This window comes from endosymbiont of Galathealinum brachiosum (assembly GCA_003349885.1).
In the GTDB taxonomy this organism is placed as follows: domain Bacteria; phylum Pseudomonadota; class Gammaproteobacteria; order SZUA-229; family SZUA-229; genus SZUA-229.
On sequence record QFXC01000011.1, the window covers coordinates 57672 to 288357 of the forward strand.

Genomic DNA, 230686 nt, shown 5'->3' on the forward strand with positions numbered 1-230686 from the left:
GCAAGTACTGCGATGGATATTGCCTTCAGCGCCTTCAAGGAAACACCAACGGACACGCCCACTGTTCTGGAAGCACCTCAGTTAGTCGTTTATACCGATGAAAAGATTGCTCCCGTCTTAACCTATCGTGTCGTTGTTGAATACAACACTCTACAAACTGGATATAAAAAAGAACAGGTTTTTATTAATGCCAATTCTGGCCAACCGATTAACCATATCACCCTGATTTACAGTGCTTTTAATTACAGCATTCACACACTCAATAACCAGTGCCTGTCACAAAATGGCTCTGGTTTGCCGGGCACCGAAATAACTAAAGATGACGGTGAGCACGCGGCAGGTGTTGATGCTAACTCCGGGCATGCTTACTGGTTTTACAAACACATGTTCAATCGTGACTCATGGGATAACAGCGGACGTAAACTGGTGAGCACGATTCACGCACGTTTTCAGGGATCGAATGGGTCATGCGGCTCAGACAACGCTTTTTTCACAGGAAGCCAGATGATCTACGGTGATGGTGATACCGGTTTAAAAAACCCGGGAGCCGCTATTGATATTTTTGGTCATGAGTTTAGCCATGGTTTTACCTCAGCAGAAAGCAACCTGACTTATCAGAATCAGTCCGGCGCTATTAATGAATCTATATCCGATGTAATGGGTGTCGGTGTTTCTATCTGGAAAACATCAGGCGGCAGTAGCACGGGCAACCCCTCCAGTTTTAACCCAACCGATAAAGACTGGGATATGGGAGAAGATGCCGCGCTCACTCAAAGCTGGCAGCGCCATATGGATGATCCGGAAGAAAACGGCAAGAGCAAGGATGACTACAACGACCGATACACTGGATCAGATGATAACGGTGGCGTGCATAGTAATAGCGGCATAATGAATCTGGCTTTTTACCTGCTTTCTGAAGGAGGCACACACCCGAGAGGCAACACCACAATCGACGTCACGGGTTTAGGTGCTGAAAAAGCACTGCAAATTTACTACTATGCCAATGACAACCTGTTCACTAGCTCAACAAATTTTGAGGATGCCCGTCAGAAACTGGCAACCGCAGCAAAAACCTTATATAGCTGCGAAGAATGGGAGGCGGTTCATCAGTCATATGATGCGGTGAATGTACCGGGCACACGGGGTGATGAATGCGGCTCTGATGACACGGGCGGCGGGGATACCGGTGGCGGCACCGGAGGTGATACTGGCAGCGGCGACGCAGGCGACACGACTCAACCACCATCATCTGGTGACAATATAGCGCTGGGTAGCGCCTATAGTGCATCTAGCCAGTACTCATATAACTATGCACCCGGCAATGCAACAGATGGTAATACCGGTAGTTACTGGGTTTCCCGTAATATCTACAATCCATCAAGCACTGAACATATCCTGCTAAACCTTGGCAGTAACCAGTCTTTTAGTCAGATTGATATTAACTGGGGTGGCTCAGATGCAGCAGGTAACCTATCTGTCTATGTCTGGAGAAATAATCAGTGGACATATGTAGGTGGTAACTCAGGATCACCCGCAAGAAGCGTGAACTTTGCCAGCACTCAGGGACAGTATATTGCAATCACGATGAAAAATGGACTGTATCGTCGATGGTATGCAATTAAAGAGCTGGAAATACACTAGAAACCAGGAATTGATAGAAGCAACCGCGAACTGAAGCTCTCTCCTACAGGAAAGCACCTGTGGAGTGAACTTTAGGTCGCGACATCTTCCAGATGATATTAACTTGCTGGAGGAACAAAACCTTCGGGCGCAGTTGTACTTTCACCACTGAAGAAAAACTTTTCCATTTCATCTTCCAGAAATTTACGCGCTTTGGGCTCAATCGGGGTTAATCGATATTCATTAATCAACATGGTCTGATGCTGCAACCATTCCGCCCACGCCTCTTTTGAAACACTATTATAAATTTTTGCACCCAGATCACCCGGATAAGTTGGACGATCAAGACCTTCCGCTTCACGCCCTAATTTTACGCATTGCACCATACGACTCATGGTTATTCCTCGTTTAAACGATTTAACAAACTGCTGACCGGAGCGGCCAGGCCCAGAGATTGACTCTCCGCCTTGCTACCTCGATCATTCTTGCAGGCTTTATACCAGACTCTGCGCTCCGCTTCCATCACACTTTGATCAGGGTTATTCACTTCTACAACACAGGGCGTGATATCCAGATGAAAATGGCTGAAGGTATGACGCACTACAGGTAGCTCATCACTGGCATTAATATCAAACTGATAATGCGTGTTGCACCAGTCTTTTACAGACTCGATCACCGGCATTTCAGGTAAACTCCACAAACCTCCCCAGATACCCGTCGGTGGTCGTTTTTCTAATAAAATCTGTTTTTTATCATTACGTAATAACAACATGCGAACTGTTTTAACCGGCAGTGTTTTCTTTGGTTTTGGCGTTGGTAATAATGCTACCTGTTGCGTAGCCAAAGCAGCACAGTCATCACTTAACGGGCACGACTCACAATCGGGCCTGGATCGCCTGCACAAGGTCGCACCTAAATCCATTATCGCCTGAGTATAATCAGCCAACTGTTTTTCAGGCGTATGCATCTCAGCAAAAAGCCAGAGTTGATCCTGAATTTTTTTCTGCCCCGTCCAGCCATGCACCGCATGAAATCGTGACAATACCCGTTTAACATTTCCATCCAGAATGGCATGTCGCTGACCTTCTGCCTGCGCTAAAACTGCACCCGCGGTAGAACGCCCGACTCCAGGCAAGGCAAGAACATCATCAAAATTTAACGGAAAAAGCCCACAATGCTCATCACGCACCTGCTGCGCTGCTTTATGTAAATTACGCGCACGGGCGTAATAACCTAAACCCGACCAGTGATGTAACACATCATCTTCATGTGCATTCGCCAGTGCATTTACATCAGCAAAACTCTGCATGAATTTTTCATAATACGGTATTACCGTTTTAACCTGGGTTTGCTGCAACATTATTTCTGACACCCAGACCGTATAAGCATTACGATTTAACTGCCAGGGCAGATTTTTTCTGCCGTATTTTTTATACCAGATTAATAGTTTTTTTGAGAATGTCATATTCATTAAAAACATTCCCTAACCGTCATCATTTAAACCAACCTTTGATCTTCTTTCTGTATTTATCTTCATATTTATCTATTTTTTTATCTAGCTTTTTCTTCGCTTCTTTTTTTGCTTCATTTTTTAAAACTTTGCCAAGCCCTTTTTTCCACGACTTCTTACCAATGCTAACGTCAGGCGACAAGAATGCCCCCTTAATATATAACGGCATTGGAACATTCAACAACTGATCTTCAACTTTTTCTAACTTCTCAGGTTTTATATCGATAACCAATCTATAATTTAGCACCTCTTTCACTAAATTTATTTTTCCGGCTCCCATTATATTAAATCTTGAAGACACCAATAACAAATCTTTATTGTCAACAATACCATTACGAATAACAAATGATCCTCGCGCTTTTTTTAGAGCCGTTGCCTCTTTTGGTTTATACTTACCTATCCATTTTTCTTTAACTTTAACGCCCTTACTTACAGCGTAGCCAACAACACCTTTGCGCACAAAATACTCTGCATCCACACCATGTAATTTAGCCTTGCCCATTTTTACATCAAAACGACCATTACTGCCTGCAATCAACTGATTCACCGACTGCCCTTTAGTTTTAATATCTATATTTAAATGTGTTACACCACTTATCGACACGCTTTTTTCACCCAGCATATCCTGCAGCACAGGATCAATAATAGAGTCCGCGTTTAAAGATTTACCCTTAAGTTTAAACTGATAGCGCGGAGAATTATTACGTACATCTAATCGCGCAGATGAAACCACACTCCCCTTCAACAGGTTCGCAGTTAACACCGGCAAATGTATTAACCCCTGTTTTGCAGTTATTTTTGTTTTAAAATTCGAAATAGCCTGATCAGAAACAACCAGCGAGTTAATCGCCAACTCACCATTCACATCCAGTGAGCGCAGCATTGAAACCGGCAAGTCTATAGGGACATCAATATTAGCCGCACCGGCTGGTGAATTTTTCTGCACCCCTGCCATCGGTTTTGCTGCAGGCGGAAAATAGTCATCAAGATTAATCTGATCCACATCCAGCGCGAACTTAACAGCGGGTTTATCAAAGTTTTGTAACCGGGCATCTGCAAGCACCTCTGTTTCATCCAGCTTCAACTTAAGCCCGCTTATTTGCAGATAACTTTCACTCGCAACCATATTTAAATTCATACTTGCATTTTTTAATACCGCTTTACTTTTTGTAACGGGCACCTTAATTGCTAATGCTTTAAATATTTTTTCTGGATCGAAATTTTCTAACTCAATCTGGGCTCTCAATTTTGGCGATGTCAGTAATTTTGTTACCACTAACTGACTTTTCAGTTTAAGCCCCAGACTTTGCAATAACAGCTGCTCTATTTTTGCTGTTTCTTTTATTAGATCAATGTCGGCATCACCACGAAAGCTGACTTTTAATTTTTCATCTGGAATCGATTTTCCCTGCATTTCAATATCCAGTGCATAAGCCGGTAAAATAAAATGCTGTTTATTTAAATCTGCATTAAGACTTGTATTTAAACTAAGTTGCAAACCTTTTAACTCTTCCTGATCCAGTACGGCATCAATCGCAACATTCAAATCTGCCAGTTTCAGTTTCTGTGCGGAAGCGCTTATATCAACACTTGTATTAAGTTCAAATTTGACAGTTGTTTTTGGTTCGGCTAATTCAAGCAAGGCAGAGAGCGCCACGGGCAATGATTCACCCGGGCGTATCGCCCCCGTATCCAGATTGAAATTTTGTATTGCGACAATCTGCCCAGTGCTCGCATCATCCCAGTTAATACTGGCATCTTTAATTTCTACCCCATTAATAAGTAACGCCGCTAACGGATCAGCTGGCACCTCTTCCGAGTCTTTTGTCACATCTGTTGTTGCCGCTTTGAAAGCCACTGGCTCCGCCTGCTTTTCAAGTATGTCATCCCAGTTGGTTTTAGCTTTTTTATTTTTTTCAAGAAACAGCTTAAGACCATGCAAACGCAGCGTATCTATACGAACTTCCTGATTCAGCAATGGCAGTAATTCAACCCGTACATCCAGACGTGTAATTTGCAGCATTTTTTCGGCTTTAAACCCATTGGCATTACTTAAGCTTATTTCTTGTAGCTCGACACCTAACCAGGGAAATACCGATGGTTTAATATCTTCAAGCACCATCTCACGACCGGTTTGCTGTTTAACCTGCTCAGTAATTAATGGCCTGTAATCATTTGCATCAAATGTGGCAACAAACACTCCACCAACAATAACCAGTAATAACACAACACCGGCAAGGACATAGAGGCTGATTTTTAAAAATTTCATTCTGTTCTCCGAACAGTTACAATGTTTTATCTGGTAACACACGATACGTTTACCGATGTTAGCTTAAATAACAGGGACCCATATGAAAATACTCGATTTCTTTTTTGATGCCTACGACAACCTGCGCAGTGTACTGGGTGGAAAATCCAGTCAGGGTGAAAATCATTCCGGCCTGCTTACTCGCATTGTTCCGCCTGTACTGATTTTATTCGTTTTATTTGTCCTCATCGTTGGTTTCATATGGAATGTTGAACCCGATAGTTTTAACGCTATTCAACACGCTGCATCATTATCTGAAGAACGCAATGAAGAAGTTACAACCGGTTATATTACAACCACCGCATTAATTGTTACCGCTGAAACCTTACTTGATAAACGAGGCGGTTACCTGAGTAACGACATGATGCCCCCCGGCCTGTTTATGGACAATATCCCGAACTGGGAGTTCGGCGTTTTAACTCAAATTCGAGATTTAACACTGGCCCTAAGAAACGATATTACCCGTTCTCAGTCACAGTCAGTTGAAGACAAGGATATCATTGAGGCTGATAATAAATTTCGTATCGACTCAGAGTCCTGGTTATTACCACCGGCTGAATCAGAATATCGAGCAGGCATCAATTCTCTTTACAGCTACCTTGGACGCTTATCAGACGAAAACACACAGGATGGCCAGTTTTATGCCCGCGCTGACAATTTGAGTGAATGGCTTGGTCTGGTATCTAAACGCCTGGGCAGCCTGTCGCAAAGATTAAGCGCCAGTGTTGGTCAGGCACGCTTAAACACCGATCTGGCAGGTGATGCTGATGCCCAGCAATCAACACCTACGGCCGGTGTTGTTGAAGTGCGAACCCCATGGTTAAAAATTGATGATGTATTCTTCGAAGCACGGGGTAGCGCCTGGGCTCTGAGTCAGTTATTAACCGCTGCCGAATCTGATTTTCAGGATGTACTTAAAAAGAAAAACGCGCTGGTTAGCCTGCAACAGATTATTCGCGAACTGGATGCAACACAGGAAACTATCTGGAGTCCGGTCATCTTAAATGGTGGCGGCTTTGGTGTATTTGCCAATCATTCTCTGGTAATGGCAAATTATATATCCCGAGCCAATGCAGCGGTGATTGATTTACGCGCACTACTAAAACAGGGTTAAACACATAATCAGGCTTCGGTTAGTCACGCTTTGACCAGTTGCCTGATTTGCCACCGGACTTTTTCAAAAGCCCTATATGCTCCATATGCATACCCCTGTCGACCGCTTTACACATATCGTATATCGTTAACAGGGTAATCTGTACCGCAGTCAACGCCTCCATTTCCACACCGGTATTACCTTTACATTCAACCGTCACCTGACAATGCACACCGGGCAACGATTCATCGCAACTCAGCTCAATATCAACATGTGTCAGGGCAAGAGAATGACACAGGGGCACCAGATCAGGAGTTTTCTTTGCCGCCATAATACCCGCAACCCGGGCAATACCCAGCACATCACCTTTTTTATGGTTCCCCTGCTGAATAAGCTGCAACGTCTCCGGCAACATAAAAATATCACCTTCTGCTATCGCCTGACGTTTTGTTATGTCTTTTTGACTCACATCGACCATATGTGCTTCGCCAGATGCGTTAAAATGAGTTAACTTATCAGTCATGCTTTATGCCTGTTATTATTACCGTAATCGGCGTGTAGCCTAACAAAAGGTAACCAGTTTTACGAATGAGCATTACAGTCAAATTTTTTGCCCGCCTGCGTGAGCAAGTAGGACATGCGGAAGTCACGCTTAATCAGGCCGATAACGTGCTATCTGCATGGAATCAGTCCACTCAGAACATGAAAATGCCTGATAACACACTGTGCGCGGTCAATATGGAATATGTAGACCTTCAGGCAAGCGTAAATAAAGGGGATGAAGTTGCCTTTTTCCCTCCCGTTACCGGAGGGTAATTATGCCTAGTGAGATAAGAGTCGAATCTTTTGACCCCTGGAAAGAAACGCAACACTACCAGCAAAACCAGCTGGAACAGGGAAAATATGGTGCAACCGCCAGTTTTGTCGGCACCATGCGTGACTTCAATCAGGGCGATAACATCACCAGTATGACGTTAGAACACTATCCGGGTATGACTGAAAATTACCTGGACAAAATATGCGATGAAGCCAGACAACGCTGGGACTTAATCGACTGTCTGATTGTTCACCGGGTAGGCACTATAAAACCCAATGACCCTATCGTTCTCACCGTTGTCTGGTCTGCTCACCGAAGAGAAGCATTTGAAGCCTGCCGGTATTTAATGGAAGAACTCAAATCACGCGCGCCTTTCTGGAAAAAAGAAGGTCTGATCGATAGCGAGACCGGAGATAACCGCTGGGTAGACAAAAACACACCCGGTTAAACCGCAAAACCACTTTAATGACGTAAATTATAGAAATATGAGCACTTATTGTGAAATTTACGCCACTTCAGACATAGACCACTTGAACCCCTTGATAGGTCTTGCTAACGTGCTCCTTTAAATTTTTCTAAAGCTAAGGGCTTACCAATATGTTAAAAGCAATCCCCACAGCCGTTTTATGCATCGGCTTAACCACATTACTGACAGCCTGCAATGACAAAACTGACAGTGCAGAAACAACCATTAAACTTGATACAGATAAAAACAAAGCCAGTTATAGCATCGGCGTTCAGTTAGGCACGCAGATAGCTAAAATAAAAGACATGGTTGACGAAGACGCTCTTCTAGTCGGATTTAAAGACAGCTTATCCGGCAAAGAAGGCCAGCTTACAACCGAAGAAATGAAAACAGCTATGGAAGCCTTCCAGAAAACCATGATTGAAGCTCAACAGGCCAAACAACAGGAACTGGCTAGTAGCGGTAAAGCAGAGGGTGATAAATTCCTCGTCGAAAATAAAACTAAAGACGGCGTAAAAGTAACTGAAAGTGGCCTACAATACAAAGTGATTACTGAAGGTAGTGGCGCAACACCAGTAGCAACTGATACGGTTGTTACTCATTACACGGGTACACTGGTTAATGGCAAGGTTTTTGATAGCTCTCACAAGCGTAATGCTCCTGCAACATTCCCTGTTAATGGTGTTATTAAAGGCTGGACCGAAGCACTTCAGTTGATGAAAGTTGGCGCAAAATGGCAGTTATTTATTCCATCTGAACTGGCTTATGGTGCAAGAGGCGCTGGTAAAAGCGTTGGCCCAAATCAGGTATTAATTTTTGAAATTGAATTACTGGAAATCAAAAAATCATAATAACTCCAGTAATGTTATGTAGTTTTTAAAGGAGTTTCACATGTCTGAGCGTGCAAACCGATTCATATTCGGTTTTAGCTTAATTGCATTCTTATTTCTAGAATGGAGTTATGGCGTATACGCCATTATTACCATTCTAATAATAGAAGGCATTACTAATTTTCGTGTGCCCAGACTTATTTCTAAACTACGTTACTCCGCCGGGTATGCCTCAGATGGCATACCCGCTGATTTTGATGAAAACGACAACTGCAAATTTAGCTATGAAGCCGAACGTGTTTTACGCTTTGCTGTTGCCATCACCATTTCACTTGGTTTTATTTTTTTTGAAGAGTTACTCTGGTTCCTGCCCTGGTTTGTTGGCCTAAACTTATTACTTGCCGGTATAACGGGTATATGCCCGATGGTTATGTTGTTTAGAAAAGTTGGATTTAGATAACCAACGAAACCAATGGAAAAGACAGGCTCCATACATACCCCCCACTCAAGCATTGTTCTTTGCGCATGCCTGATCATTATTCTATTTTTTTATAGCAGTTACAGCATTTTTAAAACGGAAGATAATTATCTTAAAAAACTAAATGCTGATGCTGATATCATTGCTTATAATTTAAGCGAGACACTTCGATTAGACGCGTTATATAAAACAGAAGAACTCGCAACTTATTTAGATACGTTAATCACTAATACCGATTTTAATGGCATTACATTAATAGGTCTCGACAAATTAGTTAGTTCAGGTTCAATAAAAGAAGATGCAGTCTCTTCAAACAGACACTTACATCTGAGACACCCTCTAAAACTCCAGTTATGGTCAACACCCATTGAAAATATTGTCATTCAACGCCAGTTAAACATTAGTTTTATTTCACTCTTTATATTAATTATTCTAGTGTATATGCTTTTTTCACTGCTTAAAACCCAAAAGAAAACAGATATTCAACCACCCGCTGTAAATACCAGTAAACTAAAAAACTCTGAGACGATTAATGGCGCATCAAACCAGCAAGCAGGATCAATTCAACAACTGCAGGACGAACTATTTGAGCTTAAACATAGCAAAAATAGCATTTTAACAAATATGAGTCTTGAATTACGTTCACCGCTTGATGTCATAATAGGCTATTCCGAATTACTGTCTGAAGAAAAAGAAGATTTATCCAAAGATGAGCTCAACTTCGATCTACAACGAATCCATAGCGCAGGAAAACATTTACATAACCTGCTTGAAGAGATAGATGATCTTGAAAAAATCGATAACAATGAACTCAAAATAAAAGCTGAAGCTATTGATATTCAGCAGATAATTTGCAATGTCATAAAAAAATTAAGCACAGAAAACACAAAAAATAGAAACAAAATCAGCTGCAAATATCACGACAACACGGGCAACATTATTTCTGATGGCAGGCGCCTATATCAAATACTGTTAAACATGCTCAGTAACGCCAGTATTTATACAAAAAATGGCGAAATAAATATTACTATTGAAAGACAGAAAAAAATTGAACTGGATAGAATTTTTATAACTATAACAGATACAGGTATAGGAACTCCCCTCGATAATATAAATAAACTATATAAAGAGTTCAGTAATAATTCTGGGAATGATTACAGTTATGATGGTTCTGGTTTTGGTTTATCCATCAGTCGACGATTAAGTCACCTGCTCGGCGGTGATATTGCCATTGTTGGCGACTCGTCCAGTAAAGGATCAAGCTTTATCATTAGCATCGCTGCAAATATTAATTCGATATCTACAACCATAAATGACTAAAAATTTAATTACAGGGTAAAACCATGACAGAACGCGCATACAGACTTGTAGTTGGGATATCCATGTTAGGATTTTTATTTTTTCAGCTTGATTACGCCATGTGGGCCCTGTTAAGCCTGATGGCTATAGAGGGTTTGACCAATTGGCGAATTCCTATACTGGTTTCAAAAGCATTATATCCAAATGACAATATCGAAGTAACAGACGGTGAGAATCAGCACAACTCGTTTAATTATGAAGCCGAGCGCATGCTGCGCTGGATTGTGTTCACACTTGTTTTATTAGGCACTATAAAACACACGGAAGAACTGCTCTGGTTTTTCCCCTGGTTTGTTGGCTTAATGTTACTACTGGCAGGAGTCACAGGCATCTGCCCAATGGTAATGGCCTTACGTAAAATTGGTTTAAAATAATTTATATAAGCGAGAAAAATTTACTTTATGGAACGTTCGATTAATGTAACTGATGACTGGTCTAAGAACTGGCAGGCTAAAATAGCGGTACGTATAACATCTATTGTTTTATGGTCACTTACTTTTTTCAGCATGCTGTTTGCGAGTCTATTAATTAGCCAGGTAAGAGAAGGCACTGAATCCGAGCAGCTAAAACTAATGGATCAGTTGTCATATCTGATTATTCAGGAAATATATATAAATCCTGAAAACCTGCAATCCGGTTTTAACAAGGCTGCAACTACCATTTTAGAAAACAGCGACTTTAACAAAATCAATATCCATTACAATAACAAGAACTACATATATGGAAAATCTGACTCAACTGATTCAGTTATTAATAGAATTCCCTCAGAGTCATTCGAACTGAGTATTGAAGCCTCAATTATTCCAATAGAGATTTCTGTAAGAAATCGTCAAATTGAAATATTCATGATTTTTAGTATTTCACTTGTTAGTCTCGGTGCATTTTTAGGGCTGATTATTGACAAATATGTACGCCAACCATTCCAGAGACTGGAGTCAGCTACTCAGGGTTATATTTCTGGCAATAAAGATACTCGTGTTGATATCACTTCAAAAGATGAGTTTGGTGTATTAGCTAGCTTCATGAATGAAATGTTAGATCGTATAAATGAAAATGAAGAAAACTTGAAAACAGAAGCACAGGAACGACGCAGTGCTGCACGTAAAGTAAGAGAACAGCGTGATGCTCTTCAGACTCTTACAGATGAACTAACACTTGCACGTGACCAGGCGTTTGCTGCCAGCCACGCTAAAAGTGCATTTCTCGCAAATATGAGCCATGAATTACGCACACCTTTAAACGCGGTTATTGGCTACAGTGAATTATTAATTGAAGAAGCCGAAGATAACGATAGCACTGATCAAATCAAAGATCTGGATAGAATTCGTACTGCCGGGAAACATTTATTAACTCTCATCAATGACGTGCTGGATATTTCTAAAATTGAAGCAGGTAAAATGGAGTTACTACTTGAAGTGTTTGATGTTACACCACTAATTGAAGATACTGCCAGCATGGTTGCTCCGTTACTTAAACAAAACAATAATGACTTTAGTTATAACCTTAGCGACAACCACATTACCATGTGCTCTGACATTACTCGTGTAAAACAGATATTATTCAATTTGTTATCGAATGCCAGTAAGTTTAGTCAAAATGCCAGCATACAACTTGATGTTGAAATTTCCGGCTCTGACATGATTCTTTTTAAAGTCATTGATACAGGCATAGGTATTGACCAGCAGCAAATTGAGAAACTTTTTAATGAATTTGTACAGGCCGATGACTCTACCACACGCGAATATGGAGGCACCGGCCTGGGACTAGCGATTTGTCGTCGCTTATGTCGACTAATGGGTGGAGACATTGTCGCCACTAGTGAGCCCGGACAAGGCTCAACTTTTATTGCTAGCTTACCTTTAACTTCTGAAATAACGACAGGGAACCATTAATGAGTAAAATTTTAATTGTTGAAGATAATGAAATGAATCGAGACATGCTCACACGCCGACTCGAACGCAAAGGTTTTGAAACTGAAATTGCAATCAATGGTGAGGAAGCATTATCACAGACTAAGGAATACAATCCGGATATTATTTTAATGGATATGAGCTTGCCGGTAATGGATGGATGGGAGGCAACCCGACACCTCAAACAACAGGAAGAGACAAAAAACATTCCAATAGTAGGTTTATCTGCTCATGCTCGAGAGGTAGATGTTATACGAGGGAAAGATGCCGGTTGTGATGCTTATGAAACAAAACCTGTTGATCTTGAAAGATTAATCAATACCATTGAAAAATTATTATAAAAACTAAATAAATATGGCCTCATTATTAATTGTCGATGACAATGAACTGAACAGAGATTTAATTAAACGTCGCTTAAGTAGGGACGGTCATGAAATAGATCTCGCTGAAGACGGACAAACAGCAATAAATCTGTTAAAAACCAAAGTATACGATCTTGTTTTTCTGGATATTGAAATGCCTGTTATGAATGGCATCGAAACACTACGCCATATTAAACATGATCCACAAACAAAAAATAATATTATCGTCATGTTAACGGCACACAATGATATTGAGCTTGTAAAACGATGCCTGCAACTCGGCGCTGTTGATTACCTCACTAAACCATTCGACATGTCATTAGTCAAAAAATGTATTGCTAACTTATCACCCTGAATATTTTATACAGGTGATGCGGCTTTATTCTATATTCTGCACCTGCTCGCGCATCTGTTCTATCAACACTTTCAACTCAACCGCTGCTTTGGTGGTTTCAATATCTGTTGATTTCGAACCCAGCGTATTTGCCTCTCGATTAAACTCCTGCATAATAAAATCTAATTTTCTTCCGACAGGCTCATCACGTTCTAATATTTTTTCAATTTCAATAAAATGACTGTCAATTCTGTCAAGCTCTTCATCAATATCCATTTTTTGTGCAAGATACACTAGTTCCTGCTCAAGCCGGTCATTATCATAATCAGCATTTAATTCTATTAATTTACTCTGAATTTTATGCCTGACCTGTTCTAAAATTTGTGGCCTGCGTTTTCTTTCACAGCTCACAATAATTTTCATTGTGCCACATCGTTCTTCGAGCATTAAACGCAAACGCTGGCCTTCGCTTTTACGCGATTCACTTAAATTAGCTAAAGCACCATCAAATAAAACAAGGGCGGCTTCAACAACAGGCTTCAGATTCTCTTCAGGCAACTCAAGCACACCAGGCCACTTCAAAACATCCAGCACATTCATTTCACTTGGCTGATGTAATTTTTTACTGATAATCTGACTGGCTTTCAAAACCTCATCTACATAAGCTTCATTAACCTTTAATTCAGCCAGCTGATCTAGTCTTGCTTTATAACGTAAATTGCACTCAATTTTTCCACGCTTAAGCTGCTTATTAAGACGAAGTCGCACTTCATTTTCAATGTTTCGCAATTCTTCCGGAAGTTTAATTATCGCATCAAGATAACGATGATTAACTGATCGTAGTTCCCATACAAGCGAACCCCATGATGCCTCTTCACTGCTTCTTGAAAACGCCGTCATACTACAAGTCATAAGTGCCCCCTTTTTGTTATTCTATGAGTGTATCACGTCATATCAATTCTGACGTTAAGACCTCTCTAAATATAGCTTGCGGCAGGTAAAAAACGTATAATCCATCCAACTCATTTTAAGGCCATATTATGCGACCCAGTAACCGCGAAGCAAATCAAATGCGTGAGGTAAAAGTCACTCGCAACTACACTATGCATGCTGAAGGCTCTGTATTAATTGAATTTGGCAATACAAAAGTATTATGTACGGCTTCGGTTGATAAAAAAGTTCCCGGCTGGTTGCGCGGTAAAGGCTCTGGCTGGGTAACAGCTGAATATGGCATGTTACCTCGTTCAACTGGATCACGTATGCGCCGTGAAGCATCGGGAGGCAAACAAGGTGGCCGCACAATGGAGATTCAACGTCTGATCTGACGCTCACTACGTGCAGCTATCGACCTGAAAATATTAGGTGAAAACATGGTCACGATTGATTGTGATGTTATTCAGGCAGACGGTGGGACACGCACCGCTTCAATCACCGGTGGATATGTTGCATTAGCCGATGCAATACAGTTTATGATTGAAAATAAAACAATTAATAAAAATCCGTTACTCGGAAAAATGGCTTCTGTCTCTGTTGGTATCTATAATGGCATACCGGTACTGGATCTTGATTATGATGAAGATTCCAATGCTGAAACCGATATGAATGTTGTAATGAATGATAAAGAAGCCTTTCTTGAAGTTCAGGGCACTGCAGAAGGTCACGCATTTAATCAGGACGAATTAAACGCCATGTTAGATCTGGCTAAAAAAGGCATTAATGAATTAATACAAATTCAACATAAGGCACTAGAAGCATGAGTAAAATAGTTTTAGCTAGCGGTAATGCGGGTAAAGTTCTTGAGATCAATGAACTACTATCCGACCATGGTATTGATGTAATTCCTCAAACAGAATTTGATGTTCCCGAAGCAGTAGAAGACGGTTTAACCTTTGTTGAAAACGCACTTAAAAAAGCCAGGCACGCAGCAAAGTTAACTGGCCTGCCTGCCATTGCTGATGACTCAGGCATTGAAGTTGATGCATTAGATAAACGCCCTGGTATTTACTCAGCTCGTTATTCAGGGGAAGGTGCAACCGATACCAAAAACTATGAAAAGATGCTTGCTGAATTAAAAGACGTAAGTGAAGAAAAACGTTCAGCTCGTTACTGGTGCGTGATGGTTTATTTAGAAAGTGAAAACGACCCAACACCAATTATTACTCAGGGCTCACTTGAGGGTAGAATTTTAACTGCTCCAAAAGGTGACGGTGGTTTTGGCTACGACCCGATTTTCTGGTTACCGGAACAACAATGTACAGCGGCGGAATTGAGCATGGAAGAGAAAAATAAAATTAGTCATAGAGCAATTGCATTAAATGCATTAGCTCGAAAACTGACCAGCAAAATGATTTAAATTATCTGATCTGTAGGAGCGTAACTTTAACGCTTTATTTTACGTCAAACTTTCGCAAGCTAAAGCTACGCTCTTACAAAAAACAGTTTCATTTACCCGGGGAAAGACCTTGCTTTTAAAGTCTGTCACCTGTTTTGATTCCACACAAGCATTTATCTATAACAAACTTACATATAAACACCATGACCATACTCACCTGTGCCGACATTGATCTCACTAATCTTCAAAACCTTCTGAGTAAATATAATTTAATTCTTCACACTATTGAAGACAATAAAGTAATTCCTGGTAGCTGGTTTGGTGATTCAGAAGCCGGCATTATAAAAAATAATTTATATATCCGCATGGATACACCCGTGCATTCTGCATTACATGAATCCTGTCATTATATTTGCATGGATCCCGAGCGACGACAAAATTTACATACGGATGCGGGTGGTGATTATGATGAAGAAAATGGGGTTTGTTATTTGTCTATCTTACTCAGTGAATATATAGATGGGTTCGGACAGGAACGTATGTTCAGTGATATGGATGAATGGGGTTATACATTTCGCTTAGGCTCGAGCAAAGCATGGTTCGAAGATGATGCTGAGGACGCTTTTGAGTGGTTAGTGGAGTGCAAAATAATTAATAACAAACAAAACACTTTATGGAATATTAGACAATAAAAAAGGGCAGATTAAATCTGCCCTTTTTTATTTAAAACACTATTTCATTTACTTAAGAAATATTGTTGTTCTTTCACCTGGATCAACAGGTGGGATATTTGCACCAAAACCCGTGTTAATTACATCGATAATTTCATTTGCAATTATCGCGTAACCACGCGCAGTTGGATGAACGCCATCTAAAGAAAATGCGCCACCTGTTGCATAGGTTGACGCCACCGAACCGGTTCCATAATCATAACCAGACGCTTGAATACCCGCCATAACTGCTGCTGAATCAAAGAAGACCAAATTTTCATCTGCATCGGCTGCTGCTTGTATTGTAGCATTAAATGCTAAACGCGCTGTTTCAATTGCCTGTATTTCTGATGGGATTAAAACATCACTGTCTTCTAAAGGCTGACTCACACCCCATACAGCAGTAGGGCCTGTATCTTCTGTACCAATCTTGGAACTGGTAGTTAAGACCAGTAAATCATTTGCATTTGCCTGCCTTATACTTGGTAGTCCACCTGCTGATAAATCAGTTAAGTCCTCATCAGAAATCAATACTGCATTTTGCCCTGCAGCAAATGAAATCGTTCTTAGGTCAGCTTCTTCTTGTGTAATCGTTACACCTATTTGCGACTGGATACCAAAGTTATAATCATCAAATCCACCGCCACCAAGCCCTGCCATTAAAGCATCTGCTGTAGCCTGATCCAAAGGAACCGCATTAAATGGTACCGTAGTGAAATATGGAATAGTTGATACATCAGGAATATTAACTAATACACCTTTTGCATCAGGACTACCAGCATCAATTGCCGCTATTATCGCTCCATAAGCAGCATCGAAAGTACCTGTTGGAGTAATTGGATCAGAGTCATCACCACCAGAAGTTGCATAACCTAATACATCATTATTACCAATCCATAATGTATAAAATGTCGGTATTTGTGCAACCACGTCTTCAATTAAAGTCCTCGTATTAGAAGCTATATCTGTTGAAAAACGGACAAAATATGGATTTGCAGTTGCTGGTGGCCCTGCTGCCAAACCTGCCGCTTCACCATAACCTGGCGCTAATGAAAGATGAAATGATTTAGCACCTGGCACACCCATATTATTAAAGGCAGTACCATTCAAGCCAGATCCAATAACTTCTGTTGTTGGAGTGCCTGCAATAGGACCAGGGCTTGAAATCTCTGCATCTAATACCAGTCGATTAGCAAAATCTGGATTTGGCACGCTATTAAAAAGTAAGCCACCCAAATTATCACTAACCAAAGGCTGAGTAAAAGCACCACCACCAACCAATGCAAACTGTTCTGCTAATACCGCAGGAAATGAGTTTTCTTGGCCTGATAAGTAAAGCGCACTATCCGCATAACCCGCGGTTAATGAATCACCAAGACTTACAAATTTTGTAAAATCAGCACTACCGCTACTATAAGAAGCAGTATCACCAACTTTGTTACTAAAATCGCTATCACAGGCTGAAATAACGGTACTGGCAATGGTTACACTTGCCACTTTAAGAATTGTGTTTTTCCAATTTAATTTTTTCATATTTTCCATATCCGTTATCTTAGAATTTATAGTTAACGCCAAAACCAAGCGTTATAACTGATGAAAGGTAATCGCCACCAAATGAACTGGTGCTACCGTCAGAATTGATAATGTGATCATATGAACCATTAAATTCTTCGAACATTAATACCAATAAGGAAAAATCCAGGTCTAGCTGTTTATTAACCGCATAACTACCACCTGCCGTTAAACCAATAGAATCATTACGTGGTGTTTCTGGTGCGAAATAACCAGCTTCAACGGGTGTTTTATCAAAGTAGATGCCGCCACGTAAAACAATGGCGTCATTTAACGCATGCTGCGCACCAAATCGATAAACATTTGAATCACTATAATTTCTTGCATTTATAGATGACTGACCATTTCCAAAATCTATGTCCAGACTTTCATATGCAGACCATTGAGTTCGAGTGATATCGAATGCAAGTATCGTTTTACTATCCAGATCATAAGCAACACCAACGGTTATCTCAGCTGGTAGAACAAGATCTGCATTAAATGTGGTTGGACTTGTAAAGGTTGACTGTAACGAGCCTGGAATATTGCTAAATGTGGCGGGTTCATTTCTCGCCTCCATTGTTGCTTCAGAACGATAACTCACACCCACCGAAAGCTCATCTGTTGGTTTAGCGAGGAAACCAAGATTGAAATTCCAGTCGCTTACACCCTCTGCTTTAACCGTAACATTCGAACGATCGCCATTTGCATCAACTGTTGAAGTATTTAGATTACGATTAAACTCTACGTCACCGCTTATATATGACAACCCTAAACCGACACTGTATTTATCATTAATTTTATACGATACCGTTGGTTGAATATAAATCGCTTTCAATTCTATATTGTTGACCAGATGAGAACCCGCCCAGTCGGTTGGCCATTCAACCGTGTTTCCATACGGTGTATATAAACCTAAACCAAAATGAAACTTATCGTCATATTTTTTTGTGTAGTAAAGGCCGACAGGTGTACCAATTGGATTATCTGTTTTAGCCGATGTATTGGTTTGTTGATTTTGATATTCAGTATCACCGCTAATTAGCGTAATACCTGCCGTTATATTCGAGTCAGACTCAAGAAATGACATGGCGGCTGGATTAAAGAAAACAACTTCAGCACTTTCTGACATCGCGACACCAGTATGCCCCATACCTAAAGCTTGTTGTCCCTGAAGCGCTACTCGATAGCCTCCAGAAAAAGCACTGGTTGATATACACAAACCTGTGACCGTTAAGAGAGTTTTTTTCATATTCTGCATTACTTTTCCTTTCCGTTGCTATCGCAAACATATGCTTTTTTATAATTTACACAAGAATCTTAAAGAATCTACGTATTTATACTATTTTTGTCAATTGATTAAGACTAAACCTTAGGCACTGCTCGTGGTTTCCCTCTTTCATCAATCGCCACATACACCAAACTGGCTTCTGTAACAGCCATGGTGGTAACAACACCCTTCACCATATGCTGCGCGTAAACTTCTACATGCACCGTTATAGATGTTCGCCCCACTTTAACCACCTCGGCATAACAACTCAGTAAATCACCTGCAAACACGGGTTTTTTAAACTCAAATGAGTCAACCGCACGAGTAACGATAGAACCACCCGCACGCTCTGCAGCGGGGATACTTCCGGCAATATCAACCTGAGACATTATCCATCCACCAAAAACGGTACCGCCCTGATTGAGATCTGACGGCATTGCCGGCACACGAATCACGGGGATTTTATTTTCTGGCAACACATCTTGTGGCATTATTTAAAACTCTGGCTGATTCTACTGTTTTATTAAGATACTTATATGACCTTTCTCAAGTCCAGTTAAGATGAGAAAATCAACTTTCACCGACGATCATTATATAATGCTTCAATTTCTTCAGAGTATCGTTCCATAACTTTTGGACGTTTAATTTTAAGTGTTGGCGTTAATAAACCACCGTCAACTGTCCATGGCTCAAGCGTTATATGCGCTCTGCGAATTTTTGCATAACCGGGAAAATCTTTAAGTCGGGTTGAAACACGGCCGAGTATGGCTTTTTCAATATTACGCTGTGAAAAAGCATCTGGAGATTCCGGATGAATATTCAATGTCACCGCCATATCAGCCCACGCATCTGGATCCAGTACTAATACTGCAGAGAGAAATGCACGTGCCTCACCAATAATCATGACCTGCTCGAATAATGAATCCAGCGCAATGGCCATTTCCATATCATTTGGTGGAATTTTTTCACCATTAGCCAGTACCATGATATCTTTTAATCGGCCGGTGATATAAGCATGACCGTCATCATCAATGCGCGCTTTATCACCACTTTTTAACCAGCCGTCTTTGGTGAACGAATCTTTTGTTGCCTGTTCATTCTTCCAGTAACCTATCATTGAACAGGAACCATGACTTTGTAACTCATCATTTTCACCAATACGTACTTCTGTATTCGGCACAACCGTACCAATACTGGAAGGGATATTATCTTCTATACGATTTACGCACACGATAGGACTTGATTCGGTTAAACCATAACCCTGCACCAGCGGCAAACCTAAACCAATAAATAATTTAGCTACATCCTCAGAAAGTGCCGCACCACCACAAATAGCCAAGCGTAATTCGCCTCCCAGCTTTTCCAGTACTTTAGAAGCAACTAATTTATCTAATGTAGACCAGAGCATAAGTTTGGGATGCCAACCAGCACGCCCCTGATCATATAAAAACTTACGCCAGCCTACATTAACAGCCATATTAAATAAGGTTTTTGCTATTAATGATTTTTGTTTCAAACCATCCTGTATTTTTCCGTACACACGTTCATATATGCGCGGAACAGAAACCAGCGTAGTTGGATGGATATTCTGTAAATCTTCTCCAAGTAGTGCGATAGAACGCGCATAAACAACTTCTGCACCAAGGATAATTGGCAGATAGTAACCCGCTGTTCTCTCCAGCATATGAGATAAAGGTAAAAAAGAAAGAAAACGCTCGCCTGATTGCCACTGATTACATGATGAAGCAGCAAAAGCATTAGATAGTATATTTCGATGCGACAGCATTACGCCTTTTGATCGCCCCGTTGTACCAGAGGTATAAACAATTGATGCTAAATCATCCAGGTTTGTTTCCTTCGTCTGTAACTCCCCACTCAAACCAAACGTCCAGTCAGACAATGACTCCAGCAAACTATCATCAGGCTCATCATCTTCTGATATGCGTTTTAAACTGATAATACGTTGCAAACCACCCAGGTCAACTTCAGCTTTTAACAGACGATTCCATTGTGGACGATCCTGTACAAATAAAATTTTAATTTCAGCATGGTTAATAATATAAGCCACGTTATCAGGTCGATCATCAACATAAAGTGGAACCGTCACCAGACCCAAACCCAGTGCAGCCTGATCAAACACCACCCACTCACGACTGTTTTTTACCATAATGGCAACTTTGTCACCGGGCTGTAAATCATCTTTAATAAATGCAGCCTGCCAGCGGGCAATTTCATTTGCCATTTCCTGCCAACTGGATTCAGTCCATTTCTGGCTAGCGATATCATATTGTCGGTATGCCGCAGCATCAGGGGTTCTATTTAGGCGCTCACGAAACAGACCGTGAAGACTGTGCACGTCTGATTCTTGAATAAGTTCTATTTCCATGTATCTAACAACCCTGTTTTATAATTTATTTATAATTTTTAATGATTATCACTGCTTTTTTGCAGTTTTTCCAGTTACGATTCATTTTCTTACAAATGCTTTTTAACTGACGAAAAAGCTACTCCAGCCACCATAACCTTAATCTTAGGCCAATTTCAGAAGTATATCCTTTTTCAATGAACTGAATTACACCCTGTGGATCAATAATAAAACTCGACGGCACGGCTTTCACACCATAAACTTTAGCCCATTCACCATCTTCATCCACTATCACCGGCATACTCAACCCTTTATCCGCAAGATACGCCCTTACCTGCACATCTGTTTCGCTCCACGATGCGATTGTAATTACCTGATAGTCTCCAACCAGATTAGCGATATTTGAATTTTCAAACTGACAAACAGGACACCAGGTTGCCCAGAAATGCACCAGAACCGGCTTCGACTGGTACTCCCTCAAGTCAAACTTTTCTCCTTCAAGCGTAGTTGCAATAATTACCGGAGCACTTCCCTGAATATTATCTACTGATTGCCACGCACGAATAGATAAATAAATGAGTAAAAAAATTAATACCTGAAAGATTAAACGTATAAATTTATTTTTTTTATATATCTGTTTAGCGTTAGCAAGAAAAATCATGGTGCGTCCGCAGTAAATATTGCGCGCAATGGTGCCGGATAACCTTCTACCGTTTTACTACTGTCCTGAGGATCTAAAAAATCCTTTAATGAATGAAACAACATCCACTCCGTTGAACGCTGCTCTTCAAGACCTGTGATACTTTCATCAACTAACTTTACGTTTTTAAATCCACAGCGCTGCAACCATTTTATCATTGCTTTGCTACTAGGAAGAAACCAGACATTACGCATTTGCGCATAACGATCTTCTGGCATCAGCACCTGAAATTCATCACCAGGAATCACTAAGGTTTCAAGAACCAGTTCACCACCTGGCTTTAGACACTGCCTTAACTGATATAAATGATCGATAGGAGACTTACGATGATAAAATACCCCCATTGAGAAAACAGTATCAAAGGCTTTTAAGTCGTCAGGTACTGCCTCAATACCTAATGGTAAAACATAAACATGCTCATCATTTATAAAATGCTGAACGGCCTGAAACTGCATAACAAATAAAGGCGATGGGTCGATACCTATTACCAGCTCTGCACCCATGCCACGCATACGCCAGGCATGATAACCATTACCGCAGCCCACATCTAAAATTGTTCGACCTTCCAACGGTTTTATTGCAGACGACAAACGCTGCCACTTTAAATCAGATCGCCATTCAGTATCCACATCTACGCCATGAAGAAGGTATGGCCCTTTACGCCAGGGGATCAACTGTTTAAATTTTTCTTTAAGATCTTCTTTTTCGCTTTCAGACAGGGGGGGCTCAGCTGAAACCGTAATTTGTGTCGCATTCAAATCAACTCGATGTGCATTTATTTCAGGCAGTGTTTTTAATGCTTTTTTCCACCCAGCTAAATTTCCATAGGTGTCATTACATAAACCCTTCTGGATTTTCTCATCGAGCGTTTCCAGCCATGGCTCCAGTTCTGTACCCTGCAATAACTCAAACAATCTTTCAAAATTCATTTTATATAATTCTATTACTTTGTTTAATATCTATTTTATTGCCAGAAAGGATACAAAATTAAAACATTGAAACCAGACAATTACTTCTGAAAAACCAGCTTGCCTAAGTCGTGACAAATGCTGCTCAACTGTTTCAGCCATTAACACATTATCAAGTGCAGATCGCTTCTGACTAATTTCCAGATCTGAATAACCATTGGCTTTTTTAAACAAATGATGCAGCGTTGTTAATCTATCTTGTTCGACTGTATTATTAAATTTTATTTTTTCAGACAACACAAAAGCACCACCTTTATTTAAACCCGAATATATTTTTTTAATCAAAATATTTCGTAATTTTTCAGGTATAAACTGTAAGGTAAAATTCATCACCACAAACGAAGCAGACGATAGCTCAATTTCACATATGTCAGCCTGTTGAACACTCACCTTTACATTGCTTTCATGATTTATCATTAAAGCTTCGCATTTTTCAACCATTGCTGATGAATTATCTACTGCAATTATTTCCACATTATCATTATCAATGCCTTGCTGGATAGCAAGTGTCGCAGCGCCTAAGGAACACCCCAGGTCGTAACATCGACTATTTTGAGTTACAAATGAACGAGCCAGAACAGGAAACATAGATAACAGGGTAGTATAACCGGGAACCGAGCGCCCGATCATATCCTCAAACACTTTTACAACCGAATCATCAAAAACGAACCCTGTTATAGCTTCCCGAGGTTGCGAATACAGGGTATCCAGGTCATTGGAGTGCTTGCCATTATTTTCGTTATTTTTTTTCATTGTGCCTACAGAGTCAGAAACTGAGGCTATTTTAACAGAAGTAATAAAAGTATAAACATCGTTTTATGTTCACATACACGCCCAACAAATAATTACTAACTATAAGACTTGAATAGCAGGCACTGAATTACAGCGCCCACTTTGCAATCAAACTAAACAATGCAAAGTGATTTTACACTGTTATCATTAAATTAGATCCTGATTTGGCCAGTTGTTTTCCTGCAATCTTTTTGTTGCCTCATCAGCTGACATAGGCTTCCCAAGAAAGTACCCCTGTATTACATCACACTTGGCATTCTTCAGAAATTCCAACTGCTCATTTGTCTCCACACCTTCCGCAACAACTTTAAGCTTCAATCTATGCGCCATTGCGATAATTGCCTCAACAATAGCCACATCATCCTGATCCACCGGGGTATCTTTTATAAAAGTTCGATCAATTTTTAATTTATCAATTGAAAATTGTTTTATATAACTAAATGAAGAATAACCAGTACCAAAATCATCAATAGAAATATTTAGCCCCATATCGGTCAATATACGCATGCTTTCAACTGAGCTTTCTGCATCATCCATAATGCTACTTTCAGTCAATTCTAATTCAAGCTTCGTAATGTCTGCTCCAGTTTTATTAATTGTTTCCTCGATAATTCCTTGCATTTTTTGCTCATTAAAATCTCTTGCAGAACAATTAACAGAAATACTTATATCCTTCAATCCTAGATCTTTCCATTTCTTAAGCTGGCAACAAACCATCATCAGCATTTTTCTTGTCACTGAAAATATCAAACCGGTTTCTTCTGCTATAGGAATAAATTCATCAGGGCAAACCAGCCCTTTCTCTGGATGATTCCATCTTATTAATGCTTCAAAACCTGAAACCTTCCCTTCAACCAGGTTTGTAAGCGGCTGAAAATACGCCTCAAACTGATCTCCCTCTATAGCCTGCCTAAGTTCGTTACCTACATTAACTCGCTTAACAACCTCGTCACGCATGGCCTGATCAAAACACTCATAACGGTTTCTTCCCCTTGACTTAGCATGATATAAAGCGGCGTCAGCATCCTGCATCAAACTGGTAACCACGGCACTTGCATCACTAACAATCACAACCCCTATACTGGCAGAGGGATATATATCAAAACCATCAATTGTAAGTGGCTGTTTAAGCAAATCAGTTAGTGACTCGGCATATTTATGAATATCAGAATCACCCGTATTTACATTTTTCAATATAGCAAACTCGTCACCTCCTAATCTTGCTAACATTTCATTTTTTTCGATTTTTTTGTTAAGAATTCTAGCTATCTTAACCAGGAGTTTATCCCCCAGTTCATGCCCGAAACAATCATTAATAAGATTAAAATGATCCAGATCTATAAATAATATTGCAAATTTATCTTCAGGCCTCTTATTTTTAAGACATGATTCCACATACGTAGAAAATTGCGCTCTATTAGAAAGACCGGTTAATTCATCATGCCTTAGCTGCCAGTCTAATGCTTTACGTGCAGAGATATCACTGGAAACTAATGTCGCTGCAACCACTTCATTGTTTTTATAATATGGTGTAATTCTTCCTTCCGACCAGGCAGTCGAATTTTTCCCTGTTGAAGTTGCGTACTCTATACATTTTTGCTCGCCTTTATCAAATACATCTTTAACAGTTTGCATTACTTTTTCACGATACTCGTCTTTAATATCGACATAGTAATTTCCACCTACGGCCTGATTAATCATGTGCCATGGATTATGATTAACGAATAATATTTTACCATCTTTATCAATTGTCATAATCGTATCTTCGACACTATCAACAACGGTGCGATACTTTTCTTCCGACTCTTCTATCTGATGTAAACGCGAAACACTCTCTCGACTCAGACTCCATTTTGTTGTGAGTGCAGTTGTTAATTGCTGCACTTCCACCATATCAAATGGTTTCTTTAGAATAATTAATCTATCAGAGGCTCCTAAATGATAAAGAACTTCATTCCACGAGTAATCAGAATATGCCGTACAAATAACCAGCTGAATTTGAGAATCGATTACCCAGATTCGTTTTATGGTTTCCAGACCATCCCAGCCCGGTGGCATACGCATATCTACAAACGCCATTGCATATGGTCGTTTTTCTTTATTTGCAGCCAGAACCTTTTCATAGCCTTCTTCTCCCTGATAGGCTGAATCTAGTTCATAAACTATAGAACCCGTATTTAATGCGTCATCAGAAAATAACTTTGCTTCAAGTTCATCATATTCAGACTGGTTATCTTTTTCACCAAGGATTTTTCTAAAATCCTCATGTATACGAGTATCGTCATCGATAATTAGTATTCTACGGTTTTCAAATTCTTTCATAACCTGACTCACGCATCACTCTGTTTATCAAAAGGAAGTACGAGCGCAAAACTCGCCCCTCTACCTAAACCATCACTATGCACTGAAATATTTCCGCCTAATTCATTTGCAACAATTGCACTATGGTGCAATCCAAACCCATGACCATCACGCCTTTTTTTAAATCCATATTCAAACAAGTGATGGATATCGCTTTCATCTATACCTATTCCCGTATCACTTATTTCAAGCCTTGCCATTCCTTTATTTTCACTAATGCTAATTATAAGATTTCTGATTTTATTGTCGCTATCAACCAAAGCATGTTTTGCATTACTTATTAAATTAATAATTACCTGAAGCGTTTTATGTTTATCAACATACAGCTGCGGTAGCTCTTCATATCTTTTTATTACTTTTACACCATGACGTCCCATACCCTGTAAATTTATTCTTAGAGCGTCCTCAACAAGATCCGACAAAACGACCTTCTCTCTAACGCCATAACTTCCCGCGTACGACTGCTGCATACTAATTACATTTTTTATGTGATCGATATTATTTGCAAGCTCATCAAGCTCACCAAACAGGCCTTCTTTCTCTTCCCTTAACTGTTCAGACAACAATGATAGAAATTTTGGAATTTGACTTCCCTTATTATCATTGCTCATGAAATCAGGAATATTATCTTTGTTCTTTTCAAGCATATCAACCACACGTGACAAATTATCAGCTTTGGTTTTTCTAATTTGTTCACGTATTACAGATGCGGAAACATTGACACTATTTAAAACATTGCCAACATTATGTAATACACCGCTTGCCACCTCAGCCATACCCGCGCTTCGCGCAATATCTCCAATCTTCTCATTCAACTCTTTTAATTCTGACGTTCTTTCGTGAACCTTATCTTCAAGCGTTTCATTTAACTCTTGAAGCTCACCCTCAATCCTTGTTCTTTCTCTTATCTCCACTTCAAGATCTTTATTAGTTTCTTCAGTTTCTAATGCATATTTTTTTGCTGACACAGCAGAAACTTCTGCTTTTTCTTTTTCTTCAATTAGCGCATCGTCTCTATTTTGAATCTGGTCAAGCATATTATTAAATGAACCGATCAATACACCTACTTCATCTTCAGATGTTTTTTTCATCCGCAAACTATAATCTTTATTTCTTGTTACGCTTTGCGCCACCTCTTTTAATCTTGTAATAGGCTCAGTAATAAACTTCATTATTCTTCGCGACACAAGAGCAGTCACCAGCATCAGGCCAATAAATATAATTACAGATATTTTTGCACTTTTTACTATCCTCTCTGTCAGCTCACTTAAACTGGCTTTTATTTGCAAGCTACCTATAGACTGCCCTTCCAACATTACAGGCTTAAAAACATCAACATAGCCACTCAATAATTTTAATTTTGCATTTTCGTTATAATCATCACATACAAATATATCTTCGGCATCAAGGTTATATTCAGCAAACGCCTGATTTTCGATTGTCCTTATGCAGGCATACACAACGGACTGATGTGATTTTAGAGATCTCAGATTGCTATTAGCTGATTCAATATCAGAAAACGCTAAAGATGCCGCACTACTTTCTGCAACAATTTCAGCAACCACATTTAGGCCCGAGATAATATTCAACTCTGAACTGGATGAATTTATTTGAGCAACGATTGTGAATGCGATTGCAAGCACAAGAGCGGTTATACTCATGTAAACAATCAATATTTTACTTTTAATACTGATGTTTTTAAGCGCATTCATCTCAATTTCTCTGCAACTTCTAATAATTGAGATCTGTACTTAATATTTGACTTAGTGCTTTTTTCTACGTTAATTTCAAACTTAATCTTATTCTTAACTCTAATAAAACCAATCATACCCCCATAGTTTGCGAAGTCGTCAATATCACTAACCGTAAGAATGGGTTCTCCATTAATTTTATTTATAATTTCCCTGTATTTATTTTTATTTCCATCACTTATGTAAACAATATGACAATAGTTTTCTCTTTCAAAATCTTGTGAATACTTAATTTTTATTTTTTTATTTTTTATTTTTTTATTTGATAATCTGTCAAGACTTTCTTCAAACGGACTGTCTCCAATCACACATATATTGAAGTAATCTCTTGACTCAATAACCTGATCAGGCCAGTATATGAAACGTGCAAAGTTTAAAAGATAAGCTGCTTTTAATTGATATTCACGATTAAAATCAGCCTGAACCAAACCACACCAGATCATAGACGCCAGTATTAACCGCTGAACAATTAGTGTAATACCTGATTTATTCATTTATAACTATTTAATTTCCAGTATAAAAACATCCCGCCAGTCAATCCTTTTATTTATTCACCAAACTTATCTGCTAACTCTTTTTTCAGCTTATCAACATTAACATGGCAATTTTCCAGATTAGACACTAATTTATTAATGTGCGTATTATGTTCAATCGTCTTACCTGCTCTTCTCGTCATTGCTAATGCCATTTGCTGAGCCTCATCCGCATCAAATGGTTTCTTAAGCACTAACAAGTGATCAGATGGACCTAATATATCTATAATATCGACCCATGAATAATCTGAATATGCCGTACAAATTACAATTTCCATTGATGGGTATCGCTCCCATATTTTTGCAATCGTCTTAATACCATCCTGTCCCGGGGGCATACGAACATCCATAAACACCAATGAATAACCATTACCCTCTAACTCGGCTTTTTCTATCATTTGTAATGCTTCTTCACCCTGATATGCCGACTCAAGATCATAATTAATTTCTTTGTATACCGGGTCCTGACTAGTTTTCCCGAACAGGCTATCCGCCATATCATCAAGATCTCGACCAGATGTATCGTTTGTGATTAAAATCTTTCTAAAATCTTCATGGATTGAAGGAGTATCATCAACAATTAATATTCTGCTGTTTTTCATAACAATTACTCTCTAAACTACTATAGAAATAAGGACGTTATTACCAACTTATAATTGAAACCACTATTAGTGAAAGGTTGTTTCTATCTACTTAGAATAGACCTATTTTTGAGGCATTGCATGACCGACTTGGAGCAAAAATCGATCCAGATTGATTATTTAGGACATCACGCACAATTTATACCCATTATCGCTAAATGGCATCAGGATGAATGGCAGCATATTAGCCCCGACTTATCTACACAGCTGCGCATCAAAATGTATAGTAGCTATAAAAACACGGCAAGCATCCCCTGCTGCCTAATCGCATTAACTGACGATGAGCCAGCCGGATCTGCTAGTCTGGTTCTATCTGATATGGATAGCCACACTCACCTTGGACCATGGTTAGCCAGTGTATTTGTCCATAAAGATTTCCGCTGTCATGGCATCGCGAGCCAATTAGTCGCTAAGTGCATACTTAATGCCAATCAGGCCGGTATTAAAACACTTTATTTATTCACCCCTGATAAAACAGCCTTTTATAAGAAACTTGGCTGGAAGTTGATCGAGCACACTTTATACCATGGTGAAAATGTCGATATTATGTCATATGACCTAACAGGTTAAATTTTGTAAACAGACATTTGATAAACGAGCTTTAACAATATGAAAGATTTGAAATACTTTACCCTGCACCCTCAATATCTGGATGATTTTGATAATATCAATCAACAGCTAATAGATGGCCTTAATTCTCATATAGATAAAGAGTCAACCCGCAAATCCCATCATTTTTTCGGACGTTATGAAAATATCTACATAGATAAGAATGAAATACCCAGCATTTCTGATATTTTAGAACACGCCAAATTTTTTGCCGCTAAAATACTAGACTGTGAATCAAACGAGCTCAAGGCAGGCCTCTGGTTTAATGTGATGAATCCGGGTGACAAAACAACTCTACACCGCCACGATGATGATGATGAATTGCTTTCTGCGGTATATTACGTGCAGGTTTCAAAGAATTCTGGCACACTGCGTTTAATAAAAGATCCTGTAGTGATAGAAGTTAAACCTAAAGCGGGCATGTTTGTTTTTTTTAAACCCGACATGCCTCACGAAGTAAGTGTAAACGCAAGTAACGGATGCCGTATTTCACTTGGCATCAATATTGGGTCCGCTTAAATAACCTCTAACATGACTTACAAATACCCGCATTAAATGACAAAAGTGATACCAATATGAAACGTTCTGCAATTACCTTTTCCATACTAGTACGAAAAAAATTGACACTTATTTCAATTCTATAAACAACAAGATAATTGGCGATAATATTCGTGCTAAAAAAAAAGAAGCACCCGTAATTTAAACCTGTAATAAATCTGAACTTAGATCAGGCTTGATACACATAATATTGAGTTCCACCCCTACGTAATTTCAATCTTACTTCCAGCCTGTCGCCTCTGCTATCGCTTTACCTAGCTCGGCTGGTGACCGGGTGATTGCAACACCGGCAGACTCCAGAGCTTTAAATTTTTCTTCAGCTGTGCCTTTTCCACCCGCTATAATCGCCCCAGCATGCCCCATACGTTTACCTTTAGGCGCTGTACCACCCGCAATAAAACCTGCTACAGGTTTAGACACATTAGTTTGAATAAACTCGGCAGCTTCTTCTTCAGCCGTGCCACCAATTTCACCCACCATCAAAATAGCTTCAGTTTCAGGATCTTCTTCAAACAACTGTAGACAATCAACGAAGTTCATCCCGGGAATAGGGTCACCACCGATACCTATACAGGTCGTTTGCCCAAAACCTAAATCCGTCGTTTGCTTAACCGCTTCATAAGTCAATGTACCTGAACGGGAAACAATCCCTACTTTTCCAGGCTTGTGAATTTCACCTGGCATGATGCCTACTTTACATTCACCGGGTGTAATAATTCCAGGACAGTTTGGCCCTATTAATCGCACGCCGGCCTGATCCACAGCAATTTTAACTTCTAACATATCGAGAGTTGGGATACCTTCTGTAATACACACAATCAATTCAATGCCCGCATCCAGTACTTCCAGGATTGAATCTTTACAGAAAGGCGCTGGCACATAAATAACCGATACAGTTGCAGCTGTATGATTTACCGCGTCACGCACGGTATTAAATACAGGCAAATCCAGATGTGTCTGGCCACCCTTGCCTGGTGTCACTCCACCAACCATCTGTGTACCGTATGCAATAGCCTGCTCTGAATGAAAAGTACCCTGTTTACCCGTAAAGCCCTGGCATATTACCTTTGTTTCACCATTAATTAGTACGCTCATTATTTCGACCCTTTGGCGGCAGCAACTGCTCTTTTAGCTGCATCTGTTAATCCTGTTGCTGCAATAATATTCAAACCACTCTCTTTCAATAATTTAGAGCCTAACTTAGCATTATTTCCTTCCAGGCGAACTACAATAGGAACTTCAACGCCCACTTCTTCAATAGCTCCAATAATACCTTCAGCTATTAAATCACAGCGCACAATACCACCAAAAATATTAACCATTACTGTTTTTACATTCGTGTCAGATAAAATAATTTTAAATGCTTCTGCGACACGCTCTTTTGTAGCGCCACCACCCACATCAAGAAAATTAGCAGGATCTCCTCCATGCAGTTTTATTAAGTCCATAGTAGCCATAGCCAGACCTGCACCATTAACCATACAGCCGATGCTGCCCTCTAATGCAATATAATTAAGATCCCATTCTTTAGCTCTGTTTTCACGTTCATCTTCCTGTGATGCATCACGCATTTCCATTAATTCTGGTTGACGATATATTGCATTGTCATCGACATTTATTTTACCGTCCAGACATAACAAATTTCCTTCTCTGGTCACCACTAATGGATTAATTTCAACCAGACCAAGGTCTTTTTCTATAAACAATTTAGCCAGACCTGCAAGCAATTTTGTAAATTGTTTAACCTGATCACCCTTCAAGCCAAGACCAAATGCCAGTTTTCGACACTGAAATGGCATCAGACCCAGCATAGGATCAAGTGTAGTACGTAGAATTTTTTCCGGACTTTCTTCAGCTACTTTTTCAATTTCAACACCGCCCTCTGTTGACGCCATAATGACAACATGGCGAGTCGCACGGTCAATAACCGCACCCAGATAAAACTCCTTTTCTATATTACATGTCTCTTCAATTAACACATGGTTTATTGGCTGACCTTTATCATCTGTCTGAAAAGTAACCAGATTCGTACCAAGCATTTCACCTACGAAATGCGCAACCTCTTCTTTGTTATCGGTTAGTTTCACACCACCTGCTTTTCCACGCCCACCGGCATGCACCTGCGCTTTAACCACCCAACGATCAGTATCTAGCGTATCTAGTGCAGCAGGTACATCTCCCGCTGAACTCACTACACGATTATTCGGTACCGGCATACCGTATTGCTGAAACAAATGTTTTGACTGGTATTCATGTAAATTCATTATTTTCTCCGCTCGATATCAACTCTATGCGAGCTTTTGTTTTACCCTGTAGACATTACTACAGTTTTCAATTTATTTATTTTTTCTGCATTATATGAATCGCACGATTATCGACTGCTAATGCCGCTTCATGCAACGCCTCAGATAAAGACGGATGCGCAAAAATAGTTAACGCGATATCTTCTGCACTCGCACCCAGCTCCATTGCTATCACTGCCTGAGCGATTAACTCGGAAGCATGACTACCAACAATATGCACACCGAGTATTCGGTCAGTCTCGCCCTGTGACAATATTTTAACCATACCACTGGTATCTCCCTGCGCTTTTGCTCGCCCACTGGCAACAAAAGGAAATACACCGATTTTATAATTTTCACCCGCGGCATTTAACTGCTGTTCAGTTTTACCTACCCACGCTAATTCGGGGTGAGTATAAATCACTGCCGGTATCAAATCATAATTTATTGAAGCATATTTACCCGCTATAAGCTCTGCGACCATCATGCCTTCTTCAGATCCTTTGTGTGCCAACATCGGACCTCTTACCACATCTCCAATGGCATAAACACCTGGCTGTGAAGTTTCACATTGATCATTCACATGAATAAAGCCACGCTCATCCAGTATTAACTCTGCTTCATCATCAAATATATAATCCGTATTTGGCTTGCGACCTACAGCAACAATTAATTTATCAAACACTTCCCGTTGATCACCTTTTTCATCCTGATAGGTAACCTCTACCTGTTTGCGTTTATTTATCGTTTTTATTTCTGTGCTTAACAATCGAGCATTTAAACGTATATCAAGACCCTGTTTTTTATATGCGCGCAAAGCATCGCGAGCAATTTGTTTATCCGCAATAGGTATAAAAACATCCTGAGCCTCAAGCACCGTTACACTTGCGCCAAGACGACGCCATACACTACCTAACTCCAGTCCGATTATGCCGGCACCTATGACGCCTATTTTTTCAGGTACCGCATCAAACGCTAAAGCACCTGTAGAATCGACAATTAAATCTTCACTTAAAGGCGCATTAACCAGCTCAATTGAACTGGATCCACAAGCGATAACAATAGACTGCGCACTATAAACTGTTTTTTCTGCACCACAGATGACTTCGACTTTTTTATCGGCAAGTAACTTAGCTGTGCCTTCTATAGATTTAATTTTATTAGCTTTAAATAAAGCCGAAATTCCACCCGTTAATTCAGATACTATTTTATTCTTTCTTGCCATCATGGCTTTTAGATCTAACTCAACCGAACCAAGTTTAATCCCATGCTGAGGAAAACTTTTATTCGCCTGTTCAAATAACTCTGACGACTGCAATAATGCTTTTGACGGAATGCAACCCACATTTAAACAGGTGCCACCTAAAGACGATTTACCCTTATCATTAATCCAGTTATCAATACACGCGGTTTTCATACCCAGCTGAGCACAACGAATCGCACTCACATAACCTGCCGGACCTGCACCAATCACAATAACATCATAATTATCTGACATAATTAAACACCTACCAGTATACGAGCAGGATCTTCCAGTACATCTTTTATCGTCACAAGGAACTGCACGGCTTCTGCTCCATCAATAATTCGATGATCGTACGAAAGAGCCAGATACATAACAGGTCTGGCAACAATTTCACCATCTTCAACCATCGCTCTCTGTTGTATTTTATGCATACCTAAAATACCACTTTGTGGTGGATTTATAATCGGTGTTGATAACATAGAACCAAACACACCACCGTTAGTTAAAGAGAAAGTACCTCCAGTCATATCATCTATACTTAGCTGATTATTCCTTGCTTTATCCACCAGTTCAGCAATGCCTGATTCAATTTCAGCGAGACTCATCTGATCTGCATTTCGCAACACCGGAACAACCAGGCCTCTGGGAGATGCCACCGCAACACCAATATCAAAATACCCATGATATACAATATCATTTCCATCAATAGATGCATTAACAGCAGGAAATCGTTTTAGTGCTTCAATTGTCGCCTTTACAAAAAATGACATAAAACCAAGTTTTACATCGTATTTTTTTGCAAACAAATCTTTATATTTATTTCGTAAATCCATCACTGGTTGCATATTCACTTCATTAAACGTAGTGAGTATGGCTGCATTATGTTGCGCGTCCAGCAAGCGCTCTGCAATACGTGAGCGTAAACGTGTCATGGGAACACGTTTTTCTATTCTGTCACCCTGAACACTATCTTCAGATATAGCTTCAATTGACTTTTGTTCAACCACTTCAAACTGAGTCGGTGCATCTCTTCTCGCCAACGTGTCAACTAACGAAACCTGTTGCATAAATGTCTGAACATCTTCCTTTAATACACGTCCGTCTTTACCACTACCCGTGATCACATCAGAATTTAATTTATTTTCTGCAATCATTTTTTTTGCAGATGGTGTAATAATTCTTTCAGGGGTTTCATCTGGTTTATTTTCTTTTGAACTTTCTACGCCAACTTCATTTAACGTTGCAAGTAACTGCCCTGCCATAACAACATCACCTTCTGCCTGATGGTGTTCGGCAACTACACCATCTATCGGTGAAGGCACTTCAAGCACGACTTTATCTGTTTCAAGATCAACCAGAGATTCATCTCTGTTAATTGTTTCTCCAGGCTGTTTACGCCAGGTAACAATAGTTGCATCTGAAACAGACTCTGGTAAACCGGGCACTTTCACTTCAATTGACATTGTTTCATCCTATTTTTATGACTCTATGGGTAAACCCAAAGCCTCTCTTACCAGTTTTTTCTGTTGCTGTGCATGCACTTTTGCAGAACCTACTGCGGGTGCAGCAGAAGGTTCTCGACCAACATATTCAACCATGCATGGGTGATCTAGTTTTGCTGCAAATCGAGGCTCAAAATAATCCCATGCACCCTGATTTTTGGGCTCTTCCTGACACCATATTAACTGTTCTGCATTATTGTACTTATCCAGAACAACGTTAAGATTTTCCGCTGGAAAAGGATATAACTCTTCTATACGAATAATGACAACATGTTTTAAAGCTGACTCACGACGTAGAATCAATAATTCGTAGTAGACTTTTCCACTACACATAATAACCCGCTTCACATCTTCTTCTTTAACTTTATCAATTTCATCTATCACACTACGAAAAGAACCATAACAAATATCATCCAGCGTATTTACCGCCAACTTATGCCGTAACAAACTTTTGGGTGTCATTACAATAAGTGGCTTACGGTATTTCCTTACCATTTGTCGACGCATCATATGAAACATTTGTGCTGGCGTACTAGGCACGCAAACCTGAATATTATTTTGTGCACACAATTGCAAATATCTTTCCAGACGAGCAGATGAATGCTCAGCTCCCTGACCTTCATAACCATGAGGCAACAACATCGTCAAACCACAAAGTCGACCCCACTTTTGCTCACCAGCCACAATAAACTGATCGATAACTACCTGGGCTCCATTAGCAAAATCGCCAAATTGAGCTTCCCATATTACAAGTGTTTCTGGTTCAGCTGTTGCAAAACCATACTCAAATGCCAGCACAGCAACTTCAGAAAGCAGAGAATCTATTACCAGAAAATTTGCCTGATCTTCAGACATATTACGCAACGGAACAAATGTACTGCCATCAATCTGATTATGCCAGACTGCATGACGATGAAAAAAAGTCCCTCGCCCAGAATCCTGACCCGACAAACGAACAGCATGCCCTTCCGTTACCAGACTTGCATAAGCCAATGTCTCAGCAAACCCCCAGTCTATATCTAATGCACCAACAGCCATTCTATGCCTGTCTATCATTATTTTTTCAACACGTGGTTGTAACTCAAAACCGGCTGGGCGTTTTTCTAATTGCTCACATAACAGGCGTAACGTTTCCATATTAATTGCTGTTTCTGCAGTATCACCCTGACCCGTATTTTCATAAGGATGCCAGTTAATATGAAAAGCATATGACGAGTTTTCATTTTTTAAAATACCGGGCACAACACAATTACCGGCATCCAGTTCATCACGATAAGTTGTCATTAAATTATCTGCATAATCAGATGAAATAATATTTTCACGCAATAATTTTTCAGCATAAATCGTACGCGTACTTTCAAGATTAGATATTTTTTTATACATCATTGGCTGAGTAGCTGCAGGTTCATCAGCCTCATTATGACCATGCCTTCGATAGCAGATTAAATCAATAACGACATCTTTTTTAAATGCCATACGATAATCAAGTGCAATTTGCGTAACCAGCATAACGGCTTCAGGGTCATCTGCATTGACATGAAAGATGGGTGAGTCCACCATTTTAGCTATATCAGTACAATAATGAGTTGAACGACTATCCTGAATATTGCTGGTGGTAAAACCGATTTGGTTATTCACGACTATATGTAAACTGCCTTTAGTCGAATAACCTCTGGACTGTGACATCTGCAGCGTTTCCATTACTACGCCCTGCCCGGAAAATGCCGCATCACCATGAATCTGTATGGGTAACACCTCAACCCCACCCGCATCTTTTCTATGTTCCTGTCTTGCCCTGACCGAACCTTCCACGACAGGTGCTACGATTTCAAGATGAGACGGATTAAATGCCAGTGCTAGATGTATATCGCCTTTTTCTGTTTGCAAATCTGAAGAAAAACCCAGATGATATTTCACATCCCCCATATAATCACTATGAGATTTGGTCCCCTCAAACTCACTAAATAACTCAGCCGGTGTTTTCCCCATTACATTAACCAGCACATTTAATCGTCCGCGATGCGCCATCCCAATAACAACTTCTTTCATACCGTGACTAGCTGAACGATGAACAAGCTCATGCACAAGCGGTATAAGTGTTTCTCCACCTTCAAGCGAAAAACGCTTCTGACCAACATATTTAGTATGTAGGTATTTTTCCAGACCCTCTGCAGCAGTCAGTCGCTTCAACAGATTTTTCTTTTCACTTATACCCAGATTCGCCTTACCACGAACGGTTTCTATTCTTTGCTGAATCCAGCGTTTTTCACCGGTTTCAGTAATATGCATATACTCCACACCGATAGACCCACAGTAAGCCGCACTGACTATATCGACTATTTCCTGCAGCGTTGTTTCCGTTGGCCCACATAATGAACCCGTCGAAAAGATCGTTTGTAAATCGGCATTATTCAGTTCGTGACTGACTAAAGATAAATCGTCAACCGCCTTGGTATGATCTCGCCCGAGAGGGTCGATGTCAGCTTTCTGATGTCCACGAAATCGGTATGCATTTATCAATTGCAATACGGAGACCTGTTTTCGCTCATGCTCAAGAGAGGCTGTTGATGCTGACATGGCAGGAGGTAAAAGCGTGCCACTGCGTTGTTCAGTTATTCGACGAAACTGCTCCCTGACATCAGAATGGTTAGTATCTTTCAGGGCGCCATTAATCCTTGGCAATGTGCCAAAGTATTCTCGCCAGTTAGTATCAACATTATTGGGATTTTGCAGATAACTCTCATACAAACCTTCCAGCCATGCAGCGCTACCCGCATCTAACATGGAGTTTTCCCATAGGTCCTGCATTGAGGTTTTGATTCTGTCGCTCATATTCCTGACGCTAAAGTTTTAATAATTTTTATTTTAATAATATCTAAATCTAGTTATAGCTCATTGTATTGTTTTTTGTAAGCATCCAGAGATAGAGAACGCCTTTGTATCGTCTCCTGAATCAGTCTATACAAACAATCAAAGCGAGTGTCTAGCAGATTTAAATCTACTACTTTATGGTTATGATAACGAGCAAAACCACTCAGCTTTTAGTACGTTTTGCAAAGGCAAAAACAATGGCTCTGGTAACCTGTCAAAATCAAACCAGCTCCATTGAATTTTCTCAGATTCAAATTTCTTACGATCCTGCACTTGAAATGCTTCTGCAACTATATAAAGCGTAACTGTATGATGATATTCTGAAAACACATTATTACTATATGAAGCAGAGCGAAGTTGCTCTATTTGAATACCTGCTTTTTGCAAACAATGTCGACTGGCCGCCGGCTCTATCTCTTCACCCTTATACAAATAGCCACCCGGACATTGCCAGCCTTCAAAAGACTCCTTATTAAAGCGTTTACCTAATAATAGCTGCCTGTTACGTATAACCAGAGTTGCTACTGCTGCTGTAACATAATCATTCGCTAACACGATTTCGACCGTCTTTTTTAGCCCGGTATAAAGCTTCATCTGACGCGGCAATTAACTCAATTAACGTATCTTCATTTTCTCTGCCTACTTCACCTATAGCAGATACTCCGATTGATATAGTAACGCGAGGCAATAACTCACCTTTATCATTTTTAACTTTTGCCAGCTCCACTCTTTTCCTTAAACCATTTGCCAGATCGGTAGCCGCATCAAGATTCGTTTCCGGCAATATAATGGCAAACTCTTCACCACCAAATCGGGCGATCATATCATTCGGTCTTAGACCTCCACGTAAAGCATCTGCAACGGCTGACAGCACCCGGTCACCACTTATGTGACCATACTCATCGTTATAGGTTTTAAAATGATCGATATCCAGCATCAATAATGACAGTGACAATTTTTCACGTTTAGCATGAATAAACTCCTGCTCAAACATGCTGTCCATCCAGCGTCGGTTATGCAAGCCTGTAAGCGCATCAATCGTTGCATGCCGCATACATTCTTTTTGCGTACCCAGAGAGTCTGCAATGACGACATTACTAAAACGCACGCGAAGTGACATTATATGCAACATATTGCGGGTAACCTGATGAGATGTATTAATCATCTCCCAAAGAACGTCCTGAGGAATTTGCATGATCTGAGATGCTTCAGATGCAATAACATAGGCTGATGGATTTTTACCTTCAATGATCGACATTTCCCCCACGCACTCTCCGGGTTCAACCAGAGTCAGCGGTGTTGCCTCATCCAGATCGAGATAAACCACCATGCGACCTGAGATCATTAAATAAACACTGGTATTTTCTTCTTCAGGCGAAAGCAGCTGCTCACCTTTTTTCATCTCACGAAAAGTACAACGTGCAATGCAGTCACTTAAACTGTCAATTTCGACATTTCTGAAGAGCTGCAAGCGCTCAAGTAGCGTGCTGGCTTTTAAAAGCATTTTGTCATTTAATCCTTCATCCTGAATTACTTCAGGTTAATATACTGATTCCGATTCAGAGCTAAAAATAAAATTCCCGCAACACTAATAGCATCGGTTATTTCGCCATTCTGGACCATTTTTACCGCATCATCAAATGCTAGTTTTTTAACCTGAATATCTTTTTCAGTATCTTCGAGCTGTTGCACGCCTTCACTTAAATCGGTAGCCAGATAGACATAACCCTGCTCATCGGTAATAGAGTTAGATGGGTGCAAATGCAACAACTGAGTCATTTCGCCTGCCTTTAAGCCGGTTTCTTCTTCCAGCTCGCGTATGGCGGTTTTCATTTTATCTTCTTTATTAGGTGAGCCACCCATGGGGATTTCCCATGACCACTGATTTAATGTGTAACGAAACTGACCTACTAGCCAGGTATTTCCATCTTTATCAACAGGAATAATACCCACTGCCTGATTTTTAAAACTGACCTTGCCATATATTCCATTACTTCCACCCGGATTAATGACCTGGTGCTCTTCAACTTTTATCCACGCATTGTTGTAAACAGGCTGAGTGCTCAACGTTTTCCAGGGACTCTCATCTTTGCTGTCCTTATCATCAGTCATTCTTAAACCCTACTCCTCTTCAGTCTCAAGACCGTTTTTATGGGTATCGTTAATACGAATTAGTAACTGACGGAATGGCACTACACTTTCATCCAGTTCACGAATCACCGATATATAAGACAGATCACCCGTATTCCAGCAATATTCTCCTGATTCCATCTGCTTGAATACATTCTTCAGGCTAGATTCTATCTCTTCGATAAAAGGCTTTGTTGCCCCCATGCCTTCTTCATCATATTCAATGGATGCCCGCATATCCTCTACCTCATACAATGCATCTTTCATCCAGGCTACATATTCTTCTACTGTTCTTGCTCGACGCATGAATTACCTCATTCTTTAAATAATACAAATTACCGATGCGCAAACCGGCTTTTTTTCATCTATAACATAACTATACCAAATTGATAAAACCTGAGCTTGTAAAATCAATGCATTATTCCGTATTAAACAGGAATGGAATCCCCGGGCACTTTACTCACAAGATACTCATCAGCGCTATAGCTCTGTCTTCAGCTAGCCTGCATGCTTCACCTGCCACTCTTGAAATGGATGAACTGCTGAACATGGATATTCGACAGTTAATGGATATTCCAGTCACACTGGCGTCTGGATCTAAGATACAGCATTTTTCCACCCCGGCAGCCAGTTACGTCATCACTCACGAAGATATACAACGCTCTGGTTTACGCAGTATTCCTGAATTATTACGCCTGGTACCCGGTTTTCATGTAGGCAAGGTAGACTCCAGCAAATGGGCCATAAATAGCCGGGATGCACCCAATCAATTTGCTGGCTCGATGCTGGTAATGATGGATGAACGCATATTATATAACCCTTTATTCGGTGGCACTTACTGGGAAGTTCAGGATTATGTTCTGGAGGATATTGAGCGCATAGAGGTTATTCGTGGCGCGGGCGGGTCACTCTGGGGCGCAAATGCCAGTAATGGAGTTATTAATATAATTACTCGATCCTCGCAGGATACTCAGGGGCATTTTATTCAGGCTGCTGCGGGTGGTGGAGATAACCAGGCTGAAGCAGTCTACCGGTATGGTTTCACTAATAAAGCTCATAGCGGCCGTATCTATATAAAACAGCGAAGAAATAATCACGGTGAATACCTGGATGATACCGAAAGCAATAACAATGGTTTCTTTACAGTTGGCGATCAATCTCATGATGATGGCAAATTAAGTCAGGGGGGCTTTCGTGTCGATTTTGATTTATCCGATATGGAGACACTGGCTTTTCAGGGTGACTATAGTGAAGGAAAACTAAAAGATATTCGTTTTTCAAATACATCTAATAATGTTGCAGAAAATGATATTTTCACCCGAAATGCCAATCTATTATTACGCTGGAATAAAAAACTAAGCCACACAAATAGCATCAATATCAATACCTATTACGACTGGTCTGATCGTATGGATGATGGTTTTATTGACAATCGTGAAATATTTAACATAGATTTGCAGCATAACACTTCTTTCAGGAATCACTTTATTTCATGGGGTATCGAGTATCGCCATATAGAAGATGACACAGGCACTCCAGTCAATAACAGCGCTATTCAGGCCAGGTTATCACTGGATCCAACCTCAAGAGAAGATGATCTGGCGCAGTTTTTTCTTCAGGATCAGATCAATTTTCTCGATGATAAATTGCAGCTTATAATTGGCACTCGCATTGAAAACAATGAATACACTGGCAATGAAAGCCAACCTAATATTCGTTTAAGTTTTTTACCCGACAAACAAAACACCTACTGGGTAGCAATTAGTGACTCCGTTCGTACACCCACTAGAGGAGACTCTGATTTTTATCTAAATTTCAATGACTTACAGACAGTTTGTGGTTTTCTTGGTCCTGACTTTGTTGATGACCCTGTTTTGGGCTGCATTTTACCTATTAACCAGCAAGTGCTTCAGGCAAACACCTCACTTTCATATGAACTGGGCTTAAGAAAACAGTTTTCAGATGACTCGTTAATCGACATTGCTACGTTTTACAATGCCCTTGAAAGCACCAGCGCAGATGGGATATTTGTCTCTGATGGGCGTGCTTTTGGTATAGAAATAGACTATCGATACAATTTCAATCGAAATACGCGACTGGCTTTCTGGTACGCCAAACACAAAATGTTTAGATATGATGAAAACGGTATAGAACAACCAAACCGCGGCCTGCCAGAAGACAGTGCCCACTTAAGACTATACTGGGACATTAATAATCAATGGCAGTTAGATAGTCTGGCTTATTACAACTCTGAAGTCACCAACAGCAGCGATACGACTACTGTTGCTGCACTTACTCGGCTCGACATACATCTGGGATGGGAAATGAACAAAACGGTAAAATTAAATCTGTATTTAACCAATATTACAGAAGATGTACACGGAGAAGATAGAGAATCAACACGTATAAATACAGGTATACCCAGAGGTTTTTTATTCTCTGTTGAATCCAGCTTTTAAGGCCGTTTAAACAGCCTGGCTAAGTTTTTTTCGACCGCTGGCGTTTCGGGCGGGTTTTATAATTATTTACACTGGGCATTATCAGGTTATAAGGCAAATTATCCACTGAGCCATATACTTCTACTGATTTAAACATTAGATCCGAAATATCATCGACCGTTTCCGCCTGCTCAGCCCCATTTAATAGTATTTTCTGTACACCCAGCATGCCTCCGTTCTGCACTTTAATTTCCTTGTTATGTGGCAACGGGCCATCAATATCAATTTTAAAAACAAAGCGGGTTTGCTCGCGCAGATGATCTAGAAAGACTTTGCAGTTTAACTGCATAACCGTATCAGTACAGCCCACTCCATGGCGGTCCGCAAGACGAAACATATGCTGATACGAGCATTTACATTTTAACGACAGAATGCCTTTTTCAAACACACAGGGCGCACCGTTAATCTGCTCATAAATCTGCCTGTAATTATCTTCATCCATTTCTAACCAGCCTTTCGACCTGTAAGCTGAATATCACCCCATTTCATCCATACCACAAACAACCTACTTCTCATGCTCCATGACAATCGGTTTATCGCGTGTTTCCATTAGCATCTCTTCGGCTGCCAGCTGGTTATCAGCAAACATCACCTTAATTTCAGCCGTATCGGTTTCAGTTAGATCCGCACGGGCATCACGAGCGAAATTTTTAGCCTCTTTAAACTTTTCAAACGTATTAATCAGCTCAAGCTGTTTTAACATTGCCAGCTCGGCAGTCCCAACTTTATATACATAATATGGCATAACAACTCACAATAACTCAGTAATTTGATCAAGTATTATAACAAATACTAATATAGCGGTAAATTACTCTTTAGAAGCAGGTATAATTACTTCAATTAGCTTAAACAACAGGTCAATGGTAACCCTATGGATACGGATTTAAAAAAAGAGCTCGATGTATTAGTCACTTTACGCAAAATACTATCCGGGGTAGTACGTGAAATTACACCTGACCCGGGCATGAAGCACCCGCTTAGTGAAGGCACAATAGAAGATGTTCGGCAGGGATTTATGTTAATTGCCGCCAGAGAAAAAGAAATTTCTGAAGCCCTGGGCAAACCTAGCCTTCACAGACCGATGTACAAAGGCGACACACCAAAAACAAACGTGGTTAAACTGCACGGCTTATCAGACAAAAAAGATAAAGACTAAAAATAAACACGGAAGCGCAGACAAAAGCAGGCTAAACAGGCCTGCTTTTTTATTTAGAGCCATCAATAAACTGACGACACCTAACTTAGAGCTATACTTAGAGATAACATAATAAAAATCAGGCTCTAACCCTTGCCCAAACACCCCACAAAAGGTGATATCTGGGGCGGACTTTCCGCCTCTGCTGTAATGCTGCCACAGGCTTCTGCATTTGGCATTGCGCTTTGGGCGCCATACAGCCAAAACCCGGCAACAGGCGCGGTAGCCGGATTAATTACCGCCATCGCTCTCAGCTTTTTTTCCGGCCTTAGTCGCGGAACAACAGGCATGGTTAGTTCGCCCACCGGCCCAACCATGGTACTTGTTGCCGGTGCATTAGTTAGCCTTAATTCTCGTGGCTTTACCGGCACCGAACTTTTTATCAACATTGCATTAATGCTTTTTATAAGTGGTTTTATGCAAATATTAATCGGTTTATCAAATGGTGGCCGGTTAATTAAATTTATACCTTACCCAGTGATTGCAGGCTTTATGACAGGCTCTGCAATTTTAATGATCAACTCTCAAATAAAAATGCTAGATCTACTTTCCATTGATTTTCAGGCATTGCACATTATCTGGCAGGAAACACAATGGATACCCTGGCTAACTGCGCTGATTACTTTTTTATCCATGTCAATTTTACCTAGAATATTACCCGTTATTCCAGGCACTGTTTCCGGACTTATCACCGGCACTCTGGCTTTTCATTTATTGAATAAACTAAATACATTTGAATACCCTGCACAATGGGTGGTTGGGCGCCTACCAGATATCACCAGTATTCAAATCATTATGCCTGCTTCGCTGGATCATGTTCCATGGTTAATTATTTTACCTATTAGTTTCGCACTGGCCGTATTATCTTCACTGGATAGTTTACTTACATCTGTGGTTGCCGATGTTGCAACAACAGATCGCCATAATGCAAAACGCGAACTTGCAGGTCAGGGGTTAGGCCAGATGTTTGCTGCGTTATTTGGCGGTATAGCCGGTGCAGGTACAACCGGTGCAACGATTGTTGCAATAAAATCAGGGGGGCGTTTCTGGGCCGCCATTTTTAGTGCATTAACATTTATTTTGATTATTGTTGTAATGGGACCTGTTGCTTCACTTTTACCCATTAGTGTTCTGGCCGGCATTATTTTTCATGTTGCCATTATGGGTATGCTGGAAAGAGATATTCTGCTCTGGCTTAAAAACCCACGCAATAGAATGGATGCGATAACCGCCCTTCTGGTTACCAGCGTCACTGTGGCTTATGACTTAATGATTGCTGTTGGCATCGGCCTTGTTCTAGCCATCTTTCAGTTTGTTCGCGCCCAGATTCTCTCACCTGTCATTCATCGTCGTTCAACCATTTCTCAACATCCATCACTACGTAGACGCAACAAGGAACACCGCACGTTATTAAAAGAGCACGCTGAAGATATTTTAATTTATGAATTAAAAGGTAATTTATTTTTTGGCACTGTCGATAAATTATTTGAAGAATTCAATTCTGATTTAAACAGACCCGTACAGATCATTATTGATATGGCCCGCGTGCAACAGGTTGACTTAACTGCTGTAAAAATGCTGCAACAAATGGCGGATCGCTTACACAAAGTAAATGGCGAACTTATTTTTACCAATGTAAGAAAAGGCAAAGGTCTGAATAAAAAAGTTGCAAAAACATTAAGACAAATAAGCCCACACCACAGTGGAAATTATCCAGTTCACACCTTTATTGATGTAGATGAAGCGATTGAATATGCAGAAAACAAACTTCTAGAAAGCCTGGGGCAAGAATCGAAAACATCTGAAAAAATAGAACTAACCGACAGCGAACTTTGTCACGGACTTGATGCGGATACACTTAAAACACTACAGTCAAATATGGTTCCCGTATCACTTAAATCAGGTGAAACACTTTTCAAAGCAAATGATATTGCCACTGAGTTGTTCGTTGTATTAGAAGGTGAAATAGATATTCTTCTACCTTTTGGTGGGCATCGTTATAAAAGGCTGGCGAAGTTTGGTGCCGGAGCTTTTTTTGGTGAAATTGTTTTTCTAAAACCCGGACCAAGAACCGCTGATGCAAAAGCAATAAAAGATACAGAATTATTAATGCTCGATGGTAAGGCTTTTGGAAAATTAAAAGAACAAAATCCACAGGCTGCGATAGAACTTATTCTAAGACTGGGAAGGGAATTAAGTGACCGATTACGATGGTCTGATACAGAGTTACGAAGACTTTCAGATTAAACATAGTCGTAAGTCAAAAATTGACTTACGACATACGTCTTACATCTTTTTAGTTCAACGGTAATTTATCCCGTAACGCATCACGATCAATCCACCACTGACCATTTGCGATTGCGTCAATCACCGTACTCATCATCGGCAGAAATTTTTCCGGCTCAGTCAGATTCATTTTTTCCATCCAGAAATCCAGTTTATCCTGACTATTCACATCCGAATGACGTTGTGCCACTTTAGTAATCATGTTTTTTGTTAGAAAAGACAGACTATCGTGTTTTTCATCTGATGCACGCACACCAACAATATAATGCGCAGTGGCCGCTGCTACTGCCGCACCATCCGAATCATTAGGTGTTTCATCAATAATATAACTCAGCATACCGATGGTATATTCCGGATCAACCGGATAAGTGACCGATAACCAGACACCATGCACTAATGCCTGAATAGAGGCCGGCTGCTCTGTTTGATACATAATGTCGCATGCTTCAATTGCACTGGCCCAGTCTTCATTAGATATAAAAATATCAAAGGCTGCTTTCGCCTCATTCCAGGCATTTTCATTCTGTTCAAGACCCAGCTGGGCATTGGCAATATCCACCTTAACTTTTGCTACATCCGCAGGTGTTGCATCACGGGATAACTGAGATAATTCAAACTGATGGTTTCTTAATTGCTCTTCCAGATACGCACGGGCTTCCTCATCTGTAGATGATTCTAATATTCCGGTTTCTGGTCTTAGTCCTGAGTCTTTCATGTTTTTTACTCTATAAATTACAACTGTTTTCAATATGGGGTTATATTCATTTTTTTCTACCCCTGAAAAATAGGGGTAATACTAACCCGGCTGCTGATTTGCTGATGCCATTACTGACGCAATATCCTGCAAACGTTGATTAGCATTTATTACTCGCTCATGACTATCATCAAGCCCTTTCAGTAATTCAACAGCCTGCTGATAAATTAACTGTTGCTGCTCTGGCTCAAACAACTGCATAGCTAAAACAGCCACTTCAGTCTTCTCGCTTAATAAACTGGGCACCATCATCGCTTCATTAATAATATTATCCGGTGACAGTAAGTCGGCTATAAAAGGGTATTCCATCAGTGCGAAATGCGCCTGTCTGGCCTGCTCTTCCATTTCCAGCTTGGAGATGCCCATGGCATCATTACCTACTGCTTTCCACATGCTTTGCATCATCATGCCTAGCAGGCGTTTAATCATTTCACGAATTTCAGCCTGATCACCAGCCAGCCCTGCACTCATTTCATAGGTTTTATCCAGAGATTCTTTTAGTTTCAACACCAGTTCCACATCAGCACTAGGCTTCAACTCTGTAACCTGCTGCACAAGGTCACGAAACTCATTAATGAAATGCTCAACCTCTTCCGAGTCACGTCGACGGGCATCCTGTATATCAAAGGGCTCTATTTTAACATCACCAAATAGAGGGTTTTCAAACTGACGCTTCAACAAGCGCTCATGACGACCCGCGGTTTTTGAAAACAACATTTCAACACTCATGCAGCTTGCTCCAGAATCTGATCGAGTACATTATTAATAACTGATTCCTCAATCGGGAAAGCAATCGTTGCGAAAACATCAAACACAGCCAGTAATCGTTCTAGCTGGGCTCGCTGCTCTTTTTCATAAAACACAACAACCTTGCAATCGGGAATCCGTTGTACCGTAGCCATTAATGTCTCCAGACTACTGGTACGATCACGAAAATCAGACTGAAAATTAAATTCTGCCACAATCACAGCCGGCTGAATTTTTTTCAGTAACTTGGTCGCTTTTCGCATGCTCGATACCTGCTCTACTTCGTAACCTTTTTGCCTGTAAAGAACCGTAAAGTCAGGGTAGCCGCCAATTTCGACTATAGAAAGTAAATGAGGTGCCGGCACTATAAAATGTCTATGATATTAAAAATGAGATTATACCATACTATATTAGTCAGGTATTATATTGATTACAAAACAGAAACAATCTGCCGTCTGGCATGAGATATTTAAATATTACGACCGATCTGATAACAGGTAGGTCAATATATAAACCCCCTGAGCTGTTGCATGAAAACTACTCTTTTCACTGCCCAGTGAAACAATTTTTGAACTAAAACCTAATGATCGACCTGTATCAGATCCCAATAATGAAACGAAATCACCCCAGCCTCCATCGGGCAATTGATGATCCAGTACCTGTTGTATCCAGATCGGTTTAACACTCGCTTCCGCACCGGTTATCAATAACATTAAAACACGCTGCAGGTACACATCAACGACTCTAATATCCCATGTCAATTGCCCCACTATATCAAGCTGTAATAACTGACTGACTTCATCTATATCTGATAACAGCCCACATTGTCTGGTAAACAGAAAATTAATCCCCATTAACTGATGCGTAATACAGGCGGGACGATAGAAATAAGCAGACTGATGACAAAAACCAGCCGTATTTTGCTCTGCAACAATGGGTAACTCATCTTCTAAATCGGCAGCACAATTTAAAGCATAGATAAAATGTTGATTGTAATAAGGCAGACCCTGAACAGCATATGCACCTAAACGCGGATGTTTCTGTCCATCAAATAATGGCCCCCAGGGACTGGTTTTAATTCTCTTATTTTTCTGATGGTATTTTTCCAGCAAATTAGCAATACGCTCATCCTGTGAAATACCTTGCACTTCATGAAGCATCCACCACAACATAGGATTCGTTTGCGTCAAAATTTCAGCTTGATTCTCAACTAACCATTGAATCGACATTTCCAGCTGCTGCTGCATTTGAGCTTTTTGAGGATAAGGCACATCACGATTATTCTGGTACACGCCTGTCAGATAAGTTGCAAATAAAGCAGTTACCAACACGATAACTAACACTATAATTTTTTTAAGCATATGATTTTTCTATTTATTATTCTTTTTATTAATTTAGGAGCTGTCTTTTAAACCCAGTAAAAACACATCAAATAACTGCAACACCATACCCCTCAATAAGGTCTGATGCTCTGCCCGGGACGACACCTGCATTCTGGACTGCACTTTCAGCTTACCTGATGACACCATGATTGCCAGTCCCTGTATCATTGACATAGCACTTAATGCCAGTGTCATCGGATCACCCTGAATAAATACCCGCTTTAACTGTCCATTTCGGATAATACCAACCAGACTTTGCATTGCTTCATCTGCAGCCTGTTTTAAGCTGGCACCACTTTTCTGCGCCTGTATATGGCCACCAAACATAAGTTGAAACAGATTAGGCTGTTCAGCAGCAACACCAATCATATGCATCGCGCTTTCGAATAACTGGCCTTCAGGATCACTGGCAAACTCCAGTTCAAGACGGGTATTTCTGGCTTTCAGTCGACGAAATCCGTCTTCTGCAATGGCTTCGAGCAATTCCTGTTTATTACGAAAATGGCGATAAGGCGCATTATGACCAACACCTATACTACGTGCTATTTCACGCAGACTAATTCCCGCCACACCCTTATTATTGAGCATCTCAATGCCCACATTAACAAGGGAATTACGTAAATCGCCATGATGATAACTAAGCGGCCCCACCATTTTCACCTAAATTTCCATTGACAAGGCTCTAGTCTATCATTAAATTCAAGCATGTGGACAGTGCCCACATAGCCTTATATCAATCTTGGACAACCCGGGAGACAGCCATGGTTACAAATGATTTAATCAACCGTATTTGCAATGCACATGGTGGCGTTGACCGCTGGCAGATGGTGGAATCCATTCAAATGCAACTGGATATTTTTGGCCCTATTCTGCTTACCAAGTTTAAATCCCCCTGGCTACCCAATATCACCGCTAATATATTTACTGACAAACCTTATGTCAGTATTCATGATTTCCCGGAAGAGGGTCATACCGGGATTTTTGATGGGTTTAATGTATACATCTATAACGCAAATGACAAAATTTACAGCGAAAGAAATTACAGTAACTGTAATGAGCTAAAAACCAAAGCTCGCCTGCACTGGGATCACCTCGACCTGATTTACTTTCTCGGTTATGCCCTGTGGAATTATAGCTGCAGCCCGTTTATTTTTAAAAACAAAGGTTTTGAGTGCCATCAGGGCAATGACTATTTAGATAAAGATGGCAGCATACTGAGCACGCTTAATGTCCGATATCCCAGCAATATACCAACACACTGTAAACAACAGGTATTTTATTTTGACCAGAAGGGTTTACTAAAACGTCAGGATTACACTGCTGACATTATTAGTCCACTTGCTATAGGTAGTCACATTTGCGAAGACTATGAAACAGTTGATGGACTGGTCTTTCCCACGCACCGTAGAGTATTCCCAAGGTTATGGAACGGTAAACCCCTGAAAGTTATAAAAGTCATGGACGGGCGTTTCAAAAACATACTGATAAACTGGCGTCAGCCTGAAATGGCTTAATCCTGCTAGATAGTCCCTATAAATATCAACTAGTTCAGGCGTTAGCTATATCGGTATTGTGAGTCGATGCTTCACAACACACTTCAGCACGTCACGTTATTTCTATATTTTCTTTATATGCCCGTAAAAACACTGTGTTAGTATCAATATCAACTTGAATAAAAAATAAAACAATCAAGATGAACAAAACTATTTTACGTCTCAGCTTTATATGGATCATTCTTCAACTTAATGCCTGTTCAATGGCTGAACTGACAGTAAAAGCGTCAATGCCTATGATTGAAGGTGGCATGATTGCCATGAATCGCGAAACAGATCTACTGCTGGCTGAAGCAGCCATGCCGGCAAACATTGAACTCATGGAAGGCATGATCATAAACGCGCCCGACAATGAGGATCTACGCAATTATGCTTCACAGGCATATTATGGCTATGCATATGGCTTTGTTGAAGATAATAACCCGCAACGAGCCGCCAGTTTTTATCAACGCGGTTTAAAACATGCTCTTTACAATCTTCAAAATAACGGTCTTAGCCAGAAAATTTTATCCGGTGATCTTGAAAGCTTACAGACAAAGTTAAACTCGTTAGACGAAGATGATGTAGCCTCACTATTCTGGGCAGCATCCAACTGGGCTAAATGGATTGATCACAATAGAGATAAAGCTGAAGCAATTGCCGACCTGCCTAAAACCGTCATGATCATGCAACGCGTGATAGATCTGGATGAAGGTTTTTTTATGGCGGGTCCGCATCTCTTTTTTGGAGTTTACAATGGAAATCGCTCGCCTATGTTAGGTGGTAACTACAGTCTGTCTGAAGAGCACTTTAATAAAGCACGTCAACTTAATAATAATCAGTTATTAATCGTTGATTTATTACAGGCGGAATATCTCGATAGACAAAAATTCGACCAACAGGCTTTTCATCAGCGTTTAACAAAGCTGATTAACACAACTTCAGATAATAATGCTGACCTGTCATTAATTAACAACATCGCAAAACAAAAAGCTAAACGACTGCTTAAAAAGGAATCAGCATGGTTTTAAAGACAGGATCTATTTTATATCTATCAGCCTTACTTCGGGCATGCCTACTTTTTTTTATATTTAGTTCTTGTGCCCATGCTGAAAAAACCTATACCTTAAAATTTGCATCACTCATACCCGCCGATACTGCGTGGATGAACAGCATCAAAAACTGGTCTGAAGAACTGGAAGAAAAAAGCAATGGGCGACTGAAAATAAAAATGTACCCCGGCGGCGTTATGGGTGATGAACCCGATGTTTTACGTAAAATACGCAGTAGACAGCTTCAAGGTGCATTTTTTACCGGTTATGGCATCGGCAGAATTTACTCTCCTGCGAGGGTACTCGAAATGCCATTTCTTTTTCGTAATACCGATGAGTCAGATTATGTTCGCAACCAAATTATGCCTGACATCGAACTGGGCTTCAGAGAAAAAGGATTTGAACTGTTAGGCTGGCCTGAAGTTGGTTTTTTACATTTCTTCTCAAAATATCCTATAAATTCTTTAGATGAATTAAAAACACGTCATATATGGTTATGGCAAGGCGACCCATTGGGTGAAGCTTTTTCAAAAGCGGCTGGCGTTTCACCCGTACCACTTTCTATTATGGATGTTTACACTCAACTGTCTTCCAGTCATGGCAGTATAGATACAGTATACAACTCTCCTTTTGGTGCACTGGCAATGCAATGGCACACAAAACTAAAATACGCTTCTCACGTCCCCTTAACCAATGGAACAGGCAGTTTAGTTGTAAGTCAGCGATTTTATAAAAAACTGCCTCCAGACTTGCAATCACTACTAAAGGAATCTGGTAAAAAAGTTGGTGAAGAAATAAATCGAATTTCTCGTCGCGACAATGAAAAAAGCGTCGAACTACTGAAAAAAAGTGGTATTGAGTTCATGTGGAAATGGAGTGAAGATGAAAAAAAACAGATGTTAAGCATTCGCGATCAGGCGGCTAAAGAATTAGCCGCATCAGGTTACATACCTGAGCAATACTTCACTCAGGCAAGTAACATTTTAAATCAATACCGTACAAACAATAAATAACTTTCAGCCGCAGACTCAAAGAGCGAGATTCAACTGTTAAGCCGACAGAAACTATGGAAAAAATCCCTCACATTTTCATTAAAACTAAAACAGTTCTCATAAAACTTGAGAAACTAATAGCCGGTTTTAGTTTGTTATTATTACTAATTCTTGCGCTTTCACAGGTAATACTACGTAATTTTTTTGAACTTGGTTTTGCCGAGATGGACACTATCTCCAGGCATCTGGTTTTATTTATCACCTTCATGGGCGCGGCATTAGCATCTGAAGGTAATCAGCATATAAAAATGGATTTTATTAACAGTTTATTAAAACCTTCATTTAAAGAAAAAATAAAAGTACCTCTCATTTTAATCAGCGCCATAATTTGTGCGATATTTTTCTGGTATGCGCTTAATTTCTGGTTAGATGAAAAGACTTATGCACCTGCCAACGAACAACTGGCTTTATATCTGGCACTTGTTATCCCGATTGGTTTTTTTATTCTTAGTCTACATTTTTTTCTGTTGACACTAACAATTAAGTCAACTGAAGCTAATTAATGATACTATTTCTTTTACTAATTTTAGCAATAATAGGCCTCCCACTATTTATTGTATTAGGTGCAGGAGGAATATACGCAAGCCTTGAATCAGATCTGGACCCTGTATTATTAATCATTGAGCTTTATCGCCTGGCGAATCAACCGAACTTAATAACAATCCCCCTGTTTACTTTTGCCGGCATGGTTATGGCCGCAGGCGGGAGCCCAAACCGATTAATAAAATTATTTAATGCTTTACTAGGCTGGATGCCTGGCGGTTTGGCCATGGCTGCGATTGTTTCATGTTCATTTTTCACGGCATTTACCGGCGCCTCGGGCGTTACCATCATTGCACTTGGTGGCCTGCTTTACCCCATGTTTATTAAAGCCAATTATTCTGAAAAATTTTCATTGGGTTTACTAACATCATCTGGCTCTTTAGGTTTACTCTTCCCTCCTAGTCTCGCGATTCTTTTATATGGCATCGTGTCTGGAACCAGCATTGATGAATTATTTCTGGCAGGTATTCTTCCTGGTTTTATATTACTGGTTATGCTTTCACTCTATAGTTATAAATCTGCACTTGTATGGCATGAACCACCACATGATTTCTCCATAATAAGACTGATTACTTCAGCCAACGAAACAAAGTGGGATATCTTTTTACCTATCCTCATTGTCATTGGAATATTTGGTGGTTTCGTTACCATTACAGAAGCCGCTGCTGTAACAGCAGCTTATGCTCTTTTTATTGAAACAGTAATTTACAGGGAAATTAACCTAAAAAGAGATCTACCTAAAATACTCGTAGATACTGCAACACTGGTCGGCAGTATTCTGATTATATTAGGCGTAGCAATGGGTTTAACCAACCTGTTAATTGATACTCAATTACCGTCTAAATTACTTTCTCTGATTGAAAGCCATATAGATAGTCAACTTCAATTTTTATTGCTCTTAAATATATTTCTTCTGGCTATTGGCGCCATGATGGATATTTTTTCTGCCATTGTAGTCGTCGTTCCTTTAATTATGCCGCTGGCTTTGCGTTATCAAATTGATCCGGTACATCTGGGTATACTCTTTTTAGCCAATCTTGAGATTGGTTATATGACACCACCTGTTGGTATTAATTTATTTATTGCTTCACAACGCTTTGGCAAAGACATACTTACCCTGTTCCGCTCAGCACTGCCATTTTTATCTATCATGCTTATCTGGCTGCTTATGATATCCTATATACCTGTTTTAACATTGTGGTGGAGATAAAGTGGCTGGAAAACTCGTTGAACCCAAAGTCATAATTGATTTTAATAATAACCCTGTTGCCATGTTACCAATAGGCTTCTATTTTGATGATGAAAGGTGGGATGCCATCTGGGCTGAATATGATCTTAAAGGCTCATCACTCACTATGGACGATTTAAAAAGAATGTTCCCGGATGATGAATCTTTAAAAGCAAGATCGGTCAAACGCACGGGGTCTCAACTCGGGGAAGACTTTAAATAGCCTGATCTGAATACACTTGAAATTTATGAATGCGCTATCAAATAGCAAGTTCAATCTATAATTATTTACTGAGAATTTTATGAGCTGGTGGGGAAAGTTAATTGGTGGTGGTTTTGGTTTCATGCTGGGCGGCCCTCTGGGTGCGCTCATGGGCATGGCAGCTGGTCACCAGTTTGATAAAGGGCTAAATGCTGTCGATTTAGAACCTGGCAATACAGAACGCGTACAACTCGCATTTTTTACCGCCATTTTTTCTGTTATGGGTTATCTCGCTAAGGCCGATGGAACGGTGTCACGTAGCGAAATTCAAATGGCCGAGAACATCATGGGTCAGATGAATCTGGACGCAAACCAGCGCAAAACCGCTATTGAACTTTTTAATCAGGGCAAACAGGCAAACTTTCCCTTAAATGAAATTCTTCAACAGTTCAAAACCGAATGTCATCGTCGCACTAATCTGCTGCAAATGTTTCTTGAAATACTTATTGCAACTGCCTATGCAGATAACCACCTGGATAATACTGAGCGTTCTGCATTGCTTGATATTGCTCAACAAGTTGGATTTTCAGCTGCACAATTAGATCAACTCATTAATATGGTTGGCGCTCAGCAACAATACTCCCATCAGTCAGCACAGACATCTCCACAATCCAGCTTAAAACAGGCTTATGCAGTTCTTGGGGTTGATAACGAAATTTCAGATAGTGCACTGAAAAAAACCTATCGACGGTTAATGAGTCAGCACCACCCTGACAAGCTTGTAGCTAAAGGTTTGCCTGAAGAAATGATTAAATTGGCTAATCAAAAAACAGCCGAAATTAAATCAGCATATGATCAGATAAAAAATAGTCGAAAATAATAAACACCTGCCATGACTATTTTTGATAAAATAACGTAACTCAGACAATTAATCCCTGGTGATAAAGTGGAAATACAAGGCCCATTTACAATAGCAGTTAATGACAATAGTGAAACTGGCTTACGCGAATTACATATGGGTTTTAAACCTGCATTTCAACAACAGGACCTGCAAAGTCGTGTAACCGCTGTTAAAAAATATCTTACTGATCTACAAAAAGATATTGAGGCTGAAGCTGATGCGAATAATCAACAGGGCATGATAACAATCATGCAAATAACCGAACAATTACTTCCTCATATCGAATCTGATCAAATACCACTTGATGAAACAATTGTGATTGAAATTGGCCCGATTCAAACTTCACCATTTGATGACTTACTGGCTAGTGCAACCTTAAAGTAACTCAACAATAATCAACTATCAGGGCATATTGTCTTCAATAAACTTCTGATAGTTTTCAGCACTAATAATTTGTGTACCATCACAGTTAAACTGCATTCGCACCATATCCTGAACAATGCAGATAGTGATATTACGTAGATAAAAATCAGGCAGATCTCGCATCGTTTTAACTGATGACATAATCGTGTGAATTTCATCACGCGTCATCGGCTCCCATGTTTTATGCCGTTTATTAAATATACTCTTCCAGTAACCGGGTACTGTTTCAAAAAGCTTACTGCTTTTTATTGTTCCGTAAATATCTCGCATAGCCTGTATTTTGTCGTCAAAACTCACCCTTGGAAAGTGACGATCCATATACGATTTATCCGCTAGCTTTTCAGAAGCATGAATTTCCTGACGTAAAGGATCAAAAATAGAATTGGTACGTATTTCACCACTATTAAAGCCGATAAAAATTCGATAACAACTACGGTTAAGCATCAGCTCTTCCAGATTTTCTATCAGTGGTACCATCACTTTATCAACTGGGCTTTCATATCGCTTACGATCTAATGTGGTTTCACGTAATGAAGGATCACCTTTAATACCTATCTGTAAACTGCCTTCATTTAAACCCGTCGCACTAACAATACTTTCACGCAGCACCAGTTCTTCAAGTTCGTTTTCCTGTGATGTAGTTTCTTCTGACAATTTACTTCCCCGGACTATAAATTATGATAAAACAGATGTAATCCATTAATTGACACATCAGATTGCAGGCAGAAATATATCATAGGCTCTATTACAAATTTATGAATTAGATCTGGTAATTTTCATTTCGCACTGATTATTCTAATCTGATTAATCGGAAAAGCTCTCTAGCAACTCAATCCAGATTTCATAATCTGTAGCGTAAACATCCTCAAGCTCTATTCCAATCTGGTATAAACTATCGCTATTATCCACCTTATAACACCAGCAAACATGGCCACGTAGATAAAACTTGCCTTCCAGCCCTTCAAATGACACCCATAAGTCCACCAGGCTGTTTATAGCCAGCTCAACTTCAAGCTCAATTTTAAGCCCGTTTATTGATGCATCACAGCTATGACACAGAACGGTCACATTCGTCACATCCACTTTTTCATTGGATGCTAAAACCTGCACAAACAATTTATCATGTCGTGCATAACGGTATTGATCACGTCTGTCCTGAGTTTTATCCATTTACTTATTATAGGCACCTCTGAAAATAAATTATGGCCTTCAGGTGCCATAAAGAACAATATTCAGATAGAATTGTCATAAGGACAACATTTATTCTCAATAATTCAAAATGCAACAAACACCTCAGCCAGCACAACAAGACCAGAAAAAGACAGGTGCGATAATGCTAGCCCTGATGTGGGTAGGTATATTCATTTTTCTTGGGTTGTTTTTTTCTGATACTCTGGACAAACAGAATAATCCCAATCAGTCAGTAAACACCCTCTCGCTCTCTGGCAATATTAAAGAGTTAGTCCTGACAAGAAATAGAATGGGCCATTATGTGGCAAATGGCCGCATCAATTCACATGCTGTCACATTTATGCTGGACACAGGTGCAACTGATGTATCTATACCTCAGAAAATTGCTCGCAAACTACAGTTAAAACCCGGACCTACCGCGACTTACCGGACTGCAAATGGTTCCGTAGACGTACAGATGACACGTCTTGATGAAATTTCACTCGGAGATATCAGTCTTACTAATATCCGCGCTACAATCAATCCGGGTTATAAGAGTGATGAAATATTACTCGGCATGAGTTTTCTTAAACACCTTGAATTTAGTCAACGCGGAAACACACTTACTCTACGACAATACCCTGAAGGATTTTAAACAATGAATTTTTGCAGCCATTGCGGCGAACAGGTTGTACACAAAATCCCTGACGGTGATAATCGTCATCGATACGTCTGTACTGTATGTGATTTTATTCACTATCAAAACCCAAGAATAATTGCCGGCTGCATTGCAGAGTACGAGAATAAAATATTACTCTGTAAAAGAGCAATAGAACCACGCCACGGACTATGGACCTTGCCTGCAGGTTTTATGGAAAATCAGGAAACAACACTAGAAGCTGCAAAAAGAGAAACCTTTGAAGAGGCCAATGCTAAAATAATAAACAGTCAGCTTTTTTGCTCGATCAGTATCCCTCATATATCACAGGTATATATTATGTACCGCGGAGATCTGGTAGATGGCTTTTCTAAACCCGGCATAGAAAGCCTCGAAACTGAGTTATATAGTGAGGATCAAATACCCTGGGATAATCTTGCATTTCCAGTGATAACCGAAAGTCTTCAGTTATATTTTAGCGACAAAAATAACGGTGGTTTTAGTATCTATAACGGTGAAATGCGACGAGATAAAAACAGTAAAATGGTCACAGAAATTTACCCGCAACTCTAACATTCAAACAATAATTTAATCTAAAATTTTAAACACGAGGATAAGCCATATGAGAGAAGTTGAAGTTGCCATCATTGGCGCAGGTAGTGCCGGCCTGTATTGCATGAGTCAGGTCAAACGCTTTACTAATGACTTCGTTCTAATTGATGGCGGTGAACTGGGCACAACCTGTGCTCGTGTTGGCTGCATGCCTTCAAAAGTTATGATTCAGATAGCAGAAGACTTTCATCGACGAACTATTTTTGATCGTGAAGGAATTGAAGGTAAAGAACACCTGAGCATAAATGAAGAAGACGCACTGGAACATGTGCAGGATTTACGTGATACCTTTGTTGATATGACTCTATCCAATTCCATTGATTTATTACCCGAAGACAAATTAATAGAATCATATGTTCGTTTCATAGATTCTAATACATTAGAAACATCGGATGGTGATCAGATAAAAGCAAAAAGAATAATTATCGCAACAGGTTCACGCCCGATAGTGCCTGATGCATGGAGTGCATTTTCTGATAAAATTTTAACCTCCGATGAAGTATTCGAACTTGAAGCACTACCTGATTCTATTGCCGTCATTGGGCTTGGCGTAATCGGACTTGAAATAGGACAATCATTAAATCGACTGGGCGTTAATGTAACCGGTATTGATCAACAAAACATTATCAGTGGTCTTGATGATGCTGAAGTCAATAAGGTTGCCATAGAGGTAATAGGTAAAGAATTTCCGTTATGGTTAGGTGAAGCAGCTGATATCGTACAACTTGAAAATGGAAATTTACAGGTTAACGCTGGCGACAAAAGTATTGAAGTCGAAAAAATATTTGCCAGTATGGGACGTAGACCTAATGTTGACAAACTAAATCTTGAAGCTACAGGCCTTGAGCTTTCACCTAACGGTGTTCCTGCTTACAACCCGAACACAATGCAACTTGGCAATAGTTCAATTTACATGGCGGGTGACTGTAATGCAGATAAACCTATACTACATGAAGCAGGTTTTGAAGGTAGAGTCGCGGGTTATAATATTATGCAGGATAAGCCTGTTGAATTTAAAACCAAAACACCTTTAGCCATTACTTTCTGCGAACCTAATATTGTTTCCGTAGGCGCCAGACTATCTGAACTTGATGAGTCATCTATTTCTATAGGTGAAGTAAAAATGGCCCCTGTTGGTCGCGCTTTAATTATGGGTAAAAATCGTGGCCTTATTCGTCTCTATGCAGATAAAAAATCTGGAAAGCTACTTGGTGCATCGATGGCCTGTGTTAAGGGAGAGAATCTGGGACATTTAATCTGCTGGTGTATAGAGATGGAAATGACTGTTCCTCAAATGTTACGTATGCCCTTCTATCATCCGGTAATTGAAGAAGCATTACAGGCAGCCTTATATAATTTAAAATCAAAACTTGAAATTGAAGAGACACACTGGCCTCTGGAAATCCAACCTCTGAATTAAAAGCCGACCTCAGAGTTCACAGAAAAATGCATGGCTTTTATAACTTATAACACCCTGTAATAAGTTATAAATCAGTACATTCTCTGTGGCTCTGCAATCAGACTTTATCAAACCGTTAATACGTTGTTTTACGTGGTGAACTATAAGCTCCACCTGAAAATGGCACAACACGCCCAACAAGTGTTTCTACCAGCGCAAGCTCATCATCTGTATGATTAAAAACCGGTGCTGGTTGAATATTCTTACCCACGGATTGATCTGCTAAAATAAATCTCGGTGCATCATGATGTCGGGTTTCAACCCGTTCTACACTTTTACTATCTTCGTTCGCACTTAATTCAGCTGTACCGTAACAGGTGCAGACATATGTTTGTTTTTCTTCTGCTTCAAGATATACACCTGTGCCTCGGATACCGATAGTTGCGGTTGTTGTATGAAGCGATAAAGTTTGTTTTTCTACCCTTTTCCCAAATACTGACAACAACTTGCCACTGATTAATCTAATCTGAGAAATAATTGAACTGCCTTCAACTTTTACACTGCTGTTACTACGTAATACAAAAGCATCTTTTCCGACAGCAAAAATAACGTGACTACCATCACCTGTCTTAACTGTAGAGTTCACATTTATCAACGTTTCTTCTGTAGCTGGAACACCATCAACTCTTACGTCACCCGATAAGTCATAAATGGATTTACCCGGAACCAGCTGTTTTGGTATTTTACCCATTGCCCACACAGGCTGAAGTATGCCCATTGAGCCTGTAGCATACAATCCAGCAGAGAGCGCTGATAGCAAAAATTCACGACGCCTGTCATCAAGGTTTTTCATAGGTAATTCCTTTAATTTCTTCAAAATTATTCTATTCTCTATAGTAGTATATTTACAATCACTCTGGATGATAAGCAAATGACCCACAAATTACCCCTCCTATACTCGCTATTACTCTCATCCATGTCTACATATGCGGCTGAAACACCTTACAGCTTTAATTTAAATACCGGTTTACTCTATGACGACAATGTTGCACGCGCCACGCTTGAGCAGGATATTGTCGGTGATACGATAGCCAATCTGGGTGTCATGGCTGACTATCGATTTCACCAGTCACATGAAAGCATTATTATTTTAAGTACCGCCGTTGATGCTTATCAATATCAGGATTTTGATAAATTATCGAATATTCTTGTAAGCGCTAAAGCAGATTATCAAATTCAACCAAATCATGGTTTTACAGCACCCTGGTACCACGTCTCACTGGAATACAGCATTGTTAATTACCAGAGTACTTTACGTGACAGCGATGGCCTCTCTTTTGAAATTGGCATGGGTAAACGCCTGAATGATCGCATCAAATTACGCAGTGGCCTCATCTATGAGAACTTTGAAGCCGAAGCAGATGAATTTGATATAGACAACTATCGATTTTATTTCAGTCTGGATTTTCAAACACATACTCATAATACGTTTTACATGACACTCGGTTATAACGATGGAAATGTTGCAACATCAACAACTGATTCAACGCCAGCCGGTAATAAACCGCTCTCGACATCAAATAATAAAATTTCAGATATTCAACTGCAATCTCACCATTTACCTAATGAAATACCCGGCGGCCCTCTTCGTGTTGATGACGCATTTCAAAATGGTTTTGTTTATCAACTTGATACAAAAGCCATCACTCTTCAATTAGGTAATAATTACGCTCTGAGCAGTAACCAGTCAATTGATGCATCGCTTTTCTATTATTCAACCGATGACAGCACCGACGCCAACTATAATGGTATCATTGCCCAACTTAGTTATTTACATCGTTTTTAGGGCTTTTCTTTTAATGCACAAACCAGATAATATTTTTATATCTAACCTCGACAACTTCCAGAAACTCGTCATTGAAGCATCACATCAGAAACCTGTTCTGGTCGATTTATGGGCCGAATGGTGCTCACCCTGCCGTGTAATCGCACCTGTTCTTGAAAAAGTGGCTACCGAGTTTCATGACAATCTGGCTATTGCCAAAGTTGAAGTTGATGAAGATGAAAACATGAAACTCGCCGGACGATATCAGGTCAGGGGGTTTCCTACACTGATACTCTTTATAAACGGGGAAGAAGCGGGGCGTTTTAGTGGAGCAAAACCTCTTAGTTTTATACGTGATTTCATTGAACAACACTCAGATCTCTAATCTAGCTGAATTATTGTTCATTTTTTTCTATACTCTGATTACATTAAACAAATAAATATTAACCAGACTATGACCTCTGTTCTTTTTAGATCCTTTTTATTACTCCTTCTTTTCAGTTTTTCATCACTGTCTTTAGCAGCAGATAAACCATTATCAACTGCCAAAAAAAAAGTAAAACCTATAACCGATTATGAAAAAGGTATAACGGCTTACAAAAAAGATGATTTTGCGACAGCTTTAATGCTGTGGTTTCCGCTCGCTGAAAAAGGTAATCCAAAAGCTCAGTTCAGTGTTGGTAAGATGTACCTCGATCAGAAAGGACAAAGAAAAGACCCAAGCGAAGCTGCAGAATGGATTATTAAAGCCGCTAAACAGAACCACATAGAAGCACAAACACTCATTGGCCAGATGTACCTCAAAGGCGTTGGTGTTAAACGCAACTTTAATACATCAGCCAACTGGTTTTTAAAAGCTGCTCGCCAAAAAGACAAACAGGCTCAATACATACTGGCCAGGCTTTATTACTTTGGTGATGGTGTGCCTAAATCTGCCGGAAAAGCCGCATACTGGTATAAAAAAGCCGCTAAACAAGACCACACAGAAGCCCAGAACAAACTTGCTGAAATGTACCTAAATGGAGATGGTGTTAAGAAAAAACCGAAACAGGCTAAAAAATGGTTTGAAAAAGCAGCTCTATCTGGAAACAGCAATGCACAAATAAATCTGGCAAAACTTTATCTGGATAGCGATATTGTTAAAAAAGATAAAAACAAAGCGCTTAACTGGTATAAAAAAGCCGCAAAACAGGGTAATTCAATTGCTCAAAACCAGCTAGGCGAAATGCTCGAAAAAGGCGTTGGCACAAATAAAGATATTAAAAAAGCCATTAGCTGGTATAAAAAAGCAGCCAAACAGGACAACCCATCTGCTCATTACAATATGGGCAGAGCATATGTACAGGGCTACAGTGTGCCTCAGGACTTTAAAAAAGGCGTACAGCACTTTCACAAAGCAGCCGAGAAAGGGCACGGCAAGGCTCAAATGGATCTGGGTGTTGCATATTACACGGGAAGGGGTGTAGCACCCGATTCAGCCACCGCCTATGCCTGGTTTTATGTAGCGGCTGCTACCAATGTTAAAGATGCACGCAAAACAAAAAACAGCTTATATAAAAAACTAACCGCTGAAGATAAAAAAATAGCGGTTGGTTTAGCCACCGAATATAAACGTAAATATTTTGTCCGACCTAAACGATGACTTGAGCACCATAAAATAAAAACTAATCATTAACAGATACCTCTACCTTTCATCGGTTTAGGACTTTTTTGTGAACATATTCACGCCAATTTTAAATAAACTAACTAAACTATTGATAACGCTTAATTTATCTCATCCTTAATGAAACAGGTTTAATGCAAGAACAACGACGACAAGCACCTGCTTTACTGTCCGTGATTCGTTCTAGTCTGTGGCTGCCTTTACTGGTGCTACCGGGCCTGTTTGCTACAAGTTATGCATCTGTAAATATTGACCTGCTTAACCTGACATCCAGTCAGACAGCCCAACAAAGCCTGGAGCTTGCTCATCAGCGCGAGCTATATCAACAAGCTCAAAATGCGTATAAAAAGCAACGTTACCATCAGTTTAGAAAATTGTCGGCTCAGTTAAATGACTACCCTCTACAGCCTTATCTTGAATATAAAGCATTGATGTTTAAACCATCAAAACTAACTAACGCACAAATTCATCATTTTTTACAGGCAAACGAAGAAACTGTCATTGGCAACCGCTTTCGTAGCAAACTAATCAAACACTCCGCCAGATCACACAACTGGAAAAGGCTGATAGATATTTACCAGCCAGGTTATGGCGTCAGCGCACAATGTCATTACTTTAATGCTCTGCTTCATACAAATCAGCAGGCTATTGCTTACCCCAAAATTGAAAATCTCTGGCTTTCTTCCAGCTCACTCCCTAAAGCCTGTGATGCGGTTTTCGATAAATGGCAATCAGCTGGTAACAAAACACCCGAAATCATCTGGCAGCGCTTTAAACTGACTATGTCCGTTAACAATTACCGTCTTGCCCGTTTTCTGGTTAAATCTATGCCAGCCAAAGACGCAGCCATAGCCCGAAAGTGGTTAAAAATTCATAAAAAACCACAACTGGTTACCAGCCCGGAAATGCTTAATATTCAACATCCGGATAAGTCAGCTATATTACAGCACGGCATAAAGCGCCTAAGTTATAAAGATATTACTCTGGCAATGAATGTCTATCACCAGATCAAGCAGGCATCATTTACCAAACAGCAAAATGCAGAATTAACACGCCACTTTGGCTTACGTCTTGCTCGTGCACATATGCCCGACGCCAGTTTATGGCTAGCTCGTATTCCCGAAAGTTATGCTGACAAACAGGTAAAAGAATGGCGCATTCGCACCGCTATACGTCAGGGTGACTGGAATCTTGTTCTCAGTAGCATCGACAAACTTGAGCTTGATAAACAGGCAGATTATCGATGGCAGTACTGGTGGGCTTATGCCAATGAACAAATAGGTAATACAGATGATGCAACTGGTATCTATCAATATTTAGCGAATAAACGTAGCTATTATGGATTTCTTGCTGCCGACCATCTTAACAGACCCTATTCCTTCGAAGATACGCCTGTTGAACCTTCTGCAGAAGCGATGAATATAGTATTTCAGCAACCCGAAGCATTACGGGCGCGTGAATTTTATTTTATGGGTGAGATTCTTCCAGCCAGACGAGAATGGCACAAGCTGATCAAGCACATTAATAATGAGCAAAGGCTTGCTGCATCAAAAATTGCTCAGGCCTGGAACTGGCATGATAGAGCGATTATAACGATGGGCAAGACCCGGTATCGTGATGATATAGAGTTACGCTTCCCTCTCCATCTGGACAACAAAGTCTTAAACTGGTCAACCCAGCGACGTATCGACCCTGCATGGACTTATGCCATCATTCGACGTGAAAGCGCTTTTATGTCTGACGCTCGATCCTCAGTGGGCGCTATGGGGTTAATGCAACTAATGCCCAATACGGCTCGACAGGTCGCAAGACAATTTAAAATACGTTATCGAGGAAAAAATAGCTTACTAGCCAGTAACACGAATATAAGTCTTGGCACCGGTTACCTTGAACGCATGTTAAACAAACTGGATAGCCAACAGGTACTCGCAACGGCAGCATACAATGCCGGCCCCCATCGTGTTGAAAAATGGTTACCAGAGCGCCATACAATGGATGCTATTCGCTGGATCGAAACTATTCCATTTACGGAAACCCGTGAATATGTCAGTAATGTTCTGGCTTATATGGCTATTTATGAACATCGCATGGATAGACAGGTCACCCGTCTAAGCCATCGTATGCCGCCCGTTCCTGCCAGAAACCCATCTACTCCTGTCATTCCTGCCACCGCGATTACAGACACCGCCAATACACCTGCCAAAACATTACCAACCGTTCAAACTCAGATTAAGTCAACAAACGGCCCAAGCTAAATCTTATTTTTCATATATAAAACATAAAGATACTTGAATTACCTAAGAAACTAGTCTAAGTTTTAAGTCATGATTAACTCATTTTTTACCAATACCAGAATATAATTCCGCTTTATTTTCACCTTTCATCAATTAAATTCTTATTTTCATTTAAATAACATGAAGTTACTTGCATTACCTAATAAACTAGTCTAACTTTAGATTGTAAGTTACTGAACTTGCGTTCTCATTCGTGATTTTTGGAGAAATAAAAATGAATAATAAAAAAACTATAAGCATTGGTGACCGCGTTCGCATTATAAGCACAGGCCAGGAAGTAACTGTTGATCAGGTAAGCGAATACGGATTTAGTGTCATTAAATTTAACTCAGGCGGCACTTATCGCTTCCTGAACCATAAACTGGAAAAGCCTTCGGCCTCGAACATTACATATAATGCCTAGAGCCAAATAGAGACTCTGTGAGTGACTCCATGGACGGGGCACTCAAGAATGGCAGGTTTGTGTCGATAAATAAGACAGGGAGAACAATATTAGTCACTATTATGTCGAATATTCCATTAATCAATCAAAATAGAATATCAGGCTCATCATTACCTAGACGAACAAACAAAGTTATTGCCAGTAAGTCTACGAATGATAAAACACCTGCCATTAAACGTCGTCTTGAACGCCGTCAGAACCTTGATCGTCGACAAAAAAAAATTAAAGTTCTCTTTGATAGACGACTACGGGGGATACATCGTCGAAAACTCCTGTCCAATAAACAGGAAACAGCAGACACTATCGGCTTAAGCGAAACCAAGGGTAAACATATTAATACAACGGCATAATTCAGGTTTATAATTAGATATGACTAAATCAATTTCATTACTTGTAAAAGTGGCTATATTCGCTGCGATAACAATCATCGGCATTATTTATGTTTTCAATCGGCCTGCGGTAGAAAGCATAAGCTCCTATGAAAAACAGGAAATGGTAAAACCCAATAAAGGCAAATCTATTATTGATGATTTCTTCTCATCTAAAGAAACGAAACGTAGAAATGCCGAAGAAAATGACGATGTTTCACTTACAGGTAACGCCGGGCGTTATGATGAGGTTCGTATAGGTAAAAGCACTCAGTAATAGAGCAATATTGCTATTTATTAGAATTAATTAAAGCCTCTATTAATGGTGCACAAATAATATCCAGCGCATGCTGCATCTGCCCGCCTGGAATCACCAGACTTCTCCTTCTAGATAAAAATGAACCATCAATACGATTCAGGTAGTTATCAACATCGTATTTAGACGGGTCTTTGAAGCTAACCACCACGATACTTTCTTTTTCTGTCGGCACAGGCTGTAAGTCAAACGGATTGGACGTATCCACTACTGGCATACGTTGAAAATTGATATCTGCAATAGAAAATTGCGGCACAATAAAGTGAATATAATCCTGAAGCTGTTCCAGAATATTCACCGTCACCTGTTCTGCAGATTGATTATGATTTCTCCGATCATGGTTTATACGTTGAATCCACTCAAGATTAATGGCCGGTGCCACTCCTATTAACAGGTCAACATATTGTGCCGCGTTCACGCCATTTGTATTTGCACTACGTCGATCTCTTATGACCGCATCGGTATTCTCTGACTTTCGTCTTGTCCAGGTTTCTGCAACCACACCACCATGCATACCTTCATAAAAGAGACAATCAGCGTCTGCCGGGCTTTGCTGCCATTCAGTAAATTCACCTACGGATGCATTATAAAGATGCTGATTTTCTTCTGTTACTTTAAAACGCATATCACAACGCCCGGTTTTTGAGTAACGACTAAAACAATCCTGCAGTTTAGAAAAATCGTTTAAATCAGGGCCATAACAACTGATATGCCTCCCATCTGCGAGTGAGCGGGATATATGTTTTTCACTTTCAACATCGTTATAACGTAAAAAACCGTCACCCTGAATAAAAGCAGCATTAATTTTCTGTCTGAAAAATATTTCTTTAAAAGCCTGTTGAACGACCGTTGTTCCAGCACCACTGGCGCCGGTAACAGCAATAATCGGATATTGCTCTGACATACTCTGTTTCCCCTAACCCGAATATTTTATATTTCGTGAGAGTAGCATAATATACCTGGATCCCTGTAAGCTGAAAGCATTCTTTAATTGCCCCATAGAGCAAAATAAATAATAAACAAAATCAGTGCGACAATCAAAAATTGCGGACTGCCAATAGTTTTACAAAATTGGCACGATTTTGCCATTAGTTACTCTTAAAGGCGACCTGCCAACCATCCAGGTCTGTTACAGTGTCTGAACGCTCACGTAAAACAACCCCAATTTGAAAATACCCCCCAACGTCCATTTCTTTACACCAGCGGACATTACCAGTGAGAAAATATTTCTTTTTAGTCTCTTTCAAAGTAACCCATACATCTAGAACACTATCTATTTTAATTTGCTGGTTTAATTCAATGCGCAAGCCTGTTGCCGACACATCAATAGTTGAACCACATAATGTTTTTCCCAGTAACCCGGGGTTTTCTGAAGAGAAAACAATTTTCATATCAAGCGCTTCTTTTAACTCGAAACGCAATGCATCTCTACGCTCTTGCATACTTTGGTTTTCCATACAACAACCTCTGATGAATTCCTGGAGCCTAAATATGACCCTTTAGATTAAAGACCTCATCCTGTTTATACAGGCTTGAACACACAAGTATAGGCACTAAAAAGGGGCTTTGCTTAAAATAGTTTAGACTGAGCATACAAGTCTATCTCATACTTACACCATGCCTGTTCGGGCTCTCGCACCTGCCTTCATCACATGCACCTGAATATTATCAATTATATTTCTAGGTTTTTTCTTCTGTCGTATTTTGTGAATGATGCGTTAACATCTGTTCAGAATTTTCATCCATCAATTCTACTTTTTCAATTTTTTCAAATCGTGAGCTTATTTTTCGAGCCGATGTATTTACATCACTAACATCCTTATTAGCCTGCTCTATATGTTTAGATAGATTATCCATTCTTGTCTGGAAACGTGAAAAATCTTTAGATAAAGCGACCAGATGATCCTGTATTAAATGTACCTGTTTTCGAGTCGCAGAGTCTTTCAATACAGCTCTGGCAGTTGTTAACACCGCCATTAGTGTAGTTGGAGAAACCAGCCATACTCTGGCTCGCTGCGCTTCTTCTACTAACTCATAATGATGTGCATGTATTTCTGCAAACACTGCTTCAGCAGGTATAAACATAACCGCTCCATCAGATGTTTCTCCACTTATAATATATTTTCCAGCAATATCATTAATATGTTTTTTAATATCTTTCTTAAACTGTTTCTCGGCCAAGGTTCTATCAGCTTCAGAACATTCTATATCTGTCATTTTTCTAAAAGATTCAAGTGGAAACTTGGAATCTATACCGATACTTCCACTTGGCTCAGGCAAAAACAACATACAATCGACACGGGTGTTATTACTCAATGTATGCTGAAACGCAAAGCTATTCTCAGGCATCACATTACGTACCAACGAGTTTAACTGCACCTCGCCAAAAGCACCTCTTGATCTTTTATCAGCAAGAACCTCCTGCAAGCTCACTACATTACCTGATAACTCAGTTATTTTTTTCTGCGCCTCATCTATCTGTGCCAGACGTTTTACAACATCAGTAAAAGTTGCCGTGGTTTTTTCAAAACCTTCATTCAAACGTTTATCCACCTGACCCGAAATTTCTTTTAAGCGCTCATCCGTTGAGCGCGTTAAAGCATCTACTTTTTTACCCAACTCATTACCATTATTCACCAATGCTTCCGTTACCTGCTTTCGAACTTCCCCCATACCCTGAGTTAAATTTTCCTGTTGAACTTTTAAACTATCCAGTTGCCTTGCATCGAAACTCTCACGGTGTTTATTCAAGCCCTGCTGTAATAGCTCATTACTATTATTTAACTTTGTAGATAACTCACCACTTAACTCACTTATCCTTCTTTCCTGCTTGTTTTGCAGATCATTAGTGCTTTCCAGCAATTTTGCCTGCATTTCTGATATCTGAACGAGTTGTAGTTGTTGAGCTTCAGATGTTTTTTCAATAATTAATTGCTGGAACTGAGCTTTAGCCAGACGTAACTGACTCGCTAACCACCACAACAGAACTATCAACAATAATAAAACTGTTAACCCGGCAACTATTAATTTCGTATCCATTAATTATTCTCAACTCTTATATACGTTAATATCTTTACAGATTAAATATTATATTTCCAGAATACACATCTTTCTCTTACCTCAGGCCTGCTTAACTAATATTAAATCCATTAACATTAACACTACTGCACTGTATGATTTAAGCTTTACGATTATCTAACATACCATAATGACTAACATTCTTCTCAACGGTATTGCCACACTTGATATTATTAACCAGCTAGATCATTACCCGGAAGAAGATAGTGAAGTCAGGGCACTGACTCAAACGTTACGCATCGGTGGAAATGCTGCTAACAGCTCAATTGTATTACAACAACTCGGAGTAAATGCACACTTAATAGCAAGCCGTGCAGATGACAGCAATGCTAAACAGGTATTTTCACAACTCAATGAACGAAAAATAAATACGGATCTTTGCCCCGTACATAATAATAGCTCAACACCCACTTCCTATATTACTCTAAACTCCCATAACGGCTCACGTAGCATCATCCATTATCGCGATTTAACTGAACTTCAGGCCTCTTATTACATTAAGCTCAACCTATCTCAATATAACTGGTTACACTTTGAGTCACGAGACTGTAAACAACAGCTGAAAATGCTCCAGTACGCTCAGACATTTAAATTACCTATATCTATTGAGCTTGAAAAAAATCGCAAAGCTATTGAAACAATCATACCTTTTGCTGATCTTTTACTTATCTCAAAACCCTTTGCAGAGTCTCAGGGTTTTGACAACGCTTATGATTGTATTAAACATTATTCCCAACGATACAGTGATAAAACAATTACATGCACCTGGGGCAAACAGGGGGCATGGGCATACGCGAACTCATCGATCATACATCAGGACGCTTTTCCACTTGATAAAACGATAGAAACTCTCGGCGCAGGAGATACATTTAACGCCGGCATTATATATTCTCTCATTAAACAAAAAAGCCTTTCACAAACCCTGAAATTTGCCTGTAGACTTGCGGCTAATAAATGTATGCAATCTGGTTTTGATCACCTTATAATCCCAGCTGATCATTAATACACTACTTCAGGAAACACCATGCTTGAACAATTATGTCATATTGACGAAATAAACGACCCGGGAGCTAAAGGCTTTAATTTAAAACAGGGCCGAAAAGAACGACTTTTATTTATTATAAAAAAAGAAGGGCAAATTTACGCTTACGAAAATCAATGCCCACATGCAGGTATCAATCTTGAGTGGCAGGAAGATGATTTCCTTGATAATGAAAAAAACCATATACAGTGTTCAGTTCACGGTGCATTATTCAATATCAAGAACGGAGACTGCATGGGTGGACCATGTAACGGTGAAGGCCTGACTAGCGCTGAAGTAGAAGTAGATAACAACGGCAATGTAATGTTATTGGCTTAGGTAATTATCGTAATCAACTGTTTGCGCCACAGCACTTCTTAAATTTTTTACCACTACCACAATAACATGGCTCATTACGCCCAGTTTGTTTCCGTTTGACCTGATTATCGGTAGCAAACTGCTCTCCATCCACATAAAACCAGCAGTTACCTTCAAGGAAAAACCGACTACGTTCGTGCATTTCACCTACTGTACCCGAATTATTAAAACGGGCAATAAACTCAACATAAGCCACGTCAGCTTTTTCCATATCACAGTTGAGAACAGTAAGTCCTGTCCACTCCACGGAACTATCCAGTTCCATGGACTGTGGTCGAGTACTGTTATGCCATGTATCCAGAATATACGCACTCTTTTCTAGTGCATAAGCCGTATAACGGGAACGCATTAATAATTCGGCAGTTGGTGCTATTTGTATTTTATCGATAAACACCAAACAGCACTCTGTAGCGTTTTTTTTACTACCACATGGACAATATCGTTGTTTATTCGACGTCTTTAAATTCATAACATATTGATTTTAATGCAATTTAACAACTTGTCCATATAAAGCGATTATTTATTCACATTCGTCTATTTATTATTGACTTTCACTGCTGCAAACCGTATTGTAAGTGAACGATCACTAACTTGATCGATATATTTTAATCTGTAACACAAATTTATAAGGAGAAACCCCATGAGTTTCGACGCTGAATTAGATGCAAAAGGCCTTAACTGCCCACTTCCTATCCTACGCGCAAAGAAAGCAATCTCTGCTTTAAATGCAGGACAGGTACTAAAAATTGTTGCTACTGACCCAGGTTCAGTAAAAGATTTTGAAGCATTCTGCAATCAGACTGGCAATGAATTAATGTCTAGTGCTGAAGTAGCTGGTGCTTTTGAATTCATGATTAAAAAGTCTTAACAGGCATTTAATCTGAAAAGGCACCAGTTATTACTGGTGCCTTTTTTATTTACCTCTAAAAAATGAAGACCTCATAACTTGGCTAAACGACTTTCAGCAGAAGAGCGTCGCGCTTCTATTATTAAAGTTGCAAAACGCCTATTCGCAAAAACCGGTTTCCACGGTGTTTCTATCGATGAAATTGTTAAAGAAGTTGGAGTCAGCCCTGCTATTCTTTACCGACATTTTGAATCAAAAGATGAACTTTACGAAGCTGTACTTTACGAGTTTTCAGCAACACGCGAATCATACGTTGAAGCTGTTGTAGCTGATGACACCAGTTTTGAACAGGTATTAAGAGGCATGACTACGGTTTTTGTTTCAAGCATTATGAATCATCCTGATATGCTCAAAATGGAAATGCACTCTCAGCTTGAAGGATCAGAAGCAAGTCAGGAATTTTTTTTAAATAGGTGGAAAAGTTTCACCGATTACATTGAGTACAACCTAACAGAACTACAGTCTCAGAAAAAAATAAAAACCATTAATGCAGAAGCTGCCGCATTAATATATCAGGGAATTATACGGGAAGTTTTGTTACAAAAATGCATGCAACAAACCGATCGTTTTCAGGACACACCTATAACAACTTTAGTTGATGAAGTTATTAACCTGTTTATGAAAATAATCGAACCCGCTGAAATATAAATTAAAAACCAGAAAAAGGCCTATAAAATGTTTAACAAATTACTAATTACGCTCTCTCTTTTAACATTATCTTTAACTACTTATGCCAGCAACAATCCTCAAGTTCGTCTTGTAACTAATAAGGGCAATATTGAAATTGAACTAAACCAGGAGAAAGCGCCAGAATCTGTGAAAAACTTTATGCAGTATGTAAAAAGTGATTATTATAGCGGCACAGTTTTTCACCGTGTAATAAAAGGCTTTATGATTCAAGGCGGTGGTTTTGATAAAGATTTAGAGCGCAAACAATCAAACAAGCCTATTTCTAATGAAGCATTCAACGGTCTAAAAAACGATCGCGGCACCATAGCAATGGCCAGAACTAATATGCCTCACTCAGCAACTGCTCAGTTTTTTATTAATACAGCCAATAACAGACCTTTAAATCATACTGCTAAAAGCATGCGTGGCTGGGGCTACACCGTCTTTGGTAAAGTAACTAAGGGAATGGACGTTGTTGATATTATAGAGAACTCAAAAACAGGTGCAAAAGGAATATTCCCTAGTGACGTTCCTCAATCAGACGTAATTATTGAAAAAGTAGAAATTATTAAAGAATAAAAATTTAAGCTAACTATAGGTCAGAACCCTTCAAGTAAGGCTTCTGACCTTAGGAGATTGTTTTTATTAAACACCGGCAATTCCGAGATGAGGGCGAGGTATAGAAACATAATTACCCTGCACATGATCAACGCCACAAATTTTAAGCAGTCGTAAAATCTCCGGACTTTCCACATATTCTGCAACGGTATAACGCCCAAGTGAATGAGCCACATCATTCATAGCCGTAACAATCGCTCTATCAATAGACCCTCTAGCCATACCTTTTACAAATTGCCCGTCAATTTTTACAAAGTCAGCTGGTAAGCATTTTAACTGTGAAAAAGAACAAAAACCTGAGCCGAAATCATCCAGAGAAAAACGGCAACCCAACCACTTCATTTCATCTATAAATTGACTGGCAGATTCAAAGTTTGCAATTGCACAAGTTTCAGTCACTTCAAAAATTAAGGCTTGTGGATCTACATCATGATTTTTCAATAATGCTTTAATCTTATTTAAACTATCATCTGCATTCAATGTATGACCTGACAGGTTAATTGAAAATGATACGTTTGATCTTTTTTTCTGAACTTCTGAAAGTATTCCAAGTGCTTTATTTAACACCCACATATCAACATCGCACATTAAATTAAAACGCTCTGCCGTCGGTATAAATGCATCCGGATAGTATAAATCCCCATTGTCTCCCTGCATTCTCAATAATAATTCATAGTGCAACTGGTTATCTTTATTATTTGTATAATGCTTCCATACCGCACCATCTTCTGCGGGCAGATGATTTAGATCCACCAGACCTAAATCGAGTATAGGCTGAAAGTGCAATAGAAATTTATTATTATCCATGGCATCACGCAAGCGTTGCGACCAGCCTAACTCACTACCCATTACATTCTTTTCATCACTGCTTTGTTCATATAAATGGGATTGATTTCGACCACTTCGTTTTGCAATGTGACAAGCAATGTCTGCATTTGCCAGTACATCACCTGATGTCATATCTGCTATATCCATCATAGCAACACCAAAACTTCCATAAATATTATAATTTTCACCGCCGTACGTGAAATTAAATTTTTCCAGAACCTTGCGGAAAGTTTCCGTTACTATAACGGCACTTTCTTCATCAACACCTTTAAGAATAATAGCAAATTCATCTCCACCTAATCGTGCAAGTGTATCTTTTGCTCGTAATTTATCTGATAAAAGTTTTGAAATTTCTATTAATAACTTATCACCAGCATCATGACCGGCTGTATCATTCAGATACTTGAAACGATCCAGATCAAGATAAACAAGCGCACTCATATCTTCACCAGAATGTACACGACTTACTTCAGAATCTAATTGATCTTCAAAATAACGACGATTACAAAGTTTAGTTAAGTGATCATGTGTTGCCTGCCAGTGTAGCTTTTCTTCTAACATCTTACGTTCTGAAATATCACGAAATGCAATAACTGAACCTTCCTGTCTACCATGAATATTTAATGGATAAACAGTACATTCAACCGGAACAGGTTTTCCTGACTCATGCTTAAATGCGGTTTCCCAACAACGCAACTCAATGCTATTACCATAAGCTCTATATAATCTGTCGTGATTTAATACATCATCTTTTACAAAGTAATGAAATGCATCTTTGGCTTTTTTTCCAATAACACTATCTGTTTCAAGCTTACCAATTATATTTAATGCAGCCGGATTAACAAATGTCACCAGCCCGTCATTATCAACACCATAAACACCTTCACCAACAGATTCCAGAATACCTGCAAGTCGCTCACGTTCTGCTTCAATATGGTTTTGTACTTCTATAAAACGGCTCATCGATGCAATACGGGAAAGAAATAATTCTTCAGCCTCATTTTTGAACATACATTCAACCGCACCAGCTTGAAGGCAATCTTTTATTACTTCATCCAGATAGGTTCCGGTGATTACGGCTGTTCTGATTTTTGATGTACGCTCATCATCACGTAATTTTTGACACAAAACATAACCATTTAGATCAGGCATGAAATAATCAATAATCGCCAGATCAAAAGGCTTCTTCAACGCAACCTCGAATGCCTCATCGACCGAATTCGCAGTTTCAGTAATGTAACCATTTCTATTTAATAAACGCTGATAGTAGTGCCGAATACTAACTGAATCATCTACAAACAATATGCGAATTGGGTTTTCATGAGAGCTTATCGGATGATTGTGCTCCTGAGGTGTCTCTGGTCCTAATAATTTTTGTAAGGTTGCAACTGACTCCTGATAATTTTCCCAGGGCACCAAAGCTGTGTAACGTCGACGACTCATCCAGTTGAGCACATCTATATCTGCATCATGAGAAAGTATTAGAGCAGGTACTTCAAAGTGTTCGGTACCTTCGAGTAACTCAATAAGACGATCAACCTCTTTGTGTTGATCATAGTTTGGCCATCCAATAATGACGGCCTGAAAGACATTAGCCTGACTATCCAGAGCATCATAAGCTGCATCAAAGGTTTCCAGTGCCATAAGCTCATATCCCTGCTTTTGTAATGCTTTAACAAGGATATATCTTAAAGTTGCAGATTCTTCAACGAGAAGTATCCGCTCTTTCACACTCTCAACTACCATTATTGGATAACCTTTATAAAAACCCACTCATTCGGGTGATGAGTTGAGACAAATATCTGATTTCAGAATTATTTTTTTTATTAATGTACTAAACAGATAACGCTGTAAATTTATTCACACTTCAAGGATAGTATGACTTAAGGTGATTCACCAGCCAATTGTCTATTTAGTTCAATGCGCCTGCGTAACCAGCTGCTTGCAATGGCTGCGGTTAATATACACCAGACGGCAAACAAGGCCCCGGGAAGTGCCGATTCAGCGGGAAAGTGTTTAAGCGCCAATGCCACCCCCATCCCCGCATTTTGCATTCCTAACTCTATCATCAGGGTAATTCTGTATAAATGCGCAAAACCGTATAACTTTGCCAGCCACCAGCCAATAAGATAACCGAGTAAATTGACTGCAACGACTCCCACCATAACAGGTAATGCCATCTGTGCGATACGTAACTGGTTTGCCGCTACTGCATAACTACATATGATAATAATAGCTAATGCTGCAACTCCTGGAGCAATATCTCTGGCCGTCTGCAAGTGTTTGCCCAGACGTTTTTGAATCAACAGCCCAAATAAGAGTGGCAATAAAACAGTTTTAACAATAGTGATTGTCAATGGCCAGAATTCCACCGGCATAATTGCACCGCCCAGATATTTCACCAGCAACGGCGTCAATACAGGTGACATTAATGTAGCAACAGTGGTCAGTGTTACTGAAAATGCCACTGCACCGCCTGCCAGATAAACAATCACATTACTGGCCATCGCACCCGGTGCACAACCCACGATTATAAATCCAATTGCAATTGCGGGACTAAAGCCCGGATATTGAGCCACCAGCCAGACCAGTACGGGCATTACGCTAAACTGGCTCAATACACCTAGAGCGACGCGCCCGGGCTGCACTATTTCAGCCTTTAAGTCAGAGGCCTCAATAACCAGTCCCAGTGAAAACATAGTGGCTGCAAAAAACCATAAAAAATAGTCTTTAAAAATAAGGAATATCGGGGGATAGATATAAGCTATTACTGCACCTGCAAATGTCAGCAGGGCCAGGTGACTGGCAAAAACACTGAAAACCTTTTTCATTCATTCAACCTGTAAGAGTTCTTCAGCATTATATACAGGAGATAGCGCTTACTAAAGACATAAAAAAAGCCGGATCAAATCCGGCCTTTTCACTTTAAGCTATGAAGGGTTTAGCTACCACCGCATTTACCTTCGCCACATTTACCTTCTTTCTTTTTGTCACCACCACACTTGCCTTCACCACATTTTCCATCTTTCTTTTTATCACCACCACCGCACTTGCCTTCACCACATTTCGAAGATGACATGGAAACTTTAGATGACTGATCTATGTCAGACATACCAAATGGATTTTCAGCTGCCTGTACAGACATTGATAAAGAAGCAGCAAATAAAGCAGCTAGTGCAATTGAGATTATTTTTTTCATGATATTACTCCAAAAGAGGGTTTTAAAATTACGCCATTATTGGCCCGGGCACCTCTTGTTAATACTGGTTGGGGCACCCTGATTTTCATGCAACTAGCCTAATAGACCAATAACACATAAAATATTAGAGCCGAAAATACACAGGGGGTTCATAAAAAGTTATCACGAATTGTTAACATTTCTCATTTAACACTCTTCAGCCCTAATTTAATCGCTTCTATCACCTTATTTTCAATTTCCTGTAATACCGGTTTTGCCTGACTAAACTCGCCAATAACAGTCGGCCGTGCAAATACAACGGTTGTCTCTCCTGCTTTTTCATACAAGCTCAGGCGCAATGGGCATAAAGCCAACATATCCGGATCAACGTTACTTACTTTATTAGCATACCAGCCATTGCAGAAAACCATACTACGAATACTTTCCAGCTTATTCTGATTATAACTATCACCCCATTTCCCGGCAAAACGTTCAATGTTTTTGCTTATATATGGTTCAAAAACCACATAAAACCTGGCTTCTTCCAGAGATTCATATACGGCTTTATATACTTTTTCCATTGATAAACTAACTGTTTGTTTATAGATATTTGTTTCCCCTGCCTGCACATTAAGATTCACAAACAAAGCCATAAAAACAAAAAAAACTATTTTGAAATTTTTAATCATATGATTTCTCCCATATAGATGGGTAGAATACACTAAAAGCAAACAACAGGATTCTACAGTGAGTAATACCAGCAATTTCCCATGGTTACGCATGCGCCGTATGCGTCGTGATGACTTTAGTCGCCGATTAATGCGTGAAAACCAGCTTAGCGCTAATGATTTTATTTATCCCGTATTTGTATTAGAGGGTGAAAATCAACGTGAAGCCGTGCCGTCTATGCCCGGTGTTGAACGACTCAGCATAGACCTGTTATTAATAGAAGCTAAAGAATGCGTCGATCTGGGCATTCCGGTTATTGCCCTGTTTCCAGTTGTAGGAACAGAAAAAAAATCAGAAGATGCCGCTGAAGCTTATAACCCGGATGGCCTGGCACAACGTGCCGTTCGTGCATTAAAAGCAGCTCAGCCGGAATTAGGTATTATGACTGATGTTGCATTGGATCCATTCACAACACATGGGCAGGATGGCCTCATTGATGATACGGGCTACGTGTTAAATGATGAAACAACTGAAGTATTATGCAAACAGGCAATTTCCCATGCAGCCGCAGGTGCAGATATTGTAGGCCCCTCAGATATGATGGATGGGCGCATTGGTGAAATTCGCGAAGCACTTGAATCAAGTGGACACATCTATACCCGCATTCTTGCCTATTCAGCTAAATATGCATCCAGCTTTTATGGTCCGTTTAGAGATGCTGTCGGTTCCGCAGGAAATTTAAAAGGCGGTAATAAATATACCTATCAAATGGATGCTGCTAACTCAGACGAAGCGATTCGTGAAGTTGCACTGGATATAGAAGAAGGTGCGGATATGGTTATGGTTAAACCGGGTATGCCCTACCTTGATATTGTGCGCCGCGTAAAAGACGAGTTTGGCGTACCAACATATGCTTATCAGGTAAGTGGTGAATACGCTATGTTAAAAGCCGCTGCTCAAAATGGCTGGTTAGATGAAAAGGCCTGTGTACTGGAAGCCCTCATGTGCTTTAAACGCGCTGGTGCAGATGGCATCCTGACTTATTTTGCAAAAGATGCAGCTAGCTGGCTGCAGAACACTTAACTAAATTCCCATACACCTTATAGCGAGTTAAAACTCACACTCACTGTTAAATATAAAAGTAGTGTGAGTTATTTTCAATTATGACAAAACAGACTAATGATTGTTACGCCGTTATCGGCAACCCTGTTTCCCATAGCAAATCTCCTTTTATACACACAGAATTTGCTAAACTAACTAACCAACTACTAACTTATACAGCTGAGTTAGTTGAAATAGGTCAGGTGAAAAATTTTGTAGAGTCATTTATTAAAAACAACGGTAAAGGTTTAAATGTTACCGTACCCTTTAAACTGGATGCTTTTGAATTAGCGACAGAATTAAGTGACCGCGCACAACGTGCTGGCGCCGTAAACACTCTCACACTTAAAGACAATAAAATACTGGGTGATACTACAGACGGCACGGGACTACTTAATGATTTAATTAAAAATCACAATCAAACAATAAAACATAAACGCATACTGGTTGTCGGTGCTGGCGGTGCCGTTCGCGGCGTTTTAGAACCTCTGCTACTTGAGTCACCCACAAGCCTGATTATTGCTAACCGAACAGTTTCAAAAGCACAACAACTGGCAGATGACTTTTCAAATTTTGGAAATATATCAGCCTGCAGCTTTAATGAACTAGATAACGAACAATTTGATTTAATTATTAATGGTACATCCGCCAGTTTAAGCGGTGACCTGCCACCACTTCCAGACAATATTTTTTCTAATCATGCATGCGCATACGACATGATGTATGCAAAAGAGCCGACTGTTTTTATGCAATGGTCAAAGCAACAGGGTGCTGAAATAATTTTAGATGGACTGGGAATGTTAGTTGAACAGGCTGCAGAATCTTTTTATATATGGAGAGGAGTAAGACCTGAGACCAAAGAAATAATTAACAGACTTAGAGATTATAAGCCATAAATAAAAACAGTCAGGCTATGCCTGTTTTACTTATGGCTTATAACAGCTATTTAGTGATGCGCTGGAATAACGACATGCATCTCTGCCTGTTTCCATGCAGCTATACCACCATTAATATTTTTAACATTTTTAAAACCCATCTGCTGCATGACAGATGCTGCCATTGCTGAACGTCCAGAGGTTGCACACAGAAGTAACCATTTTTTATCGCGATCCTGCATATTCTGGTTCTTACCCGGATACTGATGATCACTCGCAGCTTCTATTAAACCACGAGGCACATTGAATGCCCCGTCAATAGTCCCTGATATATACTCAGCAGGCTCACGAACGTCAAGCACCTGATAACCATCATCTAACAAAGCAACTACTTCAGTTATTTCAACTTCAGTTATTTGTGATTTTGCTTCTTTAACAAAATCCATTAACGTTTTTTCACTCATTAAAAATCTCTCATTAAAATAATAAACACTTATCTATACACTTTTATTCTGGCACTTTCTGTTCTTTAGTTTCTGCTGCAACATATTCAAATTCACTTTGCTCAATAACGTTACCACCTTCATCCAGCACAGATACCTGCCATTTACCAAGCCAGCTTGATAGCATGTTTTTACTTGACCAGGTGCGCCAACGGTCACCATTCACCTGAAATTTAACATCCGCCAGAACCTGGCCATTATACTCCCAACGATGAATAATAGTATGTCCATTTAAGCCTGTTATTTCTGTAAAAAAATAAACGCGTGTTATATCAGACGGTATTTGTTTCAGCTCAGAAACAGGTTCTTTATCTTTTATTTCAGTAGTAAAAACACTTCGGGAGATTCCAGCTGATTGCACGGAAATAGAAATAAACATCAAACATGACAATATTACACTTGCAATTATTTTCATATAAACCCCTGTTTTATTTGCACTTTAATTTAAATCCTTTAAAGATACTCATTCTTTAATTTGACATAATGCTCTGCCGAATAAAGCAGAAAATCCTTCTCTTTCTGCTTTAATTCACGCGCCTTTCTTGCGGGCGTACCTACATACAGATATCCGCCCTCTAATTCTTTTCCCGGTGATACCACACTACCTGCACCTACCATGGCTCCCTGCTTAATAATGGCACCATCAAGCACGACCGAACCCATACCGATTAAACATTCATCTTCAATAGTGCAGGCATGTATTACGGCTCCATGCCCAACCGTTACATTAGACCCAATATGTAACGCCCCACCTTGCGGGCTTAATGGTCCCTTATGCGTAACATGTAAAACAGAACCATCCTGTATATTGGTTCTGTCTCCGATGCGGATATAGTTAACATCCCCTCTAATCGCTACCATTGGCCATATAGAGCAGTCCTGTCCGACGACCACATCACCGATAATACATGCAGCCTCGTCTATGTAACTATTTTCACCAATTGTGGGGGTAATATTTTTGAAAGGTCTAATGTTATTCATTTGAAATATTGCCATCTTGTAAAACGCAGAAAAGCCGATCGGGTTACAACACGTTAATCCAATCAGATCAGTCACATAATTTTAAACAGGCATGTTTAAAAAATCATCCTCATCATCCACACCCGCCTGATTTCTTAATAAAGCAGCTCGTATCATTTCCATCAAATCATCGGTCGATGACATTTTATTAATAACTTTATTATCAATCCAGAGTTTTAGTTCATCCTGGTTTTTTACAAAAATAGCGGGGAAATCGACATCCACCTCGCCATCCTTTCCATACAAACGAACATACTCATCACGATGCAAGAACTCAATGTCCGCATCAAGATCATCAAGAAAGGTCATCCATTCTTCACGTGCCTGAAAATAACCATGTGTCAGATTGCAAAGATTACATTGATAAGTTTCTGGTGAAAACAGTTTATGCGCTATATCCGTTAGCGTATTAAACACTCCACTATCTGCATTATAAACAAAAACCAGATTCATACTTCTTTCCTTCCCAAATGTAAGGTTTTATTAATTCTAATAAATATAGCTAATTTTTTTAGTTATTTCAGTAATTTGAGCTTATTTTATTCCGATAGTTCAACTGGCATACCTGCACTTTTCCACTCTGGAAAACCATCTTCCAGACGGTGAGCATCAACACCCTTATCACGTAACTGCTCAACGGCATTAAATGAAAAAACACAATGCGGGCCACGACAATAAGCAACCACCTCCTGTATTGAATCAATCCCCTGCAATCGTTTTTCAAGCTCATCGGGTGGAATATTTATAGCACCTGGCACATGCCCTGCCGCATATTCTTCTTCAGGCCGAACATCAATAACGGTCACCAACCCCTGCTTTACCCTGTCGAGCAAATCTTCCCTTGCTACCGGTTCCAGCTCATCTTTAACAGTCAGATAGGTATTGACCAACTGCCCCACATCAGCCAGATGCCTTTCTGACACACCTCTTAACAGTTTTAGCAGATTAACCACATCAGAGCCGGCAATACGGTAATACACTTTAAGGCCACGCTTTGAACTACAAACCAGCCCAACCTGACGAAGTTGCTGCAAATGCTGAGATGTATTGGCGACACTCAAACCTGATACTTTAGCCAGATCATCAACACTTCGCTCTGTTTGCGCCAGATACTCCAGTATCTCCAGACGATTGCCATTGCTCAGCGCCTTTCCGACTCTGGCAAACTGCGCAAACAAATCATGTTTAAAGCTCATTTCATTACTCCATGTATTTTCATCAAATAACTTTTCATCTTGACTCATTACAAATATAGCATTAATCTAGTATTCAATAGATTAGTTGAATAAATGCAAATCCATTATAGCCGCACCAAAGACATTAAGGCAAGACGTCAAAACAATATCACCGGAGACACCATGACCTTAGACGAATTTATAATACAGAATGAGAGCGTCATTCGAATCGGTGTTTTCAGCAGCATGTTAGTCATAATGGGCCTGTGGGAGCTACTTGCCCCTCGTCGTGCGCCTAAAATATCAAAACTGCTTCGTTGGTTTAACAATTTAACTCTGGTTTTTCTTAATACGCTTGTTCTACGCCTTATCTTCCCTATGGCAGCAACAGGTATGGCGCTTTTTGCAACTAATCATGGCTGGGGATTTTTCAACTATTACAACTTCAATCCTCTAGTAGAAATTATTATCGCCATTATTTTTATGGATTTTATTATTTACCTTCAACACATACTAGTGCATGCAGTACCTGCATTATGGCGATTACACCGTGTACACCATGCTGACCTGGATTATGACGTCACCACTGGTTCACGCTTTCACCCAATTGAAATAATAATCTCCATGTTAATTAAACTTGCCACTATTGTAGTACTTGGCCCGGCAGTAGTAGCTGTTATTATTTTTGAAGTTTTATTAAACGGCATGGCTATGTTTAATCACGGCAATGTTGGTTTACCTAAAATAATTGACAACTTTTTACGCCTTTTCATTGTCACACCTGATATGCATCGCGTTCATCATTCAGTAGAAGATGATGAGACCAATAGTAACTTTGGTTTTAATCTGAGTTGCTGGGATCGTATATTTGGCACCTACCGTGAACAACCACGAAAAGGACAGATTGATATGGAGATTGGCATAAGAGGTTTTACCAGCATTAAACAGACTAGTTGGTTGCATGGTTTATTATTAATGCCATTTATAGGTAAAATGTCTGGTTACACAATCAATCGACGCGAATGGAATGACACTAACATAACTGAAGAGTAACCCCCCTTCTCACGAGATTTTTATGAGTAAAAATTTAAAACGAATTATTCTATTTATCATCATTGCGACAGGTATAAGTTTAAGCTTTATTTATCGTGAACAGATAAACCCGGCAGGCATACAAAGCTGGATCGAAAGCGCAGGTCACGCAGCACCCGTATTATTCATCTGTATATATATTCTAAGTACCATTTTATTTTTACCCGGATCACTGCTTACCTTACTGGGTGGTGCATTATTTGGCCCAGTCTGGGGCACCCTTTACAATCTGACAGGCGCAACAGCAGGTGCGATGATTTCATTCCTTATCTCACGTTATCTGGCATCAGGCTGGATAGAGAAAAAAGCCGCGGGTAAAACACAACAGCTCATAAAAGGCGTTGAAAGCGAAGGCTGGCGATTTGTTGCTTTTACCAGATTGGTGCCTATCTTCCCTTTTAATTTACTTAACTACGCCTTAGGACTAACAAAGATTAGTTTTTCCCAGTACAGCTTTGCCTCTTTTATATTTATGTTTCCAGGTGCTCTGGCTTATACTTACATTGGTTATATAGGAAAAGAAGCAGCAACTGGAGGCGAGGATTTAATTAAAAAAGCCATGCTGGCAATCGCACTACTCGCGGTTGTTATTTTTATCCCCCGTATAATTAATAAAATTCGAAAAGTAAATATGTTATCTATTGAAGACCTTAAGTCACATATTGATAATAAAATGGAAATACTTTTACTGGACGTGAGAAAATCAGCTGATTTTAATGGTGAGCAGGGGCATATTAAACAAGCCAAGCTAATACCACTAGAAGAATTACCACAACGCATTACAGAATTAGAAAGTGCTAAAAACAAACACATCATCACTATTTGTCGAACAGATAAGCGCTCCAGTGAAGCGGCAAAAATATTATCTAACCTGGGCTTCGAAAACGTACAGGTTGCTCGCATGGGCATGACAGACTGGAACAAACACAACTATCCTCTTGCAACATCTAATAACACGTCTGAATAAACCAATATGCATGATACTAAAATAAAATTACTCAACACCAGTTTCCCACAATTAAGTCGCAGGCAGCTCGATACATTGCAGGTCAACCTGGGTTATATCTGTAACCAGAGTTGCAAACACTGCCATGTCAATGCCAGTCCAAAGCGCACTGAAACAATGGCACTGGAAGATATTGACGATATTTTAAGCTTTATTAAAAACAACAATATTAAGAAACTTGATTTAACCGGTGGTGCACCCGAACTTAACCAGCATTTTCGTTACTTAATAACAGAAGCACGTGCTTTAAATGTATCCGTAATCGATCGTTGTAATTTAACCGTGTTAAGTGAACCAGAACAGGAAGGGCTGGCCGAATTTCTAGCTAATAACCAGGTCGAAGTCGTAGCTTCACTACCCTGCTATAGCAAAGACAATGTCGACCTGCAACGAGGTAACGGAGTATTTGATCTTAGCATTACGGCCTTACAAAAATTAAACTCTCTGGGTTATGCCGCGAAAGATAACGGTCTGGTTTTAAATTTAATGTACAACCCAACCGGTGCCTTTTTACCTCCTGCACAGAAATCACTTGAAGATGAATACAGACAGAAACTTCGAGAAGATTTTAATATTGAATTCAGCAATCTCTACACACTCACTAACATGCCAATAATGCGTTTTGGAAGCACGCTGATTAGCAAAGGTGAATTCGAAAATTACATGGCCTTATTAAAAAACGCCCATTCTGATGACAACTTACAAACCGTCATGTGTCGAAATTTAATCAGTATAGACTGGCAGGGTTTTATCTATGATTGCGATTTTAACCAGATGTTAGATATGCCAAGTAATTTTTCTCCCTATAATAAAACACACATATCTGAATTAAATTTAAATAACTTACAACTTACACCTATTCAAATCGGTGATCACTGTTATGGGTGCACAGCAGGTAGTGGCTCTAGTTGTGGCGGCGCATTAAGTTAATTTATAAAAAATGTCATATAAAAAATTATCTATTGTAATTCCCTGCCTTAACGAGTCAGCACAGATAGTTAAAACTTTAAATAAATTACAAAACCTCCGTCAACGTGGACACGAAATAATTCTTAGTGATGGAGGCAGTGACGATAACACCCTTCATCTGGCAAAAAACCTTGTGGATACTTGCATAACATCTGCACTCGGCCGGGCCAGACAGATGAATCAGGGCGCCAAAATAGCCAGTGGTGATGTCTTATGCTTTTTACATGCTGATACAATTTCACCTGAGAGTATTGATAAAAAAATACTTGAAATAATGAACACTGAAAAATCCATCTGGGGTTTTTTTAATATAAAACTCAGTAGTAAAAAATGGCAATTTAGATTTATTGAATGGTTTATCAATAAACGCTCCTGCATGAGCAATGTTGCAACAGGAGATCAGGGGATATTTGTATGCCGAAGAACCTTTAATCAACTATCTGGTTTTTCAGACATACCACTTATGGAAGATATTGAATTAAGCAAACGTCTAAGAAAAATAAAAATTCCCTCCTGCATAAAAATCACCCGCCTTACTACATCAAGTCGACGCTGGGAAAAACACGGAATTACTCACACTATTCTATTAATGTGGCAATTACGCTTACGTTATTTTTTAGGTACACCCGCTAAAAAACTTGCTGATGCTTATATCATTCATAACAAACCTGAATCGCATAAATCAGTAAGTCATGAAACAGTCATTAAAAACAAACAACTGGTTATTTTTATAAAAGCACCTGTACCGGGACAATGCAAAACACGTCTCATTCCCTATTTAAGTGCAGAACAGGCCTGTGAATTTTATAAAGAACTTGTAAACACCTGCTTTAAAAACATTTCACCATTAAGTAATGTCGATGTCGCAATTTATACCACTCCTGATATTAATAATAATTTTATTCAGGCTCTAGCTAATACCAATCCTGTATCGCTACATACTCAACAGGGCAATGATCTAGGGGAACGGATGCACGATGCCATACATGCCTCATTACAAAACTATGATAAATGCGTTTTAATAGGCACTGATTGTCCTGTTTTAGATAAAACCTATATTGATAATGCTTTTAAAGCACTCAACCAACATGATATGGTACTAGGTCCGGCGAAAGATGGTGGTTACGTGCTGATTGGCGCAACAAAAATTAACACCAGGCTATTTAACAATATCAACTGGGGAACCGGACTGGTTTTAGAGCAAAGCTTAAAGAATAATAAAATAGCAGGTTACAGCACGCACCTGCTAAACACACTTTGGGATATAGACGAACCTGAAGATTACATCAAATATCAGAATTTATTAAATACATCTAAACAGTCACAAGAAGCATAGGAGCCAAAGATGGATTATAAACAGGCAGATGAAGTACGTAACAAAGTAAGAGATTCATACAGCAAAGTTGCAGAAGCTAATAATGAAGGTGACTGCTGTGGTGTGACCAGTAGTTGTTGTGGTGTATCGGATGACGAGCAGATTAATCAGCTAATTTCAACACGTCTGGGTTACAGCAAGGCTGATTTAATTAATGTGCCTGAAGGTGCAGACATGGGCCTGGGTTGTGGCAACCCGAAAGCACTTGCAGCACTACAGCCTGGAGAAATTGTTGTTGACCTTGGTAGCGGAGGAGGCTTTGATGCTTTTCTCGCCGCTAATGAAGTAGGTGAAAACGGCAAGGTTATTGGCGTAGATATGACACCGGAGATGATTTCTAAAGCACGCAATAATGCAGATAAAGCTAACTACAACAATGTAGAATTTCGTCTGGGTGAAATAGAGCATCTACCTGTAGCAGATAATTCAGTTGATACGATTATGTCAAATTGTGTTATTAATTTATCTCCAAATAAACAACAGGTATTTAATGATGCATATCGTATTTTAAAAACAGGTGGCAGACTTGCAATATCAGACGTTGTAAGCAGCACCGAACTACCTGATGAAATTAAAAATGATACTGTTTTATATTCGGCCTGTGTTAGTGGCGCATCAACCATAAACAATTTACAGGACATGATGGAGCAAGCCGGTTTTAAGAATATAAAAATTGAACCAAAAGATGAAAGTCGTGATTTTATAAAAGACTGGGCACCGGGCAGTAACATTGAAGACTATGTTGTTTCTGCGAATATTCAGGCTACAAAATAAGAGCGACTATTAACTGGGTAAAATAAAGTTATGCATTCCTTATATAACTTTATTTTACCTTTATAAAAATCAGCCTCCATCATCTGCTTATTATGAATAATTAATTCTATATGATGATTTTTTTAAGACTCTTTATTTTACTACTATCTATTACAATGCTCTGCTCCTGCGAACAAAACCCTCTACCCTCAGACAAAATAGATATTAACACTGCAGCAAAAGACTGGAATAGTGCCAGTAAAATATGGAATGAAACTGAACTTGTTCAACTGGAAAAAGGAAAACGACTTTACCGAGCATCCTGTGCTGCTTGCCACTTATCTTCAGGAGAAGGTCAGCAACAAACTATTGGCTCACCCGCCTTAAAAAACAACAGTATTGTTAAGGGAAAAATAGAAGTACTTAGCGATATAATTCTTAATGGTCGAAATAGCATGCCTGCTTTTGCTGACTCTATTAATAATAATGATCTTACTAAAGTCATTTCTTATATAAGAAATGCATGGGGCAATAATTCAAATAGTATTGTAGATAAATCAACAATCGATTTATTGATGCCTGAATCTAACTAAAATAAAATCATGCCTTATTTCATCTACTTTAATTTATCAATTTAATTAAAGTCTCATTTCTTTCTAATATCTCTTAAAACAAACAATACACCGGCCACAGCACCATATAAATGAGCATTTACAGCAACTCGCCCCCCGGTCATAGATTCTGAACCAGGCAAAGCACCAAATATCTGCTCCCATATTATTTTACCAATGATAATAGTCAGCAAAACCACACCACTTACTTTATATCGCGTCATTTCCCATCTAGCACCAATGATAAATAAGCCATGCAGCACACCTGAAAACCCGACATATCTGTCTAACTGGTTGTCTATTAACATACCCACACTACAAACCAGTGATATAAACAATAGAGCTTCAATCCAGTATGTGGTCGATTTGTAACTTGAGAAAAATATTGCCACCATACTCAGACCAGCCATATTAAGCAGAAAATGGCTCCAGTTTAGATGCGTCAGATGACCGCTGATTAAGCGCCAGAACTGCCATTTTTCTATTAACTGACGATCAAATCGAAAAAATCCCTCTAAATGTAATGCCTGTATAAAAAAACATAAAATAAATAGAACTAGCCACAGCTTATAACTTCTAAGTTTGTATAAAATATTCATGTGTACAATTGTCTCATATGCGCTTAATGCGGCATCTGGTATGATAATGCCAGAGTTTAACCATTAATTTACTACGGAGCCATCAGTGAAAGCACCTCAAATCAGACAACAGGGATTTACCTTAATCGAAATTATCGTTGTTGTTGTTATTATTGGCATTCTAGCCACCTTTGTAGCGCCTAAGTTTATGGGCAAAACAGGTCAGGCTCGAATTGTAAAAGCAAAAAACGACATCAGCGCATTTGAAAGTGCTCTTGATTTATACAAACTCGATAATTACACCTACCCGACAACTGACCAGGGTTTAGATGCACTGGTTAACCAGCCATCAGGTGACCCCGAACCCGCTAACTGGCAACAGGGCGGTTATGTAAAGAAATTACGTAAAGACCCGTGGCAGCGTGATTATTTATACTTAAGCCCTGGTGAGCACGGTGAAATTGATATCTATTCTCTTGGCGCCGATGGTGTTGAAGGTGGTGAAGGAGAGAATGCGGATATCGGTAGCTGGGATTAATCTACTAACACCAATGCCTCACCATGTTCAGAAACTTCGTTTACAGACCTAATAATCAGCATCAGGGGTTTACTCTGATTGAATTACTTGTGGTCATCGTGATCATCAGTATTTCAATTGGTTTTGTTGTCGTTAATATATCCTCTGGCAGCAAAGAAGAGCTGGCAGAAGAAGAAATATTACGACTGCAACAAATCTTACGTTTTGCACATGAACAATCTGTTATTCGCTCAGAAGAATACGGCGTCCGCTTTTATGAAACTGGCTACCGCTTTATGCGCTTTAATGAAGAAAATGATAACTGGATTGATATAAATAAAGACAGACTATTACGCAGCAGAATGCTGCCAGAACCATTAGAACTGGATTTATATATTGAACAAATTCCTGTCGATATCCTTGAATCACAAAAAGACGACCCTGAAATAAAACAGCCTGCTGAAGAAGAAAACGCTTTAGCTAGTGCCGCATCCAATATTGACAATAATAAGCTGCCTGAAGAAGAGCAGATAAAACCACAAATTTTTCTATTATCAAGTTCCGAGCTAACACCTCAGTTCGAGGTGCGTTTACGCATACCCGGTAGTGAAATAGAAGAACATCTTGAAGGTCTTCCTCAGGGAGAATACAAACGCGTGTCACCTGATGAGTAGGATAATGAATAAATCTACAAATGGTTTCACGCTGATTGAAGTCATGGTCGCACTGGCTATCATTGCTATTGCTCTTGCTTCTTTGATTAAAGCATCAGGTAATCACACCCATTCAGCAACGTACCTTAAAAGCAAAACGCTGGCTCACTATGTTGCAATGAACGAGATCACGCAATTACAGATTGATAAAGCCTGGCCAGATCTGGGTACTACAAAAAAATCCACTGAAATGGCAGATGTAGAATGGTACTGGACCCGTGAAATCAAAAAAACAGGAGATGAAAGCGGTAATATTCGCGGCCTGAAGTTCACTGTGTATTTAGATGAGGGCCGTACTCGAAATCTTGCCATGGTTCAGGCATTTATTGCTAACCCTGCCCAGAACATAACCCCTGCTGCAGATTCAGAAAATACCGGCGGCAATGAATAGTGCCTTTAAATTCCTTACAAAAGAAATCTGGTTTTACTTTAATTGAAGTCATTATTGCAATGGCTATTTTTGCCATCGTTTCAGTTCTGGCTTATACCGGCCTGCACTCGGTTATCACCAGCAAATCACGCACTGAAGCAGCACTAGACCGACTTCAGGAATTACAGATGTCGGTATTAACCCTTACTGGTGACTTACAATACCTGAGCAACAGAGATGGACATGATGCACTCGGCGGACAACTGCTTAAAGTAACCACTCAGGATAGTGACTACATTTTAGCCTTTACCCGTAATGGCTGGCGCAATCCGGCAAATCAGGCCCGCAGCTCATTACAGCGTGTTGCTTATCAACTCGATGAAGACAGACTCAAACGCATCTACTGGCCACATGTGGATCGAGCAGATGACGAACAGGTAGTTGAACGTACGCTTATTACCAATATCGAGTCACTGGAATTACGCTTTCTTGATGAAAAAAATCAATGGCAGACTGACTGGCCATCCGCTGACTCTCAGGCTTCAGATGCCCCATCCGCATTACCTGTTGCAGTAGAATTCACCCTTAAAATGAATGACTGGGGTGATATCAGGCGTTTAATCAGGGTCGCTTATAATGATTAAATTACCCGGACAGCAAGGTGTAGCCCTCATTACTGCTTTACTGGTCGTATCTCTGGCAACCGTTCTGGCTGTTTCGCTGGTTAGTCATCTGTACTATGACATTCGTCGCACTGAAAATATCTTACGACTTGATCAGGCACAGTTATATAACAGCAATGCTGTCGAATTTGCGATGGTATTATTAAAACTGGACCGTGATGCTAACAATGAATATGACAGCCTGGAAGATATTCGTTTATTCAATGAACAGACAGCCATCTTTCCTGTTGAAGGCGGCTCTGTTTCTGCTAATCTGGCAGACCTACAGAGCTGCTTCAATTTAAATAACCTGTCAAAAACCAATACTGAGTTAGCCCGTTATCGTGCTCAATACATATCACTACTGAATAATTTAGGTGTCGATATCAGCTTGCATAGCACTTTAACTGACAGCCTGATTGACTGGCTGGATAAAGATGATATAAATGAAGCTCAGGGAGCTGAGTTTGATTATTATATCGGTCTTGAAAAACCATATCGTACAGCCAACAGCCTGATGACCAGCCCAAGTGAACTTCGTCTGGTCAAAGGTTATACAGATGGTGTGATTGAGTTGATTAAAGATGAAACCTGCGTATTACCCGCAGTTAATACAGCTATCAATATCAACACAGCCAGCAGCAAAATGCTAGAATCCATCGAAGAACTGAAAAGTCACGCAGAGCAGATCATTAAAGATCGCGATGGTGAGGCAGACAATGATGAAGATGATGTTCCATTTGAGAAAATAGATGATTTTAAGAAATATGTTTCTGAAACATTAAAAGTAAAAAACTTCGAAAGCGGAGGCCTGCAGATATACTCAGAGTATTTTCTACTGGAATCTAAAACACAGCTAGGCGCTGGAGATATAAAGTTATTTAGTATGATTTATCGAGATAACAGCAACGCAAAAACGTCCTTAATACGTCAAACCAGTGGAGCTTTCTAATGAGTGAGTTTCTTGTTATTCATTATAAACCAGGGCACAAATCCGGTTTACAATACTGGGCTATGGGCGCAGATCTTCACCCATCAATTACTCTGGGTCACGGCAGTCTGGAAGAACTAAAAGCCATATCGCGCGGCAAAAAAGTTTCTATTTTAATCGATTCCCACTACACCACACTTGAATCGGTCAATATACCCAGCAAAAACCGTAACAAACAACTTCAGGCCATCCCCTTCGCAATGGAAGATTACCTGGCCGAAGACATTGAAGACACACACTTTGCTCTTGGTAAAGCTGATGACAACAAAGTACCTGTTATCGCTATCAAGCGTAGCCTGTTACAGGAAACGCTGGATATTTTTAACCAGCAACAAATTCATGTTGAAACAATTACGGCTGATAGCGTAGCTCTACCCGGTAGCGATACCAGATGGTGCATCCTTTTAGATGAGGACAGTGCGCTTATTAAAACTGATTCTGCGCAAGCTCATTGTTGTGATCGTGAAAATCTCGGTATTATCCTACAAGCTCTACTAGATCAATATGAAAATCAGGAAACAACCCAACGACCAGATACTGTCTCTTATTACTATAAAAAAGATGATACTGAGGCTGAGGCATTATTAGACGGTATTGAAATTAGCATTGAAAGCCATACATACAAAAATCATGGGCTGGAAATTTTCGTACAGCACATGAAAGAAGCACAGGCGTTTAATTTGCTTCAGGGAGAGTTCACCCTCAAACGCAAAAGCAATACATGGCTAAAACCATGGAAATCAGTAGCCGCAGTCTCTGCAATATGGATTATTCTACATCTTGGTTATGGCAGCCTGCTTACATCTCAGCTTGAAGAAAAGAACCTGCAACTGACCAGACAAATTGAAAAAGAATTTAAACAGGCTATTCCTGACGCCAGAAAAATGACAGCCATGAAACAACGTGTCGAACGACGCTTAAAAGAATTAAATTCTGGCACATCTGGTAATAGTCAAAGTAGTTTCTTACAGCTTTTGTCAAAAGTATCTCCTGCTCTTAGCATAAATGATAAAACTAAAATAAATGCCGCCGTTTACCGAAACAATTACATTGACCTGGATCTATCTGCAAAATCATTACAGGACATTGAACAGTTAAAAAATAAACTGACCTCCATTCCCGGTATAAAAACAGTACTTTCAACCACAGTTGAAAAAGATAGTGTCAAAGGGCGTTTAAGACTGGAGGCCAAAGGATGAAAGCTATAGATAACTTAATGACCCCATTAAATCAATGGCTCGACACGCTGGAAAAAAGAGAACGATATATTGTTATAGCAGGTGCAATCAGTCTGGCAGTTATGTTGTTTTATCTTGTTATCTGGGAGCCCATCACTTCACAACATGAACAACAACAGATAAATTACAATTCACAACGCCAGTTATATAGCTGGATGAAAAATGCCAATGTAGAAATACGCAGATTTAAATCTTCAGGGGGCAGTAATAAAGCCAGATTTCGTAATCAGTCAATTGCCAGCCTTGCTGACCGTAGCGCTACCACTTCTGGCATAAAACCATTTATAGAAAAAATTGATCAAAGCAAAAAAGGCGTGAAAGTAAGAATTAAGTCAGCTGATTTTGATCGAATTGTAACCTGGCTTACCGATCTTGAAAATAAATACGGCATTATCGCCCGCAAAGTAAAAGTTGAAAAAACAAAAGTAAAAGGCGCTGTTGATGCGCAAATAACTCTGGAGCGTTCGTCTTAAGACCTCTCAGAATAGAGCAGGGTTTTAGTAAAAAAAACACATACATGAAAAAACGTTATTATATTATAATTACAGTTCTATCCTATCTTTTCTTCACCCTAAGTAATGTACCTGCTGCGAAGGTTATTTCATTAGCTGAAGAATACACTCAACTTCCGGTTAAACTATATGGCGTTCATGGCAGCTTATGGAATGGCAGTGCTGAAAAAATCATATTAAAAGGCAAACCGCCCGTCGACAATATTCAATGGTCTATAAACCCGGCCATGTTATTACTCGCACAGTTAAACGCAGAAGTAAAAGCCAGCATTAAAAACCAGAACCTGATAGGTGACATCAATATATCTGCTCTAGGTAACATTAGTGCGTCAGACATTCGTGCACGTATTGACGCACCTGTTATGCAGGAACTTATTCAAATGCCTCTGGGTGAGTTAGGTGGCACATTTAATATCAATATAGAATCACTGCAACTAAAGCAGAAAGCTTTGCCAATAGTAAAGGGGAGCCTTAAATGGAAAAACGCCAAACTAACAATAGTTGAAACTGTTGATTTAGGTTTTGTAGACTTATTAATTGATACAAACGATAACGAACAGCTGACGGCTAAAGTAGCTAATAAAAAAGGCCAGATTTTATTAGATGGAAGCGCCAGTCTTGATAACAATAAAGCATATAATCTCAATTTACGCTTAACACCAGATGTTAATGCTACAGACAGTATACGCCAAAGCATTACGATGTTTTCAAAACGACAAACAGATGGAAGTTTTCTTGTTAAACGTAAAGGCAATTTACGTGATTTAGGTTTATAATTTTTTATGTCAATTACCATTCCTGTAAAACCCGCTATTGAAATCACATCTGAAAACAAGTGCAACTTTTGCACAGGCTCTATTTGCTGTACATATATCACTCAACATATAGACACCCCTCGTTCAAAATCAGATTTTGAACATTTATTGTGGCAAATTTCTCATGAAAATATTCGTGTCTATAAAGACGAAGATGGCTGGACGCTATTAATCGAAACGAAATGCCTGCATCTTCAAATTGATGGTGGCTGTGGAATTTACGAGAATCGACCCACCATTTGTCGAGATCATACAAATGATTACTGTGAATATGACGCGCCTTCAGAAGATGGTTTTGAATTATACTTCCCTGACTACGCCACATTAAGAACATACTGCATGAAGCGTTTTAAAAAATGGGATAAATAATTTCAATACCCGCTTTCACAGTAATACGATAGCCAGTAGTTTTATTTATCTCTTATGCAAACAGTTCCAGCAAGCTTGTCATGCCAACCCTGTTTTTTCTTATCAAACGCAACCCAGAATATACCCAGCATTAATGGTAATATTGAAATGATATATGCAAAATACCGACCTACACACTGACCGGTAGTTAATTTACCGCCGGTTTTATCATCGATAATTTTTATTTTTAAAAGAATTTTACCCGGTGTTGCCGCACGATAATTCCAGAACAGAATTACCGCAAGCGCTGGAAACACATATGAAATCAAAATATCCCACGGCCCAGCAACTATCGACTCAGAATTAAAGTACCCTTTCCCATAAACAGCAAAAAGAATTGGCCATGTAATTATTATAATTAAAATTGTATCAATTATATGCGCGCCAATACGTACCCAGAACCCCGCATAAATAAGATCCCCCCTACCTTCTATAGCAACATCTGAATTCGGTGATTGATATGGATTTTGATTCATATTTACTCCTGTAAATTAGCTTTTCAACAACCGGGTATTATTCATCTATATAAACAATGAATAAATAAATCCTATTGCTGCACTCGCTGCAATTACCGTCACAATGCCCTGCTTAAATTTAAAAAGAGCAAGAAAAGCAAAAGCACCAATAATAGCCGCAAACCATTCAAAATTAGCATCAAAGCCCTGTGGCCAGAGAACATGATACGCAAAGAAAAACGCCAGATTAAGTATCACCCCTACAACTGCAGCTGTTATACCTGTTAATGGTGCAGTAAATTTAACATCATCCCGGGTTGCCTCAACAATTGGACCACCCAGTAAGATAAATAGAAACGAAGGCAAAAAAGTAAACAGTGTCGCTATACTAGCGCCTGCTACTCCTGCAATGAGCTGCGCCTCCGGCCCAAATATTTCTTTTGTCCAGCCTCCAACAAAACCAACAAATGCAACAACCATAATTAGAGGACCCGGTGTGGTTTCCCCAAGTGCAAGGCCATCTATCATTTGCGTACCGCTCAACCATGCATATTGCTCAACGCCACCCTGATACACATAAGGCAACACAGCATAAGCCCCACCAAACGTCACAAGTGCCGCTTTAGTAAAAAACCAGCCCATTTGTGTAAGCGTCCCTTCCCAGCCATACGCTTTAGAAAGCATCATCATGACTGCAGCCCAGATAATCAGCCCGATGACACTGAAAACAATAAAGCGGCTCCATTTAAATTTAGCATGTGAGGGTGCCGGAGTCTCATCATCGATAATCGCTGACCCATAACTTACCTTGCTGCCATCACCATGACCACCCGCCTTGAATTTCTCCGGTGCAAACCGTGAACCAATATATGCAATGATACCTGCCATTAGAACAATATATGGAAACGGAATATTGAAGGCAAAAATAGCAATAAAAGCCAAAACAGCCATCGCTCTCAATACATTATTCTTTAATGCCCTGGAACCTATTCGATATGCCGCAAATACAACGATCGCTGTTACTGCAGGCTTAATACCATATAAAATTCCCTCAACAGCTGATACATCTCCATAAGATAAATAAACCCACGTCAATCCACTTAAAATAAATAATGATGGCAATACAAATAAAATACCTGCTGCAACACCACCCCAGACTCCGTGCATTAACCAGCCAATATATGTCGCTAATTGTTGTGCTTCCGGACCAGGCAGTACCATAGTGTAATTAAGTGCATGTAAAAAACGATGCTCTGATATCCAACGCCGTTTTTCAACCAGCTCCTGATGCATCATACTGATCTGACCAGCTGGCCCACCAAAACTGATAAAGCCCAATTTAAGCCAGTAAAGCAAAGCACTTTTAAACGTCATATCTTCTGCTGGCTGCGTTATATCTTCTGATTTTATTGGCACAATCTTTCCTTTTATAACCCGGGGGTTTGCAAACTGAAAATTTACAAAGGTAATTCATATTTCTTTTGTTTCTCGCTAACAGGGCAACTGAACTCTAATTCTATAGAACTTAACTGTAAATCAGACTCTATGTCCTGTGCTCCATACAATCTGTCACCTATAATAGGATATCCCATTTCTGACAAGTGCCTCCTTATCTGATGCTTACGACCTGTTTTTATTCTTATCTCTACTGCTGTGCGTTGTTTTTCATAATCAGGTATTAATGAAATTATTTCTGATATTGCTATTTTATTATCAAGCTCATTTTTAATTTCATAAGGTAGCTCTACATCATTCAGAATACCTTCTACTATTGCTCTGTATTTTTTATGTATTTGCCTTTTCTCAAACATAGCCGACAGCTTTGCTGCCGTACTTTTTTTATGTGCAATGATAATTAGTCCATTAGCTGCTTTATCAAGCCTGTGAACGATAAACGCCTGCCTCTGTGGCATTAAGTTTTGCTCTGCCCATCTGTAAACTGTACAGTGATCTCCCCATTTTGTTCCCTGTGAATACATTCCACCAGGCTTATTCCATATTGAATAATCACCTTCATCTGCAATAAGCATTGCTTCGTGGGGCTGAGAAGCCTGTATTTCTGCATTAAAATAAACATGCAGTATTTCACCCTGATTAATCGTTTTTTTTGCTCTGCGCACTCGATTAATACCATGAGAATTTTCTAACCATACAGCGCCATTTTGCAAAATTTTTTTTATTTGCTGATTACTAAATTCAAGCGAAGCACTTAAACACTCTAAAATTGTTTGTGTGTTTTTCTCTGCCTTAATATGTTTTTCAAATTTAACTGTTTTATTCATCAGGTATATCGAAATAACCTTCAGCCATTTTTACAACATGTCCTCCAAGCTGTAATCCAACCACCTCAGAACCATGCTTATCAACATTAATCTCCATAATACTAATTCGTTTATCCTTATCCCCTCGCTGAATTAAACAGGACCGATGGTAATCATTTATACCATGAGATAGATACAGACCAAATGCAGGTGCAGCTGCACCTATTGGCGGGTCATCATTAACTGATATACCCTTACCCAGAAGTCGTGCTGAAAAATTAATATCATCAAAAGGATGATCGCCAGTAAATAATAGAACCTGACTGGCTAATGAAGCGACAAATGAAAGCTGCCATTTGTTTTCATGAAACTGAGCTGAACGTAATACTCTATTATTTTTTACCGGAATCATCAGGTAAGGTAACGGACATCCGGCTATCATCGATTTATAGTTTTGATAACCTATTTCTGATTTATCAAGCCCAATAATATCTGCCAGCTCCTGATTAGAGGGTACATAATCATCATATTTTTCACTAACAGGTATACTAACCTGCACTTTTTGATTTTTCAGACTCTGGATTATTTCCAGTTTCTGCCCGTTCAATTCAATACATGCATCTGAACCATTCAGTAGACCTGAGTCAGCCATTATATAACAGGCGGCAACAACGGCTTGCCCTGCAAAATCACATTCACCCTGTGGAGTAAAAATCTGCAATTTCGCATCACACCCTTTCATATCTGACTGTGATATAAACACAGTTTCTGTAAGGTTTAGCTCTTTCGCCAGTTCCAGCATCCTGACAGAACTTAAACCTTCAGCCTGATTAAAAACAGCTATCTGTGCACCATTAAAATGGGTTTTAGTAAATGCATTGAGCAAGTTGTATTTTAGATTCATGTGATTAGACAACCGGTATTGAATTACGAATTATTTTTTACTAGAACTATATTATTCTTTACTTGCAAAGATAACATATAAAAGGCACCTCTAACATGATTACTCCTGTGCTTAATATAGATGGTTTTACCGGTCATATATTAATTGAGCCTAATAGACCTATTAGCTGGCAGGATAATGTACGTTTCATTAAAGCTTTTTCTCTGATTTCTTTGATCATTGCATCAGTCGCCATGTATCAGGGCTTTATACTGGTTATGCCATTTTCTGGCATTGAAGTTATTTTTGTTTCAGTTTGCCTGTATCTTGTCTACAAACATTACTCAATATGTCAGATAATTTACTTCACAAATAACAGTATCATTATTGAGTCAGGAGATAACATCGCTAACCAACGCATTGAATATCAACGATACTGGTCTAAATTTCATGTGGATAATAAGGGAATTTACAATATACCCAAACTGAGTATAAGTTCTAAAGGAAAAACAACTGAAATTGGTAGTTTTCTAAGTTATAAAGATAAATTAACCCTGATTAAAATAATTAAAGAAATAACCCTGTCTTTTCAAATACAGGTACAATAATTTTATTTCTGAGAAAAGTAAGTCTGTAAATATTTTTCAAAACTCATATCATCAGTCTCCTCGATCTGTTTCTGCCTTTCTAAAGATTTAATCGCTTCATCATCAAAAAACTGATTGCGTTCTTCAGTTAAGTTTAATTTTGTAAAATATTTATTATGTTTTTCAGACATTCTTTTTGCAAAATGATAAAAACCTTCCTTTGTTTCACGCATTTCATTTAGCATTCTCGCAGATGGCGTTAACTCTGGATCCAGAACTTTTCCAAGCTGGTGCTGAAGCGCATCCTGATAAGGCGTTCCGTCTTTATTCTGATCCAGTAACTCACCAACTGACTGCATGCCATCCAGCAATTCTTTAGCCCAGTCTTTTAACTTATGCTTGGTTGCATTATGATTTAACTCTAGCATAGGATCACGCCCCTGGTGCGCAACCAGCAACTCATTCTGATCAATTTCTTCTCTTTCACTAAAACATATCTGATCACTTTCAGTAAGCAAACAAAACAGCATAAATATTTCTATGAATCTTAACTGCGTTTCATTTATGCCTAATGGATCAAATGCATTAACATCAAGTGATCGTAATTCAACATATCGAACACCTCGTTTTTTTAGTGCAATTATTGGCTTTTCATTCCCCTGCACAATTTGCTTAGGCCTTACCGTACTGTAATATTCATTTTCTATTTGTAATAAATTTGCATTTAATTGCTGATATTTACCATTAACTTTAATACCAATTTTTTCATACTCTGGAAACGGCGTTTCTATTGCGCACTGTAACGTTTTTACATACGAATCCAGGCTTCTATAACACGCCTTCACACCACTCTCATTTTCTTTATTATTTTGATAACCAATATCTCCCATACGTAATGAGGTTGCATAAGGTTCAAAATATGTGTTTTCGTCAAAATCCTGCAGACTCGTTTCTGCACCACCAAGAAACGATTTACAAACGGCTGGTGAAGCACCGAACAGATACGGAATTAACCAACCATATCGTTGTAAATTTCTAACCATAGAAAAATACTGTTCCGACTGAAAGTCCTTTAAACTAAGTTCATTCTCTTGCAGAATTTCTTTATAAATTGGCCAGAAATTTTCTGGCAAAGAGTAATTAAAATGCACACCCGCAATAACTTGCATTGCACGACCATATCGATGCCCCAGACCTCGCCTGTAAACACTTTTCATCTGACCTGCATTCGAACTTCCAAAGTTAGCAATAGGTATACTGCTTTCACCTGCAACAACACACGGCATACTCGTTGCCCAGAGAATTTCATCCTGTTGCAATTTTTTATACACATAAACCTGTGAATCACGTAAAAAATCAAGAACGGATTCAATATGCTCTGACGGAGGGGTAATAAACTCTAACAATGCCTCTGAATAATCTGTAGTGATATATGGATTCGTCAGGGCTGAGCCAAGTGATGCAGGATGCTCTAACTGGGAAATCCCCCCTTTAGGGGAAACTCTCAAGCTTTCTTTTTCCACTCCAATCTGCCGCCCATTTAATAAGCCATTTTTATTATGGGCAAAAAGCTCTTTAACTCTGGATTCTACAAGTTTAAACAATGGTTTTTCCCGGATTCATTTTCATACCCAATCTAATACCTGACAAAATCACTATTACAGTATTTAAGGATGTTCTAAGACGCTAAGATTATAACAGGATGCTGGATATTCACATGTTTTTAAAGCGACAACCTGAGCGCAAACAGGCATATAAAGAAAATTTGCCGCGCCATACCCTGATTATTTGATGGTGATCAATATCTTACACAGGCTAATTTAATACCCTTTACACTCGAAAACAGAAATTTAAGGGTATTATTCCCAAGTGAACACATGGAACCAATTCAACATAACAACAGCGGCATAAATAACGTGTCTGATATTCAGCGTCCGGATAAACATCATATTAAAGGAAAATATGAGCTTATTCTTAACTGGTACAAAGTTAATGGTAAAAATCTTCTCGATGAAGAAATACTAGTCGGTCTGGAAATAAATACTTTATTAAAAATATTAGGCAACCCCATCTGGAATGATATATATCATTGCTGGGCTATTGAGGCCAAACATATACCTTATATACAGGCTTATGTTCAACATCAATTCAATACTGATAAATTTTCCTACTTCATTGAGGTCTATCACAATCAATAATATTTTATGATAGCCACCTCCAGATACTACTCTAATTCATTCATAACCAGCTTTGCTTCTTTGACCAACGGGTGATCGGGATTTTGATCAATAAATGTTTTAAAAGAAAGGTTACTTTCTGAAGCTTTTCCCATTGCCCCCATTGTAAGTGCCTCTGCAAATTGTGCATTTGGCTTTAAATCACTCTCTGGATACTTTTCAACAAATCCATTAAAAGCCTGATTCGCATTCTCAAGATCACCATTGTCAGCCATCGTCTGCGCCTTCGCAAAATCTTCTAACTGTTCCATAAACTGCTTATCACTGGTTTTATCATCTTTCCAGTAAGGCTGCAAAATAGTACTGGTAGTTTCAGCACCTCGCACTCCCATGGTAACGGTTACCGTTCTCAATTTATCTTCATTTTTTGGACTCATGGATTTAAATTTATTCCACACCGTATAGAACAATCCTTTGAATGCATTCTTTTTTTCTGCCTTAACAACATCTTCAGGATCTATATTTTCTGCCATTAAGGGTGCCGAAATAAACAATAGCCCCAATATCAGTAAAACCTTCATTCATTTCTCCATTTAAAATTACATTTTAACGACTTAATAATTGATTAAGACCAGAATATTTTTCAGTTACATTCTGATTAATCATAGTCGCTTCATCAAACTTTAATCGCGCATCATTCAATTGTCCTAACTGATAATATGACATTGCCATATTAACTTTAACTCCCGGATCATTAGCAGCCAACTGCTCTGCAAAGCTATATGTCTCAATAGCCTGATCAAATTCACCTTTTGAATAAAAGATATTGCCACGATTATTATGCACCGCACTATTATCCGGGCTCTTTTTAAGAATTTCATCAAATGTTTTATCTGCTTGCGTATATAACCCATTCTTGGCATATATGATTGCCACCTGCATCAAAGCATTAGTATCTTGCGGGTTCAACATTGCTATAACTTCATATGGCTTAATCAGTCGATCCAGACTTTTTTGCATTAAAATATTTTGCTCTCTATTGACCAGCGGTTTCACCTTCTCTTCACCGGGCACTTTAATTGTATAACTTGCAGGCCTTAATGTAACAGGAAGAAATTCCTTCCAGGCATTTTCCAGCAGAATAGCATTCAAGGATTTTTCATTCTCAAATTTATAATATTTCCGAGCACCTTCTGCCCAGGCTTCAGCAAATGATGTGCCTATCATTGTTGCTTCCAGAGGGATCCATATATTCCCATTATGCTCGACCATCAGACTATCCTGTAAACTAATACGATCTTTTTCGGCGACACTAAACCCTGAATCAAACATCATTAACAGATGCCCTGGCACATCGAGTATCGCTGTTTTAACGCCGAGATTTTCCAGTCCTGCACTCATCAGAACAGATAAGTCATCACAGTCTCCGCTTTTAATTTTCAATGTTTCCCTACTAAACTGCACATAATCGACTCGATCATTATTAACCTGAGAATAAGGACTATTAGGATCAACAACATACCGTATTCCGTGAGCACTATATACATCAAACAAAGTCATTGCCGTAACAATATTGTCACTCAATGGCCCTGATTCTGGTTTATTCTCATTTATAGCCTGTCGAACAAAATCACGCAAAGTATCATCCTTAGGCGTTACAAAAGAACCAACCATATTAGAATTTGACCAGATAATTGCATTTTTCCCATATATCGTCATAGGTTGAGTTAATTTTATATCATCATCTTTACCATCACGAACAAAGCTCAATGCCACTTCAACCTGCACACCTGTATCTTCATCTATTTCAAGAATCTTATTATTAAATGATGCCAATAAATCAAATTCCTGAGTCTCATTTGCCGCTAGATTTGGAATTTCTTTTGTCGTTGGAAAATCCATATAACCTTTAATAGAAAAAGTAAGCTTCAAGTTGCCGTAGTCTGTACCACTGGTATTTTGAATGCGTATTTGTCCAACAGGTTTATTTACATATTGTTTATAAGTCGCTGAAAATATCTGATTCAGCTTTAAATCTTTTAAAACAATCTGTGGCGCATTTGATTTAAATTCTAATGATTTTTTCTTTTCCGCATAAGCCTTATCTAATAACAGTTTATTATCAGCGCTCGGCTCAAGCGATATCGCTTTATCATACGACGCTATTGATTCGTCAAATAATCTTCGTTTTAAAAACAAACTGCCCAGCAAAACATGAGGTTTATATGAACTAGCATCCAGAATTACAGCTTTTTCTAATTCAACCCTGGCCTTATCAAATAAATTGTTTTCACTATACAGGCCACCTAATGACAATGTCAGATCTAATGAATTAGGCTGTTTATCCATGGCCTTTTTCATATACTCTATTGATTTACCAATTTTTCCCTGTTTATTTGAAGCTTCAGATAACATTACTAATGGCTCAATTTCATCGGGTTTTAAATTACTTGCTTTTTCGGCCTGTACATTAGCCTGATTATAATCAGCCGTTTCAAATAACGCTTTCGCCAGTTTTATCCTTGCCTGATAGTTATCAGGTTTTGACTCAACTGATTTTTTAAATATATCGACCGCTGAATCAAACTGTTTTTCTTTTAACTCCAGCTCACCCAGTCTCATCGAAGCATTAAACATAATCGGATCTGCTTTAACTGCCATTTCAAGAGTAGGACGTAATTTTTCATCTTTTCCCATTGCCACATACACATCAGCTAGCGCCAACCAGGCAGCTGAGTGATGTTTATCTATTCTGGTTGATTTCATCAATGACAACAAAGCCTCACCGTTAGAACCTTCAGCAAAAGCCACAAGCCCCAGCAAATACAAACCCACCGCTGCCGTTTCATCTTTTCCAGCCAGTGATAAAGATATTGTTTTTACTTGTAAAAATTCTTTTTTATCCAGATAAGATTTGGCTAGCGACAACTGTGCCGCAAGATGATTTTTATTTAAAGATACAGCTTTTTTAAATCGCTCTATAGCTTCATCTGTTTTACCCAGTTCGCGCATTATTAATCCGCTGCGATACCACACGTCTGCATTGTCCGGCTCAATTGATGCTGCCTTGTCATACTCTTCCAGGCCTTTTTCAATAATATCCAATTTTACGTATGCATCACCCATCAAAAAATGAGCCTGTATACTTTTATCATTTCGAAGCAATGCTTCTTCCAGACAGGTAACCGCTCCAATAGGATCGCCTAACTTAAGACTAAGCTCTCCACAATAAATATACGTATTATTTTCAGCTGTTTTTTCCTCTATGACCTTATCTATAATTGCTTTAGCTGATATATAATCCTCGGCAGCCACCAGTGCTTTTATTTGTAAATTCAAGCCCTGATTCTCATATTCTTTTATATTTGATAACTCTCGAAACGCCAGAACTGCTGATTCAATATTATTTAATTCAAGCAAACTTAAACCTAAATATTTTAACATTTCTGGCTGTTCAATATTTTCGGTTATAGCGGGCTTGAATATTTCGACAACCTTTTCAAACTTATTATTCTGAAAAAGATTAAACCCTTTAATGAAAATATCTTCTTCTATTCGAGAAAACTTACCCTGAGAACCAAGACCAGTGAAAGCGTTTATTTTATAAAATGATTTAGCTGCATTCTTCGAATGCTCAATTATTGCTTTATTCTCATAAACCTGAGCAACAAACTCATAATTCCCACTTTCTTCTTCTGCACCGTAAACGTTATAACCTTTAATAAATGTTCCGGGGACAGCAGTCCAGCTAACATGTGTTTCTTTTATACTGCCAACCACTGTTAATCCGGCCACTTTAGCTGGCACCTGCAAGTAACTAAAATTCAATAAACGTTTCTTTTCTTCATCATAAATTCCAACTAGCGTACGCTTTGATTTTGCTACACTTATATTTCTTGGCTCTTCCATTCCTGCATCAGACTCCAGCTTTGATGCAAAAGATATTATTTTTTTAGGCCCATTGAAAAGCTGTATTGAGTATTGATTATTTTCAGTTCCACATAATACATACAAATTATTGTCTGCATCTATTGCCAAATCATAGATTTTATTAAAGGGTGAACTTTTGTCTTCTTCGCCTCCTATAGAATATAGATGATCATGCTGCTTTGAGAAAACGTGCAGCTGTTTTTTCATTTTATCAGCTACAAATATATTTCCCTGTGCATCGACCACAACAGCTACAGGCTCAGAAAATATTTGTTTGCCATTACCTTTAGGGTTTTCGATTTTATCCAGATATATTCCATCAGCAGAATAAATTTGTATTCGACCATTCCCAGTATCGGCAACATATATTTTATCATGCCGTGAATACACTGATTGTGGCGAACTTAACTTACCCGCTCCAGATCCTTCTCCTGCATAACCCTTTCCTTCAAATTTTTTGACTCCGTCTTTATCATATATTTTTATTCTTCCCCCATCCAGAATGACAATTTTATTATCACTAACTGATGCAGCTCGCGGGTTATCTAATTTAGCCAGTTTTTTTATAAATTTACTTTTTGCTGAAAATATACTGGCATTTTCTCTATCACGATTTAGACAAAGCGCATTCCCATCATCCAATCTATATGCACGATCACATTTCATTTTAATCGGCAAATACCGAGTCACAGTAGGCAATCTAATTTGTTCTTCTACAATTCGATTAAGTGATGGGATTTTATATATTTCGATTTTTTTATTTTCACTATCAGCAACAGCTACACGCCCATCACTTAATACTAGCAATGATGAAATCTTATTAAACTGGCCTCGTTCTTCTCCCTTGCTCCCAAAGCCATTTAGTTTTTTTTCTTTCTCCCAGTCTATCTGATAAACACGTCCATTATCTGAATCAGCCAGATATATTAAACCCGTTTCATCAATCGCCATGGCGGTAATTCTTAATTCACCGTCTACTATTTTTTTAAGCGACTTATGATTCAGTCGTTTAATTAGACTCCCATCATAATTAAATATAGAAAACTGGCCTTCTTCAGTTGCCTCAAACACATATATTCTTTCTTTACTATCGACAAAAATCTGTGTTGGGCGTTTTAAACGCATATCCTCTTTCAAACCTTTCTTGCCAAAAGTTGAAAGAAAAACGCCATCAGCACCAAATACTGAAATACGGTTATTGTCACTATCTGCAATATAAATACGTCTATTACTTGAATATGCAATGCCTTTAGGATCAGACACTTCTCCCGCACTGCTACCACTTTCTCCCATACGTGTAACCAGTTCACCATCAGGAGTAATTATCACAAACTGGTTGTCACTTATATTAGTTACTGCGAGCATATCTTCACCCGCCAGACTTAAACCACCCAACCTTTCTGAGCTAAATATATTTTTTGAACCGGTTAAAGATTTATAAATAACACCCTGCTCTGTGAACTGAATTAATTGACCTTGATTAGCATCTGCAGCGGCTATAGTGCCATCTCTTAATTGCACCATACCGACAATATTACCGAATGACTTGCCTGATTCTGGCTTATAACTTTTATCAAGACTGATCGCAGCCTGAGAAACACTAACTATAAATAGATACAGCGGTACAACTAAAAATATACCTGGAATTCTATTTTTGGTATTTTTATTCAATTTACAACCTGATAACATCATTAAATCCTTATGAGCCTTACAAATTCAGCCTTATATTTACCATCGTTATAATCAATCTGGCATACTTAAATATAGCCCAGAAGATGTGTACTTTTTAAACTATTATTCACTTATCTTTCACACTAAAAAAAGACCACTATAAATGACTAAAATTCAATCACTTAGGTTCCCCATAAATAACTGGGGGCACCTGTATTCATTACAAATGGCAATATCACATAATGAACAGCAAACAGGCAGAAAACTGAGTATAAATGGAAAAATACCTGGTCAGGCTTTTTTACAAAATCATAACACAAGTGTCTCTATTAACTTTTTACAGGTAGATGAGACACCTGATTACCCTGTTACTGAGTCAGGCCTTCACAAACTGGGGGTAATGACATTTTCGGGTCAACAATTAGAAACAAATATTGAAATTGATCGTAATGTATTTGAGGAGCTTCGTAAAAACCTGATGGAGTATGGCGATATAGAAGGTATACATATAATGATCACTCTGGGAATACTGAGTAATGAAGAGCACTGGCAGCAAAATGATGCGTTAACGATAGTACAACTCGATTACGCTATGAAGGGAGACTCCTGATGAGCGTAAAATTACACCCTCAACTACAGGCCGACACTTATACTCTTGGTCAAATTTGTGACTGCACCTTGTTATTGCATAAAAACGCCCTCATCCCCTGGTTCATTCTTGTGCCGGATACTAATGAAAACGAAATATTTAAACTAACCGCTAATCATCAGGCTCAAATTAACAACGCTACAAATCAGCTTGCCCATTTCGTTGAATCACACTTTAAAACCGATAAACTGAACATAGCGACAATTGGAAATATCGTAGCTCAGCTGCATATACACATAATCGGTCGATTTACAGATGACTTTTGCTGGCCCGCACCGGTATGGGGACAAGCAGATTTTGCTGAGTACAAAGAGCAGGATTTACTAAGCATTAAACAGACACTAATCGATAATAAACTAATTTTTATTTAGACCACTGATTAAGATAATGAAGAATAATCTGCTGATTTTCTTTTTGGGCAAAAAGACTATTATGATCACCCGTCACTTCTTCTTTATGTTTTTCTCCACGGGCATTTTCATACAGCTGAATAACATGATCAGCCGCTATCATCCTGTCATCCACGCTATAGAGAAACAGTTTCGGTTTATCCGGCAATAACCCCACATAATCAATTGGATTATACTGGCTATCAATAGTCAGGGATGCTGGCCATTGAAACGCCCATGTCAGCCAGGATTTATCCAGTGTTTCCCGTGCAATCTGACGATAGTCATTAAATGGAGACACCAGCACCATTGCATCAATACCATCTGGGTTTTTAGCTATATTATAAATACCCAGACTCGCACCCAGACTATGCCCAATAATGAATAGCTTTTTATCTGCTTTCTTACGAGATACCACATATTCTCTGGCACTTTGAATATCACTCATCACTCCTTCTATTTCGGTTTTCCCTTCCGATTTGCCATATCCTCGATAATCAAAAATAAAAACATCATACTGGTGCTGTGTTAACCAGAAAACCAGCCCTGAATGTGTGCTGATATTTTCACCATTACCATGCAGAAAAAGTATAGTTGCTTTATGATCGCCTGATGCAGGGAACCACCAGCCATGCAAACTCAGGCCCGAATCGCCTTTAAAATAAATATCTTCATACTCAATTTCATATTGCTCAGGAGAGGCAAGGTGTTGCTTGAGAGGCTGAAAAAATGCATTGGTACACGCTGTTAACAGTAAACAGCTGAATAGAATGATGGTTAGATATCTGTTCAATAACATTCCTTTTTTATAAAAAAACACCCTCACCCGGCTTAAAACACTCAAAACCAGAGATTATCAAAAACGTGATCTATCTTAACATCCTGTTATTGCATAACCAGCACAAGCTGCTAGTATTGATCAGGACACAATGCCATATATGGCTACATCATAAGTGATTTAACGGAGAAAAATAAGATGAAAAGATTAGTATCAAGCACGCTATTATTACTGGCTTCTTCAAGTGCATTTGCAGTAGCACCTGGTGGTGGTGGTTGCGGTTGGGGTAACGCATTATTTGAAGGCCAGTCTGGTCCTGCACCACATATTTTAGCCGTTACAACTAATGGCACATCAGGCAACAATACTTTCGGTATGACTACTGGTACAAATGGTTGCACCACTGGCGGTGCGATTGGTTATAGCGGTCAATCTATGCTTGCATCAGTAATGGATGAATTTTCTGAAGACGCAGCTAAAGGCGAAGGTGAAGCAATGACTGCCGTTTCTGTAGCAATGGGCGTATCTCCTGAAGATCGTGCACACTTTGCTCAACTTACGCATAGCAACTTCAGCACAATCTTTCCTAATCAGGATGTAACAGCTGAACAGGTATATTCTTCTTTACAGTTAATGATGAAGTCTGATACACAGCTTTCTAAATACGCAATTTAAGTTCGCTTAAATTACTTAGGCCTGAGTAAAAACTCAGGCCTTTTTTATTCTCGAATATCACTCTCACCCTCCTAATGTATTTTATAAGATTCTTCTGGCTATACGCCGTATTGTTTTTTTCAATTACTTCTCAGGTAAAGGCTCTCGAAAATTCTGCCATCGAAACCGAATTACAACAGTTAATAAAAAACACCTCGGATTCCGAATTATGGAAAGATATTGAATGGCTTAATCTTTTACACTATCAGGGAGGACCTGATTTTAACGATTATATAAGCCAGGTTGATGATCCAGTCTTTTTTAATGCTCAAGATGGTAAAACAAACCCAAAAAATGAATTAGAGAAAACATTAAAGTCTTTTTATAATACAAACATCATAAATAAAAACAAACATGCTCAATGTCGATTTATCGCCCGCTTTAGCTGGTTAAAAAACAAATATCCCAATAGTTTTCAGCAGCTACCAAATATTAGCTGTGACGAGTATACAAAATGGAGAAAAGAAGTACCCGAAGAAAAAGTCAGTTTAATTTTTCCTGCATACCACCTGAACAGCCCTTCTTCAATGTTTGGTCATACATTACTACGTATTGACCCTGCCGATAGCGAACAGGCTTCAACCTGGTTATCCACGGCTGTAAATTTTGGTGCAAATATCCAGAGCAGTGATAATTCTATTTTTTTTGCCGTAAAAGGTTTGGCCGGAGGATATTCAGGCACATTTATAGTGGCTCCTTATTATGAAAAAATTAAAGAATATAACCGTCAGGAGAATAGAGACATATGGGAATACCCTTTAAATTTAACACCTGAAGAAACAAAACGAATCGTATTACACTTATGGGAACTAAAAAATATAAAATTTGACTATTATTTTTTCGATGAAAACTGTTCGTATCGTTTGCTTGAATTATTGCAGGTTGCTCGACCAGAATTAAAACTCACTCAACAATTTGGTCTTACAGCTATACCTATTGATACGGTACGTAGTATCGAACAGGCAAACTTAATGACAGACACAGTTTATCGCCCATCACAAACAACCAGTATTAATTATTTACTTGATAAGCTAAGTTCTACTCAGCGTGAATTAGTTTTAAAAGTTTCCAGAAATGCCGAATTAATTCATTCGGAATCTTTTCTAAAAAATAGCATCGAAGAAAAAAATATTATTATTGATACCGCCTACCGTTATTTACGTTACCAGCAAAATGATGATGGTCGTTCTGAGTTGAATGCTAAAAATAGCTTTCTGTTACTCAATGCGATCAATAAGACTGAAAAGTTTTCATCAAAAAATATAACTTATTCTGAATCTCAACGACCTGAAAAAGGACACTTAAGCAAAAAAATGGCAATTACTGTAGGAGATGATAACGACCAGTCATTTGCCCAGCTAGATTTTCGCATGTCTTTTCATAGCCTTGAAGACAATTTAAAGGGCTTTCTTGAAGGCGCACAAATAAACATAGGCAGCCTTTCCATTAGAGCCACAGAAGATGAAATGCAACTACAACAGCTTGACCTGATTGATATTTTTTCACTTACACCAAGAAATGATTTTTTCCAGCCATTATCATGGAAGGTTTATACCGGACTTGAGCAACAGATTATTAATGGAGAAGACCACCTGACTGCTCACGTCACAGCAGGTGTCGGTGCCTCTTATAACATCTGGTCAAACAATCTGGTATATGGCCTGCTTACAACACGGCTAGAAACCAGCAGCCAGTATTCTCAGGCTATTGAGCCAGCCCTGGGCATTTCAACCGGTCTGTTACAACACTTTTCATTTGGCACGGGGCACATAGAAATCAGTGGTGAAGAGTTTTATCATGATGAATTCCGCCACCGGATTAAATATACACAAAATTTCAATCTGCAACGCAACCATGCCGTACAGCTTTCTTTTCTACGCCAGCACCAGACTGACCTGTACTTTACCGAAGCTCAATTAAGCTACCATTACTTCTTCCATTAATAAGCACCTGATTTACCGTTCATCCGATTTTGTACAGCTATTGTTTTTTAAGATAAAATAAGTACCCGAATAAATTCATCAGGACTCTCTCGTGCTATTAAAACTCCTTCGTAATGGTCTAGGCAACCTGGTTATTCTTATTAGCTTTTTTATTCCAATCAAAAAAATCAAGCGTTCTGATGAAGACCAGAAATGCGTTAACGATACAACTAATGAGATGTCTCTATATCAGTTTCATGCATGTCCTTTCTGCCTGAAAACACGACGCGCACTTAAGAAACTGAAAATACAGGTACAGGTACGTGACGCCCTGAAAAACCCACATCGTGCTGACCTATTAGCCGGTGGCGGCAAAATAAAAGTCCCCTGCCTGCGAATTGACTCAGGAGATGAAATTACCTGGATGTATGAATCAAACGACATCATTAATTATCTGGAACAACGTTTCGGTGAAGAAAGCACCCCATGCAACAAGTTTAATTACCAGAGCTCTACAGATTAGGCTAACTGTCTCGATTTATGCCACACCTGACAGATCTCAACCTGAAACCTGTTTTATACAGCTTTCGGCGCTGCCCTTATGCCATGCGGGCTCGTCTGGCATTGCAGTACTGCAATATTCAAGTCGAGCTGAGAGAAGTTGATTTAAAAAATAAACCTGCAGAAATGTTACACGCCTCTCCAAAAGCAACTGTACCTGTGCTGGTCTGCAACGATAAAACCGTTATTGATGAAAGCATTGATATAATGCTCTGGGCTTTACAGCAGAATGATCCACAAAACTGGTTATTCTGTATCGAAAAACAGCAAATACCAGACCTCATTCTAGAAAATGACACTCAGTTCAAAATTGATCTTGATCATTATAAATACGCTGATCGTTACCCCGAATTCTCTGCACTCACATATCGCCAACGAGCAGAAGTTTTTTTAGAACAGCTTGAGCAAATTCTCTCTAAGCAGAAATATTTATCCAGTAGCTCGGAAACACTCACTGATATCGCACTATTCCCATTTGTTCGGCAATTTGCTTATGTTGATATCAAGTGGTTCGAAAGCGCTCCTTATCCTAAACTGCGCAACTGGTTAAACAACTGGCTTAAATCTGAGTTATTCCACTCCATTATGAAAAAGCACCCATACTGGCTGCCTGAGTAAATCAAACATAAATTAACTCTTATTTTTAATAAATAGCAGGAAGAAGCACTATACGAAATCAAATTACTGTTCTAGTATATTAATAAACAAATAATTGATAATAATAACGAATAAAAGGATAGTTATATGACTCATGCATGGTATTCCAGTTACCCCGAAGGCGTTCCACATGAGGCAGATTTAACCGCCTACGACTCTCTGGTTGATGTATTTGAACAGGCCTGCACCGAATATAGCAATAACCCCTGTTTTTGTAATTACGGCAAAACCATTACCTATCAGGAACTGGAAAACGACACCAGAAAACTTGCTTCTTTTTTACAGAATCAACTGGCAATGAACAAGGGCGATAAGATTGCCATCATGATGCCAAACCTGTTACAAAATCCAATTTCAATATTTGCATCACTTCGTGCCGGCCTAACAGTTGTTAACACAAACCCCCTTTATACCGGCAAAGAATTACAACATCAGTTATGCGACTCCGGTGCGACGACCATTATTGTTCTCGAAAATTTCGCTTCAACGCTCCAACAGGTAATAAAAGATACACCCATTAAAAATGTCATCGTGACACGCATGGGAGATAAATTAGATTTTCCTAAATCGGCAATAATTAATCTGGTTGTGAAACACGTTAAAAAAATGGTTCCCAGCTTTAACCTGCCTGGCAGTTACGATTTCAAACAATGCCTTTCACAGGGTGATGCATCAAAATATACTCGTCCCACTCTAAATCAGCAGGACTTTGCTTTTTTACAATACACTGGTGGCACCACAGGTGTAGCTAAAGGCGCCATACTCACACATGGAAATATGGTTGGAAACCTGCAACAGGTTTCTGCCTGGATAGAGCCTTATATAATTAAAGGCAAAGAACACATCATTACTGCGTTGCCGCTGTATCATATTTTTTCTCTGTTAGCTAACTGCATGTTTTTCATGAAGATGGGTGGGTTAAATCATTTAATTACTAACCCCAGAGATATGAAAAATTTTGTTAAAGAATTAAAAGGCGTAAAATTTACCGCGCTAACCGGTGTAAATACTTTATTTAACGGCTTACTAAATACACCTGGTTTTTCAGATATTGATTTTTCAAGTTTCAAAATGGCACTTGGTGGCGGCATGGCAGTACAGAAATCTGTCGCTGAAGAATGGCAGAAAGTAACGGGGCAAACCTTACTCGAAGCATATGGCTTAACTGAAACATCACCTGCCGTTTGCATCAACCCTATGACACTTAAATCTTACAATGGAAAAATTGGCCTGCCCATGCCCTCCACTGATGTAAGCATTCAGGACGATGATAATAATATTTTACCAACAGGTGAGCATGGTGAAATATGCATAAAAGGCCCTCAGGTTACACAGGGTTATTATAAACGCCCGGAAGAAACTGCATTAGTATTTGATGACGACGGCTGGTTCCATAGCGGGGACATTGGCTTTATGGATGAACAGGGTTTCTTCCAGATTGTAGATCGTAAAAAAGATATGATCATTGTTTCAGGATTCAATGTATACCCCAATGAAATAGAAGATGTTATCGCGAGCCACCACGATATCATTGAAGTGGGCGTTATCGGTATGCCAGACGAAAAATGCGGTGAATCTGTAATGGCAATTGTGGTTTGCAAAAACACGCAAATAACTGAGCATGATATTCGCACCCATTGCGAGCTTTCACTTACTCGTTACAAAATACCTAAACGTATTGAGTTTGTAGATGAAGTACCCAAAACTAATGTAGGTAAAATTCTTAGACGTGAGCTTCGTGATATGTATCTATCTTCATAACTAAAAAGGCTGCTTCAAGAATGATTCCTGAAGCAGCCTTTTTTCTACTCTCAATTAAAAATTAGCACAAACAGCCGTTGCAACAAGCTGATGTACTGAACCACTATTATTAACAGCACAAGCCTGCCAACCATCTGGGCTGCCATACTCTCCATCTGCAGTTAAAGTATTAACAGCTGCATCATTAATACGTGGTGATGATTGAGTAACAATCATCGTCAGTACATTTTGCGGAGCGACTCCACCACCCGTTGCAACAGGATGTGAAACAGGACACCTTGCTATAGCGCACCCAAATGTACCATCATTAATAGAAGTTGAACCAACAACTGTTATTATCGTAATCGCTGCCGCGCCTTCTAAAGCAGTGACACTACTCTGTAATGTTGAAATTGCACCGTCATTAATTGTTATATTACTTGTATTGGTTGTAGCTTTAGAATTATTGTCATCTATAGCCGCTTTTAAATTTGTATTTTCTGCATTTAAATCAGCCGCAATTAACGAGTCACCGTCAACATATGTCTTAGGAACAGTATAGTCTCCTGCACTTATATTCTGACTTACAAACAACAAAGGGATGAAGCCAATAAGTAACTTATGCTTTATATTCATTTTAATATTTCCTATATTTATTTATGATTATCCTAAGACACAGTTGCCAATTGTTGATGTTCCAAATACACACGGCCCATCTCCTTCGTCGACTCTTGGATCACTGCCAGCTGCCAGTTCTGCGGCATTACTAATTCCATCAGAATCGTCATCATACGTTGCCAGATCATAATCACCTGCTGCAAAACTCAGATTTCCAGAACCAGATGTTAAATCAACCGTGTTCGAAGCCGTTGCTAAAACAATAGTGCCAGCTCCATCCGTATATTCATACGAAATTACAATCGTATGCACTGCAAGACTTAAACCGGAGATAGATGCAGATGCTGAACCTGTACCTGTACCATCTATTGTCATCTCTATTCTATTTGCCGTATCTCCATCAACAGTCACGAAAGCTGCCAATGTACCACCACCCGTTAAAGTTAACTTTTGTAATTCAGAAGGCATCTCTGTTGTAGCATTATTTTTTTCATTATTACTACTACCGCAGGCATATAGTGAAGACAGTAATATAAAACTAAATATCAATTTCACTACACTTCTAAAAACCTTATTCATACGTAACTCCATTACTATTCACTGAACAGGCTCAGCAGTTGTTAATGATAAAGTAGCAGTCGGCTCTCCACCACCGCCACCTCCACCACCTCCAGCAGCTGCACCAACCACAATCACGCCCAGACCAATCCAGAACCATTTATTGCTGAATAAACCGCCTTCATCATCATCTTCTTCAGCATTTTTTTTAATCTCACCAGATGAAGCGATCGCTGCGCCTGCTCCAACCGTTTTTACACTAAGAGGTGAAAAAGAATAACCATGCAACAATGTATTTCCAGCATGATCCATGGCCTGCACATAGTATTCTATGCCCGGTGATTGAATTGATGATGATTTGATTTTAGCTCGATAGTCATCAGAGCCTTTTATATTATGCATAGCCTGAGTTTTATATGCCTCAGTACCAATAACTCGATAATAGAGAACAACCTGTTTAACACCCACGTTGTCTTTCACCGTTACGGTGATATTGTGATCTTTATTTTTCTCTACTGTATCAACATATTTTTTTTGAGTGATTTCTGGGGCTACCAGATCACTAGAAGGCAAGGAGAGCTGACCTGCTCTTAATATCGGTGCAAACACCAATGAATAACAGACGAAAAAAACAAAGCATTGACGTAGAATATTTTTTATCATTTTCCTTATTCCCACATATCAACTTAATGATATGTACACTCCATTATGTATCAAGGTATTGCTTATATACTACCCACATTAATTAAAATATGTCAACCGGCACCCGTCTTAATTAATTTACATCACTCAATTATAATTTACCAATATACCCTTAACTGATTCTGTTTGTTATAACGTAAAATTATTTCAAATTTACTCCAGTTTCCCGGAGTTACTTTGTTTCCATTTTTATCAATAAGGTCTGTTAACTCAATGACTGCTTTGGCTCTTTTCTCTTTTGCTATCAAATTAAGATTAGAAACCCTGACATTAATTTTTCGATATTGTTTATGCAATTGCTCAACAAACTGCGATCTACCCTGCACAAACTGGCTCATCTGTTTTATTTTTTTAGTGTTACGCTCCTGCAATGCAGCTTTAAACTGACCTATCAATTTACTTACCTGATGGATATCAAGTTTCTTAATTTTTATTTTATTCGATACAGTTTTTTTAACCACGGATTTTTTTACTATTTTTTTTCTGGGCTTATCACTCTTTTGGGCTGACTGTTTTTTATAACTTTGTTTGAGCGCTCTTTGCATCACTTCAATATCAGCACTAGAAACCCGTATTTGTTTCATTACAGTTATATTTTTTTCTGCCTCTACCAACCGAAATTTAGAAATATTTTTTTCAAACATAGAAACATAATATTTCTGTATGTTTTTGATACCTTCTAATGCACGTTGATTATCTGGCTGTTGCTTCAACACTTTGTTATAAGTATAAAATGCATTGTCACTTTCAGGTTTTATGAATTGTTCATTTTTCAGTTGTTTTTCAGCGTGAACCAACGATAACGCCACCTCTCTGTCTTTCTCATTTATTACATCAAGCTGATCCTGCAAAAACTTAACATCAATTGAATTTGAACCAATTAGTTTCAAATGGTCCAGATATTTTTGAGTAGCTTCATACTGATTTTTTTCATAAGCGAGATTAACCAGCCTGAGCAACTGATTCTCAATATTTTTTAAACCTTTTATAGCGACTTCATTATCACCCTCTATTTTTAATGCCGCCTGATAAAAGTAATATGCATTGTTCTTATTCGGCTTAACATAATTTTTAATATTTTCAGACTGTTTGGCTTTATCCAGTAAAGAGTTTAATTTTATTTTCTTCTTATCAACTTGTTCAACAACTGGCTTCCGACTTTCAATCGCTGATTTATTTTCTCCCACCTCAACAGAGTCAGAAGAGTCACTAAAAAGCCAGAACATAAAAACGACAAGACATAAAACAGCAAAACCTGACAACACTATAGGTAGCCGGGAGTTTTGCGTTTTTTCTATTTTTCTATTTTCAGGTTTTTTAATAATGGTCTCTAGCATCCCATTATCAACAGCGGAGACATCCTTATTTTTAATAACACTAGATAAATCACCTGCTGTTCGCTTTCCATGCGCATCAACCAGCCCCTGTGTTCCGCTATTTGCATTTTTGGAAATTTCAGTACTGTACCCCAACTCAGTATCTGACCATGAAAGCTCAGTCGCTTCATCAATAACGGGAGGGTTAAGCATATAATCTGGTAACGGTGGCGCGACAATCTTACCCAGTAACATGTCGGCCCATAATAGAATATTTTTCGGCCGCTCTTCTATTTTGAACATTAACGCCTTATCTACGGCCAGAAGAAAATTATCCGAATACTCCCCTTTGGCAAGAACGGAAACCGGCTCATAAGTATCAAGGCCTTTCTCAAGAAAACTGCCTCCTCTGAATAATGCATCAATTGGTTTTTTACCCGTTATTCCCACATAAATACTTGCACCCAGCGCATAAATATCTGTCCACGGCCCCTGTTTTCCTGAGCCCTCGTTATATTGTTCATATGGCGCATAACCGATGGTAACCAGACTGGTTAATGCTTTGGTTTTGCCTCCCATTGATTGACGGGCAGAACCAAAATCGAGCAATAAAGGGGCGTTATTACGGCATATATAAATATTGGCAGGCTTTATATCTCTATGGATAAAACCCGCATTATGAACAAGTGACAGGCCATCTAAAATTGGGATAAAGGTATCAAGCAGTTGTTCTTCTGTGAATTTGGGTTCATTTTTATATACTTTGGAAAGGTCTTTACCAACAGCATACTCCATCACCATATAAGCAGTATTATTTTCCTCAAATACACTTTGTACACGAACAATATTTGGATGATTGAACTTGGCCAGCGTTCGAGCTTCGGCGATAAAACGATCCAGCCCCCAGGAATATAACTTTTCCTGATCACCGGTTTTGGGATGAACAGTGCTGTCTGACTCACGCACAGCAAATTCTTCTGGCATGAACTCCTTAATCGCTACGTCTCGCTCAAGATTAGTATCATGAGCAAGATAGGTAATACCAAACCCACCACGACCAATAACTTTCTGGATTTCATACCAGTGCAGCATATAGCCATCATGAAGCGAGTTTTTATTAGTGCGTAATTCCATTTGAAGCTTTCGTCTTTTCAGTGCCTGTTATGATATTAAAACCACATGAACAATGAAGCCCGTCAAACTGCTTTTAGCTTTATCATTTGTTTATACTGGAGGTAATATACGCTCCAATACTCGTATTTTTATACTATAAACAAGCTTGCCTGACATTTAAAAAAACAGCAAGTTTCCCTCTGTATATACCTTTAATCCTTACATAACATCAGAAACACAGCGAGGATATGAAAACACACTCATATAACAACCCGGCTTAATTAACAGACATTACCTGCTATTCCACTCGCGACCAGCACCATATTCAAGTAAAATACATCCTTCGTAATTAACAGACAAAGTTCACAATGAGCCTTCATACCAGTCATATCAGCAATCTCAAATTACGCCATAAAGGCAAAGTCCGCGATATCTATGATATTGATGATAATCACATGTTAATTATCACCAGTGACCGCATTTCGGCTTTTGATGTCATTATGCCTACAGCCATACCTGAAAAAGGCACTATCCTTAATGACGTGACTCGTTTCTGGTTAAACAAATTAGAGTACATTATTCCTAACCACCTGGCTGACATTCCACTCAGTGAAATAATTACAGATGATAATGAACGTGAAGCTGTAAGCAAACATGCAATGGTGGTTAAGAAACTAAAAGCCTTACCAGTAGAAGCCATTGTTCGAGGATATATTATTGGCTCCGGCTGGAAGGACTATCAAAAAACCGGTGCTATCTGTGGCATTAATCTGCCTGAAAACTTACAACTCGCCGACAAACTGCCTGAACCTATTTACACACCTTCCAGTAAAGCGGATGTTGGCGAGCATGATGAAAATATTGATTATACCGCGACTGAAAAATTACTCGGTGCAGACATGGCAAAACAGGTTAAAGATGTCAGCCTGAAACTTTATAAAGCTGCTGCTGAATATGCACTTGAACGAGGCATTATTATTGCCGACACAAAATTTGAATTTGGTGTTGATGAAAACAACCAGCTTGTTCTAATTGATGAAGTTTTAACACCCGACTCATCTCGTTTCTGGCCAGCCGATCAATACAAACCCGGCAGCAGCCCAATGAGTTTTGATAAACAGTTTGTTCGTGATTATCTGGAAACATTAGACTGGGATAAAACAGCTCCCGGTCCTGAGCTACCACAGGAAATTGCAGATAAAACAGCAGAGAAATATAAAGAAGCACTTGAGAGGTTAACTAAGTCATAAGTCGGTAGTCTGTAGTCTGTAGTCAAAGCGGTTGCGCCAACGGCGCTTATCTTTTGGTAACGACTTACGACTTACGACTAATGACTTACGACTTTTTTAATGAAAGGATTATTCATAACCGGCACGGATACTAACGTTGGGAAAACCTATATAGCGTGCCTGATAGCAGCAGAATTAAAATCTAGAAATTTAAATATTATTCCGCGAAAACCAGTTGAGACCGGTTGTGAAATAATTAATGATGAACTTTATCCAGCTGATGCCAGTGTTTTGTTAAAAGCTTCACAGTCAAATATAACACTTGATGAAGTTTGCCCTTACCGATATACACCACCCATTTCACCGCAATTAGCGATAAAACGTTCTGGCAATTCTATTTCACTTGACGATCTTGTATCGACATGTAAAAAAAATATAACTGAAAAAGATCTTCTTCTAGTTGAAGGTGCCGGTGGATTTTATTCACCCATTTGTACAGATGCACTAAACGCCGATCTCGCCAGCCGTTTAAATCTTCCTGTTATATTAGTGACAGAAGATAGGGTTGGTGCCGTTAATCAGGCGTTACTTGCTATTAACGCAATAGAAAAACATCAACTTAAAATATGCGCCGTAGTACTCAATTCTACCGGACCTGAAACACAAAACAATCTGTCTGATAATACCTCTGAAATAAAAGCATTAACGTCACACCCTGTTTTCTCAATTTCACATGAACAGCCTATTTCTGCTAATTTTCTAAAACACTTACTTCTATATCTGTAGTCTTTTCCTTACGTAAATTTGCACTTTTAAAGATAGAAATATTTTAAGCAATCGCCTATGCTTTGAAACTGAAAATAATAAACAGGGAACTTAATCATGATATTTTATAAAAAATCACTATTTATCATAGGCTTACTATCGCTAATCAGCGCTTGTAGCAGTAGTGGAGGCGGAGGCCCTACAGCAGCGACGCTCTCAGCTGATAATGCTCAAGATTTAGCAATAGCGGCAACTGAAAGTACAAAGCAGGCCGTTACCGCAGATAGCGCAAACTTTCTCGCAAAAACGTCTAACACAGCAAACACAACTGACTTAATTTCCAATAAAGTCAGAGAAATAGCATTCGAAGCGACATCACTAGGTCCTGTATCAGCAATATGCCCATTTGGCGGAACCTACAGCGACAGCATTTCAGCTGGCAGCACATCAGCTTCCGGTTCAATTACTTTCTCTCAATGTGGTGTAGCTGATGGCATCACCATTACTGGTGTCGTTACATTTAGCGGTAACGAAAGTAATTTCACTATAACTTATAACAATCTGAGCATTACTGGCTTAGGCGTTACTGAAACAGTTAATGCTTCTGTATCATGCTCTACTTCAGGTTCAAGCTTTTCATGCACAACCAATACATCAATAACCGGTATTGATGGTAGAACATATGCCGTAAGCAATATATCTGTATCAGGTGATGAATTTTCTGGATATGACGTAAATGCAACAGTCGTTGATCCTACTCATGGCTCAATAACAATCACTGCAACAGATATTACATTTAACTGCACTGGCTCTACTGCAGGCCGCCCAAGTTCTGGAACTATTACATTCACATCAGACGGTAGAACTGGCTCCGTTACCTTTAATAGCTGTAACTCGTATACAGTTACTCTTGATGGTGTAGCTACCCCTTATACCTGGATCACTCCGACCTAGAGATAAAACATGCTGCGTGGCTGCAACTCATGATGGCTAAGCAGACTCTTTTAGTAGAGTAGATAAATTGTAGGTATAAAAAAAGGCACATCATCTGATGTGCCTTTTTCTTTGAAGAAGAATAAAAAACAACTTAACGAATTTCTAATAACTCAACTTCAAATACCAGCGTTGCATTAGGCGGAATAACACCACCGGCACCATTTGCACCGTAACCCATTTCAGGTGGAATGGTTAATTTACGCTTACCACCAATTTTCATACCTTTAACGCCTTCATCCCAGCCTTTAATAACCTGACCTACACCTAGCGTAAAACTAAATGGATCATTACGATCAAGGCTTGAATCAAATTTAGTGCCATCAGTTAACCAGCCAGTGTAATGTACTATAACTACTTCAGCACCTTCACCTGCACCCGCTTCCTGACCTTCGCCAACATTTAATTCTTCAATTTCTAATTCAGACATGATGTCTCCTGTTTGTATTTAAATAATATCTGTTGCTTCATGGCATCTCTTACTTGAGAGACGATTTTTTAAAAGTCTTCAATCGTTAATCAGTAGTCTTAAGTCAAAGCGGTCAGGCTTTGCCTGTTTGTTTAAGCTTTGGCTTTTGACTTACGACTTACGACTTACGACTATTTTTGATGTTTCTCAAAATACTCATCTTTCATTTTCTTAACCAGTGCACTTAATAATATCAGTGCAATCAAATTAGGCACGGCCATTAATATATTCGTCACATCCGCAATATTCCACACCAGCTTTAACGGCACAATTGCACCCACTACAATTAACATTGTGTATACGACTCTATAAGGTAAAACTGCCTTTTCACCAAACATAAATTTAACACTACGGTCACCATAATATGACCATGCGATAATAGTTGAGAAAGCAAATAATGCTAGCCCACCACCCACTATAATTGCACCCGCATCGCCAATAGACTGACTAAAAGCATAAGCAGTTAAGGATGCGCCAGTTACATCTTCCGGTGCTGTTATATATGCACCGGTCACCACAATTGCAAGCCCTGTCATGCTACAAATCACCAGCGTATCGACAAACGGCTCCATCATGGCAACCAGGCCTTCACGCACTGGCTCATTTGTTGTTGCTGCGGCATGAGCCATAGGCGAAGAACCTAAACCGGCTTCATTAGAAAACAGGCCTCTTGCCACACCCCAACGAATCGCTTCACCTACCGCAGCACCACCTACCGCCCATGGGTTTAAAGCATGGTTAAAAATAGTTGAAATGGCAGCAGGTATTTGCTGGTATTCATTAATCAGAACAATCATAGCCACTGATATATAAACTATCGCCATAAATGGCACAATGGTACTGGCTACCTTCGCTATGCGTTTAACCCCTCCCAGAATCACCATGCCTACCAGCATGGCCATCGTCACACCGACAACCCAGCTATATTCTTTTACACCCGGCTCAATAAATGCCAGACCATCCACCACCGAATTTACCTGCACCAGATTCCCTATACCAAATGAAGCCACCGCTGCAAAGAAAGCAAAAAACATGGCTGTACGTTTCATTTTCAGGCCATTAAGCAGGGTATACATCGGGCCACCTGACACCCCATCTTTATCAATTTCTCTAAAATTCAATGCCAACGTGCTTTCAGTAAATTTCGTTGCCATTCCTAGAAAAGCGGTTACCCACATCCAGAATAATGCTCCCGGGCCACCCAGGGAAATAGCCGTTGCAACACCTGCGATATTACCCGTGCCGATAGTGGCCGATAACGCAGTGGATAAAGCCTGAAAGTGGCTCACATCACCTTTGTCACCTTTACAACGATATTTACCCTGTATTATATGTATGGAATGCTTAAAGCCTCTAAATTGCACCACACCCAGTCTGATTGTTAAATACAGACCCACACCTAATAAGCCACCTAGTGTAATCCAGTTGCCCCAGAGCAAACCCGATAAATCGCCACTTAATACCGTTAACTGATCAAGCATGTGATACCTTTTTATTTATTATGTAATTGTATTTTGTGCACAATTCTACACAAATCACGTTAAAATACTCAATCTTTTAAAATCATATTAAAGCGTCTGATGGAAAGAATATTCGAAAAATTTCTCTGGAAAAGTAGACTGGTTGTCTTGGCCGCAGTTATTATTAGCCTGGTTTCCAGTCTTGCTATGTTTTATATGGCAACAATAGATTCTGCTTACATGATTAGTCATTTAGTAGAGTACCCCACGCTAGCTGACGCAGAACGAATAGCACTTAGAAGCACAACCATTACCCATGTTGTGGAATTAATTGATGGATACCTGCTTGCCATTGTCTTACTAATTTTTGCACTCGGGCTTTATGAGTTATTTATAAGTAAAATAGATGATGCTGAAAATGCTGAAAATGCATCACAGGTTTTAGTCATTAATAGCCTTGATGATCTTAAAGCACGCCTGTCTAAAGTCATCGTGATGATTTTGATAGTTAAGTTTTTTGAGCATGCATTAGGCATGCATTTTAAATCACCTGTCGATTTGCTGGCATTTGCAGCAGGCATTGCACTAATAGGTCTTGCGTTATACCTGACCCATGCATCCGATAGCCGTGACAAGTAATTATCTCAGCGGGACAAGACCGGATTTTATTGTCTTTTTAGCATTTTCAATCGAATTGTTTTCATAAAATATTTCGAACTGTTTCGTTTTGAAATATCCATTTAAAACTGAAGCAGCAGCTGAACTTTCATTCATATTCATCAGTATATTAACAATTTTAAATTGTAATTTTCTATCCATATTCGAATTAAATAACTCAAGACCTTTCGGATAAGACACAGAGCTATGTATTATTTTTACCTGATTTTTTATACTTGGCAGCAACTCTTCATAATCCTGATCACTATAAGCAATTGCATCAACCTTATCCGACATTAAATCACTCACCAGACCAAACTCAGATCCTGAAAAAACATATTTAACACTATTTTTATTTTTTAACGAGCCTTTACTATTTTTAATTTCTTGTGAAACACCGTATTTAACCAGCTCAATATATGGCATAAAATAAGCACTGCTTGAACCAATGTCCTCAAAGGCAATTGTTTTACCTTTTAAATCCATTATTTCTGATATTTTACTTTCTTTTTTAACTATTATTAAACTTCTATAATCCGAGCCTTCTGCATGTACTCGTTTGAGCTCGATTTTTCAGCCATAATTAAAGCAGAAAACATAGAGTCTGTAACCCAGTCTACCTTTCCCGTTAATAAAGCATAAATCATTTCCTGATTATTATTTGCAAAATAGACTTCCCCTTTTTTTATCCCATATTCGGATAACTTCCCCGCAACATAATCAACCATCGGTTTTAATTCACTGTACGTTTTCTCACGCTCTGTTGCCGTCACTTTACCAATAGTTAGCACATTGCCTGCTACACTAGATAACACCGCAATAAAGTAAACAACTACGATCAGGGTAAATTTTTTACATGCTTTATTTAACATATTAAACACCAGTTGAATCAATATGAAGCCATATAGAGCTTATGCCTTCTACTTCGCTACAGTAAACACAATAACTTACATTAATGTTAGTACATTAATTATTTTTAACCAAAAAAAAGGAGGCCGAAGCCTCCTTTTCTAACTACCAATAAAAATAATCTTTATTTGTAGAAATCAATCATTGTTTCTAATGATTTAACTTTGATCTTATCTGCATTACCAGCAGAACCGAACGCTTCAAAACGCGCCTGGCAGATACCCTTCATAGCCGCAGTAGATTCTTTTAAGAATTTACGTGGGTCAAAGTTAGATGGGTTATCAATCAAGTGACGACGTACAGAACCGGTTGAAGCCATACGTAAATCTGTGTCGATATTAACTTTACGAACACCAGACTGGATGCCTTTAACGATTTCTTCTACTGGCACACCATAAGTTTGCTTCATGTCACCACCGTGATCATTAATGATTTTTAACCATTCCTGAGGCACTGAAGATGAACCGTGCATAACTAAATGCGTGTTAGGTAGTTTTGCATGGATCTCCTGAATACGATCAATACGTAAAACTTCACCAGTAGGCTCTTGTGTAAATTTGTAAGCACCGTGTGAAGTACCAATTGCAATTGCAAGTGCATCAACGTTAGTTTGCTCAACAAAGTCAGCCGCTTCATCAACAGATGTAAGAAGCATATCAAGATCTAACTTACCTTCAGCACCGTGACCGTCTTCTTCACCCATTTCGCCAGTTTCTAAAGAACCCAGGCAACCTAACTCACCTTCAACTGAAACACCGCCAGCATGAGCCATTTTCACAACTTCTTTTGTAGTCGCAACATTATATTCGAAAGAAGAAGGTGTTTTCATATCTGCTTCTAAAGAACCATCCATCATTACTGATGAGAAACCAGACTGGATAGAACGTAAGCAAACTGCTGGTTCTGAACCGTGATCCTGATGCATAACAACAGGAATGTGTGGGTACATTTCAATTGCAGCAGAAATAAGGTGACGCAGGAATGGTTCGCCTGCGTATGAACGAGCACCAGCAGAACCCTGCATAATAACCGGGCTGTTAGCTTCGTCTGCAGCTTGCATGATAGCGTGTACTTGCTCCATGTTGTTTACATTAAAAGCAGGCATGCCGTAGCCGTTTTCAGCCGCATGATCTAGTAATTGGCGTAATGAGATTAGTGCCATGTTAAATACTCCTTAGTATTAAGGTTTGTTTAATCAAAATTTAAAATCGTATATCTATAAAAAAACTTTAGCTGCCTGTGGTATCACAAACATCTCCAATAGTGATCACCTTCATTGCATTGGTACCACCACCGGAATCACCCAGCGAATCACCGCGGGTAATAATAATTCTATTGCCATCATCAACAATGCCCTTATCTTTTAACAGGCAGGCAACTGTAGAGCTGATATTGTAATCCCCCACCTGATCGAAATCGATGCTGGTCGGGTACACACCTCTATAAAGCGTCACTTTACGGCGTGTTTGCTGATGACGAGTCATTGCATAAATAGGTATGCCCGAGCTAATACGAGACATCCATAACACAGTTGAACCTGACTCTGTTAACGCTGCAATAGCGTCTACATTCAGGTGGTTAGCAGTATACATGGTTGCCATAGCAAGCGCTTCGTCAACTCGTCCGAAGGTCAGCTCCATACGATGGTCAGATACTTTTGCTCTCGGGTGCTGTTCTGCTGATTCGCAAATTCGCCCCATTGCCTCTACTGTTTCTATCGGATATTTACCTGCAGCTGTTTCACCTGACAACATCACCGCATCAGTACCGTCATGAACCGCATTAGCTACATCGAATACTTCAGCACGAGTAGGTATAGAATTCTCTATCATAGACTCCATCATCTGAGTCGCTGTAATGACAATTCGATCCATGCTACGGGCTTTTGCAATCAGGTCTTTTTGTACTGCTGGCAATTCAGCATCACCAATTTCAACACCCAGATCACCGCGGGCAACCATAATAACATCAGATGCCTCAATAATTTCATCAATACATTCAAGGGCTTCTGCACGCTCTATTTTAGATACAATAGCGCCATGCCCGCCTGCTTCACGCAATAACTTACGTGCCTGATGAATATCATCAGCTGATTTTGGAAATGAAACAGCGATATAATCGGCTTCAACTTTTGCAGCAGACTTAATATCTTCTTTATCTTTATCTGTTAATGCCGGTGCACTCAAGCCACCGCCCTGCAGGTTAATACCTTTCTTATCTGAAAGATACCCGCTAAGCGCGATAGTACAGTTAATTCTCAAACCATCAACACTATCAACATCCAGTAACATACGGCCATCATCAAGCACCAGTCGATCACCTGACTTAACATCACCCGGTAAACTTTTATAAGTAATACCAACGCCTTCAACTGTTCCTGCTGATGGATCTAATTCAGCATCAAGAAAAAACTTTTCACCTTCCGTCAGATAAACTTTTTTATCTACAAATCTTTCTGTTCTAATTTTTGGCCCTTGCAGATCTGCAAGAACACCGACAACACGATTAAGTTTATTTGCTGCCCGTCGCACCATTTCAACGCGATTCGACTGCTCTTCATGACTGCCGTGAGAATAATTTAAACGAACAACATCGACACCTGCTTTTACAAGTCGGTCTATTGTTTCCTGGTCGTCTGTCGCCGGACCTAATGTTGCTACTATTTTAGTTCTTCGCAAAGGAAGGAACTCCTTAATGTCTTTTTATTTATTAAAACTTTCGCCGCCGAGACAGGAAGCTCACAGAGATTTTAATTGCCTCACCTTCGGCTTAACAATTAAAAAATCTTTCTCTGTGAGCTTCCTGTCTCCGCTACGAAAATTTTTAGCCTTTTGCTTTTGCTTCAAGCATTGCAACTGCAGGCAATGTTTTGCCTTCCAGGTACTCTAAGAATGCACCACCTGCTGTAGAAATATATGAAACCTTATCAAAAATATCATATTTCTGAATTGCAGCAATCGTGTCACCACCGCCAGCCAAACTAAAACCAGGGCTGTTAGCAATTGCCATAGATACAGTTTTTGTACCTTCACCGAATTGATCAAATTCAAATACGCCAACAGGGCCATTCCAGACAATCGTTCCTGCTTTAGAAATAATTTCTGCTAATTCTTTTGCAGAATCTGGGCCTATATCAAAGATCATATCGTCATCAGTTGCTTCGTTAGCGGCTTTTAATGTTGCTTCAGCTGTTTCAGCAAATTCTTTTGCACAAACAATGTCTGTCGCGATGGGAATGCTTGCTCCACGCGCTTCCATTTTTTCTATTAATGCTTTTGCTGTATCAACTAAGTCAGCTTCGTATAAAGACTTACCAACGTTGTATCCTTTAGCCGCCAGGAATGTATTTGCAATGCCGCCACCAACAACTAACTGATCAACTTTTTCAGATAACGCTTCTAGTACAGTTAATTTAGTAGAAACTTTTGAACCACCTACAATTGCAACCATTGGGCGAGCAGGTTCAGCTAGTGCTTTTGCAAGACTATCTAATTCATTTGATAACAACAGACCAGCACATGCAGTTGCTGCCTGAACACCAACTCCATGAGTAGAAGCTTGCGCACGATGAGCTGTACCGAATGCATCCATTACAAACACATCACATAATGCAGCGTATTTTTTAGATAATGCTTCGTCGTCTTTTTTCTCACCAGCATTGAAACGAACATTTTCTAAAAGAACGCAATCACCTGCTGCAACTTCAACACCACCACCTAAATAATCTTTAACCAGCTTTACATCTTTGCCTAGCTTTTCAGACATAGTCGCTGCAATTGGAGCCAGTGAATTTTCTTCATCGGCTTTGCCTTCTTCAGGACGTCCGCGATGAGACATTACCATTACAGAAGCACCTGCTTTCATTGCGTGTTCGATAGTTGGCATTGATGCTGTAATACGTGCATCAGATGTCACTTTGCCGTCTTTAACGGGAACGTTTAAATCAGCACGAATTAATACGCGCTTACCTGCTAGATCAAGGTCAGTCAATTTTATGAAAGACATGTGTAACTCCTAAATATGTTTAAATTTTTAAATCTGTTTAAAGCATTTTGATACGAAGACACAGAGAGAATATTACATTAAATATATAAATACTCTGCGCTTCTGCGTCAAAAGCCTTTTAATCTTTTACTTCGCATTCATCAGTGCAATCGTAGTATCAATCATTCGATTGGAGAAACCCCATTCATTGTCATACCACGAGCATACTTTCACTAAATTTCCGGCCGTTACACGCGTTAACGTTGCATCAAAGTTTGATGTTGTACTGGTGTGATTAAAATCAACCGAAACCAGTGGCACTTCATTAAAGTCCAGCACTTTGCCATCTGCTGCTTCTTTCATAATGGCATTTATCTCATCAACCGTAGTGTCTCGACTAGCGGTAAAAGTTAAATCTACCAGCGATACATTAATAGTCGGCACACGTATTGCAAAACCATCCAGTTTTCCATTCAGCTCCGGTAACACCAGACCTATTGCAGCAGCAGCGCCTGTTTTTGTAGGAATCATAGAACTGGTTGCAGAACGAGCCCTACGTAAATCCGTATGGTATACATCCGTTAACACCTGATCATTGGTGTAGGAATGTATAGTTGTCATTAATCCGTTTTCGATACCAATTTTATCATTAATGGGCTTAACCATTGGTGCCAGACAGTTAGTCGTACAGGATGCATTTGAAACAACCGTATCAGCTGCTTTCAAAACATCATGATTCACACCATAAACTATCGTGGCATCAACACCGTGCCCGCCAGGTGCAGAAATAACTACTTTCTTTGCACCGCTTTTAAGATGCACAGACGCCTGTTTTTTACTGGCAAAAAAACCTGTGCACTCAAGAACAACATCTACGTCTAATTCACCCCATGGTAATTTAGCGGGATCACGCTCACACAACACACGAATTTTATCGCCATTCACAACCATGTGATCACCGTCGACATGTACTTCGCCGGGAAACCGTCCATGCGCAGTATCATACTGCGTTAAATGTGCATTCGTATGCGAATCACCTAAGTCATTAACGGCTACGACCTGCAATTCATCGGTACGACCCGATTCATAAATTGCACGCAGTATGTTCTTACCTATTCGTCCGTAACCGTTAATAGCAACCTTGATTGCCATGTTTTTTACCTTTTTATTTATCAGTAAATAATTAGTGATAAATGTAATGAGTTAGACCTGGGTAACCCGATCGTTAGCTGAAGCTAACGCCTATATATAAGACACCCATTTCAGCCTGAATTGATTACAAAAATATTACAGGTTCGTCATTTAAAAAATTATTTTCTAAATTAACTTTAAAATTAACTTGGAAAATAATTTTAAAGGGCAGAAAAACACCACCCCTTAAAACTAGTAATGACTTCACTGCAAAACAGCGAAGTCATTACTAAGTGAAGATTTTTTCGGCTAGCAAGGCGGAGGAAAAAATTGAGATGCTGAGCGCACGTTAGTGCGTAATGCATTCAAGTTTTTCCGACAACGCCGCTAGCCGGAAAAAGCTTCGCTTAGTTTGCTGCTACGTGCTCTACGAAGCGAAGCATGTTGCAAGTGTAACCATATTCATTGTCATACCATGAAACTAGCTTCACGAAAGTACCGTCTAATGCAATACCTGCTTCTGAATCGAAGATTGAAGAGTAACCATTTCCACGGAAATCAGTAGAAACAACTTTCTCATCTGTGTAACCAAGCGTACGGCTCATATCACCAGAAGTTGCTGCTGCTTTCATAGCTGCACAAATTTCTTCGTATGAAGCTTCTTTTTCTAGCTCAACTGTTAAGTCAACTACAGAAACGTCTGAAGTAGGTACGCGGAAAGCCATACCAGTTAATTTGCCGTTAAGTTCTGGAAGAACAACGCCAACTGCTTTAGCAGCACCAGTAGAAGATGGGATTATGTTTTCTAAAATACCACGACCACCGCGCCAGTCTTTCATTGAAGGACCATCAACTGTTTTCTGTGTAGCAGTTGCTGCGTGAACAGTAGTCATAAGACCACGCTTGATGCCCCAGTTATCATTGATAACTTTAGCAACAGGAGCAAGACAGTTAGTTGTGCAAGAAGCAGCTGAAACAATTGCCTGACCCGCATATTCGTTGTGGTTAACACCGTATACGAACATTGGAGTAGCATCTTTAGAAGGAGCTGATTGAACAACTTTCTTAGCGCCTGCAGTGATGTGTGCCTGGCAGCTTTCTTCAGTTAAGAAGAAACCAGTACAATCGATAACTAACTCAGCACCAACATCAGACCATTTAAGGTTAGCTGGATCACGCTCTGCAGTTAAACGGATTTTCTTGCCATCAACGATCATTGAATCGTTGTCAGAAGTAACTTCACCTGGGAAGTTGCCGTGAACTGAATCGTACTTAAGCATGTATGCTAAGTATTCAGGATCTAATAAGTCATTGATACCAACAATTTCGATATCTTTAAATTCGTTTGTTACTGCACGGAATACCATACGGCCGATACGACCAAAACCGTTAATGCCTACTTTGATAGTCATGTTTATTTTCCTCGGTTATTTATATTTAAATTAAAATCTTTTAAAAACTTTGTCGCACCTGCATAAGCAGGTGCGACGATGAATAAATTACATTACGCCTTCAACAGCTTTTACAACATTCTCTACGGTGAAACCAAACTCTTTAAATAGCTGGTCTGCTGGAGCTGACTCACCGAAGTGATCAATACCAACAACTGCATCTGCATACTTGTACCATGCATCAGTAACAGCCGCTTCAACTGCAACAGTTGGAACACCTTTAACTAATACTGAAGATTTGTAAGCCGCATCCTGTGCATCAAAAATGTTTGTGCAAGGCATAGATACAACACGTACTTTCTTACCAGACATTGCTTCAGCAGCGCCTGTTGCAAGTGCAACTTCAGAACCTGTACCGATAATGATTGCATCAGGAGTACCATCGCAATCTTTAAGAATGTAACCACCCTTAGTGATATCAGAGATCTGTGCGTCTGTGCGTTCCTGGTGAGGAAGACCCTGACGAGAGAAGATTAAGCAAGAAGGACCTTCTTTACGTTCAGCCGCCTGCTGCCATGAAACTGCAGATTCAACCGCATCACAAGGACGCCATACAGCCATGTTTGGAATCATACGTAATGTAGGAATCTGCTCTACTGGCTGGTGAGTTGGACCATCTTCACCCAGACCAATTGAATCATGACTGAATACAAACAGACTGCGAATTTTCATCAGTGCCGCCATACGTAATGCATTACGTGCGTACTCTGAGAACATCAGGAATGTTGCACCGAATGGAATTAATCCACCGTGTAATGCAATACCGTTCATGATTGCGCTCATCGCGAATTCACGTACACCGTAGTTCAGGTAGTTACCGTCTGCATTGTCGATCATTGGCTTGTAACCAGACCATTCAGTCAGGTTAGAGCAACCAAGGTCAGCAGATCCACCGAACATTTCAGGAAGCATAGGAGAGTAAGCTTCGATAGATGCTAATGAAGCCTGACGTGTAGCAGGGCTTTTCGCATCTGCATTTACAGAAGCGATATAGTCAGCTGATTTAGCTGCCCAGTCTGCTGGCATATCACCCGCCATACGACGTTCGAATTCAGCTGCTAGTTCAGGGAACGCAGATTTATATGCTGCAAATTTATCATTCCACGCCGCTTCTGCTGCTGCGCCTTTTTCTTTAGCATCCCAACCCTGATAAACTTTTTCAGGAACTTCGAATGCACCGTGATCCCAACCAAGCGCTGCTTTAGTCAGGTTAATTTCTTCTTCACCTAGTGGCGCGCCGTGACATGCATGGCTACCTGCTTTGTTTGGCGAACCAAAACCGATTGTAGTTTTGCAGCAAATCATTGTTGGCTTGTCTGTCATTGCTTTCGCAGTTTCAGTTGCTTTAGCGATCGCTTCAGGATCATGTCCATCAACATCCGCAATTACGTGCCAGCCGTAAGCTTCAAAACGCTTAGGTGTATCGTCTGTGAACCAGCCTTCTACGTGACCGTCGATAGAGATACCGTTGTCATCCCAGTAAGCAATCAGCTTGCCCAGACCTAAAGTACCCGCAAGCGAACATGCTTCGTGAGAGATACCTTCCATTAAGCAACCGTCACCCAGGAATACATAAGTATTGTGGTCAACAATGTCGTGACCTTTCTGGTTGAACTGACCCGCCGTTGTCTTTTCAGCAATCGCCATACCAACAGCATTTGTAATGCCCTGACCTAATGGACCAGTTGTTGTCTCAACACCAGGTGCATAACCATACTCAGGGTGACCCGGAGTTTTAGAATGCAGCTGACGGAAGTTTTTAAGATCATCAATAGATAGATCGTAACCCGTCAGGTGTAGTAATGAGTAGATCAGCATTGAACCGTGACCATTAGAAAGAATAAAACGGTCGCGATCAGCCCAGTTAGGGTTAGCAGGGTTATGGTTCATGTTGTCGTTCCACAACACTTCAGCTATATCAGCCATACCCATAGGTGCACCAGGGTGACCAGAATTTGCTTTTTGTACTGCATCCATACTTAATGCGCGGACTGCATTAGCAAGCTCTTTGCGTGATGACATAGGATCTTCTCCAATCAAGTTTTTAAAATTTGCGTTATCAGGGTCAGCCCTGACAACAAGAATTTGTTATTTATTTACTCGCCTCAACAAGGCGCAGGGTTTTCACCCACGTTAATAAAGGGGCGCTATTTTCCCTTACTTCGAGGCATTCGGCAACTCCATAGTGGAATTACATTGCGGTTTATCATATTTCACGGCAGGGATTGAGTTAACTCGCTCTCTTGATCTCTGACATTAACCTTTACATATCAAAGAGATAAGAGAACTGCAAAGCAGCAGCGACTATAAGAGTTTTTATTTACCTATAAGAAAACATGAAGAGCGAATAATTATAAAATGACCATAATTTCAACTTATTGCCCGTCACAACCTTAAATTTGCAACAGACAATACTGGAAAAACTCAACCCTCTTTCCACTTAATAGAACATCCCATACTAGGTATCTGCTCCGCAGGCCCCTTACCTGTCTCAGCCACTTCCTTCATACCTTCAAACAGATCACGCTTCACACTTTCAGCCGCCGCCTCCTTGCGACTTTCATCCAGTCGCCCGCGATACTGCAGCTTTAAATCTCCGTTATAACCAAAAAAATCAGGCGTACACACGGCTCCGTAAGCCTTTGCTACCTGCTGGGTTTCGTCTATCAAATACGGAAATTCAAAACCGAATTCATCAGATACCTTTTTCATATTTTCAAAGGAATCTTCTTCATAGTCAGTCGGATCATTCGACATAATTGCCACCGTATTCACGCCTAATGACTTTAATTCACGTGTATCACGCACAATTCGGTCACGAATTGACTTCACATAAGGGCAATGATTACAGATAAACATCACTAACAATCCTTTTTCACCCGCACAATCAGCCAGATTCCAGCTTTTACCATCAACACCTGGCAGGGTAAAATCAATTGCCGGCTCATCAAAATCACACACAGGGGGCTGCAAACTAACCATCACTTCTCTCCTCATAAATTATTGCTATTACCTTGCCATCTTTTACAGGCACTCGTAAACCAGCAAAAGCCAAGGGTTTATCTATAAAACATTAATTTAATTTATGGTCGGTATAGCAACACTCTTATATACATGCTAAAATTCGGAGTTCAGTTTTAAAACCTTGTAATCTTTAGCGGAAGAACATGAGCAAGCCAAAAAAGCAGCCTAAAGCCAAGCCAGCAGGCAAGAAAGTCAGCAAAAAAGCAGCAGACGAAGCCATTCAGGAACAAGCAGCACCTGAAGACACAAAAACACAAGATGCGACAGCACAAGCAACAGACAAACAGTCTTTACTTAAGCAGTTAATCGCTAAGGGAAAAGAGCAAGGTTACCTCACATACGCTGAAGTAAACGATCACCTGCCTGAAGAAATAGTCGATCCGGAACAGGTTGAAGACATTATCAACATGATCAATGACATGGGCATTACTGTTCATGAAGTTGCACCTGACACAGAATCTCTGGTTTTAACTGACGCTAGCGCTACAGATGACACTGCCGCTGAAGAAGCTGCTGCCGCACTTGCTTCTATCGAAAATGAGTTCGGCCGTACAACTGACCCTGTTCGTATGTATATGCGTGAAATGGGCACAGTTGAACTGCTTACCCGTGAAGGCGAAATTTCAATTGCAAAACGAATTGAAGAAGGCCTTAAACAGGTTATGCGCGCACTGGCAACCAATCCCCGCTCAGTTCATCAGGTACTAAAAAGCTACGAAGTCGTTATTTCTGAAGAAAAACGTCTTACCGATTTAATCACTGGATTCCGCAGTGATGATAGCGATGAAATTGCACAGCCCGCATCTGGCCCGGCCGATGAACGTGATGACGAAGAAGAAGAAGTTGTTGATACTGGCCCTGATCCAGAGCGCGCAAAAGAACAGTTTAATTTGCTTGAAAAAGCACACAAGAAAACATTAAAAGCATTAGAGAAAAAGACAAAAACGGTTGCTAAATGCCGTGAAGAAATGTCAGAAATCTTTATGGAATTAAAGTTTCTGCCTGTCATTATCATTGCAATGACCAAAGAGCTACGCAGCACAATTGATCGCGTGCGGATGTTAGAGCGCCACATTCTTAATTTGTGCGTAAATAAATGCAAAATGCCTCGTAAGACATTTATACAATCTTTTCCTGACAACGAAACCGATCAGAAATGGATTGAGCAATACCTGGAAGGCCACGAATACTCTGAAGCGCTTGATGAATACGCAGCAGAAATCAAACAGACTCAACTTAAACTGTCTCTGTTAGAAAAAACATATGGTCTTGAAATTCCAGATATCAAAGAAATTAATCGTAAAATGTCTATCGGTGAAGCAAAAGCGCGCCGAGCCAAGAAAGAAATGGTTGAAGCCAACTTACGCCTGGTTATTTCCATCGCGAAGAAATACACCAACCGCGGTCTGCAGTTCCTCGATTTAATTCAGGAAGGTAACATTGGCTTAATGAAAGCCGTAGATAAATTTGAATACCGTCGTGGTTACAAGTTTTCAACTTATGCAACCTGGTGGATTCGTCAGGCCATAACAAGATCGATCGCTGACCAGGCACGTACTATTCGTATTCCGGTTCACATGATTGAAACCATCAATAAACTGAACCGTATTTTCCGTCAAATGCTTCAGGAAAAAGGTCGCGAGCCTACTCCAGAAGAACTGGCTGAAAAAATGGAAATGCCAGAAGATAAAGTTCGTAAAGTACTTAAAATTGCTAAAGAACCTATCTCAATGGAAACACCAATTGGTGATGACGAAGATTCAAATCTGGGCGACTTCATTGAAGACATTAACATCATGTCTCCAGTGGATTCAGCAACCGGCGAATCATTACGCGAATCAACAAAAGATATTTTATCTACGCTAACGCCACGTGAAGCAAAAGTATTACGCATGCGCTTCGGCATCAACATGAACACTGACCATACTTTAGAAGAGGTCGGAAAACAGTTTGATGTAACACGTGAACGTATTCGTCAGATAGAAGCGAAGGCACTACGTAAATTACGTCACCCTTCACGTGCAGAAAACCTGCGCAGCTTTATCGGCGAAGACAACGGCAACAATTAAAAATAAATTTACCTTGTTGTTACGCACATTATATTTATAATGTGCGTTCGTTTTTATAGAATAAAAAATATAAAAACGAAACCCGTCATTCCTGCATACCTAAAGCAGGAATCCAGTAATTTTCTACTGGGCTATACCCTCATAGTGACAACATAAAATAAAGGGCCCGTAGCTCAGTTGGTTAGAGCGTCCGACTCATAATCGGCAGGTCGAGTGTTCGAGTCACTCCGGGCCCACCATTTTTCTCATGTGATTCATGTGCTTACGTGAATTCTCATCTTGGACCCATTGACTATTAGTCGGGTGGTCGAAGGCGCACCCTTCTCGATGCTGCCGATTCCAGATTGATAATTCACATGACAATGTAAAATACCTAAATTGAACCTAGACCGCTACAAATGGGCTGTTTTACATAATCAGCATAAACCTGCTCCAGCGAAGAAAGAAATTCTTTTACCTTAATAGCATTGAAGTCCTGTTCCTGCCAAACTGAAAATGCATTATCAAAGAGCAACCACATATCAACATCACAGCTTTTTGACATTTCCACAAAAAAGTCATGATGATCCCCACCTGCACATTTTCGCAGAGCTGTTAAAACAGAAACTCTATCACTCTCATCAAACTTAACTAAATAAGAATTTTCTTTTTCTTGAATAACATTTATTAGTTCCTCTTCAGGCGAATCAACACCTGGAAGTAAAACTGAAATATTCTCAACAGCTTCTGGAACCCCGGCATTTTTTGCAACATCAGCATCATAGCAAAGTACAATGCGAACCCCGCCAGTATTAATCATACGGTCAACTATTGACTTTAAGTCGCCCTCTCCATTCTTTGCAGGAATAACATACTTTAAATCATCGGCCTCAAAAGAATAGCTTCTTAGCAAACACTCCAAAAATTTTTTCGCCTTAGCATCTTCTACCAAAAATATCGTCACACTAGGCTCCGAAAGCCCCATATCAAAAACAGCTTCCCGAGATAAATCATCCTCCAAAAAAAGACACTGATCACCATCAATTTGTACTTGGTATATTTGGCTGGCTGTTTTTAATTTTTTTACAACGTCCCTAGAGTGGGTTGAAAATAGAATCTGGTTATCGTCCAAACCTACTAACTTCAAAACCATATCAACCAACCTAGACTGCGCCATAGGGTAAAGATACGTCTCTGGCTCATCTATTAATAAATTATCATCACCCAGTTTATACTTAAGCCACCATATTAAGTGTATGCAATACACCTCACCATGAGAAAGCTCAAGGCAATTCCTTTCACCGTAATTATCCTCAATAATGGCAAAAAATATAATCTCTTCACCATCCCCGCCTGCATAAGAATCTATTTCATAAATCCTTATTGAAGAATAAGAAGAACCAAGTATATGATTTATAACCTGAATCTCATCAAGAGAAAAAATAATAGGATGAAACTGCTGCAAAACCTCATCGAAATCATCAGCAGACGAGATATCGGCCAATCTATCTTTTATTAAAACTACTTCATCGGAGGGCGAATAATAATGGTAATTACGGTCGGGATTTAAAGTCACAGTAGCGTTATGAAAATCAAACGTCTCATCATCACATGCCGATAACTGCTTGAGAAATCTAGTTTTACCCGAGCCATTAATACCATACACAACAGCCGCACTTTTCATAACTACTGAGCTTTCAGGAAAAACACCAGCACCTGAGGTAAGGCTCGTAACTCCACACGTCGGAGTTGAATGCAATATTTTTTTATGGACTTTATCTAGCTCGGCAGCACGTAAATCCATCATAACTCACCCCAACCATGAGTAACGAGAACCTTATTAAAATAAATAGTTGAATAATCTTCATCAGATTGAGATTTTAGTTCATTTAATGTTGCTATAACCTTCTCTCGATAGCGAGAAGTTAATATAGAAGACGTCACCATATGGCTCAGCCAGCAAAAGAAAAAGCTCCTAAATATTACTGACCTCGAATCATACACACTAGTACTAATACGTAGTGAATATTGATTAATAATAGCTTTTTCAAGGGACCCCAAATCAATAGGATCATCTGCATATCCAATCGCCCGCATATACAAATGGAGTATCTCTTTAATGTCTTTATCACCAACATTGGCACCTGCCGTAGAGACAAAAACTATTAATGAAAACAGAGATGGCTTATTTAATTTTATTTTCCCATAATTCCTAATAGCCCTCATCACCCTCTCCAAGGAGTCTTTCACTAGATCCACATCATTCTCAGAAAAAGCCCCCTTTGATCTATATCGTGAAGTAATTTCCTTATCTAGAAGCTTTTTTTGGATAGACATCTTCTCAAGTGAAATCAAAACCCTAGCTATTACATCATGGTAACCGAGCCGGGTATTATTAAAGCCGATTGTCTCAGCAGAATAACCTTTACGATCCATGAAATTCACAATATCTTTTGTTGCGTCGCGAGCCTCACCAAAAAAAGTATTCCGCCTTTCAGCAGATGTTAATGTTGCGTTTTGATTAAGCCTGAAAAAAAGCTCGAATGGCTCACCCTCAACATAATTGCTAATTTCAAATATACGAAGAGAAAAATTCCTGAATCGTTTCTTCATACGCTCTGGAAGGCCAGAATAAAGACAACCATCCAAAGATCTTATCTCTTGATCTGCAGGATCAAGAGAACCATTAACCTTAAAGCCATCATTGTGAAATGCATGTATTGCTTTCAGTCTCTGATGCCCATCCAAAACCTCTTTAACATCACGCCCTTCATTTATAATCAAGAAAATTGGTGGTATTTCCCAATCGCGAAGGATTGTATCTATAAGCATTTGCTGCTTATGCCTATTCCAAACATCCCCTCGCTGGAACTCTGGATCAAGATCAATCTCCTTCTCATCTAGCTGAGAAAGAACAGAACGAACATCTGGCGTTAAAGGGTTTAATAACATTAAAAATTACCGACCTTGATCATTATGAAGTAATAGTTTTATGGCACTTCTGCCAGAAACCTAAAAAAAAGCAACAATAAATTATTATATCCACAAATATAACAGCTTTAAGAATAAACTTAAAAATATTTATGATCCGCGTAAAACTATTAGCAGCCCGTTATTGGTTGACAGCAGACACACTCTAGACACACCCCCACACAAAGCTTTCTCAGCTCCACACTAATCATAACTCAAAGCTAGTTTCTCACATCGAGGACCTGGCTTTTTCATTTAAGGAGACATTAATATATGCAGCACATAAACCATTGGCCAGATATAACCAAACTGGATTTACCTAATACTGTTTCTCAGGCTTTATACCAGCAACTATCGGAACCTTTCGACACTGAATCATCAGCAAGGGAGTTCTGGAATGAAACATCCACAACATTAATTATTTTAGATCCCTCAGATTTCATACAAACCATTAAACGGGAGACAGCATGGAAACAAATTGAGTTCACACTCACATATCCAGAATACATAACCCCACTAAAGCTTAATTACCAGTTAATGCTGGCCATCACTAATGACTCAGGCAGTGGTATCTATCTGGTTATCCCTCCTGAACTATCACACCTCATTTCTGATTATAAAAACTCACTTTAATTTCCGACCATTTATCATACCTTCTGAATAAATCCTGATTCGCGCAAGAAACGGTACCTTATATGAAAACCTAAAACACACCGGAGAAACCTATGCCTAAAAAGCAAACCAATGACAAAACACCCACCGACAAATCTAAGCAGGAAGCACCTATAACGCCACCTAAGATCATCCTCACCACTAAATGCAAAACTGTCTCAAGTAAAAGCACCCTCACCTATAACATCGCCATTGACGATAAAAACAAAGCCTACATTCGTGTAGTCAGTAATACAGGAGGGGGCTACTTTTCCAATGAGTGGATTTTAATAGATGACATCAACAGCACTCTAAAAGCAGCACCTAAAGACCAGCCCATTTCATCAATCCACCTATTCCCTTTATTCAAAGGAAAATCTGTAAACACCCCTGGATATTTACTCGCCGTATTGATCAATGAAAAAGTGTTGATTCCACACACAGAAAATAAACGGCAATACGCTTTCACTGGCACGACGAAACTGATGGATAAAATTAAGGAGAACACAAAAAAGTAACACCATTACTGTTCTTTAGATACCTAATCGGATGGTCCGACCTCGCATAACCCCACACACCAGCACTCTTCCTTAGAGACTTTCTAATACCGCCCCTATACCGACCAAAACGTCACTTTACTTACTCAACTCTTAACAACAGGAGATGCCTATCGCCATTGTCATCTTAATTACCCTGACTGCGTTATCACTTTTTTATAGCCCAGCCAAAGTTCTTACTGCATCCATCTTGATGCTGATGATTTATTTAAAACCAATTCCATCGCTGCTGACACTGGCAGTACTTTTTTCCATTTACTACCTCACGAGGAAATAATTATGAATGATTATTCTGTTTACCTACTTGATGCCCTTGAACAAGTCTTATGCTGGGATCTTCCCGATGATGACATTGCAGATGCGGCTAATGCACAGGCACACCTAATGTCGGGGAACTGCCCTGCTTATTACGAAGACAGCGAAACACCCATAAACCATAACCATTAAGTAACCTCTTCAATAAATGCCATGAAACCTTCTGGTGGATTGGCCAATCTAACTTCAAAGGAAACACCTATGATCTTTTATTTTATTAGCGCTTTATTGATTAGCTTTGCCTTAATTAAACTGGGAGCCTATGCAACCATCATTACTTTCATTTCTATCGCGACTAAAGTTTTGATGGCATTGCTATTGATTACTGTAATTGTATTACTTTACCGAAAGTTAAAAGCATCACTACGTACTACTAAACCTAAGTCGCTCTCACGACCATAGACACACCAATTCGTACAGGAAGTATGCTCAACAAGAAATTTAACTTCCACTCTCTTTACTTTTACAGCCTGCGCTTCCCCCCCCTTTTTTTTGACAGTTTTTCCACCAGCGCCTTATGCAGCATGGCTCCGTGCCAAATCGTTACTGCTCTGTGGGGGGTGGGGTAGCAGTTTCGTCGCGCATTCAAAAAAACATCGTAGCTCTGAGTCATCAGAGAATATGTCTTTTTCTCTTTTTTCTCATTCATTGAAAAGTTGCTACCCCCTCCCCCAATCGTCCCTGAATTCCATGATACATAAGGCAATGTTGAGTGGTTGCTATGGTGGTAGGATGTAGCTGCATGATCTATTTTTTGAAATTATTAACCGCCCTCATCTTAATTGTCTCATTACAATAAACCCTATCAGCCCATATTTTTTGACTAAATATAAAATAAAATAATAAATATTATTTATCAATGTTTTCAACACCTTATAGACCCCGTTGATTTAATACACAGAGCATAATTATCACGCTCTTCTTCAACACCTTCCATGCCTTGACTTCTCTTTTTATAAACCTATCATCTCCGATGTGACGGTATAAGAGCCATTCCATCACTTTTCAATATAGCTACTTCAGGATGAAGAGACGATATATGTCTTACCATAAGGATCGTGCCCACCTCGCTAAATTGGCAACTTCGGAGTCATTTAAGAATGACAATCAATCCGGAGCAATAACAGTTTTAACTGTTACTAAACCATAACACCGCAAAACATGCTTTGTGGAATGGCACCTATGCGAGGTAAAAAAACATGTCATATGACATAAACCAAAAAACAAAAGAAAAGACCGACCCACGACTCATCACCATAAATAAAGTTGCCCAAGAAATTTCATTAACTCGATTTACTGGTACACCTGGATCTAGACTCACCAAAAATTTTGTTAAAGATAGTCAGGGGAAGATCCAAAAAGAAAGCCAACCCCAATTTTCAAATGGTGAAGCAGAAACACTTAAGATTAAAAAGCTATCCGATCTTGAGGAAGTTACTCAAAACTTACAACCCAATCAGTGCATTGCAACTGGAACTTTCAATTTAGCTACTTGCAACATCACTACGAAAAGTAACTTTAGTGATAACAAATATGAATTAAGTTTTAGAACACGATCAAAAGAAGATATGCATCGACCAGAATTTGGTATCGGATTATTTGATTATGATCAGGATGATTACATGCCTGAAAACATGAAATGCAATTCTCCAGATGAGCTGATGAAGAAGTTAGTAACAGCCATACCTGAATTCGAAGGCATGGGTTATTCCGCTGTCGGTAGTAGTTCCAATGGAATCATTGATGAAATAACGGCTGCACCTTTTCAAAGTAACGGAGGTATGCATATATACATTGCTTTAAAGAGCATCGATCTAGATCAGTTAAAGCAATTCATAAAAGTCAGGCTATGGAATTCCGGTTTAGGTTATATATCCTACGCACGTAATGGGGCCATGCTGGAACGAACACTTTTAGATTTATCTGTACTCAGTCCTGAACGTATGATTTATGAAGCTAAACCTGTACTGGGGGAAGGCATCAGTCAAAAACCGCGTATCTGGAACCATAAAGAAGGGAAAGCATTCACTGCGAATATCACACTTTCCAATGAGGAAATTAGCCAGTATGAACAACTCGTCACTGATGCTAAAAAGAATAATGAAACTATAGCAATCTCCGACAAACTGCAAAATAACTATCGTAATAATCAGGTTACACAACGGGCCAAAGATAAAAGCATCAGTCTTGATGAAGCTGAAAAATTGATACCTAAAAGATCATTAGCTGAACTATCAAAAAGCACCCAAATTTTGGGACTAGATGAAACCATTGAAATAAATGGCCAGATGATGCTGGTATCTGAACTTTTAGCACGCGGTGAAGAGTTTGATGGTAAGGCTATGCCAGATCCAATAGAGGGTAGCAGCTATGGATACACAACTGCTAAGTATTATCACAATGGCGGTAAAAACCCTCTCATCGTTACTTTAGCGCATGGTGTTAAAACCGTTTATAAAATCCAGCAAGAAAACGGCTCTTTTAAACGTGTAAAAACAAATGTTGTTACAACCAAATCGATCAATCTTAATGAACCATTAGATATAGATAGTTTCCCGCATAAGAGGATGAAAAAAGACGGCACCTATAAACCTATTTGCACAATCGAAAACATCGAACGCCTAATCATTGGCTACGGCATTTCAGTTAACTATGATGTGATTAGCAAGGATACAATGATCTTAATTCCTGGTGTAAGCGGCATCACGGAAAATTCTGCCAACACCGCCATCGAGAGCATTAACAGTCTTGCTTCATTGAATAACATACCTATTGGCCAGGTTCCGAGATATGTTGCTGTCATCGCTGACCGTAATGCTATTAATCCCGTTGCTGAATGGATCACCTGTAAAAAATGGGATCAAGTAGATAGGATTAATTCCTTATGCGATACGCTAATTACCGGCGATGATTTCCCCAATGATTTCAAAAATATTCTAGTTACAAAATGGCTCATAAGCGCAGTAGCCGCTGCGACAGTCCCCAGTGGTTTTCATTGCAAGGGAGTTCTCACATTTCAAGGTGCACAAAACCTCGGAAAAACATCTTGGCTTAATAAACTTATTCCTAAAGGGTTGTTACGGGATAATTTTTTTTTAGACGGCCATCATATAGACCCTTCTAATAAAGATAGCCTAACTACTGCCATCAAACACTGGATCGTTGAAATAGGTGAACTTGATAGTAGCTTCAAAAAAGATATAGCTCGCCTTAAAGGCTTCATTACACAGGGTAAAGATACTGTGCGTAGACCTTATGCTAGAACAAACTCCGACTATCAAAGACGTACTGTCTTTTGTGCTTCCGTTAATGAAGTTAATTTTCTCATCGATAAAACCGGTAATTCTCGATTCTGGACGATCCCTCTAGTGAAAATTGATTACAAACACAACATTGATATGCAGCAGGTATTTGCCCAGCTGTATGACGAATTGCAGCAGGGTGCTACGTGGTGGCTGACAGAGATTGAGGAAAAGCAACTGGATGAACAGAATCAGACCCATAAATCTGTCAGTGTCATTGAGGAACGCGTATTAACTATTCTTAACCATAACCTTCCAAAAGATAAATGGAAAAACATGAGCGCCTCGAAAGTGCTACAAGCAGCAGGTATTCAGTCACCCAGCAACCCCCAAGCCCGTGAATGTGGTTCTATTCTGCGCGGGTTATACGGTCAACCCAAAAAGATACAGGGCATCATGAAATGGCTTGTACCTATTGATCTAAATTTCACTCACATATAACTAGCCACCACCCCTACCCCTTGCCAACTAACTGCCACATTAAGGGGTAGGGAGGGGCACCACAAATTTAAAAATACTCGAGGTTATAAATCATGAAAATAAAATTAACTCAGTCTGTAGTGAATAACTACCAAATACCTGATCACATAACAGCACGTCAGCTAGAACTGGTCGATGATGGCGGCACTGGTCTTTATTTGCTAGTAACACAAACAGGTTTTAAAACATTCTATTTACGTTACCGGAGTTCAGCAAATGGTGGCAAATCAACCCACGTAAAATTGGGACGTGCAACTGACATCACACTGGCTCAGGCTCGTGACAAGGTAAAGAAACTACGTGCTGAAATTGCATTAGGCGACGACCCACAAACTAAGATTAAGAAGCAACGTAATGAAATAACTTATGGAGAATTTATGAAAGAATATTATTTTCCGCATATTAACTCGCGCATAAGATCTGCTAAAACCTACAGGCAAATGTTTGATACACAAATAGCTAAAGCCTTCGGTGACATAAAAGTTAATCAAATAACTAAACGTCAGGTGCATGCATTTCATAATGACTTACGGAGTAAGGGGCTCAAAAATGGAACATGTAACAGATATTTACAACTAATTAAAAGTAGTATTAACTTTGGAATTTCAATGGAGATTATTAGCATTAGGAATCCAGCTGTTGGCATTCCACTTTTTGAGGAAATAAGTAGAGAGCGTTACTTGGACCCTGATGAACTAGCGCGATTGTTACCTGTGTTAATTAAAGATGATAGTCAGATTGCAAAAATCATACGTTACTTATTAGCAACGGGGCTGAGACTGGGAGAATGCCTTAACTGTGAATGGAAACATATCAATATTGATAAAAAAGTGATGATGATACCGAGTGCTCGTAGCAAGTCTAAAAAGGCTGCTTCTATTCCACTCAATGATGCGGCTATTCAAGTGCTTGAAGAATGCGATAAAAGCACAGTCTATCCTTTTATAAATCTAAACACAGGAAAGCCATATGTAATGATAAAAAAAAGCTTCCAGAAGTTAATGAAGCAAGCAGAGCTAGAAGGTGTCACAGCGCACGTATTACGTCATACAGCAGCAAGCATGATGATTAATGCGGGCCGCAGCTTATATGATGTGCAGAAAGTACTTAGACATTCTTCCAGTATTGTAACGGAAAAGTACTCTCACCTATCACAACAGTCTGTAATGGATGCGAGTGATACCATTTCGGAGCAACTATTCAAAGCAGCTTCAGGTAATCAGGGGTAATAACTCAAAGATATGGATGTCTCACCAATTCGGTCTCATCGCATTCGTCGGTGGGGCCATTATTTTTATATTTTTTTTTGATGCTTATTACCCATCTTCCCTTCATGTTTCATAAAACACATAATAACAAAACACACGGAAGGTCGTAGTTTTTGATCAAGTAGTGGACAAATTTATTAGTTTTAGTCGGAAGTGGTTTTCAAAAAATCACGGGGCGGCTAACCCTCCGAATTTTGGCCGCCGAATCACACCGCCAGCCAGCGGAGGTGCTCCATAGCGCCCGCCACTGGGGCAATTTCGGCCGGGGCATGACTTCACCCATGAACTGCACTCAGGATCACAGAGACTGCACGTTTCAACGACTCGGGTCAAAATTGTTTTTAAACCTAGTCAAAGATAAAACAGTCATTCCTAATGCAAGCATTCTTTTTATTTTTAATCTATTCATGATCTTAATAGTTTTATCATGAATTTTTCGTGAATCATAAATTCACCTTTTAAATGATTAAATCATACGCCTCAATTAGAGTAACAATATCCAAGGAGTCTAATTCTATTGATTTTCTTTGAATTCTTAAATAAAAATACTATCAGGTAAAAAATTACATGACTTGATGAAAATTAGATGGATTGGATTATATCTGTCCTGCGAGCATCATACTCCTCTTCTGTTATTAAACCTTTTTCTTTTAAGTTTTTCAAGGATAGCAACCTATCTTCAATAGAAATATCAAGTGAGTTTTTTTCTAGCAAGATTTCCTCCCTTGCTTTATCCTCCACATTCTTATATTTCACCTTGCTTTGATTAACATCACTATCTTTTGACTTAATTTGTTTATCTGATTCTAAACTTTTTGAGAGTTTTATAATTTCCCATAACTCTTTATCTCCTAAAAAAACACCTTCAGTTTTATTCCAATTACTATCCACTTTAGATGGGTTTAAAATCGATGCTGAAAAATCTATTACTTGTTTTTCTTCCTTGCTTTTATCATTAACTATTTTCTGGTTTTTCGTTATTTTTTTAGAGTTTTTAACTTTCTTTTTTGCAGTTTTCAATTTCTTTTCAATAGAGATTAGACTTGACTCTAAATCATTTATTTTTCGATTAAGGTCGCCTTTTGAAAAGAATGACGCATGCTTAAGATTAAATTCATTCTCTTCAATTTTAGCACTAATTTCACTACATTCTCTTGTTAACTGTTTAATAGTATAATTTATCTTATCTTCATCTATTGGCAACAGTTTTTTTCCTTTCATTTCACCAGAAAGCTCTCGACTGTACTTTCTCAAAGCATAATAAAAACACTCCTCTTGTTCTTTATCCGTATTAATAAGCAAATCAAAATGCCGCCACTTGAAAGTATTCAGTTTCTGAATATTGTTATGGGTATAAGACAATAGCTTCTCAGCAAAAACCCCGGATTTACTGGCCTCAATCTGCCATGATTCTAATAATTGAAGAACGGGAATATCTATTGTCTTCTTTGAACGCCCCTTAATGACGCGAGGTAGCTTTTCATATAGATCCTCTCCCTCTTTACTATTCTTTGAAATAACTTTACTTTTATTAGTAGGCTTTTTACTTGATAACGTACCATTACTATTCTGTAGAAGTTTTTTGTTTTGAGTGGAAGATACATATTTAGATTTAATGGTTTTAAATTCAGAATGCGTCATTTCAGCAATGAATAGCTCGCCACTATTTAATGATACAGATGCAAGAATCTTATTTTTACCACCTGCACCCATACTAGCGCCGACAGCCGTGCCTAAAGGCCCCGCAACAAGAAAACCTAATACTGCACCTGCAGCAGCACCTGTAAGCCCCCTTGCTTTTTCTTCAGTAAGAATATCCACAGATGCGACATTATTGGTGATCATTATCCTTCTATCATCGCTTAAAATTAAGGAGTCTCCGTTAGGGCTCAGAGTCCATTCATCGTTGATAATATCCCCTTCCACTACTTTCACTGTCTGATCTCCTTTTCCAGGTACACACTTAAATCATTGTTTATTAAATCTTACTGTAATACTACCATTTAATTTCTATATAGAATTTTTTTCTTTATGAAATCACAAGTCTCTGCAACTCTGGTAAACTCCTATTAATATTTTAGTTATCAACTACGTACCTGTCTCAGCAATCAGTAATGGATGCGAGTGATACCATTTCAGAACAACTATAACTTGCAGCTTCAGGTAATCAAGTGCAATAACTCAATGAAATGGATGTATTACCAATCCGGCCTCATCTCATTCGTCGGTGGAGCCATTATTCAATTGTATTTTTTATTTTCATAGATCCCACAGTCATTATTAGTATCCTCTTATTATACATATTGTCGTAATTGAAATAGAATCACTCAGTAATTTAGTTATATACAAAAATGATAAAGACGTTAGGGAGCAACTCAATGGATATAAATAAACTATATATAGCATCGTTTCTAGTTACCGCTATCTCAATTCCAACAATCACAAATGCAGAAATTGTAAGCATCGACTGGAAAACATCTGGTGACAACCTCATAACTCTAGACACATCAAGCGGGCTTGAATGGCTAGACTTAACTGCAACCTCAAACCGCTCTTATAACACCATCAATAGCAGTTTCGGAGAAAACCAAGAATTCGAAGGATGGAGATACGCAACATATTCAGAAGTAGGTACATTTTGGGATGCATTTGGCGGCGACTCCAATCATTATGATGGCTGGTCAACACAAAATAATGGTTTATTCGATCTCATTGCTCCATATTGGGGTGATTTATACTGCGAAGCTACTGGCTGTAATACAGGTGAGGGATATTCAAATGCAAAACTACAATATGGTACTTTATATGGTCACTACTATGCACAAATATTAGACCTTACAGACGACCCCACTTTGCAAGATCAAGATTATGCACATCTTCTATCTTCGACATCTAAAGACACAGCTTTCAATTCTACAACGGGGCACGCATTAGTAAGAGTTAGTGCTGTGCCAATTCCAGCAGCTATATGGCTATTTGGTTCTGGTCTTATTGGTTTGATCTTAACCGCTAAACGTAAAACATAAAATAAACTCACTTGGATCATAGGTGCACAAATTGAGCTCACACCATCTTCCCTTCATGTTTCATAAAACACATAATAACAAAACACACGGAAAGTCGTAGTTTTTGATCAAGTAGTGGACAGATTTATTAGTTTTGGTCGGAAAGAGTTTCTCAAAAAATCACGGGGCGGCTCACCCTTCAGAATTTGGACTCCGAACCACACCACTCACTCCAGAGGTTCGCCATAGTGCCCGCGTCTGGTGAAATTTCGGCTGAGGCATGACCTCGGCCATGACGCGACTTCACGTGCCCAGAGGTGACGACTTTCAACGATTCGGATTAAAGATGTATCCTTTTGCGTTTAGTCAAACCGATTAAACCTATAAGGCCTGAACCGAATAACAAGACGGCAGCAGGTACAGGTACAACAAGTGATACGACAATCTGGCTCTTAAACTAATATTCATCATTGGAAATGATCAAACAACCACCCCATCGGATACAGGCCATACCAAAACGGATGATTCTGCCGAAATTAAATTTTACAAATTATTTCATAACAGATTCGCCTCTCCAATATCCACCATATAGACCTTTAGACGCATATCAAGGTGAATACATAAACCTTAATGTATTTGCTGCAACTTTATTATCATGGGCGATTATATATTCATAAAGTTTGATCACAGCATTGCATGATCTTGAATAATCCTCACGATTGGATAATTGTTTTGTATATATATATTCCAAATCCACATCCATTTTCATATAAAGGTCATCTAAAATATCAACGGCGGCTTTACTATCAATGGGTAAATTCACATTTACATAACTGTCTCGAATAACGAGTACAAATATATCACTCAATCCCTTCAATTCATCAGTCTTTACATATTTAGCCAGTTCTAACGCTCCGTACTTTTCAGGGAACATATTTTTTAAACAATACACAGGTTCGATAGAGTGAAGAACTTTTAAAAGATTTATCATTTCTTGTGTAAATGCAACAATTGTTTCGTCACTGGCCTGATGTAAGCTCTGCATAGCGATATCTTCAATATCTTTCGACATGGACTGCTGAATTTCAATATGTGAAAGGCCTGTATTTAATTTTTGCTCCATGTCGCCAATGATTTTTTCAAACCTTGTTGGGTCATGCTTTTTAATTTCAATATAGACAGGATATTCGTCAAAGGCTTTGTGAATTTCATCCAGAAAGTCTTTATCGTATTTAATCAGCACTAGATCAGAGGGTTTCACTAAACCATCTATCACCCCTGCCTCAAGCATTTCTTCAATGGTGGGATACCATAAATCATCCGATAACGTCTGGAATACTCGCTCGATAAAGATTTCACTAACACCCTGCATGCGAAATAATTCAAGGTCTTTTTTTTCTTCATGAATGATATTAGTTTTAGTATCTATACTTTTAAGCGTATTCTTATACTGATGAAACCCCAAGTTAGCACCAATAGCAAGATAGCGCTTCACACCAGAGATAAAGGCCGTGCCACATGATGAATAGCATCCGGTAATAGAGTAGGTATTTAAATTATTTAATAGTATGAGTTTGGATACTTCTCGGCCCTCAAAAATACGGCCACCTCGACTATCGAGAATAACACCCTCTACCATAGGATTGTTTTTGATAACTTTAGCTAAATCTTTTGATACACCAAAACCCATAAGACCTTTGAGGTGAATATATCGGCCATCATCGGTAACGACCATCGTATAGACGGCCATATCGTCGGAAACAAAACCAAGATGATACATTTCTTTGTATTTAGGCCATGATTCCTGCGTATGGCTAAAGATACTAATAAAACTTATAATAATTAAAACTTTTACAATGCCTGACCAAGTTACACTGTTAATACGCTTAGCATGTTTATCGGCTGACCTCCAAAGACCTACGACTTGCCAAGGATAGATAACTACGGGTGCGACAACCGCAAAAAAGATATAGATACGGGCAACGACAACCGGGCTTTCAACTTTAAAACCATCTAACAGCCAACTATCCATGGGCATAAGAATAATATTTAAAAGGATAAAATTAATCCAGAACGAAATAGTAAGAGAGAGATTACCTCGCCAGTGACTTTTAATATAATCCATTAAATTCCCTATTACTTTTTACAAACAATATTTTTTAGATAAAATGATATCCATGACAAGGCTGTTGTTTTTATCTTTATAACGATAAATAAACTTATAATCCTGATTAAGCAGTGACACTAATGATTTTTCAGAGCAAACAGTCTCTTTTAACGAGTCAAACATGATTTTCTTGAAGCGTTTTTTATCAAGGCTTTTGTTTGTTGCATTGACCAGTGTATATTTATATAAATAGTTTTTATCAACCAAGGAGACATTGTCCATACGTGTATCTGAATCTAACATCATAGGCAACCCCTTATTCATTAAGCGTATTTCTTCCTCAAGACCATATGTTGAACTACCGCTTATATTATACGTACTTGAAAAGTTACCCAGCAATACTAATGTATTGATAACAACAACAGTTCTGGCTAGAATTTTCCAAGTAGGGTTTCCTGTATAGTTCCCTGCACTCCTCCATATAGACACCAACATAAATGCACTGGCCCCAAAGAGTATTCCGTTAAAAATATTTGTGTACATCTCTGAATTTTCATTCAGAGCTATCACCATAAAATTTTCATTGTAAATAAGCAGGGCAATACGTGAACTGAGCCCCACGATTAGTACGCCCCAGATCCAGTACGTGACAACCAGAGAAATGTCACCTTCAAACAAACGAGTTAAATAGCTCCGCTTATCTCGTACAGGTTCGTGACTGTCTGATCCGGGGTCATCCTGGGGGGCAGCTGATGAATCATAAATTCTGGCTTCTTTAGATTTAATATTTTCATAGAAAATATACCACTCGTTACCAAAGATTTGCCCATCATATTTCCCTTCTTTAATGAGATCTATTATTCTTTCTGTGTGCAATCCGCTAATAAATGAATGAATATCAATTGGGATATATTTTTTATTATTTTTATACTTAAATACGTTTGTCGTTATATAATTAATAGCATCAATTAGATTTTCATATTTATATTCTTCAAACTTATACTTTCCCTCTTCGAGCGTTACGCTATATTTTGACATTAACTTTTGTATTGAACTACCATTCTTATCGGGACTTGATTCTGCTTTGCTTTCATTTGATATGGTATACTTGGTTTTTATTTTTGAAAAAACCTCACTTGCATCTACAGATTCACCTAATACATCGATAATTTTTTTATATTCTTTTTCAGCATCATTACCTAATTTTCTAACTTCCTGCAATACACTATTTAGCTGTAAACTCTTGTAGGGATTTAACCAAGCATTATACTCATCCCTGATTGAGAAAACGAAATCCTCAACAGGGCCTTTTGGGTCTCTTTCAAGAAGCTCAAGAAAATTAATTTTATAACTTATAGCTAGATCATCGATTGATTTGTACGCGTCTTTTGCATCAGGACGATAATCAATAGCCATGAAGGCATTTTTATATTTGCTGCGATCTATTTCTAGATTGTCTATGCTGCTCAAATCTAACCCCTTATTTTTATAAAATATTTAGATATCATCGATACATGCTATTTCTATTAGAGAATCCAAATGTAACCATTATTTATATTTGTGCAGAAAAATTAAATAATTCACATACAATACTCTATCGATATTTTGACTTCTGCTTGCTTGTTATCGTTTCATTCTCATACGTCATTATGTACACTTCAAGCTTTAAACGCTAATTATATAGCCTCTATTCAAGCCATAGTTTTGTACACATTGAGCCAATGGCAATAAATTAGGTGCAAAAATCATAATCAGTATAACGGCGATTACATACCCAAAATTAAATCCAACGCAAAGCACGAATTCGCCAACTATCAGAGCAGCAACTATAATATTCCAGACAAGCTTGAATGCTAACAGTAGTAAATTTCGATTCCCATCATCTTATTGTCGTCACCTAATATCTGCAAATAGGTGCTGTTTTCTGTTGTCGATTGCTGGTGACGCCTATTCTATAACCCCCCCTCTCCCGACAACTCCAACGCACCCTAAAAATTTGGCCTCCGAACCGCACCACTCCCCCCAGAGGTCCACCATAATTGACGGTATGACTTTGAGATTTTATAAGGTTAAAATGCATAAAATTATTTCAAGCACTGCTGCTATTTATAAAAGACAATAAGGCGAAGTCATGAGCATTGGAACAAGTATATTTCTTTCTGTTATATTTATGTCGATATTCTATATTATTACAATATATAACAAATGGAAGCTAATTGGAAAAGCATTTGGTGGACTTATTGCACTATCAATAATAGGTGGAGCTTCTTATTGGGTATATTTAGAATATGCTGCTCGCCCACAAGTATTGAACAGCTTGCGCGGCATTGATCTAGGTATTACCGAAGTTGAACTAACTCTAGCAAAAGGAAAACCAGACTATTATTACAACGCAGAAGAAAAGTATGATCATAGAAAGTATCTAATTTATGATGAAATTTCCATCACACTCAATACTAATATCGCAGGCGTGCTTGAAGTTGATACTATTTGCAATAGAGGAAATTACACTAAAGTACAAGGGCTCAGTAAAGGAGATCCAGAATCTAAGATAATTGAAAAACTTGGTGTTCCTTCTAATACCAGTATCAACAAAGAAGGTTTAATTAAGCTAACCAGCTACCCTAAATGGAACACAAATTTCGAGATAGAAAAGGGGGTGATAAAAAAAATATGTGTAACAAGAACCGGAGTTGCTAGTTATACAAAGGAATATAGTGACACCAAAGACCCAAAGGATAAGTAAGCTATATTATCTACCTAGTGTGCATCCATACACTAAGTGATTAGCTTACTCCGCTAGCCACAGAGATTATATTTGCAACCGCCAAAAGTCCGATTTATGGTGTTAACAGAAGGTATCATACTCTCCCTCTATCTGATCGAGGCACACTGAAATGAACAATTCAGTTTAACTAGTAAATTTTCAAAGAAATTTCGGAACTGGTTCGAGTTCGGGCATGGTTCGATCAGGTGAACTTTGTTGACAGTACTGACTCTCTGCAACAGATACACCATAAATACAGGTTCATTTTCGGGAGACAGAATCTAGCAAGTTCGGGATAGTATCGGGTTTCGAGAAAACCAGAAATTCACATCAGAAATTACCTTGCAATTCTTCAGGTTACTTCAATTAAATCAACGTGTTATCTCGACTCATAATCGGCAGGTCGAGTGTTCGAGTCACTCCGGGCCCACCATTTTTCTCATGCGATTCATGTGCTTACGTGAATTTCAAATAAGACCCATTGACTATTAGTCGGCAAGTCGAACCTTAAAGCCACACCACTTTTGATCACTCACTACCTTTCAAATATAATTATTAGGTATCTGTTTATTTAAATTTTTGAACAGATTTACTTAAAAACCCCCCAATAGTATTCGTTATTTTATCAACTCCCTCTTTTATATTTTTTTTGATATTAATTTTACCAACGTCAGAAAAAATATTTTCAACCAAATCAATTGCCATTTCTTCTCGCTCATCTATTCTCCCATCCGCTAGCATAATTTCATTCAAAAAACCCAAAATCTCTTTAGACATAGCCGGGTAATTACAGTCTGGATTTTCTTTTTTATATTCCGCTAAATTATGCGCAAGGACTTTGATCGAAAAATCAGCTAGATTCGCTTCAGTATAAGCCATGCCTTTATCTACAAACATTGGATCATACCCCCATTCACTTATAAAGTAGGTACTAATAACTTGCTTCTCTGATTGATCAATATCTCCATCAATATTTGCAAGCCTCAAAGCTAAAGGAGCGATGAAATCAAATAGAGCAAGCCCAAGAATATCAAGTGGTGTATTGATAAACTCAGGTATTACTGTAACTCGGTCACCTGTCTTTCCCTTTAGATAACGACTAACACCGACCCAGGCTCCTGTAGATACTACACAGGCTGAAATAACCCAGCCAATTGGTGTTACGGCCGTACCTATTCCAAGTACAGCCAATAAGCCACTTGGAGCAAAAAATGTTGATGCTACAGCTGAAGATTGCGCAACTGTTACAGCTGTAGCCCCAACCCCAAATGCATCCCAAGCTTCAAAAACTTTATTTTTCATTCTCAATGATGTGTAAGCATCCTCACCGATTGAAAGTTTAGCTTTAAATTTCAAGGGCTCAACGATAACTGTTTCGACATTATCGAACCATTTAGAAGAATCATTCACGTTCATTAGAATTAAACCTTATGCATGAAGAGCTTCGAACTTACCATTTATTTCTGCAATTTTTCTAGATAGGGCTTTATCTTTTAAATCTTCCTTTAAGCCACCAACCATACCAAATACAATTAAAATGGGCCCTGCTATTGGCCCTAACACAAACCCCAGTACTGGAATAGATGCTATTAAAAAACCTGCAATAGCCCCAAAAATTACACCAAATGTTGCAGAGGGATGATCAGTAAATATTTTACAGATAAAATCGAAAATCTTTCTTCCAATCTTAATAATGTACTCACCCACTTTAATTGTCGCTTTTGTAAATGCATAAAGTAAAGATTTTGAATCGGCTGAAATATCTAAATTATCAATCATCTGTTTTACCTTTGCATCAGAGACTTCTAAGCGAGATGACCAGTCAATAAACTCATTATTAATATTATCATCTTCAACTTGGTAAACTTCGCCAGTATCAGGATTTGTACCTTCTATTTTCATGTTTGCTCCACTTTTTCATTTATAATTCAATACTACATATATTCTTATCTGCTCATACAATCATGCTTATGAACTGACTACCAAATGTACTGTGCTCATGCGGAACTTAAGTACTCTATCAATTCCTGCTCCATTTCTTCTTGCAACCCATCAGGACTAATTATTCTAATGTGAGGTATCCAGTAGCGGATAATTGGAATAATCTGATTATGATTTGCTACCTTTGTAGAAATTATTAAACTACCGTCCTCCAACTCTTTCTCAACCTCTTGATTTACAATCAGTTTACGTCTTCTAAAATAATCCGCCACCTTTTTTGACACTTTCAAGACAACCTCTTGTGTTTCCTCCCCAATCCAAACACTATCATCTTCAGATAAAAGCTTATCAATTGAAGAATCGGCTTCAAAATTATCATCTAATTGCATCATTGTTATAATTTTTGAAAAGCTGAAAGTTTTTAATTTACCACTGTCACGACAAGCTAAATACCATATCCCTTTATTATTAACCAATTTATAAGGCTCTATAGATTGATATTGCTTTATAACCCCTTCTTTCTTATAACTAAAGTTAACTCTTCGCTTATTTTGAATAGATTTCTCTAATTCACGAAACAGCGTTTCTTTACCGGTTAGGTTTTCATAATTATAGCCTTTAACAAGCAATGCTGATTGAGTACTACTATCAAAAATATCTCGTAGAAAATCATCAGTCAATGATGGGAAAAGTTTCTGAACACCAGCGAGACCGGCAAAACGCTCTATATCTCGAGTTGATAGCTTTCCTAGATACAGGGGATCAAGCGAGTAGAAGCCACCTTCTTTTTGAAGAGGCAGATATGCAAAGCGTACATTTAGATCACGCTGAATAGTTCTGACATTAACGCCAAACTCATCCGCTAAATTATTAGGGCTGAGTTTCTCACCTTGGTTTAGCTTCACAAGCATTTGAGACAACCTGTAAACTAGGGTGTCATGGATTCCTTTACTCATAATTACTCCGTGAGGTGATATCCAAAGAGTATAGTATCTATGTATAAAACGAAAGGGTATGTCGTTTTAATACAAATTTCACATATAGACTTGTCTATCTTGAAAGCATTACTAAATAAACATAAACGACACCACCTGTCATATAGATAGCGCATTCTAGTTACACGCTTAAATAACAACTAGGAGATAGCTATGATTTGGGCATTTTTACTACTAATAATTCTTGGGTTTACATTTGTCAAAATTGGCACATATTCTGTTTGGGTAACAGTTTTAAGCTTTGGAATAAAACTATTCACTGGATTCTTTTTAATTATTTTGGGTATATATCTTTGGAAAACACTTCTAAGTCCGATGATTAAAAAGATAAAGAAGAAAAATAACAGGCTTCCAAATTCCACATAAGTGAACGAGTAGTCTCAAAACTAAAATTTTAAAATACTTTTCGGGACAGGTTCGTGTTCGGATCTGGTTCGATCAAGTAGAGTTTGTTACCAGCGCTGACTCTCTAGAAATGATAGGCCATAAATTTGGAATCATTTCCACTTTAATAAGATGGCATGCTTTCGGGATAGCGTCGGCTTTCAAGATTAACAGAAACTCACATTAAGAAACACTTTAACTTTCTTCAGGTTAGACGCATTAAACCTACGAGTCTATTCCACTCATAATCGGCAGGTCGAGTGTTCGAGTCACTCCGGGCCCACCATTTTTCTCATGTGATTCATATGCTTATGTGAATTTCAAAAAAGACCCATTGACTATTAGTCGGGTGACCTAAAGCGCCTGGCCATTTTTGAGAAAAAGCTTTTAAATTTTCTATAACTTTTTCTGAATATTTTTCATAAGTAGAATTTAAAATCTAGATGAACAAATGAGTCTTTTCACTGTTGTTAGCTACCGATCATGATTAATGCCTGATATCGTAAACTTAAATAAAAACAGACACTCAAGGCCTCACATTACCGACAGCAAAAAGCGGAGCGGCTTCTGCTTTTTGCTGTCCGAGAGAGCGTATGTGATTGTTTGTAGATATTTTCTTTTGAATTCTGAGCGCCTATTTAACAGGTGTTGCACTGGGAAATATCCACGTCCCATCAAGTATTTCTTTATGTGGCTGATATAGACGGGCAACATAGTTCCAACCTTTCGTGATTGGCAGGGAATTGAGGCTCCTGGGGTCGCCCCCGAAGTGAATCGTGAAACTGCCATCCTTGTTTGGCTTTGCAGTGACATTGTTGTATACATATGCATTGAGGTCATTTTTCTCGAAGAATCCATCAGCGTTATAAACAGACACCGACCAAAAACCATCAACGGGAACATCTTTAACATTCAATACGTACGCTGTTTTGCCATCATTTTTGTTGGTAACAAAGTTAACATACATGGCGTCATCTTCACGATTACCTCCCCAACCGTAAGCTGTTCCAAGCAGGTGTTTGAGCGAATCCTCCTCTCCATTGATACCGAAGTATCCTTTAAAATCATTAATGCCTGCACCGAGTACATTAATAGCTTTACGGATTTTGAGAAGAGATTTCTCGTCCCAGTCTGGAATTTCGAACTTACCCGCCGACGCTTGCTTGAACTTTATTTTATCCTGTAGTTTGTGCGCAGCCTCAACGTCTTTCGGATCATTTGGATCTACGAAAGTTCTAAATATCACAAAAGCATATCGGGTGCCGATTTTCTCTTTGGTAAATTCGAAGGTGCCACCCTTATGTTCTGCTGGAAAGACCGAATGATCCTGACTGCAATACATCATAGACTGGAATCGTTTAGGTGAATCTGGCATGGTAATCGTAAGCGGTGTTGAAAGATCGAAAACCCCCAGTGAATAAAGAGTGTCGCGGTTACCCCGGATCGTAGTCTGGTTTTTAACCGGATAGACTTTCCTCATATGGAGAAACTTGCCAATGCCCCCAGCCTTTTTGATGTAGCCCTTCATCTGCAGATCGCTTTCAGCTCGAGTGAAATTGGATACATCCACTTCCACTTTTTGGGATTTCTCCGCTAACGCGACGGATGGCAGGAAGAGAGAAGCGGTGATGCCACAAATAAGGATTAAATTTCGAGAGTGTAGTTTCAATAGATTCATGTATAGCCCTTCTTGGTATTTCCTTTAAGTATATGGAGTTATTTTGTTATAAAAAGCACAAATGTCAAAACAATTGTTCTTAATTGTTTCTTTTCAAAAACGAACAACTAATTAAGTGGCCGCAGCGAACTGGAATATTTACCATAGCAGTTAAATGACAGTTTTATATAAATATCACATAGTTTAGAAATGCATTAACACCACGATTGAATGTTTTTTCAATCATCAAAATAAAACTTAAACAGCACTCAACTACCTGCCCAATTGTTATTTTAAAATATAGAATATATCATAGTCATTGATATTTTAACTATACACATAACATTGAAAAATTTAATCCCAATATTAATCCTGCTAACATGTCCTGTCACATTAATGGCAACCGTTGATGAGCAGATAATAGAACAGTTTGATTATGCTCGTCATTTTGAAAATAATGTAGACAAACCAGAACAACAAGGCTCATGGTTAGCCGTACCTATTCCTGTTTCAAACCCGACTATTGGCACAGGTTTACAGGCAGCCTTACTCTATCTTCACCCTAAAGATAATGACTCCGAGGTACCAAACTCAACCAGCGGTCTGGTTGGCATGTATACCAACTCAGACAGCCAATTAATCGGTGGCTTTCATGATGGCAACTGGAATTCAGATTTATATCGATACCAGGTTATGATAGGTACTGGTGAATTCAATCTAGATTATTTTGGCATAGGCAGCCACTCTCCATTAGCTGATAACCCCATTAAATATAATTTAATGTCAAATATTCTATTTTCACAATTGCTCCGACGCCTTCCGGGTACAAAAGACTGGTATCTTGGATTTCGTTATATGTATATAGATTCAAATGTAGAATTTTTTGCTGATGATCCAAATGAAGTTTTACCGCCAGTTGAAGATGATATGACAAACTCAGGCCTCGGGATAATGACTACATTTGATAGCAGGGATGACAACTATTACCCCACTACCGGTGTTAATTTCGAATTTGTATGGATGCGAGATGATGAGAAGATTGGCAGTGATTTTAACTTTGAGAAGATTGACACTCATTACGATACTTATATTTCAGTATCAGAAAAAAGCGTAATGGCCTTAAGCGCTGTTTTTGCAAAAGCCACTGGTGATGTCCCCTTTTATTTATTACCAAGCCTGAAGATGCGTGGTTTTGCCAATGGTTTATATAAGGATGATGCCAGCCTTTCCGGACATGGTGAATGGCGATATAAATTTAAGCCACGCTGGGGTACCATTTTGTTTTATGAAATAGGTAGTACTGCAGCTACAGCAAATGATTTACTGGAAACTACAATCTCATCCTATGGCGCAGGTTTACGCTGGCAGGTAACAAAAGATAAAAAGCTAAATCTGGGTATTGATGTAGGATTTAGTGACGACAATAGCGCTATTTATGTTCAGGTGGGAGAAACATTCTAGGTTAGTCACCTCCCTAAACAATCTTAGTAAATAACTTTTCAATACGGCCATAAGTGGACGATCAGGATAAAAATATTAACGTCTGCTCTGTTTGAACAGCGGAAATTCAAAAAACTGGTAATCACGCTAGATTTTTACGATGACACTAAACATTCGAAATCAATAAAACACAATCAAACTTACAATTGCTATTACATTAAAGACTTTTAACCTGAGAAAAATAATGACTTATTTTATTACTATACAGCCCAATATAATTCACATTAAGAAACACTTTAACTTTCATCAAGTTAGGCGCATTAAACCTACGAGTCTATTCTTCTCATAATCGGCAAGCCTAAAGTTAAATTTCCTCCAAATAACTTTCTCTTTTACACCACCCTCAAACACCTTAAATGATTGATAATTATCATCTACTTTATACAAATTCGTTAGTATAATTTTCTATAGTTGAAGGAGAGTTTTATCAAAAATACATATAAATTTATTCCCATTATTTTATTTTTCATCCCTCTTTTATTAGTTGGATGTAATTCTGACGACCCTGCATCTCAAACAGGTGTTAGTGATAACACTCAGGATGTTACTTCATTAACAACTGAAGGGCTTGATGAAATAGAAACATCACATCTTATTTTTATGCGTGAAGAAGAAAAGTTGGCACGTGATGTTTATCTAAGGCTGGCTCAATTATACCCTGATCAAACTATTTTCAACCGGATTGCAACCCGTGCTGAGCAAACACACACCGATACAATGCGGGATAAGTTAGATCAGTTTAATGTAACAGACCCTAATCCAGACACTAATGATTTACCCGCAAGCTTAGGTGTATTTACAGGTAATGAATGGGGTTGGTATTTCCAGGAAAAATTTCTATTACTAACATCGCAGGCTGAAATCAGTGAGCTTGATGCTTTATATGTAGGCGCATTGATTGAAGAATTAGACATGCATGACATTGCTGTTTGTCCTCAGATAATGGTAGATAGAGGTTTTTCTAGCCCATGTGGCTTGACCTATACTGATGAAGAAGCACTGCGTACGGCTTATAGCTCGTTAATTAGTGGATCAGAAAGTCATTTACGTGCATATGTTGGGAAAATTGAAGCGGTTATTGGTATTGGAAATTATGTTGCACAGTATTTATCGCAAGATGAAGTTGATATTATTCTTGGTCGTTAAATATGCAGTATTACGTTTTTATTTTAATAACTTTTTTCATTTCAGATATCAAAGCAGAAGATATCGATGCTGATGGAGTGACTGATACGTTAGATAAATGCCCTAATACAGCTCAATATAAACCGGTATTAACTAATTTTAAATACAGTATGGTGGTTAACTCTAATCGCTTAAAGAAAACGACTCATGCTGTTCCAGTTGATAAATGGGGCTGTGAATTTGATACTGATGGTGATGGTGTTTTAGATAGTAAAGATTTCTGCCCTACTGATACTTTAGAAACTTTAGCAAAAGGTATTGCGGTAAATGGCTGCCCCAAACAAAGTGATGCTGATGGAACGCCTGATTATAGGGATCATTGCCCAAACACACTTAAAGGTATAAAAGTTGATAATACAGGCTGCCCTGCAATATCAACTCCATAATAAAAAATCGAGGATATACCTCAAAACCAAATTTTCTATTTTATTTATCTACTTCGAATGCTTAACACTTTAAAAATTATAAATCATTCCTAGATTAACCAATTCTCACCGTATTGAATAAAATTCAATATCAGACTCTCCTTTGTAAATTGCAAAGCCCGCGAATGCTTGCCAATTTTTCAGATCGAAGGTTCAAATCCTTCTGGGCCCACCATTTTTCTCATGTGATTCATGTGTTTACGTGAATTCTCATTTTGGACCCATTGACTATAAGTCGGGTGGCCGATATTAATTTTTTTCCTAAATAATTTTCTATCTATTTATTTAGGAAAAACAGAATTTTGAACACAAAAAAAGATTACTAACAAAGCAGCCTTTCTACAATCAAAATGAATTGATTTTAGTAGACCCTGTTAACCGGTAACATTACATCAGTTTGTAGCTATATATAAAATAAAGACTAATTCGAAATAATGGGACGGCTAAAATAACCGCCCATAGCAGTTTGTCATGTAAGACTTGAACCCAATCCAGCTCATTAATCTATTGATTACGTAACAGCTTCAGTTCTTTCTAAATCCCGACGCAACTTACCTCAATATCAGTCACATCGGCACCATTTATGGTTCCGCTACCATCACCGTTAGATCCACCGGACAGCACCTCACAATCATGCCCCTGACTGGTATCACTACCGTCCAGAATTTCAACATTATATGAGGCACCATCGTTTAACAGAGTATCAAACGTAAAAACTCCATCCTCCAGAATAAACAGGTCATCACCACCATTGTTGGTTAGGGTAAAGGAGCCTATTGCGTCATTTACATAACCACCCACACTATATGGACCACCAGCAACACTCTTGTTATACCTGGCTACAAATACTTTATTACTAGCGTCATCACCAGTAGAAAAAAATGAACCATAAGTTGTGCCATTGACATAGATATTTTCGGCCGAATCAAGTGCCAGATGCTTCCCTCTGTCATCTCTTATTCTTCCATATTCAGGCGTATTCTGTACAGTCCAGACTTCCTCTCCATCGGTATCAAACATGGTTAACACATAATCCATTATGTCTCCCGTTTCCGACTTTCCAATCTGACCCGTAATATAGATACGGCCGAAGGAGTCCACAACAATATCATTAGCAGTATCTGTCAGCGTTCCACCCGTTAAAGTTGTCCAGATCAAGGCACCATTGGTATTATATTTAGCCGTAAACTGATCATATCCTCCGCGATTAGTATTACCATCCAGATCACCCGAAGTCATACCGGTAACAAAGACATTATTATTCGAATCAGTGGCGACACCATATCCATATTCTGAATTCGCACTGCTTATCAGTCTTGTCCATAATCTGCTTCCATCATTACTATATTTAATAATAAATGAATTTATTGAACCATTCGTTACTTCACCACCTAGCTCATCACTGCCCGTGTAACCGGTGATATAAACATTATCACTCGAATCTACAGCAATACCTTCTGCCCTTTCCCAATTATCACCCTGTAGTTGACGGGTCCAGATTTTGGCGCCCAAATTATTGTATTTAGCGACAAAAATATCTCTTCCTGTAGGAGTGGTATTGCCATCAAAATTACCATGGGTTACACCTGCTATAAAAATATTTCCCGATGAATCCAGTGCAATGTCATAAGGCCTTTCTTCCTGTGCGGTTCCATCCATAATGGTCCACAATCGATTACCTTCTGCATCATAACTAATAATGTAAATATCCCTGTCCCCAATAACATCCTGTCCATGTAAAGAGAGTGATACACTACCCGTTACATACAATACATTTGCGCTCTTATCGAATGCAATATCATCAACCAGATCGGTGTTAGCCGTACCGGTTTGATCAGACCATAACATGTCTCCTGCAGCATCAAATTTCATCACGAGAATATCCTGATAACCCGCATTTAAATCACCATTAAAATCAATCAGACTCTCTGCAGCCATATAAAGGTTATTATTCGAGTCAAATGCTATACCGCCATCCTGGCCACCTGATGTCTCAACCCGAACTTCCTTTATCCAGGCCAAAGAAGGTGGTGAATCACTTACATTGCCACTGACAGTCGAAGTAATAGTCACTGTATCTGCGGCACTATTGACCAGACCATCATTTACAATAAGTTGTGCAACATAATCACCTACAACATCAGGCGTAAGAATTGGTGCAGAAGTATTCATACCGGTAAATAAAAAACTCACACTGCCAGGAGGTTTTGATGCAATGCTCCAGGTATAAGTCAGGCTATCTCCATCCGCATCGTAACTACCGGATCCATCCAGTGCTATAGCATTCTGTACAACCACGGATAAATCCATCCCGGCACTTGCTATCGGCAAGTGACCTCCATCTGGAACATTTCCACCATTTAATATAATCGCATCATAAAGATGGCTCATAGCTGTCATAGCATCAATTAAAGTTATTCCCAATGCTGTTTCAATATTGGCAACAAAATTAATATCCGTAAAATCGGTATTTGTTGGAAGCAGACTTAACTGCGAAGAACTTAAGGTAATAACGTTGTTATTGGGATTACTATCCGAGTCAATAGACTGCAGCAATCTGGCCAGATTAACAGCCGCCTGAGTATCATTTGGAAATAGAGAATAAGGTGTAATAAATGAAGACTGGGCTGACAAGGTTCCAAGCGTAACAGGTCCGATTGAAAACGTTACATCATCACCGGTATTACAGGTGTACTCTCCATTGATATTTGTAATACCTGTCGTACCTGATGAACAACTGTAATCTAACCCTTGTACAGGATCATCTATGAATTGCCCCGTTGTAGTTGTAACCGCGTCACCGCTTCCACCACCACAGGAAACTAGAACAAATACTGTAAAGATGAAAAGAACCTGTGAAAAAATATTTTTTATATTCATTTTAATTCCCTTACATTTTTGTTTATCTGCCAGCTACTACAAAATCAATATCACTTTTATAGTAAATATCGCACCGATACAGGTACATTGCTTCTCAATATAAGATTTTAATTCAGCTCATACAATCAACTCACAACATCACAACATCACAAATCTTACTTTTAAAGATGATATATTTTATAAACACGCAGTAGCATATATATTGCTATACATAAAAAAATCGCCTAACTAAAATCGAATAATAAAAGTCGATAACAATCATTAATTCTACTTATAATTAAACATACAAACCGAAGAATAAAAAAATACGTTTCTAAAACATATTTGTTTATTATTTGAAGCTTTTTTTATCATTTTTCAATCTCTCACAACAAAAGTATCACTCCAATATATATTTTTAATGTTGATTACAATCAACATTAAGTGCATATTTATATAAACCATTCTGATTTTAAACTTAGAATTGAATAGTTACTAAAGTCAAATTTATAAACCTTACAAATCCCTTTTAGACTTAATAAAACAGTAACTTAATCAGATTCATTACAAAACAGAATAGACGGCACAGACAATATGTTTGAAGCTAAAGTAAAAAATAAAATATTTTCTTCTGGCCACTTTAGGAGCCAAAATTAACAACCTATTAATGAATGATTTATTACAATCCTAAATGGTAGAATCAAACCCAATCACATCAGAGCCAAATCACACTAGAGAGAATAACTACGACTAAAGGTAAAATAATCTTCAGACATGTTCGGGTTCAAATATGGTTTGATCAAATAGCATCTGTTAGCAGCGTTTACTGTCTACATAAGAGAATCATGATTTTGTGTTCATTTACGATTGAACAAGGCAGGTACGATTCGGTATAGGCTCGGGTTTCGTGATAAACAGAAACTCACATTAGAAAACACCTTAAAATACTTCAAGTTACATACATTAAATTCATGAGTCCATTCTTCTCATAATCGGCAGGTCGAGTGTTCGAGTCACTCCGGGCCCACCATTTTCCCCATGCGATTCATGTGCTTACGTGAACTTCAAAAAAAGGCCCATTGACTACTAGTCGGCAGACCCTTCAGAAATCACCAACTAAATTCTACACTTCTCTGACTCAGCCCAAAACCATACACCTCCTTAACATGTTAAATTGATCTAAAAACAGCTCACTTTTGCAAACATTATTGACCCTGCATGCGTAGTCTAATCGTTTGAATTCATTAAATTAAAATCACCTTAACTAAGTGCAAGAATCTGTGCAAATAACGGGGCAAATCTAAATGCAATCTAACAATCTAGATAATTGGTGGCGATTCATGTATTGTCTTTACTTTAATGCAGTTTTTTCAGATGGAAAAAGAGGCAGTATGTTTCCATGAACCATGATAAGAAAATTGTAATTCGTCTAATTAAATCACTTTGTGTGATTGTCTCTCTGTTGTACTCAGCAATATCTATATCAGATGAACTCGTGTTGGCCGTAGCAAGTAGTACCAAGAGCAGTGGCCTGATCGGAAAGCTCATACCAGTCTATGAAAAGCATAGCGGTAACAATATTAAGCTTTATTCAGTTGCTTCTGGTAAGGCTCTTAAAATGGGGCGTCGAGGTGAAGTTGATCTAGTGATGGTGCATGCGCCCGAAGCTGAATTAAAATTTATCAAAGATGGTTATGGTGTAGACCATACAAAGTTAATGAAAAATGAATTTCTGATTGTTGGTCCTGCGGATGACCCAGCAAGAATCGATGGTATGAATGATGTTCAGCAGGCTTTTAAACACATTCATGAAAGGAATAGCCTGTTTATCTCGCGTGCTGATGATTCTGGCACACATAACAAAGAGTCTGGTATCTGGCTTATGTCAAATATCGAACCCTATGGTGATTGGTATTATGAATTCGGCGGGAATATGAAGGATACTTTACTGATCGCTGATGAAAAACAGGGTTATGTTATGGTTGATAGTGCTACCTGGCTAAAGATGAGGCATCGAGTTTCATTACAGGTGTATGTTAAAGGCGACAGTATGCTGGATAACATCTACAGTGTAATTGCTATTAACCCTGAGCGTTACAGAAGGCCAACCAGTAAACATGCAAAGGGTTTTATCGACTGGATAAAAAGCGAAGATGGTTTGAGAATAATACGAGATCTTACAATTGATAATGAAAAACTTTATACATTATTACAAAAATAGAAGTTGTTATTAAAATGAGAATTCGATATCGACTGGCTTTATTTTTAGTTGTCTCCATCACTTTAATTAGTATGATGGCAGTGTATGCTGGCGTTATGCAGAACAAGTCATTTAAACGGTTAAACACAATTTATTTAAGTTCAGAGAACTTAATCCGTGCGACAGAGCAAATTGATAATCATTTTCAGAAACAGTTACTGTCCTGGTCAAACCTGCTATTAAAAGGCCTGAATCCGGAAAAGTATTATTCTCATCTTCAGGAGTTTTACGAACAAGAACGTAAAACACGAACTTCGGCCAGGTTACTTCAGGGCAGAATGTCGGAATACCCGGAGGCTCAGGCAAGCACACTGCAATTTGCATCACTGCATGCGAGGCTCGGACTCAATTTTCGTAAAGCAATTAAAATTTATAATCAGTCCGATAATCCCGTATATGAAACTGATGAATATCTGGGTAATATCACGGAAAAGCCAGTTTCTTTGCTAAAGCAAGTCAAGGAGAGTCTGGTTAATCAGCAGAAGCTGGATGTCGAAATTGCGGAGCGAGAATATAAGCAGAACCTGAAGTTAATTATCTTTTTTGCAGCTATTACTACCTTGTCGTTAATAGCCGTCTTTATCTGGTTACTAGATATTAGTGTTGGCCGACCATTGGTAAAGACTATCGATTATGCCAAACAAGTATCATCTGGCAATTACCAGTTACGTGTACCTGAAAACATGCCCGGAGAATTTAATGTTTTCGCCAAAGCTTTTAATCACATGCTTGATCGTTTATCACTAGTGAATAAGAATCTGGAGGAAAAGAAAAAAGCAGCCGAACAAGCTTCACGTGCTAAATCTGAATTCCTGTCGAATGTAAGTCATGAGATACGCACGCCTTTGAATATTGTCACGGGTTATACCGAATTACTGTCAAAAACAGATATTGATAACAATCAGGAACGCTATCTGGTGGCAATTCAGGATGGTGCTGATTCTTTGTTAAGAATTATTGACGATGTACTTGACCTGGCAAAAATTGAATCAGGACGATTAAACATCGAATATAATAAATTCAATCTGTATCAGTTTATGCACAGTATAGAAAGCTCGTTTGCTCCGGTTATATCTAAAAAAGGACTAGAGTTTAAGTTGATCATTACGGATGATGTACCCGAGTATATTGTGCTTGATGAATATCGCTTAAAACAGATTGCTCAGAACCTGATGAGTAATGCGATTAAATTTACCGAATCGGGAAATATATGTCTAACCGTTGATGTAAAAGAAACAGATAACCCGACTCATAAAGATCTGATCATAGAGGTAGTAGATACGGGAGTTGGCATTCCAGCCGACTACCATGACAAGGTGTTTGATCAGTTTGTGCAAAGGGATGGACAGGATTCACGCAAGTATGGCGGTACAGGTTTAGGACTTGCTATATGTCAAAAATTGGCGGGGATGCTCAATGGCATTATTAGTTTAGAAAGTGAGCCTGGTGCAGGTAGCACCTTCAGACTTAAACTAGTTGATGTCGAGGTGCAATCAGCTAACACTGAAGAGAAGCATGCAATAAACCTGAGCGTTCAGTTTGATCAGGCGATTGTGTTAATTGCTGATGATACTAAAGCGAACCGGGAACTAGTCAAAGAATTCTTAAAGGAGCAACCATTTACATATTATGAAGCAGAAAATGGTCTAGAGGCCGTTGAGTTAGCTAAACAATATTGTCCAGATATTATTTTTATGGATATAAAAATGCCAGAAATGGATGGTGTTGAAGCTACAACGTTAATAAAAAAGAATGCTACTTTAGCAACTATACCGGTAGTTGCACTCACGGCCGCTTCAATCAAGGGAAAATTGGCGCAGGAGAGAGAGTTGCTGTTTGACGATTACCTTATAAAGCCGGTTAAGATAAATTCATTGCTGAACTCTATGAAGAAATTTTTAAATTATCAGGATAAAACTATTTCATAAGATTAGGGGTAATCCAGGGGCTCTGTCGCAAACCGCTCATAGAAACAAGTAAAGATTAAATATTTTCTTCGTTATGCCGGCTAACACGACGGTGTAAATAATTCTGTGTAACTGCCATAGTTAAATATAATCAGTTAATCGTTCTTCAAATTCAATAACAAACCTACTCTGTGCAGGTTTCCAATTTCTAATGGGAATTTTCCATTTTTTGGAGGCTTGTTGAATTGCTAAATGGCTAGTAGGAGCACTTTTCAGAATAACCTATGAATGGCCACTTTATTGTAGACCTAAATAGAAAAATTAAAGGCATACCCCATCAGACCCAGATCACACCAGAGCAACTGACTACGATCAAAATTAAATTTTCAAAATATTTCGGGACAAGTTCGTGTTCGGATTTAGTTCGAGTCGTTCGGTATTGTTGGCAACGCTGGCTCTCTACGACACAGAAGCCATAAATTTAAGACTGTATTCAGATCGTGCACTCAAAAGGTTTCGGGATAGGCTCGGATTTAAAGATAAACAACAAGACACATAATTAAAACGTTTAGGATTCTTCAACTTACAAACATTAAAACTTCATATTCATTCTTCTCATAATCAGCAGGTCGAGTGTTCGAGTCACTCCGGGCCCACAATTTTTATCATGCAATTCATGTGCTTACAGAAATCTACTTCATAAACCCATTGACTATTAGTCGGCAGGTCGAATCTTCTACTCATTTCTAATTAACTTTTTAAATTATCTATAACTTTTTTCTGAATATTTATCAAAAGTGGAATTTAAAATTTGATTAACGAGTGGGTACTATCACCATTCCAGGTAAGCCCTGAAGGGCGGCTATGCCTCAGAAACGATTGAAAAATACAATGCTTGCCAATTGATGCCCTATTATCGACAGGGGAAATCAATATTTTTTATTCTTCTGATAGGTCCGCGATTTATCGAAGTTTTCATTCAAAAATGCATTAAATGCCTCCTCATGTAATGGCTTACTGATCAGATATCCTTGCACGGTATCACAACCCATATCTATTAATTTTTTATAAACATTCCTGGTTTCAACGCCTTCAGCAACTACTGACAAGCCGAGGTTATGCGCCAAGTCAATAGTAGATAGCACTATGGCCTCGTCATCAGAATTAGTATCCATATCACAAACAAAAGATTGGTCGATCTTTAACTCGCTAACTGGCAATTTCTTAAGCCTGCTCAAAGAAGAATACCCGGTACCAAAATCGTCAATTGACAAATTAACGCCCATCGACCGAATAAGCCCAATGACCCCGACTATGCATTCATAATCGGGTAAGAAAACATTTTCCGTAATCTCAAACAACAATTGGTGACGTAAGGGATTATCGCTCAAATGGGTTTGAAGTGTATGTATAAAATCCTGGCTAACTAAGGTTTGCGTTGAAATGTTTACCGCAATTTTTATTTCATAATTAAGTTTTTTCCATCTCTGTATTTGAGAGAGCGCTTCTTGAATAACCCAATCTGTAAATCGATTAATCAATCCTGTATGCTCTAAAGAGGGAATGAAGATACTGGGAGGTGTCATCGCTTGGTTACCCCTGGGCCAACGAGTCAATGCCTCAACACCCGCTAACTTACCGGTTTGAATATTTAACTTGGGTTGGTAATAGAGAGCAAATTCGTTTTTGTCGAGCGCCTTGTGCAATTCTGAAATTATAGTTACTTGGACGAGGGATGATTTGTCTTCCTCTGGATCGTAGACTTTGAATCCACTTTTGCTTTTTTTTGCCAAGTACATCGCATGGTCTGCATGTCTAAGCAAGGCGCTGGTGTCACACCCGTGATCAGGAAAAATCGCAATACCGATACTGGCATGGGTAGTGATTAGGTTGCCATCCTTTGCTCCTTTCCCATTGTTTATTTCGGCCTTCAGGGTAAAAGGCTTTTCAAATAAAGCCAGCAGTCTACTAGCCGCATTAACCGCTTCATCATACCCCCCTTCTGGCAGCAAAAGTGCAAATTCGTCCCCACCTAAGCGGCTAAGAGAATCATTTTGTTCGAGGTAGCTTGATAATCGTTTCGTCAACAATTTAAGTAGCTGATCACCGCCTTCATGCCCGAAAGTGTCATTAATCTGTTTAAAATCATTTAAATCGATCAATAAAATACTAACGCACTGATTATTCTTTTGTGCATGATTAATCTGTTGATTAAAGCGGTCTTTAAAGAGCGACCGGTTTGGTAGGTCCGTCAATGTATCGTAAAGACTTAAATGCTCAAAGCTTTCTTTACTATCCGATAAGCGTTTGTTAAGGCGTTCGAGATTTAGCAGGTGATCAGTATTTGTCTTATGGACGGCCTCAATTTGCCGAACGCTAATCGCATTTTCGAGCACGATGGAGACGATATTTGCAAACAGGGATAACTGGTTAAGATCACGCCTGTTAAATGGTTTCCCATCTATTCTATATTGACCGGCTATACCCCCAAGGAACTTATTTTTAACCTGTAGAGGCACCCACATAATGGTGTCATTTTTTTTCCAGTGATCCTGCTCTTCTTTGCTTAAAGTAGGGATAACCTCATGCCACCAAGCCTTTTTGTTTTTCATTACCCAGTCATAAATACCGTAGTTTAACGGCATTGTTTCACCGAGGATTTCATCAATATTTTCTCCAGCACCTGCTCTATAGGTATAGGTTTCTCCAGATTCATCGGTAATGGGCAACAAAATAGTTTTCGCTTGAATCAAGTCTTTTGCTCGAACGGCAATGTTTTGGAGAACGATATCTAAATCAAACTCATTCCCAAGTTCCCCAAGTGTTTTTCTGACAAGATCGAGAGCTTCTTCCGAATAAATTAAACGTGCTTTTAAATCAGATTCATTCATTTTTTAAATAAATAATGTGCGTGGTACATGGTACAAAAACACCTATTTCTGAGATTGAAAACGTAACACTACCCTTGTCGTGACAGGAAAAGTGATTTATCAAATGATTAGACTAAGTATAGAAGAATAAATGCCCTTTTAGCAAAAATCTATCGCATGTCACACCATTAAATCTGTAAAACTCCAGTTTTTTCATAACCTCAATAATTAAAGGGGCCGTCACTTATGGTCTAGCTGGCCCTCCACTGCACAGATACCATAGACTCGAAGAAATAATCGGATCGATCATTCAGAATATTTCGGGACAGGCTCGCGTTTCAAGAAAACAAAAATTCACATTAAGAAACTCTTTAAATTTCTTCAAGCTAGACGCATAAAAATTACGAGTCTATTCTTCTCATAATCGGCAGGTCAAGTATTCGAGCCACTCCTGGCTCACCATTTTTCCCTTTGAATTTTTGTGCTTACGAGAATTCTCAACATAGACCCACGAACCATTGATCGACAGGGCTAACAGTCACTGCATGTATTATTTCAATGCTTTCTCTTGCTTAATTCTGTCCTTAGTAAATAAACACCTAAAGCCCACAATCCTCTACTATTCTAAATAGCTCCATAATATATAGTTATCCGCCTAACCACGAGAGGATAGCACTAGTAAAAATTGAAATTAAGCTGCAAACAGCTACACTAAATATATGATTCAATACTTAAAACAGCTGCGTAACAACCATTACATTAAATACCTGGAATATAACTACATGTCTTACGCTGGGATTAAAATTACTAGCCTGTCTCTATTTATTGTGTTTTCACTCTTTATGACACTAATATTCCGTAGCTATATCATTGAAAAGCAAAGCAATGGAATTAATGCTAATATTTCTAATATTAATTTTCACATCAGAAAATCTGTAGACTTCTTAATTAACAATAAAAAACAGGAATATATTAGCATTTCAAAAATCATCTTTTCTGATAAATCCATCTTAGAAGCATTGAAAAATAAAGAGCGTGACAACTTCTATAAGGCTGTTACTACCAAGTATTACAGCAGAGCTAAGAAACGTGATAAGGACTTTTGGGGGTTACACATTATATTGCCAAACAACCTTTCTTTCATAAGGGTCCACAAGCCACATGTAGCGGATGAACTAATTTCTGAGGGAGCCAAGCCTCTAATTGATAAAGTTAATAAATCCCATCAACTAGTTACTGGTTTTGATGCTGGAAAATTTGGCTATTTTTTACGAGTTGTCACACCGATACATTCACTTGAAAATAATTATTTGGGCGCTGCCGAATTTAGTATAAGTATTAATTCATTAACTCAATATATAAAAACCGATTTTGGCCATGAATCACTTTTCTTAATAAAAAACATCAAAAACAAGGCATTCCTATACAATCTTCCCAGGACTGATGATGGCCTAATTCATTTTAAATCGACAGATAGTAAATTATTTTCTCAATACCGCACTGATGATCATAGTCTTATCCAATATAATAACAAAAGCTATAGCGCCATCTCAATTGAACTAAGCAAGACTGCGAAGCTAATAGTAGCCATTGATATTACAAAAATCATTAATGAGAAGAATATCTTTGAGAATAATATTAATGCGTTGATCGCAATTGTTATTGCGATATTTTCAATGATATGGTTTTTTGCAACTCGGTTTTATATCAACAACCGTCGCCATACTGAAATACAACTTCAAAATGCACTGGATACGATAAAAACATTAGAGGAAATTATTCCCATCTGTTCGTATTGCCACAAAATTCGTGACGATGAAGGAGCATGGGATCGCATAGAATCTTATATTTCAGATCATTCTGAAGCAAAATTTAGTCATGGCATTTGCCCGGACTGTTTTAAAGAGGAAAAAGAAAAACTGAATAACATGTAAGACCTGTTAATAAAGAGTTACTTCGCCACTTTACAAATTTATGACACTTAAGCTAGCTACAGCACACTTACTAGCTTAAACGACACTCCCTTTGCTTTTTTACACGCTTGCCTGCAGCAAACCCTGTAAGTTTATTTTTATGTCCTATGTAACGTAATATTAGAATATAAACCAATGGTCTATTTGCTTGTTTTAAATCTCAAAATCACTACTATACTTGATAAGCCTCCCAGCATTTGTAATTTTTTATAATGAAAGATATTTCTAAAATAGCACGATCTAAAAACCTATCGAGTGCCTATAAATATATTTGGAGCCTCATCATAGGCTTTTCGGCGCTTCTTGCGCTTGTTATCATGGTTAACTGGATTAGTCTGACAAGCATTCAGCAACTGCAGGTAACACTGGAAGATATTACAGACAATCATCTAGAACGAATCATTTCTGTATCTGATATGGAGGAAAATGCACGCTTACGCATTATTACAATGTATAGAATGATACATATTGATGATCCTTTTGACCTTGATGACTCAAACCAGTTATTAAGTGAATATGCAGTTGAATTTTATAATGCACGAGAAAAAATTCTAAACACTCAATTAGATAACAATGAAAAAGAATTGATTGAAGTACAGGGAAATAAAGCAGGCGTTGCTGTCCCCATACAAAGAAAATTTTCAGATACCATCATGCAAGGACAGTATGCTCTTGCCGCCGAAATACTAAAATCAGAAGCCTCACCTGCTCATAAAGAACTACTTAATGCTATGGAAGATTTGTATCAATACCAGATCAATAACGCCAGAGCAGCGGCAACAAAAGGTAAAAATGATTCTAATACAACATTAAATGAATTAGTTTGGCTTTCAATAATTACTTTTGTTGTGGCGTTGGTTATTGGTTCAATCGTTATTATACGCGCTTTCAAATTAACAATTGAAAGAGAAAAACATTTATCAGAACTTGAGAATATGAATAGAGAAGCTAATTTGGCGAACGAATCAAAAAGCACATTTCTTGCCAATATGAGCCATGAAATACGAACGCCTTTAACAGCAATTATTGGATTTTCAGATGAGATGCTAGAACAAGGCCAACTTAATAGTCACGACCTTAATTCAGCCAACACGATTTCACGTAGTGGAAAGCATCTTCTGCATGTAATAAATGAAATTTTGGATTTTTCAAAAATAGAAGCTGGCAAACTTGAAATAGAGAAAATGGATACGCCGTTATTTGAATTACTCAATGATCTGTATACATTAATAGATTTACAAGCACAGGAAAAAGGACTTTTATTTAAAATAAATTATGCATTCCCATTACCTGAATTTATTTATACAGACCCAACCAGATTAAAACAAATACTGCTAAACCTATGCAATAACGCAGTTAAATTCACTGAAAAAGGCAGCGTTATTATTGACGTATCAATTAATAACGATCAACTAATTTTTAAAATAATAGATACCGGAATCGGAATATCTAATAGTCGAATTAATGATGTTTTTTCATCATTTGCACAGGAAGACTCATCAACCACAAGAAGATTTGGAGGCACAGGACTTGGCTTATGCATTAGTAAATTACTATCTGAAAAGCTCGGTGGAAATCTATCTGTAGAAAGCAAGAAAGACAAAGGAAGTGAATTTAAATTAATAGTTTCTATTGGCGATAAAGAAAAAAGATTCTTTGTAAATTCGCTGCCCATTAATGAGGAGCAGATAACTAATAGAAAATTTATTGAAAAACATAGCAATCAGATTAAAGGTGAGATTCTGTTAGCAGAAGACAACAAAGATAATCAGGCATTAATACAATTATTAATCAATAAAACAGATTGCGTTATCGACATAGCAAACAATGGCGAAATTGCAGTTAATAAAGTAAATTCAAGTCATTACGATTTGATTTTAATGGATATGCAAATGCCCGTAATGGATGGCATTGAAGCTGTGAAATTAATTCGCAAATCAGGTTTCGAAAAACCTATTATCGCTTTAACAGCTAACGCAAGAAAAAGCGACATACAATCTTGTTATAGCGCGGGATTTACAGATTTTATTTCAAAACCAATTGACCGTGGCATCTTTTATGCTTCCTTAGAAAAACACCTAAATAAAAAAATTGAAATCAATCATGACTTAAGCTTAAAACAAGATAAATCATTAAGTGATCTAAGATTTAAATTCATTTTAACTTTACCAGACACACTAATTAAAATAATTAATTCAATAGAAACTAATGACACTAAGGAATTAGATTCATTATTACACAACCTCAAAGGCATGGGCGGCTCATTTGGATGCCCTGAAATAACTGAGTGCGCTAATGAACTTGAGACATCTCTCCAACATTCAGGTATAGAGATTATGCCTGAAAAAATAAACGAACTTAAAAATTTAATTAAGGACATAAGCGCTTGATTTTATAGGATGAAAATGAAATGGCCTTGAAACACAAAGTAATGATAGTTGATGATGTTGAAATTAACCGTGATCTTCTTGAGGCAATACTAGCAGACATGTTTGATATAGTGTCAGTGGCCAGTGGCGAAGAAGCTATTGAAACGATGAAAGAATTTGTTCCCGACATAATACTACTTGATGTGATGTTACCAGGAATAGACGGCTGTGAGGTTTGTTACCATATCAGGACAAATAATCACCTAAAGGAAATGAAAGTACTTATGCTTTCAGGCAACTCAGCCGCCCAGGATGAAAAAAGATGCATGAGTTTTGGCGCAGATCAATATGTATGTAAACCATTTGAGGCTGTTGGCTTACGTAATAAAATCACGAAGTTACTCGAAATGTAATGTTTTTCTAATAGCATTATAACTACCCTGGCAATACTATTTTATTAAGCAATCACGATGACTTTCTACCACACCTACCAAGCATCTTCATAACTATATAAAAATTACCATATTTTATTTTACTATTTTGGGACAGACTACGATTATTACATTAATGCGATAAAAGAGCGCACTCACCTTTCTTAAATTTCCTTTCCTGACTATCTTGTTTAAGTTTTATTCCATAAACCACGAACTAAAAATTAACTCTAAAACAAACACCTAATGAAACAAAGAATAAAAGAGAAAAATACGAAGATATATTTGAAATTAGTATTGGTCGCTGAATAAAATCCAGCGACCAATCACTAATAAACAACACTTATAAAACGAGGACTACCAGGGAGATGGCGTGCCTTCAGGAACATTTGGATCCATACCCCACGCTGGATAGTTATCCGTTAATGTTTTCAGGAAAGCAACAACATCAGCTTCTTCAGCGTCAGTTAAACCTAAGTTACCAAGTTCACCGTTGTTCACGTTAACAGGTACCTCAGCATTTGCCCATCCTTCAGATGCAACATCACGAGTATTGTAAAAATGCACAATTTCTTCCAGTGTTGCGAAGTAGCTGTTATGTGCATATGGTGCAGTAACAGCAATATTACGTAAGCTCATTACTTTGTGCTTACCCGCATCACCAGCATCACCCGTAGTTGCAGCAAGCCCGTTGTCTGGGCCTGGGTTACCTGCGATACTGTGATTGCGTGGTACACCGATATTATCGTATGTGAAGTCAGTGAATACTGCTGGGTAAACATTTCCATCCGGGCCTGTTGCAGGATCCATTACATGACAAAGCGAACACTGTGCTTTACCTGCGAACAACGCCATACCACGCGCCTCTTGATCACTAAAGGTCGTTGCACCTGCCGTTACGAAATCAAACTTAGAGTCAAAGGCATTAAATTTACGACTTCTTTCAAAATTCGCAATTGCTGATGCCACTAAATCATAAGCATCAAATACTGCCTGAGGAGCACTATCATCTGAAGCAGCTAACGGATTAGATGGAACATCCTTTAAATCAAAGCCATATACTTTTTGAAAAGCATTCATATAACGTTTGTTATTTTTAATCTCAGAAATAACCGCCCAACGACTCGGCATAGCCATTTCTAGCGGATTCAAAAATGGACCTTTTGCCTGATCTTCCAGAGTTGCAGAACGACCATTCCAGAATTGACCGCCAACCCATAAACCTTCAGTTTCATCAAAATGGAAGCTTGGACTAAATGCCGCATAACCTGCGCTTGGGGAGTTCAATCCTCCAAATTTACCGGCAACTGAACCTCGAGAAGTGGCAGAACCTGTTGCCACATTTTCAGGATCAACAAAACCTGCCGCTACTGTTTTACCATTAAATGTTTTTACCGTACCCAAACTATGGCAACTGGCACATGACTGATTTTTATTAAGCGATAAGTTTGTATCCTGATATAAAGCGCTGCCTAGCATTTGCTCAGGCGTTAATCCTGCTTGAGCAGATACACTTAATGCCATGAACGTTATAAACCCTCCCGCCTTGATACCATTAGTCAATCTAATTTCTTTCATCATTTATACTCCATGTATAGTATTGTTATTTTCTAATTTATTTAAATTCCAAAAATTCAGCCTGAATTTTAATAAACCCTATCACTATTTTTTTTATTCATATGTAACGTAAGGCACATAATGCATTTGACCGTAATGATTAACATCAAACTTGAAGCGGCTGAGCAATCGAATTTATAAAGAGTAAGTATCAAAAATGTTTTTTTGAATGACAGGTTTAAAGTATTGTTAATTTATTAGTTAGAAGAGCAATAATTCTTCAAATAGCAAACAGCCGTTGATCCAGAAAAATATTACAATGGCAACCCGGAGGGTGAAAACTGATCAGGTATTCTGCGTATACTGTTGGCAATTTATCAGTCGCATACTATGGAATACCTGTATATTGCAATTATTTTTCTGGTATAACTTATTGATTTACTAAGACCCAACATTAACTAAAACAGGCTCACTATTTCCACTTTTTAATATTAGCTCAAAGCCATTATCAGCGGCCTTTTCATTTGAAGCTTTAGCAATAGGAAATTTAGTACTACAAATTTCATTGCCCTGTAAATCCTTACCACAAAGCAGGTCGGTACATGATTTCCTTACCGATAAGATCAAAATATATCGTCCACTGATAATGCGCCTCATATTGTTCATGGCCAATGACCGATAAGACTAACTGCAAGATTAATAAAGAACCTATAGTAAATATCTAAAGCCAATATCAGGACTAGTATTATTAATCCTACTCGTTATGTTTAGCTTTACTGTAGATGAAAAATACATAGTTTACCCCATAGCATAGTAAGCTACTTTAATCTAACTTCTATATTCTAGATATTTACGCGTTGTTCGAAGTGCTTTAATGCTACAAGAATGTATCCGTATAAGTATTAATCATTCCAGTTAAAGCATAATACCCTTACATGCGTTGCTGTTCAGGCGGTGTCAGTCTGTTACGTCACCAACATTATCATCCAAAGAAAACAATTTAATATTATTACGAGAAGGTTCGACCACCATTCGTCTTAAATAACTCCGTGTCGCTATAAACAACTATGCAAACAAATCAACATTAATAAGATGACAGGAAAGATAACTATGATGGCTAAAACAACACGCCCACCAGAAACATATGATTTCAGGTCGTGTCGACGTTATTACTCGCGTTAATCAGCATGAATTTACAAGCACTATATATACAGAAAATTTAACGCTACTGCTCTGAAACTAGTAACCCAGTGTAAAAGTGATACTTTGAACCCTGTTTTTCTATCAGATGAAATAACGTTAAAGGGAATCAGTCAAATACAGAAAAATAATGAAGATGAATGGAATAAATAATCGATCGGGGCACTATCAACAGTGCCCCGATGGCTTTATTATAAGCCTAAATATAAAGATCAAATGTTCATACCGTCAAACTCAAATCATAGTAAATAACTATGATAATACATAACGTAATTGATCAAACGGACAATAAGAATATGAATATGTTAACTAAATATCAGCGTCAAATTCAAGATGATACAACTTCCAAAAATCTTGCTCTTAAAATAAAACCGGATCGCAGGATCAAAAACAATGAACGCCGGAATCTGAATTGCTTTAGTTTCAATTACAGTGATCCAGCTCGTAGATTTACCATTGATAGAAGACTATAAATTACTTTGTTTTTAGAAAACACTCTCAGACGCCAGTATCCGCAATGGTTCGGAGACTGCCCTTTATGACAAATCACATCGGGTTTGCTTTTTTCATATTCTATACAGGTATGAAAGTGTAAAAGTTGTTATACGTGATTCAGGATAATTTATAGCCTGGTGAATGTCCGGTTCGGAAGCCTGAGCTAACAAAAAACAATAGCTCCATTTCTAACTAGAACCTGCTCTACGCAATCTCTTTAATTAGGTTACAGCATTGATTATGTGCTTTTATTATTAATAAATTTTATTCGATCTTTTTCTGTAGCACCTTCTTCACACTCTCCTCTTATTTTCATCCAGCCTCGCCCAATATTACTATCAAGCTCAATATAACCTTCTCGACAATAACCTGACTTTTCCAGCTTCACTTTAAGCATGTCATATAAATATTGCTTCATACTGGCATCATCACCAGATTTAGCCTTTCCCTTATGCATACCGTTTTCGCCTCCACGGCCACCCCCCATGCCAGAACCATTACCGGAACCTTTGCCACTTCCTCTTCTACTGGCTTGCGATGCTGTTTTTGTCAAACTGTAATTAAAAAGTTTAAGGCCACCAGGCTTTATATTTGTTGAAAACACCTCTGTAATCTCAGAAGACTTCCATTGATTTCTACCACAGGAAACCAAAACCATTGATAATACAAATATTAGAAAATATTTTTTATAACTCATAGATACACTTAAACTTGGATTAGATAGAACGCGGTATTTTTTCCTATTAAAACTATATCAATATTAACCCACGCATTCACAAACAGAATTTATAATATTTTAGCCAGCGCAACAACAGCTCTCTGAATCTCTCAATCCATTTAAATCTTTATTTTTTTGATATTACTTTATCTTCTTCATGGCTTCCTGTTCAATTCTTCTGATTTCATTTTTTACCAAATCTTTTGCTGCCTCAGAAAGTGTCGAACTATTTATAGCATCGCTTAACTCACTCACAATGTATTCAAGCATTTCATCAGGCTTACTGCACGTAATCGCATCTTCTGTTCTTGTTTCAGAAAATTCTACATTTACGTATTTAGGCACCATTTTATTAACACCTGTTTGTGCATGGTTCGCTAATAATGGAGTGGCTTTAACATAGGGCTCCCCCTCCCATATAAATCGCTCGCCTATTTTTATGTGTGAAAATTTCATAATTCGCTAAATCTCAAATAAACGGTTTTAGAGAAAAATTGTTTCTAATATTAGGAACATTATGCTCTGACACCTATTTTCTTCTAATAATGGTTAAGACTATTCTTTATTTTCTTTTGAAGTTTTTTGATGTCTTCATCAATTACTTTAGAATTTTCTAGAATGCCCTCTACACGGTTACAACGACAACCACATAATAATGGGTTATCGAAATTGAGAGTATATTGTTTTTTTCGCTCATCAGTACATGGTCTGCAAACTTCTTCACTAATATATAAGAGAAGTTTGTCGCGCCATGATTTGTATAAGTTGTCTTTTTTCATATGTAGCATACTAGTTTATATAACAGGTAGATTATGTCTAGAATGCTGTAAATACAAGTGAAGGGTAAAATCAGGGACAGATCCGAATATTTGCTTATATTAGTAAAAACCGGGATCTGACCCGGATTTCTCGGGTTTCGCTTAAACTGCTTCAATGCCACCACTACTCACTTGCTATCATCACAACCCATTAAAGTTATTTTTCAGTTAGATGATTCATCTCATAAATACCACTCAAACCTGACACTGGAAATATATTAGAGCCAGCATTATTTATACTGATTACAATGTTGTATCATAGCTAAAACACATAACAACACTCTAACCACGGAAGACGCTTAAGTGAAAAAAATACTCTACGCTGCAGTTGCTGTTTCTCTTCTGGTTGGTACCATCATTTTCGCCAAGCTTGGTCAGTTTACGGCCATGGACGAGGCCGCCAAAAACATGATGCCACCGCCTGAAACGGTTACGGCTATGCAGGTTGAGGATAAACAGTGGGAGCAAACCATTATTACCACGGCAACCGTAACAGCTGTACAGGGTGTTACGGTAAGTGCTGAAATCGGTGGCAGGGTGACACAGATTAATTTTAAATCAGGTACCATCGCTAACAAAGGTGATGTGTTAATCCGACTTGATACTGCAAGCGAAGATGCACAACTTGCTGCTGCAGAAGCCTCATCTGTACTTGCCGAAGCAAGCCTCACCCGAGTACGTCAACTCAGCAAACAAAAATTAACCTCACAAGATGCCCTCGATGCTGCAGAAGCGAAAGTGAAACAAACTATCGCGCAAGAACATAACATGCGAGCACTGATTGCAAAGAAAACCATACGAGCACCCTTCTCAGGCAGACTGGGATTACGCCAGATTAACCTCGGGCAAATTTTACGTGAGGGCGATGCCATTGTGTCCCTGCATACCCTCGACCCAATCTATGTCGATTTTTCAATACCGCAGAAAATACTGCTGAGTTTAAAACCGGATCTGGAAGTAAGGGTAACCGTTGATGCTGCACCTGACGTTATTTTTACCGGTAAAATACTTGCCAGCAACCCTGATGTGGATCTTGTAACCCGCAGTGTAAGAGTGCGCGCAAAAGTCGCCAACCCTGATGAAGCTTTACGAGCCGGTATGTTTGCCAACGTCACCGTGGTTATGCCAGAAAAGCAGTCGGTATTACCCATTATTACAACTGCTATTGCCTATGCCACTTTTGGTGATTCTGTTTTTGTAATAGAAGAGCAGAAAAACGAACAAACCGGTAAAACTGAAAAAGTATTACGCCAACAGTTTGTGCAACTGGGTCAGACACAGGGTGATTTTGTTAATGTTATCGACGGCCTGAAAGCGGGCGAAAGCATTGTCACCAGCGGTGTATTTAAACTTCGCAGCGGCATGAAAGTCATCATTGATAATACGCTGGCACCTGAACCCAGTCTCGACCCACATCCGTCAAATTCCTGAGTTATCTCGTATGAGTAATGTCTTTACTGATCTATTTATTCGGCGCCCGGTGTTAGCAATTGTGGTTAACCTTATTATTCTCATCGCCGGGTTTAGTGCATGGAATTCACTTAGCGTACGCCAGTATCCACTCAGCGAAAATGCAGCCGTACAAATTTCTACTATTTATGTGGGTGCCAGCGCAGAGTTAGTGCGTGGTTTTATCACAACACCTCTTGAGCGAGCCATTAGCTCGGCCGAAGGCATCGATTATGTCGAATCAAAAAGTTTGCAGGGCATCTCAATTATTACGGCCCGGCTCAAGATTAATTATGACTCAACCAAGGCACTGGCCGATATTTCATCTAAAGTTGATCAGGTGCGAAATGACCTGCCCATCGAGGCTCAGGTTCCCGCTATCAGCGTGCAGTCGGCAGACTCGGAGTTCGCCGCGGCTTACCTGAGTTTCTCTTCTGATATTCTTTCCCAGGAGCAGATAACCGACTATCTAGACCGTGTAGTACAACCGCGTCTGGCCGCCGTCACGGGGGTGCAACGCATCGAAATATTTGGCGCCCGTACTTTTGCTATGCGCATCTGGCTCAAGCCAGAACGCATGGCCGCACTGGGCATCAGCCCTTCTCAGGTTCAACAGGCTCTTGCTGCCAACAACTATCTGGCAGCAATCGGCAGCACCAAAGGCGCACTGGTACAAACCCGTCTGGCCGCCAATACCGATCTGCACAGCGCCAATGAATTCCGCCGTCTTGTTATCTATCAGAAAGATGACATTATCGTGCGCCTGCAGGATATTGCAGATGTGGAACTGGGCTCTGAAGACTATGACACACTGGTGCGCTACTCAGGGCAGACAGCGGTATTTGCAGGCGTTTTCCCACAGCCCAATGCCAACATTATCGATGTAATCGACGGTGTGCGCATCGAACTCGACAAGATGCAACAGGACTTGCCCTCCGGTCTCGATGCCAGCATCGGTTACGATTCATCGGCTTATGTCAGTGATGCTATCCACGAGGTAACTAACACCTTAATCGACACACTACTAATCGTCATTGTTGTGATCTTCCTGTTCCTCGGCTCATTTCGTTCAGTACTGATTCCAGTGATGGCAATTCCGGTTTCCCTTATTGGCGGCATCTTTTTAATGCAGATGTTTGGTTTTACACTCAACCTGCTAACACTGCTCGCCATCGTACTTTCGGTCGGTCTGGTTGTTGACGATGCTATTGTTGTAGTTGAAAACGTCGAACGACATCTGCGCGAAGGTCGCACACCACATGAAGCGGCCATGCTCGGTGCACGCGAACTGGTTGCACCGGTTATCGCAATGACAATGACACTGGTTGCTGTGTACATTCCTATCGGTTTGCAGGGCGGATTAACCGGTGCACTGTTTCGCGAATTTGCATTTACCTTAGCCGGTGCCGTCACCATATCCGGCATCGTTGCACTCACCCTGTCACCCACTATGTCAGCCAATTTACTGCGCAGTGCTGAAGATGAAGAGCGCGGCCTAACTGGCTGGCTCAACCATCGTTTCGATCGAATACGTATCGTTTATGGTCATACCCTTGGCACCACCCTCGCTGCTCGCCCCGCGATCTATCTGGTGTGGATTGTCATCAGCCTGTGCACCATTCCGATGTTCATTATGTCACCGAATGAACTGGCGCCATCAGAAGATCAAAGTGTGTTATTCGGCATTATCAACACACCGGCTAATGTCACCACAGATCAAAATGCAGTTTATTCAAAAGCCGCCGAAGATGTGATGCTCAAGGTGCCAGAAACTGCACTCACCTTCCAGCTTCTATTTCCGCCATCAATTGGTGCCACCATTGGTGCCGACGGTTTTAGCGGCATGGTTGTAAAACCCTGGGCCGAACGCGACCGAACGGTCAATCAAATGCTACCCGGTGTGCAAACCGAAGTTTCAAAGATACCGGGTATTCAGGTGTTTATGACAACACCTCCGGCATTACCTGGCGGCAGCAACTTCCCGGTTGAGTTTTTAATTACCTCAACCGCTGACTCGGAACAACTACTTGAAATTGCCAAAAACCTGCAACAGAAAGCAATGGAAAGTGGGCTTTTTGCCTTCCCGCCTATTATTGATATGAAACTTGATCAACCTCAGTCCACGGTTACATTTGACCGCGACAAACTTGCCGCGCTAGGGCTTAACTTATCTCAGGTCGGTGCCGACCTGGGTGTTGCTACGGGTGGTAATTTTGTAAATCGCTTTAATATGGACGGGCGCAGTTACAAAGTCATTCCACAGGTACAACGTGAAGCCCGCCTCAACAGTGAACAATTACGCGAAATTTATGTACCCGCAGAAAATGGCCAGATGGTGCCGTTGTCAGCGGTTACTCATATCGAACACGACGTAGTTGCCCGCTCACTAAATCGCTTTCAACAACTTAATGCGGTAAAACTTTCAGGTGTAACCACCCGCACCCTGGATGAAGCTCTCACTTTTCTGGAAGAGACCGCGACAGAAATTTTGCCACCGGGTTACAGCTTCGACTACACCGGTGAGTCACGCCAGTTACGCACCGAGGGTAATAAATTTATCCCCGCTTTTTCACTCGCAATACTATTAATTTTTCTGGTGCTGGCGGTGCAGTTCAACTCATTTCGTGACCCGCTCGTTATCCTCGCGGGTTCAGTTCCGCTAGCAATGTTCGGTGCGTTAATATTTACCGTGTTAAAAATACCCGACCCAAACACCCCGTACTGGACAAATGGCTGGACCACCACAATGAACATCTACGCTCAGGTCGGTCTCGTTACACTGGTAGGTCTAATCGCCAAAAACGGTATTCTTATTGTTGAGTTCGCCAATAAATTACAACTACAGGGCGTAAGTAAAATAGATGCAATACACGATGCTGCAATGACACGCCTGCGCCCGGTATTGATGACCAGCGTAGCAACCGTCGCAGGTCACTTCCCGCTGATACTGGTAACCGGCGCCGGTGCCGCAGCAAGAAACTCCATCGGCCTGGTGTTAGTTGGCGGCATGGCAATCGGCACCCTGTTCACACTTTTTGTAATACCATCGTTGTATGTGTTAATAGCCAAAGATAGAAGCACTAAGTAAAAAAATCAGGCCGGCATGTGCAAAAAACACATTACGCAGATGGTGTTTTCGTACACACACCCATGCACAAGATAAACAATAACTGGCACCTGTTTTATATAAATTAATTAAGAATAATCTCAATAAAAACAACCAACACTCAACGCATTGATTTTGTAAAATTAATAATAAATCTCCTGCAATTTTATGCTTCAACTGCTATGTTTATACTATATATTACAAACATGCTGGTGACTTAGCGTGACAACAACATCTAACTTTCGCGGACTTGAAGGTATGCTAACTTTTCATGACAGAAAAATCGGCGTACTGGGCAACAACCATCAGTTTATTTCTTACAATAGTTTTAACACTAGCTTTTCAGCTCAATTAGAAAAATTTTCAAGAGAATACGAACTAAGTCCTGATGATTACATGCCTGGATATTTTAATTCCGATTCTTATGGCCACCTAAAGGAAGTTGACTGGAACAACCTAAATTTAGTTTTAACTAATGACATCTTCAAGAGACTCACTAATCTTGAAAAAAATTACCTCAAGAAATTAAAGTCATGAGTAAACATCCCATAGAAAAGTGCATGTCTGCTTACATGGGAATGCGACTGCTGTCTATTTTTGGTAATAGAGTAGGTTGCCATCCTGTATTAACCACATATGACGATAAACCTGTTGTTATAAATGTTAACACTGTAACGTCAAACCCTGACTTCAACAAAGAAGTTAAATATTTGATAATAAGCAGCCCTTTATTTATTGAATGCGCAAATAAAGAATTTAAAGCAAACGTCTTAAAATATTGTTTTGATGATATTTATATTAAAAACATCAATAAACATAAACCAAAAGAACTTAAAATCTTTAAATAAAATAGATCGAAACTTTATTTAAATATTTTTATTGTAATTGATGCTAGAGAAAAGCTAATTCAAACATTATGGACAATGCCGGCCTGACACTAATTTAAAAATACCAGTAAGAACATTTCCATTACATAATTTATTTATTTATTTTACCATCAAGTAAATCTCTCACCCGCCATAACAATTGTTCTGAATTAAATGGTTTATATAAACGCTGTTTATGCAACTCTTCATTAGATGCTTTTATTTTATTCTCATCGCTAAAGCCACTCACCATCTGAATTTTGATTCCTGGATAAATCGCCATTACCTCTGCTGCTAACTGATACCCATCCATACCGGGCATAATTACATCACTTAATAACAGATCTACAGATTTACTTTTCAATATTTCAAGGGCCTGTTCAGCATTTGTAGCACAAAGCACCGTATACCCATGATTTTGCAAAATCTCTTCATTCAACTCCAGTAGCGCAACTTCATCATCAACTGCTAAGATGGTTTCAGTACCTGTTGGTAGCTTAACTAATTCAACTGCATCTTCATCTGATGTTTCTATTTTCGATGATTTATACCGGGGAATGTAAAATACAATTCGAGTACCATGCTCAGGCTCTGAAAACACCTGAATAGTGCCCCCGGATTGCTGTATAAAACCATACACCTGGCTCAGCCCCAGACCCGTTCCTCCTGTCCCTTTAGTGGTAAAAAATGGATCAAACATTTTTTCCTGAACATCCCGGCTCATACCGATACCTGTATCACTAACCGACAACAATACATACTCACCCGATATGACACCTATGTTTTGAGCTTCTGAGTCAGCAAGGTGCATATTACCTGTAGACAGTGTCAACGTTCCTCCATCAGGCATAGCGTGCATAGCGTTGATACCCGTATTAAGAATCGCATCTTCCAGTCGCGCCTGGTCCAGCCAGACAGGCCAAAGATTTTCTTCTAATTCAAATACCAGTTTAATGCGCGGGGTAAGTGTCCTTTCCAGTAAATGCTTCATACCATTAAGCAATTGGTTGATATCTGCCATTTCAGACGAGGCTGGCATCTTGCGAGAAAAAAACAGCAATTTAGATGTTAATTTTCTGGCTCGCTCACTAGCATTAATTACTTCGTTATTATATTTAATTAATTTAGGATCATCACTACTCAAACGCTCCTTAAGAAGATCTGAAAAACCAAGAATAACATTCAGCATATTATTAAAGTCATGGGCTATCCCACCGGTGAGATTACCGATCGCATCCATCTTTTGTGAATGACGCAAACTTTCTTCATTTTTCTGTCTTTCTGTCACATCATCCACTAGCGAAGTGACTCCGATAATTTTCCCATGCTGATCAATCAGGGGTGTATTGTGCCACTCACACAATATTGTACGCCCATCTTTTGTAATATTTTCATTAAGGCTATAAGCACCACCCTCATTATTTAACAGCTCTTCCCATATTTTAGTGACTTCCTGCAGAACACCTTCAGGCAGTATTCTTTCTGTAATGCGACAGCCTAAAGCCTCTTCCTTTGTATACCCAAAAATACGTTCAGCTGCAGGATTCCAGTCCATAGGTTCAAAATTAGTATTCCATTCAATAATTCCCACCGGGGATTGTTCACGATGAAGTAAAAGGCGCTGTTGAGAAATACGCAAGGATTCTTCAATATGCGTTCGTTCAGTTATATCAGTGGAAACACCTGCAACAGCATAAAGATTGTCTTCTTCATCAAACAAGGGAAATTTGACAGTGACATAGGTATGAGGACCATCATCATGAGGAGCAACTTCTTCAGACTCCATTGCATGCCCTGATGTCAGGACTGCTTTATCATTTTGTGTAAATTTTTCTGCAAATTCTTGTGGAAAAATCTCATGATCTGTTTTTCCGATAATACCTTTTCTTTTCTTATCAAACAGTTGCTCCCACTTTTGATTGATAAAAATATACCGCCCACCTCTGTCTTTTGCATAAATCACAGCAGGCGTATGATTCATAATGCTTAACATGCGTTGCTCAGTTTCTGACTTTTCATGACGTAATTTTTTCAGCGTATCAGCCTGATGCTGAGCCTGATTACGTAAGACAAGTGCATCATTCAGTGTGTTATAGATGCCTCTACTTGAACGCACCATCATTACAGTAAAAACAATCAGCGCTATGCCTAACACCGTATCATCTCCTCCACGAAATAAAAGCAGGGGAATAGAAATTATTAGTGTCGGTGCAACATATAAGTAATATATTTTAATACTGGAAGAAAACACAGGCAAAGCGACTGTCACAAAAGCAACTAACCACAATAAGCTGTATATACGATATTCTGCTGCAGGAAGAGTTAGCCCCCAAACAATACAAAAAGCCCAACCAATGCCAAGCACCCATGTTGAGTAAGCAAAACGCTTCTCATATTTGTCATGACATGGGTTATTTAATCGGGTCTTTTTATAATCAAATAAGAGCCAATAACGATATAGATTAACAACCACCATATAACTAAGCCATATGATCAGCACCGATGAAGCTATTTGCTCTCTAAAAATATAGGCAAATATGAATGCTGCTATATTAGCTGTGGTAATACTGGCGAATACTTTCTCATAAAGAATTCGTACTCGCTCAATAGTAATGGCATTGCGTTGTTCCATTAAAATCATTCCCACTTCTAATCACACACTCAACATAAGCTTAGAACATTTCGCACTGATTTCTATGGCATAACCTGAAAATTTAGATACTAGCTTCAAACAGACAATTCCAGATTTTAATGCTTTCATGCTGAACCAGCCCTCCCATCTGGCTCAGCGCCTTTTAAAACTCAGGAGTTTCGCAGCTCAACTGGTTAGAGCATCGACTTATAACCGACAGGTCGAGTATTCGAGCCATTACAGGCCAGTATTCAGCTTCCTGCCTTTTTACTCGCCACGCCCTTAATAGTAGGCGTGACAATCGGTGGTCCGCCAATAGAATTAACCCTTTCAATTAACTCAAACTTAAACCCCACATTATTTATTTCAGCTTCAGTATCACGCGTTAAGTGACAATTTCCGCACATTGATTTCCAGAAAGGCTGAAAAAATCTCTGCCACTTGATCAGACCAGGCGCATCACTTGCCACTACATGCTCCAGGAAATATAATTTTCCATCTGGTTTAAGTACGCGTTTTATTTCTTTTAATGCCTGCTCAGGAGATTCGACTGAACACAAAACCAGAGTTGAAACTACAGCATCAAATTCACCATCCTGAAAATTAAGCTGACTCGCAGATGAATCATTTGTTTTAATGTCATTCCTGCCACTGTCGATCACCGCTTTCTTTAATAACTTATGCATGTGCGCATCAGGCTCAGTTAATACCAGGCTACTAATTGAACCTGGATAATGACTTAAATTAATTCCCGTTCCACTGCCAATTTCCAGAACATCCCCCTTTATGCCTGACAACAGCTCTCTTCTCCATTTAGAAAAAGATTGCTCTTCAATTTTTTTCATAGATGAATCATAAAACTTTGCCATAAAATATGATCTGATAGACATTGTATTTAACCTATTCTTCAGCCGCACCCAGTTTTATATGAATTGTCTGCGATTCATTAATCTCAAATGAGGCATCCTCGAAAGAAGGCGGTCCAAAAAAACCTTTAGCATTATTCGAGACCCCTACCAGCTCCGTTGGAATACCCATAAAACCCGTATTAAGCATGCCATTGTTATCCTCATCATATGCAATACTAACTGCATAAACACCTTTATATATTAAACTTACAACGAAATACCCTCCTCCATTCGAATCAACTTTTTCTATTATTTCTATTATTGGTTTTTTTAAAAAATCGTCTTCACTATTGAACAAAGAAAATATCAATTGTCCCTTATCCGCAATAGCACCGCTCACATTTACAGTTAATTTTATATTATTTTTTTCTGCATAAGAAACGTCACTAAATAATATTAATACGCATACAATCATTAAAATATGATTAACTCTATCCATTTAACTTCTCATAATCATTATAAGTAGCACAAACACATCTATTTAAAAGTAAATAGATGTGGCAAGCATAAAGCTTAATGTTTTTAATTCTGATTTTAAATTTATACCTTCCCCAGTAACCGGATCATTAAATGCATCTGCTGGATTATCGCCCTGAGAATAATACAAACCATATGAAATACTTGCCGTCTTACTCACGTGCGTCATGCCAGTTGTTAGACCTATAAAATCCATCTGATTGAACACCTCATTTCTCAACCCGCCTGGCGCATTATCCAGAAATAAACCCATATTGAAATATTTATCTTCTGCCACTCTAATCCGACTACCCAATGCTATATTTACAACAGAACCTGTTTCATATTGCGCACCATCAAGCGTAAATATTTCATCATTATAAATCGCCAGATGAGATTGCTGTACGTTCCTTGATTCAGCACCTCCTAACATTTGATATGGACTTATTGCATCATAATAATTTATATCCAGCTCCAGTTCGTAATCTGCTTCTTTCCAGGCCAACCCTAAAGATATCGAGAGAGGTAGTTTATAGTTAAAATCAGTATTCGGATTTAATGTATGTGTAAAATCAGAAAATCGAGAGTCAGGTATATCATCTAAACCAATAGAATCTTCATCCAGTTCAGTGAATACAAAACCATCATCTGAAGCAGTATCAGTGAGTGAACTCGTTGCACTGCGCATCATCAAGCCCAGTGTCATTTTAGAACTTATATCCCATTGCAACCCCAGTTCATAACCTAGCAACCAGGCAGACGCATCATAACGTGTATTTAATACAGAATTATAAAAAGGCACGCCTCCAGCAGCCGGTTGATAGGTAACTGCATTTTCCTGAATATGCAAATCAACTGAATATGCTCTTATGCCAAAACCATATCTTAAATTTGGCTGCGCAGTAAACCCAAACGAAATGCCCGGGGAAAATATTTCAAATTTGGCACTATTGGAATAATCTGAAAACAACTGAACATCAAGATGCTCTCTTATATCAAGTGGATCACCAGGATTTTTTTTAATATTGTAAAGATCATTAATGCTTTGCTGCCCACTATAAGAAAAACTGGTCGGTACAACAATCGACCACCCCATGGTGGCCCCTTTACCCAAACGCACTACACCACCAACAAAATTAGCTGTTGCTGATATAGAACTAACTGAGTCATTCGTCCCTACCTCAGATTTATTATATTCATTCAAAGAAGCATTACCGCTTATTGAATTACGCTGCACACTTCCCAGCCCTGCCGGGTTATACCATGTTGCTGAAGCATCCTGCACGCGAGCCACATACGCACCGCCTTGCATACCACCGGCTTCTCCAATGGGCGTTCTGTTATAATTATTTATAATAATATAGGTGGCATGTGAATCAAGACATACAAACAGAAGAGAAATCGTTAAAAAAACTTTATTGAATTGTATTTTTATCATTTATTTACCCTCTTAAAAGCAAAGCAAGGTCAGTCAAACTAAACGAACAAATACTTATTTAGACTACTTAAGCCAAAGACACAAGCAACATGCACGTGTTACTGTTAATTTCACGCCAGGTACATTATTAAATTTAAGAGTATATTTTATGCCTAAATCCACTCAAACTTACTGGAATCCATTAATATCAGCTAACGATAACAAGTGGACCACAATAAACGGTCTTGAAGGTTTAGCAGAAGAACTAACTCTTAGTTTCGATAATGCTTCTGGTGAATACACACGATTAACTCGATTTTTAGCTGGAGCAGATACAACAGAGTTTGGAGCTAAAGTTCACGACTACCCAGAGGAAGTATTTATCGTTAGCGGCCGATTATATGATTACGCCTTTGATATCTGGTTAGAAACTGGCCATTATGCTAGCCGCCCAGCCGGTGAAAATCATGGTCCATTTAAAACTGACGATGGCTGCGTTGTTCTTGAAATTTCTTTCCCTAATAAGATTAATGAATAATATAATCTTAAATTATATTAAAAATTTCAGCTCACAATTTAATTACCCCTGAAAAGATATGACCAAAAAAGCATTAATTATTGGATATGTATGGCCAGAACCGGATTCGTCTGCTGCTGGCAGACATATGATGTCAATTTTGCGCCTGTTTAAAAAACAAAATTGGCACGTCGAATTTGCAACACCCTCTCAACCAACAGATCACATGATTGACCTAACTAATGAAGGTATATCAAGTCAGAATATAAATCTGAACTGTGACAGTTTTGACACTTACATTTGCCAATATAAACCAGACATTGTTATGTTTGATCGATTTATGATGGAAGAACAATTTGGTTGGAGAATAGATAAATTTTGCCCTGATGCATTAAAAATACTGGATACTGAAGACCTCCAGTGTTTACGCCATGCCAGGCATCAGGCATATAAAGGTGGACGTGAACTTACACAAGCAGATTTGTTTAACGATATCGCCAAACGCGAGATAGCTGCCATATTACGCTGCGACATTTCTTTAATCATTTCATCTTTCGAAATGGATTTATTAGTCAATACTTTTAATGTAAATGTAAACTTACTTCATCACCTTCCATTTATGGTTGAGCTGAATGCCTGCCCGACCAGAACGCTGCCATTTTCCTCAAGAAAACATTTTATGACCATAGGAAATTTTAGACATGCTCCAAACTGGGATGCTGTTTTATATTTACAAACCATTTGGCCTCTAATTCGAAAAAAAATACCTGACGCTGAATTACATATCTATGGTTCTTACCCACCGCCTAAAGCAACAGCTTTAAATAATCCTAAAACCGGATTTTTGATTAAAGGCTGGACTAAAGATGCATACTCAGCCATTCAAAAATCGCGTATCTGTTTAGCGCCTATTAGATTTGGTGCCGGAATTAAAGGGAAATTATTAGATGCCATGATCATGCAAACACCAAGCATCACAACGACAACGGGAAGTGAAGGCATGCATAACCAGGAAACCTGGCCCGGTTTCGTTACGGATGACTTGACCGAGTTTGTCGATTCAGCTGTTGATTTATATAATAATGAAGATAAATGGATAGATGCTCAGACACATGCAAAACAATTATTATATTCTCGATATGACGGTCTTAAATTAGGTAAAAACCTTATATCTAGAATTAATGAAATTGAATCCAGTTTATCTGAACATAGATTAAACAATTTTACAGGCGCAATGCTTAAACATCATTCAATGATGAGCACTAAATACATGTCACAATGGATATCTGAAAAAAATAAAAAAAATAAGACTAATGCATGAGCATTTTTATTAATTAATTTTTTGTTTATTTACCGCGGGATTTAATACCTGAAACTAACTGACGGAACACATCAAGCGCAGATTGTAGCTCTTCACATTTTTCTGCTTTCGCTTTACTCCCATGACGTATAACAAACTCAGCAGTATCAATCGCCCTTTGACTGCGTGGGTTTTTAGGGCAAAGTTCAATATTCAGATATTTGTCCAGTGTTCGGGTAGTTGGCGTCGACTTATCCATATATACCGGCCATATATTACTTTCTTCTGCCAGCTCCAGCTTGGTTCTACCAATATCATGCTCCCAGCAGGTCAGTGCCAGATTCATTACTTTTACAACGTGCTCCCTTAACTGTGCTTTCTGAGTATCTTCAACATTATCGACACCCGTAAGGCCTGCCATATCTATTCCCGAAACAGCACCCGGATTATCCTTAGCAAACGCCAGAAGGCTGCTTAGTGTCTGCTCAACTGCATTCAATCGTTGATCATTTTGTGTTGAAGAGTCTTGCTGGCTATTTGACTTCGAGTTTAATGCAATGGCAAATCCACTTTTTCCCATTACATCAACGCTATTTATAATCGCATCATGAAGAAACACATGGCCATCTTTGTGTTTACAATTCAGCTGTATATAGTCATTTTCTTTCTGTGAATTATCGTTATCATCATTGTTTATTAATGAAGCAATATCATCTGTAAACAGATCAGCTATATCAAGATCCACTATTTCATCACTGGCATAACCAAATAAACGGGTAGCACCCTCATTAAAATAGACCGCATCATGATCATGATCAAAACACATCAACGCACTATCATCCAGATCAAGCAACCGTTGTAAATCATTTGTACGCATTCTGACCTGCGCGGTCATTGAATTAAACGCGTCAGCAAGAATATGAAATTCCCTTAAACCCTTATTACTCACTGTCAATTCAAGCTTTCCGTGAGTTATCTGTGCCATATCACCTATCAAGCGGCTAACTGGTGTAAACATAAATCTGTTAAACATCCATAAAGCAAATAATAACGTACTCAGAGACAATAAAAGAAATCCGCTAATCGTCATAATCTGCGTCTGCTCCATTTCACTATTCAGCTCATCAATGTTCTCGTAACCGACAATTTTAAAAGCAGGTGTTCCATCAGATGCATGCAGGATAAATTCAACCGGCAGATGACCGTCCGTTATCTGCTGTGTATTTGCGTTAATCTGCTCACCTGTCATAGAGTACATACGTACAGGCGTTCTGGTGATTTTGCCAATATCAGGCAGATTAAAGACAGGGTTGACCACTACTTCCAGATAACCCACCGGGCGAAGCCCTCCTAGTGGTACCAGAGTAGAAAACATCGGCCCATCAGCAGATATCCAGAGCGCATCAATCGCCTTTAGACGATCTGAAGGCGGCCTCTGATTGAGAATCGTTGAAATAAAAGCGGGTAGATTCTTACCCATATTATCTGGACCCTCGCTATTTTGCCCTATAAGCTCGAGATTCAGGTTATATACTCTGATTTTTTTAAGGTCTATATCTGAAAAACCCACGAAACCATTTATAAAGGGATCATCAAGCAATTTTTCAAGCTTCCCCTTATTAACCGTATCATTTGAAGATCTGAATAGTGAGACCAGCTCTTTACTGTGACCCAGCTTCATACCCAGATCAAAATTGTGACTCCTGACCTGCTTAAGCATCTCATGTGATGCAACCTCAATAACACGTGACAGGCTGTTTATCTGGGCATCCAGAGCCGAACGTTTAAAATAACTGCCCGCAAACATGGACAGCACGATAGCGGTGACGCCAATCATACTGAAAATACCAATGGTCAGGGACTTAATTGAAAGTGACTCAATTCTCATGAATGTATTATAAACCGTTTATAACTTAATACTGTGTGACGTATGACACCTGAAACCCACCTTAATCAATAATTACTGGAAGACGCTTTTCTGTCCATTCTTTCCAGCCTCCCCGAAACCAGATTAATCGACTATAACCCCAGGACTTTGCTTTATTAATAGAATCACTACTTCTGAGGCAACGGGTACCATTACAATAGAAAAGAATAGCTCTGGTTTTGTCAGGTGATAACCGTTCCAGGCCTTCACGCGTTAATATACTGTTTAAAATATTGACTGCGCCCTCTATATGCCCCTTCTGAAATTCGGTTTTTTTGCGCGAATCGATAATAATTAAATCCGGGCTGCCTAGAATCAGATCGATAACCTCTTCAGCAGTAACGATGGTTACATTCTGTATGGCATCAGGAGCATGCGGTTTTTGACCTGCAAATACAGTCGATGTGATGAAGAATAAAACAAACAGGGTGGTTTTTTTGAAAAAGCAATAATCAGGACAATATTTGAACATTCGATAACCAGTAATTTATATTCGATAAGCGCTATTGAAGCGCGTTGATGTTGCGGGTGCCCAGTATATAGACATATAGTATTATCTAAAGGTTAGACTTGATTTCTACCATTGTCCAGACCGGAAACCGTCAGACAGGTATAGTTAATGTAAATATAGCGCCTTCACCAAGCCCTTTACTTTCTACGCTAATGAGCCCTCCCAGCTCCTTCGCCATCAAGGCACTGTGATGCAAACCATATCCATGACCGCCTATCCTCTTCTTAAATCCAAATTCAAATATTCTCGCCACATCTTTCTCTTCTATACCTATACCATTGTCTTCAACAGAATATACGACTTCATCTTTTTTCCTGACTATTTTAACCACAATAATTTTCGACACCTGCTTACCATTCAAAACAGCATATTTTGCATTGCTAATCAGATTGACCAGAATTTGAATTAACTTATGTTTATCTACCAATACTACAGGATCATTTTCATACGAACGAACAAGATTAACTCCATGCTTTTTCAAACTGGATATATTTATATTAATCGCATCTTCCAGAACTGTGCTGGCTTTAACTTTATCAATAACACCCATTTTTCCTGAATAGGTTTGCTGCATAGATATAATGCTTTTTATATGGTCGACATTACCTGCCAGTGTTTCTATTTCCTCTAACTGATTTTCCTTATCCTGTTTCACATGCTCTGACAACTGCTCTATATATTCAATTATTAACTTTCCTTTCTCATCATTTTCAAGAAACTCTGCAAGATTATCTCTATTTTCAGATAACATGGTTGCTAGTTTTTCTATATTATCCAGACGCCCTACTTTTATCTGATCTTTTAACAGGGCCGTTGATACATTAACACTATTTAAAACATTCCCTACATTATGCAATACACCACTTGCAACTTCGGCCATGCCGGCACTTCTCGCAATATCAACCATTTTTTTATTTAGCTCATTTAATTCTGATGTTCTATCCAGTACTTTTTGCTCTAGATTATTATTTGCTTCCAATAACTCCTGCTGATTTTTTTCTCTTTCAGTAACGTCACGTATAACCATTTGAACATACTTATTACCTTCCAGCTCAATGCCTGTTAATTCAACGTCGGCAGGAAAACCCTTTCCTTTATCATTAACAAACTCCCACTGATATCTTCTTTTAACGTCAACAAGAACATGGTTTATCGCACTAAATATTTCATCACTATCATCTGATGATTTCACATCTGAAAATTTCGAATAATAATCCAGACCAACTCTATTCAACTCCTTTAATGAACTCACACCAAACATACTTAATGCATTAACATTTCCATCAATAACATTATGCATTTCAAGAACCAGCACAGCGTCCATGCTACCTTCTATTAATGCTTTGAATTTCATACTTTCATTTTCAATATCCACCGCCTGTTGAGAAAGGCGTTTAATCATATAAGATGTCATAAAAAATATAACTATAACTACAACCGAACTTAACAATACAACTTTTTTTACAGCTGCTTCCTGTGAACTTCGAGTTTCTTCAACGTTTAATGAATTAATGCTTTTCTGACTTATCAACATATTATCTAACAAGGAAAACACTCCCACCTGATAGACAAAGTGTTCGTTTAATTTTTTCATTGCACCATCTATATTCCCATCCATCTTCATTTGATGCATTTCATACTGAAGCGCCACTGCTTTTTTTGATAATTCTCGCTGTTCGCTTAAAAACTTTATTTCATTATTATTTTCACCTTCATTTAATACCTGTTTCTTATAAGCTTCTCGAGCGATTAAAAACTTTGTTCCTTCATTTCTGAAGCCCATCCATTCATCATCAATCACAAAAATATCATTAGAAGCCAGCATTTTCATTATATGCAAATTACGCTCTCTTGCCGCTATACGCATATCGTATATATATGCTGTTTTTACCTGAGAGGTAACCATATTTTCTAATTTTTCATTTAAAGACTTCAACGCATACCATGAAGTTAAACCAATAACAGTAACCAGAACACATGACATAAGAAGACCCGCCGCAAGGGTTAATCTTATGTTTCTGGCAATACTAAGACGTTTAGGATTTATGAGCGGTATATACAACATAAACAATGACAATGATAACTTCAGTCAATCAAGTATAGTCTATGTTTTTTATCGGATAGCTAATAGCCTGAAATAGGAAAGCGATTCAGTATAAATAAAAAATTATTAATCATCCTGATAAAAGCTATTTATAGGTGAGGGGGTGTTTATAGCCGTATCATTTATAAAGCAAGGTATAGAAATACTTATACCTTGCTTCAAAAATTTAACGCATTGTAACCAGCTCTTCAGAACTGGTTGGATGAATAGCCACTGTATCATCAAAGTCTTTTTTAGTAGCCCCCATGCGCATGGCCACAGCAAAACCCTGTAACATTTCATCTGATCCCGGGCCGATTATATGACAACCAACTACTTTTTCCTGAGCGCCTATACATACAAGTTTCATCGCAGTCGGCACTTCATGGCTTGTCATCGAATTATACATAGCAGTAAAACGTGTTTGATATATTTTCACCGCACTACCATGTTCTTTTCTCGCTTCACCTTCCGTTAATCCAACCGTACCAATTGGCGGGTGACTGAACACAACAGTAGCTATCAACTTATAATCCAGGTGACGATCTGTTTGATTATTATAAAGCCTGTCTGCAAGACGGCGTCCTGCCGCAATAGCAACAGGCGTTAAGGGTGCGCGTCCAGTCACATCGCCCAATGCAAAAATATTATCAATATTTGTTTTCTGATAGATATCCGTAACAATATAACCCTGTTCATCAATCTGTAAATTCACCGCATCTAGATTCATGCCCTGCGTATTCGGATGACGACCAATTGCCCAGATTAACTGGTCATAACCGGTATTTTTATTTCCTTTATCATCACATAAAGATAATGTGCCATCTTCTTCTTTAACGATTTCCTTAATTTGAGTGCTCGGCATGATATTTACGCCCTGATCCAGCATTTCTTCTAGTAAGGTTTCACGTAACATGGCATCAAATGAACGCAATAAATGTTCTTTACGCAGATACATACAAACTTCACTGCCTAGTGCATTTAAAACACCGGCAAGCTCCACAGCAATATAACCCGAACCAATAATTGCCACCCTTTTTGGGCGTTCAGTTAGCTCAAAAAAGCCATCAGATGTAATACCCAGCTCTGCACCTTTTATATCCGGCACGCTTGGAGTTGTTCCGGGAGAAACCATAATGTGATTTGCTGTAAACTGCTTACCATCGATATCAACGGTATGCTCATCTACAAAAGAAGCAAAGCCAACCAGTTCATCAACATTCGAGTCAGCAAGATAGTTGTGATACCAGTTATTTATACCTGAAATGTAATTTTCTCGCTTTTTAACAAGGTGCCCCCAGTCAAAACCTTTATTATCAATATCAAAGCCATAATCTTTAGCATCGCTCATCGCATGAGCCAGGTTAGCTCCAAACCACATTATTTTCTTAGGCACGCAGCCCACATTCACACAGGTTCCGCCCATTTTTCCGCTCTCAACAACTGCGCACTTCATGCCGTATGCCGCTGCTCGCTCTGCCACAGATAAACCACCGCTACCCGCACCAATTGCAATTAAATCGTAATCGTATTTATCTGACATGTTAAAACCCGTAGTGATCTATTAATTTAGGTCGGGTAATATACCAGCACATCTATCACTGGAACACCCCGGCTCAATGTTGTTATTCAATAAACTCAAAAAACTAAACTCATCATCAGGATACCAGCACCTGCTCGACCGACTTGAACAATACAGCCTTCTCATTCGACTGGACCGCCCTATAGGCGTTTACCTGTTACTCTGGCCCACGCTCTGGGCATTGTGGATTGCTGCTAAAGGCATGCCCGATGCGCTGGTATTATTCGTATTTATGACCGGCGTTTTTTTAATGCGTTCCGCGGGCTGTGCTATTAATGACTTTGCAGACCGGGATATTGACCCCCATGTTGAACGCACCAAAGATCGCCCATTAGCCGCAGGGCGCGTTACCAGCAAAGAAACATTAGCCGTATTTGCCACACTATCAATAACCGCTTTTGCGCTTGTTCTATTAATGAACCCCCTGACAATCTACATGAGTTTTGTTGGCATTGCTCTAGCAGCCAGTTACCCGTTCGCAAAACGTTTTCACTATATGCCACAGGTTCATCTAGGCATAGCTTTTGGCTGGGCTGCCCCGATGGCTTTTACTGCACAGGCAAATGAAATAACAGCGATTACCTGGCTTATTTTTATGGCCACTATATTATGGGCAACCGCTTATGACACCATGTATGCCATGGCTGACCGTGAAGATGACCTGCAAATTGGTGTGAAGTCCACCGCTATTTTATTTGGTGATGCAGACAAACTCATTGTCGGGTTATTACAGGTATTGTTAATTTTTGACCTGGTTTTAATTGGTAGCAGTTCTAATCTCGGACTTTATTATTACATTGGACTGGCAGCTGCTAGCGGACTCGCGATTTATCAGCAGTATTTAATTAAAGATCGCGACAGGCAAAAATGCATTCAGGCGTTTGTTAATAATAACTGGTTTGGCTTGTGCATATTTATGGGGTTATTTGTTGATTACTATAAAGCATAATTTATTTTTAATTCTGCTAACAGCAGAATATTATCTCACAGCTTTAAAAAAAACATCATCCCAATACAGTATAAACTTTCCTTTTCCAGATACACTCTGTATTAATTCAATGTGTACACTTTGAGCACCTTGAGGCGCAACAAGATTATTTACCTGTAAATTTTGCCAACCATACACATCGTTTACATCAGCCGATTTATTATCTATTTTTGAACGACCTGAACAGTTTTCTTTTTCATTCCAGCTGACTCTGATACGTCCACCACCAGAACGGGTTGAACCTCTATCTTTTTTCATGCTGGCTCCAAAATCAAATTGCGTATTGCCGCCTATATTAATACACTGATCAAGAACGCCCACACCCAGACCTGCTTTTTTTGATATCAATACAACTTTAGCCGACCCCTGAGATTTATTCCCCTTAAATACCCACTTCGCTCTCCAGGCATGCCAGGATGATAGATCTTTTTTAAAACTGGAATTTTTTATATAATTTTTATTTGATGCTAATGTATATTTAGCATTCGGCTTTTTATCACTTTTATTCGATTGCTCAAATACCTCGCTTGCAACAAATGAGATATTATCCCAAAAAGCTTTATGCCCACGAGAATAACGCCCATTTTGTACAATTGTTATTTTTGCTGCTTTAGCCTGAAACGCAGGCTTCAAATCATTACCCGTAAGAGACTGCCAGCCATAGGTATTTGTCGGCTCAATATAACCTCCAAACTGCCCTCCTCTGGAGCAATCCTCAGATTCATACCAGATTATATTCGCTCTGTTTGCAAACCTGGCACTGGATGCATACTTACCTACCAGCTTTTTCTCTGCTTTAAATTGTGCAGATAATTTAAATTTTTCACCTTGCCCAAGCACAACACATTGTTCAACGGTTGTTTCATGTATATATTTATCTTCAGGTGGTATTGTCGCCTGAAAAACCAGTGCTGCACCTGCGTTCACTCCTTTATTAGAAACCCAATTAACACCTGTCGGCACTTTCCAGTCTACTAATTCATTTTCAAATGATGAGTTTTTGAGTAAGTTTACATCTAAAGAACCCGCTTTATAAACAGGGGGAGCACTGGTGTTTAATTCTTTCACCACATCTGATTTATCGATCAGCGCATCACTCTCTTTACACTTTACATCCTGATATATCACAAAACCCTGTTGGTTGGTGCATTGATAAAACTCAGCATATGATAAAGAAGGCATCAGTGACATTAACAACAGAGGCGTTAATTTCATTTAAGCATTTGCCTCAATATATTTACCAGGTGAAATATTATCTAAATTCCAGCACCCTATTTGATAACGAATTAAACGTAACGTAGGAAATCCAACTGCCGCCGTCATTCTTCTTACCTGACGGTTTTTCCCTTCACTTATCGTCAGCTCGATCCAGCTAGTCGGTATGTTTTTTCTAAATCTGACAGGAGGATCTCTTGACCATAAATTTTCTGGCTCTGAAATAATTCTCGCCTGAGCTGGTTTTGTTTTTCCATCTTTTAACATCACACCTTTTCTAAGCTGCTCAATGGCATCAGGTGTTATTTCTTTATCGACCTGAACCCAGTAAGTTTTTTTCATTTTATTTTTTGGGTCTGATATTTTATGCTGTAGTTTTCCGTTATCAGTTAACAACAACAAACCTTCAGAGTCATGATCAAGGCGCCCTGCAGGATAAATATCTTTTATAGAAATATATTCAGACAAACTCTGATGTTTTTCATGTGGGCTAAACTGACAAATAACACCATAAGGTTTGTTAAATAAAATTAACTGACTCATTTAACTCTCTACCTTAAATCTGTAACCAGCGTTTTCTTCTCTGATCACTCACATTTAATTTATCAAATAACTCATGAAAGGTTTCTTCGTCTGGTATACCTTGCCAGAGAATATGCTGATCATGGTTATCAAAAACAGCATCTGTCACAATTTCAGTTAATCGTTTGTTTGTCGGCAACAACCCCTGATGCTCTTCAACCAGATTTTGTATGCGAGCTGATCCGCGAAATTTCATTTTTGAGATGTTTTCTATATTATTTAAAATATCATCTACATTATCAAATTTATTTAATAAGTTTGATGCCATTTTATATCCCACTCCCGGGATGCCGGGAATGTTATCGACTTTATCTCCAGCCAATGCAAGCATGTCCGCAATTTTTTCCGGTTTGACACCGAACTGTTTCTCAACACCTTTGTGATTCAAAACATTGCCACGAGCAAAATCCCACCACGCATCACGCTCACCTAATACAAGTTGCGTTAAATCTTTATCCGCAGTAACAATGGTAATATCAAAACCTTCATCTCTTAAGCGAGTTGCTAATGTACCAATAATATCATCTGCTTCAAAACGATTACTACCAAACTCGGGTATCCCCATTGCTCGACAGAATTCTCGACAATAACGAAACTGAACAATGAGCTCTTCTGGTGCTGGTGGGCGATTTGCCTTGTATTCTGGAAAAATTTCACGACGATAAGAGTTTGTCTGATGAGCATCAAATGCACAGGCTATAAATTCGGGTTGCTTCTGCTCGAACAGTTGATATAAAAACTCAGTAAATCCATATACTGCATTTGTGGGATTTCCATCTCTATCTGTAATAGCATCATCAAAGACATGCCAGCCACGAAAGACATAAATACTGGAATCAATTAAATAGGCGCGTTTATTCATCGGCTTATTTTAACAGCATTACGAGCGCTGGAACAGGAAGGGCAAACCTAACCTGTTTATAATTTCGATAACGTTTCCATGTCTTTTTCAACCGCCTCTACTGACCGATCAAAATTAAGCTGCTCTTCTTTATTCATCTCAAGAGTTATTACTTTTTCCATACCATTTTTACCCAGTACACAGGGCACGCCAATTGCCAGCTCATCACAGCCATATTCATTTTTAAGAATAGCCACTGTAGGTAAAATGCGTTTACGATCATTCACAATCGCATCGACCATCGCAGCAACGGCGGCGGCTGGTGCATCAAAAGCACTGCTATTCTGACGTAAAGCTAAAATTTCGGCTCCACCATTACGTGTGCGTGTAACAATATCATCTATGGTTTTCTGATCCATAAAGTTACTCACCGGAATACCCGAGATAGTTGTAAAACGCATCATTGGCACCATTGAATCGCCATGACCACCCAGCACCATTGCATCTATATCCAGTGCAGAATACCCCGTTTCCATTGCAATAAAACTCGCCATTCTGGTTGAGTCAAGCACACCGGCCTGCCCTAGTATTCGACTACGGTCCCAACCTGTTTTCTGCCATGCACGATAGGTTAGAATATCAACTGGATTTGAAACAAATAACATTTTACTGTTAGGCGCATATTTCAATGTGTTTTCTATAATACTATCAGTCACTCTTACATTTGTTTCCAACACATCAGAGCGTGACATACCCGGTTTTCTCGGCACACCTGCGGTAATGATAATGAGGTCTGAATCAGCCATTAATGAATAATCGGTACCGCCAGTCAGGCGAGTATCAAAACGGAATAGCGGAGCATCTTCCTGAATATCCAGTGCTGCACCTTCAGCAGCACCTTCACGAATATCTATAAGGACAATTTCACGACAGAGATCTTTTGAAGCTATAAATTGTGCGGTGGATTCACCCACACGACCTGCACCCACTACTGTGATTTTTTTCATGTCACTCACCTTGTGAAATATTATTTTTAGTTTTTATATGAGTTTAGACTAAAATTTCGCGAGGAGTTGCGACTGAGTTAAAGATCAGTGGATGACACGGCTTATACCCTGCGAATTAACGCAGAATATATAACGGTTTAAGTATGGTGATGCTTTGAAACACCACTATCAATCGCTGCCTGAGCAACTGCTGCAGGGACACGCTCAATAAGTCTTGGATCGACGGGTTTTGGAATAATATATTCAGGACCAAATTCCAGATGATCCAGGCCATATGCATTTAATACTGATTTTGGAACAGGGTCTTTTGCAAGACTGCGAATTTCATTCACTGCAGCTATATGCATTTCCTGAGTGATTGTCGTCGCACCTGCATCTAATGCACCCCTGAATATATACGGGAATCCAAGTACATTATTCACCTGATTAGGATAATCACTACGTCCTGTTGCCATAATTAAATCATCACGAGTACTTTTCGCCAGAACAGGGTCTATCTCAGGTGTTGGATTAGACAAAGCAAAAACAATGGGATTAGGTGCCATCGCAAGAACCATTTCAGCTGTTAGCAGATTCGGCCCGGAGACCCCGATGAATACATCGGCATCCTGCATTGCATCTAACGCTGTTCTACGTTCTGTTTTAACAGCAAATTCAGCTTTATAAATATTAAGATCGTCACGACCAGTATGAATAACCCCATTTCGATCTAGCAAAATTAGATTTTCCTTACGTATACCTAAACCCTGCAGTAAACGCATTGATGCAATTCCTGCTGCACCAGCCCCCATGCACACAATACGGGCTTCTTCTATTTTTTTGCCCTGTAAATCCAGTGCATTAAGCAAACCAGCCGCAATGATAATAGCGGTTCCGTGCTGATCATCATGAAAAACAGGTATATCCAGCATACTATCTAAAGTACGCTCAATTTCGAAACATTCCGGTGCTTTTATATCTTCCAGATTAATACCACCGAATGTCGGCGCAATACGTGCAACCGTATCAATAAAATCTTTTGGCACATCTGCATTAACTTCAATATCAAACACATCTATATTTGAAAAACGCTTAAACAAAACGGCTTTACCTTCCATTACCGGTTTGCCCGCTAATGCGCCCACATTTCCCAGGCCAAGAACTGCGCTGCCATTTGTAATTACACCAACCAGATTACCTTTAGCAGTATAGTCATATGCCATTTCAGGATCATCAGCAATCGCCCTGACCGGCTCGGCTACACCCGGAGTATATGCCAGTGAAAGGTCATCTTGCGTATTACAGGGCTTGGTTATATCTGTCCCTATTTTTCCAGGTGATGGAAACTGGTGATAGTCCAGAGCGCGTTTTTTATCTTCTTCATTCATTATTTTTAAGCCAGGTTATTATCTTTTCAGTGTACCACTTTAATGGCATCCGGATGACGTAGCGTCATAATAAAACTTATTTTATTCTTATGTTGAGTATCTGATTTTTTGACGTGTAACCAGCCTCGAATCAACACTTTTTTAAATTCTAAATTATTCAACATATGTGCATTAAAATTCATTAAATCATTTTTATAAATTTTAACTTCAACACGGTCGTCGAGAAAAAGAGTAATACTATGGTTACTCTGCCAGACTCGCGTTACCTTCGCCTGCAACCGATGAAAGCCCCGACTGGATTTATTCAGTTGTGATGCCTGTTTTAACTGATACTGGGGAAGCTCCCAGATGCCTAACCCGAGATCTATAGCCTGCTTTTCCTGTTTTTTATAACAGTCACTCATCCTGTCATTAGGCGGTGTAGTAAAAGCAATGGCATGCCCGTGAGCGATCAACCAGGCCTGCATATTTTTACCATCAGGCAAAAACACATGAGCCAATGTGCGTTTATACCGGTCGAAACGCTGCGGCCCATAAGCCAGACTTACTCGATTATTTACCAGGCTCAGCTGCTTTTGTAATTCTGCTTTTGCACGCTCACCACCTAGCTTAATATCTTCACTGATGACGTTATGTTTACTAAAGACTTCAGGTGTATCGATACCCAGAAGTCTGATTTTCCGGCCATCTTCTAATTGCAGGGTATCACCATCATAAACGTAATTTACTCTGACCGATTCATCAATATGCTGAGGTGGGCAATTGCCTGCTAACGCATTAAAAATCGACACATAAAAAAAGGCGCTGACAATCAGCGCCTTTTTCAGCAAATTTAATTTAAGCTGCAAAGAATTACTTCTTGCCACCAAAACGTTTGCGGAATTTATCAATCTGACCGGCAGAATCTAAAATCTTCTGCTTACCAGTAAAGAAAGGGTGACATTGTGAGCATACTTCTATAGAAAGTGCGTCACTTTTGTAAGTAGAACGAGTGTCAAATTCATTGCCACAGCTGCACGTTACTTTAACATCATGATAATCTGGGTGTATATCTGGTCTCATTTTGAGATCCTCATAGCCTTGGTGCCGTAAAGAGCCGCGTATATTACTCGTTTAATGGCGAATCAGCAAGGGGTAATAGGGGTGTTTTTCTGCTAATATCTGAAATTAAATAATAAATTACAGTACAAGTAGTATTCTAGCTGCATTTTTGACAGCTTTCATAAGGGGTTAGCGTGTGAAATTTCTATTCAAATTGTTATTAAAGGCCGGTGTTACACTGGGCGTCATGTTCTTTGGTTATCAATACATACTGGGTGGTGGTGGAGTACTCAAAATTCCCGATATTTCAAGCATTACTGATAGCGCATCAAAAGGTGTCTCAGATATGGGCAATGCAGTAGTCGAAAAAGATGTAACGGTCTATCAATGGAAAGATGAGAAAGGCATTACTCACTTTGGTGCTAATCCGCCGATTGGTCAGGGCACATACGAAAAGAAAGAAATTCATGCCAATACAAACTTACTAAACGCATACAAATCACCGGAAGAAAAAGAAAAAACAGAACAAAAGTCACAGGTTACAAGAATTGGCAATATTTACTCACCTGACGGCGCTAAAAAACTAATGGACGACGTTAAGAACACTACCAGTAAAGCCAATGAACAGACAGAAGCACAACAAAAAATGCTTAATGATATATTAGGCAAGAAGTAGAGTCATCGCGTCACACGCTATAAATTAAGAAAATACATTTATCAGATCATTTAAAAACAGATAACCCTGCCTGGTGGCAACAAAGCCTCCAGGTTTTTTTTCTAATAAACCCTCAGCAATAGCCTGATTACATTTATCCTGTATCAGCGCAGCATTTAAACCCGTAGTCAGCTCAAATGTATCGATTTCAAATCCCTGCTTTAATCTTAGCGCATTTAGCATAAACTCAAAGACAGTCTGATCCTCACCTAAAACTTCCCGACCTGATGTTTTATTTTCTACACTAGCCTGCATGTAATCTGCTGGTTTTCTGCTTTGCCAGTATCGACTTATCTCACCCGTATCAGCACGGCTAATTTTCCCATGAGCACCTGCGCCCAGCGCCAGATAATCACCAAACTGCCAGTAATTTAAATTATGTGCACACTGCTGATTCTTTTTTGCATATGCAGAAATTTCATATTGCTTATAACCTGCACGCGATAATAGATCCTGCCCCTGTTGCTGCATTTCCCAGATATCATCATCTTCAGGAACAACAGGTGGATGACTATAAAAAAAAGTATTCGGCTCAATAGTGAGCTGATACCAGGAGACATGCTGAGGTGACAGGTCAATAGCCTGTTGCAAATCACCCAGACTCTGATGCAGACTCTGGCCAGGTAAACCAAACATTAAATCAATATTAATATTTTCAAAACCAGCCTTTCTGGCAACTGCAATTGCATTAACAGCCTCATCAGCATTATGGATCCGCCCAAGAGCCTGTAATTTTGCATCATCAAAACTTTGCACGCCAATCGACAGGCGATTAATACCAGCTTCAAAAAAACCATTAAACTTATTTTGTTCCACTGTACCCGGGTTCGCTTCCATGGTCACTTCCATATCAGGCAAACAATTCAAATGGCTACGCACAGTACTAAGTAATCGGTTAATCGATTCAGCAGAAAACAGGCTTGGGGTGCCTCCGCCAATAAAAACAGACACAATACGTCTTCCCCATATCTCTGGTAGTTGCTGTTCAAGATCGGAAATGAGTGAATTAATATATTCATCTTCTGGCAGGCCCGACTCATAAGTATGCGAATTGAAATCGCAATAAGGGCATTTTTTTACACACCAGGGAAGATGGATATATAATGATAAGGGCGGTAATACTGTAAAATTAGGCATCGTAGCATTTTACAACATATAACATAGGTATTTACAAATAATCATGATTGAAAGGCGCTACTTACTTCTTTACACTTATAAAGCTTTTATATACGTGTCAATTATTTCGGTTGTATATATATTTACGGCCGGATTATTCTCATCTTCAGACGTTGAGCCAACACCAGAAAGCGAGCCAGCTTATGTTTTCTCTTTAGCAACATTAAAAAACAATTCACACACTTATTTTAAAACTGAACAGCGCGAAATATTAGTAATAAAAACTGAAAAAAGTCACGCTGTATTCTGGGCTAACGATCCGATTTATGGCTGCAAGCTTAATGTAAATAATTTGACAATAAGACCCGTTTGCATCGATCTTGAATACGATTTAAATGGTCATGACAAAAAAACTGGACAGCAACTATCATCACCCGACTTCCACATTAACACTAACAATGAACTCATTATTGAGCGTTAGGGTATCTCTATTATTTCTTAGCCAAAACATAAATCAATAGAATGGCAGACACACCCGATATATCTACAATACATTATAACCTTAAAATACGAGTTGATTACTTATTAACCACCTTATAACTGGTAAATTTCTGTTCAACCATTTTTTTACCTTCATACCATATCTGAAAAACCCAGTCGCCTTCGACCATTTCATAATTTTCATTCATCGCATAACCATCAAACGCGAAAACTTCACCACGCTTAACTCTGCCTTTTATGAAGTATTCAGAACGGGTTGTCTTTGTTCCATCGGGCAACATAATTTCAGGGTGACCTAATACCCTCTTTAATTTTATAACTGATTTATTTATTGGCAAATTCGACAGCCTATACTGATAAGCAAAATATACATCCTTACGTATGGGCACATAATTAGTTTGCTCTACTTGCTGTATAACGGGTTTAGAAACAGCTTTTCCTGTTGTAGTAATTTTACTATCAACTATTCTACCGCCTCTCACCAGACCATAAACACCATATTGCAGTATTCGACCAGACGGATTAATTTTTTCCAGTGGTTTAATAACTGCAGTTTCTACCTGACCAGATCTAATTAACAAAACGGACAGGACGGTGAAAACAACAATAAATGTAACAGGCATTAAAGATTTCATCATCACTTCCTCATGATTTAAAATTCGATGAGCATAAGAACCTGCCCATCGAATTTTTAACAATAATAAATCAATAAACAATATCTATTTATTGAATAAATGCCTCATGGATCGTCATTAACATACGTGGATCCATATTGTCTTCACCATTAACTTCACCAAAGAAAGTTGCTATAGGTAAAGCACAACCTTCATTTCCTTCTCCAGCACCCCAGCCATCATTCGGGTTACCTGAACAGCTGCCAGTTGCGCCATCAACATGATCCAGGTCTATGCGATATTCTGCAACATAACCGCCGGGCACAAAACAGCGATTTGCAGGGTGTCCCGGGCCGGGAACACCATCATTATTTTTATCACAACCCGGGTTCATAGCTGACGCTGCAACCAGTAATGTTTCTACATCACAAACATTATCTGTAGACTCACCATTTGCAATCGCCTCTGCAGTTACATAATCACAACCTGGCCCTGACATACGATTAGTCCGTATACCGGCAATAACATTTACACCCGGATCAAGCGCAATCGTCCGTGTTGGGTGATCTTCACCAAATGGCACTATATCGATACGCTGACGAAATACGCTCGGATTACAACCGGCTTCACCTTTAACACATGCTTTTGATCGAACACGATTTGTAGCATATAAATTTCCACCCTCATCAAATGTAATCGCACGTAATGAGTCACGGCGATTAGGATCATTAAGATCAGCATCATGACCAAGAAAATCAATTACACGGATAACTTTCGCCACATTTTTACGCTTACCAAATTTAAACAGGTCATCGTCATCATATTCGTCATGCATTTTTTCACGATGATGTCCTTTTTTTACATCATCATCCGTACTGCCCTTGTTACAACCAACACCACAGCTTTCTTTTTCTACACCTGCTTTCCAGTCAATAACAAATACCGCTGAACCATGAAACATACTGACGAACATACCTTCATCAGTAAACGCTATTCCTGCCATACAGGTCCATCGCGGATCATCAGGTGCACTAAACTCATCTATCACTTCCAGCGTTTCCTGATCAACTACCAGCATTCGGCTATTTTGCGCTCGTGCTGTTGTTGAATACACCGGGGGGAAATATTTAAACGAATCATTACTACCGCCTAATGGATCATTGAAACCCGCTTCCTGATCAGAATTTACCGCATTAAAAAAATTCGCATCACACACATTCTGAATGATATTGCCATTAGGCATCATCTGAGATCCCAGTAAACGAGGCACTGTTCCAAAACGTGGATCGTCATCCATTGGTAGTTTAACGGTTCGTATAGGCGTGCCATCACGATGTAATTCAGTTAATGCATGCTGAGCAGCACTACTAATGAATGCGTGTCCATTCATTCCACCGGATAAAACACCGGTCGGTTTCCACGGACCAGGACATGCAACGCCTTCAGGGCAAACAGCTGAACCAGAATTTCCTGGATTAAAAGGAGTATTCACCGTGATACCACGTTTACCGGTAAATATATTCATTTCTACAACTCGGCCAGGACCATTTGCTGTTGCAAACGGAGCAAATACAGGGGGATTATTATTCATGGCATCCGCCATCATAAAGTTGGCCTCAAGACAAACAGGCAAACCCGCACTCCCGATATCATGTGCCGACACACCTCCTGAGATTAAAACACTGCTGATTACAGTCGTTATTTTTTTTATAAATTCTTTCATCATTTACTCCTATCAAACTAGTCAGGTTATCTATCTATAAACACAGGCAATCAGAATGACTCGAAATAAAAAAATTTTATGACCAGTTTTCATGACTACAGTAACTAGAGAAAATCAGTCTGACTTTTATTCATTTTTAAAAGCATTTAATCATTAGTTAATATAGATATTAAAAAATTAAAATATTTATGTGAAAAAATGAATAAACCGAAGACTTTTTACATCTACTATAGGTATATGATTAAAAGAAAATCGACAGTTAAAACTAAAATTGCAGCTTCTCGTGATCGACTTTATAGAGTGGCGCTGGCCTGGTGCGGAGATCAGATGCTGGCAGAAGACCTTATTCAGGAGACCATAGCTATTGGCATTGATAAAAGCCATCAGTTACGAAATGAAGACCAGTTATTTTCCTGGTTATATACCATTTTAAATAACAACTGGTATCGTCACTTAAGAAAAAATAAAAATCATGAAGATATCAGTGACCTTATCCCATCAGAAGATTCCGGCCCTTACACAACATGTCAGGAACTTCTTATCGTCAAACAGGTACAACAGGTTGTCGCAACATTACCGTCCGTTGAACGTCAGGTTATATCATTAGTCGATCTGGAAGAGTTTTCCTATAGCGATGTAGCGAAGGTTCTTGATATACCCATTGGCACTGTTATGAGCCGCTTACATCGAGCAAGAAAAAATCTTTTATTAAAAATGGATAGCACAGCCTGCGAGCCTGCAAAACCAACAAGCCATATACATAGAGTAAAGTAGTAATGAAACAAAACGAATATATAGATGATCATATTTTAGCTGCATTTGTAGATGGTGAACTTGATGCTGAAACTTGTGAGTCAATCGTCAATACGATGGATCATGATATTGAGGTTCGTGACCGAATTTATAATCTACGCCGCGCTAAAGATCTAATGAAACTAGGCTATGCTACAGCAACACCGATTTCAAAAACACAAAATAATATACATGTTTCATTCTGGAAAAAGTACGCCATGACAATCGCAGCTTCAGTCACGGCTTTAACTATAGGCCTTGGCACCGGCGCATTCGGATATTACCTTGGCCAGAACAATCAACCCTCAATTATTGCAGGCACAACTGCAAACCAACAAGATCCCGATAAAATTCTTTTACATATGAGCAATTCTAATAAAAAACATTTTTCTGCAACACTGGATTATGTCGAAAACTTTTTATACGAACATAATTCAAAAAACGGGCAGATAGCTGTAGTTGCAAATGCAGGCGGCCTCGATTTTGTTCGCGCTGGAATTTCGCCTTTTGAAAATCGCATTAAAAAAATAATAAATAAACACGACAATATTTATTTTATTGCCTGTGCCAATTCAATACGAATTTTGAAAAACAAAGGCATTCAACCGACTTTAATTAATAATGTGCGTGTAGAAAAACCCGCCATGGATCATATTATTGATTATGTACAGAAAGGATGGACTTATAAGAAAGTTAAATCACTGGTTAAGACGTAAGTTTTTCTTTTCATTATTACTTAATAACCTTATTAAGAAAATCGCAGGTAAACCTAACGCAGCCGTATAAAAGAAAAACGACACATAACCATGAGATTCAACAATACTTCCCGAAAAACCGCCTATAAACTTAGCTGGCAATAACATCAAAGAACTAAACAATGCATATTGCGTAGCCGTATATGCCTTATTTGTTAAGCCTGATAAATAGGCTATAAAAGCTGACCCGGCAATACCCGCACTTAAATTATCTGCGGCAATAACTAGAGAAAGAAATATTGTGTCAGGGGGATTCAAAGCCACAAGCACAAATAATAAATTAGTGACTACAACTAAAATAGCACCTATCATTAATACCGGTATAACTTTATATTTCACAACGAGTGCGCCACCAAATAAAGCACCTACAATCGTAACAATCGGGCCGATTGTTTTAGTTACTAAACCGATTTGTAAATCAGTATACCCAACATCTACATATAATGGATTGGCCATAATACCCATTGATATATCACTAATTCTAAATAAACCAATAAATAATAAAACAACTATTGCGAACTGACCATTTCGGTTAAAAAACTCAGTGAATGGACAAACAACTGCACCAATAACCCATGCATAAATTCCTTTCACCCTACTGGATAAATGCGTTGCATTTTCAAGAAATTCAACAACACGTTTCTCCTGTTTCCAGGTATCTTCAGAGACTTTTCTTTCGGGCTCAGAAATAATAATCGTTGTTACAACACCTATTACCATTATCATAGATAATACTGTGTATGCCATCGGCCACGAATAATAGTGCGCAATAAGAAAAGAGCCGCCACCAGCTAACAACATACCAAGACGATAACCCATTTGATATGTTCCAGACATAGCTCCTTGTGACTCAACTGGCATAGCTTCTATACGCCAGGCATCAATGGCAATATCCTGAGTTGCTGAGGAAAACGCAACTAATATTGCAGCCCAGACAAGCACACTCAATTGAGTATTTGGGTTACTGAAAGACATTGCAAGTAAACCCACAATCACACCGAACTGCGCAAGTAACATCCAGCTACGTCGTTGCCCTAATAATGAATTCAATATTGGTAGTCGAAGACGATCAACTAATGGAGACCATATAAATTTTAATCCGTATAACAAAGCGACCCAACTGATATAACCAATGGTGCTTTTATCAATTCCGCTCCGAGCCAACCATGCTGATAACGTGCCAAACACAAGCAACAAAGGAAGACCTGCTGAAAAGCCCAGAAATAACATAGCAATAACACGGGGATGCTTATATTTTAAAAATGCACTTGCCCATGAATTGTTTTTAATGTGTTGATCGTTTTTAATGATATTTATTCCAGTGTAAAATCATAATCAATCGTCAAAGGCGCATGATCGGAAAAACGCTCTTCTTTATATATAGAAGCCGCTTTAATTGTATTTTTTAATTTAGGCGTCACTATCTGATAGTCAATGCGCCACCCCGTATTATTAGCCCACGCCTGCCCCCGGTTACTCCACCAGGTATACTCATGCGCTTTCTGGTTAACCACACGAAACGCATCAACATAACCGACTTCATCTATCATTTTTGTAAACCACTCACGTTCTTCCGGTAAAAAACCCGAGTTCTGCTGATTACTGCGCCAGTTTTTAATGTCTATCTGTTTATGGGCAATATTCCAGTCACCACAAATAACAAACTCCCGACGCTTGCGCCTCAACTTATGCAAATAAGGCATAAAACGTTGCATAAAATCAAACTTTAGCGCCAGCCTCTCCTCAGATGATGAGCCTGAATGCATATATAAAGAGATCACGCTGATCTTATCAAACTCAACTTCTATATATCGTCCTTCCTGATCAACATCATGCATACCTATGCCCATATGAACTTTTTTGGGTTTTTTTCTGCAAAAAACGGCAACACCACTATAGCCTTTTTTCACCGCATCATGGTAATAGCAGTGATAACCCTGCGGGTGAAACACCTCATCTTCAAGCTGATGTACCTGTGCTTTTGTTTCCTGAATACAGACAACGTCAGCTTTCTGTTTCTTTAGCCAGTCAAAAAAACCTTTTCGCGCTGCGGCTCGAATTCCATTGGTGTTAACTGATATAATACGCATTTGTTACAACATTAATTAAATTGGCGAGCATTTTACATGCTGCTGGTTAAACAGGGTAGGTTATGAAAGATTATCAGAAAAACTTTATTGAACTGGCATTGCAGTATGATGTATTGAAGTTTGGCGAATTTAAACTGAAATCTGGGCGCAAGAGCCCCTACTTTTTTAATGCCGGTTTATTTAATACCGGTAAAGCCCTCGCTGAAATGGGGCGTTGTTATGCACAGGCTATTGTTGATAGTGGCATTCAGTACGATCTTTTATTTGGTCCTGCATACAAAGGAATCCCTCTAGTAGCGGTAACAGCGATGGCTTTACAAATTGATCACGGCCTGGATATCCCATACGCATTTAACCGTAAAGAAGCCAAAGATCACGGAGAAGGTGGCTCAATCGTCGGCTCCAAAATTGAAGGCAGAGTATTAGTTCTGGATGATGTTATTACTGCTGGCACGGCTATTCGTGAAGCAATAGATATTATTGACCATAATAACGGCACAGCTATCGGTGTATTGATTGCTCTGGATCGTCAGGAAAAGGGTACAGGCGAACTCTCTGCTGTGCAGGAATTGCACGATGAATACGGTCTGGAGGTGTTTAGCATTATAGGCATGAAACACCTGATTCAATACCTTAAGGATAAAGGAGATGAAGAAATGCTGGATGCAATGCAGTTTTATCGTACTGAATATGGGGTTGGTTAGTTACTGCTGTTAGTCAGAAGCAGACTTAAATCAGATTAAATTACTGGTGAATGTAAACGTTGTTGTGGATCACCTCCATCGGGGACAGACCGCCGCCTTTTGGCGCTCTGCCCCCTTAACCCATACCACCAGAAGCCGACAGCGTAGAAACCTGCTTCATGAAACTTACAACTATTAAAGCTCATCCAACAATAAGTTTTATACCTATCAGCAAGGTCACCACTTCGTAGGTCGTCTTAATCACTTTATTACCTTTAACAATTCCCACATGAGCACCAAAATACCCACCTATTAACGAACCAGCTATTAACGTAGGCACCCATATCCAGTAAATATCACCGAGAACACCCAGGGCCACCGCACCACTACCATTCCAGAAAATACCCACCAGTATCAAGGTATACGCAACAGCCGTTTTATAATCCAGGCCAAACCAGCGTACCAGCCACAGGGTAACAAACAGCCCGGTTCCCGAAGTCAGTGAACCATTCAGTACGCCCATACCAAAAAGAGCCAGACCACCGATTAACATACCTCGCCTGTGTCGATTTCTAATTTGCAGCGCCTGCCCTAACTCAGGGGACAGATATGAATACAATCCTAAGCCCATAGTTAAAAGTCCTAATGCCACCTCTGCCAACCGGCCAGGTATTTGCAATATGACACTTGCACCCAAAATGACACCCGGCAGGCCTGTGGCAAGAATATATAACGCAAATTTACGCTCTAAACGACTGGATTTAAGGTGACGAACAGTTGCCCCTACCCCCAAAGCAACACTTGCAACCTTATGAGTAGCCAGAGCCAGACCAAATGGAAGGCCCAGAAAAATCAATGCGGGTAATTGAATAAGACCAGCCCCTCCCCCTGCCAGAGCAGAGAAAAAATTAGCTAGAAGTGAAACAATAAAAAGAAGAAGTTGCTCTGAAAGGTCAATCATAAAACCCGATATTACACTTAAAACAAACTATTTTGTGCTAAATACCACCTGAATCCAGAAAAAATCTAAATTGTGTTTATACTTAAAGGCAGATGTGTCAGCTAGATATGTTTACATCCGAAAACTTAACGAAATAAGAATTAATGTTTATTATAAATACATGTTTTAAGAGACAGCTTTTAAATGGAATAATTGTCGGCTTTCTATTTACCCCATACGCTTATGCAGGTTTGAACAAGTGGGTAGATGAAGACGGGCAAGTTCATTACGGTGATCGTGTGCCTTCAAAATACCTGCGTAAAGAACACTCACTACTTAATGAGCAGGGGGTTACTTTACGTACATCCGAAGCCCATAAAACAGAAAAAGAGCAGACAGAATCACAAAAAAAGCAAAAGCTCGAAGCGGCTGAAAACAAAAAACGCCTGATTGCATCCCGAAAAAAGGCCCTGAGAGACCGTGTTCTGCTCGACACATTTACCACCGAAAACGATTTAATGATTGCACGTGATGCCCGACTTGATTCTATTGACTCACAAATATCTCTATCAGAAACTTTAATTAAGAATGATGAAACAAAATTATCCAACATAAAAGGACGTATTGATTCCATTGAAAAAACTGGTCGTGTTGCACCTGAAAATCTGCATAATGAAATTATTTCCGTTGGCCGCCAATTAGAAAACAATTACGCATTTATCGAAGACAAAAACAATGAACGTGAAGAACTTGTTGAAACTTTTAATCAGGACGTAAAACGCTTTCGCCAGTTACAGAAAGAAAAACGCGAAGCCAGAAAAAAATTGCTTGAACAACAATAATAATAAAACACTAACTGAGATCTAAATATTCGCAAACACTATTGCAGCTCCATTTCACCAATCACAAGCTGATTTCGCCCTTTAGCTTTCGCTTTATAAAGCGCTTTATCAGCCGCTTTAAACAAACTTAATGCAGTAGCATTTTCACCTGGGATTACGGATGCTATACCGATACTTACCGTAACGTTTTCACCTAAAGGGGAAGTTGCATGTGTTAATTCAGCTAGATGAAGTTGGTGCTGCATTTGCTTTGCCAATATAGACGCACCTTCTGTATTAATATTCGGCAGCATAACAACAAACTCTTCCCCACCTATACGCGCAATAATATCTGTTGAACGATGTAAACAGGATTTTAAAACCTGCGCAACGGTTTTAAGACACACATCACCTTCAGCATGTCCATATGTATCATTATAAAGTTTAAAATAATCTATATCGATTACCATTAATGTGAGAATTTTATGTTCACGCGACTCACGTTTCCACTCTACTTCCAGCTGCATTTCAAAGTATCGACGATTATGTAATTCGGTTAATGCATCTTCCAGCGTTAACGTTTCAAGTTTTTCATTTGCATTCTGTAACTGCTGATTTGATTCAGATAGCGTATCAACCATTTGCGAATTTTCATATTGCAACTTCATGCTTTGAGTTAGATTTATATCCATACGCCGTATAGAAGCAACAACACCAACCATATAAAGAAAAAACATACATAAAAGCACAATGCCGCGCTCTTCGAGTAATATAGATATATAAATCACATAAGGTATTGTTGAAATTATCTGAAAACTAAGCATGACGCGCTGCACCACGCCCAGTAACGGAATAGCTGCCGCACCCACACCAATAAGCACAATAAATATGAATACCTGACCTAAAGAGTCGAGGTAAGAGCCAACTACAAAACCACCAACACCCCAGCCAATACCCGCCATAACAGTAAAGACATAAAACCGGTTAAACCAGTGGCGATAATTTACAATAGTACCTGCCTTATACACTTTGCAAAATCGGCGTGTATTCCAGGTGCGCATGAGCGTGATAGAAACAAACACTATCCACCAGCTAAGACCTGCTACTACATTATGAGTTTCAAGCGAAAGATAAGCCATAATAGCCGAGGCCAATATTGAAATTACCCAGCTCTGCGTCTGATTTTGATAAAGCATCTTCACTTTTTCCTGAAACATCCATTTTTCTATTCCAGGTAAAGTTATATCTTTTTCTTTTCTATTATTTATTTTATTACTTCCCATAATTTTCTTTTAGTTTATTTTTTCAGCTCTTGCCAGACACCATACATCAACTCGTTTAACACCCTCCTTTTTAAGGGTTTTACTTAACTCGGATATACTGGATCCGGTGGTTACCACATCATCAAAGATAAGCACATGCTGATAGTTATTTCTATTAATAAATTCAAACGCATTTTTTATATTTAATGTTCGCTGATGCGCGTTTTTTCCTGTTTGATGTTCTGTATCTCGTACACGCACACATGAATTTAAATCTATAGGTAAATTTATTTTTTTTGCTATTGGTTTAATAATTAAATGTGACTGGTTAAAACCTCTCTGTTTTAAACGTCTGTTATGTAAAGGCATAGGAATAATGACATCCGGTCTCATTTCTTTATACAAACTCGGTGGCAGCCCTTCCTCCATTAACCTCGATAATAGAGGTGCAATGTTTAGCTTAGCATTAAACTTTAATTGCTGGATCATCCATTCGAGTGGTTGCGCATAAACAAATGCACTCCAGCACGAATCAAAAACCGGGGGTGATTTAGTGCATTGCCCACATATTTTGCTTTGAAAGCCTGATTCAGACGATTCAAACCCTAAAGGCTCAGCGCATATCTGACAGGCGGCCTTATTGAAGCGTAAATCAGCTACACAGGCCATGCATAACTGATTGGAAAGATGTAACCCCTGATCACTACCGCATAACTGACAACGTGGTGGGTATAAAAAATCCAGTATTTTTTTCATATATCCCTATTTCCTTATATATCCCTTTTAAGGCGTAAATCAGGTATCATATCGCCTTCTTGCAATATATAGATTTACATTCCATGACTCAAGCTAACACTATCTCAGACAATTCAGATATCCGCCACGACTGGTCGCTTCAGGAAATACAGGACCTGTTACAAAAGCCTTTTAATGATCTGTTATTTCAGGCGCATAGCCTGCATCGTCAGTTTCATGCACACAACGAAGTGCAAATCAGCAGCCTGTTAAGCATTAAAACTGGTGCCTGCCCGGAAGATTGTGGTTATTGCTCACAAAGCGCAAAACATAATACCGAGATCGAAAGAGAGCGCCTGCTGCCTTTAGATGAGGTTATTGAGAAAGCAAAAATAGCTAAATCAAATGGCTCCAGCCGTTTCTGCATGGGTGCTGCATGGCGCAACCCGACAGACAAAAACCTGGACAAGGTAATTGATATGATTACCGCAGTTAGAGGGGTTGGCATGGAAACCTGCGTCACACTGGGCATGCTGACAGACCAGCAAAGCCAGCGACTAAAAGATGCCGGTCTGGATTACTATAACCATAATCTGGATACCTCACCTGAGTTTTATGGCAATGTCATTACTACACGAACATTTCAGGATCGACTGGATACATTACAACATGTCCGTGATAAGGGCATCAATGTATGCAGTGGCGGCATTCTGGGTATGGGCGAGAAAGCAACAGATCGTGCCTCCATGTTACAGCAACTTGCAAATATGCCTCAGCATCCCGAAAGTGTACCCATTAATATGCTGGTACAGATTGAAGGCACGCCTCTTTTCGGCTCAGATGGCATAGACAGCATTGAGTTTGTACGCAGCATTGCCGCAGCCAGAATATTAATGCCTCAGTCACAGGTTCGTTTGTCTGCTGGCCGTCATGAAATGAGTGATGAAATGCAGGCAATGTGCTTCTTTGCCGGGGCTAACTCTATATTCTATGGTGACAAATTATTAACAACAGAAAACTGCGAGACCAATGATGACCTTGCTCTGTTTGGTCGATTAGGTATTAAACCCAGTGCTGCAGATCAAAGCGAACTGCTTAAAGCAGAAGCCTGCCACTCTTAATACACTATTGAAAATATGAACGCTCTTTTCTCTTTTAATCATTTTCATAACCCGATCGTCAGCTAAAGCTAACTCCTGCATGTGTTGTTGAATACAGGAGCGAGCTTTGGCTCGCGATTGGGTTACAGTGAAGAACGTATAATGAAAGACCTGAAACCAGATTTACAGCAACGAAAACAACAGGGTTTATATCGAAGCCGTAACGTTTTGCAAAGCCCACAAGATCGCGAGATCATTCTTAATAATAAAAAAGTTCTAAACTTTTGCAGCAATGATTATCTAGGGCTTGCAAATCATCCTGAAGTAAAAAAAGCCTTTATCAATGCCGCTCAAAAACATGGTGTGGGTAGCGGTTCTGCTCATCTGGTAAATGGTCACACACTAGCACACCACTCCCTTGAAGAAGAGCTTGCTGAGTTCACTGGTTTTCCTCGTGCTTTATTATTTTCCACCGGTTATATGGCAAATCTGGGCGTTGCTCAAAGCATCTGCACGAAGCAAGATACTATTATTGAAGACAAACTAAATCATGCTTCATTACTGGATGCTGCCAATATCAGTAATGCACGACTTAAGCGTTATTTACATAAAAATTATAAAAATTTAGCAAACAAACTCGGCAGCTGTCAGTCCGGGGAAAAACTGGTTAGTTCAGATAGTGTATTTAGCATGGATGGAGATGAAACTGATATATCTAAATTAATTCATCAATGCAGGGAACATGGTGCACGACTCATGTTAGATGATGCTCACGGCTTTGGCGTACTTGGGCAGGATGGACGCGGCTCATTAAATCATCAACAAATAAATTCAGGTGATGTTTCTATTTATATGGCAACTCTGGGTAAAGCACTGGGTACATCCGGTGCTTTTATTGCTGGATCAGAAGAGCTAATCGAAACACTGATACAGTCTGCTCGCTGTTACATTTACACCACTGCAATGCCTCCCGCTATTGCTGAAGCAACTCGAACCAGTTTACATCTATTAACAAAAGAAAACTGGCGACAGGCATCGCTAAATAATAATATCAATTTTTTTAAAAAGCTTGCTGTTCAGGCGGGATTAAATTTACTCGAGTCGAATACAGCAATTCAGCCCGTTATAATTGGCGATTCAAAAAAGGCTACTGGAATTAGTCAGAATTTATTTGACCAGGGCTTTCATGTGGCTGCCATTCGTCCACCAACTGTACCCGAAAATACCGCACGTTTACGAATAACATTAAGAGCAGATCATACAGAAATAGATATTAAGCTGTTAGTTGAAAACATTATTAAAATAACATTTTAATGCTTTTAACAAATTTAATTTCATAGGAAAAATTTTAGAAACTATAACTAATACCTAACATGAATCTTAAATCGTCTTTCTCAGGAGCATTACTCTGATCATCTATAACCGGTGAATTAATTCTATCCCAGATTAATGAAATATTAAGATCAAGGTCACCTGTTAACTCATTTTCAAACGTTGCTATCATATGATGTGTGTAACCACCTGCCTCCTCTTCTGATATCTGAATATTATATTTATAAATAAAATCCATTTTATTATTTATTTCAACTTCATAACTGGTTGATAATGCAAGAGATGCTGAATCTACTTTAATATCTTCACCGGGTAATACCGATACATATTCCGTGGACACATATGATGGGCCACCAGAAACTCTCCATTCTGTTTTGGGCTCATTAATGATTGTATAACCAACACCAACACCCACTGTTAAACGGTTTTCAATATTCTGAAATGCATCTTCAAAATACTCTGCAAACACAGGGGTATAGAAAAAGTTTCGTGTTACATATTTATCAAGATTACTGTTTAAGCGATGATTATTAACCGTCTCTTCAAGCTCACCACTAACCGCATCTGTTTTAGATATATTACCAATATAATCCAGAATAAATCTGGATTTTGATGTGCGCCTTTTAGCATTCAAGCCTGATGTAAAATCAACCTGCTCAGTATTACCTTTTCTTAAATCAAGCCCCAATGTAAATTTTATCGCCCATAAATCAATTTCACGGTTACCTGAAGGCGTAAAAGAAACCAGTTCAATAACATCATACTCTTTGACGGTTTCTCCCTGAGTAATGGTTACCAGATCTTTTGAAATATTCAAAACGCCTGTTACTTCACCAATATTTTCAATATTGACTCTAGCAGGTAAAAAAGTCTGTAGGTATTTAACGTCTTCCAGATCAATATTTAATAAATCGAGTTTATCGCTATCAAATTCAATGCTCTCGCTATACATCGATTTAATTTCGCCCTTAAGCCACTCTCCTGAGGTTAGCTGCACCCAGTCGAATTCTGTGGCACTGGGTTTCCAGGTAACAGGCTCATCTTCGGCAAAAACAGGATAATTTAGAAAAAACAGCCCAAATAGGGGGAGAATTATTTTAATTTTTTTATACATCGATGATTTTCAGTAAAAGGTGTTGAATTATTACACATAAAACCCGAGTTTATATCCTTATCAAAGCTTATGACAGCCCTTTATTAGATAGATTATTTTTTAATACATTCAATGAGTTACATAATTTCACAACAATCAGCAATTCACACAGACTGTGCGCCGTATACTCCCCGAGTTAATCAGTAGCTGTTTTAAATCAATAAAACACCCATAATATAGAGATATCATGACACTACATTAATAAGTGGACCCCCCATGGCAGACATAGAATTCGATACCCAGCTAATTAAGAAATATGACATAGCAGGCCCTAGATATACGTCGTACCCGACTGCAGTTCAATTTACACCTGAATTCACCGAGTCCGATTACCGTCAACAGGCAGCAAAATCAAACCATTCAGGCCGAGATCTGTCACTCTACTTTCATCTGCCATTTTGTGACACGATCTGTTATTACTGCGCCTGTAACAAGGTCATTACCAAAGATCGCAGCAAGGCAAACCCTTATCTTGATATGCTACACAAAGAAATTGCAATGCAGGGAGCACTATTTGACTCTTCACGCAAAGTAAATCAGCTACATTGGGGCGGTGGCACACCTACCTTTATTAGCCATGAACAAATGGCTGAATTAATGCAGGTAACACGTAAACATTTTAATTTACATGACGATGATAGCGGTGAATACTCAATCGAGATTGATCCCCGCGAAGTGAGCCGTGACAGTATTAAGTTATTACGCGACATTGGTTTTAATCGCATGAGCTTAGGTGTACAGGATTTTGACCCTGCAGTACAGAAAGCAGTTAATCGCATCCAGTCTGAAGAACAAACATTAACCGCTCTCAGCAGCGCAAGGGAGTTTGGCTTTAAATCAATCAGCACCGATTTAATTTATGGTTTACCCCTACAAACTGAGAAGAGCTTTGCATCAACTCTGCATCGAATTATTGATATTAGTCCGGATCGAATTTCATTATTTAATTACGCTCACATGCCAACCCTGTTTAAGCCACAGCGTCGCATCAATGAAGATGAAATGCCGTCTGCAGAAATTAAACTGGCTATCTTAAAACAAAGCATCGAACAACTAACCAGCGCGGGTTATGTTTATATCGGTATGGACCATTTCGCCAAACCGGATGATGAGCTTAGCATCGCTCAACAACAGGGTAAGCTATATCGAAATTTTCAGGGTTATGCTACTCATGCTGACTGCGATCTGGTGGGTATGGGCATTACATCGATCGGCACAATCGACAATAGTTTTGCACAAAACGTGAAAACACTGGATGAATATCAGGCACTAATCGGTGCGGGCAAACTCGCTGTTTTTCGTGGTGTGAAAATTGATCAGGACGATCTTCTGCGACGAGCGGTCATTATGCAGCTCATTTGTCATTTTAATTTGAATTTTGCTGATATTGAGTCTAGATTCAGTATAGATTTTGATGATTATTTCTCCGACGAAATCAAACGACTGGATGTTATGTGTGATGATGGTTTAATTGAAATGAATAAACAATCAATCGAAGTTACTGGAAAAGGACGATTATTAATACGTAATATTTGTATGATATTCGATCGTTACCTGAACAAAGCCCAAAACAGTCAACGGTTTTCTAAAGCAATATAATTTGAAAATTTTAAAGTAAGAGCCAGGGGATGAATATATGCCTTCACAATTGCTAAAAGAGTTTCTAGACGAAAACGATATTAAGTATGTTTCAATTATGCATTCCATGGCATTTACTGCCGTTGAAGTTGCTAAAAGTGCACACATTCCCAGTCGTGAGCTGGCTAAAACCGTTATCTTAAATGTAGATGACGAACTTGTTATGGCTGTTGTTCCCGCGAACTACAAAGTTGACCTGGATATTTTACGCCAGACTCTAGACACTAAAAAAATTCAACTCGCAAAAGAATCCGAATTCACCCCACATTTTAAAGATTGTGAAGTTGGGGCAATGCCACCCTTCGGCTGCCTGTATGACATGGATGTATACATTGCTGAAAGCCTGTCGGAAGATGACACAATTGCATTTAACGCCGGCTCACACCTGGAAGCGATTCAAATGAATTATAAGGATTATGAAAACCTGGTAAAACCCAGATTTATATTTCTTGATAATTAAACTAAACACTACTTATTGATATGCGGCAAGGTATTAGAAATGACCAGAAAACGCAGCCATGAAAAAACAAAGCATATTACAGATCATACTAAACGCACCAGTCGTGCTTATGAAATAAATGGGCAGTGGTATTTTGAACTTCGGGATGGCGGTCAAAAAGGCCCCTATGATAATGAACTTGCGATGCAGGCCGATTTGAATGAGTTTATTTTATTACATGAACAAATGAATCAACAAAACTAATTAGCAACCTCTTTCTATACAAACATTTTATAAGCCCGTAACTCTGTTCAAATCAATCACTTAAGCAAACACCCCACATAAACGAAGCATACCACTTGTCGTATCTACCTGTTTTACATTTGAATTCTTACACTTCTGTCTTATGATTTAATACAGACGTTCTAATTTATATCTGTTATAAATTAACTCACAAATGATAAGAAAGAGGTTCACATGCAACAACACAGAGCTGGAGAAAGCTGCACTATTCCATTTCGAAATGAACGCTATTTCTGCGCTAATGGCGTCTGGTTTTTTGAGACACGCGGAGGGAAACAACAGGGCCCATTTTTAACTAAAAATGAAATGGAAGGCGAACTAGTAATGTATATTCGCGAACAAACCCTGTTAGATCAGACATTGAGAGAGATTTCATAAGTATCTATTAATCTCTAAACTCAGACACTCTAATGCGTCCGTTAATCATCTTTGATTCACGCTTCATTATTTTGTTCATTTTTTGCCAGAACGCCTGATTTAAATCAAAATCTTGCGCAATGGCTGTGCCCATTAATAAAATCATTAAATCAGCACATTCTTCAGCCAGGTCTTCGACTGACTTACCTTTACTGGCACAAGCGGATATTTCACCCAGCTCTTCAGTCATCAGGGCAATTCGATACATTAATTCTTCGCCACCGGTATTTTTAAAGTCATGTTTATCATGAAAGGCCTGCACCTCTGCCAGCATTTCATCATAAGAATCGTTATTCATATTTACTTCCCAGAAATCTTAAAATTAATTATGTAGTTTCGGATAAAACGCTCTTTCAAACAAGTAATTTTAGCGCATACTAATGTATAAGCACATACTGTTTCAACAATAGTAGTGGCGGCTGGTTAATTTTTTATATCTACAAATAACAAATTACTGGTAACAGTGCTAATAACATCTCCCTTCTTTATATACCAAGGAGAAGCATCATGAGTACTGCGGAAAATATACTGACTGAAATACAACTTGATGAATATGGCCTGCTAAAAAACACACAGGACTGGAATAGAGAAGTTGCCCTTACGCTAGCCAATGACCTTAACATTAAACTTCTTACGGCTGATCACTGGAAAGTAATTGAAGAAATGAGAAGGCATTATGTACGTTTTGGTGTGGCTCCTGCAATACATAATATCTGCCATATTAATCATAAAAGTGAGGAATGGGTTCATGAACTTTTCGGCACCTGTTTTAATGCCTGGCGCATAGCCGGCTTACCCGACCCGGGTGAAGAAGCTAAAGCCTATTTAAATGACATGTAAATCAGATATTAAAATAATATAAAAACTATTTTAGTTCTGTACGATTTTGTTTTCTTTTAACAGCCGTTTAAAACACAATCGCTCACGCTCATCAAACAGTCGTTTTGATATCAACCATAAAACCGATATCACACCAAGCCCTGTGCCTGATGTTATCATGAACATAATTAAAATTTGATACTTCACAGCCTCAACCGGTGCTGCGCCCGCCAATATTTGACCTGTCATCATTCCTGGCAGGCTCACCAAACCCGCTGCTGCCATGGAGTTAATAATAGGAATCATACCCGCACGCATTGCCTCTCGCCGAATATCTGCAATAGACTCATCGGCTGTTTGACCAAGCATCAAACGTTGCTCAATTACCGGACGTTGCTGCCATGCATTTTGTATTAAACGATCCATGCCCAGTGCAATTCCCGTCATTGTATTACCTAGCAACATACCTAACAAAGGAATAGCGTACTGAGGTGAATACCAGGGATCTGCCTGAATAATGATAACTAAACACAATAGAGTAACGATGAAAGAAGAAACGAATAGTGAGCCGGTACTAATACCGAATCCCCACCAGCCTTTTAATTTACGCTGCTGTCTGGATAGTATTTCCCAACCCGCAACAGAAATCATAATAAATGCAATCACTACAATAAAGCCGATTGATGTACTTGAAAACAACGTTTTCAAAACCAGACCAATTAACAATAACTGTACAGTTGTTCGAGCTGCTGCAATATATAACTGTCGAGTTATACCCAGTTTCATATAAGCACTGAGTACACCAAGTAATAAAACCAGAATTGCAGCCAGACTTAAATCAAAAGAACTGAGTTTAATCAACATCTACCAGCACTCCATTTTCAAGCACATATTTATTCTGACAAACTCTTTGCAACTGATCATGATCATGGCTAATCCAGATTGCACATGCTGATCTGGTATGAAGATAATCTATTACGAATTTTTCAAACAGCTCAGTATTATTTCTATCTAGATTAGCTGTAGGCTCATCAAGCAACAAAACATCCGGCTGGTTTTGTAATAATCTTAATAAACCCAGTCTTTGCTTTTCACCACTTGATAAACGGGCAACACTCCAGTGAAGGCAATCATCTGAAAAACCGAGTAATACCAGCTGCTTTCGAAGAATCGACTCGGAATATACTGAAAAATGCTCACCAACCGTATCAAACCACCAACTGGTTTCAGCAGATAATAAAACGATTTTCTGCCTCCATAGATGTGCGTCTATACTCTGCTGGTTAATATCATCCAGTATTATGTCTCCACTATGATCATCCAGATCGGCCAGTGCCCGAAGTAAACGAGATTTACCTGAACCTGAAGCTCCACTTAAACCTGATATTTCAGTCTCTTTCAACTGCAGACTAATCGGACCACAATGTAGAAAATGTAATTTTTTTATATTAAGTAAATGCACAATCGTTTTTGATGTTTTTTGTCTATAATAATAAATATGAAAAAATACTTAAATATATTCTCATTCGTGATCTTATCAGGATTTTTGTGTTTACCGTTATCTGCTGGTCAGTCAAAGCGAATTGAAGTTTATTCAATTAGTCAGAGCTTCTGGGATGTAACGCCCGGTGAAACACTCGGTGACATTGTAAAACAATTATTACCTGAAAACGCTGGTTTGCGTGAAAAACTTCAGTATCAGATAGTTGAGCTTAACCCGGACGCATTTAGTAACAGCAATCCAGACAACCTGAAAGCCAATATTCGACTCTGGCTACCAAACAATGCTCCTGCGATGCAACAGGTAAAAGATAAAAACAAATATGAAGTTAAATCTTTTAGCTGGGGCCAGGTCAATAAACCCAGAAGAGATTACTAATTAAAGGCATCACTTTTTATTTAAGATTCCAGACTAATTGCCTTAATTCTATAAACAGAGTTACTCGACCTCAGACTGTTCACTTTATAAAGAGTTTTCACAATAACCCTCGCTCCGCAAACGAAACAACTTCATCACCCACAACAAAATGATCCAGCACGCGAATGTCTACAAGACCTAACGCCTCTTTTAATCGCCCGGTAATCCTTTCATCTGACTGACTGGGCTCAGCTACACCAGAAGGATGATTATGCGCAAATATGACTGCTGCAGCATTATGCTCTAGTGCTTTTTTTACCACTTCTCTTGGATACACACTGGCTCCATCTATGGTGCCTCGAAACATTTCTTCGAAATGAATCACCCTGTGACGCTGATCCAGAAACAACACTGCAAAGACTTCATAAGCATAATCACGCAACTGACTGCTTAAAAACTGTCGGGTTTCCTGCGGGCTGGTTAAGCTATCTCCTCGTTTCAACCCTTCACTCAGATAACGCCTTGCCATTTCCAGCACAGCCTGTAACTGAGCATATTTTGCTGTACCCAGCCCATGATGCTGACAAAATGATTTCTGGTCTGCTTTAAGCAACTGACGCAAACCATTAAAGCCGTCTAACAGGTCATTTGATAAATCTACAGCTGTTTTTCCACGAGTACCGGTACGCAGAAAGATTGCCAGCAATTCTGCATCGGTAAGAGACTGACTACCTAAAGCCAGAAGTTTTTCACGGGGCCGTTCTTCAAGCGGCCAGTCGGTAATTGACATAGAGGAATCCTTTTTCTATGGGGAGTTCGAGTCTACGCTTACCACTTTTACTTGCCAACTGATTATATGGATTAGCCACTGAGACACATCTTTTTAG

At 39.0% G+C, this 230686-nt stretch carries 225 protein-coding genes, 1 tRNA gene and 3 pseudogenes (1 of these 229 running past the window's edge); 111 read left to right on the forward strand and 118 right to left on the reverse strand.

Translation table 11 applies throughout. The annotated features are described in order from the left end of the window. A protein-coding gene (locus tag DIZ80_08510) for a zinc metalloprotease (GenBank protein ID RDH82330.1) crosses the window boundary here: on the forward strand, window positions 1-1641 show its 3' portion. Its footprint begins 603 nt before the window's first position; only the last 1641 of its 2244 coding nucleotides appear in the window; its start codon lies beyond the left edge, outside the window; the stop codon is at window positions 1639-1641. A 98-nt stretch (window positions 1642-1739) separates the two neighbouring features. Here the strand turns inward: DIZ80_08510 and DIZ80_08515 are convergent, their stop codons facing one another. Genes DIZ80_08515 through DIZ80_08525 form a run of 3 tightly spaced genes read right to left on the reverse strand, consistent with a single transcriptional unit; the run spans window position 1740 to window position 5399 of the window. Beyond that, window positions 1740-2015 (reverse strand): oxidative damage protection protein, encoded by a 276-nt coding sequence (locus DIZ80_08515; GenBank protein RDH82331.1) that lies wholly within the window; start codon window positions 2013-2015, stop codon window positions 1740-1742. Window positions 2016-2017: 2 nt separating this feature from the next. Next, the gene (locus DIZ80_08520; protein RDH83130.1) at window positions 2018-3085 is read right to left on the reverse strand and encodes an A/G-specific adenine glycosylase; all 1068 of its coding nucleotides are present in this window, start codon (window positions 3083-3085) and stop codon (window positions 2018-2020) included. Between the two features lie 28 nt (window positions 3086-3113). Beyond that, window positions 3114-5399 carry a hypothetical protein gene (locus tag DIZ80_08525; GenBank protein RDH82332.1) on the reverse strand — a complete coding sequence of 762 codons (2286 nt, stop codon included), beginning with the start codon at window positions 5397-5399 and terminating at the stop codon, window positions 3114-3116. A gap of 82 nt (window positions 5400-5481) precedes the next feature. Here DIZ80_08525 and DIZ80_08530 point away from each other — a divergent pair, with 82 nt between their 5' ends. Then, window positions 5482-6552, forward strand: coding sequence for a DUF2333 domain-containing protein (locus tag DIZ80_08530; protein ID RDH82333.1), 1071 nt, complete (start codon window positions 5482-5484; stop codon window positions 6550-6552). A 19-nt stretch (window positions 6553-6571) separates the two neighbouring features. Here DIZ80_08530 and moaC read toward each other — a convergent pair whose 3' ends face one another. After that, a complete protein-coding gene (gene moaC, locus DIZ80_08535; protein ID RDH82334.1) occupies window positions 6572-7054 on the reverse strand; it encodes a cyclic pyranopterin monophosphate synthase MoaC in 483 nt (160 codons plus the stop codon). 65 nt (window positions 7055-7119) lie between these two features. Between moaC and DIZ80_08540 the strand changes: the two genes are divergently transcribed. The 9 genes from DIZ80_08540 (at window position 7120) to DIZ80_08580 (ending at window position 13108) form a co-directional block, all read left to right on the forward strand. Next, window positions 7120-7347: a molybdopterin synthase sulfur carrier subunit gene (locus tag DIZ80_08540; protein RDH82335.1), complete on the forward strand. Its 228-nt coding sequence runs from the start codon at window positions 7120-7122 to the stop codon at window positions 7345-7347. A gap of 2 nt (window positions 7348-7349) precedes the next feature. Continuing rightward, window positions 7350-7796 (forward strand): molybdopterin converting factor, encoded by a 447-nt coding sequence (locus DIZ80_08545; protein RDH82336.1) that lies wholly within the window; start codon window positions 7350-7352, stop codon window positions 7794-7796. Between the two features lie 149 nt (window positions 7797-7945). After that, window positions 7946-8665 carry a hypothetical protein gene (locus DIZ80_08550; GenBank protein RDH82337.1) on the forward strand — a complete coding sequence of 240 codons (720 nt, stop codon included), beginning with the start codon at window positions 7946-7948 and terminating at the stop codon, window positions 8663-8665. Between the two features lie 40 nt (window positions 8666-8705). After that, complete coding sequence (locus tag DIZ80_08555) at window positions 8706-9104, forward strand: hypothetical protein (GenBank protein ID RDH82338.1); 399 nt, start codon at window positions 8706-8708, stop codon at window positions 9102-9104. Between the two features lie 12 nt (window positions 9105-9116). Next, on the forward strand, window positions 9117-10442 hold the full coding sequence (locus tag DIZ80_08560) for a hypothetical protein (protein ID RDH82339.1): 1326 nt from the start codon (window positions 9117-9119) through the stop codon (window positions 10440-10442). Window positions 10443-10465: 23 nt separating this feature from the next. Beyond that, window positions 10466-10855 carry a hypothetical protein gene (locus DIZ80_08565; protein ID RDH82340.1) on the forward strand — a complete coding sequence of 130 codons (390 nt, stop codon included), beginning with the start codon at window positions 10466-10468 and terminating at the stop codon, window positions 10853-10855. Window positions 10856-10882: 27 nt separating this feature from the next. Continuing rightward, a complete protein-coding gene (locus DIZ80_08570) occupies window positions 10883-12373 on the forward strand; it encodes a hypothetical protein (GenBank protein ID RDH82341.1) in 1491 nt (496 codons plus the stop codon). Next, window positions 12373-12732 carry a two-component system response regulator gene (locus DIZ80_08575; protein RDH82342.1) on the forward strand — a complete coding sequence of 120 codons (360 nt, stop codon included), beginning with the start codon at window positions 12373-12375 and terminating at the stop codon, window positions 12730-12732. The genes DIZ80_08570 and DIZ80_08575 overlap by 1 nt, the downstream gene beginning before the upstream one ends. A 13-nt stretch (window positions 12733-12745) precedes the next feature. Then, window positions 12746-13108, forward strand: a complete 363-nt coding sequence (locus tag DIZ80_08580; protein ID RDH82343.1) for a hypothetical protein — start codon at window positions 12746-12748, stop codon at window positions 13106-13108. A gap of 24 nt (window positions 13109-13132) precedes the next feature. On the opposite strand, the gene DIZ80_08585 is transcribed toward DIZ80_08580, so the two are convergent. Then, window positions 13133-13987 (reverse strand): YicC family protein, encoded by an 855-nt coding sequence (locus DIZ80_08585; protein ID RDH82344.1) that lies wholly within the window; start codon window positions 13985-13987, stop codon window positions 13133-13135. Window positions 13988-14127: 140 nt separating this feature from the next. Here DIZ80_08585 and DIZ80_08590 point away from each other — a divergent pair. The 3 genes and pseudogenes from DIZ80_08590 to DIZ80_08600 all read left to right on the forward strand — a co-directional run bounded on the left by DIZ80_08590 (window position 14128) and on the right by DIZ80_08600 (window position 16111). Then, window positions 14128-14844, forward strand: a pseudogene (locus DIZ80_08590) (ribonuclease PH). Continuing rightward, window positions 14841-15440, forward strand: coding sequence for a non-canonical purine NTP pyrophosphatase (locus DIZ80_08595; GenBank protein RDH82345.1), 600 nt, complete (start codon window positions 14841-14843; stop codon window positions 15438-15440). Before DIZ80_08590 ends, DIZ80_08595 begins: the two are co-directional and overlap by 4 nt. Before the next feature lie 182 nt (window positions 15441-15622). Further along, window positions 15623-16111 carry a hypothetical protein gene (locus DIZ80_08600; protein RDH82346.1) on the forward strand — a complete coding sequence of 163 codons (489 nt, stop codon included), beginning with the start codon at window positions 15623-15625 and terminating at the stop codon, window positions 16109-16111. Between the two features lie 48 nt (window positions 16112-16159). Here DIZ80_08600 and DIZ80_08605 read toward each other — a convergent pair whose 3' ends face one another. From DIZ80_08605 to DIZ80_08655, 11 genes are all read right to left on the reverse strand, one after another. Then, window positions 16160-17662 carry a G-D-S-L family lipolytic protein gene (locus DIZ80_08605; GenBank protein ID RDH83131.1) on the reverse strand — a complete coding sequence of 501 codons (1503 nt, stop codon included), beginning with the start codon at window positions 17660-17662 and terminating at the stop codon, window positions 16160-16162. A 19-nt stretch (window positions 17663-17681) separates the two neighbouring features. Further along, window positions 17682-18932, reverse strand: a complete 1251-nt coding sequence (locus DIZ80_08610) for a transporter (protein ID RDH83132.1) — start codon at window positions 18930-18932, stop codon at window positions 17682-17684. A 113-nt stretch (window positions 18933-19045) separates the two neighbouring features. Further along, complete coding sequence (locus DIZ80_08615; GenBank protein ID RDH82347.1) at window positions 19046-19441, reverse strand: acyl-CoA thioesterase; 396 nt, start codon at window positions 19439-19441, stop codon at window positions 19046-19048. An 86-nt stretch (window positions 19442-19527) separates the two neighbouring features. Continuing rightward, on the reverse strand, window positions 19528-21336 hold the full coding sequence (locus DIZ80_08620) for a long-chain fatty acid--CoA ligase (GenBank protein ID RDH82348.1): 1809 nt from the start codon (window positions 21334-21336) through the stop codon (window positions 19528-19530). A 118-nt stretch (window positions 21337-21454) separates the two neighbouring features. Continuing rightward, window positions 21455-21976: a protein disulfide oxidoreductase gene (locus tag DIZ80_08625; protein ID RDH82349.1), complete on the reverse strand. Its 522-nt coding sequence runs from the start codon at window positions 21974-21976 to the stop codon at window positions 21455-21457. Continuing rightward, window positions 21973-22944, reverse strand: coding sequence for a tRNA 5-methoxyuridine(34)/uridine 5-oxyacetic acid(34) synthase CmoB (cmoB, locus tag DIZ80_08630; protein RDH82350.1), 972 nt, complete (start codon window positions 22942-22944; stop codon window positions 21973-21975). Before cmoB ends, DIZ80_08625 begins: the two co-directional genes overlap by 4 nt. A gap of 30 nt (window positions 22945-22974) precedes the next feature. Then, window positions 22975-23736 (reverse strand): carboxy-S-adenosyl-L-methionine synthase CmoA, encoded by a 762-nt coding sequence (gene cmoA, locus DIZ80_08635; GenBank protein ID RDH82351.1) that lies wholly within the window; start codon window positions 23734-23736, stop codon window positions 22975-22977. Between the two features lie 186 nt (window positions 23737-23922). Next, window positions 23923-26109, reverse strand: a complete 2187-nt coding sequence (locus tag DIZ80_08640; protein RDH82352.1) for a hypothetical protein — start codon at window positions 26107-26109, stop codon at window positions 23923-23925. After that, window positions 26106-27848: a hypothetical protein gene (locus DIZ80_08645; protein ID RDH82353.1), complete on the reverse strand. Its 1743-nt coding sequence runs from the start codon at window positions 27846-27848 to the stop codon at window positions 26106-26108. Before DIZ80_08645 ends, DIZ80_08640 begins: the two co-directional genes overlap by 4 nt. Then, window positions 27845-28381: a DUF4154 domain-containing protein gene (locus DIZ80_08650; GenBank protein RDH82354.1), complete on the reverse strand. Its 537-nt coding sequence runs from the start codon at window positions 28379-28381 to the stop codon at window positions 27845-27847. The genes DIZ80_08645 and DIZ80_08650 overlap by 4 nt, the downstream gene beginning before the upstream one ends. A gap of 53 nt (window positions 28382-28434) precedes the next feature. Continuing rightward, entirely contained in the window at window positions 28435-29022 is a 588-nt protein-coding gene (locus tag DIZ80_08655) for a hypothetical protein (protein ID RDH82355.1), read from the reverse strand. Window positions 29023-29142: 120 nt separating this feature from the next. On the opposite strand from DIZ80_08655, the gene DIZ80_08660 reads away from it, so the two are divergent. Both DIZ80_08660 and DIZ80_08665 read left to right on the forward strand, forming a co-directional pair. Next, the gene (locus DIZ80_08660; protein ID RDH82356.1) at window positions 29143-29631 is read left to right on the forward strand and encodes a GNAT family N-acetyltransferase; all 489 of its coding nucleotides are present in this window, start codon (window positions 29143-29145) and stop codon (window positions 29629-29631) included. 39 nt (window positions 29632-29670) lie between these two features. Then, window positions 29671-30189 carry a hypothetical protein gene (locus DIZ80_08665; protein RDH82357.1) on the forward strand — a complete coding sequence of 173 codons (519 nt, stop codon included), beginning with the start codon at window positions 29671-29673 and terminating at the stop codon, window positions 30187-30189. Window positions 30190-30447: 258 nt separating this feature from the next. On the opposite strand, the gene DIZ80_08670 is transcribed toward DIZ80_08665, so the two are convergent. From DIZ80_08670 to DIZ80_08710, 9 genes are all read right to left on the reverse strand, one after another. Beyond that, on the reverse strand, window positions 30448-31323 hold the full coding sequence (locus tag DIZ80_08670) for a succinate--CoA ligase subunit alpha (GenBank protein RDH82358.1): 876 nt from the start codon (window positions 31321-31323) through the stop codon (window positions 30448-30450). Continuing rightward, on the reverse strand, window positions 31323-32492 hold the full coding sequence (locus tag DIZ80_08675; GenBank protein ID RDH82359.1) for an ADP-forming succinate--CoA ligase subunit beta: 1170 nt from the start codon (window positions 32490-32492) through the stop codon (window positions 31323-31325). Before DIZ80_08675 ends, DIZ80_08670 begins: the two co-directional genes overlap by 1 nt. A gap of 76 nt (window positions 32493-32568) precedes the next feature. Further along, window positions 32569-34008: a dihydrolipoyl dehydrogenase gene (lpdA, locus tag DIZ80_08680; protein ID RDH82360.1), complete on the reverse strand. Its 1440-nt coding sequence runs from the start codon at window positions 34006-34008 to the stop codon at window positions 32569-32571. Window positions 34009-34010: 2 nt separating this feature from the next. Further along, complete coding sequence (locus DIZ80_08685) at window positions 34011-35219, reverse strand: dihydrolipoamide succinyltransferase (GenBank protein ID RDH82361.1); 1209 nt, start codon at window positions 35217-35219, stop codon at window positions 34011-34013. Between the two features lie 15 nt (window positions 35220-35234). Then, on the reverse strand, window positions 35235-38090 hold the full coding sequence (gene sucA / locus DIZ80_08690) for a 2-oxoglutarate dehydrogenase E1 component (protein RDH82362.1): 2856 nt from the start codon (window positions 38088-38090) through the stop codon (window positions 35235-35237). Between the two features lie 180 nt (window positions 38091-38270). Further along, window positions 38271-38723 (reverse strand): ADP-ribose pyrophosphatase, encoded by a 453-nt coding sequence (locus DIZ80_08695; protein RDH82363.1) that lies wholly within the window; start codon window positions 38721-38723, stop codon window positions 38271-38273. Beyond that, window positions 38671-39633, reverse strand: coding sequence for a GGDEF domain-containing protein (locus DIZ80_08700; GenBank protein RDH82364.1), 963 nt, complete (start codon window positions 39631-39633; stop codon window positions 38671-38673). Before DIZ80_08700 ends, DIZ80_08695 begins: the two co-directional genes overlap by 53 nt. Window positions 39634-39659: 26 nt before the next feature. Further along, window positions 39660-40241 (reverse strand): DNA mismatch repair protein MutT, encoded by a 582-nt coding sequence (locus tag DIZ80_08705; GenBank protein RDH82365.1) that lies wholly within the window; start codon window positions 40239-40241, stop codon window positions 39660-39662. Between the two features lie 9 nt (window positions 40242-40250). Further along, window positions 40251-40565, reverse strand: coding sequence for a hypothetical protein (locus tag DIZ80_08710; protein RDH82366.1), 315 nt, complete (start codon window positions 40563-40565; stop codon window positions 40251-40253). A 107-nt stretch (window positions 40566-40672) separates the two neighbouring features. Between DIZ80_08710 and DIZ80_08715 the strand changes: the two genes are divergently transcribed. Further along, window positions 40673-42718, forward strand: coding sequence for a hypothetical protein (locus tag DIZ80_08715; protein RDH82367.1), 2046 nt, complete (start codon window positions 40673-40675; stop codon window positions 42716-42718). A gap of 19 nt (window positions 42719-42737) precedes the next feature. On the opposite strand, the gene DIZ80_08720 is transcribed toward DIZ80_08715, so the two are convergent. Both DIZ80_08720 and DIZ80_08725 read right to left on the reverse strand, forming a co-directional pair. Beyond that, window positions 42738-43199, reverse strand: coding sequence for a hypothetical protein (locus tag DIZ80_08720; protein RDH82368.1), 462 nt, complete (start codon window positions 43197-43199; stop codon window positions 42738-42740). Between the two features lie 63 nt (window positions 43200-43262). Then, window positions 43263-43502 carry a hypothetical protein gene (locus tag DIZ80_08725; GenBank protein ID RDH82369.1) on the reverse strand — a complete coding sequence of 80 codons (240 nt, stop codon included), beginning with the start codon at window positions 43500-43502 and terminating at the stop codon, window positions 43263-43265. Window positions 43503-43628: 126 nt separating this feature from the next. Between DIZ80_08725 and DIZ80_08730 the strand changes: the two genes are divergently transcribed. Both DIZ80_08730 and DIZ80_08735 read left to right on the forward strand, forming a co-directional pair. After that, window positions 43629-43913 carry a segregation and condensation protein A gene (locus DIZ80_08730; protein ID RDH82370.1) on the forward strand — a complete coding sequence of 95 codons (285 nt, stop codon included), beginning with the start codon at window positions 43629-43631 and terminating at the stop codon, window positions 43911-43913. Between the two features lie 132 nt (window positions 43914-44045). Further along, window positions 44046-46199 (forward strand): hypothetical protein, encoded by a 2154-nt coding sequence (locus DIZ80_08735; GenBank protein RDH82371.1) that lies wholly within the window; start codon window positions 44046-44048, stop codon window positions 46197-46199. Between the two features lie 49 nt (window positions 46200-46248). On the opposite strand, the gene DIZ80_08740 is transcribed toward DIZ80_08735, so the two are convergent. From DIZ80_08740 to DIZ80_08760, 5 genes are all read right to left on the reverse strand, one after another. Beyond that, a complete protein-coding gene (locus DIZ80_08740; protein RDH82372.1) occupies window positions 46249-46953 on the reverse strand; it encodes a hypothetical protein in 705 nt (234 codons plus the stop codon). An 81-nt stretch (window positions 46954-47034) separates the two neighbouring features. Further along, window positions 47035-47721, reverse strand: a complete 687-nt coding sequence (locus tag DIZ80_08745) for a hypothetical protein (protein ID RDH82373.1) — start codon at window positions 47719-47721, stop codon at window positions 47035-47037. Next, entirely contained in the window at window positions 47718-48107 is a 390-nt protein-coding gene (locus DIZ80_08750; GenBank protein RDH82374.1) for a hypothetical protein, read from the reverse strand. The genes DIZ80_08745 and DIZ80_08750 overlap by 4 nt, the downstream gene beginning before the upstream one ends. Window positions 48108-48215: 108 nt before the next feature. After that, entirely contained in the window at window positions 48216-49100 is an 885-nt protein-coding gene (locus DIZ80_08755; protein RDH82375.1) for a hypothetical protein, read from the reverse strand. Window positions 49101-49133: 33 nt separating this feature from the next. After that, window positions 49134-49781: a hypothetical protein gene (locus tag DIZ80_08760; protein RDH82376.1), complete on the reverse strand. Its 648-nt coding sequence runs from the start codon at window positions 49779-49781 to the stop codon at window positions 49134-49136. A 101-nt stretch (window positions 49782-49882) separates the two neighbouring features. Here DIZ80_08760 and DIZ80_08765 point away from each other — a divergent pair, with 101 nt between their 5' ends. The 8 genes from DIZ80_08765 (at window position 49883) to DIZ80_08800 (ending at window position 56015) form a co-directional block, all read left to right on the forward strand. Continuing rightward, window positions 49883-50635: a hypothetical protein gene (locus DIZ80_08765; GenBank protein RDH82377.1), complete on the forward strand. Its 753-nt coding sequence runs from the start codon at window positions 49883-49885 to the stop codon at window positions 50633-50635. Window positions 50636-50814: 179 nt separating this feature from the next. Next, entirely contained in the window at window positions 50815-51684 is an 870-nt protein-coding gene (locus DIZ80_08770; protein RDH82378.1) for a hypothetical protein, read from the forward strand. Continuing rightward, on the forward strand, window positions 51675-52718 hold the full coding sequence (locus DIZ80_08775; GenBank protein ID RDH82379.1) for a hypothetical protein: 1044 nt from the start codon (window positions 51675-51677) through the stop codon (window positions 52716-52718). Before DIZ80_08770 ends, DIZ80_08775 begins: the two co-directional genes overlap by 10 nt. A gap of 53 nt (window positions 52719-52771) precedes the next feature. Further along, a complete protein-coding gene (locus tag DIZ80_08780; GenBank protein ID RDH82380.1) occupies window positions 52772-53260 on the forward strand; it encodes a hypothetical protein in 489 nt (162 codons plus the stop codon). Beyond that, a complete protein-coding gene (locus DIZ80_08785; protein RDH82381.1) occupies window positions 53260-54510 on the forward strand; it encodes a C4-dicarboxylate ABC transporter in 1251 nt (416 codons plus the stop codon). The genes DIZ80_08780 and DIZ80_08785 overlap by 1 nt, the downstream gene beginning before the upstream one ends. A 1-nt stretch (window position 54511) precedes the next feature. Next, window positions 54512-54751: a hypothetical protein gene (locus tag DIZ80_08790; GenBank protein ID RDH82382.1), complete on the forward strand. Its 240-nt coding sequence runs from the start codon at window positions 54512-54514 to the stop codon at window positions 54749-54751. Window positions 54752-54830: 79 nt separating this feature from the next. Next, complete coding sequence (locus tag DIZ80_08795; GenBank protein RDH82383.1) at window positions 54831-55610, forward strand: co-chaperone DjlA; 780 nt, start codon at window positions 54831-54833, stop codon at window positions 55608-55610. 66 nt (window positions 55611-55676) lie between these two features. Beyond that, window positions 55677-56015, forward strand: coding sequence for a transcriptional regulator (locus tag DIZ80_08800; protein ID RDH82384.1), 339 nt, complete (start codon window positions 55677-55679; stop codon window positions 56013-56015). Window positions 56016-56033: 18 nt separating this feature from the next. Here DIZ80_08800 and DIZ80_08805 read toward each other — a convergent pair whose 3' ends face one another. After that, the gene (locus tag DIZ80_08805) at window positions 56034-56708 is read right to left on the reverse strand and encodes a hypothetical protein (protein RDH82385.1); all 675 of its coding nucleotides are present in this window, start codon (window positions 56706-56708) and stop codon (window positions 56034-56036) included. A 150-nt stretch (window positions 56709-56858) separates the two neighbouring features. Next, complete coding sequence (locus DIZ80_08810) at window positions 56859-57224, reverse strand: hypothetical protein (protein RDH82386.1); 366 nt, start codon at window positions 57222-57224, stop codon at window positions 56859-56861. A gap of 163 nt (window positions 57225-57387) precedes the next feature. On the opposite strand from DIZ80_08810, the gene DIZ80_08815 reads away from it, so the two are divergent. The 3 genes from DIZ80_08815 to DIZ80_08825 are packed head-to-tail and all read left to right on the forward strand — an operon-like array spanning window position 57388 to window position 59914. Continuing rightward, entirely contained in the window at window positions 57388-57879 is a 492-nt protein-coding gene (locus DIZ80_08815; protein RDH83133.1) for a TIGR02281 family clan AA aspartic protease, read from the forward strand. A 3-nt stretch (window positions 57880-57882) separates the two neighbouring features. Then, window positions 57883-58455 (forward strand): NUDIX hydrolase, encoded by a 573-nt coding sequence (locus DIZ80_08820; protein ID RDH82387.1) that lies wholly within the window; start codon window positions 57883-57885, stop codon window positions 58453-58455. Window positions 58456-58504: 49 nt separating this feature from the next. Beyond that, window positions 58505-59914: a dihydrolipoyl dehydrogenase gene (locus DIZ80_08825; GenBank protein ID RDH82388.1), complete on the forward strand. Its 1410-nt coding sequence runs from the start codon at window positions 58505-58507 to the stop codon at window positions 59912-59914. 115 nt (window positions 59915-60029) lie between these two features. Here DIZ80_08825 and DIZ80_08830 read toward each other — a convergent pair whose 3' ends face one another. Then, window positions 60030-60746: a hypothetical protein gene (locus DIZ80_08830; protein RDH82389.1), complete on the reverse strand. Its 717-nt coding sequence runs from the start codon at window positions 60744-60746 to the stop codon at window positions 60030-60032. 123 nt (window positions 60747-60869) lie between these two features. On the opposite strand from DIZ80_08830, the gene DIZ80_08835 reads away from it, so the two are divergent. The 7 genes from DIZ80_08835 to DIZ80_08865 all read left to right on the forward strand — a co-directional run bounded on the left by DIZ80_08835 (window position 60870) and on the right by DIZ80_08865 (window position 66762). Then, window positions 60870-61739, forward strand: a complete 870-nt coding sequence (locus DIZ80_08835) for a hypothetical protein (GenBank protein ID RDH82390.1) — start codon at window positions 60870-60872, stop codon at window positions 61737-61739. Window positions 61740-61752: 13 nt separating this feature from the next. Continuing rightward, window positions 61753-62103 (forward strand): thioredoxin, encoded by a 351-nt coding sequence (gene trxA, locus DIZ80_08840; GenBank protein ID RDH82391.1) that lies wholly within the window; start codon window positions 61753-61755, stop codon window positions 62101-62103. Window positions 62104-62172: 69 nt separating this feature from the next. Further along, window positions 62173-63360, forward strand: a complete 1188-nt coding sequence (locus tag DIZ80_08845; protein ID RDH82392.1) for a hypothetical protein — start codon at window positions 62173-62175, stop codon at window positions 63358-63360. 155 nt (window positions 63361-63515) lie between these two features. Next, entirely contained in the window at window positions 63516-65636 is a 2121-nt protein-coding gene (locus DIZ80_08850) for a hypothetical protein (GenBank protein ID RDH82393.1), read from the forward strand. A gap of 253 nt (window positions 65637-65889) precedes the next feature. Beyond that, window positions 65890-66078 (forward strand): hypothetical protein, encoded by a 189-nt coding sequence (locus tag DIZ80_08855; protein ID RDH82394.1) that lies wholly within the window; start codon window positions 65890-65892, stop codon window positions 66076-66078. A 101-nt stretch (window positions 66079-66179) separates the two neighbouring features. Then, complete coding sequence (locus DIZ80_08860) at window positions 66180-66467, forward strand: hypothetical protein (GenBank protein ID RDH82395.1); 288 nt, start codon at window positions 66180-66182, stop codon at window positions 66465-66467. 19 nt (window positions 66468-66486) lie between these two features. Continuing rightward, entirely contained in the window at window positions 66487-66762 is a 276-nt protein-coding gene (locus tag DIZ80_08865) for a hypothetical protein (protein ID RDH82396.1), read from the forward strand. A 13-nt stretch (window positions 66763-66775) separates the two neighbouring features. On the opposite strand, the gene DIZ80_08870 is transcribed toward DIZ80_08865, so the two are convergent. The 3 genes from DIZ80_08870 to DIZ80_08880 all read right to left on the reverse strand — a co-directional run bounded on the left by DIZ80_08870 (window position 66776) and on the right by DIZ80_08880 (window position 69840). After that, window positions 66776-67705: a phosphoribulokinase gene (locus tag DIZ80_08870; GenBank protein ID RDH82397.1), complete on the reverse strand. Its 930-nt coding sequence runs from the start codon at window positions 67703-67705 to the stop codon at window positions 66776-66778. A 184-nt stretch (window positions 67706-67889) separates the two neighbouring features. Then, window positions 67890-68258, reverse strand: coding sequence for a hypothetical protein (locus tag DIZ80_08875; GenBank protein RDH82398.1), 369 nt, complete (start codon window positions 68256-68258; stop codon window positions 67890-67892). Window positions 68259-68481: 223 nt separating this feature from the next. Further along, window positions 68482-69840 (reverse strand): DNA recombination protein RmuC, encoded by a 1359-nt coding sequence (locus tag DIZ80_08880; protein ID RDH82399.1) that lies wholly within the window; start codon window positions 69838-69840, stop codon window positions 68482-68484. A 169-nt stretch (window positions 69841-70009) separates the two neighbouring features. On the opposite strand from DIZ80_08880, the gene DIZ80_08885 reads away from it, so the two are divergent. Next, window positions 70010-70882 carry a ketohexokinase gene (locus DIZ80_08885; protein ID RDH82400.1) on the forward strand — a complete coding sequence of 291 codons (873 nt, stop codon included), beginning with the start codon at window positions 70010-70012 and terminating at the stop codon, window positions 70880-70882. A gap of 21 nt (window positions 70883-70903) precedes the next feature. Beyond that, window positions 70904-71239, forward strand: coding sequence for a (2Fe-2S)-binding protein (locus DIZ80_08890; protein RDH82401.1), 336 nt, complete (start codon window positions 70904-70906; stop codon window positions 71237-71239). 13 nt (window positions 71240-71252) lie between these two features. Here the strand turns inward: DIZ80_08890 and DIZ80_08895 are convergent, their stop codons facing one another. Continuing rightward, window positions 71253-71747 (reverse strand): hypothetical protein, encoded by a 495-nt coding sequence (locus DIZ80_08895; protein RDH82402.1) that lies wholly within the window; start codon window positions 71745-71747, stop codon window positions 71253-71255. Between the two features lie 171 nt (window positions 71748-71918). Here DIZ80_08895 and DIZ80_08900 point away from each other — a divergent pair, with 171 nt between their 5' ends. The 3 genes from DIZ80_08900 (at window position 71919) to DIZ80_08910 (ending at window position 73433) form a co-directional block, all read left to right on the forward strand. Further along, a complete protein-coding gene (locus tag DIZ80_08900) occupies window positions 71919-72146 on the forward strand; it encodes a SirA family protein (protein RDH82403.1) in 228 nt (75 codons plus the stop codon). Between the two features lie 78 nt (window positions 72147-72224). Next, window positions 72225-72833 (forward strand): hypothetical protein, encoded by a 609-nt coding sequence (locus DIZ80_08905; protein RDH82404.1) that lies wholly within the window; start codon window positions 72225-72227, stop codon window positions 72831-72833. Between the two features lie 27 nt (window positions 72834-72860). Beyond that, on the forward strand, window positions 72861-73433 hold the full coding sequence (locus DIZ80_08910) for a hypothetical protein (protein ID RDH82405.1): 573 nt from the start codon (window positions 72861-72863) through the stop codon (window positions 73431-73433). Window positions 73434-73499: 66 nt separating this feature from the next. Here the strand turns inward: DIZ80_08910 and DIZ80_08915 are convergent, their stop codons facing one another. From DIZ80_08915 to DIZ80_08930, 4 genes are all read right to left on the reverse strand, one after another. After that, a complete protein-coding gene (locus tag DIZ80_08915; protein ID RDH82406.1) occupies window positions 73500-76046 on the reverse strand; it encodes a two-component system response regulator in 2547 nt (848 codons plus the stop codon). A 137-nt stretch (window positions 76047-76183) separates the two neighbouring features. Beyond that, the gene (locus DIZ80_08920) at window positions 76184-77131 is read right to left on the reverse strand and encodes a bile acid:sodium symporter (GenBank protein RDH82407.1); all 948 of its coding nucleotides are present in this window, start codon (window positions 77129-77131) and stop codon (window positions 76184-76186) included. A gap of 110 nt (window positions 77132-77241) precedes the next feature. Continuing rightward, a complete protein-coding gene (locus DIZ80_08925) occupies window positions 77242-77499 on the reverse strand; it encodes a hypothetical protein (GenBank protein RDH82408.1) in 258 nt (85 codons plus the stop codon). Window positions 77500-77681: 182 nt separating this feature from the next. Next, window positions 77682-78260 (reverse strand): hypothetical protein, encoded by a 579-nt coding sequence (locus DIZ80_08930; GenBank protein RDH82409.1) that lies wholly within the window; start codon window positions 78258-78260, stop codon window positions 77682-77684. Between DIZ80_08930 and DIZ80_08935 the strand changes: the two genes are divergently transcribed. Then, on the forward strand, window positions 78259-79230 hold the full coding sequence (locus tag DIZ80_08935; GenBank protein RDH82410.1) for a porphobilinogen synthase: 972 nt from the start codon (window positions 78259-78261) through the stop codon (window positions 79228-79230). The two genes, DIZ80_08930 and DIZ80_08935, sit on opposite strands and share 2 nt — an antisense overlap. Window positions 79231-79310: 80 nt before the next feature. Next, window positions 79311-80144, forward strand: coding sequence for a shikimate dehydrogenase (locus tag DIZ80_08940; GenBank protein ID RDH82411.1), 834 nt, complete (start codon window positions 79311-79313; stop codon window positions 80142-80144). A 50-nt stretch (window positions 80145-80194) separates the two neighbouring features. Here DIZ80_08940 and DIZ80_08945 read toward each other — a convergent pair whose 3' ends face one another. From DIZ80_08945 to DIZ80_08965, 5 genes are all read right to left on the reverse strand, one after another. Next, complete coding sequence (locus tag DIZ80_08945; GenBank protein RDH82412.1) at window positions 80195-80587, reverse strand: sulfurtransferase; 393 nt, start codon at window positions 80585-80587, stop codon at window positions 80195-80197. A 43-nt stretch (window positions 80588-80630) separates the two neighbouring features. Next, window positions 80631-81041, reverse strand: a complete 411-nt coding sequence (locus DIZ80_08950; protein RDH82413.1) for a DUF2914 domain-containing protein — start codon at window positions 81039-81041, stop codon at window positions 80631-80633. Window positions 81042-81079: 38 nt separating this feature from the next. Further along, window positions 81080-81607, reverse strand: a complete 528-nt coding sequence (locus DIZ80_08955) for a gamma carbonic anhydrase family protein (GenBank protein RDH83134.1) — start codon at window positions 81605-81607, stop codon at window positions 81080-81082. 81 nt (window positions 81608-81688) lie between these two features. Further along, a complete protein-coding gene (locus DIZ80_08960) occupies window positions 81689-82099 on the reverse strand; it encodes a hypothetical protein (protein RDH82414.1) in 411 nt (136 codons plus the stop codon). 86 nt (window positions 82100-82185) lie between these two features. Further along, complete coding sequence (locus DIZ80_08965; GenBank protein RDH83135.1) at window positions 82186-82842, reverse strand: ArsR family transcriptional regulator; 657 nt, start codon at window positions 82840-82842, stop codon at window positions 82186-82188. 162 nt (window positions 82843-83004) lie between these two features. Here DIZ80_08965 and DIZ80_08970 point away from each other — a divergent pair, with 162 nt between their 5' ends. From DIZ80_08970 to DIZ80_08995, 6 genes and pseudogenes are all read left to right on the forward strand, one after another. Continuing rightward, entirely contained in the window at window positions 83005-83874 is an 870-nt protein-coding gene (locus DIZ80_08970) for a fatty acid hydroxylase (protein RDH82415.1), read from the forward strand. Between the two features lie 22 nt (window positions 83875-83896). Further along, the gene (locus tag DIZ80_08975) at window positions 83897-84880 is read left to right on the forward strand and encodes a sulfurtransferase (GenBank protein ID RDH82416.1); all 984 of its coding nucleotides are present in this window, start codon (window positions 83897-83899) and stop codon (window positions 84878-84880) included. 6 nt (window positions 84881-84886) lie between these two features. Continuing rightward, entirely contained in the window at window positions 84887-85849 is a 963-nt protein-coding gene (locus DIZ80_08980) for a radical SAM protein (GenBank protein ID RDH82417.1), read from the forward strand. Between the two features lie 10 nt (window positions 85850-85859). Further along, a pseudogene (locus DIZ80_08985) lies at window positions 85860-86528 on the forward strand (glycosyl transferase). A gap of 705 nt (window positions 86529-87233) precedes the next feature. Beyond that, a complete protein-coding gene (gene arsM / locus DIZ80_08990; GenBank protein ID RDH82418.1) occupies window positions 87234-88037 on the forward strand; it encodes an arsenite S-adenosylmethyltransferase in 804 nt (267 codons plus the stop codon). Window positions 88038-88147: 110 nt separating this feature from the next. Continuing rightward, window positions 88148-88609 carry a hypothetical protein gene (locus DIZ80_08995; protein ID RDH82419.1) on the forward strand — a complete coding sequence of 154 codons (462 nt, stop codon included), beginning with the start codon at window positions 88148-88150 and terminating at the stop codon, window positions 88607-88609. 53 nt (window positions 88610-88662) lie between these two features. Here DIZ80_08995 and rrtA read toward each other — a convergent pair whose 3' ends face one another. After that, entirely contained in the window at window positions 88663-89226 is a 564-nt protein-coding gene (gene rrtA / locus DIZ80_09000; protein RDH82420.1) for a rhombosortase, read from the reverse strand. Window positions 89227-89311: 85 nt separating this feature from the next. Between rrtA and gspG the strand changes: the two genes are divergently transcribed. The 9 genes from gspG to DIZ80_09045 are packed head-to-tail and all read left to right on the forward strand — an operon-like array spanning window position 89312 to window position 95392. Next, window positions 89312-89743 (forward strand): type II secretion system protein GspG, encoded by a 432-nt coding sequence (gspG, locus tag DIZ80_09005; protein RDH82421.1) that lies wholly within the window; start codon window positions 89312-89314, stop codon window positions 89741-89743. 23 nt (window positions 89744-89766) lie between these two features. After that, entirely contained in the window at window positions 89767-90396 is a 630-nt protein-coding gene (gene gspH, locus DIZ80_09010) for a type II secretion system protein GspH (protein ID RDH82422.1), read from the forward strand. Beyond that, window positions 90389-90826: a type II secretion system protein GspI gene (gspI, locus tag DIZ80_09015; protein RDH82423.1), complete on the forward strand. Its 438-nt coding sequence runs from the start codon at window positions 90389-90391 to the stop codon at window positions 90824-90826. The genes gspH and gspI overlap by 8 nt, the downstream gene beginning before the upstream one ends. Then, entirely contained in the window at window positions 90826-91449 is a 624-nt protein-coding gene (gspJ, locus tag DIZ80_09020; GenBank protein RDH82424.1) for a type II secretion system protein GspJ, read from the forward strand. The genes gspI and gspJ overlap by 1 nt, the downstream gene beginning before the upstream one ends. Beyond that, a complete protein-coding gene (locus DIZ80_09025; GenBank protein ID RDH82425.1) occupies window positions 91442-92419 on the forward strand; it encodes a hypothetical protein in 978 nt (325 codons plus the stop codon). Before gspJ ends, DIZ80_09025 begins: the two co-directional genes overlap by 8 nt. Next, window positions 92419-93657, forward strand: coding sequence for a hypothetical protein (locus DIZ80_09030; GenBank protein ID RDH82426.1), 1239 nt, complete (start codon window positions 92419-92421; stop codon window positions 93655-93657). Before DIZ80_09025 ends, DIZ80_09030 begins: the two co-directional genes overlap by 1 nt. Then, entirely contained in the window at window positions 93654-94169 is a 516-nt protein-coding gene (locus DIZ80_09035) for a hypothetical protein (GenBank protein ID RDH82427.1), read from the forward strand. Before DIZ80_09030 ends, DIZ80_09035 begins: the two co-directional genes overlap by 4 nt. Before the next feature lie 44 nt (window positions 94170-94213). Then, the gene (locus tag DIZ80_09040; protein ID RDH82428.1) at window positions 94214-94984 is read left to right on the forward strand and encodes a hypothetical protein; all 771 of its coding nucleotides are present in this window, start codon (window positions 94214-94216) and stop codon (window positions 94982-94984) included. 6 nt (window positions 94985-94990) lie between these two features. Further along, complete coding sequence (locus tag DIZ80_09045; GenBank protein ID RDH82429.1) at window positions 94991-95392, forward strand: zinc/iron-chelating domain-containing protein; 402 nt, start codon at window positions 94991-94993, stop codon at window positions 95390-95392. Window positions 95393-95433: 41 nt separating this feature from the next. Here DIZ80_09045 and DIZ80_09050 read toward each other — a convergent pair whose 3' ends face one another. From DIZ80_09050 to DIZ80_09065, 4 genes are all read right to left on the reverse strand, one after another. Next, window positions 95434-95907, reverse strand: a complete 474-nt coding sequence (locus DIZ80_09050) for an RDD family protein (GenBank protein RDH82430.1) — start codon at window positions 95905-95907, stop codon at window positions 95434-95436. A gap of 45 nt (window positions 95908-95952) precedes the next feature. Further along, window positions 95953-97260 (reverse strand): chromate transporter, encoded by a 1308-nt coding sequence (locus DIZ80_09055; protein ID RDH83136.1) that lies wholly within the window; start codon window positions 97258-97260, stop codon window positions 95953-95955. A gap of 83 nt (window positions 97261-97343) precedes the next feature. Continuing rightward, on the reverse strand, window positions 97344-98168 hold the full coding sequence (locus tag DIZ80_09060) for an RNA pseudouridine synthase (GenBank protein ID RDH82431.1): 825 nt from the start codon (window positions 98166-98168) through the stop codon (window positions 97344-97346). Next, window positions 98161-99051 (reverse strand): hypothetical protein, encoded by an 891-nt coding sequence (locus DIZ80_09065; protein RDH82432.1) that lies wholly within the window; start codon window positions 99049-99051, stop codon window positions 98161-98163. The genes DIZ80_09060 and DIZ80_09065 overlap by 8 nt, the downstream gene beginning before the upstream one ends. A 95-nt stretch (window positions 99052-99146) precedes the next feature. Between DIZ80_09065 and DIZ80_09070 the strand changes: the two genes are divergently transcribed. Continuing rightward, complete coding sequence (locus tag DIZ80_09070; protein ID RDH82433.1) at window positions 99147-99638, forward strand: hypothetical protein; 492 nt, start codon at window positions 99147-99149, stop codon at window positions 99636-99638. Between the two features lie 2 nt (window positions 99639-99640). Here the strand turns inward: DIZ80_09070 and DIZ80_09075 are convergent, their stop codons facing one another. Next, a complete protein-coding gene (locus DIZ80_09075; protein ID RDH82434.1) occupies window positions 99641-101221 on the reverse strand; it encodes a glutamate--cysteine ligase in 1581 nt (526 codons plus the stop codon). 273 nt (window positions 101222-101494) lie between these two features. Between DIZ80_09075 and DIZ80_09080 the strand changes: the two genes are divergently transcribed. Next, entirely contained in the window at window positions 101495-101815 is a 321-nt protein-coding gene (locus tag DIZ80_09080; GenBank protein RDH82435.1) for a hypothetical protein, read from the forward strand. Between the two features lie 26 nt (window positions 101816-101841). Here DIZ80_09080 and DIZ80_09085 read toward each other — a convergent pair whose 3' ends face one another. Together DIZ80_09085 and DIZ80_09090 are read right to left on the reverse strand one after the other, a co-directional pair. After that, complete coding sequence (locus DIZ80_09085; GenBank protein RDH82436.1) at window positions 101842-102375, reverse strand: hypothetical protein; 534 nt, start codon at window positions 102373-102375, stop codon at window positions 101842-101844. A gap of 25 nt (window positions 102376-102400) precedes the next feature. Further along, window positions 102401-107416: a hypothetical protein gene (locus DIZ80_09090; protein RDH82437.1), complete on the reverse strand. Its 5016-nt coding sequence runs from the start codon at window positions 107414-107416 to the stop codon at window positions 102401-102403. 205 nt (window positions 107417-107621) lie between these two features. On the opposite strand from DIZ80_09090, the gene DIZ80_09095 reads away from it, so the two are divergent. Both DIZ80_09095 and DIZ80_09100 read left to right on the forward strand, forming a co-directional pair. After that, a complete protein-coding gene (locus DIZ80_09095) occupies window positions 107622-108005 on the forward strand; it encodes a hypothetical protein (protein RDH82438.1) in 384 nt (127 codons plus the stop codon). Next, the gene (locus DIZ80_09100) at window positions 108005-108415 is read left to right on the forward strand and encodes an HIT family protein (GenBank protein RDH82439.1); all 411 of its coding nucleotides are present in this window, start codon (window positions 108005-108007) and stop codon (window positions 108413-108415) included. Before DIZ80_09095 ends, DIZ80_09100 begins: the two co-directional genes overlap by 1 nt. Here DIZ80_09100 and DIZ80_09105 read toward each other — a convergent pair. Then, window positions 108408-109232 (reverse strand): hypothetical protein, encoded by an 825-nt coding sequence (locus DIZ80_09105; GenBank protein RDH82440.1) that lies wholly within the window; start codon window positions 109230-109232, stop codon window positions 108408-108410. The two genes, DIZ80_09100 and DIZ80_09105, sit on opposite strands and share 8 nt — an antisense overlap. A 177-nt stretch (window positions 109233-109409) precedes the next feature. On the opposite strand from DIZ80_09105, the gene DIZ80_09110 reads away from it, so the two are divergent. From DIZ80_09110 to DIZ80_09130, 5 genes are all read left to right on the forward strand, one after another. Then, window positions 109410-109886, forward strand: a complete 477-nt coding sequence (locus tag DIZ80_09110) for a hypothetical protein (protein ID RDH82441.1) — start codon at window positions 109410-109412, stop codon at window positions 109884-109886. Between the two features lie 74 nt (window positions 109887-109960). Beyond that, window positions 109961-111868, forward strand: coding sequence for a hypothetical protein (locus DIZ80_09115; GenBank protein RDH82442.1), 1908 nt, complete (start codon window positions 109961-109963; stop codon window positions 111866-111868). Window positions 111869-111959: 91 nt separating this feature from the next. After that, window positions 111960-112370 (forward strand): glutaredoxin, encoded by a 411-nt coding sequence (locus DIZ80_09120; GenBank protein RDH82443.1) that lies wholly within the window; start codon window positions 111960-111962, stop codon window positions 112368-112370. Window positions 112371-112411: 41 nt separating this feature from the next. Then, a complete protein-coding gene (locus DIZ80_09125; GenBank protein RDH83137.1) occupies window positions 112412-113026 on the forward strand; it encodes a glutathione S-transferase in 615 nt (204 codons plus the stop codon). A 126-nt stretch (window positions 113027-113152) separates the two neighbouring features. Further along, window positions 113153-114826 carry a long-chain-fatty-acid--CoA ligase gene (locus tag DIZ80_09130; protein RDH82444.1) on the forward strand — a complete coding sequence of 558 codons (1674 nt, stop codon included), beginning with the start codon at window positions 113153-113155 and terminating at the stop codon, window positions 114824-114826. A gap of 54 nt (window positions 114827-114880) precedes the next feature. Here DIZ80_09130 and DIZ80_09135 read toward each other — a convergent pair whose 3' ends face one another. The 4 genes from DIZ80_09135 to DIZ80_09150 form a co-directional block, all read right to left on the reverse strand. Continuing rightward, the gene (locus DIZ80_09135; protein ID RDH82445.1) at window positions 114881-115441 is read right to left on the reverse strand and encodes a hypothetical protein; all 561 of its coding nucleotides are present in this window, start codon (window positions 115439-115441) and stop codon (window positions 114881-114883) included. 27 nt (window positions 115442-115468) lie between these two features. Continuing rightward, window positions 115469-116002, reverse strand: coding sequence for a hypothetical protein (locus tag DIZ80_09140; protein ID RDH82446.1), 534 nt, complete (start codon window positions 116000-116002; stop codon window positions 115469-115471). A gap of 18 nt (window positions 116003-116020) precedes the next feature. Beyond that, entirely contained in the window at window positions 116021-116644 is a 624-nt protein-coding gene (locus DIZ80_09145) for a hypothetical protein (GenBank protein RDH82447.1), read from the reverse strand. A gap of 137 nt (window positions 116645-116781) precedes the next feature. Continuing rightward, window positions 116782-119133, reverse strand: coding sequence for a hypothetical protein (locus DIZ80_09150; protein ID RDH82448.1), 2352 nt, complete (start codon window positions 119131-119133; stop codon window positions 116782-116784). A 347-nt stretch (window positions 119134-119480) separates the two neighbouring features. Between DIZ80_09150 and DIZ80_09155 the strand changes: the two genes are divergently transcribed. The 3 genes from DIZ80_09155 (at window position 119481) to DIZ80_09165 (ending at window position 122060) form a co-directional block, all read left to right on the forward strand. Then, window positions 119481-120362: a phosphoribosylaminoimidazolesuccinocarboxamide synthase gene (locus DIZ80_09155; protein ID RDH82449.1), complete on the forward strand. Its 882-nt coding sequence runs from the start codon at window positions 119481-119483 to the stop codon at window positions 120360-120362. Window positions 120363-120461: 99 nt separating this feature from the next. After that, on the forward strand, window positions 120462-121127 hold the full coding sequence (bioD, locus tag DIZ80_09160; GenBank protein RDH82450.1) for a dethiobiotin synthase: 666 nt from the start codon (window positions 120462-120464) through the stop codon (window positions 121125-121127). 96 nt (window positions 121128-121223) lie between these two features. Beyond that, window positions 121224-122060 carry a hypothetical protein gene (locus tag DIZ80_09165; GenBank protein ID RDH82451.1) on the forward strand — a complete coding sequence of 279 codons (837 nt, stop codon included), beginning with the start codon at window positions 121224-121226 and terminating at the stop codon, window positions 122058-122060. A gap of 133 nt (window positions 122061-122193) precedes the next feature. Here DIZ80_09165 and DIZ80_09170 read toward each other — a convergent pair whose 3' ends face one another. Both DIZ80_09170 and DIZ80_09175 read right to left on the reverse strand, forming a co-directional pair. Further along, window positions 122194-122532, reverse strand: a complete 339-nt coding sequence (locus tag DIZ80_09170) for a peptidylprolyl isomerase (GenBank protein ID RDH82452.1) — start codon at window positions 122530-122532, stop codon at window positions 122194-122196. Window positions 122533-122699: 167 nt separating this feature from the next. Then, a complete protein-coding gene (locus DIZ80_09175) occupies window positions 122700-124049 on the reverse strand; it encodes a sodium:alanine symporter family protein (protein RDH82453.1) in 1350 nt (449 codons plus the stop codon). Window positions 124050-124148: 99 nt separating this feature from the next. On the opposite strand from DIZ80_09175, the gene DIZ80_09180 reads away from it, so the two are divergent. Further along, window positions 124149-124667, forward strand: coding sequence for a hypothetical protein (locus DIZ80_09180; GenBank protein ID RDH82454.1), 519 nt, complete (start codon window positions 124149-124151; stop codon window positions 124665-124667). Here DIZ80_09180 and DIZ80_09185 read toward each other — a convergent pair whose 3' ends face one another. From DIZ80_09185 to DIZ80_09225, 9 genes are all read right to left on the reverse strand, one after another. Next, on the reverse strand, window positions 124668-125255 hold the full coding sequence (locus DIZ80_09185; GenBank protein ID RDH82455.1) for a hypothetical protein: 588 nt from the start codon (window positions 125253-125255) through the stop codon (window positions 124668-124670). It lies immediately after the preceding gene. After that, on the reverse strand, window positions 125207-125557 hold the full coding sequence (locus DIZ80_09190) for a hypothetical protein (protein ID RDH82456.1): 351 nt from the start codon (window positions 125555-125557) through the stop codon (window positions 125207-125209). Before DIZ80_09190 ends, DIZ80_09185 begins: the two co-directional genes overlap by 49 nt. Before the next feature lie 161 nt (window positions 125558-125718). Beyond that, on the reverse strand, window positions 125719-126756 hold the full coding sequence (locus DIZ80_09195) for a fructose-bisphosphate aldolase class II (protein RDH82457.1): 1038 nt from the start codon (window positions 126754-126756) through the stop codon (window positions 125719-125721). A gap of 67 nt (window positions 126757-126823) precedes the next feature. After that, entirely contained in the window at window positions 126824-128272 is a 1449-nt protein-coding gene (gene pyk, locus DIZ80_09200; protein RDH82458.1) for a pyruvate kinase, read from the reverse strand. 145 nt (window positions 128273-128417) lie between these two features. Continuing rightward, on the reverse strand, window positions 128418-129599 hold the full coding sequence (pgk, locus tag DIZ80_09205) for a phosphoglycerate kinase (GenBank protein RDH82459.1): 1182 nt from the start codon (window positions 129597-129599) through the stop codon (window positions 128418-128420). 126 nt (window positions 129600-129725) lie between these two features. Beyond that, on the reverse strand, window positions 129726-130730 hold the full coding sequence (gene gap / locus DIZ80_09210) for a type I glyceraldehyde-3-phosphate dehydrogenase (protein RDH82460.1): 1005 nt from the start codon (window positions 130728-130730) through the stop codon (window positions 129726-129728). Window positions 130731-131116: 386 nt separating this feature from the next. After that, a complete protein-coding gene (gene gap, locus DIZ80_09215) occupies window positions 131117-132121 on the reverse strand; it encodes a type I glyceraldehyde-3-phosphate dehydrogenase (GenBank protein RDH82461.1) in 1005 nt (334 codons plus the stop codon). A gap of 87 nt (window positions 132122-132208) precedes the next feature. Then, window positions 132209-134182 (reverse strand): transketolase, encoded by a 1974-nt coding sequence (gene tkt, locus DIZ80_09220; protein RDH82462.1) that lies wholly within the window; start codon window positions 134180-134182, stop codon window positions 132209-132211. A 402-nt stretch (window positions 134183-134584) separates the two neighbouring features. Further along, window positions 134585-135142 (reverse strand): thioredoxin family protein, encoded by a 558-nt coding sequence (locus DIZ80_09225; protein RDH82463.1) that lies wholly within the window; start codon window positions 135140-135142, stop codon window positions 134585-134587. A gap of 185 nt (window positions 135143-135327) precedes the next feature. Here DIZ80_09225 and DIZ80_09230 point away from each other — a divergent pair, with 185 nt between their 5' ends. Further along, entirely contained in the window at window positions 135328-137253 is a 1926-nt protein-coding gene (locus DIZ80_09230; protein ID RDH82464.1) for an RNA polymerase sigma factor RpoD, read from the forward strand. Window positions 137254-137415: 162 nt separating this feature from the next. Beyond that, window positions 137416-137492, forward strand: a tRNA-Met gene (locus DIZ80_09235). A 134-nt stretch (window positions 137493-137626) separates the two neighbouring features. Here the strand turns inward: DIZ80_09235 and DIZ80_09240 are convergent. After that, on the reverse strand, window positions 137627-139039 hold the full coding sequence (locus DIZ80_09240) for a hypothetical protein (protein RDH82465.1): 1413 nt from the start codon (window positions 139037-139039) through the stop codon (window positions 137627-137629). Continuing rightward, window positions 139036-140184, reverse strand: a complete 1149-nt coding sequence (locus tag DIZ80_09245; protein RDH82466.1) for a hypothetical protein — start codon at window positions 140182-140184, stop codon at window positions 139036-139038. The genes DIZ80_09240 and DIZ80_09245 overlap by 4 nt, the downstream gene beginning before the upstream one ends. 291 nt (window positions 140185-140475) lie before the next feature. On the opposite strand from DIZ80_09245, the gene DIZ80_09250 reads away from it, so the two are divergent. Together DIZ80_09250 and DIZ80_09255 are read left to right on the forward strand one after the other, a co-directional pair. After that, window positions 140476-140835 carry a hypothetical protein gene (locus DIZ80_09250; protein ID RDH82467.1) on the forward strand — a complete coding sequence of 120 codons (360 nt, stop codon included), beginning with the start codon at window positions 140476-140478 and terminating at the stop codon, window positions 140833-140835. Window positions 140836-140927: 92 nt separating this feature from the next. Further along, window positions 140928-141371 (forward strand): hypothetical protein, encoded by a 444-nt coding sequence (locus tag DIZ80_09255; protein ID RDH82468.1) that lies wholly within the window; start codon window positions 140928-140930, stop codon window positions 141369-141371. 817 nt (window positions 141372-142188) lie between these two features. Here the strand turns inward: DIZ80_09255 and DIZ80_09260 are convergent. Next, a complete protein-coding gene (locus tag DIZ80_09260) occupies window positions 142189-142374 on the reverse strand; it encodes a hypothetical protein (protein ID RDH82469.1) in 186 nt (61 codons plus the stop codon). Window positions 142375-142924: 550 nt separating this feature from the next. Here DIZ80_09260 and DIZ80_09265 point away from each other — a divergent pair. Beyond that, complete coding sequence (locus DIZ80_09265; GenBank protein RDH82470.1) at window positions 142925-145468, forward strand: hypothetical protein; 2544 nt, start codon at window positions 142925-142927, stop codon at window positions 145466-145468. A 92-nt stretch (window positions 145469-145560) separates the two neighbouring features. Beyond that, window positions 145561-146736: an integrase gene (locus DIZ80_09270; GenBank protein RDH82471.1), complete on the forward strand. Its 1176-nt coding sequence runs from the start codon at window positions 145561-145563 to the stop codon at window positions 146734-146736. A gap of 621 nt (window positions 146737-147357) precedes the next feature. Here DIZ80_09270 and DIZ80_09275 read toward each other — a convergent pair. After that, entirely contained in the window at window positions 147358-148710 is a 1353-nt protein-coding gene (locus DIZ80_09275) for a hypothetical protein (GenBank protein RDH82472.1), read from the reverse strand. Window positions 148711-149153: 443 nt separating this feature from the next. On the opposite strand from DIZ80_09275, the gene DIZ80_09280 reads away from it, so the two are divergent. Continuing rightward, window positions 149154-149801 (forward strand): hypothetical protein, encoded by a 648-nt coding sequence (locus DIZ80_09280; GenBank protein ID RDH82473.1) that lies wholly within the window; start codon window positions 149154-149156, stop codon window positions 149799-149801. Window positions 149802-150120: 319 nt separating this feature from the next. On the opposite strand, the gene DIZ80_09285 is transcribed toward DIZ80_09280, so the two are convergent. The 3 genes from DIZ80_09285 to DIZ80_09295 all read right to left on the reverse strand — a co-directional run bounded on the left by DIZ80_09285 (window position 150121) and on the right by DIZ80_09295 (window position 153357). Then, a complete protein-coding gene (locus tag DIZ80_09285) occupies window positions 150121-150225 on the reverse strand; it encodes a hypothetical protein (GenBank protein RDH83138.1) in 105 nt (34 codons plus the stop codon). A 162-nt stretch (window positions 150226-150387) separates the two neighbouring features. Beyond that, entirely contained in the window at window positions 150388-151905 is a 1518-nt protein-coding gene (locus tag DIZ80_09290; protein RDH82474.1) for a hypothetical protein, read from the reverse strand. 18 nt (window positions 151906-151923) lie between these two features. Continuing rightward, a complete protein-coding gene (locus DIZ80_09295) occupies window positions 151924-153357 on the reverse strand; it encodes a hypothetical protein (GenBank protein RDH82475.1) in 1434 nt (477 codons plus the stop codon). Between the two features lie 661 nt (window positions 153358-154018). Here DIZ80_09295 and DIZ80_09300 point away from each other — a divergent pair. Beyond that, complete coding sequence (locus DIZ80_09300) at window positions 154019-154633, forward strand: hypothetical protein (protein RDH82476.1); 615 nt, start codon at window positions 154019-154021, stop codon at window positions 154631-154633. A 588-nt stretch (window positions 154634-155221) separates the two neighbouring features. Here DIZ80_09300 and DIZ80_09305 read toward each other — a convergent pair. The 3 genes from DIZ80_09305 to DIZ80_09315 form a co-directional block, all read right to left on the reverse strand. After that, entirely contained in the window at window positions 155222-156070 is an 849-nt protein-coding gene (locus tag DIZ80_09305) for a TerB family tellurite resistance protein (protein ID RDH82477.1), read from the reverse strand. A gap of 12 nt (window positions 156071-156082) precedes the next feature. Then, complete coding sequence (locus DIZ80_09310) at window positions 156083-156556, reverse strand: hypothetical protein (GenBank protein ID RDH82478.1); 474 nt, start codon at window positions 156554-156556, stop codon at window positions 156083-156085. Between the two features lie 95 nt (window positions 156557-156651). Beyond that, window positions 156652-157551: a transcriptional regulator gene (locus DIZ80_09315; protein RDH82479.1), complete on the reverse strand. Its 900-nt coding sequence runs from the start codon at window positions 157549-157551 to the stop codon at window positions 156652-156654. A 192-nt stretch (window positions 157552-157743) separates the two neighbouring features. Between DIZ80_09315 and DIZ80_09320 the strand changes: the two genes are divergently transcribed. Then, window positions 157744-157956 (forward strand): hypothetical protein, encoded by a 213-nt coding sequence (locus DIZ80_09320; protein RDH82480.1) that lies wholly within the window; start codon window positions 157744-157746, stop codon window positions 157954-157956. 652 nt (window positions 157957-158608) lie between these two features. On the opposite strand, the gene DIZ80_09325 is transcribed toward DIZ80_09320, so the two are convergent. Next, a complete protein-coding gene (locus DIZ80_09325) occupies window positions 158609-159550 on the reverse strand; it encodes a hypothetical protein (protein RDH83139.1) in 942 nt (313 codons plus the stop codon). Window positions 159551-160027: 477 nt separating this feature from the next. Between DIZ80_09325 and DIZ80_09330 the strand changes: the two genes are divergently transcribed. From DIZ80_09330 to DIZ80_09345, 4 genes and pseudogenes are all read left to right on the forward strand, one after another. Then, window positions 160028-161092 carry a hypothetical protein gene (locus DIZ80_09330; GenBank protein ID RDH82481.1) on the forward strand — a complete coding sequence of 355 codons (1065 nt, stop codon included), beginning with the start codon at window positions 160028-160030 and terminating at the stop codon, window positions 161090-161092. Between the two features lie 450 nt (window positions 161093-161542). Then, window positions 161543-162277 carry a hypothetical protein gene (locus tag DIZ80_09335; protein ID RDH82482.1) on the forward strand — a complete coding sequence of 245 codons (735 nt, stop codon included), beginning with the start codon at window positions 161543-161545 and terminating at the stop codon, window positions 162275-162277. A 2-nt stretch (window positions 162278-162279) separates the two neighbouring features. Further along, window positions 162280-162393 (forward strand): annotated as a pseudogene (locus DIZ80_09340) (DUF3187 domain-containing protein). A 180-nt stretch (window positions 162394-162573) separates the two neighbouring features. Then, entirely contained in the window at window positions 162574-162702 is a 129-nt protein-coding gene (locus DIZ80_09345) for a hypothetical protein (protein RDH83140.1), read from the forward strand. A 573-nt stretch (window positions 162703-163275) separates the two neighbouring features. On the opposite strand, the gene DIZ80_09350 is transcribed toward DIZ80_09345, so the two are convergent. Beyond that, a complete protein-coding gene (locus DIZ80_09350; GenBank protein RDH82483.1) occupies window positions 163276-165621 on the reverse strand; it encodes a hypothetical protein in 2346 nt (781 codons plus the stop codon). Window positions 165622-166999: 1378 nt separating this feature from the next. On the opposite strand from DIZ80_09350, the gene DIZ80_09355 reads away from it, so the two are divergent. Next, complete coding sequence (locus DIZ80_09355) at window positions 167000-167821, forward strand: tungsten ABC transporter substrate-binding protein (GenBank protein RDH82484.1); 822 nt, start codon at window positions 167000-167002, stop codon at window positions 167819-167821. Between the two features lie 14 nt (window positions 167822-167835). Then, window positions 167836-169788 (forward strand): hypothetical protein, encoded by a 1953-nt coding sequence (locus DIZ80_09360; GenBank protein RDH82485.1) that lies wholly within the window; start codon window positions 167836-167838, stop codon window positions 169786-169788. A 908-nt stretch (window positions 169789-170696) separates the two neighbouring features. On the opposite strand, the gene DIZ80_09365 is transcribed toward DIZ80_09360, so the two are convergent. Next, entirely contained in the window at window positions 170697-172658 is a 1962-nt protein-coding gene (locus DIZ80_09365) for a hypothetical protein (GenBank protein RDH82486.1), read from the reverse strand. 698 nt (window positions 172659-173356) lie between these two features. Between DIZ80_09365 and DIZ80_09370 the strand changes: the two genes are divergently transcribed. The 3 genes from DIZ80_09370 to DIZ80_09380 all read left to right on the forward strand — a co-directional run bounded on the left by DIZ80_09370 (window position 173357) and on the right by DIZ80_09380 (window position 177392). After that, a complete protein-coding gene (locus DIZ80_09370; protein ID RDH82487.1) occupies window positions 173357-174571 on the forward strand; it encodes a hypothetical protein in 1215 nt (404 codons plus the stop codon). A 251-nt stretch (window positions 174572-174822) separates the two neighbouring features. Continuing rightward, window positions 174823-177000 (forward strand): hypothetical protein, encoded by a 2178-nt coding sequence (locus DIZ80_09375; protein ID RDH82488.1) that lies wholly within the window; start codon window positions 174823-174825, stop codon window positions 176998-177000. A gap of 20 nt (window positions 177001-177020) precedes the next feature. After that, entirely contained in the window at window positions 177021-177392 is a 372-nt protein-coding gene (locus DIZ80_09380) for a hypothetical protein (protein ID RDH82489.1), read from the forward strand. 375 nt (window positions 177393-177767) lie between these two features. Here DIZ80_09380 and DIZ80_09385 read toward each other — a convergent pair whose 3' ends face one another. The 5 genes from DIZ80_09385 to DIZ80_09405 all read right to left on the reverse strand — a co-directional run bounded on the left by DIZ80_09385 (window position 177768) and on the right by DIZ80_09405 (window position 182168). Next, on the reverse strand, window positions 177768-178934 hold the full coding sequence (locus tag DIZ80_09385) for a methylamine utilization protein MauG (GenBank protein RDH83141.1): 1167 nt from the start codon (window positions 178932-178934) through the stop codon (window positions 177768-177770). Between the two features lie 474 nt (window positions 178935-179408). Then, window positions 179409-179624: a hypothetical protein gene (locus tag DIZ80_09390; GenBank protein ID RDH82490.1), complete on the reverse strand. Its 216-nt coding sequence runs from the start codon at window positions 179622-179624 to the stop codon at window positions 179409-179411. Between the two features lie 1276 nt (window positions 179625-180900). Then, window positions 180901-181359 carry a hypothetical protein gene (locus DIZ80_09395; protein RDH82491.1) on the reverse strand — a complete coding sequence of 153 codons (459 nt, stop codon included), beginning with the start codon at window positions 181357-181359 and terminating at the stop codon, window positions 180901-180903. A gap of 162 nt (window positions 181360-181521) precedes the next feature. After that, window positions 181522-181836, reverse strand: coding sequence for a hypothetical protein (locus DIZ80_09400; GenBank protein RDH82492.1), 315 nt, complete (start codon window positions 181834-181836; stop codon window positions 181522-181524). An 83-nt stretch (window positions 181837-181919) separates the two neighbouring features. Further along, a complete protein-coding gene (locus tag DIZ80_09405) occupies window positions 181920-182168 on the reverse strand; it encodes a hypothetical protein (protein ID RDH82493.1) in 249 nt (82 codons plus the stop codon). A gap of 417 nt (window positions 182169-182585) precedes the next feature. Here DIZ80_09405 and DIZ80_09410 point away from each other — a divergent pair, with 417 nt between their 5' ends. From DIZ80_09410 to DIZ80_09425, 4 genes are all read left to right on the forward strand, one after another. After that, window positions 182586-183629: an efflux transporter periplasmic adaptor subunit gene (locus tag DIZ80_09410; protein RDH83142.1), complete on the forward strand. Its 1044-nt coding sequence runs from the start codon at window positions 182586-182588 to the stop codon at window positions 183627-183629. A 10-nt stretch (window positions 183630-183639) separates the two neighbouring features. Beyond that, the gene (locus DIZ80_09415; protein RDH82494.1) at window positions 183640-186735 is read left to right on the forward strand and encodes a multidrug efflux protein; all 3096 of its coding nucleotides are present in this window, start codon (window positions 183640-183642) and stop codon (window positions 186733-186735) included. Window positions 186736-186975: 240 nt separating this feature from the next. Then, the gene (locus tag DIZ80_09420) at window positions 186976-187290 is read left to right on the forward strand and encodes a hypothetical protein (GenBank protein RDH82495.1); all 315 of its coding nucleotides are present in this window, start codon (window positions 186976-186978) and stop codon (window positions 187288-187290) included. After that, complete coding sequence (locus DIZ80_09425; protein ID RDH82496.1) at window positions 187287-187601, forward strand: hypothetical protein; 315 nt, start codon at window positions 187287-187289, stop codon at window positions 187599-187601. Before DIZ80_09420 ends, DIZ80_09425 begins: the two co-directional genes overlap by 4 nt. Window positions 187602-187731: 130 nt before the next feature. Here the strand turns inward: DIZ80_09425 and DIZ80_09430 are convergent, their stop codons facing one another. From DIZ80_09430 to DIZ80_09445, 4 genes are all read right to left on the reverse strand, one after another. Continuing rightward, a complete protein-coding gene (locus tag DIZ80_09430) occupies window positions 187732-190260 on the reverse strand; it encodes a hypothetical protein (protein ID RDH82497.1) in 2529 nt (842 codons plus the stop codon). A gap of 242 nt (window positions 190261-190502) precedes the next feature. Further along, window positions 190503-191141, reverse strand: coding sequence for a hypothetical protein (locus DIZ80_09435; GenBank protein ID RDH82498.1), 639 nt, complete (start codon window positions 191139-191141; stop codon window positions 190503-190505). 10 nt (window positions 191142-191151) lie between these two features. Beyond that, complete coding sequence (locus DIZ80_09440; protein ID RDH82499.1) at window positions 191152-191598, reverse strand: hypothetical protein; 447 nt, start codon at window positions 191596-191598, stop codon at window positions 191152-191154. A 42-nt stretch (window positions 191599-191640) separates the two neighbouring features. Further along, window positions 191641-193053, reverse strand: coding sequence for a hypothetical protein (locus tag DIZ80_09445; GenBank protein RDH82500.1), 1413 nt, complete (start codon window positions 193051-193053; stop codon window positions 191641-191643). Window positions 193054-193201: 148 nt separating this feature from the next. Here DIZ80_09445 and DIZ80_09450 point away from each other — a divergent pair, with 148 nt between their 5' ends. Next, complete coding sequence (locus DIZ80_09450; protein RDH82501.1) at window positions 193202-193570, forward strand: hypothetical protein; 369 nt, start codon at window positions 193202-193204, stop codon at window positions 193568-193570. Between the two features lie 58 nt (window positions 193571-193628). Further along, window positions 193629-194870: a glycosyltransferase gene (locus tag DIZ80_09455; protein ID RDH82502.1), complete on the forward strand. Its 1242-nt coding sequence runs from the start codon at window positions 193629-193631 to the stop codon at window positions 194868-194870. 25 nt (window positions 194871-194895) lie between these two features. Here the strand turns inward: DIZ80_09455 and DIZ80_09460 are convergent, their stop codons facing one another. The 4 genes from DIZ80_09460 to DIZ80_09475 form a co-directional block, all read right to left on the reverse strand. After that, window positions 194896-196737 (reverse strand): hypothetical protein, encoded by a 1842-nt coding sequence (locus DIZ80_09460; protein RDH82503.1) that lies wholly within the window; start codon window positions 196735-196737, stop codon window positions 194896-194898. Window positions 196738-196798: 61 nt separating this feature from the next. After that, window positions 196799-197248: a hypothetical protein gene (locus DIZ80_09465; GenBank protein ID RDH82504.1), complete on the reverse strand. Its 450-nt coding sequence runs from the start codon at window positions 197246-197248 to the stop codon at window positions 196799-196801. A gap of 130 nt (window positions 197249-197378) precedes the next feature. Further along, window positions 197379-199352, reverse strand: coding sequence for a hypothetical protein (locus tag DIZ80_09470; GenBank protein RDH82505.1), 1974 nt, complete (start codon window positions 199350-199352; stop codon window positions 197379-197381). Between the two features lie 205 nt (window positions 199353-199557). Beyond that, a complete protein-coding gene (locus DIZ80_09475; protein RDH82506.1) occupies window positions 199558-200913 on the reverse strand; it encodes a glutathione-disulfide reductase in 1356 nt (451 codons plus the stop codon). 76 nt (window positions 200914-200989) lie between these two features. Between DIZ80_09475 and ubiA the strand changes: the two genes are divergently transcribed. Continuing rightward, window positions 200990-201901 (forward strand): 4-hydroxybenzoate octaprenyltransferase, encoded by a 912-nt coding sequence (gene ubiA / locus DIZ80_09480; protein RDH82507.1) that lies wholly within the window; start codon window positions 200990-200992, stop codon window positions 201899-201901. Window positions 201902-201931: 30 nt separating this feature from the next. On the opposite strand, the gene DIZ80_09485 is transcribed toward ubiA, so the two are convergent. The 7 genes from DIZ80_09485 to rpmE form a co-directional block, all read right to left on the reverse strand. Further along, window positions 201932-203155, reverse strand: coding sequence for a hypothetical protein (locus tag DIZ80_09485; protein ID RDH82508.1), 1224 nt, complete (start codon window positions 203153-203155; stop codon window positions 201932-201934). After that, window positions 203156-203698, reverse strand: coding sequence for a pseudouridine synthase (locus DIZ80_09490; GenBank protein ID RDH82509.1), 543 nt, complete (start codon window positions 203696-203698; stop codon window positions 203156-203158). Window positions 203699-203711: 13 nt separating this feature from the next. Beyond that, entirely contained in the window at window positions 203712-204599 is an 888-nt protein-coding gene (locus DIZ80_09495) for a flap endonuclease (protein ID RDH82510.1), read from the reverse strand. A gap of 56 nt (window positions 204600-204655) precedes the next feature. Continuing rightward, window positions 204656-205585 carry a malate dehydrogenase gene (mdh, locus tag DIZ80_09500; GenBank protein ID RDH82511.1) on the reverse strand — a complete coding sequence of 310 codons (930 nt, stop codon included), beginning with the start codon at window positions 205583-205585 and terminating at the stop codon, window positions 204656-204658. 137 nt (window positions 205586-205722) lie between these two features. Continuing rightward, window positions 205723-206952 (reverse strand): malate dehydrogenase, encoded by a 1230-nt coding sequence (locus DIZ80_09505; protein ID RDH82512.1) that lies wholly within the window; start codon window positions 206950-206952, stop codon window positions 205723-205725. A 26-nt stretch (window positions 206953-206978) separates the two neighbouring features. Then, window positions 206979-207857: a hypothetical protein gene (locus DIZ80_09510; protein RDH82513.1), complete on the reverse strand. Its 879-nt coding sequence runs from the start codon at window positions 207855-207857 to the stop codon at window positions 206979-206981. Then, window positions 207805-208014, reverse strand: a complete 210-nt coding sequence (rpmE, locus tag DIZ80_09515) for a 50S ribosomal protein L31 (GenBank protein ID RDH82514.1) — start codon at window positions 208012-208014, stop codon at window positions 207805-207807. Before rpmE ends, DIZ80_09510 begins: the two co-directional genes overlap by 53 nt. Before the next feature lie 175 nt (window positions 208015-208189). Between rpmE and DIZ80_09520 the strand changes: the two genes are divergently transcribed. After that, window positions 208190-208669, forward strand: a complete 480-nt coding sequence (locus tag DIZ80_09520; protein ID RDH82515.1) for a hypothetical protein — start codon at window positions 208190-208192, stop codon at window positions 208667-208669. A 24-nt stretch (window positions 208670-208693) separates the two neighbouring features. Here DIZ80_09520 and DIZ80_09525 read toward each other — a convergent pair whose 3' ends face one another. Next, window positions 208694-209845: a hypothetical protein gene (locus tag DIZ80_09525; GenBank protein RDH82516.1), complete on the reverse strand. Its 1152-nt coding sequence runs from the start codon at window positions 209843-209845 to the stop codon at window positions 208694-208696. A 43-nt stretch (window positions 209846-209888) separates the two neighbouring features. Here DIZ80_09525 and DIZ80_09530 point away from each other — a divergent pair, with 43 nt between their 5' ends. Continuing rightward, window positions 209889-210305: a hypothetical protein gene (locus tag DIZ80_09530; GenBank protein RDH82517.1), complete on the forward strand. Its 417-nt coding sequence runs from the start codon at window positions 209889-209891 to the stop codon at window positions 210303-210305. Between the two features lie 97 nt (window positions 210306-210402). Here DIZ80_09530 and DIZ80_09535 read toward each other — a convergent pair whose 3' ends face one another. After that, entirely contained in the window at window positions 210403-211041 is a 639-nt protein-coding gene (locus DIZ80_09535) for a hypothetical protein (protein RDH82518.1), read from the reverse strand. A 7-nt stretch (window positions 211042-211048) separates the two neighbouring features. Beyond that, on the reverse strand, window positions 211049-212662 hold the full coding sequence (locus DIZ80_09540) for a hypothetical protein (protein ID RDH82519.1): 1614 nt from the start codon (window positions 212660-212662) through the stop codon (window positions 211049-211051). A gap of 198 nt (window positions 212663-212860) precedes the next feature. Here DIZ80_09540 and DIZ80_09545 point away from each other — a divergent pair, with 198 nt between their 5' ends. Together DIZ80_09545 and DIZ80_09550 are read left to right on the forward strand one after the other, a co-directional pair. After that, window positions 212861-213436 (forward strand): RNA polymerase subunit sigma-24, encoded by a 576-nt coding sequence (locus DIZ80_09545; GenBank protein RDH82520.1) that lies wholly within the window; start codon window positions 212861-212863, stop codon window positions 213434-213436. A gap of 2 nt (window positions 213437-213438) precedes the next feature. Then, a complete protein-coding gene (locus tag DIZ80_09550) occupies window positions 213439-214170 on the forward strand; it encodes a hypothetical protein (GenBank protein RDH82521.1) in 732 nt (243 codons plus the stop codon). On the opposite strand, the gene DIZ80_09555 is transcribed toward DIZ80_09550, so the two are convergent. Then, on the reverse strand, window positions 214153-215439 hold the full coding sequence (locus DIZ80_09555; protein ID RDH82522.1) for an AmpG family muropeptide MFS transporter: 1287 nt from the start codon (window positions 215437-215439) through the stop codon (window positions 214153-214155). The two genes, DIZ80_09550 and DIZ80_09555, sit on opposite strands and share 18 nt — an antisense overlap. Window positions 215440-215522: 83 nt before the next feature. Further along, a complete protein-coding gene (gene xth, locus DIZ80_09560; protein ID RDH82523.1) occupies window positions 215523-216299 on the reverse strand; it encodes an exodeoxyribonuclease III in 777 nt (258 codons plus the stop codon). Between the two features lie 62 nt (window positions 216300-216361). Between xth and DIZ80_09565 the strand changes: the two genes are divergently transcribed. After that, window positions 216362-217003: an orotate phosphoribosyltransferase gene (locus tag DIZ80_09565; protein RDH82524.1), complete on the forward strand. Its 642-nt coding sequence runs from the start codon at window positions 216362-216364 to the stop codon at window positions 217001-217003. A gap of 181 nt (window positions 217004-217184) precedes the next feature. On the opposite strand, the gene DIZ80_09570 is transcribed toward DIZ80_09565, so the two are convergent. Beyond that, window positions 217185-217943, reverse strand: coding sequence for a permease (locus DIZ80_09570; protein RDH82525.1), 759 nt, complete (start codon window positions 217941-217943; stop codon window positions 217185-217187). A 143-nt stretch (window positions 217944-218086) separates the two neighbouring features. Between DIZ80_09570 and DIZ80_09575 the strand changes: the two genes are divergently transcribed. After that, window positions 218087-218764, forward strand: a complete 678-nt coding sequence (locus tag DIZ80_09575; GenBank protein ID RDH82526.1) for a hypothetical protein — start codon at window positions 218087-218089, stop codon at window positions 218762-218764. A 38-nt stretch (window positions 218765-218802) separates the two neighbouring features. Here DIZ80_09575 and DIZ80_09580 read toward each other — a convergent pair whose 3' ends face one another. Together DIZ80_09580 and DIZ80_09585 are read right to left on the reverse strand one after the other, a co-directional pair. Next, a complete protein-coding gene (locus DIZ80_09580) occupies window positions 218803-220026 on the reverse strand; it encodes a hypothetical protein (GenBank protein RDH82527.1) in 1224 nt (407 codons plus the stop codon). Window positions 220027-220035: 9 nt separating this feature from the next. After that, a complete protein-coding gene (locus tag DIZ80_09585) occupies window positions 220036-220761 on the reverse strand; it encodes a phosphoribosyltransferase (protein RDH82528.1) in 726 nt (241 codons plus the stop codon). 83 nt (window positions 220762-220844) lie between these two features. On the opposite strand from DIZ80_09585, the gene bioB reads away from it, so the two are divergent. Then, window positions 220845-221861 (forward strand): biotin synthase BioB, encoded by a 1017-nt coding sequence (bioB, locus tag DIZ80_09590; GenBank protein ID RDH82529.1) that lies wholly within the window; start codon window positions 220845-220847, stop codon window positions 221859-221861. Window positions 221862-222002: 141 nt separating this feature from the next. After that, complete coding sequence (gene bioF, locus DIZ80_09595) at window positions 222003-223154, forward strand: 8-amino-7-oxononanoate synthase (protein ID RDH83143.1); 1152 nt, start codon at window positions 222003-222005, stop codon at window positions 223152-223154. Window positions 223155-223188: 34 nt separating this feature from the next. Here the strand turns inward: bioF and DIZ80_09600 are convergent, their stop codons facing one another. Beyond that, window positions 223189-224286 carry a DUF481 domain-containing protein gene (locus DIZ80_09600; protein RDH82530.1) on the reverse strand — a complete coding sequence of 366 codons (1098 nt, stop codon included), beginning with the start codon at window positions 224284-224286 and terminating at the stop codon, window positions 223189-223191. 255 nt (window positions 224287-224541) lie between these two features. Between DIZ80_09600 and hemN the strand changes: the two genes are divergently transcribed. The 4 genes from hemN (at window position 224542) to DIZ80_09620 (ending at window position 227083) form a co-directional block, all read left to right on the forward strand. Beyond that, window positions 224542-225924 carry an oxygen-independent coproporphyrinogen III oxidase gene (hemN, locus tag DIZ80_09605; protein ID RDH82531.1) on the forward strand — a complete coding sequence of 461 codons (1383 nt, stop codon included), beginning with the start codon at window positions 224542-224544 and terminating at the stop codon, window positions 225922-225924. Window positions 225925-225961: 37 nt separating this feature from the next. Then, window positions 225962-226423, forward strand: a complete 462-nt coding sequence (locus DIZ80_09610) for a deacylase (protein RDH82532.1) — start codon at window positions 225962-225964, stop codon at window positions 226421-226423. 39 nt (window positions 226424-226462) lie between these two features. Further along, window positions 226463-226666 (forward strand): hypothetical protein, encoded by a 204-nt coding sequence (locus tag DIZ80_09615; protein ID RDH82533.1) that lies wholly within the window; start codon window positions 226463-226465, stop codon window positions 226664-226666. Window positions 226667-226879: 213 nt separating this feature from the next. Next, a complete protein-coding gene (locus DIZ80_09620; GenBank protein RDH82534.1) occupies window positions 226880-227083 on the forward strand; it encodes a hypothetical protein in 204 nt (67 codons plus the stop codon). Between the two features lie 7 nt (window positions 227084-227090). Here the strand turns inward: DIZ80_09620 and DIZ80_09625 are convergent, their stop codons facing one another. Beyond that, a complete protein-coding gene (locus tag DIZ80_09625) occupies window positions 227091-227420 on the reverse strand; it encodes a pyrophosphatase (protein ID RDH82535.1) in 330 nt (109 codons plus the stop codon). A 209-nt stretch (window positions 227421-227629) separates the two neighbouring features. On the opposite strand from DIZ80_09625, the gene DIZ80_09630 reads away from it, so the two are divergent. Further along, a complete protein-coding gene (locus DIZ80_09630) occupies window positions 227630-227962 on the forward strand; it encodes a hypothetical protein (GenBank protein RDH82536.1) in 333 nt (110 codons plus the stop codon). A gap of 30 nt (window positions 227963-227992) precedes the next feature. On the opposite strand, the gene DIZ80_09635 is transcribed toward DIZ80_09630, so the two are convergent. Then, entirely contained in the window at window positions 227993-228805 is an 813-nt protein-coding gene (locus DIZ80_09635) for an iron export ABC transporter permease subunit FetB (protein ID RDH82537.1), read from the reverse strand. Continuing rightward, entirely contained in the window at window positions 228795-229406 is a 612-nt protein-coding gene (locus DIZ80_09640) for a hypothetical protein (protein ID RDH82538.1), read from the reverse strand. The genes DIZ80_09635 and DIZ80_09640 overlap by 11 nt, the downstream gene beginning before the upstream one ends. 81 nt (window positions 229407-229487) lie before the next feature. On the opposite strand from DIZ80_09640, the gene DIZ80_09645 reads away from it, so the two are divergent. Then, a complete protein-coding gene (locus tag DIZ80_09645) occupies window positions 229488-229820 on the forward strand; it encodes a hypothetical protein (GenBank protein RDH82539.1) in 333 nt (110 codons plus the stop codon). Window positions 229821-229917: 97 nt separating this feature from the next. Here DIZ80_09645 and DIZ80_09650 read toward each other — a convergent pair whose 3' ends face one another. Next, window positions 229918-230589, reverse strand: a complete 672-nt coding sequence (locus tag DIZ80_09650; GenBank protein RDH82540.1) for a hypothetical protein — start codon at window positions 230587-230589, stop codon at window positions 229918-229920. Window positions 230590-230686 lie beyond the last annotated feature (97 nt).

What these genes read in the sequence shown, in the direction of transcription:
- DIZ80_08835 (RDH82390.1), top strand. Translation starts at nt 60,870, where the DNA reads ATGTCTACATATGCGGCTGAAACACCTTACAGCTTTAATTTAAATACC.
- DIZ80_08515 (RDH82331.1), bottom strand. Translation starts at nt 2,015, where the DNA reads ATGAGTCGTATGGTGCAATGCGTAAAATTAGGGCGTGAAGCGGAAGGT.
- DIZ80_09155 (RDH82449.1), top strand. Translation starts at nt 119,481, where the DNA reads ATGAGCCTTCATACCAGTCATATCAGCAATCTCAAATTACGCCATAAA.
- DIZ80_09475 (RDH82506.1), bottom strand. Translation starts at nt 200,913, where the DNA reads ATGTCAGATAAATACGATTACGATTTAATTGCAATTGGTGCGGGTAGC.
- DIZ80_09290 (RDH82474.1), bottom strand. Translation starts at nt 151,905, where the DNA reads ATGGATTATATTAAAAGTCACTGGCGAGGTAATCTCTCTCTTACTATT.
- DIZ80_08710 (RDH82366.1), bottom strand. Translation starts at nt 40,565, where the DNA reads ATGCGTCGAGCAAGAACAGTAGAAGAATATGTAGCCTGGATGAAAGAT.
- DIZ80_08725 (RDH82369.1), bottom strand. Translation starts at nt 43,502, where the DNA reads ATGCCATATTATGTATATAAAGTTGGGACTGCCGAGCTGGCAATGTTA.
- DIZ80_09445 (RDH82500.1), bottom strand. Translation starts at nt 193,053, where the DNA reads ATGATAAAAATACAATTCAATAAAGTTTTTTTAACGATTTCTCTTCTG.
- DIZ80_09140 (RDH82446.1), bottom strand. Translation starts at nt 116,002, where the DNA reads ATGAATAAGGTTTTTAGAAGTGTAGTGAAATTGATATTTAGTTTTATA.
- DIZ80_08860 (RDH82395.1), top strand. Translation starts at nt 66,180, where the DNA reads ATGTCGAATATTCCATTAATCAATCAAAATAGAATATCAGGCTCATCA.
- DIZ80_08670 (RDH82358.1), bottom strand. Translation starts at nt 31,323, where the DNA reads ATGAGCGTACTAATTAATGGTGAAACAAAGGTAATATGCCAGGGCTTT.
- gspI (RDH82423.1), top strand. Translation starts at nt 90,389, where the DNA reads ATGAGTAGGATAATGAATAAATCTACAAATGGTTTCACGCTGATTGAA.
- DIZ80_08720 (RDH82368.1), bottom strand. Translation starts at nt 43,199, where the DNA reads ATGGATGAAGATAATTACAGGCAGATTTATGAGCAGATTAACGGTGCG.
- DIZ80_08525 (RDH82332.1), bottom strand. Translation starts at nt 5,399, where the DNA reads ATGAAATTTTTAAAAATCAGCCTCTATGTCCTTGCCGGTGTTGTGTTA.
- DIZ80_09505 (RDH82512.1), bottom strand. Translation starts at nt 206,952, where the DNA reads ATGAATGAAGAAGATAAAAAACGCGCTCTGGACTATCACCAGTTTCCA.
- DIZ80_09135 (RDH82445.1), bottom strand. Translation starts at nt 115,441, where the DNA reads ATGAATATAAAGCATAAGTTACTTATTGGCTTCATCCCTTTGTTGTTT.
- DIZ80_09050 (RDH82430.1), bottom strand. Translation starts at nt 95,907, where the DNA reads ATGAATCAAAATCCATATCAATCACCGAATTCAGATGTTGCTATAGAA.
- DIZ80_08530 (RDH82333.1), top strand. Translation starts at nt 5,482, where the DNA reads ATGAAAATACTCGATTTCTTTTTTGATGCCTACGACAACCTGCGCAGT.
- DIZ80_08850 (RDH82393.1), top strand. Translation starts at nt 63,516, where the DNA reads ATGCAAGAACAACGACGACAAGCACCTGCTTTACTGTCCGTGATTCGT.
- DIZ80_09375 (RDH82488.1), top strand. Translation starts at nt 174,823, where the DNA reads ATGAAAGATATTTCTAAAATAGCACGATCTAAAAACCTATCGAGTGCC.
- DIZ80_08815 (RDH83133.1), top strand. Translation starts at nt 57,388, where the DNA reads ATGCTAGCCCTGATGTGGGTAGGTATATTCATTTTTCTTGGGTTGTTT.
- DIZ80_09390 (RDH82490.1), bottom strand. Translation starts at nt 179,624, where the DNA reads ATGAGGCGCATTATCAGTGGACGATATATTTTGATCTTATCGGTAAGG.
- DIZ80_09380 (RDH82489.1), top strand. Translation starts at nt 177,021, where the DNA reads ATGGCCTTGAAACACAAAGTAATGATAGTTGATGATGTTGAAATTAAC.
- DIZ80_08770 (RDH82378.1), top strand. Translation starts at nt 50,815, where the DNA reads ATGAACAAAACTATTTTACGTCTCAGCTTTATATGGATCATTCTTCAA.
- DIZ80_09105 (RDH82440.1), bottom strand. Translation starts at nt 109,232, where the DNA reads ATGTTATTGAACAGATATCTAACCATCATTCTATTCAGCTGTTTACTG.
- DIZ80_08995 (RDH82419.1), top strand. Translation starts at nt 88,148, where the DNA reads ATGATGATTTTTTTAAGACTCTTTATTTTACTACTATCTATTACAATG.
- DIZ80_09400 (RDH82492.1), bottom strand. Translation starts at nt 181,836, where the DNA reads ATGAAATTTTCACACATAAAAATAGGCGAGCGATTTATATGGGAGGGG.
- DIZ80_08575 (RDH82342.1), top strand. Translation starts at nt 12,373, where the DNA reads ATGAGTAAAATTTTAATTGTTGAAGATAATGAAATGAATCGAGACATG.
- DIZ80_08570 (RDH82341.1), top strand. Translation starts at nt 10,883, where the DNA reads ATGGAACGTTCGATTAATGTAACTGATGACTGGTCTAAGAACTGGCAG.
- mdh (RDH82511.1), bottom strand. Translation starts at nt 205,585, where the DNA reads ATGAAAAAAATCACAGTAGTGGGTGCAGGTCGTGTGGGTGAATCCACC.
- DIZ80_09600 (RDH82530.1), bottom strand. Translation starts at nt 224,286, where the DNA reads ATGTATAAAAAAATTAAAATAATTCTCCCCCTATTTGGGCTGTTTTTT.
- DIZ80_08580 (RDH82343.1), top strand. Translation starts at nt 12,746, where the DNA reads ATGGCCTCATTATTAATTGTCGATGACAATGAACTGAACAGAGATTTA.
- DIZ80_08810 (RDH82386.1), bottom strand. Translation starts at nt 57,224, where the DNA reads ATGGATAAAACTCAGGACAGACGTGATCAATACCGTTATGCACGACAT.
- DIZ80_08965 (RDH83135.1), bottom strand. Translation starts at nt 82,842, where the DNA reads ATGAGCTTTAAACATGATTTGTTTGCGCAGTTTGCCAGAGTCGGAAAG.
- DIZ80_09045 (RDH82429.1), top strand. Translation starts at nt 94,991, where the DNA reads ATGTCAATTACCATTCCTGTAAAACCCGCTATTGAAATCACATCTGAA.
- DIZ80_08615 (RDH82347.1), bottom strand. Translation starts at nt 19,441, where the DNA reads ATGCCACAAGATGTGTTGCCAGAAAATAAAATCCCCGTGATTCGTGTG.
- DIZ80_08730 (RDH82370.1), top strand. Translation starts at nt 43,629, where the DNA reads ATGGATACGGATTTAAAAAAAGAGCTCGATGTATTAGTCACTTTACGC.
- DIZ80_08585 (RDH82344.1), bottom strand. Translation starts at nt 13,987, where the DNA reads ATGACGGCGTTTTCAAGAAGCAGTGAAGAGGCATCATGGGGTTCGCTT.
- DIZ80_09545 (RDH82520.1), top strand. Translation starts at nt 212,861, where the DNA reads ATGAATAAACCGAAGACTTTTTACATCTACTATAGGTATATGATTAAA.
- DIZ80_09415 (RDH82494.1), top strand. Translation starts at nt 183,640, where the DNA reads ATGAGTAATGTCTTTACTGATCTATTTATTCGGCGCCCGGTGTTAGCA.
- DIZ80_08780 (RDH82380.1), top strand. Translation starts at nt 52,772, where the DNA reads ATGGAAAAAATCCCTCACATTTTCATTAAAACTAAAACAGTTCTCATA.
- sucA (RDH82362.1), bottom strand. Translation starts at nt 38,090, where the DNA reads ATGAGCGACAGAATCAAAACCTCAATGCAGGACCTATGGGAAAACTCC.
- DIZ80_09580 (RDH82527.1), bottom strand. Translation starts at nt 220,026, where the DNA reads ATGGGAAGTAATAAAATAAATAATAGAAAAGAAAAAGATATAACTTTA.
- DIZ80_09245 (RDH82466.1), bottom strand. Translation starts at nt 140,184, where the DNA reads ATGTTATTAAACCCTTTAACGCCAGATGTTCGTTCTGTTCTTTCTCAG.
- DIZ80_09040 (RDH82428.1), top strand. Translation starts at nt 94,214, where the DNA reads ATGAAAAAACGTTATTATATTATAATTACAGTTCTATCCTATCTTTTC.
- DIZ80_09650 (RDH82540.1), bottom strand. Translation starts at nt 230,589, where the DNA reads ATGTCAATTACCGACTGGCCGCTTGAAGAACGGCCCCGTGAAAAACTT.
- DIZ80_09165 (RDH82451.1), top strand. Translation starts at nt 121,224, where the DNA reads ATGATATTTTATAAAAAATCACTATTTATCATAGGCTTACTATCGCTA.
- DIZ80_09355 (RDH82484.1), top strand. Translation starts at nt 167,000, where the DNA reads ATGAACCATGATAAGAAAATTGTAATTCGTCTAATTAAATCACTTTGT.
- DIZ80_09330 (RDH82481.1), top strand. Translation starts at nt 160,028, where the DNA reads ATGGCAACCGTTGATGAGCAGATAATAGAACAGTTTGATTATGCTCGT.
- DIZ80_08935 (RDH82410.1), top strand. Translation starts at nt 78,259, where the DNA reads ATGCGCCGTATGCGTCGTGATGACTTTAGTCGCCGATTAATGCGTGAA.
- DIZ80_09145 (RDH82447.1), bottom strand. Translation starts at nt 116,644, where the DNA reads ATGATAAAAAATATTCTACGTCAATGCTTTGTTTTTTTCGTCTGTTAT.
- DIZ80_09255 (RDH82468.1), top strand. Translation starts at nt 140,928, where the DNA reads ATGCCTAAAAAGCAAACCAATGACAAAACACCCACCGACAAATCTAAG.
- DIZ80_09190 (RDH82456.1), bottom strand. Translation starts at nt 125,557, where the DNA reads ATGTTAAATAAAGCATGTAAAAAATTTACCCTGATCGTAGTTGTTTAC.
- DIZ80_09080 (RDH82435.1), top strand. Translation starts at nt 101,495, where the DNA reads ATGGAACCAATTCAACATAACAACAGCGGCATAAATAACGTGTCTGAT.
- DIZ80_08700 (RDH82364.1), bottom strand. Translation starts at nt 39,633, where the DNA reads ATGCTTTTAAAAGCCAGCACGCTACTTGAGCGCTTGCAGCTCTTCAGA.
- rrtA (RDH82420.1), bottom strand. Translation starts at nt 89,226, where the DNA reads ATGAATATTTTATACAAACTTAGAAGTTATAAGCTGTGGCTAGTTCTA.
- DIZ80_09350 (RDH82483.1), bottom strand. Translation starts at nt 165,621, where the DNA reads ATGAATATAAAAAATATTTTTTCACAGGTTCTTTTCATCTTTACAGTA.
- DIZ80_08695 (RDH82363.1), bottom strand. Translation starts at nt 38,723, where the DNA reads ATGAAGCTTTATACCGGGCTAAAAAAGACGGTCGAAATCGTGTTAGCG.
- DIZ80_08555 (RDH82338.1), top strand. Translation starts at nt 8,706, where the DNA reads ATGTCTGAGCGTGCAAACCGATTCATATTCGGTTTTAGCTTAATTGCA.
- DIZ80_09090 (RDH82437.1), bottom strand. Translation starts at nt 107,416, where the DNA reads ATGATGTTATCAGGTTGTAAATTGAATAAAAATACCAAAAATAGAATT.
- DIZ80_09470 (RDH82505.1), bottom strand. Translation starts at nt 199,352, where the DNA reads ATGTTGTATATACCGCTCATAAATCCTAAACGTCTTAGTATTGCCAGA.
- DIZ80_09540 (RDH82519.1), bottom strand. Translation starts at nt 212,662, where the DNA reads ATGAAAGAATTTATAAAAAAAATAACGACTGTAATCAGCAGTGTTTTA.
- DIZ80_08540 (RDH82335.1), top strand. Translation starts at nt 7,120, where the DNA reads ATGAGCATTACAGTCAAATTTTTTGCCCGCCTGCGTGAGCAAGTAGGA.
- DIZ80_09360 (RDH82485.1), top strand. Translation starts at nt 167,836, where the DNA reads ATGAGAATTCGATATCGACTGGCTTTATTTTTAGTTGTCTCCATCACT.
- DIZ80_09150 (RDH82448.1), bottom strand. Translation starts at nt 119,133, where the DNA reads ATGGAATTACGCACTAATAAAAACTCGCTTCATGATGGCTATATGCTG.
- moaC (RDH82334.1), bottom strand. Translation starts at nt 7,054, where the DNA reads ATGACTGATAAGTTAACTCATTTTAACGCATCTGGCGAAGCACATATG.
- DIZ80_08875 (RDH82398.1), bottom strand. Translation starts at nt 68,258, where the DNA reads ATGGAAAACCAAAGTATGCAAGAGCGTAGAGATGCATTGCGTTTCGAG.
- lpdA (RDH82360.1), bottom strand. Translation starts at nt 34,008, where the DNA reads ATGTCAGATAATTATGATGTTATTGTGATTGGTGCAGGTCCGGCAGGT.
- DIZ80_08715 (RDH82367.1), top strand. Translation starts at nt 40,673, where the DNA reads ATGCATTATTCCGTATTAAACAGGAATGGAATCCCCGGGCACTTTACT.
- DIZ80_08910 (RDH82405.1), top strand. Translation starts at nt 72,861, where the DNA reads ATGTTTAACAAATTACTAATTACGCTCTCTCTTTTAACATTATCTTTA.
- DIZ80_08560 (RDH82339.1), top strand. Translation starts at nt 9,117, where the DNA reads ATGGAAAAGACAGGCTCCATACATACCCCCCACTCAAGCATTGTTCTT.
- DIZ80_09100 (RDH82439.1), top strand. Translation starts at nt 108,005, where the DNA reads ATGAGCGTAAAATTACACCCTCAACTACAGGCCGACACTTATACTCTT.
- DIZ80_09440 (RDH82499.1), bottom strand. Translation starts at nt 191,598, where the DNA reads ATGGATAGAGTTAATCATATTTTAATGATTGTATGCGTATTAATATTA.
- DIZ80_08845 (RDH82392.1), top strand. Translation starts at nt 62,173, where the DNA reads ATGACCTCTGTTCTTTTTAGATCCTTTTTATTACTCCTTCTTTTCAGT.
- DIZ80_09430 (RDH82497.1), bottom strand. Translation starts at nt 190,260, where the DNA reads ATGATTTTAATGGAACAACGCAATGCCATTACTATTGAGCGAGTACGA.
- DIZ80_08600 (RDH82346.1), top strand. Translation starts at nt 15,623, where the DNA reads ATGACCATACTCACCTGTGCCGACATTGATCTCACTAATCTTCAAAAC.
- DIZ80_09570 (RDH82525.1), bottom strand. Translation starts at nt 217,943, where the DNA reads ATGATTGACCTTTCAGAGCAACTTCTTCTTTTTATTGTTTCACTTCTA.
- DIZ80_09620 (RDH82534.1), top strand. Translation starts at nt 226,880, where the DNA reads ATGCAACAACACAGAGCTGGAGAAAGCTGCACTATTCCATTTCGAAAT.
- DIZ80_09610 (RDH82532.1), top strand. Translation starts at nt 225,962, where the DNA reads ATGCCTTCACAATTGCTAAAAGAGTTTCTAGACGAAAACGATATTAAG.
- DIZ80_08975 (RDH82416.1), top strand. Translation starts at nt 83,897, where the DNA reads ATGAGTAAAAATTTAAAACGAATTATTCTATTTATCATCATTGCGACA.
- DIZ80_08955 (RDH83134.1), bottom strand. Translation starts at nt 81,607, where the DNA reads ATGAATAACATTAGACCTTTCAAAAATATTACCCCCACAATTGGTGAA.
- DIZ80_09460 (RDH82503.1), bottom strand. Translation starts at nt 196,737, where the DNA reads ATGAGAATTGAGTCACTTTCAATTAAGTCCCTGACCATTGGTATTTTC.
- DIZ80_09180 (RDH82454.1), top strand. Translation starts at nt 124,149, where the DNA reads ATGGAAAGAATATTCGAAAAATTTCTCTGGAAAAGTAGACTGGTTGTC.
- DIZ80_08660 (RDH82356.1), top strand. Translation starts at nt 29,143, where the DNA reads ATGACCGACTTGGAGCAAAAATCGATCCAGATTGATTATTTAGGACAT.
- DIZ80_08795 (RDH82383.1), top strand. Translation starts at nt 54,831, where the DNA reads ATGAGCTGGTGGGGAAAGTTAATTGGTGGTGGTTTTGGTTTCATGCTG.
- DIZ80_09625 (RDH82535.1), bottom strand. Translation starts at nt 227,420, where the DNA reads ATGAATAACGATTCTTATGATGAAATGCTGGCAGAGGTGCAGGCCTTT.
- DIZ80_09230 (RDH82464.1), top strand. Translation starts at nt 135,328, where the DNA reads ATGAGCAAGCCAAAAAAGCAGCCTAAAGCCAAGCCAGCAGGCAAGAAA.
- DIZ80_09435 (RDH82498.1), bottom strand. Translation starts at nt 191,141, where the DNA reads ATGTCTATCAGATCATATTTTATGGCAAAGTTTTATGATTCATCTATG.
- DIZ80_09630 (RDH82536.1), top strand. Translation starts at nt 227,630, where the DNA reads ATGAGTACTGCGGAAAATATACTGACTGAAATACAACTTGATGAATAT.
- DIZ80_08950 (RDH82413.1), bottom strand. Translation starts at nt 81,041, where the DNA reads ATGAAAATAATTGCAAGTGTAATATTGTCATGTTTGATGTTTATTTCT.
- DIZ80_08650 (RDH82354.1), bottom strand. Translation starts at nt 28,381, where the DNA reads ATGAATAAATCAGGTATTACACTAATTGTTCAGCGGTTAATACTGGCG.
- DIZ80_08775 (RDH82379.1), top strand. Translation starts at nt 51,675, where the DNA reads ATGGTTTTAAAGACAGGATCTATTTTATATCTATCAGCCTTACTTCGG.
- DIZ80_09425 (RDH82496.1), top strand. Translation starts at nt 187,287, where the DNA reads ATGAGTAAACATCCCATAGAAAAGTGCATGTCTGCTTACATGGGAATG.
- DIZ80_09575 (RDH82526.1), top strand. Translation starts at nt 218,087, where the DNA reads ATGTTTATTATAAATACATGTTTTAAGAGACAGCTTTTAAATGGAATA.
- DIZ80_09070 (RDH82433.1), top strand. Translation starts at nt 99,147, where the DNA reads ATGATTACTCCTGTGCTTAATATAGATGGTTTTACCGGTCATATATTA.
- DIZ80_09085 (RDH82436.1), bottom strand. Translation starts at nt 102,375, where the DNA reads ATGAAGGTTTTACTGATATTGGGGCTATTGTTTATTTCGGCACCCTTA.
- DIZ80_09110 (RDH82441.1), top strand. Translation starts at nt 109,410, where the DNA reads ATGAAAAGATTAGTATCAAGCACGCTATTATTACTGGCTTCTTCAAGT.
- DIZ80_08830 (RDH82389.1), bottom strand. Translation starts at nt 60,746, where the DNA reads ATGAAAAACCTTGATGACAGGCGTCGTGAATTTTTGCTATCAGCGCTC.
- DIZ80_09615 (RDH82533.1), top strand. Translation starts at nt 226,463, where the DNA reads ATGACCAGAAAACGCAGCCATGAAAAAACAAAGCATATTACAGATCAT.
- bioD (RDH82450.1), top strand. Translation starts at nt 120,462, where the DNA reads ATGAAAGGATTATTCATAACCGGCACGGATACTAACGTTGGGAAAACC.
- DIZ80_09530 (RDH82517.1), top strand. Translation starts at nt 209,889, where the DNA reads ATGATTGAAAGGCGCTACTTACTTCTTTACACTTATAAAGCTTTTATA.
- DIZ80_08605 (RDH83131.1), bottom strand. Translation starts at nt 17,662, where the DNA reads ATGAAAAAATTAAATTGGAAAAACACAATTCTTAAAGTGGCAAGTGTA.
- DIZ80_08900 (RDH82403.1), top strand. Translation starts at nt 71,919, where the DNA reads ATGAGTTTCGACGCTGAATTAGATGCAAAAGGCCTTAACTGCCCACTT.
- arsM (RDH82418.1), top strand. Translation starts at nt 87,234, where the DNA reads ATGGATTATAAACAGGCAGATGAAGTACGTAACAAAGTAAGAGATTCA.
- DIZ80_08745 (RDH82373.1), bottom strand. Translation starts at nt 47,721, where the DNA reads ATGAGTGTTGAAATGTTGTTTTCAAAAACCGCGGGTCGTCATGAGCGC.
- DIZ80_08655 (RDH82355.1), bottom strand. Translation starts at nt 29,022, where the DNA reads ATGAAAAACAGCAGAATATTAATTGTTGATGATACTCCTTCAATCCAT.
- DIZ80_09130 (RDH82444.1), top strand. Translation starts at nt 113,153, where the DNA reads ATGACTCATGCATGGTATTCCAGTTACCCCGAAGGCGTTCCACATGAG.
- DIZ80_08645 (RDH82353.1), bottom strand. Translation starts at nt 27,848, where the DNA reads ATGAATGCGCTTAAAAACATCAGTATTAAAAGTAAAATATTGATTGTT.
- DIZ80_08625 (RDH82349.1), bottom strand. Translation starts at nt 21,976, where the DNA reads ATGATTTTTCTTGCTAACGCTAAACAGATATATAAAAAAAATAAATTT.
- DIZ80_08880 (RDH82399.1), bottom strand. Translation starts at nt 69,840, where the DNA reads ATGGATACGAAATTAATAGTTGCCGGGTTAACAGTTTTATTATTGTTG.
- DIZ80_08890 (RDH82401.1), top strand. Translation starts at nt 70,904, where the DNA reads ATGCTTGAACAATTATGTCATATTGACGAAATAAACGACCCGGGAGCT.
- DIZ80_09455 (RDH82502.1), top strand. Translation starts at nt 193,629, where the DNA reads ATGACCAAAAAAGCATTAATTATTGGATATGTATGGCCAGAACCGGAT.
- gap (RDH82460.1), bottom strand. Translation starts at nt 130,730, where the DNA reads ATGGCAATCAAGGTTGCTATTAACGGTTACGGACGAATAGGTAAGAAC.
- DIZ80_08960 (RDH82414.1), bottom strand. Translation starts at nt 82,099, where the DNA reads ATGAATCTGGTTTTTGTTTATAATGCAGATAGTGGAGTGTTTAATACG.
- DIZ80_09025 (RDH82425.1), top strand. Translation starts at nt 91,442, where the DNA reads ATGATTAAATTACCCGGACAGCAAGGTGTAGCCCTCATTACTGCTTTA.
- DIZ80_09030 (RDH82426.1), top strand. Translation starts at nt 92,419, where the DNA reads ATGAGTGAGTTTCTTGTTATTCATTATAAACCAGGGCACAAATCCGGT.
- DIZ80_09525 (RDH82516.1), bottom strand. Translation starts at nt 209,845, where the DNA reads ATGCCTAATTTTACAGTATTACCGCCCTTATCATTATATATCCATCTT.
- DIZ80_09635 (RDH82537.1), bottom strand. Translation starts at nt 228,805, where the DNA reads ATGTTGATTAAACTCAGTTCTTTTGATTTAAGTCTGGCTGCAATTCTG.
- ubiA (RDH82507.1), top strand. Translation starts at nt 200,990, where the DNA reads ATGTTGTTATTCAATAAACTCAAAAAACTAAACTCATCATCAGGATAC.
- xth (RDH82523.1), bottom strand. Translation starts at nt 216,299, where the DNA reads ATGCGTATTATATCAGTTAACACCAATGGAATTCGAGCCGCAGCGCGA.
- DIZ80_08620 (RDH82348.1), bottom strand. Translation starts at nt 21,336, where the DNA reads ATGGAAATAGAACTTATTCAAGAATCAGACGTGCACAGTCTTCACGGT.
- DIZ80_08685 (RDH82361.1), bottom strand. Translation starts at nt 35,219, where the DNA reads ATGTCAATTGAAGTGAAAGTGCCCGGTTTACCAGAGTCTGTTTCAGAT.
- DIZ80_08820 (RDH82387.1), top strand. Translation starts at nt 57,883, where the DNA reads ATGAATTTTTGCAGCCATTGCGGCGAACAGGTTGTACACAAAATCCCT.
- DIZ80_09175 (RDH82453.1), bottom strand. Translation starts at nt 124,049, where the DNA reads ATGCTTGATCAGTTAACGGTATTAAGTGGCGATTTATCGGGTTTGCTC.
- DIZ80_09240 (RDH82465.1), bottom strand. Translation starts at nt 139,039, where the DNA reads ATGATGGATTTACGTGCTGCCGAGCTAGATAAAGTCCATAAAAAAATA.
- DIZ80_09300 (RDH82476.1), top strand. Translation starts at nt 154,019, where the DNA reads ATGAGCATTGGAACAAGTATATTTCTTTCTGTTATATTTATGTCGATA.
- cmoA (RDH82351.1), bottom strand. Translation starts at nt 23,736, where the DNA reads ATGAAAAAAAATAACGAAAATAATGGCAAGCACTCCAATGACCTGGAT.
- DIZ80_08945 (RDH82412.1), bottom strand. Translation starts at nt 80,587, where the DNA reads ATGAGTGAAAAAACGTTAATGGATTTTGTTAAAGAAGCAAAATCACAA.
- DIZ80_09565 (RDH82524.1), top strand. Translation starts at nt 216,362, where the DNA reads ATGAAAGATTATCAGAAAAACTTTATTGAACTGGCATTGCAGTATGAT.
- DIZ80_08595 (RDH82345.1), top strand. Translation starts at nt 14,841, where the DNA reads ATGAGTAAAATAGTTTTAGCTAGCGGTAATGCGGGTAAAGTTCTTGAG.
- DIZ80_08545 (RDH82336.1), top strand. Translation starts at nt 7,350, where the DNA reads ATGCCTAGTGAGATAAGAGTCGAATCTTTTGACCCCTGGAAAGAAACG.
- DIZ80_08870 (RDH82397.1), bottom strand. Translation starts at nt 67,705, where the DNA reads ATGTCAGAGCAATATCCGATTATTGCTGTTACCGGCGCCAGTGGTGCT.
- DIZ80_08930 (RDH82409.1), bottom strand. Translation starts at nt 78,260, where the DNA reads ATGCGTAACCATGGGAAATTGCTGGTATTACTCACTGTAGAATCCTGT.
- DIZ80_08705 (RDH82365.1), bottom strand. Translation starts at nt 40,241, where the DNA reads ATGACTGATGATAAGGACAGCAAAGATGAGAGTCCCTGGAAAACGTTG.
- DIZ80_09310 (RDH82478.1), bottom strand. Translation starts at nt 156,556, where the DNA reads ATGAAAATAGAAGGTACAAATCCTGATACTGGCGAAGTTTACCAAGTT.
- DIZ80_08865 (RDH82396.1), top strand. Translation starts at nt 66,487, where the DNA reads ATGACTAAATCAATTTCATTACTTGTAAAAGTGGCTATATTCGCTGCG.
- DIZ80_08765 (RDH82377.1), top strand. Translation starts at nt 49,883, where the DNA reads ATGGTTACAAATGATTTAATCAACCGTATTTGCAATGCACATGGTGGC.
- DIZ80_08675 (RDH82359.1), bottom strand. Translation starts at nt 32,492, where the DNA reads ATGAATTTACATGAATACCAGTCAAAACATTTGTTTCAGCAATACGGT.
- DIZ80_08920 (RDH82407.1), bottom strand. Translation starts at nt 77,131, where the DNA reads ATGAAAAAGGTTTTCAGTGTTTTTGCCAGTCACCTGGCCCTGCTGACA.
- DIZ80_08785 (RDH82381.1), top strand. Translation starts at nt 53,260, where the DNA reads ATGATACTATTTCTTTTACTAATTTTAGCAATAATAGGCCTCCCACTA.
- DIZ80_09195 (RDH82457.1), bottom strand. Translation starts at nt 126,756, where the DNA reads ATGGCACTAATCTCATTACGCCAATTACTAGATCATGCGGCTGAAAAC.
- DIZ80_08520 (RDH83130.1), bottom strand. Translation starts at nt 3,085, where the DNA reads ATGACATTCTCAAAAAAACTATTAATCTGGTATAAAAAATACGGCAGA.
- DIZ80_08970 (RDH82415.1), top strand. Translation starts at nt 83,005, where the DNA reads ATGACCTTAGACGAATTTATAATACAGAATGAGAGCGTCATTCGAATC.
- DIZ80_08550 (RDH82337.1), top strand. Translation starts at nt 7,946, where the DNA reads ATGTTAAAAGCAATCCCCACAGCCGTTTTATGCATCGGCTTAACCACA.
- DIZ80_09385 (RDH83141.1), bottom strand. Translation starts at nt 178,934, where the DNA reads ATGGCATTAAGTGTATCTGCTCAAGCAGGATTAACGCCTGAGCAAATG.
- DIZ80_08940 (RDH82411.1), top strand. Translation starts at nt 79,311, where the DNA reads ATGACAAAACAGACTAATGATTGTTACGCCGTTATCGGCAACCCTGTT.
- DIZ80_08925 (RDH82408.1), bottom strand. Translation starts at nt 77,499, where the DNA reads ATGAAAAAAATAATCTCAATTGCACTAGCTGCTTTATTTGCTGCTTCT.
- DIZ80_09305 (RDH82477.1), bottom strand. Translation starts at nt 156,070, where the DNA reads ATGAACGTGAATGATTCTTCTAAATGGTTCGATAATGTCGAAACAGTT.
- DIZ80_08855 (RDH82394.1), top strand. Translation starts at nt 65,890, where the DNA reads ATGAATAATAAAAAAACTATAAGCATTGGTGACCGCGTTCGCATTATA.
- DIZ80_09365 (RDH82486.1), bottom strand. Translation starts at nt 172,658, where the DNA reads ATGAATGAATCTGATTTAAAAGCACGTTTAATTTATTCGGAAGAAGCT.
- DIZ80_08980 (RDH82417.1), top strand. Translation starts at nt 84,887, where the DNA reads ATGCATGATACTAAAATAAAATTACTCAACACCAGTTTCCCACAATTA.
- DIZ80_09265 (RDH82470.1), top strand. Translation starts at nt 142,925, where the DNA reads ATGTCATATGACATAAACCAAAAAACAAAAGAAAAGACCGACCCACGA.
- DIZ80_08665 (RDH82357.1), top strand. Translation starts at nt 29,671, where the DNA reads ATGAAAGATTTGAAATACTTTACCCTGCACCCTCAATATCTGGATGAT.
- DIZ80_09465 (RDH82504.1), bottom strand. Translation starts at nt 197,248, where the DNA reads ATGTTCAAATATTGTCCTGATTATTGCTTTTTCAAAAAAACCACCCTG.
- DIZ80_09320 (RDH82480.1), top strand. Translation starts at nt 157,744, where the DNA reads ATGATTTGGGCATTTTTACTACTAATAATTCTTGGGTTTACATTTGTC.
- DIZ80_09250 (RDH82467.1), top strand. Translation starts at nt 140,476, where the DNA reads ATGCAGCACATAAACCATTGGCCAGATATAACCAAACTGGATTTACCT.
- DIZ80_09095 (RDH82438.1), top strand. Translation starts at nt 107,622, where the DNA reads ATGGCAATATCACATAATGAACAGCAAACAGGCAGAAAACTGAGTATA.
- DIZ80_08565 (RDH82340.1), top strand. Translation starts at nt 10,466, where the DNA reads ATGACAGAACGCGCATACAGACTTGTAGTTGGGATATCCATGTTAGGA.
- DIZ80_08755 (RDH82375.1), bottom strand. Translation starts at nt 49,100, where the DNA reads ATGCTTAAAAAAATTATAGTGTTAGTTATCGTGTTGGTAACTGCTTTA.
- DIZ80_08610 (RDH83132.1), bottom strand. Translation starts at nt 18,932, where the DNA reads ATGAAAAAAACTCTCTTAACGGTCACAGGTTTGTGTATATCAACCAGT.
- DIZ80_09585 (RDH82528.1), bottom strand. Translation starts at nt 220,761, where the DNA reads ATGAAAAAAATACTGGATTTTTTATACCCACCACGTTGTCAGTTATGC.
- hemN (RDH82531.1), top strand. Translation starts at nt 224,542, where the DNA reads ATGGCAGACATAGAATTCGATACCCAGCTAATTAAGAAATATGACATA.
- DIZ80_09280 (RDH82473.1), top strand. Translation starts at nt 149,154, where the DNA reads ATGGATATAAATAAACTATATATAGCATCGTTTCTAGTTACCGCTATC.
- DIZ80_09490 (RDH82509.1), bottom strand. Translation starts at nt 203,698, where the DNA reads ATGAGTCAGTTAATTTTATTTAACAAACCTTATGGTGTTATTTGTCAG.
- trxA (RDH82391.1), top strand. Translation starts at nt 61,753, where the DNA reads ATGCACAAACCAGATAATATTTTTATATCTAACCTCGACAACTTCCAG.
- DIZ80_09270 (RDH82471.1), top strand. Translation starts at nt 145,561, where the DNA reads ATGAAAATAAAATTAACTCAGTCTGTAGTGAATAACTACCAAATACCT.
- DIZ80_09315 (RDH82479.1), bottom strand. Translation starts at nt 157,551, where the DNA reads ATGAGTAAAGGAATCCATGACACCCTAGTTTACAGGTTGTCTCAAATG.
- DIZ80_09225 (RDH82463.1), bottom strand. Translation starts at nt 135,142, where the DNA reads ATGGTTAGTTTGCAGCCCCCTGTGTGTGATTTTGATGAGCCGGCAATT.
- DIZ80_08825 (RDH82388.1), top strand. Translation starts at nt 58,505, where the DNA reads ATGAGAGAAGTTGAAGTTGCCATCATTGGCGCAGGTAGTGCCGGCCTG.
- DIZ80_09405 (RDH82493.1), bottom strand. Translation starts at nt 182,168, where the DNA reads ATGCTACATATGAAAAAAGACAACTTATACAAATCATGGCGCGACAAA.
- rpmE (RDH82514.1), bottom strand. Translation starts at nt 208,014, where the DNA reads ATGAGACCAGATATACACCCAGATTATCATGATGTTAAAGTAACGTGC.
- DIZ80_08895 (RDH82402.1), bottom strand. Translation starts at nt 71,747, where the DNA reads ATGAATTTAAAGACGTCGAATAAACAACGATATTGTCCATGTGGTAGT.
- bioF (RDH83143.1), top strand. Translation starts at nt 222,003, where the DNA reads ATGAAAGACCTGAAACCAGATTTACAGCAACGAAAACAACAGGGTTTA.
- DIZ80_09555 (RDH82522.1), bottom strand. Translation starts at nt 215,439, where the DNA reads ATGTTATTTCTGGGCTTTTCAGCAGGTCTTCCTTTGTTGCTTGTGTTT.
- DIZ80_09060 (RDH82431.1), bottom strand. Translation starts at nt 98,168, where the DNA reads ATGAATAAAACAGTTAAATTTGAAAAACATATTAAGGCAGAGAAAAAC.
- DIZ80_09410 (RDH83142.1), top strand. Translation starts at nt 182,586, where the DNA reads ATGGACGAGGCCGCCAAAAACATGATGCCACCGCCTGAAACGGTTACG.
- DIZ80_09495 (RDH82510.1), bottom strand. Translation starts at nt 204,599, where the DNA reads ATGAATAAACGCGCCTATTTAATTGATTCCAGTATTTATGTCTTTCGT.
- DIZ80_09260 (RDH82469.1), bottom strand. Translation starts at nt 142,374, where the DNA reads ATGAATGAGAAAAAAGAGAAAAAGACATATTCTCTGATGACTCAGAGC.
- DIZ80_09395 (RDH82491.1), bottom strand. Translation starts at nt 181,359, where the DNA reads ATGAGTTATAAAAAATATTTTCTAATATTTGTATTATCAATGGTTTTG.
- DIZ80_08740 (RDH82372.1), bottom strand. Translation starts at nt 46,953, where the DNA reads ATGAAAGACTCAGGACTAAGACCAGAAACCGGAATATTAGAATCATCT.
- DIZ80_09055 (RDH83136.1), bottom strand. Translation starts at nt 97,260, where the DNA reads ATGACGTTTAAAAGTGCTTTGCTTTACTGGCTTAAATTGGGCTTTATC.
- DIZ80_09065 (RDH82432.1), bottom strand. Translation starts at nt 99,051, where the DNA reads ATGAATCTAAAATACAACTTGCTCAATGCATTTACTAAAACCCATTTT.
- gap (RDH82461.1), bottom strand. Translation starts at nt 132,121, where the DNA reads ATGACTATCAAAGTAGGCATTAACGGTTTTGGTCGTATCGGCCGTATG.
- DIZ80_09450 (RDH82501.1), top strand. Translation starts at nt 193,202, where the DNA reads ATGCCTAAATCCACTCAAACTTACTGGAATCCATTAATATCAGCTAAC.
- gspH (RDH82422.1), top strand. Translation starts at nt 89,767, where the DNA reads ATGTTCAGAAACTTCGTTTACAGACCTAATAATCAGCATCAGGGGTTT.
- DIZ80_08915 (RDH82406.1), bottom strand. Translation starts at nt 76,046, where the DNA reads ATGGTAGTTGAGAGTGTGAAAGAGCGGATACTTCTCGTTGAAGAATCT.
- DIZ80_09115 (RDH82442.1), top strand. Translation starts at nt 109,961, where the DNA reads ATGTATTTTATAAGATTCTTCTGGCTATACGCCGTATTGTTTTTTTCA.
- tkt (RDH82462.1), bottom strand. Translation starts at nt 134,182, where the DNA reads ATGTCATCACGCAAAGAGCTTGCTAATGCAGTCCGCGCATTAAGTATG.
- DIZ80_09370 (RDH82487.1), top strand. Translation starts at nt 173,357, where the DNA reads ATGATTCAATACTTAAAACAGCTGCGTAACAACCATTACATTAAATAC.
- cmoB (RDH82350.1), bottom strand. Translation starts at nt 22,944, where the DNA reads ATGAATTTTGAAAGATTGTTTGAGTTATTGCAGGGTACAGAACTGGAG.
- DIZ80_08885 (RDH82400.1), top strand. Translation starts at nt 70,010, where the DNA reads ATGACTAACATTCTTCTCAACGGTATTGCCACACTTGATATTATTAAC.
- bioB (RDH82529.1), top strand. Translation starts at nt 220,845, where the DNA reads ATGACTCAAGCTAACACTATCTCAGACAATTCAGATATCCGCCACGAC.
- DIZ80_09035 (RDH82427.1), top strand. Translation starts at nt 93,654, where the DNA reads ATGAAAGCTATAGATAACTTAATGACCCCATTAAATCAATGGCTCGAC.
- DIZ80_09485 (RDH82508.1), bottom strand. Translation starts at nt 203,155, where the DNA reads ATGAAATTAACGCCTCTGTTGTTAATGTCACTGATGCCTTCTTTATCA.
- DIZ80_09550 (RDH82521.1), top strand. Translation starts at nt 213,439, where the DNA reads ATGAAACAAAACGAATATATAGATGATCATATTTTAGCTGCATTTGTA.
- pgk (RDH82459.1), bottom strand. Translation starts at nt 129,599, where the DNA reads ATGTCTTTCATAAAATTGACTGACCTTGATCTAGCAGGTAAGCGCGTA.